A 195,265-nucleotide genomic window follows, 5' to 3' on the forward strand; every position below is an offset into this window, starting at 1 on the left:
GCCTGCCCAAGGACGTCGACCCGGCGGCGGCCGTGCTGCCGAACGTTCGTGTGGTGGACCTGGAAACGCTGCAGCGGCGCCTCTCGGACGCTCCCGCCGGCCAGGACGCCCGGCTCGCGGCCCAGCTGGTCGCCGGCGAGGTGAAGGCCTACCTCGCGGGCCAGCGCTCCGCCGAGGTCACGCCGACCGTCACGGCCCTGCGCAAGCGGGCCGCCGAGGTGGTCGACGCCGAACTGCTCCGTCTCGATTCGCGACTTCCCGAACTGGACGCCGCGACACGCGGTGAATTGGCCAAGACGGTGCGCCGCGTTGTAGACAAGCTCCTGCACACGCCGACCGTCAGGGTGAAGGAGCTCGCCTCCGCCCCTGGTGGTACCGGCTACGCGGAGGCTCTCCGCGAACTGTTCGGGCTCGACCCCCAGACACCTGGGGTCGTCAGTCAGACCAAGTCTTCAGTGGATGGTGAAACGCGGTGACCCGCACCCTACGGATGGGTACCCGAGGCAGCGCACTGGCGCTCGCGCAGACGGGAACCGTCGCCGAGGCGCTCAGGGCTGCCGGCGCACAGGTCGAGATCGTCGTCATCAAGACGCCGGGTGACCTGTCCGACGCGCCCATCGCCCAGATCGGCATCGGCGTGTTCACGTCCGCGCTGCGCGACGCGCTCGCGAACGGTGAGATCGACATCGCCGTCCACTCCTACAAGGACCTCCCTACCGCGCCGGACCCACGTCTGGTGCTCGCGGCGGTGCCACAGCGTGAGGACCCGCGCGACGCGCTCGTGGCGCGCGACGGCCTCACGCTCGGCGAGCTGCCGCCGGGGTCCACCGTGGGCACCGGCTCCCCGCGCCGCGCGGCTCAGCTGGAGGCCCTCGGCCTCGGGCTGAACATCGTCGGGCTGCGCGGCAACGTGGACACCCGCATCGGCAAGGTCCGCAGTGGCGAGCTCGACGCCGTGGTGCTGGCCCGTGCCGGCATCTCGCGCCTCGGTCGCGCTGCCGAGATCACCGAGACGCTGGAGCCCATCCAGATGCTTCCCGCGCCCGCGCAGGGTGCGTTGGCAGTCGAGTGCCGGGTCGACGACGTCGACGCCGAGCACCTGATCCAGTCGACGCTGGACGATTCGGCCAGCCGGGCCGCTGTGACCGCTGAGCGCGCCATGCTGGCCGCGCTCGAAGCGGGTTGCAGCGCGCCGGTCGGCGCGCTGGCCGATGTGGTGGAAGACCTCGATGACGACGGGAAGGTCGTGTACCGACTCTCCCTGCGCGGGGTCGCTGCGACGCCGGAGAACGATCTCCTCCGGGCGTCCGCCACCGGTGACTTGACCGAAGCTGAGGGACTCGGCCGGGCGCTGGCCGCCGAGTTGCTCGACCTCGGGGCCGCGGTTCTCAGCGGTCCAGAGGCGTAATCGATGGGGAGTGCCCTGATGACCCGCGCACGCAAGACCCCCGGACGCATCGCCTTCGTGGGCTCCGGCCCCGGCGACACCGGGCTGCTCACGGTCCGGGCCCACGACTTGCTCACCAGGGCTGAACTCGTGGTCACCGACCCGGACGTCCCCGCGGACGTCCTCGCGACCGTGGCCGAGGGAGTCGAGGTCCGCCCCGCTGTAGGCGAGTCCGCCGACGTGGCCAAGGACCTGGTGAACGAGGCGCGCAACGGATCCACCGTCGTCCGCCTCGTCGCGGGCGACCCGCTGACGCTCGACTCGGTCGTGAAGGAAGCGCAGGCCGTCGCGAAGTCGACGATCCCGTTCGACGTCGTACCCGGCGTGCCCTCGGGCACCGCGGTCCCGGCCTACGCCGGTGTCGCGCTCGGTGGCGTGCACACCGAGGTCGACGTGCGCGCGGTGACGGACTGGGCGGGCCTCGCCGCCGCGCCCGGCACGCTCGTGCTGCACGCGACCGGTTCGCACCTGGCCGAGGCCGCGTCGAACCTGGTCGAGAACGGCCTCGCGCCGCAGACCCCGGTCGCCGTGACCGCCGAGGGCACGGGCTTCCAGCAGCGCACCATCGACACCACGCTGGCCGCCGTCGCGGCCGACGCCGGTGAGATGGGCGGCCCGCTGGTCGTCACGGTCGGCGCCGCCGCCGCGGCACGCTCGAAGCTCTCCTGGTGGGAGTCGCGGGCGCTGTACGGCTGGCGAGTGCTGGTCCCGCGGACCAAGGAGCAGGCCGGCGCGATGTCCGAGCGCCTGCACTCGCACGGCGCGGTCGCCGTCGAGGTGCCGACGATCTCGGTCGAGCCGCCCCGCAGCCCCGCGCAGATGGAGCGCTCGGTCAAGGGTCTCGTCGACGGCCGCTACCAGTGGGTCGTCTTCACCTCGACCAACGCCGTCCGCGCGGTGTGGGAGAAGTTCCGCGAGTTCGGCCTGGACGCCCGCGCGTTCTCCGGCGTGAAGATCGCCTGCGTCGGCGAGGCCACGGCCGCGAAGGTGCGCTCGTTCGGCATCATCCCGGAGCTCGTGCCGTCCGGCGAGCAGTCGTCCGAGGGTCTCCTCAACGACTTCCCGCCCTACGACGACATCCTGGACCCGGTCGACCGCGTGCTGCTGCCGCGGGCCGACATCGCCACCGAGACGCTGGCCGCCGGCCTGCGCGAACGTGGCTGGGAGATCGACGACGTGACGGCGTACCGCACCGTGCGGGCGGCCCCGCCGCCCGCCGACACCCGCGAGATGATCAAGTCCGGCGGCTTCGACGCGGTGTGCTTCACCTCGTCGTCGACCGTGCGGAACCTGGTCGGCATCGCGGGCAAGCCGCACGCCCGCACGCTCGTCGCGTGCATCGGCCCGCAGACCGCCGAGACGGCGCGGGAGTTCGGCCTCCGGGTCGACGTGCAGCCCGAGGAGGCGAACGTGCCCGCGCTGGTCGACGCGCTGGCCGCGCACGCCGCCCGGTTGCGCGCCGAGGGAGCGCTGCCCCCTCCGCGCAAGACCAAGCGTTTGCGGCGTTCATAGGCCGCGCCTCCGGCGCGGCGGCGATTTCGCCGGGAAGTTGGTCATCCGGCCGACTCGTTTTTCGTGATTTGGGCTTCGCCGAAATCACGAAAAGCGGGTGACCGGATGACCAACGCGAAATCGCGAACCCGGTGAGAGCCGACCAAGAGGCCGGCCCTCTGGAAAGCTCCACAGGGAGTCTGGAGATGTACCCACTTCACCGGCCCCGGCGTCTGCGTACGACGCCCGCCATGCGCCGCCTCGTGTCCGAGACCGAGGTGCGCCCGAGGCAGCTCGTGCTGCCGATGTTCGTCAAGGAAGGCCTGGCCGCGCCCGCCGAGATCGGCAGCATGCCGGGCGTCCTGCAGCACACCCGTGACTCGTTGCGGAAGGCCGCGGTCGAGGCCGTGCAGGCGGGCGTCGGCGGCATCATGCTGTTCGGCGTCCCGGCCGAGCGCGACGCCGTCGGTTCCGCGGGCACCGACCCGGACGGCATCCTCAACGCCGCACTGGGCGACCTGCGCGCGGAACTCGGTGACAGCACCGTCCTCATGTCGGACTGCTGCCTCGACGAGTTCACCGACCACGGCCACTGCGGCGTGCTCGCCGCCGACGGCACGGTCGACAACGACGCGACGCTGGAGGCCTACGGCGAACTGGCCGTGGCGCAGGCCCGCGCCGGTGCTCACGTCGTCGGCCCCAGCGGCATGATGGACGGCCAGGTCACCTTCATCCGCAACGCCCTGGACGCCGCGGGCTTCGCGGACACCGGCATCCTCGCCTACGCCGTCAAGTACGCGTCGGCGTTCTACGGCCCGTTCCGCGACGCGGTCGAGTCGCAGCTCGCGGGTGACCGCAAGACCTACCAGCAGGACCCGGCGAACGCCCGTGAGGCGATCCGCGAGGTGCAGCTGGACCTCGCCGAGGGCGCGGACATGGTCATGGTCAAGCCGGCGCTGCTGTACCTCGACGTGCTGCGGTCCGTCGCCGAGATCTCGGACGTTCCCGTTGCGGCGTACCAGATCTCCGGTGAGTACGCGATGATCGAGGCCGCCGCCGCGAACGGCTGGATCGACCGCGAGCGCTCGATCCTCGAGTCGCTCACGTCCATCCGCCGGGCCGGCGCGGACATCGTCCTGACGTACTGGGCAGCGGAAGCCGCTCGGTGGCTCGACCGGTAGCTCCCGCCGCCCCCGTCCCGAAGCTGATCGACGTCGCGCGCTGGTTGTGGATCGCCGGCGCGTGCGTCGGGATGCTGCGTTTTCTGGTGGAGCTCTTCGACCGTGAGGCTCTCGTGGCGCAGGCACGCCGCCAGAACCCGGCGCTGGGCCAGGACCAGATCGACGCGGGCGTCAACGGCGGAGTCCTCTTCGGACTGCTGATCGTCGTCGTGATCCTCCTCGCGTACACGCGGCTGGCGAACACGATGGCGCGCGGCCGCAACTGGGCGCGGATCGTGCTGACGGTCCTGGGCGGCGCGTCCGTCGCGTTCGGACTGTTCCGGCTGGGCGCGTGGGGCAGCGGGGTCGCGGCGGGGCTCGGGGTCCAGATGCGGCCGGTCGACCTCGCCGTCACGGTCGTCACCACGGCGCTGGAGGCGACCGCGATCGTGCTGATGTACCGGGTGTCGTCGCACTTCAGGAAACACGTCACGGTGGACAGCGCTCTCCCGCGGTCCTAGGTTTCGAGCGTGAAGTTTCTGAAGGAATCGGGCCCTCCCGGCACCATCACCATCGGCTACTGGCTGGTGGTCGCCGGCTCGGCGCTCGGCGTGCTGGCCGCGTTGTTCGTGCTGCTCAACAAGCAGGCGCTGGTCGACGCCGCCCTCCAGGGCAACAAGGACCCGAAGATCACGCCGGACATGGTCGCCTCGACGGTCAACGGCCTGGTGATCGTCTCGCTGGTGGTCACCGCCGTGGTCGCCGGGCTCGCGGTGTGGCTCGCGGGCAAGGTCAGGGGCGGACTGAAGAAGAGCCGCACCGGGTTGATGATCACCCTGCTGATCGGCCTGTTCTTCCAGATGATCACGAACACCCTGGGCATCGTGACGATGCTGATCGCCATCTCCGGTCTGGTGCTGTTCTACTTCCGGCAGTCGACCGAGTACCTGGCCGAGCGCGAGCAGCTGTCGTGAACGACGCACCCCTGCCGGTCCGCATCGCGGTCGGCCTCTGGCTCGCGCTCGCCGTCTTCGTACTGTTCACCACCGCCGGGCTGTGGTTCGAGCGCGGTGCGGTGCAGGAGCTGACCGGGTGGACGTCCGCCGAGGCCACGAGCTTCCTGGCGACGCTGACGGTGGCCGCGCTGATCTTCGTGGCGGCCTACGCCTGGCTCACGCGGCTGTTGCTGAAGCGCAGGGGCTGGGCACGGGTCGCGCTGTCGATCGTCTCGATCGTCCACATGATCTGGATCCTGTTCGTCGGGGTCACCCCGGCGAACCTGGTCACACTGCTGCTCATCTCCGTCGCAATCGTCTTCACGTGGCAGGCGCGTACGGCAAAGTGGCTGGCGGAGGTGCGTGAGCAGTGACCGACCCGCAGAACCCGAACCCCTGGCAGCACAACCCGGACACCCCGCAGCCGCGGCCCGGCTACGACGGGGCGTCGTTCGGGACGTACGAGGTGACCGCGGTGAACAACATGGCTCTGCCGATGCCGTCGGCACCCCAGCCGGCGCCGCCTCTCGACCACGCCGGCTGGCAGAACCCGGCCGGTGCGTACCCGGTGATGCCCGAGTCCGGCGGGCAGTACCAGGTGAGCCACGTCGGCCAGGCGAGCTTCTCGATGGCACCGCTCTCACCCGTGCTGCCCCACGAGCTCCCGCCGGGGCGGCCGGCCACGGTCACCGCCGCGATGTGGATCTGGGTCGCGGCCGCGGTGCTCTCGGTCGCGGTGCTGCCGGTGCTGCTCCTCGGCAACGCCGACTTCTTCCTCACCCAGGACGGCGGGGTCGTCACCGAACAGGAACGCCAGGCGGAGGAGTTCGGCGTGCGGGCCCTGGCGCTGATCTTCGGGTTCGCGATGCTCGTGGCCGCCGCGCCGTACGTCGCGTTCGCGGTCGTGCTGCGCAACGGCCAGAACTGGGCGCGGATCCTGCTCACGGTCCTCGGCGTGCTCGGGTTCCTGGCGATGATGGGGATCACGTTCATCGCGCTGGGAACACAGGTGTGGCAACCGAGTGTGACCATCAGCATCCTCGTGATGGGCCTCACCGTCGCCGCCGTCGTGCTGCAGTTCCTGCCGGCCTCGAACAAGTACGTCCGGTAGTGCTCTACCGGGAGTCCGGCAGCAGCTGGTGGCCGCTGCTGTGGGGACCGGCGTTCGCGGTCGCCGGGTACCTCGTAGAGCTCATCACCGGGCCCGCGTCCGTGGTGCTGTGGACCATCGTGGGACTCGGGCTGACCCTCGGCGCGGTCTTGTGGGTCTACGGGCGGGTGAAAACCGGCAGCGTCGTGCTGACGGCCGACGAGGCCCAGTTCGGGCGGGAGACGCTGCCGATCGCGATGATCGAGGCCTGCTCCGACGTCGGCGCGCCCGCCGGTGCTCGGGTGCTCGGCGGCGGCTGGACGGTGCCCAAGGGGACGGTCGCGGTGCCGTTGCGGCTGGTCGGCGGCACGGTGGTGCTGGGATGGGCGCGCGATCCGGAAGCCTTGCTCGCGGCGCTGCGGCGGGTCGTGAGAAGGTGAGCGACGTGACAGAGGCTGTGACCGAGCCGGAGACCGTCGTGGAAGAGTCCGAAGAGGCCTCACCCGCCGGCCCTGGCCTGCACCAGCCCTGGCGGTGGTTCGTCGCCGCCGGCGAGGCCGTCGCGATCGTCCTGCTGGTCGTCGCCGCCGTGTGGTGCTGGAACCGCGGCGTCGTGCCGCTCGCGTACCCGATGGAGGGACACGAGACGCTGACGTCCACGCGCTACCACGGCAACTGGCTGGGCACCGCCGCCGGCGCGGTCACGCTGGCCGTGGTCCTCGGTCTCGACGCGGTGCGGCAGGTCCTGCTGGCCGTGCGCACCCGGCCGCAGAATGCCGCCGGCCCCGACATGTGAGACTGGGGTACGTGACTGCGAGTCGATCCCAGGCCCTGTTCGAGCGCGCGTCGACGCTGACCCCCGGCGGGGTCAACTCTCCGGTGCGGGCGTTCCACTCCGTCGGCGGCACCCCGCGCTTCATGGTGCGCGGCGAGGGTCCGCACCTGTGGGACGCGGACGGCAACCGGTACGTCGACCTGGTGTCGTCGTGGGGGCCGATGATCCTCGGGCACGCCCACCCGACCGTGGTCGAGGCGGTCCAGAAGGCGGCGTCGTCCGGCCTGTCGTTCGGCACGCCCACCGAGGGTGAGATCGACCTCGCCGCCGAGATCATCGACCGCGTCGAGCCGGTCCGCCAGGTCCGCCTGGTCAACTCGGGCACCGAGGCCACGATGAGCGCGATCCGCCTCGCGCGCGGCTTCACCGAGCGACGCAAGGTCATCAAGTTCGCCGGCTGCTACCACGGTCACGTCGACGCGCTGCTGGCCCAGGCCGGCTCCGGCGTCGCGACCCTGGGCCTGCCGAGCTCGCCCGGCGTCACGGGCGCGCAGGCCGAGGACACGATCGTGCTGCCGTACAACGACATCGAGGCCGTGCGGGCGGCGTTCGCGGAGAACCCCGGCGAGATCGCCTGCGTGATCACCGAGGCCGCGGCGGGCAACATGGGCGCGGTCGCGCCCGGCGCCGACTTCAACGCGGGCCTGCGCGAGCTCTGCGACGCCGACGGCGCGTTGCTGATCATGGACGAGGTCATGACGGGCTTCCGCGTCTCGCGCGCCGGCTGGTACGGCCTGGAGCGCGTGAAGGGCGACCTCTACACGTTCGGCAAGGTCATGTCCGGTGGCCTGCCCGCGGCGGCGTTCGGCGGCCGCGCGGACGTCATGGCGCGCCTGGCCCCGTCCGGCCCGGTCTACCAGGCGGGAACGCTGTCCGGTAACCCCGTCGCCGTCGCCGCCGGCCTGGCCACGTTGCGCGCGGCCGACGACGAGGTCTACACGGCCCTGAACCGCAACGCCACGCGCCTCGGCGCGCTGTTCACCGCCTCGCTGACCGAGGCCGGTGTCGAGCACCGCGTGCAGTTCGCCGGGAACCTGGTGAGCGTGTTCTTCGGTTCTTCCGAGGTGAAGGACTACGCGGGCGCGCAGGCGTGTGAGACGTGGCGCTTCCCGCCGTTCTTCCACGCTCTGCTGGAACGAGGCGTCTACGCCCCGCCGTCGGCGTTCGAGGCATGGTTCGTGAACGCCGCCATGGGCGAAGAGGAGTTCGCCGTGATCGCCGACGCGCTGCCGCACGCGGCCCGTGCCGCCAAGGAGGCCCGCAAGTGACCCGCACCGTCGTCCATCTGCTCCGCCACGGTGAGGTGCACAACCCGACGGGCATCCTGTACGGCCGGATCCCCGGCTTCAAGCTGTCCGAGCGCGGCCAGAAGCAGGCGCTGACCGTCGCCGAGCACCTGGCGGACCACGACATCGCGCACGTCGTCGCGTCGCCTTTGGACCGTGCACAGCAGACGGCCGCGCCCGTCGCCGACTCGCACCGCCTGGAGCTCGCGACCGACGAGCGGCTGATCGAGGCCGACAACCAGTTCGAGGGGCTGAAGGTCTCGGTCGGCGACGGTGCCCTGCGCTCGCCGCAGCACTGGTCGAAGCTCGTGAACCCGTTCCGGCCCTCGTGGGGTGAGCCGTACCTCGAGATCGCCCACCGGATGCTGGGCGCGGTGCAGAAGGCTCGTGCCGCCGCCGAGGGGCACGAGGCCGTCTGCGTGTCGCACCAGCTGCCGATCTGGACCGTGCGCCGGTTCCTGGAGGGCAAGCGGATGTGGCACGACCCGCGCCGTCGTGAGTGCTCGCTGGCCTCGCTGACGTCGTTGATCTTCGAGGGTGAGCAGCTGGTGCGGATCTCCTACACGGAGCCGGTCGGCGCGACGAACCCGCGGGTGACCGGCGCATGAAGCGGTTCTTGGTCCTGCTGCTGTTGCTCGCCGGCTGCACCACCGGCAAGGACGCCGCGCAGATCGGTGCCGGTGACTTCTACCTGGTCGCACCGGGTGGGCAGGTCAAGATCCGGTACGCGCCCGCGGAACGCAAGGAGCTCAAGGGCCTCGAGGGCGAGTCCCTGATGGAGGACGGGAAGACCGTCCGGCTCTCCGACTACGCGGGCAAGCCCGTCGTGATCAACGTCTGGGGCGCGTGGTGCGGTCCGTGCCGCACCGAGGCCCCGGAGATGCAGAAGGTCTTCGACGCCGGGACCCAGGTGCTCGGCGTGGACGTCAAGGAGACGTCCAAGGAGCACCCGCAGGACTTCATGCGGAGCCGGTCGCTGACCTACCCGTCCATCTACGACGCCTCGTCGCGCAGCTTCATCAACGTGTTCAAGGGGATTCCGGCCAACACGGTGCCGTCGACGTTCATCGTGGACAAGAACCACAAGGTGGCGGCGGTGTTCCTGGTGCCCGTGCTGGCCTCCGACCTGCAACCGGTGCTGGACGACCTGGCCAAGGAATGACGAAGCCGTCCGCGGTCACGGCGCGGGCGGCGCCGTGGTGTCCAACGACGGGATCTTGGCCTTGAAGGCCTTGATCATGGCGTCCCTGCCGATCGAGTTGAACTCCTTGCCGAGGGTGCGCATGATCGAGTTCGTGGTGGGCCGGTAGAGGCCGTACTTGTAGTAGCGCGCGCCCTCGACCGGTGCGATCACGCCGCCGTCCGGGGAGGGCTGGCCCAGGTACTCGCCCCACTTCGCGCCGGTCGGGTCCTTGGTCACGTTGATCTCGCGCGGCTCGGTGCCGGTGTAGGTCTCGTAGGGGTAGTCGTACTCGTCGGCCAGGCCGCCGATCGAGTGGCCGAGTTCGTGGATCGCGATCTGGCCCGCCTGGGCGTTCGAGCCGGCGGCGGTGGCCACCGAACCGCCCGCGCCGCCGTACTTCGTGGTGTTGCCGAGGGCGATCACCTGGTCGGCCTGCGGGGCCAGTGCCGCGAACTCCTTGGCCCTGGTCTCGTTGACGCACAGCAGGCGTTCGGTGTTGGCGTCCCGGCCCTGGCACCAGAAACCCATGTCCAGCGCGGTGTCCTTGAGCACGCCCTTGGTCGGGTCGTGGTCCACACCGGACTCGGTGGAGACGACGTCGACCTGCCAGACGTTGAAGTAGGCCTTGTAGGTGGCGAACGGCTCGACGGCCGAGAGCTCCTCCCACTTGCTCTTCACGTTGGCGGTGTAGGTCGCCAGGTCGTCGGTCGTGTAGCCGTCGCCGACGAAAACGAGGTCGAAGGCATCGGACGGGTCGCGGTCACCGAAGACCCTGGTCACCTCGGCCGCGGCCAGGGCACGCACGTCCGCCGACTTCTCGGCCGGTGCCTTCGGCGTGAGGGCCTGCGTGATGGAGCCGTCCTCGTGGAAGACCTCGCGCCATTCCATGGCCGGTGCGGCGCCACCGGCCGGTACCTGCGCGAACAGAGCCAACGCGGTGACGGTGAGCGCCGGGAGGACCAGCCGGGAACGATGCATGTGTTGACGCTAAGCAACCGTGATGTCACCCACAAGCTGCAATCGTCGGTACTTCCGGCTCAGTCCCGGCTGACGCTAAAAGGGACACCGGTGGTCACGTGATCCGGGCAACTACCTACCCTGAGGTGTGTGAACCCCACCGATCTGGCGATCTCCGGGCCGTTGCTGCTGGCCACCGGGGTCGCTCTGCTCGCCGGGTTCATCTCCTTCGCCTCACCCTGCGTGGTCCCCCTCGTTCCCGGTTACCTCGCCTACCTGGCCGGACTGGTCGGTGCCGAGGCGCCGCGGGTCGAGGCGAACGAGCCCGCGAAGGCCGGTCGGCTGCGGGTCGCAGGGGCTTCGCTGCTGTTCGTCGCCGGGTTCACCGTCGTCTTCGTGCTGGCCTCGATGACCATCCTCGGCGCCACGGACGCGTTGCTGCTCAACGCCGATCTGTTCCAGCGCATCGGCGGCGTCGTCACCATACTGATGGGACTGGTGTTCATCGGTCTCGTTCCGGCGCTGCAGAAGGACGTCCGGTTCCACACCAGGCCCAGGACGGGGCTCATCGGGGCGCCGCTGCTGGGCGCGGTGTTCGCACTCGGGTGGACGCCGTGCCTCGGCCCGACCCTGGCGGGCGTGCTCGCCGTCGCCCGCAGCACCGAGGTCGGGTCGTCGACGGTGCGCGGGGCCGTGCTGGTCCTGGCCTACTGCCTGGGGCTCGGACTGCCGTTCGTGGTGCTCGCGCTCGGGGCGCGGTGGGCGCTGGGCGTGACGAAGTGGCTGCGCACGCACGCGCGGCAGGTCCAGATCTTCGGCGGCGTGCTTTTGATCCTGGTCGGGATCGCGCTGGTCACCGGGCTGTGGGCCGAGTTCGTCGGGTGGCTGCGCTACTCGTTCGTCGACGTCGTGGAGTTGCCGCTCTAGTGATCGCCTTCCTGCGCAACACGTGGCGCGGCCTCACCTCGATGAGGACCGCGCTGACCTTGCTGTTCCTGCTCGCGCTCGCGGCGATGCCCGGCGCGTTGCTGCCGCAGCTGTCGTTGAACGCGGCCAAGGTCGACGAGTACATCGCCCAGCACGGCTGGTGGGGCGAGCTGCTGCTCGAACTCGGCTTCTTCGAGGTCTACGCCACGCCGTGGTTCGCCGCGATCTACCTGCTGCTGTTCACGTCCCTCGTCGGGTGCCTGCTGCCCCGCACCTGGGAGTACTTCAAGCAGATGCGCGCGAAGCCGGTGCTGACGCCGCGCAACCTCTCACGCATGCCGCACCACGCCCAGGCTGAGCTCGACGTGACGGCGGACGAGGCCGTCGAGCGGGCGCGGACGACCCTGCGCGGCTGGCGGACGGACACCGGTGAGGGCACGGTCAGCGCCGAGCGCGGGTTCCTGCGCGAGACCGGCAACCTGGTCTTCCACTTCGCGTTGCTGGGCCTGCTGGTGTCGTTCGCGCTGGGCAAGATGTTCAGCTACGAGGGCCAGGTCATCGTCCAGGCCAACGGCGGCCAGTTCTGCAACGGCGGCATCTTCAACTACGACTCGTTCCGGCCGGGGCTGCAGGTCGACGGCACGGACCTCACGCCGTTCTGCGTCGAGATCGGCAAGTTCTCCGCGGAGTACCTGGAGAACGGCCAGCCCGTCGGCTACCAGGCGGACATCCGCTACCAGTCGGGCGAGGACCTCGCCACGAACACGTGGCAGCCGTACAACCTGCAGGTCAACCACCCGCTGCGGACCGGCGGCGACCGCGTCTACCTGCTCGGCCACGGCTACACGCCGACGTTCACCGTGACGTTCCCCAACGGCGAGAAGCGCACGCAGGGCATCCAGTGGCTGCCGAGCGACCAGCTCACGCTCGCCTCGGAGGGCGCGACGAAGTTCGACCCGCCGGGCATCACGGACTCCGAGACGCGGCGCAAGAACCAGATCGCCGTCACCGGGCTGCTGGCGCCGACGCCGTTGCTGCACGGAAGCATCCTGAACTCGAAGTTCCCCGCGCTGAACAACCCGATGGTCGCGGTCGACGTGTACCGCGGCGACCTCGGCGTGGACGACGGCCGCGGCCAGTCGATCTTCTCGATCGACATGAAGATGGTCGAGCAGGGCCGGTTGCAGAAGGTCGCGCGCAAGAACCTCGCGCTGGGCGAGGAGATCGCGCTCGACGACGGCACCAAGGTGCGCTTCGACTCCGTGAGCGACTGGGTGTCATTGCAGGTCTCGCACGACCCGACCCAGGGGTACGTGCTCGCGTTCGCCATCCTGATCATCCTCGGCCTGGGGGTCTCGCTGACCGTCAAGCGCCGCAGGGTGTGGGTGCGTGCGACCCCTCTTCCCGACGGGCGTACGTTGGTCGAGGTCGGCGGGCTCGCCCGTACTGACCAGGCAGGATACGGCGAGGAGTTCACGCGGCTAGCCCGCGCGGTGCTGAACGAGGAGAAGTCCTGATGCCGGTCAACGAGACCCTCGCGACCTACAGCGACTGGCTGTACCGCAGCGCGCTGGGTGTCTACCTCTTCGCGATCATGCTCTACGCGGTCGAGCAGGCTTTCTCGCGTGCCCCGCGCAAGGCGGAAGCGCTGGTCGGCGCCGGCGCGCCGGGCGTACTCCAGGACGAGCCGAAGAGCGCGCCGACGAGGTCGGAGCGCTTCGGCCGCATGGGTGCCGCGCTGACGATCCTCGGCGCGTTGCTGCACCTCGGGTCGTTGGTGATGCGCGGCCTGTCCGCCGGGCGCGCGCCCTGGGGCAACATGTACGAGTACATGTCGCTGCTGTGCCTCGCCGCGGTGGTGACGTGGATCGTGCTGATGGCGAAGTTCCCGATCCGCCGCCTCGGCGCGTTCGTGCTGACGCCGATCTGGATCCTGCTGTTCCTCGGCGGCACCGTCCTCTACGCCGAGTCCGCGCCCGTCCAGCCGGCGCTGCGGTCGTACTGGCTCGTGATCCACGTGTCGGTGATCTCGATCTCGTCCGGCGTGCTGCTGATCCCCGGCGTCACGTCGCTCCTCTACCTGCTCAAGGACGGCAAGGCCGACCGCTTCCCCAAGCTCCCGTCCGCCGACGTGCTCGACCGGATGTCGTACCGGACCACCGTGCTGGCGTTCCCGCTGTTCACCGCGGGCATCATCTGCGGCGCGATCTGGGCGGAGGCCGCGTGGGGCCGGTTCTGGGGCTGGGACCCCAAGGAGACGGTGGCGTTCGTCTCGTGGGTGGTCTACGCGGCGTACCTGCACGCGCGCGCGACGGCCGGTTGGCGTGGCCGTGGGGCCGCCTGGATCAACGTCGCGGGCTTCGCGCTGAACGTGTTCAACCTGTTCTTCATCAACTTGGTCACTACCGGGTTGCATTCGTACGCAGGTCTCTAACGAGTTGAGCCCCCAGGTCGATGGAACCGCCGGTGGTTGCGTACCGTCGCAACCTGGGGGTCGGGGAAGTCCTGGTCCAGCTTGTTCAGGGAGGGCCACAGCGGTGAACTGGCAGCAATCACCGGGTGAGGAACAGGGCTCCGGTCCGCAGTACGTCGACCCGCAGGCGGCGGCCTACCTCGACCCGCAGCAGTCCGGTCCGCAGCACGTCAGCGGCGGCCAGTCCGGCCCGTACCACGTGAGCGGCACCCAGTCGGGGGCGTACCAGGTGCCCGGCAACGCCTCAGGTCCCTACCAGGTCCCCGGCAACGCCTCGGGCCCGTACCAGGTCCCGGGCAACGCCTCGGGCCCGTACCAGGTCCCCGGCGCGCAGTCCGGGCCGTACCAGGTGGGCGGCGGCCAATCGGGTGCTCATCCGGTGACCGGCGGCCAGTCCGGGCCGTACAACGTGGGCGGCGGTCAGTCCGGACCGCAGAACACGGCGCAGTACGGGCAGTTCGCCGGCGCGCAGTTCCCGAACAACTTCCCGCAGCAGGAGTACCGCTCCCAGGCGCAGGAGGTGTCGTCGCAGCAGCTGATCAAGAAGGAGAAGCGGCCGCCGACGTCGGGCTGGCGCAAGTCGCTGCACTCGCTCACCGGTGGCGCCGTCAACCTCGGCGAGAGCCCTGCCGACGTGCGCCGGCGTGAGCTGATCGTGCGGATCAACCAGCCGCTGCGCGGGTGCTACAAGATCGCGATGCTGTCGCTCAAGGGCGGCGTCGGCAAGACCACGACGACCACGACGCTGGGCTCGACGTTCTCGTCGCTGCGCGGCGACCGGGTGATCGCCGTCGACGCGAACCCCGACCGCGGCACGCTGGCGTTGAAGATCCCGCGGGAGACCACGGCGACCGTGCGGCACCTGCTGCGCGACGCCCCGCGGATCACCAAGTACAGCGACGTGCGCGCGTACACCTCACAGTCGCCCGCGCGCCTCGAGGTGCTGGCGTCCGAGCAGGACCCGGCGGTGTCGGAGGCGTTCAGCGAGGACGACTACCGGCGCACGGTGGCGTTGCTGGAGCACTTCTACAACATCGTCCTGACCGACTGCGGCACCGGCCTGATGCACTCCGCGATGAAGGGCGTGCTGGACGAGGCGGACTCGCTGGTCCTGGTGTCGTCCGGCTCGGTCGACGGCGCGCAGACGTCGGCGGCGACGCTCGACTGGCTGGAGGCGCACGGCTACCGCGACCTGGTCGCGAAGTCCGTCTGCGTGATCAACTCGGTGCGCCCGAAGTCGGGCAAGGTCGACCTCGACAAGCTCGCCGCCCACTTCCAGCAGCGCTGCCGTGCCGTGGTCCGCCTGCCGTTCGACGAGCACCTCGAAGAAGGCGCCGAGATCGCGCTGGACCAGCTCGCGCCGGAGACCCGGCTCGCGCTGCTGGAACTCGCCGCGGTCGTCGCGGACGACTTCCCACACGCCTGAGCGGGTAGGCGACTGCGACGGAAAGGGGTCCTGCGATTCAGGGCCCCTTTTCCGTTCACTCCTCGCGCTTGCGCTGCTCGTCGAGCTTGCGCAGGAACTCCGGGTCGTCGTCGGGTGCGATCACCTTGCGGCCTGGGGTGTACTCCGAGTGCTGCGGGGCGAACGCTCGCCACACGAGCACAGCCACGGTGAGCGCACCGATCACTGCCAGCAGGTAGATCATCTGGTCGCCACCTCCCTTTGCCACGAGATTACCCGTGACACAGGGATAACTACGGTTTCAGTGCCGAACGGGTTCAGTTGCCTCGGTGGTCAGCTCCGACAGCAGCGCCTTCACCTCGGCCTCACGGAACCTGCGGTGTCCTCCAGGCGTGCGGATCGACCCGATCCGACCGGCGGTGGCCCATCGGGTCACGGTCTTCGGGTCGACCCGGAACAGATTGGCGACTTCCCCGGGCGTCAACAGGCGCTCAGTGGCTGCAGTCACTCGTCCTCCTCAGATCAGACGTTCTGGTCTGATCGTGGCATCTGACCCATCAGGTACTCGAACGCTTGTTTTTTGGTAAAGAGGTAGTAAGGGACGACTGTCGCGTTTCGGACAGTGTTCATGGCGCTCGCTGTACTCGCGCGGCGAGTTCGCCGGGAAGTCGGACAGTGCTTGTTGGCCGCTGCTTCGCAGGCGGCGGCGAGTTCGCCGGGAAGTCGGTCATCCGGCCACCGCTTCGCCACGGATTGGGCTTCGCCGAATCCGCGACGAAGAGGCGACCGGACGACCGACGCGAACTCGCGAGCCTTTGGCGAGCTGTCCGCCGCCATCTGCGCAGCGGCGGGCCTATACGCTGTCGCGGGTGGATGCTCTTGATCGCCAGATCATCGCCGCCTTGCGCGCCAACGGCAGGGCCACGTACGCCGATCTCGGCAGGCAGGTCGGCCTGTCCGCGTCCGCCGTGCACGAGCGGGTCGGCAAGCTCGAGGCCAGCGGCGTCATCGTCGGCTACCACGCGGTCGTCGACCCCAGCGCGGTCGGCCTGGGCGTCACCGCGCTGATCGGCATCCACCCCACCGACATCGCGGACGACAACGAGGTCGCGGACGCGTTGAGCGAGCTCATCGAGGTCGAGTCCTGCTACCGGGTGGCGGGAGACGAGTCGTTCATCGTCAAGGTCAGGGTCGCCACGGTGGACGATCTGGAGCGCTCGCTCGGGCGGTTGCGGCGCATCCACGGGGTGGCCCGGACGCGCACGACCGTGGTGCTCTCCACGCGCTTCGAAGGACGCCCGAACACCGGTGACGAGGAAGGCGACGTAACCTGAACGGGTGCTCGCTCGTGATGTGACGCTCTACGTCCTCGCCCGCCTCGGTCTCGTCGCGGTGGTGACGGGCGCACTCCTGTTGTTCAAGGTTCCTTTGCTGCCGGCGCTCGCGGTCGGCGTGGTCGTCGCGCTGCCGGCGTCGTTGTTCATCTTCAAGGGGCTGCGGCAGCGGGTGGCGGCCGGGCTGAACGCGCAGCAGGCGGTGCGCAGGGCCGAGCGCGACAAGCTGCGGTCCGAGCTGCGTGGTGACGAAGGTCCTGTCACCCAGGCGTGACGGCCCGGCGCGGTTATCGTGCCGCTGTGAGTACCTCCGTTGACCGCGTTTGCAGCAGGACCAGGCACTGGGTGTGCGAGGCCGTCGGGATCATCGAGGCGGATGCGAACCGCAGCGCGGACACGCACCTGCTGCGCTACCCGCTGCCACTCGAATGGGGCATCGACCTCTACCTGAAGGACGAGTCGACGCACCCCACGGGCTCGTTGAAGCACCGGCTGGCGCGGTCTCTGTTCCTCTACGCGATCTGCAACGGCTGGATCACCGGTGGCACGCCCGTGATCGAGGCGTCCTCGGGGTCGACGGCGGTGTCCGAGGCGTACTTCGCGCGGCTGCTGGGGCTGCCGTTCATCGCGGTGATGCCCCGTTCGACCTCGGCGGAGAAGGTCGCGTTGATCGAGCGGCACGGCGGCAGGTGCCACTTCATCGACGAGCCGTCGGCGCTCTACGACGAGTCGCGGCGGCTGGCGGCCGAGCTCGGCGGGCACTTCATGGACCAGTTCACGCACGCCGAGCGCGCCACGGACTGGCGGGGCAACAACAACATCGCCGAGTCGATCTTCGACCAGATGAAGCTGGAGCCGTCGCCGCAGCCCGACTGGATCGTCGTGGGCGCCGGCACGGGCGGCACGTCGGCCACGATCGGCCGCTACATCCACTACCAGAAGCTGAACACCCGGCTCGCCGTCGTCGACCCCGAGCACTCGGTGTTCTTCGACGCGTGGCGTGACGGCAACCCCGACCTGGTGGGTACGCGTGGTTCGGGCATCGAGGGCATCGGGCGGCCACGGGTGGAGCCGTCGTTCATCGGTCAGGTGATCGACCGGATGATCAAGGTGCCGGACGCGGCGTCCATCGCGACCATCCGGTACGTGGAGGACCTGCTCGGACGGCGGGTCGGTGGCTCGACCGGTACGAACCTGTGGGGAGCGTTCCAGATCATCGCCGAGATGCGGCAGTCCCGTACGCGCGGAAGCGTCGTGACTCTGCTGTGTGACGGCGGCGAGCGTTACGCGAACACCTACTACGACGACACATGGGTAACCGCGCAAGGCATGCACCTCGACCCGTGCCTTGAACGGCTCAACAACTTCCATCGCACGGGGAACTGGTGACGAGAGCAGTGCGTCACAGCGTGACCTGAGCACCTGAGTCCGCAGGGGGGACGCTGTGTCGTCGCTGTTCACCGACGCGGCCGAGTTGCGCGCGTACGCCGAGTACCTGCGCACCGAGGCCCAAGAGTTCGAGACGATCCGCAAGTACGTCCATGTCACGGCGTGCGACAAGGCGGGCTTCACGGGCCTGCTCTCGTTGTTGCAGCCGGGCGTGGACATCGTGCGGGCGCTGTTCGACGAGACGCTCGACTTCGGCAAGTCCAAGCTCGAGGGCGCGGCGACGGCGGTGGACGCGACGGCCAAGGTCTACGAGGACCTCGACGCCGCTCAGCGACGGATCTTCGAGGGGCTGCTGAAGTGACGACGACGGCATACGGGTCCCCGCGCCCGGTCACCGCCTCCCTCAAGCAGCCGGAGGTCGACAGGGCCTCGCTCAACGACGTCCTGCAGGACCAGGGCTGGGGCGTCCAGGCGGTCAACTGGGTGTTCGAGGCCGTGACCGGCGAGAGCCTGGTCGCCACGATCATCACGCCGATCACCGGCGACTGGTCGAAGATCCGTGCCGATGGCGACGCGTGGCGCATGGTCGGCAACGCGATGAACGACGTCTCGTACAACCTCACCGACGCCGTGGGCAAGGTGCGCGACCACTGGGACGGCGACGCGGCGCGCGCGCACGAGCGGTACATCGCGCTGGGCTGGAAGGCGGGCCTGCTCGCCGAGATGGGCGTCGCCCAGCTGATCGCGAAGGGCTTCGACACCGTCGCGTCCGGCGCCGAGGCCCTGGGCAAGCAGGCCGCGCGCCTGCTCGACTACCTCGTCAACAAGCTGCTGGAGGCCGCCGCCACCGTCTGGATCCCGGTGGCGGGCTGGATCAAGGCCGCCGAGATGGTCTGGAACGCGTACCAGATCTACCGGCGCGTGATGGACATCATCGAGACGGTCCAGAAGCTCATCTCCGACGTGAAGGCGCTCTTCGACGCCGTCGGCCGCGTCTTCTCGGCCATCGGCAAGCTGAAGGACGCCGACACCCTCGCCGAGGCCATGAACGCCACCCAGGAGGTGGCCGAGGCCGGCCGGGACGTCCGCAACGCCGTCAACGACATCCACGACGACTTCTCGTCCATCAAGGAGTCGGCCACCGAGATCGCCGACCGCGGTCAGGACATCGGCACGAAGGTCCGCGAGATCCACTCCCCGCCTGGCGTCGACGAGGACACCAAACCGGCCGCCGTCTCCGCGGTGGCCCCTGGCGGCGCCCCGGTGGCCGCACCCCCGCCCCTGCCCACCGGCTCGGCCGACACTCCCGCCACCCACACGGCAGCCGCCGCGGGTGGGGCCGTGTCCGCGCCGCCGTCGCCGGGTGCCGGCTCGGGTGGCGGTGGCGGCGGTGTGCCCGCCGGTGGTGGCGGTCACGGTCCGGTGGCTCCTCCGCGCCTCGACACGACCCACGCGGCCGGCGCGGCTCCTGCCGCCGCCCCGCCGTCGTCGTCGCACCAGACGCCCATGGGCGGCGCGATGCCGATGGGTGCCCCCATGGCTCCCGGCGCGGGCGGCGACCAGACCCGCAGTTCGAGCGCCCGCCCCGGCGCCGGTGGTGTCCCGGCCTTCCCGAGCGCGGGCACGCCCGCTGGCCCGCCCAAGGCGCCCAGCGGCCTGCCGACGCCTCCCGGCGCCGGTTCGGGCCTCCCGACCCCGCCCAGCCACGGCACTCCCGCTTCAGGGAACCCGGCTTCGGGTAACTCCGCTTCGGGCGCGCGGCCCAGCCCCGGCCTGCCCACTCCTCCCAGTTCAGGCAACGGCCTGCCGACGCCTCCGAGTTCGGGCAGCAGCCTCCCGTCGGTTCCCGAAAGCCCGAGGCCCACGACGGACCACTCGGCTCCCAGCGGCGCCGACGTCAGGGCACACGATCCCCAGCCGGGTCCCGACCTCACCCCGGCCGGCCACGACCCCGACCCCAGGCCTGCGGACGCCACCCCCAGCCACACCGACCACCCGCCCACCAGCCACACCGACAACCCGCCCACCAGCCACACCGACAACCCGACCCCGAGCCACACCGAGAACGGCGACGCCCCGAGCAGCACCCCGCCGCCCACCGGCCCGGACCTCAAGGGCCACTTCGACGCGTCCGCCATGGCCGCGCAGGGCCAGGGCTACCAGCACCAGCTGGAGCAGATGCTGCCGAACCAGGCCGACCGCGACCGCTACGTCGAGCTGAGCCAGAAGCTGTCCACCGACCTCAGCGCGGACGAGGCCCAGCACGTCGCCGACGTCCGCAACCAGATCAGGGTCGACAGCGGCGACATCGTCACCAAGGCCCTCAACCAGGGCGCGCTCAGCACCTACCTGCCCGACCAGCCGCACGCCGCGGGCAGCAAGCAGGAGACCTGGCAGAACCAGATGGGTGGCTCGATCGCCCGCGGCCAGGACGTGGTCGACGTCAACACGCCGCAGGGGCTGCGCGACGGCCTCGCGCTCGACGACAAGGGCAAGGGCTGGACGCCCATCCCCGAGGGTGCGCAGACCGCGATGCAGCTGCGGTACGAGGTGACCGACCAGAACGCGGCGGCGCACAACGTGCCGTTCGGCGGGCCGAAGAAGGACGTGCCGGACTTCAACCAGTTCGGGCCGCGGCAGGAGAGCGAGTACCAGTCGCCGCAGGAGCAGGCGCACTACGAGGCGTCGCAGAAGCAGATGGCGGCGGCCGGCGGGTCGGCCAAGGTCTACGACGGCTACGACCCGTTCACCGGTACCGGGTACACGATGGGCGGCATGCCGGAGTGGCGCGTCGACGGCGGCACACCGTTGCCTGATCGTGCCGAGATCTGGCAGGTGAACGCGGACGGAACTGAGAAACTGCACGCCGTGTACGACCGCAAGTTCGGCTGGACGAAGCTCTGATGACCCAGTACTCCCAGGAGATGGCCGAGTACCGGGGCGAGGTCTACTTCGCGGGCAGCGAGGGCAACGACGTCTGGATCCGCAAGGTTCCGGGCGTCACCTACGCCAACGCCGAGGGCTTCCAGACCTACGGCGACCGTGAGCTCAAGACGGTCGCCGTGACCGACCTCGACGCCTGGTACGTCGAGACCTGCACGGCGACCTGGCGTGGGCAGCCGTTCACCATCGTCAGGATCCAGGACGGCAAGGCGGAGGCCGGGTACGCGGGCGGCGAGTACGTCTGGGCGGCCCAGAACGGCCTCGAAGGCGACCAGTACAACGGCTACACGGCCACGCTCGACGTCGACGAGCTCGCGAACGTGCAGGTCGACCGCACCGACTTCCTGGCGCGGTGGAAGGAGAAGAACCCGGGATGAGCACCCCTCAGGCCGTGCGCAAGGCGGCCGGCATCGGGCCGGAGACGATCCTGCAGAAGATCGTGCACCCCGCGATCGCGCAGCTCTACCTGGGCAACGTCGTGGTGCCCGGCAAGTTCGAGCCGCACCGCGCGGCCGGGTTCGTGACGCGCGGCCAGGACTTCCCGCAGGGCACCTCCGAGGAGTTCGCGGAGGCGTTCGGCGTCGACAAGGTCGCGGACTGGCCGAAGGGCACGCAGTACCTGCTGCGCTTCCTGGCGCACACCACGGAGATCTTCGACACCAGTTTCGGCGGGCCGACGCTCGACGGCGCGCGGAAGATGGGCACGACCCGCGTCTACCCGGTTCCGTTCACCGGCACCGGCTACACCCCGAGCGCCAACCCGATCCCCGAGTACGTCATGGAGCTCACCGAGCTCCCGGCGGGCACGGAACTGTGGCGGTTCGAGCCGGACGGCCAGGGACGCAGCGTCGGCAAGTACGTGCACCGCCAGACCGGCTGGATCCCGACGGGTGACGTCCCCTTCGGTCCCGGAAGGTACTGGCAGGCACCGGTTCCGCACCGGCCGACCGTTCGGCGTGGACTGATCGGCAGGTACCGCGGCCAGGACTTCGACGTCGACTTCGGACCCGCGCCCGGCTCCGTTCTGCTGCACCCGCTCGCCGGGCAGCCCGCGCCACCGGACTTCACCGAGGCCCGGTTCCTCGAGGTGCCGGACGCGGCCGTCGAGGACCTCAAGCTGGTCCGCACGCTCTGCACGTACCGGGGTGCGGAGTTCGAGATCGTCGGTGTCCTCGGCGAGCAGGCCGTGCTGCACTTCATCGGCGAGAACCACGAGACGGCCCAGGAACTCGGTCTGTCCGAAGTGGACTTCCGGCAGTGGCGCACCATCGCCCAGCGCACCGAGGTGAACGACATCCGCGGCGACGCCCGGCCGATCCAGCGCGGCCTCTTCGGCAGGGAGAACTCCTGATGACCACCCCGAACGACGGCTGGAAGCCCGCGGAGCTGCGGGCGGCCGAGGCACAGGTCGACGCGCGCTTCAAGGAGGCGCAGGACCTCGCGAACCGCCTCAAGGACACGCCGCTGCCGCCGGTCCCGCCGATCGACTTCAAGGCGATCGCCCAGCAGGTCGAGCGGGCGGCGCAGGACAAGGACGCCCCAGAACAGCTCAAGGCCCTCAAGCGCAAGGTGGACGCGGGCGAGTTCACCTGGGAGGACGTCGTCTCGGGCAAGGCGGCGCAGGACCCGGACGTGCAGGCCATGCAGCAGGAGAACGTCCAGAAGATGAAGCAGGCGTTCCAGATGCTGCAGGAGGGCCTGACCCCGGAAGAGATCATGAACGCCCAGGACCCGCGCAGGAACCGGGGTGGCGACGACGATGACGAGAACGCCCCGGACATCTTCACGGAGGACAAGTGGTGATGACGGCCTGGCGGACATCGGACATCCTCGCGGCGGAGGACTTCCTCACCAGCACCGTCGCCGACGCGGAACGCGCGATGCGGACCGCCCAGCAGGGGCTCAAGGGCAGGGAGCCGTCCACTGAGGACATTCGCAGGGTGATGCAGTTCGCCAGGTCCGGCGAGGCCTCACCCGCGATGCGCCAGCTCGCCGACCGCATCGCCCGCGGCGCCGGCCTGAGCTGGCGTCAGGTCCTCACCGGCGAGGCCGGCCACGACCCGCTGGTGCGCCAGGCACTCGACGCCGACCGCGCGAGGCTCGACGAGCTGATCAAGGGTGAGACGGCCCCGCCGCCCGCCCCGCGCAGGCCCGCGCGGACGGACGACGACGAGCCGACTCAGTTCACCGAGGACGCCTGGTGATCAGTCGAGGACCAGGCCGGCGCTGACCAGGACCGCCCAGGCGAGCATCGCGATCCCGGTGAACTGCAGCACCGGGATCAGGTCACGCCCGCCACGTCCGGCCGCCACCCGGCGCACGGCGGGCAGCAACACGGGCGCCGCAAGGAATCCGAGCAACGCGTAGGGCACCCGCACGGTCATGCCCAGTGCGATCAGGAACGGCACCGCCACCAGCGCCAGGTACAGCCGGCGGGTGTCCTTGTCGCCCAGCACCACGGCCAGGGTCCGCTTGCCCGACACCGCGTCCGTCGGGATGTCGCGCAGGTTGTTCGCCACCAGCACCGCGGCCGAGATCGACCCTATCGCGATGGACGCCCCGATGCCGATGCCGGTGATCTCACCGCTCTGGACGTACAGCGTGCCCAGCACCGCGGCCGGGCCGAAGAAGAGGAACACCGCGATCTCGCCGAGACCCGCGTAGCCGTACGGACGCTTGCCGCCCGTGTAGAACCACGCTCCCAGCATGCACACGGCACCGAACCCGAGCAGCCACCAATAACCCGACAGCACCACCAGCACGAGTCCCGCCACCGCGCCGACGCCGAGCGAGACGAACGCCGCCAGCCGCACCTTCGACGCCTCGGCCGCACCGGAACCGGTCAGCCGGAACGGCCCCACCCGGTTGTCGTCGGTGCCGCGAATGCCGTCGGAGTAGTCGTTGGCGAAGTTCACACCGATCTGGAACGCCACTGAGACGACCAGCGCGAGCACCGTGTAGAGCGCGTTGAACTCGTCGATGTGGTGCGCCGCGGCCGCGCCCACGACCACCGGTGCGATCGAGTTCGGCAGCGTGCGCGGGCGGGTCCCCTGGATCCACTGGACGACTGAGGCCATGCCTCCATCCTCCGCCATGCCCACTGAGGACCCGCCAACCGGGCTGTCAGCAGCTACTCGCTCCGGAGACGCCCGCCACGTACGCCTTCGCGATGTGCTTGCCGGAAGCGATGCGGTACCAGACATTCGAGGTGCCCTGCGTGCCCGCCACCGACTCGCCCGTGAGCTGGCACGTCACCCTGACCTGGGCGTAGTTCGCGGCCAGACCCACCTGCGAGGACGAGGAGTTCGCGCCGCTGCGGACGTTCACCGTGCCGTTGGCCGCGGACGTGCGCACCGTCCCGACAGGACCGGAGCCGGTCCACAGGTACGTCACGGTCACCCAGGCGTTCGTGGTCAGCTTGAGGCCGTCCCAGAACGTGCCGTCGGCGAGGTCGATGCCCGCCGGGTTCGCGACCTCGCGCCCGAACTGGTCCTTGCCGCCGTTGTAGTTGTCCTGGTACGCGGCCTGCGCCTCGGGCTTGCCCTGCGGCAGGTCCTTCCACATCTCCCTGGTGGAGGACGGGTTCCAGTAGTCGTCCTTGGTGTTCCATGGGCCGACGTCCCACACGGGCGCCCACTCGCAACGGCCGTTGGACGCGCACACCTGCACGCTGTAGTTGCCGGAGTTCCTGCCCGCCAGGCCACGCCGCGACGGCAGCGCGACGAAGTGGTCGCGGGAACGGATCACGTGCCCGTTCGCGGTGGTGCCGCCGACGAGACCTTCGCGCGTCGCGTACACCCGGTACGAACGTCCAGCCGCGGCAACGGAGACGTCGTCCGCGGCGGCGGGCACCTGCGAGGCCGTCAGCTTCACCCGCTTCGCCTTGCCGCTGCCGAGCACCACGCGCGTCTGGACGGTGGACGTCGTCACCGGCAACGTGGCCGGCGCCTCCAGCCACTCGGTCCACTGGCCGTCCGGACGCAGGCCGCGCACGTCGACGACACCATCGCCGGTCACCACCGCGGTGACCGCGTTGGCGGGCCGGGCGAGCCGGTGCGAACCGAGCTCGATCAGGCCCACCTGGGGAGAACCGCCCCACGAGACGGCGTGACCGCTGACGTCGGCCGTCCACTCGTTCGACGCGGCCTCCGCCCGGGCGGGACTCGCGAGGCCGGCCACCAACGCGGCACCGGCGACCAGCGGTAACAGGTAGCGCATGAGAAACTCCCATCGCCAACGCGCGCGGTCAGGGTTCCGCGCGCTTCGCGGCGAGAGTCGTCCTCAGCGGTAAAGGTTCACCTAAATTGACGGGCGACGGCGGTCCTGTCGACCTTGCCCGGCCCGCGCAACGGCAGCTCGGACACGAACCGCACCTGCTTCGGCACCGCCGCCCGGCCCACGGCCTCCGCGACGGCAGCCCGCAGGTCGTCGACCGAAGGCTTCTCACCGCGCGCCACGACAGCGGCCACGACCACCTGGCCCCACTCGTCGTCCGGCACGCCGACGACACAGGCCTCCAGCACGCCCTCAACGGTCGCCAGAGCCCGTTCCACCAGCACCGGAGGCACCTTCTCGCCGCCCGTGACGATCACGTCGTCCGCGCGGCCCAGCACCTCCAGCCGCCCGTCGCGCAGCCTGCCGAGGTCCCCGGTCCGGAACCAGTCGCCGAACGGGTCCGCGCTGCCGCGATACCCCAGCGCCAGCACCGGCCCGCTGATCTCGATCACGTCGTCGGTGCGCAGCCCGACGTCCCGCAGCGGCTCACCGTCGTACACACACCCACCGGCCGTCTCGCTCATGCCGTACGTCGTGACGACCTGCACGCCGAGCGCGCGCGCCTGGTGCAGGAGCTTCGGCGGGGTGGCGGCCCCGCCGATCAGCACCCCGTCGAACTGCCGCAGCGCCTCCAGCCCCGGCCCCTCGCCCACGACGAGCCGCGAGAGCTGTGTGGGCACCAACGCGGTGTAGTGGCGTCCCGGCTGGGCCAGCACCGGCCGCGCGGCCCGCGCGAAGCCCATCGCGCGGAAGCCCTTGGACATGTCCAGGACTCCGGGCGTGGTGCCGGCGACGATCGACCGCACCAGCACCTGCATCCCGGCGATGTGGCCGGTGGGCAACGCCAGCAGCCACGTTCCGGGGCCGCCGAGCCGCTCGTGGGTCGCCTCGGCGGACGTCGTCAACGCGTCCGCGTCGAGCAGCACGGTCTTCGGCTCGCCCGTCGACCCGGAGGTGGGCACGCCGAGCACGGCCTGCTTCTCCCAGCCGTCCAGCGGGCCGTTGACCAGCGGTTCTCCGCCGCTCAGAGCCGCGCGCAGTTCGTCGAGCATGGGCACCTGCTCAGAAGTAGTACGGGTAGTTCGACCAGTCCGGGGCGCGCTTCTCCAGGAAGGAGTCCCTGCCCTCGACGGCCTCGTCGGTCATGTACGCGAGCCGCGTCGTCTCACCGGCGAAGATCTGCTGGCCGACCAGACCGTCGTCGATCAGGTTGAACGAGTACTTCAGCATCCGCTGGGCGGTCGGCGACTTGCCGTTGATCTCGCGCGCCCACTGCAGCGCCGTGGTCTCGAGCTCGGCGTGCGGCACGACCTCGTTGACCGCGCCCATCTTGTACATGTCCTCGGCGGAGTACGTGCGGCCGAGGAAGAAGATCTCGCGGGCGAACTTCTGCCCGACCTGGCGCGCGAGGTAGGCCGAGCCGTAGCCGCCGTCGAACGAGCCGACGTCGGCGTCCGTCTGCTTGAACTTCGCGTGCTCGGCGCTCGCGATCGTGAGGTCGCACACCACATGAAGACTGTGCCCGCCACCCGCGGCCCAGCCGGGCACGACGGCGATGACGACCTTGGGCATGAACCTGATCAGCCGCTGGCACTCCAGGATGTGCAGCCGCCCCGCGCGCGCCGGGTCCACGGTCTCCGCCGTCTCACCGGAGGCGTACTGGTAGCCGCTGCGCCCACGAATCCGCTGGTCACCGCCACTGCAGAAGGCCCAGCCGCCGTCCTTGGGGCTGGGGCCGTTGCCGGTGATCAGCACACATCCGACATCGGACGACATCCGCGCGTGGTCGAGCGCCCGGTACAGCTCGTCCACCGTGTGCGGCCGGAACGCGTTGCGCACCTCGGGCCGGTTGAACGCGATGCGGACCGTGCCCTGGTCAAGCGCGCGGTGGTACGTGATGTCGGTGAAGTCGAAGCCCTCAATCGGCTTCCACAGCGACGGGTCGAAGAGCTCCTGATCTGCCACGGTCTGAGACTCTAGGCGCATGAATCCGTCCACGTCGCAGGCGAGGGTGATCGTCGACGAACTGGTCCGCAACGGCGTCCGCCACGCCGTGCTGTGCCCCGGTTCACGCAACGCCCCGCTGTCGTTCGCGCTGCACCAGGCCGAGCAGAACGGCCTGCTCACGGTGCACGTGCGCATCGACGAACGCAGCGCCGGGTTCCTCGCGCTCGGGCTCGCCAAGACGGGCACGCCCGCCGTCGTCACCTGCACGAGCGGCACGGCCGTGGCGAACCTGCACCCCGCCGTGATCGAGGCGCGGCTGACCGGCGTCCCGCTGATCGCGCTGACGGCCGACCGCCCGGTCGACCTCTACCGCGCCGGCGCCAGCCAGACGATCGACCAGTACGACCTGCTCGGCATTCCGACCCTGCACATGCCGGAGGCCGCCGACGCGCCGACCACGCGTTCGCTGATCTGCCGCGCGATCGCGACGCCCGGCCCGACCCACGTCAACGTGCCGTTCCGGCCGCCGCTCACCCCGGACGACACGTCATGGCCGTCCTCCGACCGGATCCCGTGGACCCGGACCGACCGCACGTTCACCGTCGAGACCCGGCCGTCCGACCTGCCCGCCCGCACGCTGGTGCTGCTCGGCGACGACCGCCCGGAGCGGCTGGCTCAGGCCGCGGGCCTCGGCTGGCCGGTGATCGCGGAGCCGACCGCGCCCGGCGGCCTGCGGCACGGGTCGTTGCTGCTCAACGCGGGCCTGCCGGAACACCTGCGGCCCGACGCCGTGCTGGTCGTGGGCCGCGTGACGCTGTCGAGAGGCCAGCAGGCCGTCCTGAAGGACACACCGGTCGTGCACGCCGTTGGTGGGCAGGCGCAGTGGCCGGACACGCAGTTCAACGCCACGCACGCGTCGACGTGGCTGCCCGAGCCCGCGGCGCTCGACGGCGAGTGGACGCAGGCGTGGCAGACCGCGGTGAAGAGCGTCAGCGTGGCCGTCGACGACCTCCTGGACGCCGAGCCGTGGCCCACCGGCCTGCACGTCGCCCGTGACCTGACCCAGGCGATGCCGCCGGGTTCGCTGCTGTTCGTGGGGTCGTCCAACCCGATCCGCGACATCGACGTCGCCGGCGAGCGGCGGCCGGACATCACCGTGCACGCCAACCGGGGTGCCGCGGGCATCGACGGGAACGTGTCCACGGCGCTCGGGCTCGCTGTGGTGCACGATGGCCCCGCGTACGCGCTGATGGGCGACCTGACGTTCCTGCACGACAGCAACGGCCTGCTCGCCGACCACCGTCCGGACCTGACGATCGTCGTGCTCAACGACGACGGCGGCGGGATCTTTTCGTTGCTCGAACAAGGCGCGCCGGAGTACGGCGGTAGTTTCGAGAGGATTTTCGGCACCCCACAAGGGACGGACCTGACCGCTTTGTGCGCGGGTTACCGAATTCCGCACTCCAAAGTGGACGGCCAGGAGGAGTTCCGTAGCGCGATTGCGTCGCCGAAGGGCCTCCAAGTGGTCGAAGTGCAGGCAAAACGCGACGAACTGCGCGCGCTGCACCAACGCCTCCGGTCCACTGTGTCAATCGTTTTCAGCAGATAGGAAACATACGTAAGTCGGTGGCTCGCCCATGATCCTATGGATAGCGTCCGCCGCATGTCGATCAGATCAAAGGCGACGGCCGCGGTGGCGTCCGCGGCCGCGATGACGCTCTTCGCGGGGACGGCGCTGGCGGCGTCTCCGGGTGCTCCCGGCGCCGGCGACCCGTACTTCCCGACGTACGGCAACGGCGGCTACGACGTCTCCCACTACGACATCAGGCTCAACTACAACCCGAACGGCGACCAGCTCTCGGGCACCACGACGATCCTGGCCAAGGCCACCCAGGACCTCACGCAGTTCAACCTGGACTTCCTGCTCAAGGTGAAGTCGGTGCGGGTCAACAACGTGCCGACGCCGTTCGTCTCCGACGACGGCGAGCTCACGCTCACCCCGCGCGGCGGCGTCCGCAACGGCCAGAACCTGACGATCGTCGTCACCTACGCGGACTCGCCGTCCACCGTGAAGGACCGCAACGGCTTCACGGCGTGGACCAAGACTCCCGACGGCGCACTGGCCATCGGCGAGCCGGAGATCTCGGCGTGGTGGTACCCGTCCAACGACCACCCGACCGACAAGGCCACCTTCGACGTCAACGTGGCCGTCCCGAACGGCGTCGAGGCCATCTCGAACGGCACCTTCGTCGGCCAGACGCGGCAGATCAACGGCTACACCCGCTGGAACTGGCGCAGCACCAAGCCGCAGGCGACCTACCTGACGTTCCTCTCGATCGGCCAGTTCGAGGTCCGCCAGTCCACGGCACCCAACGGCCAGCCGGTCGTGAACGCCTACTCCGAGCGCCTCGGCGAGCACACCGACGCCGCGAAGGCGAGCGTCGAGCGCACCCCCGAGGTCACCGAGTTCCTGGCGGAGAACTTCGGCCCGTACCCGTTCGAGGCCCAGGGCGGCGTCGTGACGCCCGACCTCGGCTACGCGCTGGAGAACCAGACCCGCTCGACCTACGACGACGCGTTCTTCCGCCGCGGCGCCAACACCTACGTCGTCGCGCACGAGGTCGCCCACCAGTGGTTCGGCGACTCCGTGTCGGTCCACCACTGGCGCGACATCTGGCTGAACGAGGGCTTCGCCTCCTACGCCGAGTTCCTGTGGTCCGAGCACGTCGGCGAGGGCACCGCCCAGGAGAACGCCGACTTCGTCTACGACTCCTACCCGGCCGACAGCGACTTCTGGAACGTCCTGCCCGGCGATCCCGGCGCCGGCAACGTGTTCCACGGCGCCGTCTACGACCGCGGCGCCCTCACTGTCCACGCGCTGCGCGTTGCCGTCGGTGACGAGAAGTTCTTCGAGATCCTGCGCACCTGGGTGGCCGAGAAGAAGTACTCGGACGCGACGATCGAGGAGTTCATCGCGCTGGCGGAGCGGGTGTCGGGCCAGCAGCTCGACCAGCTGTTCCAGACGTGGCTCTTCACGAAGGGCAAGCCCGCGGAGGCGCCCGGACGTGCCGCGGACGCCGCTTCGCAGTCGCTGTCCGTCGCCAAGGCCTCGGAGCCGAAGTCGCGCGCCAAGATCCAGCTGACGCACGAGCTGCTGGACGCGCACAGGTAAGTCGGTGGCGAACCCGCCCGGTGACGAGCACGATCAACGAATGCACCCTCGTGTCGCGCTCGTCACCGGCGCCGGTTCCGGAATCGGCGCCGGAACAGCCCAAGCCCTGGCAGCCCTGGGCCACCGGGTAGCCCTGGTCGACCGAACCGACCGGGCGCAGGCGGTGGCCGAGCAGATCACCGCGTCCGGCGGAACAGCGGTGGCGGTGCCGGCGGACATCAGCGACCCCGACGCCGTCACCCAGGCGGTCGCCGAGATCACGACCCGCTTGGGTCCGGTGGAGATCCTGGTCAACAACGCCGGCTTCGCCAGGGACAGCATGGTCCTGGACATGCCGCTGTCCGACTGGGACGCCGTGATGAACACCCACCTGCGCGGCAGCTTCCTGATGCTCAAAGCCATCGCGCCGGCCATGCGCGCCGCGGGCTGGGGCCGCATCGTCAACATCTCCAGCATCTCCGCACTGGTCGACGACGACCGCGCCAACTACGTCGCCGCCAAGGCAGGCCTGGAAGGCTTCACTCGCGCCACCGCACTGGACCTCGCCCCGTTCGGCATCACCGTGAACGCGGTCGGCCCCGGCGTGGTGGTGACCGAGATGACCAAGGTGTCCGCCGCCCGCGCGGGCCGCACCCTCGACGAGCACATCGAAGTGCAACGGAAGTCGATCCCGCGAGGCCGCGTCGGTACGCCACACGACATCGCCCGCGCCGTCCTGTTCTTCGCGGCGGAGGACGCCGACTACGTGACGGGCCAGGTCATCTACGTCAGCGGAGGGCCGCACGGCTGACCCGTTTCCACCCGAACGAGCCCGTATCGTGGATCAAGTCCAAGTCATACCGTCGATGGCTATGGCACCTAGTACCCCATCCACCGCGTACAGCCGAGACCTGGGCGATGAGCTGCGGCGATTGCGCGAGACCTGCACCGACCTCAAGGGACACGAGGTGGCCGACCGCCTCGGCTGGGACCCCCAGCAAGGTCTCGACCATCGAGCACGGCAAGGCGCGGCCCAGCGAGATCGACCTGGTCCAGTTCCTGACGATGTGCGGCAAGGACATCGACTTCTTCGAGGACTTCAAACGCCGCTACCGCAACGTGTTCGACGAGTACATCGTGCAGGTCCCCGACAACGTGCGCACGCTCGCCATGGCCGAATCGACGGCCAAGACGATGCTCAACTACGACACGCTGACGGTTCCGGGTCTCATCCAGACGGAGAGGTACGCCGACGCCCTGTACCGAGCGGCCGGATTGCTTGTTCTACGTGCATGAGCTAGCACTGCGGCAACAGGTCGGCGATGCCGATCGCCTACAGCGAGACGGATCTGACCCAGGTGTTCGTGCAGGACCTGGGGGCCATCGCGCGGACTAGGTTGATCTTCAACCGCTTGGCCGAGGTCGCCTTGGAGGAGGAACAATCGCGGAGGAAGCTGGCGGAGTACGTCGGCACACCGCGAGAGGATCTCGATGACCGAGGACCGCACTTGGCGTAAGAGCAGCTACAGCAACGGCACGCCAGAAGGTGATTGCGTCGAGGTCTCGCTCACCCGCGACGCGTGCGTCCGCGACTCGAAGAACGTGGCCGGTGAGGTGCTGACCTTCAGCACCTCGGCCTGGCGCGCGTTCCTCGAACACGTCTGATCGGTCGATCGAGGGCGCGCGGCCACAACGTCTCACCGCCACCGGCTGGGCCGACGTGCCACCAGAACTCGACAATCACCCGTGGCGCCGTGTGGGGCCTACACGAAAGGCAAAGCAGCGTTCATCGACGGCGTCCTATAGCCCTTCGAGGGCCTCACGCATAGGCCGCATCTTGGCGTGCGCCTCCTGCACCTCGATGTCCGGATCCGAGTCGGCAACCAGCCCACACCCGGCGAACAACCGAGCTGTAGACCCGGAAATCTGTGCACACCGCAGGGCGATCCCGAGCTCCCCGTCCCCGTTCCCGTCGATCCACCCGACCGGCCCGGCGTACCGCCCGCGGTCCATCCCCTCCAACTGCAAGATCAGCTGAGTCGCGTCCAGCCGGGGCGTCCCACCCACGGCAGCAGTCGGATGCACCGCCGAGCCGAGATCCAGCAACGACACCGGCGACTCCAGCTCACCGATCACGTCAGAAGACAGGTGCGACACGTTCGGCAGCCGCAGGACGGAAGGCCCCTCGATCGACATCGTCGAGCAAAAGGGCTTCAAGGTGTCCGCGAGAGACCGAATCGCGTAGTCGTGCTCTTCGAGGTTCTTCTCCGACGACATCAACGCCGACGCGAGCTCCTCGTTCGACACCCCGTCGTGCGGCCAGGTGGTCCCGGCCAGCACCCGCGAGTCCACGACCGACCCGGTCCGCCTCAACAAGAGTTCCGGCGTCGCGCCGACCAGCCCGTCCACCGCGTAGGCCCAGCACTCGGGGTACCGGCGGGCCAGCCCCTGCAGCACGAACCGCTGGTCCAGCCGCCGGTCCGTCAGCGCGACCAAGTCGTGCGCCAGCACCACCTTGTCCAGCTCACCGCCGCGCATCCGGCGCACGGCCTCGCGCACGACCTCGCGGTACTGCGTGACCGGCAGCTGGCCGTTCGCGTACCGCACGGTCGACGGGCGCGTCAGCGGCGCGACCAGCGGTGCGGGGTCCGAGGCGCCGATCGTGGTGACCCACTGCTCGCCGTTGCGGCGGCCGACGACGACCTCGGGGACGATCAGCACCGAGTCGCCGGGCTCGTCGGCGAAGGCCATCGACACGAAGGCCACCGGGCCGCTGCCGGGCACGCCCAGCGAGTCGTCGACGTCCAGGTGCGCGCAGAACTCGCGCCACCACTTGTCCGCCTGCGCGAACCGGTCGGGACCGCTGACCTCCAGGCGTGCGGCCTCACCCCAGCCGACCAGACCGGACCCGTCGCGCACCCAGGCGAGCGCGTGCTCGGGGTCCGGCAGCAGTCCGAGCAGGTCACCGGCGGTGTCCCGCCTCGACCGGACGCGGATTCGCTGCCGTGCTCGCGATGTGGGTGCTGAGGTCACGCTTCGACTGTATGGACATCAACCTGAAAGCGCGGCATCCGCCCGGCTCTAGACTTCTCAGTTGTGGTGGAGGACGCAGTGACCAGGATGCCCAGCGGTGCACGCGTCCGCCGTGCGGTCTGCGGGGCTTTGTTCGTCGTCGGTGGCGTGATCACGCTCGTCTGCGTGCTGCTGCCGATCGCGTGCTGGCGGGACGACGTGGCCATCGAGCGGTCGATGGGGCAGGCGGTCGCGCAGGTCGACTCCGTCTCCTTCAACCGGACCGTTGTGCGCTACGCCACACCGGACGGGCGCGTGATCATCCCGTCGCAGGGCGTGCTGTACCCGGAGGGGCTCAAGGTCGGGGACAACGTGCGGGTCGAGTACGACCAGACGAACCCAGAACTCACCCGCGTCGCCGGCCGGACCGCGGTGCTCAGCCTGCTGCCCGTCGGAACCTTCCTCGTGTCCGTCTGGATCGTCATCGCAGCGGTTGTGACAGTTCTGCGCAGATTCGGCACTCGGGTGTAACATCGGGTCATGGCGGATGACCTGGAGCTGCGCTTCGAGCGCACCGTGCAGGCCGAATCGCGCATCGAGCCGCGCGACTGGATGCCCGACGGCTACCGCAAGACCCTGATCAGGCAGATCGCCCAGCACGCGCACTCCGAGATCATCGGGATGCAGCCGGAGGGCAACTGGATCAGCCGCGCGCCCTCGTTGCGCCGCAAGGCGATCCTGCTGGCGAAGGTGCAGGACGAGGCCGGGCACGGGCTGTACCTGTACTCGGCGACCGAGACGCTCGGCGCCGACCGCGAGGACCTGACGACCAAGCTCATCGAGGGCCGCCAGAAGTACTCCTCGATCTTCAACTACCCGACGCTCACGTTCGCCGACGTCGGCGTGATCGGCTGGCTGGTCGACGGCGCCGCGATCTGCAACCAGGTCCCGTTGTGCCGCACGTCCTACGGGCCGTACGCGCGCGCCATGATCCGCATCTGCAAGGAAGAGTCGTTCCACCAGCGGCAGGGCTACGAGCTGCTGATGACGATGATGCGCGGCACGCAGCAGCAGCGCGACATGGTCCAGGACTCGGTGAACCGCTGGTGGTGGCCGTCGCTGATGATGTTCGGCCCGCCGGACTCGGAGTCCACGAACACCGAGCAGTCGATGGCGTGGCGGATCAAGCGCGACACCAACGACGAGCTGCGGCAGAAGTTCGTGAACATGAGCGTGCCGCAGGCCGAGGCGCTCGGCGTGACGTTCCCGGACCCCGAGCTCAAGTGGAACGAGGAGCGCGGGGAGTACGACTTCGGTCAGCCGGACTGGGACGAGTTCTGGCAGGTCGTCAAGGGCGGCGGTGTCTGCAACGAGCAGCGCATCGCCCACCGACGCAAGGCGCACGAGGACGGCGCGTGGGTCCGTGAGGCCGCCGCCGCGCACGCCGCGAAGCACGCCGTTGCGAAGGAAGGTGCCGCGTGAGCACGTCTTGGCCGTTGTGGGAAGTGTTCGTGCGCGGCAAGCGCGGCCTGAACCACGTGCACGTCGGTTCGCTGCACGCGCCGGACGCGGAGATGGCGCTGCGCAACGCCCGTGACGTCTACACGCGCCGCAACGAGGGCGTCTCGATCTGGGTGGTGCCCGCGACCGAGATCACCGCCTCCTCGCCGGACGAGAAGGACCCGTTCTTCGCGCCGTCCGGCGACAAGGTCTACCGGCACCCGACGTTCTACGCGATTCCCGAGGACGTGCCGCACCTATGAGCTTCGACAATGCGTACGAGTCGCTCCTCGGCCACGAGGACGCGCACTGGGCGTTCGGGACGGGTTTCTCGGAGGCCCTCTCCGGCGTGAACCGCGAGTTCCCGGCCGGAGTCGACCGCGAAGCCCTCGCCGCGTACTGCCTCATGCTCGGCGACGACGCGTTGATCTGCTCGCAGCGGCTCTCGGAGTGGTGCTCGCGCGCTCCCGAGCTGGAAGAGGACATCGCACTCGCCAACATCGCGCTGGACCTGCTCGGCCAGTCTCGCATGCTGCTGACGCGCGCCGGCGAGGTGCTCGGCCGCGACGAGGACGCCCTGGCGTACCTGCGCGACGAACGCGAGTTCCGCAACGTGCACCTCGCCGAGATCGACTGCGGCCCCGGTCCCGGCGGCGACTTCGCGACGACCATCGCGCGCCTGCTGGTGTTCTCGTCGTGGCGGCTCGCGCTGTTCTCCCGCCTGCGCGGCTCGGCCGACCCGGTCCTCGCCGCGATCGCCGAGAAGGGCCTGAAGGAACTGGCCTACCACCGCGACCACGCTGCTCAATGGACCGTTCGTCTCGGCGACGGCACTGACGAGTCGCACCGGCGCATGCAGGCGGGCCTGGAGCGCGTGTGGCCGTTCGTGGACGAGCTGTTCGCGACGCACTCCGTCGAGGCCGCCCTGGCCGGTGTCGCGGTCGACCCCGCGTCGCTGCGGTCCGAAGTGGACGGTGTGCTGCAGGCGGTGCTAGACGCCGCCGGCCTCACGCGTCCCGCGGACACCCGCGCCGCCCGCGTCGCCGGCATGGCGGGCCGCGACGGCGTCCACACCGAGGCCATGGGCTACCTGCTCGCCGAGATGCAGCACCTGCACCGCTCGCTGCCGGGAGCGGTCTGGTGACCACGGCACTCGAGATCGCGTCGGCCGTGCGGGACCCGGAACTCCCGGTCCTCACGCTGGCGGACCTCGGCGTGCTCCGCGACGTGTCCGAAGTCGACGGTCGCGTCGTCGTCACCATCACCCCGACCTACTCCGGCTGCCCCGCGATCGACGAGATGGGCGCCGACCTGCGCCGTTCGTTGATCCGCGCGGGCTTCGAGGACGTCGAGGTACGGCTGTCGCTGTCCCCGGCCTGGACGACGGACTGGATCAGCGAAGAAGGCCGCACCAAGCTCGCCGAGGCCGGCATCGCACCGCCGTCCCGCATCGGCCCGACGGTCGCCGGCCCGGTGCCGCTGAACCTGGTGCCGCCGTCACGCCAGGTCGCCTGCCCGCAGTGCGGCTCGCCCAACACCTCGGAGATTTCCCGGTTCGGCTCGACCGCGTGCAAGGCCCTGCGTCGCTGCAACGCCTGCGCCGAACCGTTCGAGCACGTCAAGGAGATCTGAGTGGCTCGCCGTGCTGCCTTCCACAAGCTCACCGTCGCGAGCGTCGACCGCCTCTGCGACGACGCCGTGGCCGTCACCTTCGACGTGCCGGCCGACCTGGCGGAGGAGTTCGCCTTCGCCGCGGGCCAGTACCTGACCCTGCGCCAGGGCGACGAACGCCGCTCGTACTCGATCTGCGCCCCGGCGGGTTCTCCACCGCGGATCGGCGTGCGCCGCGTCGACGGCGGCCAGTTCTCCACCTGGCTCGTGGACCGCGTCGTCCCCGGTGACGTGCTCGAAGTCCTGCCGCCCCTGGGCAAGTTCACGCCCTCCGGCACCGGCACGCACCACGGCCTGGTCGTCGCCGGCTCCGGCATCACCCCGGCCCTGTCGATCGCCGCCACGGTCCTCGCCACCGGCGCCCGCGTGACCCTGATGTACGGCAACCGCAGCACCAACACGGTGATGTTCGCCGACGAGCTCGCCGACCTGAAGGACCGCTACCCGGCCACGTTCCAGCTCATCCACGTCCTGTCCCGCGAACCCCGCGACGTCGAGCTGTTCACCGGCCGCCTGACCGCCGAGAAGCTGACAGCGCTGTTCGGCAGCGTCGTCCCGTTCGACGCCATCGACGAGTGGTGGCTGTGCGGCCCCTACGAGATGGTCCAGGACGCCACGGCCGTACTGCGCGATCGCGGCGTGCCCGCCGAACGCGTCCACCACGAACTCTTCTACGTCGACGAACCGCCACCCCCACCCCGCCGCGCCGAGGCCGTCGTGGACGCCGCCGCCTCCGTGACGGTCGTGCTCGACGGCAAGTCGACCACCCTGCCGCTGCCCGCCGACGAGCCGATCCTGGACGCCGCTCAACGCGTGCGCGCCGACCTGCCGTTCGCGTGCAAGAGCGGGGTGTGCGGTACGTGCCGTGCGTTGGTGACCGAGGGCAGCGTCGAGATGCGACGCAACTACGCGCTCGACCAGTCCGAGGTGGCGGCCGGCTTCGTGCTGACCTGTCAGGCGCTGCCGACCAGCGAGTGCGTGACGGTCGATTTCGACGCCTGATCGGAGTAGTCCGTTACTCCTTTGAGACCATATGGTCCATGTGGCACGGATTTCTGGACGAGTCGCGGCGAGGTACCACCTACCTGATCGCCGTGACCTTGGTGCGTTCTCGAGACCTCGACGCGATGCGATCGGTGATGCGCGGTCTGGTGAAGCACGGGCAGCGGCGTATCCACTTCAACGACGAGGGGGATCGCCGGAGGAAGGAGGTGCTGTCCCAGATCAGTGCCCTCGGCGTGAGTGCCTACGTCTGGACCTGCAAGAACAGCAACGATGCGATTGCACGCTCGGCGTGTCTGTTCGAGATGATCCCTCGCCTGGTGGACCTCGATGTCGCACGGCTCGTGCTGGAAAGCTGCCAGCACCAGGACGCCGCCGACCGTCGCGTGCTCGCTGCCGGCATCCGCAAGTTCGGTGGAACGTTCACCTACGAGCACCTGAAGCCGGCCGAAGATCCGCTGTTGTGGATCAGCGACGCGATCGCGTGGTCATACGGTGCGGGTGGTGACTGGCGCCGGCGGGCCTGCGACCTGATAGGTGAGGTGGCGGCGGTAAAAATCCCCTAGACAGCGCGAAACCCGGCAACCCGTCGTCCGGCGGGTGAACCGGGTCCACTTCCGGCTCCTATTGGAACCGGCAACAAGAACTATAGCAGAAACGATGCGCTGCTCGTGAACTCGGAAGGGCACCGAACGGCGGATGAACATGGCACGATCACGTGCCATGGGGGTCGTCGTCCGCTCAGCGCTCTGGGGCGCCGCCATCGGCACGCTGCTGATGGGCGCCATCACCACGGCCATCGACCTGGCCGTCGCCAGTGACAAGCCGCCGTCCTCGCCCTTCATCACGATCCTCGCGATCCTCGCGATCGCCCTCCTGTTCGGCGGCCTCCCCGGCGCGGTCATCGGCACCGGCGCCGGCTTCGTCCGCCGCTCGATCCAACGGCCACGCCAGGCCCTCAAACCCATACAACCGCCGATCCCGCACCAGCCCTACGACATGTGGTCCGACCTGGTCGAACGGTGCGCCGAGTCGACGCGCAGGGTCGCGGCCGCCGTCCAGACGGTGCCGGGCTCACCCGCCAAGGAGTGGCTGCAGCGGATCAGCGAGCAGCTGACCGGGGAGCTCGACGACGTGCGCGGCATCGCGCAGCTCGGGCGGGCACTGGGGGCCGTCGACCGGCAGCACCCGGTCTACCAGCGGTTGCTCAGGGCCACGCACGACTTCCACCAGTTCGAGAACGAGGTCGGCCGGGTGGCCTTGCAGATGTTCGACCACCCGGAGCTCGACGAGGCGCGCACGCATCTCGAGGTGCTGGAGAAGCAGCTGCCTCAGTTGTCGACCTGAAGCGCCGACTGCCACCAGCTCAGCACCTCGTCGGCCGCCTCGGGGGCGGCCACCAGCAGGCCGTCCACGGGCAGTTGGTTGCCTGCGCCGCGTCTGTCCAGCACGACGGCACCGGACTCCACGGCCAGAGAGACCGCACCGGCGACGTCCCACTCGTGATAGCCGTGCAGCACGGCAGCCGCCACGTGGCCTAAAGCCACCTGTGCGACGGCGAGGCATTTCGAGCCGAGGACGCGCACGCCCGTGCCTGCTATCGCGGCCGTGGAGATGAACTCGCCCATGCCGGGCCACGGGCCTGTGCGGGTCATCTCGGTGCACACCACAAGAGAATCGCCCTGGCGTTCGGTCAGGCGGACCGGGGTGCCGTTCGCGCGCATTCCGCGGCCACGGGCGGCGGCGTAGATCTGCGAGCGGTACGGGTCGGCGACGACGCCGACGACGGGGCCCCAGCGGTCCACCAGGGCGAGGCTGTAGGCGCACCACGGCATGCCCGCCGTGTAGTTCGCGGTGCCGTCGACCGGGTCGACGACCCAGCGGAACTCCGAGTCGCCCGGGACGTCCGGGTCGGAGTTCTCGCAGAACACCGGTATCGACGGGAACTCGGCGGTGAGCACGCGCCTCGTGTGGCGTTCCAGGGTGCGGTCGGTGTCGGTGACCCAGTCGAACGGGGACTCGCCGGAGTCGGGACGCACGCCGCGACCGGCGGTGGCCATGATGACGTCCGAGGCGTCGTTCGCCAGGCGACCGGCCACTTCCAGCGCGATGGACACCAGGCCGGGGTCTACCGGGTGCGCGGGACGGGACGACAAGACGGTCATGCTGGCCTAGTTTCACCGGGTCGGATGACCGGCAACCGAAGCGCAGATGACGAATCGACGATCACCTGGCCACGACGTGAGGTGTTCTGTCCGCGTCAAATCCCGCGTCACGCGGACTTCATACGGGCACCTCAGGGTGTCCCTGTGCGAGTAGCGATCGTGACCGAGAGCTTCCTGCCTCAGGTGAACGGCGTCACCAACTCCGTGCTCAGAGTCCTGGAGCACCTGCGCCGAGGCGGCCACCAGGCGCTCGTGGTGGCGCCGGGAGCCGGTGCCGACGAGCACCACGGCACGCCCGTCGTCAGAGTCTCCACGGTCGACGTGCCCATGGTGACGAGCCTGCCCATCGGCGTGCCGAGCCCGAGAGTGCTGCACGCCCTCACCGACTTCCAGCCCGACGTCGTGCACCTCGCGTCGCCGTTCGTGCTGGGCGCGTACGGGCTGAGAGCCGCGCGCAAGCTCGACGTGCCGGCCGTCGCGGTCTACCAGACCGACGTCGCCGGGTTCGCGGGCAACTACGGGCTCGGGCTCACCAAGCGCGCCGCGTGGCGGTGGACCAAGCGCCTGCACACCCTCGCCGACCGCACGCTGGCGCCGTCGAGTTCCGCGGTCGAGGCGCTGGAGCAGCACGGGGTGCCGCGCGTGCACCGGTGGGGCCGCGGCGTCGACATCGACCTCTTCCGCCCTCGCCCGAAGCACAACGACGAGCTGACCATCGGCTACGTCGGCCGCCTCGCGCCGGAGAAGCAGGTGTTCCGGCTGCGCGAACTCCGCGACCTGCCGGGCGTGCGGCTGCGGATCGTCGGCGACGGCCCGGACCGCGAGCAGCTGGAGAAGGACCTGCCCGACGCGGAGTTCCTCGGCTTCCGCACCGGTCAGGAGCTCGCCGAGGCCTACGCGTCGCTGGACGTCTTCATCCACACCGGCCCGCACGAGACGTTCTGTCAGGCCGTGCAGGAGGCGCTGGCGACCGGACTGCCGGTGCTCGCACCGAACGCCGGCGGCCCGCGCGACCTGGTCCGCCACGGCCGCACCGGGTACCTCTTCGAGGACGACATCGCGCAGTACGTGGACCTGCTGCGCGACCCGTTGGTGCGCAAGCGGTTCGGTCTCGCCGCCCGCAAGTCGGTGCTGTCCCGCACCTGGCCGGCGGTCTGCGACGAGCTGATGGGTCACTACGCCGCTGTTCTGGGACTCAGTCACCAGGCGGCCGCTTGAGGATCGTGCAGCTCGCCAACTTCTACGGCCCCAGGTCGGGCGGTCTCCGCACGGCACTGCACCACCTCGGCACGGGTTACGCGCAGGCGGGCCACGAGGTGGTGCTGGTCGTGCCGGGTGCCCGCCGCGCGGACGAGGTGCTGCCCGGCGGGGTCCGGCGCATCACGCTGCCCGCGCTCAAGGTCCCGTACACCGGCGGCTACCGCGTCGTGGACCCGTGGCGCGTCAAATCCCTGATGGAGCACCTGCGGCCGGACCGGCTGGAGGTCTCCGACCGGCTGACGTTACGCGGCATGGGCGCCTGGGCGAGCGAACGCGACATCCCCAACGTCGTGATCTCCCACGAACGCCTGGACCGCCTGCTGCAGTTGGTGCTGCCTCCCAGCCCGGCCGAGCGCGGTGCGGACTGGGCCAACCGCCGCATGGCCGACTCCTACGACACGGTCGTCTGCACGACAGGTTTCGCCCGCGAGGAGTTCGACCGAATCGGCGCCAAGAACGTCACCCAGGTGCCACTAGGCGTCGACCTAGCCACCTTCACCCCGCACCGGCACTCCGCAGAGCTGCGACAGGACCTCTTGCAGGGCAAGGAGAACCTCCTGATCCACTGTGGACGCCTGTCCCCGGAGAAGCACGTCGAACGATCCGTAGACACGCTCGCCGAACTGCACGAACAGGGCCACTCGGCACGCCTGGTGATCGCCGGCGACGGCCCCAGGCGCTCATTCCTGGAGAAGCGCGCGGCAGGCCTGCCGATAACCTTCCTCGGTTTCGTCAAATCGCGCCTGGACGTAGCGTCCCTGCTCGCCTCGGCCGACCTGTCGCTGGCACCGGGCCCGCACGAGACGTTCGGCCTGGCCGCCCTGGAGGCCCTGGCCAGCGGCACCCCGGTAGTCGTCAGCCAGAGCAGCGCTCTAAAGGAGATCGTCCAGCCATCATGCGGCGCGGCCGTCTCCGACCACGCGACGGCGTTCGCCGAGGCAGCCCGGCAGCTGCTGGAATCGGGCTCCAGGGAGGCAGCCCGGGCACGCGCGGAGGAGTACCCGTGGCACACGGCGGTGGACGGCATGCTGACCGCCCTGAAGGTGCCCTGAAGATGATCTCAGCGAGTCTGACTTAGTCTTTAGTTCATGTCGCGAGCCGGCTTGGACAAGAACCCCCGCGAGGTCGCCGAGATGTTCGACGGCGTGGCCAAGGGCTACGACCGCACGAACTCGGTCATGACGCTGGGCTTCGACCGCCGCTGGCGGGAGTGGAGCAGGCGCGTCCTCGACGCCCGCCCCGGCGAGAAGGTCCTGGACCTGGCAGCGGGCACCGCCGTGTCGACCGTCCAGTACGCCGAGTCCGGCGCCTGGTGCGTAGCAGCGGACTTCTCCGTGGGCATGCTCGCCTCAGGCGCCCACCGCCGAGTCCCCAAGGTAGCCGCTGACGCCCTGCGCCTACCGTTCAAGGACAACTCCTTCGACGCCGTCACGGTGTCCTTCGGCATCCGCAACTTCAACGACACGGTCGTCGCCCTCCAGGAGATGGCCCGCGTCACGAAGCCGGGCGGCCGCATGGTGATCTGCGAGGTCTCCACCCCGGTCTGGAAGCCGTTCCGCTTCGTCTACATGCGCTACCTGCTCAAACTGCTCCCGCTGATCGCGAAGTTCGTGTCGAGCAACCCGGTCGCCTACTCCTACCTGGCCGAATCCATGGCCACCTGGCCCGACCAGCGCACCCTGGGCGAGCTGATCTCGCAGGCGGGCTGGGAGGACGTGGCCTGGTTCAATCTGACCGGTGGCATGGTCGCCCTCCACCGAGCAACCAAGCCCAAGCCGAACGCGAAGCCGAACGAGCCCAAGCCGACGCCCGAGCCGGCCGAATCTCCCGAGCCGACCACCTGACCGCCCGCCCGCCCGTCCGCCCGTCCGCCGGGAACGCGGGGGCCCTACGTTCCCTTGAAGGAAACGTAGGGCCCCCGCGTTCCCGTCAGACGGGCCGCCACACCGTCGCTTTGACGTCTGGACGCGGGCGCGTAGATGCGGAGCGGTAGGCGCCCAGTAGTTCTGAGATGACGCCGTTCGGATCGGCCCTAAGTCGAGATGGAACGGTGTGTACGGTCATCACGCCGTGCGCCAGCAATGCTGAATGCTGTGCCATCGTGTGGGCATAGTCGGCGGGGGACATGTGGAACTCCTTCGAGTCGATCTGCCAGGCCAACCCGACCTCGTCCCACCAGCCGTCCACGATCGCGAGCTGTTGTCCACATGCCGAGCGGATCAGCACGTTCCGCTGCGGCGACGGCAGCGAGGAACGGCTGACCAGCGATCGCGCCCACGCTTCGGCTGCGGAGCGGACGCCGTCCGACACCTCGTCGAGTACCGTTCTGGGTAGGGCGGTGCCGCCGAGGTGCATGTTTTTCAGTTCCGCCGTGAGTGCTGTTGGTGAGCAGAGTTGTCGTTGGACAGCATCGGCGATCATCGCCCGGACCACGTCGAAGCGAGCCTCCCGACGTGCGGCGTCGATGAGAGCACGAGCGAGATGGACTGTGGGAAAACCGTCGATCAAGCTCCCTGACCATGGCCGGTTGGATCGTTCGACGAGAAGAGGGCCCTGGCTCGCGAGACCTCTTCCATGAGGTACGAGGACATGGATGCGATGGTCTTCAGGAAGACGCCGCACGCCGTGCCTCCGAGCAGCCTCCAATCCCGTCAGGAAGGCGAGCGGGCCCGCGCGCAACAACGCACCCCGGACGAGCTGTCTTCGGTCGGGAATGCCGCCGTTGAGCAGGTAGACACCGAGGAAGATCCGCGTCCAACCGCCGCCAGGCCGGCACTTGAGTGCCATGGCCTTGCCCGTTAGTCCCAGCACCAGCAGTTCACGGCGGGCGGCCACGCCGTCCTCGAACAGATCCGCCAGACGTCCGTAGTCAGCCGCAGCCCGTTTCGTCATTCAGCCAATCATGGACATCTGGCAGTGATCGGCAACCACCGCATGATCGACATGTGGATAACTTGCGATCTTCGAGGGAACGCGGGAGTCCTGCGTTTCCTTTTGGGGAACGCGGGGCCCCCGCGTTCCCCAAGCGGCAGCTGGCGGAGCGCGGCCTTTGGGTGCGCGGCAGCGGGCTTGGGGCGCGGGGTCTCAGCGGGCGCCGGTTAGAGTCGCGAACAGAGCTGTGAGCTGTGTTGAGTTGTGACGACCGGTACACGTTAGGGAGTCTGGATGAGCAGGCGCGGGATCAACGAGGACGCCGACGTCATCGTGGTGGGGGCGGGACCGGCGGGCTCGACCGCGGCGACCTACCTCGCCAGGGCGGGCCTCGACGTCCTCCTCCTGGAGAAGAGCACCTTCCCCAGGGAGAAGGTCTGCGGCGACGGCCTCACCCCCCGAGGTGTCAAGCAGCTGATCGACCTGGGCATCGACACCCGCGAGAGCAACGGCTGGCTGCACAACAAGGGCCTGCGCGTGGTCGGCGGCGGCGTCACGATGGAGCTCGACTGGCCTGACCTGGCCACCTTCCCGAACTACGGCCTCGTGCGGCCGCGCATGGACTTCGACGAGATGCTCGCCAACGCCGCGAAGGCAGCCGGCGCGCGCATGCACGAGAACACCACGGTCACCAAGGCCATCATCGAGAACGGCCGGGTCGTCGGTGTCGAGGCCAAGCAGGGACCGGAAAAGAACCCGGTCACCTACAAGGCCCCCATCGTCGTCGGCTGCGACGGAGTCAGCGCCAGGCTCGCCCTGAGCGTCGGCCTGCAGAAGGACGACGCCAAGCCCATGGGTGTGGCGGTCCGCCGCTACTACAGCAGCCCGCGCACCAAGGACGACTACCTCGAGTCGCACCTCGAGCTCTGGGCGCCGGACGGCCAGCTGCTGCCCGGCTACGGCTGGATCTTCGGCATGGGCGACGGCAGCGTGAACGTCGGCCTGGGCATCCTCAGCACGTCGAAGGCCTACGGCACCACCGACTACCGCCAACTGCTGCGGTCCTGGCTCGACGGCACCCCCGAGGAGTGGGGCTTCCGCGAGGAGAACGCGACCAGCCGCATCGGCGGCGCCGCGCTCCCCATGGGCCTCAACCGCAAGCCGCACTACCGGGCGGGCCTCCTCCTCGTCGGCGACGCCGGCGGCATGGTCAACCCGTTCAACGGCGAGGGCATCGGCTACGCCATGGAGTCGGCCAAGATCGCCTCCGAGAGCATCGTCCAGGCCCTCGCCCGCACCGGCGTCAACCGTGAACGGGCGCTGCACGGCTACCCGGTCCGGATCGAGGAGGCGCTCGGCAGTTACTACCGGCTCGGGAACGTCTTCTCGAAGCTCATCGGTAACCCGGCGATCATGCGGACCGCAACGAAGTACGGAATGCCGCGGAAACGCCTGATGAAACTGGTGCTCAAGCTACTCGCGGGCCTCTACGACCCCAAGGACGGCGACGCAATGGACCGGCTGATCGTGGCCGCCACGAAGCTCGCTCCCACGGCCTGAATTACTCCGAATAGGGGACGGCACCGGCTCAATACGAGCCGGTGCCGTTTCGCATATGTCCGGCCGGTAAAACCCCCAGGTCAGACCCTGTGATCCAGGTCATTTACAGGCGTTCTACACTGGCGGGCGACCTTGTGAATCAGTTCACAACAGTGTGAACTAGCTTGTGAACTGTTTCACAAGCGTTTGTTAGGTTCGCCTAACAAACGAGCCGGAGAACAACACCCTTAGGGTGCGCCTCGACCGCGAGGAAAGGACGACGGAGCGTGCTTGACCCTTACCTCCCCCTCGTATTGATGTTCGCGCTTGCCGGGGCGTTCGCACTGTTCTCGGTGACCGCAGCGCCCTACATCGGACCCCGCCGCTACAACCGGGCGAAGCTCGACGCGTACGAGTGCGGCATCGAGCCGAGCCCGCAGCCGGTCGTGGGTGGTGGGCGCATGCCCGTCGCCTACTACCTCACGGCGATGCTGTTCATCCTGTTCGACATCGAAATGGTCTTCCTCTACCCGTTCGCCGTGGCCGCCGACAAGCTGGGCCTGTTCGGGCTGGTGGAGATCGTCCTGTTCGTCGCCACGGTCGGCTTCGCGTACGTCTACGTGTGGCGTCGCGGCGGCCTCGACTGGAACTGAGGAAGTCATGGGTCTCGAGGAGAAGCTCCCGAACGGCATCCTGCTGGTCAGCGTCGAGAAGCTGGTCAACTGGACCCGCAAGTCCTCGCTCTGGCCTGCCACCTTCGGCCTGGCCTGCTGCGCCATCGAGATGATGACGACGGGTGGTCCGCGCTACGACCTGGCCCGCTTCGGCATGGAGGTCTTCCGGGCCTCACCGCGCCAGGCGGACCTGATGATCGTGGCCGGCCGCGTCACCAACAAGATGGCGCCGGTGCTGCGGCAGATCTACGACCAGATGCCCGAGCCGCGCTGGGTGCTGGCCATGGGCGTGTGCGCCAGCAGTGGCGGCATGTTCAACAACTACGCGGTGGTGCAGGGCGTCGACCACGTCGTGCCCGTCGACATGTACCTGCCGGGCTGCCCGCCGCGGCCGGAGATGCTGATGGACGCGATCCTCAAGATCCACGCCAAGATCATGGACGAGCCGCTGAACGCCGTGCGCGCCAAGGCACTCGCCGACTCGGGTTACCGCACCGATCTCATCCCGTCCTCCGAGCGTTTTGCGAGGAAGAAGTGACCGAGCCAGGGGGAGAGCACTCCAGCGCCGACCGCGCTGTGGAGGGCCTCGAAAAGACCAACGGCGCGGAAGCCAAAGCGCCGATCTTCGCGGGCAAGGAGCGCCAGGGCCTCTTCGGCGTCACCGGCTCCGGTGACACGTCCGGCTTCGGTGGCCTGCGCCTGCCCGCCCACGTGGCCGCTCCGTCCGAGCGCCCGTTCGGCGGCTGGTTCGACGAGGTCGCGGACGAGCTCATCGCCGCCATCGGCGAGAAGGGCCTGCCCGCCGACACGGTGCAGCAGGTGACGGTCGACCGCGGCGAGATCACCTTCTACCTCAGGCCGGAGACGCTGCTGGAGGTCGCGCGCATCTGCCGTGACACCCCGTCCCTGCGCTTCGAACTCTGCAGCTCGGTGTCCGGTGTCGACTACGGCGCCGACGTGCCGCAGCGCCTGCACTCGGTCACGCACCTCACGTCGATGACGTACCGCCGCCGCATCCGGCTGGAGGTCGCGGTCGACGTCGAGGACCCGCACGTGCCGAGCCTGATCGACGTCTACCCGACGGCGGACTGGCAGGAGCGCGAGACCTGGGACATGTTCGGGATCATCTACGACGGTCACCCCGGACTGACCCGCATCCTCATGCCGGACGACTGGGACGGCCACCCGCAGCGCAAGGACTACCCGCTGGGCGGCATTCCGGTCGAGTACAAGGGCGCGGAGATTCCTCCGCCGGACCAGAGGCGGTCCTACTCATGACCGAGCGGCTTTCCGACGTCACCACCGGGACGAACACCAGCGCGACCGGTAGCGACAGCACGGACGACGTCACCACCCGCACCGAGACTCCTGAGATCGCGGACTCGCGGAAGACCACCGAGGGCACCGTCTACACGGTGACCGGCGGCGACTGGGACGAGGTGCTCGCGGACGCGGTGCACGACGAGCGCATCGTCATGAACCTCGGCCCGCAGCACCCGTCGACGCACGGCGTGCTCCGTCTGGTCTTGGAGCTCGAGGGCGAGACGGTCACCCACGCCCGCAGCGTCATCGGCTACCTGCACACCGGTATCGAGAAGAACGTCGAGTACCGGAACTGGGTCCAGGGCGTCACCTTCGTGACGCGCATGGACTACCTGGCGCCTCTGCACAACGAAGCCGCGTACTGCATGGGCGTCGAGAAGCTGCTCGGCGTCACGGTCCCGGACAAGGCGCAGGCGATCCGCGTGCTGCTGATGGAGCTCAACCGCATCAGCTCGCACCTCGTCGCCCTCGCCACCGGCGGCATGGAGCTTGGTGCCCTCACCGGCATGACCTCCGGGTTCCGTGAGCGTGAAGAGGCGCTGCACCTGCTGGAGCACCTCACCGGCCTGCGGATGAACCACGCGTTCATCCGACCCGGCGGCCTCGCTCAGGACCTGCCGGCCGACGCGGTCGAGAAGATCACCGCGTTCGTCAAGGTCATGGAGAAGCGGCTGCCGGACTACGACAAGCTGCTCACCGGCCAGCCGATCTGGCGCAACCGCCTCGCGGGCGTGGGCTACCTTCCCGTCGACGCGTGCCTCGCGCTCGGCATCACCGGCCCGATCCTGCGCTCCGCCGGCCTCGGCTGGGATCTGCGCAAGGTCGAGCCGTACTGCGGCTACGAGAACTACCAGTTCGACGTGCCGACCTCGAACGCGGCGGACTGCTTCGCGCGGTACCTGCTGCGTCTCGAGGAGATGCACCAGTCGCTGCGGATCATCAAGCAGGTCGTGAAGAGCCTGCCCACCGGTCCGGTGATGGTCGCCGACGCGAAGATCGCATGGCCCGCGCAGCTCACGATCGGCAGCGACGGCATGGGCAACTCGCTCGAGCACGTCCGCAAGATCATGGGCCAGTCCATGGAGTCCCTGATCCACCACTTCAAGCTGGTGACCGAGGGCTTCAAGGTGCCGGCGGGCCAGGTGTACGTGCCGGTCGAGTCGCCGCGCGGCGAGCTCGGCTACCACATGGTCTCCGACGGCGGCACGAGGCCGATGCGCGTGCACGTCCGCGAACCAAGCTTCGTGAACCTCCAGTCGATGCCCGCGATGTGCGAGGGCGGCATGGTCGCCGACGTGATCGCGTCCGTCGCCTCGATCGACCCCGTGATGGGTGGTTGCGACCGATGACTCAGGCACAGGAAACCGCGTTCGACCAGTCCACTGTGGACCGGGCGCAGGCGATCATCGCCCGGTACCCGCAGTCCCGCAGTGCGTTGTTGCCGATGCTGCACCTCGTGCAGTCGGTCGAGGGCTACGTCTCCCAGGACGGCATCCGGTTCTGCGCCGGGCAGCTCGACCTGAGCGAGGCCGAGGTCAGCGCGGTCGCGACGTTCTACACGATGTACAAGCGCCGCCCGTGCGGTGAGCACCTCGTGAGCGTCTGCACGAACACGCTGTGCGCGGCACTGGGTGGCGACGAGATCTACTCGACGCTCAAGAGCCACCTCGGCGTGGGCCACGAGGAGACCGCGGGCGAGCCGGGCACGCCGGGCTCGATCACCCTGGAGCACGCCGAGTGCCTCGCCGCGTGCGACCTCGGCCCGGTGCTGCAGGTGAACTACGAGTTCTACGACAACCAGACGCCGGACAAGGCGCTGGGACTCGTGAAGGCGTTGCAGTCGGGGGAGAAGCCCGCCCCGACGCGCGGCGCGCCGCTCACCGACTTCAAGCAGGCCGAGCTCCAGCTTGCCGGGTTCTTCGAGGGTCGCGACGCCGACCTCGACGGCCCGTCGGCGGCGCCGGAGACGCTGGCCGGTGCGCAGATCGCCAAGGAACGCGGCTGGGACGCTCCCGCGACTCCCAAGAATGCCGAGTTCCCTGCCCTGCCGGAAAAGAAGTAGGGACAAAATGGTTGACCCGCTGACTCCCGTTCTCACCAAGCGCTGGACTGAGCCCAAGTCCTGGACCATCGAGACCTACGAGCGCACCGGTGGCTACACCGCCCTGCCCAAGGCGCTGAAGGCCCACCCGGACCAGCTCATCCAGCAGTGCAAGGACTCCGGACTGCGCGGCCGTGGCGGCGCGGGTTTCCCCACCGGCATGAAGTGGGGTTTCATCCCGCAGGGCGACGGCAAGCCGCACTACCTCGTCATCAACGCCGACGAGGGCGAACCGGGCACCTGCAAGGACATCCCGCTGATGATGGCGGACCCGCACTCGCTGATCGAGGGCGTGATCATCACGTCGTTCGCGATCCGCGCGAACTTCGCGGCGATCTACGTCCGCGGCGAGGTCCTGCACTGCATCCGCCGCCTCAACGCGGCGGTGCGCGAGGCGTACGCCAAGGGCTACCTGGGCAAGGACATCCTCGGCAGCGGGTTCGACCTCGACGTGGTGATCCACGCCGGCGCCGGCGCGTACATCTGCGGTGAGGAGACCGCGCTGCTCGACTCGCTGGAGGGCCGCCGTGGCCAGCCGCGACTCAAGCCGCCGTTCCCCGCGACCTCGGGCCTCTACGCGTCGCCCACTGTCGTGAACAACGTCGAGACCATCGCGTCGGTTCCCTTCATCGTCAACGGTGGCGCGGACTGGTTCCGCGAGATGGGCCGCGACCGGTCGCCCGGCCCGAAGATCTACTCGCTGTCCGGCCACGTCACGAACCCCGGCCAGTACGAGGCGCCGATGGGCACCACGCTCCGGCAGCTGCTGGACATGGCCGGTGGCATGAAGGACGGCATCCCGCTGAAGTTCTGGACGCCGGGTGGCTCGTCCACCCCGCTGTTCACCGCGGAGCACCTCGACGTGCCGCTGGACTTCGAGGGCGCCGCCGAGGCCGGTTCGATGCTGGGCACCACCGCCCTGCAGATCTTCAACGAGACCGTGTCCGTGCCGTGGGCCGTCATGAAGTGGACGGAGTTCTACAAGCACGAGTCGTGCGGCAAGTGCACGCCGTGCCGCGAGGGCACCTACTGGCTCGTGCAGATCCTGCAGCGGATGGTGCGCGGCGAGGGCAACGCGAGCGACATCGACACGTTGCTCGACGTCTGCGACAACATCCTCGGCCGCTCGTTCTGCGCGCTCGGTGACGGTGCCGTCAGCCCGATCACCAGTGGCATCAAGTACTTCAAGGACGAGTTCCTGGCTCTCTGCGACCAGAACTCCAAGGTCCTGGCTGGAGCGAACGCATGACCATCGCGCCTGACAAGCCCACCACCGACGAGGTCGTTGTCCCGGAAGGCCACGTCAAGCTCATCATCGATGGCGAAACCGTCATCGCGCCCAAGGGTGAGCTGCTGATCCGCACGGCCGAGCGCCTCGGCACGGTCATCCCGCGCTTCTGCGACCACCCGCTGCTGGAGCCCGCGGGCGCCTGCCGCCAGTGCCTCGTCGAGGTCGAGATGGGCGGCCGGCCGATGCCGAAGCCGCAGGCCTCCTGCACGATGACGGTCGCGGACGGCATGGTCGTGAAGACCCAGCTGACGTCGCCGGTCGCGGACAAGGCCCAGCAGGGTGTGATGGAGCTGCTGCTCATCAACCACCCGCTGGACTGCCCGATCTGCGACAAGGGCGGTGAGTGCCCGCTGCAGAACCAGGCGATCGCCCACGGCCGCAGCGACTCCCGCTTCCACGAGCACAAGCGGACGTTCCCGAAGCCGATCAACATCTCCACGCAGGTGTTGCTCGACCGCGAGCGTTGCGTGCTCTGCCAGCGCTGCACCCGGTTCTCCGCGCAGATCGCCGGCGACCCGTTCATCGAACTGCTCGAGCGCGGCTCGCAGCAGCAGATCGGTGTGGCGCAGGACAAGCCGTTCCAGTCGTACTTCTCCGGCAACACCATCCAGATCTGCCCGGTCGGTGCTCTCACCAGCGCGGCCTACCGGTTCCGCGCCCGGCCGTTCGACCTCGTGTCGACGCCGAGCATCTGCGAGCACTGCTCCTCCGGTTGTGCCGAGCGCACCGACTGGCGGCGCGGCAAGGTGCAGCGCAAGCTCGCCGGCGACGACCCGCAGGTCAACGAGGAGTGGATCTGCGACAAGGGCCGGTTCGCCTTCCGCTACGCCACGACCGCCGACCGCATCAAGCGGCCGCTGGTGCGTGACAAGGAGACCGGTGAGCTGCGCGAGTCGTCCTGGACCGAGGCGCTGCAGGTCGCGGCGGCCGGTCTGACGGCCGCGCGGGACGCGAACGGCGTCGGTGTCCTCACCGGTGGCCGGCTGACCGTCGAGGACGCCTACGCGTACTCGAAGTTCGCCCGGATCGCGTTGCGCACCAACGACATCGACTTCCGCGCCCGGCCGCACAGCGCCGAGGAGCTGGAGTTCCTGTCCGGCACCACGGTGTTCACGAACCCGGACAACGGCGTCACCTTCCAGGGCATCGAGTCCGCACCGGCCGCGTTGCTGGTCGCGTTCGAGCCGGAAGAAGAGGCGCCGATCGTCTTCCTGCGCCTGCGCAAGGCCGCTCGCAAGGGCACCACGAAGGTCTTCCACCTCGGCCAGTTCACGACCCCGGCCGTGGAGAAGACCCTCGGCACGCTGCTCGCCTGCGTGCCGGGTGCCGAGGCGAACGCCCTGAACGCGTTGCCGGAGCACGCTTCCGACGTCGTCGAGCTGCTGAGCAAGCCCGGTGCGGTGATCCTCGTCGGCGAACGCGCCGCCGTGATCCCCGGCGCGTTCACCGCGGTCGCCCGGCTGGCCGAGCGCACCGGCGCCAAGGTGGCGTGGATCCCGCGCCGCGCCGGTGAACGCGGTGCGCTCGCGGTCGGTGCCACGCCGAACCTGCTGCCCGGCGGCCGCCACGTCGCGAACGCCGCCGCGCGCACCGAGGTCGAGCGCACCTGGGGCGTCGAGGAGGGCTCGCTCCCCGCGACGCCCGGCCGCGACACCACGGGCATCCTCGACGCCGCCGCGAACGGTGAGCTGTCCGGCCTGGTGGTCGGCGGCGTCGACCCGTTCGACCTGCCCGACCCGCTGCTCGCGGAGAAGGCGTTGGCGGGAGCCGGTTTCATCGTGAGCCTGGAGCTGCGGCCCAGCGCGGTCACCGCGCACGCCGACGTCGTGCTCCCGATCGCCCCGGCGGTCGAGAAGGCCGGCAGCTACCTCAACTGGGAGGGCCGCCGCCGCGAGTTCGGCACGACGCTCGAGGCCACCGGCGCGCTGCCGGACTGCCGCGTGCTCGACACCCTCGCGGTGGAGATGGACGCGGACCTGTTCACGCAGACGCCCGCCGCCGCGGCCGCCGACCTGGCTCGCCTCGGCGAAGGCGCCCCGAGCGGTTCCTCGCTCAACGTCGCCGCGCCGCTGCAGACCCCGGCCGGTCCCGGCAAGGCCGTGCTCGCCACCTGGCACCGCCTGATCGGCAACGGCTCGCTGCAGGTCGACGAGCCGCACCTGGCCGGCACGGCCCGCTCGGTCGTCGCGAAGGTCGCCGAGGCCACCGCGCGGCAGTTCGGCCTGGAGACCGGCGGTCACGTGACGGTCTCCACCGACCGCGGCGCGATCACGCTCCCGGTCGAGACCGACGACCTGCCCGAGGGCGTCATCTGGCTGCCCACCAACTCGGGTGACGTGACCGTCCGGGCCACGCTCGGCGCGGGCCACGGCTCGATCGTCTCCGTCAGCGGAGGAAAGTCATGACGCAGAACTTCGCAGCGGAGATCGGTGACACCGCCGAACTCCTGGCGGACGACCCCATCTGGTTGATCCTGATCAAGGTCGTCGGGATCTTCGCCTTCCTCGTGGTCATGACCCTGTTCATGATCAACTGGGAGCGCAAGGTCGTCGCGCGCATGCAGCACCGCCCCGGCCCCAACCGGGTCGGCCCGAACGGCTGGCTGCAGTCACTCGCGGACGGTCTGAAGCTCGCGTTCAAGGAGGACATCCGCCCGGTCCTCGCGGACAAGTGGGTGTTCTTCCTCGCCCCGGTGATCTCCTGCATCCCCGCGTTCCTCGCGTTCTCGGTGATCCCGCTGGCCGGCGAAGTGAGCATGTTCGGCGAGCAGACCGCGCTGCAGCTGGTCGACCTGCCGGTCGGCGTGCTGGTGGTGCTCGCCTGCTCCTCGATCGGTGTCTACGGCATCGTGCTGTCCGGTTGGGCGTCCGGCTCGCCCTACCCGTTGCTCAGCGCGCTGCGCGCGAGCGCGCAGGTGATCTCCTACGAGCTCGCGCTGGGTCTTTCGGTCATCGCGGTGGTCATGTTCACCGGCTCGCTGTCGACCGGTGACATCGTGGGCGCGCAGGCGACGACCGTGCTCGGCTTCCTGCCCGGCTGGTTCGGCATTCTGCTGTTCCCGAGCTTCGTCATCTTCGTGGTGTCGATGGTCGGTGAGACCAACCGCGCGCCGTTCGACCTGCCCGAGGCGGAGTCGGAACTGGTCGGTGGTTTCCACACCGAGTACAGCTCGCTGAAGTTCGCGCTGTTCTTCCTCGCCGAGTACATCAACATGGTCACCCTCTCGGCGCTCACGGCCACCTTGTTCCTCGGCGGCTACCACGCGCCGTGGAGCGGCGAGTTCATGAACACCGGCTGGTGGGGCCTGTTCTGGTTCATCGGCAAGACGCTGGCGTTCCTGTTCCTCTTCATCTGGCTGCGCGGCTCGCTACCCCGCCTGCGCTACGACCAGTTCATGAAGCTGGGCTGGAAGGTGCTGATCCCGACCAGCCTCGTCTGGATCATGGCCGTCGCGGTCATCCGCACCGGTGCGATCCAGCAGCTCTCCACGGCACAGCGGCTCATCGCGCTCGGCGTGGTCGTCGGCCTGGTGCTGCTGGTCTCGTTCCTGCTGCCGGACAAGAAGGTCGCCGACACCAAGGGTGTTCCGCTCGCGGGCTCCGGCTTCCCGGTGCCGCCGCTCGACCTCGCCGTTCCCAAGTCAGCGCCCAAGCGCAAGGTCAAGGTCGCCACCCTCCCCAAGGAGACGGCAGCCGTCACCACCGGTAAGGAGGCTGAGTAGGGATGTTCGAGTCCGTGAAAGGCTTCGGAGTCACCTTCGGCACCATGTTCAAGAAGGTGGTGACGGAGGAGTACCCCGAGGTCAAGAAGGTGACCGCGCCGCGGTTCCACGGCCGTCACCAGCTGAACAGGCACCCGGACGGGCTGGAGAAGTGCGTCGGCTGCGAGCTGTGCGCGTGGGCCTGCCCGGCGGACGCGATCTTCGTCGAGGGTGGCGACAACACCGAGGACGAGCGCTACTCGCCCGGTGAGCGCTACGGCATGGACTACCAGATCAACTACCTGCGCTGCATCGGCTGCGGCCTGTGCATCGAGGCGTGCCCGACCCGTTCGCTCACGATGACGAACGAGTACGAGCTCGCCGACGACAACCGCCAGGACCTGATCTTCACGAAGGAGGACCTGCTCGCCCCGTTGCTGCCCGGCATGGAGCAGCCGCCGCACCCGATGCGGCTCGGCGAGAACGAGCAGGACTACTACGTGAACGGCCCGCAGCTCGCCAAGGTGGCCCAAGAGGGAGAAGGGAAGCAGCAGTGAGCCTCCTGACCTTCCTCGCGCAGCAGCCGGAACCGGTGCAGCGCGCGGTCGACACCGTGACCACCGGCGAGGCGATCGCGTTCTGGGTGCTCGGCCCGCTGGCCCTGGCCGGCGCGCTCGGCATGCTCTTCGCGCGCAACGCGGTGCACTCCGCGCTGTGGCTCGTCGTGACGATGCTCAGCCTCGGTGTGCTGTACATGGTCCAGCAGGCGCCGTTCCTCGGCTTCGTGCAGATCATCGTCTACACCGGCGCGATCATGATGCTGTTCCTGTTCGTGCTGATGATGGTCGGCCGGGACAGTTCGGACTCCGTCGTCGAAGTCATCCGGGGCCAGCGACTCGCGGCCGCGTTGCTCGGCATCGGGTTCGCCGTGCTGGTCGTCGGCTCCGTCGCCCGCGCGCTCACCTCGGTGCAGCCCGCCGGTCTGGCCGAGGCGAACACGACCAACGGCGGCAACGTCGTCAACATCGGCACGAAGCTCTTCACGGAGTACCTGTTCGCGTTCGAGCTCACGTCGGCGCTGCTGATCACCGCCGCGCTCGGCGCGATGATCCTGGCCTTCGTCGGCCGCGAAGGGAAGTCCGTCAGGAAGACGCAGAAGGAACTCGTCGAGGAGCGCTTCCAGAGCGGCAAGCGGGTCGGGTCCATCCCCGGCCCCGGTGTCTTCGCCACCGCGAACTCGGTGGCGACCCCCGCCCTGCTGCCCGACGGCAGCGTGTCGGAGGAGTCGCTGTTCGACGTCATCGAGACGACCGACAAGTCCACCCTGTCGGACGACGTCGCCGAGGTCGCGGGCACCGGGCACCAGCCGGACTCGCACGCGCTCAAGGGAAGTGAGTCGTGACTCCCACGTACTACCTGCTGCTGTCGGCACTGCTGTTCAGCATCGGCGCCGTCGGCGTTCTGGTGCGCCGCAACGCCATCGTGGTCTTCATGTGCGTCGAGCTCATGCTCAACGCGGTCAACCTGAGCCTCGTGACGTTCGCGCGGATCAACGGCTCGCTCGACGGTCAGGTGATGGCGTTCTTCGTGATGGTCGTCGCCGCGGCGGAGGTCGTCGTCGGCCTCGCGATCATCATGTCCATCTTCCGGACGCGTCGCTCGGCCTCGGTCGACGACTCGAACCTGCTGAAGTACTGAGGGGTCACCGGTGACGGAACCTGTTGTCGCCAGCGGGGTCGCGAGCTTCGCCTGGTTGCTGTTGGCGCTGCCCGCGTTCGGTGCGGCGGTGCTGTTGGTCAGTGGTAGGCGCGCCGACAAGTGGGGCCACCTGCTCGGCAGTGCCACGCTGCTGGCGTCGTTCGGCTACGCGCTCGCGCTGTTCTTCTCGACCCTCGGTGTCTCGAACCCCGAGGAGCGCACCCAGAACCTGAAACTGTGGGACTGGATCGACGTCAACGCGCTGACCGTCGAGTTCGGACTGCGGATCGACCCGCTGTCGCTGACGTTCGTGCTGCTGATCACCGGTGTGGGCTCGCTGATCCACATCTACTCGATCGGCTACATGGCGCACGAGGAAGGCAGGCGGAAGTTCTTCGCCTACCTGAACCTCTTCGTGTCCGCGATGCTCCTGCTGGTGCTGGGCAACGGTTTCGTGACCCTGTACTTCGGCTGGGAGGGCGTCGGTCTCGCCTCGTACCTGCTGATCGGCTGGTACCAGTACAAGCCCGAAGCGGCGTCGGCGGCCAAGAAGGCCTTCCTGATGAACCGCGTCGGCGACCTGGGCCTCGCCATCGCGATCTTCCTGATGTTCAACAAGCTCGGGACGACGCAGTACACCGAGGTCTTCGCGCGCGTCAGCGAGTTCTCCTCGGCCGAGGTCCTCGCGATCACGCTGCTGCTGCTCCTGGGCGCCTGCGGCAAGTCCGGTCAGTTCCCGCTGCAGGCCTGGTTGCCCGACGCGATGGCCGGCCCGACCCCGGTGTCCGCCCTGATCCACGCGGCGACGATGGTCACCGCGGGCGTGTACCTGATCGCCCGCGCCAACCCGCTCTACAACCTGAGCGCGGACGGCCGCCTGGTCGTCATGATCATCGGTGGCCTCACGCTGCTGATCGGCTGCATCATCGGTTGCGCCTACGACGACTTCAAGAAGGTCCTGGCGTACTCGACGGTCTCGCAGATCGGGTACATGATCCTCGCGGTGGGTCTTGGCCCGATCGGGTACGCGCTCGGCATCATGCACCTGCTGACGCACGGCTTCTTCAAGGCCGGGCTCTTCCTCGGTGCCGGTTCGGTCATGCACGGCATGAACGACGAGGGCAACATCCGCCGGATGGGCGGGCTCTACAAGTTCCTGCCGATCACCTTCGTCACCTGGACGCTCGGCTACCTCGCGCTGATCGGCATCCCGCCGTTCGCGGGCTACTTCTCGAAGGACGCCATCATCGCGGCGGCGTTCGGCGCGGAGGGCTGGCGCGGGTACGTCTTCGGCGGTGTGGCGCTGCTCGGTGCCGCGCTGACCGCGTTCTACATGACGCGCCTGCTGATCCTGGTCTTCCTGGGCAAGCCCCGCTGGAAGGAACTGAAGGCGGAGAACGGCAAGGACTACCACCCGCACGAGTCCCCGCTGTCGATGACCATCCCGATGATCATCCTGGCGGTCGGTTCGGTGGCGGGCGGCTGGTTCCTCTCCTCCGGCGGACGTCTGGCCGGCTGGCTGGAGCCCTCGCTGGGTGAGCTGCAGGAGTCGCACGGCGTGCTGTCGCACAGCATGGTCGGGATCCTGACCGTCGCGCTCTCGCTCGCCGGTGCCGGTCTCGCGTTCCTGCTCTTCGGCCGTCGCAAGCAGCCGGTCGAGCGGCCGGAGCGCGTGTCGTTCCCGGTGCGCGCGGCCCGTGCGGACCTCTACGGCAACGCACTGAACGAGGCGCTGTTCGCGCGGCCGGGCACCTGGCTCACCCGCGCGCTGGTGTTCCTCGACCTCAAGGGCGTCGACGGTGTGGTCAACGGCACCGCGGCGCTGCTCGGCGGTAGCTCGGGCCGGTTGCGCAGGCTGCAGACCGGGTTCGTCCGCTCCTACGCACTGTCCATGCTGCTGGGCTCGATCTTCGTGCTCGGGGCGCTCCTGGTGGTGAGGTTCTCGTGACCTGGGTTCTGATCGCACTGCTGGTGGTGCCGCTGGTCGGCGCGCTGGTGGTGGCGTTCCTGCGCAACGACGACCTGAAGGCGAAGTACGTCGCACTCGGGTTCTCGATCGTCGAGCTGGTGCTCGCCGCCCTGCTGTGGTTCGCCTACGACCCGGACGGCGACCGCATCCAGCTCGCCACCGGCGTGGACTGGATCCCGGCGTTCGGCGTGCGGCTGTCGTTCGGCATCGACGGCATCGCGCTGGTGATGATCGCGGTCATCGCGCTGCTGATCCCGCTGGTGATCGGTGCCGGCTGGACGGAGAAGCTGCCCGCCGGCCGTTCGCAGGGCGGGTACCTCTCGCTGATCCTGGTGCAGCAGGCACTGACGGTCGCGGTGTTCGCCGCCACCGACGTCTTCCTGTTCTACGTGCTGTTCGAGGTCATGCTGATCCCGATGTACTTCCTGATCGGCGGCTACGGCGGCGCGCGCAGGCAGTACGCGGCGGTCAAGTTCTTCCTCTACTCGTTCCTCGGCGGCCTGATCATGCTGGCCTCCGCGATCGGCGCCTACGCGATGGCGTCGGACGAGCTGGGCAAGGGCACGTTCGACTGGGCGACCCTGGTGACGGTGGTCCGCGACGCCGACTCGACGACGCAGACCTGGCTGTTCCTCGGCTTCTTCCTGGCGTTCGCGATCAAGGCGCCGCTCGTGCCGTTCCACACCTGGCTGCCCGACGCGGCCGCCGAGGCGCCCATCGGCGTCACGGTGATCGTCGTCGGCATCCTGGACAAGGTCGGCACGTTCGGCATGCTGCGCTACCTGCTGCCGATGTTCCCGGAGGCGTCGAAGAACCTGGCGCCGTTCGTGCTGGTGCTCGCGGTGGCCGGCGTCCTCTATGGATCGCTGCTCGCCTCGGGCCAGCGGGACATGAAGCGGTTCCTCGCCTACGTCTCGATCGCCCACTTCGGCTTCATCGCGCTCGGCATCTTCTCGTTCACGTCGCAGGCCGGCGTGGGCTCGGTGTCGTACATGCTCAACCACTCGATCTCGACCGGCATGCTGATCCTGGTGGTCGGCATGATCATCGCTCGCGGTGGTTCCTCGCTGATCTCCGACTACGGCGGCATGTCGAAGGTGGCGCCGCTGCTCGCGGGCATGCTGCTGCTGGCAGGTCTCACCACGCTGTCGCTGCCGGGCACGAACTCGTTCGTCTCGGAGTTCCTCGTGCTGATCGGCTCGTTCCCGACGCAGCCGGTGTTCACGATCATCGCGACCGTCGGCATGGTGCTCGCGGCGCTGTACGTGCTGTGGCTCTACCAGCGGATCATGACCGGCCCGTTGCGCGGCGACGCGCTCATCGGTGCCGCGGCTGGTCCGGGCGCCGTCGGCGACCCGGAGCGCAAGACGACCATCGGCGACCTCACCAAGCGTGAGATCGCCGTGCTGGCACCGCTCGTTGTCATCGTGCTGGCACTCGGGTTCTACCCGCAGCCGGTGCTCGACGTCATCACCCCGACTGTCGGGGCGACGCTGACCGAGGTCGGCGTGACCGACCCGGTCACCGTGCAGGAAGGCAAGTGACGTGAACCTTCTCGTCGCTCAGGCGCAGACGATCGAGGCGCCGGAGATCGATTACGGCGCCATCGCGCCGCTGCTGATCGTGCTCGGCGCGGCATGCGTCAGCGTGCTGCTGGAAGCCCTGCTGCCCAAGTACCAGCGGTGGGCCGTTCAGCTCGTGCTGACGCTCGTGACGCTGGTCGGTGCCACCGGCGCCCTGATCGTCTACGCGAACTCGGAGCGCCCCGAACAGGGCGTGGCGACGCTGGCGGGCGCGATCGCGGTCGACTCGCCGTCGCTGTTCCTGTGGGCCACGTTGCTGGTGCTCGGGTTCGGCTCGGTGTTGCTGATCGCCGACCGCTCGGTGGAGCCGGGTGGCGCGTTCGTGGCGCAGGCCGCGATCCGTCCCGGCACCATCCAGGACCGCGCGCAGGCGACGAAGACCGGCATGCAGACCGAGGTCTTCCCGCTCACGCTGTTCGCGCTCGGCGGCATGATGACGTTCGTCGCCTCGAACGACCTGCTGACGATGTTCATCGCGCTGGAAGTCCTGTCGCTGCCGCTGTACCTGCTGTGCGGCCTGGCTCGCCGCCGTCGCCTGCTCTCGCAGGAAGCGGCCGTGAAGTACTTCCTGCTCGGCGCGTTCGCCTCCGCGTTCTTCCTCTACGGCGTGGCTCTGCTGTACGGCTACGCGGGTTCGGTGAAGCTCTCGGCCATCGCGACCGCGGCGGCCGGTACGGACCGCTCGGACACGCTGCTGTTCGCGGGCTTCGGCCTGCTGGTGGTGGGCCTGCTGTTCAAGGCCGCCGTCGGCCCGTTCCACTCCTGGACCCCGGACGTCTACCAGGGCGCGCCGACACCGATCACGGCGTTCATGGCCGCGTGCACCAAGGTCGCCGCGTTCGGCGGCATCCTGCGCGTGCTCACGGTGGCGTTCGAGAACACGCAGTGGGAGTGGCGTGGCGTGCTCTACGGCGTCGCGGTCGTGTCGATGGTGATCGGCGCGGTCCTGGGCCTCACCCAGACCGACGTGAAGCGCATGATCGCGTACTCGTCGGTGGCGCACGCGGGCTTCCTGCTGATCGGCTCGATCGCGTTGGTGCCGGACGGCACAGGCGTGAGCGCGACCATGTTCTACCTGCTGGCGTACGGCTTCACCACGATCGCCGCGTTCGGCATCGTGTCGCTGGTCCGCAACTCGGACGGCGAGGCGACGCACCTGTCGCAGTGGGCGGGCCTCGCGAAGCGGTCGCCGATCGTGGCGGCCACCTTCACGTTCCTGCTGCTGGCACTGGCGGGCATTCCGCTGACGTCCGGCTTCATCGGCAAGTTCGTCGTGTTCAGCGCGGCGATCGACGCCGGCCTGATGCCGCTCGTGGTGATCGCACTGGTGGCCTCGGCCGTCGCGGCGTTCTTCTACCTGCGGGTGATCGTGCTGATGTACTTCAGCGACCCGGCACCGGACGGCCCGACCGTCACCGTGCCCGGCGCGTTCACCACGATCGCGATCACGTTGGGTGCCGTCGTGACCTTGGTGCTCGGTTTGTGGCCCACCTTCGTGCTCGATTGGGCGGGTACCGGCACCTTCCTCAGCTAGGTGTACGTAGTCTGCTGGTGTGACCAGTAGCGAGCATGAGGGACCGGGGTTCGCGTTGGTGGACCCCGTGCTCACCGAGGTAGTCCAGGAAGGCCTGGCCGAGGTGGAGCGCATCCTGCACGACGTCGTGCAGAGCGAGTTCCACCCGGTCACGGAAACCTCGCTCCACCTTGTGGAGGCGGGCGGAAAGCGGATCCGCCCGCTCTTCACACTGCTCGCATCGCAGTTCGGCGCCGACTGGGACCGGGAGAAGGTCATCAAGGCGGCCGCTGTGGTCGAGCTCACCCACCTCGCGACGCTCTACCACGACGACGTCATGGACGAGGCGACCATGCGCCGCGGCGCGGTCTCGGCGAACGTCAAGTGGGACAACAGCATCGCGATCCTGACGGGCGACTTCCTGTTCGCCCACGCGTCCCGGCTGACAGCCGACCTGGGGACGGACGCGGCGCGGATCATCGCGGAGACGTTCTCGGTCCTGGTGACCGGCCAGATGCGCGAGACCGTCGGCCCGCAGCCCGGCGAGGACCCGATCTCCCACTACCTCAGGGTGATCGAGGAGAAGACCGGCGTCCTGATCGCGACCGCGGCCAGGTTCGGCGGCATGTTCTCCGACGCGACCGACGAGCAGACGGACGCGCTGCGCCGGTACGCCGAGGTGATCGGGGCGGCGTTCCAGATCTCCGACGACGTCATCGACATCGCGTCGCCGTCGGTGGAGTCCGGCAAGACGCCGGGCACCGACCTGCGCGAGGGCGTGAAGACGCTGCCGATGCTCTACGCGCTCGCCGACCAGTCCGAGACCAGGCTGGCCGAGCTCCTGTCGGGGCCGATCACCGACGACGAGCTGGTGGACGAGGCTTTGACGCTGCTGCGCGAGTCCTCGGGCATGGACAAGGCGCGCGAGACCCTCGACGACTACGCGGACCGGGCCCGCACGGAGCTGGGCAAGCTGCCGCCGTGCGCCGCACGGGACGCGTTGGAGGAGCTCGCCACGTACGTCGTGGAGCGGACCCGGTAGTCAGCTGACCGGCGCGAGCGCCTGCTTGCGCCGGTTCCGCACCGCGTCGACCGTGAAGACCGCCAGGGCGAGCCACACCAGGCCGAACCCGGTCCACCGGCTGGCCGGCATCGGCTCGTGCACGACGAACACGCCCCACGCGAACTGCAGGATCGGCGCGAGGTACTGCAGCATGCCCATCGTGATCAGCGGGATCCGCTGCGCGCCCGCGCCGAAGAGCACCAGCGGGACCGCCGTGACGACGCCGGTGCTCAGAAGCAGCAGCACGTGACCGGTGCCCTCGGTGGTGAAGGTGTTCGCGCTGCCCAGCACGAGCAGGTAGACCAGAGCGATCGGGGCGATCACGGCGCTCTCCGCGGTGAGGCTGGAGATGGCGTCGAGCGGGACCTTCTTCTTCAACAACCCGTAGACGCCGAACGAACACGCCAGAACCAGCGAGATCACCGGCAGTCTGCCGTAGTCGGCGGTGAGCACGATCACAGCGACTACGACCACGCCGATCGCGACGCTCTGAGCGAGACGCAATCGTTCCTTGAGGAAGATCACGCCTAGTGCCACGCTCACCAGTGGCGTGATGAAGTAGCCGAGCGCCGACTCGACGACGTGGTGGCTGTTGACCGCGTAGATGTAGGTGCCCCAGTTCACCGTGATCAACACGGCTGCTGCGGTAACGATCAGCCAGCCTCTTCCGGACAGTTCGAGGAAAGGACGCCAGCGCCTGAGCAGTGCGACGACGATGGCGAGCGTGACGAACGACCAGACGATCCGGTGTGCCAGCACCTCGACCGGCTGGGCGGGTACGAGGAGTGGCCAGTACGCCGGGAACAGTCCCCAAAGGACGTAGGCGAGTGCGCCGTAGGTGATCCCTCGCCCCTGGGTGTGAACTTCTGGCGAAGTGTTGGCCGGGGTCGTCAGAGTGGGCACAAAATCCCACTCTACGCTGGGCTTTCCACCCGTTATTTGCGCTGAACGGCGTAGTGACGGAGCATCATCAAAGGCACTGTAGTTTGGCCATGCTCACCCTTCCGAGTGAGTGGGGTCGGAGTGTGGTCGTAGAAGGGGCTTACCCGTGAACATCTTCGGGCAGGTCTGGCTGTGGAGCCTGCTGTCCTTCGTTGCGGGGGTGCTGCTCACCTGGTTGGTGATGGTGCGGCCCGCGCGTAAGCAGATCGCCGACCTCGATGATCAACTTCTCGACGCGCGCAGGTCGGCCTCGCCGATCGCGGCGCCCGTCCCCGTCGACGACTTCGAGATCGACGAGTGGGGCGACGCGCCACCGAGGTCGCTGAGCGACGAGGTGCTGGCGCCGCCCGCGCCGGCGCCGTACGTCGAGCCGCCCGCGCCGTACGTCGAGCCGCCCGCCTACTTCGGTGAGCCCGTGCCGGAGCCCGCACCGGCTCCGGTGCCCGCCCCGGCCCCGGTGGTGGAGGAGCCCGCTCCGGCCGAGGAGTACGAGGAGGAACCGGCCGCCCCGGTCCGCCAGTACCTGGAGCCGGACGAGGCGCAGCGCCGCTTCGAGGAGCAGCTGGCCGAGCAGCGGGCACTGGCCGACGCCGACGACGACCGCCCGCGGTCGCTGTTCGAGCGCCTCACGCCGGAGGAGACCCCGGCCGAGATGACGACGGTCCTGTCGCGCTCCGGTCTGGAGGCGGCGGACTTCGACGACGAGCCGGAGCTCCCGGCCGAGCAGACGTCGTACGTGCCGACCGTCGAGCCGGTCGCCGAGCCCGGTGCCCCGGCCTCGAGGCCGACCGCGCCGCCGGAGGTCGACGGCGGGCCTGACGACTTCATCTACCAGCCGCGTGAGGTCTGGGCGCAGGAGGAGCAGGAGGCGTTCCTCGACGAGGCCGCCGAGCAGGAGGACGAGCCCGCCGCCACCCGTTCCGAGCAGACGACGTACATCGCCGTCGAGGAGAGCGGCTGGCCGGACAACGACCTCACCGGTGAGTACCCCGGTCTGCGCGACGAGATCTCCGGGCAGCTGGACGGGTTCACCGAGCCGGAGGCCGAGGACGAGACCGAGCCGGAGACGCCCGCCGAGCAGACCGGGCTGATCGAGCCGATCGACCTGGACGCGCCGCACGTGCGCAACGGCGTCTTCGAGACGACGCTGGCCGAGGAGCAGTCGTTCAGCGAGCCCGAACCGGAGTCCGCGCACGCTCTGCGTGAGGAGCCGGAGCCGGTCTTCGAGGAGTTCGTCGAGCCCGAGGTCACCTACACCGAGCCCTCGTTCTCCCAGCCGTTCACGGCGCCCGGTGCCCCGGCCCCCGCGCCGTTCTCGGCGTTCGAGCCGCGCGTCGAGATCGACGAGGCCCCGGAACGCACCCCGCGTGCCGTCGGTGCCGCCTTCTCGCACGGTACGGAGGCTCCCGAGCCGGCTCCCGTCGCCGACCATCCGCGCTCGCTGTTCGAGCCGCTGCTGGACGCCGACGAACCGTTGCCGGCCCTCGGCCAGACCCGCACGCTGCCGGACACGGGCGACGACCAGCCGTTCGTGCCGACGTTCGTGCCGAGCGACGAGCCGCTGCTCGCCGCACCGCCGGAGCCGGAACCCGAGCCCGTCGCCGACCTGCCGCAGCGCCACACCGAGGCGGGCCTGCCGATCCGTGAGGCCCGGCGCACCACGACGCAGCGCCAGCAGACGTTCCCGGCGTTCCAGGCCTTCGAGTCGCCGAAACCGGAGGCCCCGCCCGCACCGGCACTGCCGGCACGTCCGCGTCCGGTCGGCTACTCGCCGTCCACCGGCGGCCGTCCGAACGGGGCGGGGGCGCCGCCCAGCCCGTCGTCGGCGCGGTTCCAGCAGCCGGAGGGCTTCAACCCGCGGTCGCCGTTCGGTCCCGGTTCGGTGCTGCCCAGGTCGGACGGCATGGCGCCGGCCACCGACTTCGCGGTGAAGGCGACCCTGACCGGTCGTCGTTACTACACCGAGGGCTCCGCGAACTTCGGGGAGACGCGGGCCGACGTGTGGTTCCGGACCGAGGCGGACGCGGAGAAGGCAGGGTTCCGACCGGCGCCGTGACGCCCGTGACCCCGTGACGCGAAGAAGCCCTCACCGAGCCGGTGGGGGCTTCTTCGTCTGTCCGGGGTCGGCCTCAGCCGACCACGGTCCAGGTGTCCTTGCCGTGCAACAGCTTGCTCAGGTCCGCGGCCTTCGCGGCCTTGGCCTCGTTGACCTGCGCGCGCACGCCGTCGTCGTACGTCGTGCGGTCCGCACGCCGGAACACGCCCGTGACGGTGTGCGTGAGGTCCTGCGTCGAAAGCCGCGAGAGCGCGAACGACAGGTTCAGGTCCGACGCGTCGTGGATGACGATGTCGCTCGCGTCCACGTCCGCGGACTTCGCGACCGCGAGCCCGAAGCCCTCGCGCACCACGCAGTACTCGCCCTCACGGCCGAACCGGATCGGCTCGCCGTCGACGACGTTGATGATCCGCCGCTGCGCCTCGTCCGCGTCCTTCAGCACGTCGAACGCGCCGTCGTTGAAGATCGGGCAGTTCTGGTAGATCTCCACGAGCGCCGACCCGCGGTGCTCGGCCGCCTGGCGCAGCACCGAGGTGAGACCGGCCTTGTCCGAGTCGAGCGCCCGGCCCACGAAGGAGGCCTCCGCGCCCAGTGCCAGCGACACCGGGTTGAACGGGTGGTCGAGCGACCCGAGCGGGGTCGACTTGGTGACCTTGCCTTCCTCGGAGGTCGGCGAGTACTGGCCCTTGGTCAGGCCGTAGATCCGGTTGTTGAACAACAGGATCTTGAGGTTCACGTTGCGCCGCAACGTGTGGATCAGGTGGTTGCCGCCGATGGACAGCGCGTCGCCGTCACCGGTCACCACCCACACGCTCAGGTCCGGCCGCGCCACGGCGAGACCCGTGGCGATGGCGGGCGCACGGCCGTGGATGGAGTGCATGCCGTACGTGTTCATGTAGTACGGGAAGCGGGACGAGCACCCGATGCCGGACACGAACACGATGTTCTCGCGCTTGAGACCCAGCGACGGCAGGAACGACTGCATGGTGTTGAGCACGATGTAGTCGCCACAGCCCGGGCACCAGCGGACTTCCTGGTCGGACTTGTAGTCCCTGGCCGTCTGCTTCTCGTCGGTGGTGGGAACCCCGGTCAACCCGGGAAGCCCGATATCGATCGCAGTCACGCCGACACCCCCTTGATCACGTCAGCGAGCACGTCCTGCAGCTCCTCCGCCTTGAAGGGAAGGCCCTGCACCTTGGTGTACGACACGGCGTCCACCAGATACTTCGCCCTCAACAGCAACGCCAGCTGGCCCAGGTTCATTTCCGGCACGATGACCTTCTCGTACGACTTCAGCACATCACCCAGGTTCTTGGGGAACGGGTTGAGGTGCCGCAGGTGCGCGTGCGCGACCGGAAGGCCGAGCTTGCGCACCCGGCGTGCCGCCGCGCCGATCGGGCCGTAGGACGAGCCCCAGCCGACGACCAGGACCTTCGCCTCGCCGCTCGGGTCGTCGACCTCGACGTCCGGGACCTCGATGCCGTCGATCTTGGCCTGGCGCAGGCGAACCATCTTGTCGTGGTTCTCCGGGTCGTACGAGATGTTTCCGGTGATGTCCTGCTTCTCCAGACCGCCGATGCGGTGCTGCAGACCAGGGGTGCCGGGCACGGCCCACGGGCGTGCCAGCGTCTCCGGGTCACGGGAGTACGGCTGGAAGTTCTCCGGGTCCGTCGCGAACTCGACCGTCAGGTCCGGCAGCGTCTCGACGTCCGGGATCATCCACGGCTCGGAGCCGTTCGCGATCGCGCCGTCGGACAGGAACAGCACCGGCGTGCGGTACTTCAGCGCGATCCTGGTCGCGTCGACCACGGCGTCGAAGCAGTCCGAGGGGGACTGCGGTGCCACGATCGGCACCGGCGACTCGCCGTTGCGGCCGAACATCGCCTGCAGCAGGTCGGCCTGCTCGGTCTTCGTCGGCAGACCGGTGGACGGGCCACCGCGCTGCACGTCGATCACGAGCAGCGGCAGTTCGGTCATCACGCCGAGACCGATCGTCTCGGACTTCAGCGCGATGCCGGGGCCGGACGTCGACGTCACGCCGATCGCGCCGCCGTAGGACGCGCCGAGGGCGATGCCGATGCCCGCGATCTCGTCCTCGGCCTGCACCGTGGTGATGTCGAAGTTCTTGTGCTTGCTCAGCTCGTGCAGGATGTCCGACGCCGGCGTGATCGGGTACGTGCCGAGCACGACCGGCAGCTTCGACAGCTGCGCGGCCGCGACGATGCCGTACGCCGTCGCCGTGTTGCCGGTGATCTGACGGTACGTGCCGACGTTGAGCTTCGCGGGCGCCACCTCGTAGGTGACGGCGAAGGCCTCGGTCGTCTCGCCGTAGTAGAAGCCGGCGCGGAACGCCAGGACGTTGGCCTCGGCGATGTCCGGCTTCTTCGCGAACTTCTCGCGCAGGAACCGTTCCGTGCCCTCGGTCGGCCGGTGGTACATCCACGACAGCAGGCCGAGCGCGAACATGTTCTTCGCGCGTTCGGCGTCCTTCTTGCCGAGGCCGGTCTCCTCGAGGGCACCGATGGTCAGCGTCGCCATGGCGACCTTGTGGACCTGGAACCGCTCGAGCGAGTCGTCCTCGAGCGGGTTCGAGTCGTAGCCGACCTTCGTCAGGTTCCGCTTCGAGAACTCGTCGGTGTTGACGATGAGGATGCCGCCGTCCGGCAGGTCGACGACGTTCGCCTTGAGCGCGGCCGGGTTCATCGCGACGAGGACGTCGGGACGGTCGCCGGGCGTCAGGATGTCGTAGTCGGCGAAGTGCAGCTGGAACGACGACACACCGGGCAGGGTGCCCTGTGGTGCGCGGATCTCGGCGGGGAAGTTGGGCTGCGTGGCGAGGTCGTTGCCGAACGCCGCCGCTTCCGACGTGAACCGGTCTCCGGTGAGCTGCATGCCGTCACCGGAGTCGCCGGCGAAGCGGATCACAACGCGATCCAGCTTGCGGGTCTCAGTGCTCATTCCTACGCCGATACCTCTCTCCAAGGGTGGCTGTGCCCCACCGCGAGGGTAGTCGCCAGGACCGCCCGCAGGACGGGCCCTGTATCACTAGGCGAGACAAACCGTCCCATCTGCCGCACCGGGTCGTTAACTCAACGGTAAGCACAGCGCTACCAGCGGATACCCGAATGCGGCAGACGTCACCCCCGATATCTGTTACTCAAGGTAACACCTACCGCCCGCTGATCCGAGCCTTCATCGCGGCAAGCCTCGCAGCGAACTCTGGAGTGTCGATCGAAGCGACCTGTGGCCGCAGCTCGGTCTCGACGGCTTCCGCGTGGTCGTGCATGACATCGGTCGCCCGCATCGTCGCCTTGATCGTCCGCACGAGTGCCGCCGGAGCCTCGGCAGAGGCCTTCGCCAGCTCTTTCGCCACTGACAGTGGGTCCTCGGCCCTCGCGTAGGCGAGGCCTTTGGCGACGGCCTCGTCGGCGTCGAGGATCTGTCCCAGCAAGGTCATGGCCGTGGCCGTCTGCGCGTTCGTGATCCGCTGGAGCATCCACGTCATGCCGCCACCGGGGTGGATGCCGAGCTGCAGGAACCGTGCGTCGAACCGCGCCTTCGGCCCGGCGATCCGGACGTCGGCCGCCAGCGCGAGGTTGAGCCCGGCACCGACCGCCGCGCCGTTGACCGCGGCGATCGTGGGGATCTTCGCGTTGGCCACGGCGAGAAAGCCCTGGTAGATCTTCTTGAGGCCCTCGTCCTTGGAGTTGCCGAGCTGCGTGAGGTCCGCGCCGGCGCAGAACGCGGGCGGCGCGCCCGTGATGATGAGCGCGTTGGCCTCTCGTTCCGCTTCCGCGACCTTGTCCGCCAGTTGCTGTGACAGGTCGATCGTCAGCGCGTTGCGCCGCTCCGGATCGTTGATCGTGATCACGGCGACGGAATCGTTGTGCTCCAGCAGAACCTCACCCATGACCCGAACCCTAGGGTGCCAGCGGCCGGTCCAGGAGCCGGGACAGCACGACCGTCGACACGGTCCGGTCGATGATCTCGACCGCCCGCAGCCGCTCCAGCGCCGTCTCCAGGTGATGGATGTCCGCGGCCCGCAGGTGCACGATCGCGTCCGCCGCCCCCGACACCGTGTAGGCCGCGCTGACCTCGGCCATCGGCTCCAGCCGGTGCTGGATGTCGTGCGGCGCCACGTTCCCCTTGCAGTGCACCTCGACGAAGGCCTCGGTACCCCACCCGAGCGCCTCCGGGTCCACCACCGCCGTGAACCCCCTGAGCACCCCGTTGTCCAGCAGTTTGTCCACCCGACGCTTCACCGCCGGAGCGCTCAGCCCCACCTCCTTGCCGATCTCCGCGTAGCTGGATCGAGCGTTGCTCATGAGACACGAAATGATTCGCTGGTCGATGCTGTCCACACGCAACATTCTGCCCTAGTTAACGCAATATGGCGGCGTTGTCCGATGGTCCAGCGGCCCTTTACATTTCGATCCATGACCGTATCCATCTCCGGGCCCGGCGAGCCGATCACGCTCGACATCGCCACGCCCGTCGCGCCGACGCGCATGCCGACGACCCGTCGGTACCTGATGTGCCCGCCGACGTACTTCACGGTTGAGTACGCCATCAACCCGTGGATGGATCCCACCCAGCCCACCAGCACCTCGCTGGCCGTGGAGCAGTGGACGGCGCTGAAGGAGACCTACGAGCGCCTGGGCCACGACGTGCAGGTGATCGACCCCGTCCCAGGCCTCCCGGACATGGTCTTCTCCGCGAACAGCGGCACCGTGATCGACGGCCGAGTCCTGGGCTCCCGCTTCCGCGCCGCCCAGCGCTCAGCCGAAGCCGACCACTTCCGCCGCTGGTTCCTCGGCTCGGGCTACAAGTCCGTCGTCATGCCCACCGCCGTGAACGAGGCCGAGGGCGACTTCACCTGGACCGGCTCGCTGTTGCTGGCCGGCACGGGCTTCCGCACCGACCCGCACGCGCACGGCGAGGCCCAGGAGGTGCTCGGCGTCCCGGTCGTCTCCCTGCAACTGGTCGACCCGCGCTTCTACCACCTCGACGTGGCCCTGTTCATGCTCGACGACCAGTCGCCATCACCCTTGGTCGCCTACTACCCGGAGGCGTTCTCTCCCGGCTCGCAGCAGGTCCTACGCCGCCTGTTCCCGGACGCGGTGATCGCCAACGACGACGACGCCGTCTGCCTTGGGTTGAACGCGGTGTCCGACGGCAAGCACGTCGTCATGCCCGTGGAGGCCGTTCATCTGGCCGAGCAGGTGGCGCGGCGTGGGTTCGAGCCCGTGTTCGTGGACATCTCGGAGCTGCGCAAGTCGGGTGGCGGCCCGAAGTGCTGCACGATGGAGCTGCGCGGCTAGACCTCGCCCACGCAGTCTGCTTCGAAGGCCCCCGTCAACGGCGCCGGGGGCCTTCGTCGTGCTGTCCCGCCGGCTCCTTCGGCACCATCACCCACGCCGCCACCGCGCCGACCACCGCGGCAGCACCCGCCACCGCGAACGCCAGAGCGGACGACCTCTCGACCACGAAGCCGCCGACGGCGGACCCGATGGGCATGCCCAGCACGTTGAGGCTGATCGACACGGCCAGCACCCGGCCGAGCTTGTCCGGATCGGTCCGGCGCTGGCGCAGCGTCAACAGGCCCACGTTCACCAGGCCGGACGCCAGCCCGATCGCGATCAGGCCGACGGTGAGCCCGGCCAGGCCGCCGATGGCGACGACCGTCGCGGCGGCAGTGATCGCGATTCCCACGATCATCGCGGCGCGTTCGCGGCCCTCGTGCAGTACGTGACCGACGATCAACGCGCCGACGATGCCCGCGAACCCAGCGACACCCCACAACAGGCCCGCTCGCGTGCTGCCCGCCACCGCCGGCACCGCCACCACCAGAACGCCCCACGCCACTTGATAGAGGCCGTAGGACACGACCAGCGCCCGCAACACCGGGTGCGTGAGTACGTAACGCACGCCCTCGAGAGTGGAGCGCAGCAACGGCCGGTGTTCCGTCTGCACAGGGCGCCCACTTGGCAGCACCACCATGAACGCGCACGCGAGGGCGTAGAGCACGGCGACGACCACCATCGTGGCCTGCCCGCCGGCCAGCGCGAACAACCCGCCCGCGAGCACCGGGCCCAGCACCTCGACCAGGTTGAACAGTCCGATGTCCAGGGCGTTCGCGCGTTCGGCGGCGTGGCCGGGCACCAGCCTCGGCAGCAACACGCGCACCCCGGCGATGTTCAGCGGGCTGGTCAGCGAGTACAGCGCCACCAGCACCAGGACCGCCACGATGTCACCGGAGAAGAACGCCAGTGCGCCCACCAGCACCGCGCTCGCCATCAGGTCGGCCACGACCGACCGCGTCGCCCCGATGCGGTCGAGCAGGGCGCCGGCCACCGGGCTGACGACCAGGCCCGGGGCGACCGCGGCGAACACCACGACACCGGCCAGCGACGGCGACTCGAACACGTCGAGCACGTGCAGCACCAGCACGAAGGTGAACATCTGCTCAGCGAGACGAGAGCACAGCGCCGCGCCGAGCAACGGCCGGACATGCGGCATGCGCACGACCTCGCGGTAGGTCAGCTTCGGCACTGCCCGGCGCATTCGGTTCAGACCTCCAGTGCCTGCCGCGCTGCTCCTGCCGCGTTCCGGCGGACGTTATCCAGGTGCGGCCGGCCTGTCTCCGCGTTTTCCCGGACCGCGCGCAGAGAGCTGGCGTCGAGCGCGTGCCCACCATCCTCGTGATCGGCTTCGACCCGCACACCATCCCCGGCTTCGACCCCGCGCCCGTCGCCGCCGCCATCGAGCGGGGCAGTCAAGTCTTCGCCGAGCTGGGCCTGGCCGAGGACCTCTTCCTCATCGACTTCGCCGAACTGGGCGGCGCGGCCGAGGCCAAGCTGATCGAGCGGCTTCAAACCACGCAGTACGACTGCGTCGTGGTCGGCGGCCGCATCCGCAAGGGTCCCGGGCTGCTGGAGCTCTTCCAGACCGTGGTCAACCTCGTGCACTGGCATCAGCCGCACGCGGCGATCGCCTTCAACGACAGCCCCGGCGACAGCCCCGACTGGGTGCTCAAGGCCCTCGAACAGCGGCGCGACCGTTAGAACAACAAGCCGAACAGCGCGACGAACACGAAAGCCGCCACCACGGTCAACGCCAGCCGCCCACGCCTGCGCATCCAGAACGACTCCGCCACGCCGTACAAGAGGAACGGCAAGAAGCCCGCGATCAGCACCACGGCGGGCACCAGCGCCGACCGCCACACGAGCAGGCAGACGGCCGTTACGAGCGCGAGGGCGGCCACCGTCAGAAGCAGGTCCTGGACCCCCTTGCCGACTTCGCGCGCCAACCACTTCGCAGAACGCCACCGCCGAGCCGGCACCGAGAAGACCCGCTTCTGCCACCAAGGCCGCGCGGCCTCCCGGCGTGCCTGCGGCACGGCCTCCCGCGCCGCCTGGCGCCGCTCCTCACGATCACCCACCGGGTCCTCCCAAACGGAGTGAACCGCCGAAGCGCCCTCTCCGTACCCCTCAGCAGAAACACCGTCCGGTGATCAAATCCCGCAGGTCAGCCCAGCAGAGAGCCCGCAGGCCCGTCAGGAGACAACGATGAGCTCAAGCAGAAAACATGCGGCTCGCTGACTGTCTGTTAGCAGCGTATAGCCCAACTCGTCGCAAACGTGATGAGAGTCACCCAACGGCCGCTCAAGCTTGCCTGAGCTGGTGACGCGAGGTTACGTTCTCGCCCGCCGATAACGGTTTGGTCACCGGCAGGACACAGGAACCACAGCTCGTAGGGTCCAAAGTCCGGCTCGGAATCCCCCGCCGAGACAGCCCGGTGGCCAAGCTCCCCGACGCAGGAGGCTCCCCCTTGGCCCGGCACAGCAAGGCCGCTGGCCGAACCGTGTACACGGTCGTGCCCAGAGCAGAAGTGAAACCCGGCGCGCATCGCGTCGAGGACGACAAGGTTCCGCTGGCTCACCGCGTGAGCGCGATCGTCGTCGCGGCGGGTGTCGCCGCCGGCACCGCGGCCATCGCCAACGCCGCCACCAGCGGCACGGCCACCGAACTCGCCGCGGGCGCGGCCGAGCTGGGCGCTCTCCCCGACCAGCAGGCCAAGACGATCCAGACGGTTCACGACGTGAACCCCGGTAGCCAGGCCGGCCGGCTCCTGCAGCTCCAGCAGATGTACGCGCAGCAGGCCTTCGACCAGGCCACCAAGGTCGCCGCGGACGCGCACGCTCAGCGCGAGGCGGCCGCCAAGGCCGAGGCCGAGCGCCAGGCCGAGATGCGCAAGCCCGCCAAGCAGCGCGAGATCGAGGGCTGGATCAAGGAAGCCATCAAGGTGCTGCAGGCCAACGGCACGAACATCGACAACAGCAGCATCGACGAGATCTACACGATCATCATCAAGGAGTCGAACGGCAACCCCAACGCCGTCAACAACTGGGACTCCAACGCGATGCGCGGCACGCCGTCCAAGGGCCTGATGCAGTGCATCGACCCGACGTTCCGCGCCTACAAGCTGGCCGGTTACGACAACATCCTCGCGCCGGTCGACAACATCATCGCGGGCGTTCGGTACACCTACGCGCGCTACGGCGGCTTCCACAACCACCCCGGGCTGGTCAGCATGAACCTGGGTGGCGGGTACCGGGGGTACTGAAGACACGCCGTGTCGGGGTGCGGGAAACCCATCGGCGGACGATGCTGTCAATTAGGTTCACCCACAAGCATGGCGGCCCTAGCGGGCGCACGCCCGGTAGTGCTCCCATCGAACGCGATCCCCGAACGCAGGGAGTGGCCGATGAACGAGCAACAGGCACGCGACGACGAGCTGGAGAAGATCCGCTCGGAAGCGACGAGCTGGCTGGCCAAGATGGCCAAAGCGCAGCATCGTCCCAACGTCGAGCAACGCAGGCCTGATCACGACGCCATGACACCCGCGGAGAAGTAGTACCAGCGAGAAGCAAGCACCAGCGCCTCGGCTACGGTCGGGGCGCTTCTGCTTGGAAGGCCGACCACAGCAGGTTCAGGGGGTGGTCGGCCGGATGCTTCGCCAGCTCGTCCGTTCGGGCGAAAACTCCCACAAGCCGCTCCAGCGAGTCGTCTGAGAGCTCGACGACGCGTAGGCCTCCTCCCTCCCGGAGCTCGTTGTTCGACGCCACCACGCCCAAACCAGACGTCACGATCATGGCTCCCTGGACGAGGTTCGAGCGCAGCAGCGAGATGCCGTACTGGATCTCGTCGATCTCGGCCGCGATGTCGAGCCCCTGGCGGTAGTCCTGGCCGAACCAGCCGCGCAGGAACTCCGCGATCAACCCCGCCGCCGGCACCACCAGCGGCACCGAGCGCAGCTGTGGCACGCGTACGCGGTCGCCCACGACCGTCTTCGGCAGGTTCGTCAGCAACGCGAGCCCGCCGCGCCGCCACTCGATCACGTCGAACTCCGGCCGCTCCCAGCCGGCACCGGCCCGCGTCACGACGCTGCCGCAGACGACGTCGACCTCCCGCGTCTCGAGCTTTGCCCAGATGTCCTTGGTGCGGATGTGCACGACCTTGAGGTCCACGTCGCGCTCGCGGAACTCGTCCGCGACGTGGTGCCACGCCTTCGCGAGCGTGTCGAGCATGTATCGCGTGGTGCCGACGGTGACGGTCGTTCCGAGCTTGCGGCGGCACTCGTGAATTCCGTCGAGCCACTCCGCGAGCGTCTCGCGCGCCAATTCGACGAGTGACTCACCAGTCGGCGTGAACAACACGTCTTTCCCGCGTCCCTGCTTCACCACGAGCGCTTCGCCGCACAGCTCCACGAAGTTCCTGTTCAACGTGTCCAGCTGCTTCTGCACGCTCGACTGCTCGCGCCCCAACGCCCGCGCCGCCCGCAGCGCCGAACGGGTCTCATGCACCGTCAACAGTGTCCTGAGCTGGTCCATTGTGGTATCCAGGAGAGCGCCGGGCATGTTCAGCAGGCGGTGCAGCGACGTGCTGGTGGGAAGCACCAACTGGGACGAGCCGGACATCGGAACCCTCTCTGATGTTCTATCGATCAGTTGAACTGAACTTGACCGCATTTCACCGACAAATTATCTGCAGATCCTGTCGGCGAATCCCTGGACACTAATCGCGCCGTGTACAAAACTATCCGCGGCGACCACGCGTGGGAGCCGATTCCGGGGGGAATCATTGGGGGTGGGGGTCCGCAGGCGCAAGCCGGCGGGCCCCCAAGTACTACCCTCGCCATTTGTGACGGCTTCCGCTCGCCTGGACAGTGTTGTCTTGAACTGGGGCACCACCTACCGGGTCACCGTGCTTGAACTCGGACTCGCCTGCTGTGGAGTCGAAGTGATGGCAGCCCTCGACCGCCTTCCCGACCTCGGCGTCACGCCGGTCGACGGCGCGGGTGAGGCGCATGTTCTCGTTGTCTCCGGCACCGTCACCGACGTCATGTTGCCCGCTGTCCTCCGCAGTTACGAGGCCATGCCCGAACCCCGCTACGTGATCTCCGTGGGCGCCTGCAGCAACACCGGCGGCCCGTACTGGGATTCCTACAGCGTCACCAAGGGGATCGACCAGGCCCTGCCGGTCCACGTCGCCGTTCCCGGCTGCCCGCCGCGGCCGGAAGCGCTGCTCGAAGGCCTCAAGGCGCTGCACGGGCTGGTGAACGCATGACCACCCCGAAGACGGCGTTCGGCCAGACCATCCACCACGTGGAGCTCGCGGACTGGCTCACGACGGCCACGAACCACCACGAGCAGGGCTTCGTGATGTTCGACTGGCTCGGCGTCGAGGACGCGGGCCGTCCCGGCGCCGCCGGACAGCGGCACGCGGTGTTCCTGCACGTCATCGACCCGCGGACGCGCGAGGGCGTGATGCTGCGCACCGAACTGGGCCCCGGCGACGCGCTGCCGAGCGTCGCCGGCCTCTGGAAGGGCGCGCGGTGGCACGAGCGGGAAGCCGCGGAGATGTTCGGCATCACCGTCGGCAGCACGCCCGAGCACCTCCTGCTCCCGGACAGCTTCCAGGGCCACCCGCTGCGCAAGGACTTCGTGCTCGCCTCCCGCGTCGTGCGCCCCTGGCCGGGCCGGTTGGAACCGGGCGAGGACAACACGAGCGCCCCGAGCCGCCGCCGTACCGCACCACCTGGCGTGCCCGACCCGTCGTGGGGCCCGCGCAGGGAGAACGACCGTGAAGAGGAGCAGCCGTGACGAACCTTCCACCGCGCACGAGGGGCGTTATCGCGCTGTTGGAGGCCAACTGCACGGTCTGCATGATCTGCGCGCGCGAGTGCCCCGACTGGTGCATCCACATCACGAGCCACACCGAGGTCGAGGAACAGCCCGGAAGCGCCCGCCCGCGCAGCCGCAACGTGCTCGACCGGTTCGCGATCGACTACGGCCAGTGTCTCTACTGCGGGATCTGCGTCGAGGCATGCCCGTTCGACGCCCTGCACTGGGCGCCGGAGTTCGGCTATCCGGGAACGGGCTCGATCGAGGGTGACGGGGCGGTCGCGGAGCTGGTCCACGAACGGGACGTGCTCGCCACGTGGGTCGAGAAGGTGCCACCGCCGCCCGCGCTCGACCCGGCTGCCGAGGCCGCGCCGGAAACGGCCACCGGAACCGGCAGGCGGCCTGGTTCGTTGAGAGGTCGGACGTAAAACCCGGAGGCGGAACCGTGCACAAGCACTTCAACGGGTTGAAGACGGCCTTGCTGCTCGGCGGGATGAGCGCGCTGATCGTGGTGGTCAGCAGCCTGTTCGGCCGGACCGCACTGGTCATCGGCCTGGTGTTGGCCTTGGGCGTGAACGCCTACGCGTACTTCAACTCGGACAAGCTCGCGTTGCGGGCGATGCGGGCCCAGCAGGTGTCGCAGGTGGAGCAGCCCGTGCTCTACGCGATCGTGCGGGAGCTGTCGCAGAAGGCGCGCCAGCCCATGCCGAGGCTCTACCTGAGCCCGACGGTCGCACCGAACGCGTTCGCGACGGGCCGCAACCCGCGCAACGCCGCCGTGTGCTGCACCACGGGCATCCTGGACCTGCTCGACGAACGTGAGCTACGCGCCGTGCTCGGCCACGAACTCGCGCACGTCTACAACCGCGACATCCTGATCAGCTGCGTCGCCGGCGCGCTGGCCGGCGTGATCACGATGCTCGCGAACCTGGCCCTGTTCGCCGGCATCTTCGGCGGCGGCGATGACGACGACGGCCCAGGCCCGCTCGGCCTGGTGCTGATCGCGCTGCTCGGCCCGATCGCGGCCACCGTCGTGCGCCTGGCCGTGAGCCGCTCGCGCGAGTTCCAGGCCGACCAGTCGGGTTCGGAACTCACCGGCGACCCGCTGGCGCTGGCGAGCGCGCTGCGCAAGATCGAGCTGGGAACGCGGGCGGCGCCGCTCGCACCGGAGCCGGAGGTGGTGTCGCAGAGCCACCTGATGATCGCGAACCCGTTCCGCCCGGGGGAGCGGTTCGCGAAGTGGTTCTCGACCCACCCACCGATCGCCGACCGCGTCCGCAGGCTCGAGGAGATGGCGCGCAGAGCCCGTTAACGGCCCGGCCGCGCCACCGCCATGAGGTACTCGCACACCGGTCCGGTGCGAACCCGCGGCTCAGCTCCACGAGGTTGACTTCACCTGGTACCCGAACAGCACGCAGCCGTCCAAAGAGGACGCGTGCTGCTTGGAGACGGCCTGCGTGATCGGGTGCAGGCGCGTCCCGCTGCCGCCGGCGAGGACGATGCCGTTTTACCGATAGTTGGTGAACTGCAGGGCGATGCCGAAGTCGGAGCCCTTCAGCAGGGCGATGACGTCCTGCAGGTGGTCCTTCTTCTTGCCCGACACCCGCAACTGGTCGCCCTGGATCTGCGCCTGAACGCCCTTGGGCGCCTCGTCGCGGATCTTCTTGGCGATCTCCTTGGCCTTCTCGGACGTGATGCCCTGCACGAGGTTTCCGGTGACCTTGAACACCTTCCCGGAGATCGCGGGCTCGCCCACCTCGAACGCCTTCATCGAGATGTTGCGCTTGACCAGCTTCTCCTGGAAGACGTCGATCGCCGCCTTGCAGCGCTCCTCGGTCTCGGAGGTGAAGGTGATCGCCTCCTCGCCGGCCCAGGCCACGGTGGTGTTGGTCCCGCGGAAGTCGAAGCGCGTGCTCAGCTCCTTGGCCGCCTGGTTGAGCGCGTTGTCGACCTCCTGCCGGTCCACCTTGCTCACCACGTCGAACGACGGGTCCGCCACGACTTCACTCCTCAACGGTCTCGGGGTCACAGCCAGCGTCGATGCTACTGGGGTACCCCGATTTGGGGCTTCTCGGCGGGGTTATGTATTGTTCTGCCCGCACCGTTACGGCGGTGTGGGGCGGGTTGCCCGAGCGGCCAATGGGAGCGGACTGTAAATCCGTCGCGAAAGCTACAGAGGTTCGAATCCTCTACCCGCCACGCATGACCGATGGGCCTCTGACCGACAAGGTCAGGGGCCCATCGTCATACATCGGCTGTTGGTGCAGAGGGGGACGCTGTGCGCACGCAGATGGCAACCGAGGCGGGAAGGTCGACCGCGCCGAGCGAGGACCGCGCGCTCGTCGGACCGAACTTGCTCGCTGTGCTCGACGGGGTGACGGCGAAGCCGGAGAACGGCTGCACGCACGGCGTCGGCTGGTTCGCCGACCAGTTGTCCGCGGAGATCCTGCGGGTCCCGCACCTCGAGCCGGCCGCGGCACTGCGGGAGGCCATCGCGCAGGCCGCTGAGCTGCACTCCGGCACCTGCGACCTCGACCACCCGGACTCGCCGAGCGCGGCGGTCGGACTGGTTCAGGTCGAGGGCGACGTGCTGCGGTACCTGGTGCTGGGCGACGCCACGGTCGTCGTCGACACCAAGCGCGAGCTGCACGTCGTGAGCGACACGCGGACCAGCCGCACGGCCGGCGCGAAGCCCGCTGACGTCGAGCACGCGCTCACCGGTGAGTTCCCGCTGCGGGACGTGCGCCGCGTCGCGATCCTCTCCGATGGCGCCGCACGTGCCGTCGACCTGTTCCACCTGTTCGATTGGCCCGAGGCTCTCGAACTGATGGCGTCGAACGGGCCGGACGACCTGATCCGCAGAATGCGCGCGGTCGAAAAAGAAGACGCCAAGGCCGTCGAATGGCCGCGCGAGAAGATTTCCGACGACGCGACTGTCGTCTATCTCGACCGGTGACGCTCTCCGCGCTCGACGTCGTTCTGCGGGACGCGTCGAGCGTCCGTTTCACCGAGGTCGGCCGGCCCGCCGAGTTCGTCGCCGCCGCGGTGGAGATCCCGCAGTGGGCAGAACCCCTGCTGCGCAAGGCTTAGTGCCTGGGCGCCGGCTCCACGCCACGGCGGCGCGCGATCGCCGGCATGTTGTCCTCGCCCCAGTCGCCCAACGGCAGCAGCGCCTCGTTCAGCCGGGCGCCCAGCGGCGTCAGCGAGTACTCGACGCGCGGCGGCACCTCGTGGAACACCTCGCGGTGCACGATCTCGTCCGCCTCCATCTCGCGCAGCACCTGGATGAGCATCTTCTCGCTGATGCCGGACACGGACCGGCGCAGCTCACCGGTGCGCATCGGGCCGTGGTGCAGCGCCCAGAGGATGAGCGCCTTCCATCGGCCGCCGATCACGTCGATCGCCGCGTCGAGGCCGCACGCGTACTGTCGTGGCTTCATCCTGGATCCTTACCAAAAAGTGGGTACCTGACAAAATAGTAGGTACTTGTCGTTTCGGCAGCATTAGAACGAGCATTGCCGGCATGGGGATCAAGAAAACCGTGAGCGTGCTCGGCCTCGGCCGGATGGGCAGCGCGCTGGCGAAAGCCCTCGTCGACGAGGGGTACGAAGTCACCGTGTGGAACCGGTCCGGCGACAAGGCGACACCGGCCGGAGCGAGGAGGGTGGGGACGCCGCAGGAGGCGTTCGCGGCGGACGTCGTCGTCACCTGCCTGGCCACCTACGAAGTGCAACAACCGTTGCTTACCAAGGACATCAGGACTCTCGTCAACCTGACGTCCGGCACGCCGGAACAAGCCCGCGCCACCGCGAGGTGGGCGCGGGACAACGGCGTCGAGTATGTCGACGGCGTGATCATGGCGGTGCCGCAGCAGATCGGCACGCCGGGAGCGCGGATCCTGTTCAGCGGTAGCGAGAACCACCACGTGCTGCAGGCGTTCGGCGAGCCGGTCCACGTGGGTGAGGACGCCGGGCTCGCCGCGATGTACGACCTCGCGCTGCTCGGCATCATGTGGGCGACCTTCGGCGGCTACCTGCAGGCGGTCGCGCTCATGGGTACCGAGGGCATCGCGCCGGAGAAGTTCACGCCGATTGCGACGGCCTGGTTGAACGAGATCGGCGCCATGTTGCCCGAGATGGGCGAGAAGATCCGGCACCGCGCCTACGAGACCGACGTGTCCGCTTTGGACATCAACGTGTCGGGCCTGCGCATGCTCGTCGAGGCCAACGAGGGGCAAGGCCTCGACACCGCACTCCCACAAGCCCTGCACGACCTGTACCGGCGCGCCCAGCTGAACGGCCACGGCGCGCACAGCATCGCGAGCGTCATCGAGGTGATCCGGAAGTGAAGTACCTGGGGAAGAAGGCCGTCGTCACCGGCGGCACGCACGGCATGGGCCGCGCGACGGTAGAGATGCTCGTCGAGAACGGCGTGGAGGTGGTGCTGACCGGCCGGACGACGGAGAAGGCCGAGGGCCTCAAAGCCCACGCGATCGCGTCTGACGCGGCCGACCTCGGCGACATCGCCAGGCTCAGGACCGAGGTGGCGCAGCGGTTCGACGACATCGACCTGCTGTTCATCAACGTCGGGTTCTCCACGCTCACACCGTTCGACCAGGCCACCGAGGCCGACTACGACCGCACGTTCGACGTGAACACCAAGGGCGCGTTCTTCACCGCCCAGCACCTGGCGCCGTTGGTCAAGGAGGGCGGTTCGATCGTCTTCACCACGAGCGTCGCCACCGTGCTGGGGTCGCCGGGTCTGAGCGTCTACGCGGGCGCGAAGGCGGCGGTGCGGGCGTTCGCGCGGGGGCTCGCGGCGGAGCTGGCGCCGAGGAACGTGCGGGTCAACGTCGTCAGCCCCGGCTTCATCGACACGCCGTCGATGGGCGTCACGGGCGTGCCGCAGGAGGTGCTCGACGGGTTCAAGGAGGAGGGCGACCGCATCACGCCGCTCAAGCGCCACGGCTCGATGGACGAGGTCGCGAAGGCCGTGCTGTTCCTGGCGTTCGACGCCACCTTCACCACCGGCGCGGAGCTCGCGGTCGACGGCGGTCTCGGCCAGGGCGTGTCCGCGTAGCAGAAATCTTCGAAGAACCTGTCACACCTTCGCCGCCTGCCGGGTCGAGCAGGCGGAAGACGAAGACAAACAGGGAGAACGAAGATGAGGATCGCCAACCCGATTGTGTCCGTGCCCGGCGCGATGAAGGCACTGCTGGACCTGTCCGAGGCGGCGGGGAAGACGGGGCTGGACGGGGACTACGTGGAGTTGATCTGCCTGCGCGTCAGCATCATGAACGGCTGCGGCGCGTGCATCGACTACCACACCAAGCTGCTGCGCAAGGCGAACGTGGCGGACGAGCGGATCTACGCCGTCGCCGGCTGGCGGGACGTGCCGTACTACACCGACGCCGAGAAGGCCGGGTTCGCGCTCGCGGAGCAGATCACGCACGTGCACGTGAGCGACGACGTGTGGGACGAGGCGGCGAAGCACTACACCGAGGAGCAGCTCGCCGGCCTCGTGATCGCCATCGGGGCGATCAACCTGTGGAACCGCATGAACGTGGCCACGCAGCAGAAAGTCGGGTGAAGGGTTGAGGCCGGCGCGCAAGAGCTTCCTCTCTCTTGCGTGCCGGCCTCAGCGCGAAGCATACCCCATGTCGAACATATGTTCGATCATTGGGCGATCAACACGCCGATCAACTCGCGGCGAGTGCCGCCCGGCCGTCGTCGGTCAGTTCCGCGCAGACGCGAAGGCCGAAGCTCGTTGGCTGCGTGGGGCGCAGCAGTCCCGCGTGCACGAGGTCGTGCGTCGCCATCTGGTCGCAGCAGGGCAGTCCGTCGACGTAAAGCTCAGGCTCCACGCCACCTGTGACCTCGGCACGCCCTGCGGCGACAGCCCGCAGCATCGACCTCGCTCTTCCGCTGAGTTCCATCTCGACCCCCCAGGTGTGGTGTCCGAATCCGTGCTACCCCTTTGTCGAAATAGAGGCCGGATTCGTTCCACAAGTACGGGTTCGTGTGGGTTCTTCACTTGTGCGAACGGCTGGATCATGTCGCACTGGGCCGTTCGGGTTGTGCAGACACGCCGTAAGACACGCCGGGAGAAGTGCGCGCCGCGGGGCGGCGGACCCACATCGTCCAGCGCGGCCGGTAGCCCTGCGAGTACCAGAACGGCGTGGAGCGCGGGTTCGGCAGGGCGTGGTGGAGCAGCGTCGATGCCACGCCGGCGCCGTCCAGCACCGCGTGCGCGTGCGCCACGAGAGCACCGCCGGCACCCGTGCCGCGTGCGTCCGGTCGTACGCCGAGATGACCGAGATACGCGAACGGCCGCGCGGAGGTGAACCGCTCCAGCCACCCCGCGTCCTGCGGCATGTCGACGTAGATCATGCCGATGGGCGTGTCGCCGTGGACCGCGAGCCACATCGCCTCGTGGTCGCGGCCGAGCACCCCGGCCAGCGCCGACCGCAGATGCTCGGCGGTGTTCGGACGCTCGGTGACCATGCCGAACGCCGCGTCGTACCGGATCGTGTGCAGGTTCAGCTCGACCGCGATGTCCAGGTCCGCGTGCGTCGCCGCCCGCACGCTCACCCCGGACGGCCGCGGCGCCGGCGAGTGTCCGGCGAGGCGTTCGGCGATGACCGTGAGCGGCGCGAAACCGCGGCGGATCAACGGCAGCGCGCCGGCGGTCTCGTGGCTCGGCAGCGTCACGATCGCCGCGGTGTCCGGGTCGTCCAGGCCGGTGAGGCGGGCCTCCCACGCGTCGAGCAACGCCGGCAGGTCGCAGCCTGGGCGCCAGACCAGGCTGTGCGTGCGCAGCGGTCCCCAGGTCGGGAGCAGGGAGTCCGGATCTGCTTCGCGGTAGGAGAAAGTGTCGGCCACGCCTCATCTGAGCATGGCAGGGTCGCGGTGTGGAGATCTATGTCGTGGACTCGTTCACCAACAAGGCCTTCTCGGGCAACCCCGCCGGTGTCGTGCTCCTGACCGAGCCGCGCGACGACGTCTGGATGCAGGCCGTCGCGGCCGAGATGAAGCACGCCGAAACGGCCTTCGTCACCCCGGACAACCACCTCCGCTGGTTCACGCCCGTGACCGAGGTCGACCTGTGCGGGCACGCCACGCTCGCCACCGCGCACGTGCTGGGCGGGGAGCAGAAGTTCACCACGCGTAGCGGGGTGCTCACATGCGCAAATGACAATGGATGGGTCCGGATGGACTTCCCAGCAGACCCTCCAGAGTTGACTGACCCGCCAATCGGTCTAGCGGAAGCGCTGCCACATGCGACGATCAAGTCGGTGTCGCGCGGACGCTTCGACTACCTGATCGAGTTGGGCAGCGCGGCGGAGGTCCGTTCCCTGCGACCTGACGTCCAAGGACTGGCACAGATTCCGTCACGGGGAGTGATCGTGACGGCGGTCGGCGACGGCGCCGCGGACATCGTCAGCCGGTGCTTCTACCCGGCCTACGGCGTCCCGGAGGACCCCGTCACCGGTTCGGCCCACTGCACCCTTGCGTCCTATTGGGTGCCTCGGCTCCAGCGCGCTGACCTGCTGGCGGAGCAGGCATCGCCGCGCGGGGGGTTCGTCAGGACGACTCTCGACCAAGATCGCGTACTGCTCGCGGGCCAGGCTGTGACGGTGCTCCGGGGACGTCTGAACGGGTAGTCACGTCTGGGTGAATCGACGTCACTACACGTGCTCGACCTGCCATTTCGTACCCCGAGCGGGGTACATTGGTGCCCCTGGAGGGGTCCTGATCGCCAAGTGCGGGACCCCTCAGTCACGCCTAGAGGTTTCCCCACCCAGGCCGACGAGGAGGCTGGATGTCCGACCGAGCGTCGGCCCCCGTGTCGGACTCGGCCGCCTGGTCGGCCAAGTCGACCAACCGCGCGTTCAGCACGTTCGCCGTCACCCTCCTGGTGGCCGGCGTCGTCTGCGCGGGCATGGTCGCGGCCTGGCTGCCGGAGAAGGAGAACACCTCCCTCTTCTGGATCGGCCCGCTTCTCGTCGTCGGCTTCCTGCTGGCGGAACAGCTCGCGATCAACGTCGACGTCCGCAGCGGCGTCGCGTGGACGATCTCCTTCACCGAGATTCCGCTGGTACTGGGCCTGCTGGTAGCCCCGTTCGAGATCGTGCTCGCCGCGCACGTGGTCGCGGGCGTGGGCACGTTGCTCGGCAGGCGGATCCTGGACCGCGCCGTCTACAACGCGGGCCTCATGTTCATGGAGATCTCCGTGGCCTTCGCGGTCGCGGAGGCGGTGAACCGGATGATCGGCGCCGGTGGGCCCTTCTGGGCCGGCGCGTTCGTCGGCACGATCACCGTGCCGCTGCTCGCGAGCGTCCTGGGCCTGTGCGCGTTGCGCCTCATGGGCAAGTCGATGCGCGTCAGCAACAGCCTCCGTCTGGTGCTGCAGACGCTGGTCGTGGCACTGCTGAACACCTCGGTCGGCCTCGTCGCCTACCAGATCGTCTCCACCACCGAGTGGGGCGGCGTCCTCATCGTCCTGGTGCTCGCGGGCATCGTCGCCACCTACCTCGCCTACTCCGGGCTGCTGCGCGAACAGCGCGACCTGGAGGCGTTGAGCGAGGTCAGCCTCCGCGTCGCGAGGTCGGGACAGCACGGCACCGGCCCGCGCCAGCCCGACGACGACCTCACCACGGGCGTGGAAGAGGACGAGTGGCAGCTCATCGCGGAACGCATCCGCGAGCAGCTCAACGCCAACCGGGTCGTGCTGCGCCTGCGCACCGACCCGCAGGAAGCCATGATCACCCTCGTCGCCGGCGAACCACTGCCCGACGAGATGACCGCGACCGACCCGCGGGCCGTGCGTGAGGACCCGGTCCTGCAGCTGCCCGGCACGCACGTCCGCTACTACCGCGTGGCCGACGCGACCGAGGACGTCACCGAGGCCCTGCTGCGCCGCGACGCGCAGGAGGCGCTCGTCGTCCCGTTGCGCGGCGCGACCCAGCTGCTCGGCGCCGTCGAGGCGCACGACCGGCTGTCGCGCTGGCGCGGGTTCGGCAAGGCGGACATCCAGCTGCTGCGCACGCTGGCCTCACACCTCGCGACGGCCGTCGACAACCGGCGCCTGCTCGCCCGCCTGCGCCACGACGCCTACCACGACCCGCTGACCGGCCTGCTGAACCGGCCGGGCCTGCGCGAGGCGTGCGCCGAGCCGTTGCGCGAGTCCCAGCGGGGTGTGGTGCTGCGCATCGACCTCGACATCCTGTCGACGGTCTCCGACGCGCTGGGCCAGGCCTGGGGAAACCGGATGGTCGTCGCCGCCGGACGCCGGCTGCGTGACGCGCTCGGTGCCGACGTGCCGCTGGCGCGGCTGGAGGGTGGCGCGTTCGCCGCCTACCTCGACGACGCCCGCGCCGCCAACGCCCACGAGATCGCGGAACGGCTGCGCGCCGGGCTATCCGTGCCGTACCCGGTCGACCGCCTGACCGTCGAGGCCTCCGCGGTCGTCGGGTACGCGTCCAAAGCGGACTCCGAGACCGAGGACCCGGACCCCGACGCGTTGCTGCAGCGGGCGGACGTCGCCGTGCGCGCGACCTCCGAGGGCACGCCGGTGAAGGCGTACGCGCCTTCGATGGGCCACCTGTTCCTGCGCCGCTTCCAGCTCGTGACGCAGTTCCGCCAGGCCGTCGAGACCGGGCAGATCTCGGTGCACTACCAGCCGAAGGTCGCCCTGCCGTCCCGTCAGGTCGTGGGCGCGGAAGCGTTGGTGCGCTGGACACATCCGGAGTTCGGCCGCGTCGACCCGGACGAGTTCGTGCCCGCCGTCGAGGCCACCGGTCTCGTGGACGTGCTGACGGACTTCGTGATGGACAGGGCCCTGGAACGCGTGCGCCGCTGGCTCGACCGCGGGCTGCGGATGTCCATCGCGGTGAACCTCTCCGTGCGGACGCTCGGCGACGAGGACTTCCCGAACCGCGTGGCGGCCGCGCTGGAGCGCCACGACGTGCCCCCGGGACTGCTGACCTTCGAGCTCACCGAGTCGGGCGTGATGGCCGATCCCGAGCGCGCCCTGCCGGTGCTGCGGCGCCTGCACGCGATCGGTGTCGTCCTGGCGGTCGACGACTTCGGCACCGGCTACTCGTCCCTCGCGTACCTGCGGCAGCTGCCGGTCGACGAGGTGAAGATCGACAAGTCGTTCGTGCTCGGGATGGGCACCGACCTCGGGGACATGGCCGTGGTCCGGTCGATCGTGGAGCTCGGGCACTCACTCGGTCTCGTCGTCGTCGCCGAGGGCGTGGAGGACGACGCCGCGCGCGACCAGCTGGTCGGCATGGGCTGCGACGTCGCGCAGGGCTACCTGATCTCCCGGCCGCTGTCCGAGGACCGCTTCGAGGCCTGGCTGCGGGCACGAACGGTGCAGGTCAGGGGTGCTCGCGATGAGACGGTGCTCACGCTGGTGCACTAGAGGCACCCCCGGATTTCGTTCTTGGTGGGCGGGTGTTGTAGAGTTCTCCTCGCTCGGCAAGCACGAAAGAGCAAGCCCCTTTAGCTCAGTCGGCAGAGCGTCTCCATGGTAAGGAGAAGGTCTACGGTTCGATTCCGTAAAGGGGCTCCATGACTCAGCCGCGATGCGAGCATCGCGGCTTGTGTCGTGTAAAGCGGTGTAGCTCAGTTGGTAGAGCAAGCGGCTCATAATCGCTGTGTCGCCGGTTCAAGTCCGGCCACCGCTACGCGAGTGGGTGGGGCATGTCCGCGGAAAGCGCGGACCTTGTCTCGCTTCGCATAACTTTGGGGGCCAAGCCCCCAAGCCCCCGGTGCGTAGGTTCGACCGGGAAGCTAGGCCCCCGGTGCCATGGTTGACCGGGGTTCCAGGGTGGCAGCTTCGCCGCCCGCCCCGCCAGACGGTAAGCCCGGACTGGGTTTCACGGGGTTCATGTGCTCTCAGGAAGGCAAGGACCGTGGCTGCAACCGACGTACGCCCGAAGATCACCCTCGCGTGCGAGGAGTGCAAGCACCGGAACTACATCACCAGGAAGAACCGGCGCAACGACCCGGACCGCCTGGAGATCAAGAAGTTCTGCCCGAACTGCAAGACGCACCGCGCGCACAAGGAAACCCGCTGAGCGCGTAGCCGGTCTTCGACGAGGCCCGTCCCACACGTGGGGCGGGCCTCGTCGCATATAGGCTCCTTCGGTGCCTCTCGACCCCGCCTTCACCGGACGTAGTTATCCGCCGTCGCAGCCGTACGACGTGAGCCGCGAGAAGATCCGCGAGTTCGCCGACGCCATCGGCGCGACCAGCCCGGCCTACCGCGACGCCGAGGCGGCGAAGGCGTTGGGGCACAGGGACGTCATCGCGCCGCCGACGTTCGCGATCGTCGTGTCGATGAAGACGAACGAGATGGTCATGTTCGACCCGGAGCTGGAGCTCGACTACAGCCGCGTCGTGCACGGCGACCAGAACTTCACGCACCACCGCCCCATCACCGCGGGCGACCAGCTCGTCAGCGTGACGCACATCGACGGCATCCAGTCCCGCATGGGCAACGACATGGTCACCGTGCGGACCGAGATCAGCACGGTCGGCGGCGAGCACGTCACCACCGCCCGATCGATGCTCGTCGTGAGGGGAGAGGACGCATGACCGTCGAAGTTGGTACCGAGCTGCCGGCGCTGTCCGTCCGCCTCAAGCGCGCCGACCTGGTGCGCTACGCAGGCGCCTCACTCGACTTCAACCCCATCCACTGGAACGAGAAGACGGCCAAGGACGTCGGTCTGCCGGACGTGATCGCGCACGGCATGCTCACCATGGCCGTGGCCTCGCGGATCGTCGCGGAGTGGATCGGCGACCCCGGCGCGATCGTCGAGTACGGCTGCCGGTTCGGCCGGCCCGTCGTGGTGCCCAACGACGACGAGGGCGCGCTGGTCGAGGTGACGGCGAAGGTCACCAAGGCCTTCGAGGACGGAACTGTGAAGGTCAACATCAACGCGGCTTTCGACGGCAAGTCGGTGTTGACGGGCGCCTTCGCCCGCGTGCGCGTCGGCTGATCATGTGATCAAGAACACCACCGGGTCACCCGGTCCGGTGGTGTTTGCAGTGCTCACGGCAGATTCGGGTCCCAGTGGTCCTGCGGTTGCGCGACCCTGATTCGTGTTCTCGGCTCCCGTGTGGGTAGGCTGTGCGACAGGCCGCTCGGCAAGTGCTTGAGCGGTCTGGTTGGAATGGACGGGACAGCCTCCCGTACAATTCCTGCTTGGCCAGGGGGTCTCGCTTGAGATCTCAAAGGGGTGTAGCTCAACTGGCAGAGCAGCGGTCTCCAAAACCGCAGGTTGCAGGTTCAAGTCCTGTCGCCCCTGCTGTCGAAGCGTCATGGGTGGAGTGGAGGACGGCATGAGCGAGGGCCGCGAGCAGGACCAGCCGGAGGAGCGCGAAGGCGCTGTCCGGCCGTCCACTGCTGCGGCGCGACGTGAGCGTCGTGCCTCCTCTCGTCCAGCCGCCCGCAAGGACGGCAGCAGCGCTGAGTCGAAGAAGAGCGTCGCCAAGTCCGAGGAGTCGGACGAGGACGTGAAGAAGGGTCGCCCGACCAAGACCCGTGAAGGACAGGAGAAGCGTCCCTCGCTGATCGGGCGGGGCTTCCGCTACATCCGCGAGGTCATCGGCGAACTCCGCAAGGTGATCTGGCCGACGCGCAAGCAGTTGGTCACCTACACCGGCGTCGTGCTGGTGTTCGTGGTCTTCATGGTGGCGCTGGTGTGGGCTCTCGACCTCGGCTTCGGCGCGGCTGTTTTCGAGCTGTTCGGCTGAGCCGGACAGCTGCCGCTGCAACCAGGAAGCGAGATCCACAGTGACCTCCGACAACGGCGTTGACGCCCAGGAGAAGACCGACCTCACCGACGACGAGGTGTCCGAGGACACCACGATCGACGAGACGGTCGAGTCGGAGGCTGTGGACTCCGAGGACTCGGACACCGACGCCGCGGACGAGACCGCCGAGGACGTGGACGTCCTCGCGATCGACGAGTCGCCGATCGACGAAGAGAGCGCCGACCCCGCCGAAGAGCTGCGTCAGGCCCTGCGCCACGCGCCCGGCGACTGGTACGTCGTGCACTCCTACGCCGGTTACGAGAACAAGGTCAAGGCGAACCTCGAGACTCGTATCCACACGCTCGACATGGAGGACTACATCTTCCAGGTCGAGGTGCCGACCGAAGAGGTCACCGAGATCAAGAACGGCCAGCGCAAGCTGGTGCAGCGCAAGGTGCTGCCCGGCTACATCCTGGTCCGCATGGAGCTCACCGACGCGTCCTGGAGCGCCGTCCGCAACACGCCGGGCGTGACCGGGTTCGTCGGAGCCACCTCGAAGCCCTCGCCCCTCACGATCGACGAGGTGCTGAAGTTCCTGCTCCCGCAGCAGGAGCAGAAGCCGGCCGAGGGCGGCAAGAAGGCCGCTTCCACCACCGTGTCGAAGCCGACCATCGAGGTCGACTTCGAGGTCGGCGAGTCGGTCACCGTCATGGACGGCCCGTTCGCCACGCTGCCCGCCACGATCAGCGAGGTCAACGCGGACGGCCAGAAGCTGAAGGTCCTGGTGTCGATCTTCGGCCGGGAGACGCCGGTCGAGCTGTCGTTCAGCCAGGTCTCCAAGATCTGACCGGTCTCCCGGCTGGGAGACCGATCGGCCACGCTGCGGCTGGCAGGGCCGCGCGCGGACACCGCAATAACAGGAAGTACGGACAATGCCACCCAAGAAGAAGAAGCTGTCAGCGATCATCAAGCTGCAGATCAAGGCTGGTGCCGCCAACCCGGCGCCGCCCGTTGGTCCCGCGCTGGGTCAGCACGGCGTCAACATCATGGAGTTCTGCAAGGCCTACAACGCCGCGACCGAGTCGCAGCGCGGTCAGGTCGTGCCGGTTGAGATCTCCGTGTATGAAGACCGCTCGTTCGACTTCAAGCTGAAGACCCCGCCGGCCGCGCGACTCATCCTCGCCGCCGCTGGTGTCGACAAGGGATCGGGCGAGCCCCACCGCGTCAAGGTCGCCAAGGTGACCATGGAGCAGGTGCGTCAGATCGCGCAGACCAAGATGGTCGACCTGAACGCGAACGACATCGACCAGGCCGCGAAGATCATCGCCGGCACCGCCCGTTCCATGGGCATCACGGTCGAAGGCTGATCGCACCCCTTTCTAGCAAGCGTGGGAGAGCCGAGCGCGGCTCATTCACCACGAACTGATCCACGGTAAGGACAGAGTTATGAAGCGCAGCAAGGCCTACAAGGCCGCCGCCGAGCTGGTGGACCGGGAGCGGCTGTACTCGCCGCTGGAGGCCGCCAAGCTCGCCAAGGAAACGTCCAAGGTGAAGCTCGACGCCACTGTCGAGGTCGCGATTCGCCTCGGCGTCGACCCTCGCAAGGCCGACCAGATGGTCCGCGGCACCGTGAACCTGCCGCACGGTACGGGCAAGACCGCCCGCGTGATCGTCTTCGCAACCGGTGACAAGGCCGCCGAGGCCGAGGCCGCCGGTGCGGACGCCGTTGGCTCCGAGGACCTGATCGAGCGCATCCAGGGTGGCTGGCTCGACTTCGACGCCGCGATCGCGACCCCCGACCAGATGGCGAAGGTCGGTCGCATCGCTCGCATCCTGGGCCCGCGTGGCCTGATGCCGAACCCGAAGACCGGCACCGTGACCCCCGAGGTCTCGAAGGCCGTCAACGACATCAAGGGCGGAAAGATCAACTTCCGCGTTGACAAGCAGGCCAACCTGCACTTCGTCATCGGCAAGGTGTCGTTCGACTCCGAGAAGCTGGTCGAGAACTACGCGGCCGCGTTGGATGAGGTCCTTCGGGCCAAGCCTTCCGCGGCCAAGGGGCGGTACGTCAAGAAGGTCACCGTCTCCACGACTATGGGGCCTGGTATTCCGGTTGACCCCAACCGCACCCGCAACCTGCTGGTGGATGAGGCCTGAGCCTCGGTTTGTCTAGTTTTTGGGAAGGCCTCCGGTTCGCCGGGGGCCTTTCTTTTTGCGTAGGTGGTCGCCATTGAGCCTTTACCGGGTCGGGTCTATTCATCGCCGCTTCGCGACGATTGCGTTGGTTGCGTCATTACCGCTGCTCAGCAGGGTCGGCGGTCGCCTCAGCTGCGCCATTGGCCCTGTATGTCTGCCGGTAGTCGCTTGGGGTTTTGCCTACCTGCTTCAGGAAGTGGTGGCGCAGGTTGTTCGCCGTGCCGATGCCACTCAGGCCCGCGATTCTCTCCACGGACAGGTTGGTGGACTCCAATAGCGCCTGCGCCCTGGCGATGCGTTCGTTGAGCAGCCACCGCAGTGGTGTCGTGCCGGTGGTGGCGTGGAGTCGGCGGTAGAACGTTCGTGGGCTCATCGCCGCTCTGCGGGCCAGGTCCTCGATTGTCAGGGGCTCGTCCAGGCGGGTTCTTGCCCAGTCGAGGGCTGAGTCGAGGCTTTGGTTGTCGCTTGCGGGGATGGGGAGGTCGATTACCTGGCTCCGGCTGCCTGGGCGGTGTCCTGGCACGATCATTCGGCGGGCCAGTTGGTTGGCTACGTGGGCGCCCAGGTCTTGGCGGACCAGGTGCAGGCAGAGGTCCAGGCCTGCGGTCATGCCTGCGCTGGTCAGTACGTCGCCCTCGTCTACGTAGAGGACTGAGTCGTCTACCTGGATTTTTGGGTAGCGCTCGGCCAGTAGGGCGGTGTGCATCCAGTGTGCGGTTGCTCTGCGGCCGTCCAGGAGGCCTGCTTCGGCCAGTGCGTAGGCGCCGACGCATTGCGAGACGATTCGTGCGCCGTTGTCGTGGGCCTTGCGTAGGGCTGAGACCAGTTCGGGTGGGACTGGGGCGTTGTCCTCGATTACTTCCTCTGGCACCCATGAGACGAAGACGGTGTCCGCGTCTGCGGCGTCGTCGAGGGTGTGTGTGGTGTGCAGGGTGAAGCCTGGGTTGGCGCCTCTGGTGTTGGAGCCGGTGCCGCACAGCCGGAGTTCGTACCAGGGGTCGGCCAGGTCTGGTTGTGGTGTGCCGAAGACGGCGGCGGGGATGCCCAACTCGTAGAGGTCGGCTACGCCGAAGTCGCTGGGGACGATGAGGGCGACGGATCCAGCGCTCATGCGACCCAGCCTATGGCAGGAATTTGGTGAAGGGCGTCAATCCGGTCACTGGTTGGGGTGATCACCTGCGGCGAGGGTGGAGGCATGACATCTGAAGCGATCACCGTGCTGGGACTGGGCAATCTTGGGCGCGCGTTGGCGGAGACGTTCGTGCGGGCCGGGTATGCCACCACGGTTTGGAACCGGTCTGCCGAGAAGGCTGTTGGGCTTGGGGCTGGCGTGGCGGGGAGTGTTCGGGAGGCGGTCGCGGCCAGTGAGCTTGTGGTGGTTGCCGTGCTTGACCATCAGGCGGCGCAACGGGTTTTGAGTGGTGTGGACGTGCGTGGGCGGGCGCTGGTGAACCTCACGTCCGGAACACCTGGTGACGCGCGTGAGATGGCCGAGTGGGCTGCCGAGAACGGGGCCGAGTACCTGCACGGCGCGGTTTATGCGGTGCCTCAGACGATCGGTACCGATGCGTCCTCGATCATCTACAGCGGTTCCCCTGTTGTGTTCGAGCGCTGGCAGAAGCAGTTGGCGCTGCTGGGGAAGGCGACGTTCCTGGGGGCGGACGCCGGTCGTGCCTCCGGGTACGACGTGGCGATCCTTTCCGGGATGTACGGGCTGCTCGGCGGGTTTCTGCACGCTGCCGCGCTGGCGCGGGCCGGTGGCATCAAGGTCAGCGAGCTGACGCCGATGATGTTGTCCTGGTTGACGGATCTCCAGCCCGCGCTGGCCACGTTCGCGGAGGAGATCGACGGCGCGAGCTACGACAGTGCCGAGTCGAGCATTGCCATGAACCGGTCGGGAGTGGCCACGCTCATCCGGGCCACTGAGGCGCAGGGGGTGCCGTTCGCGGCACTCGACGCGTTCAAGGCCCTGGTCGATCGGCAGGTCGACGAGGGACACGGGGAGGCTAGCCTCTCCCGTGTCGTCGAGTCGTTCGGCCTTGTGTCACAACGGTTTGCGGGCGGACAGCAGGAAGACCGTCAGTGACGCCAGGAAGTCGCCGCCGCGCAGGTCGGCCAGCCATCGTTCGCCGTCCGTGCGCTCGATGGCTCCCGCGCGCATCGCTCGTTCCGTGTTGCGGGTGAGGGCGAGGGTGTAGTCGGCCCTGGCGAAGTCGCGGAGGACTGTCGTGGCGGCGCGGACGGTCTCGACCTCGAAGCCGGCTTTCCTTGCCAGACGGGGTAGTTCGCGGCCGATCGTGGCGTTGCGGACCATCGTCGAGCAGACGAACCGGTTGAAGGCCCTGTTCATCTCCAGGTCGCCGGCGACCACCAGGGCGTCCCAGTCGGGTTCGGCGATGCGCAGCAGGCCGCCGGGCTTCAGGGTTCGGTGGAGTTCGGTGAGGACCGTGGCCGGGTTCTCGACGTGCTGCAGCGCGCGGTCCATGCGGGCCCGGTCGGCGGTGCCGGGGTCCACGGGCAGCGCGTGGGCGTCGCCGAGGCGGATCTCCACCTGCGGGTAGTAGTTCAGCAGGCTCCTGGCCGCCCCTGCCATGGCCGGGTCCACGTCGACGCCGATGACGCGGCCCGATGTCGTGACCGCGTCGGCCATCACCGGCAGGTCCGTGCCGGGGCCGCAGCCCACGTCGAGGACCGTGTGGCCGGGCCTCAGGTCGAGCGAGACGAGCAACTGCTGCTTGTAGTCACGACCGAGGTCGGCGGCGTCTGCCAGGTATTCGACCTTGTCGGGGCTGGGCACCCCCAGCGCGTTTGCCATGCACCCAAATCAACCACAGGTGCTGGGGCTCCAGTCGGTGATGACCCAGCCCGAGTCGACCTTCTCGACGACGAACGTGCCCAGGCGGGGGCCGCCGTCGACGGTCAGGTCGCACGAGTCGACGGTGATCTTGGTCGTGGTCGGCGTCTTCATCATGTCCGGCGGAAACGCCATCTGCTCGTACTTCGCGACGCTGGTGACCTGGGACTTCAGCTTCGCGAAGGCTTCCGTGCAGTCTGCGGCGCCGTACGCCTCCGCGAACTTCTGCTGGGTCTCTTCCTTCACCATCAGGGGGCAGCCGAGAGCTGGGTTCCCATGCGCCACGTGGTTGTAGAACAAGCCCACGGTGCCCTGCTGGCCCGTCGGTGACCGTGGCCCCTGCGCCGAGCCGGTGACGCCGCCGCTGTCCTGCGCGACGTCGCCGGGGTCGTCCACGCCGAAGAAGTGGTTGTAGGCCCACATCGCCGAGAAGACGACGAGCAGGAAGAACAGCGCGCGCCAGAAGATCCGGCTGCCGAGCACGACGAGCCACCAGCGCCTGCCGCCCGGCTGCTTCGGGGCCTGGGGTGCCTGGCCCGTGGCCTCCTGGTAGCGCTGATACTCCTGGAAGCGCTGGAACTCCTGGAACTGCCGCAGCTGCTCCGGATCCATCGGCGGGGCGGGCGGTTGCGGCTGCGGCTGGCGGGGCGCGAGGTCCTTGCCGGGCTCGTCGGTCACACGTCACATCATGCCGATTTGGATCGCCGGTACACAGTCGAGTACTGTTTTCGATGGTTCTACCGAAGACCGCAGGTTTTCTCCGCGAGGAGAACGAAGGCCCCGTTGCAACACGGGCGGCCCGCGCAGGGAGGACGAGGCCTAGCTCCGTGTGACGCCCCGTGCTGCTTGTGCGCGTGGGCGTTTTTGTTGTTTCGGGACCTTCTCTGATCGGCGGTCTAACCCAGCCCAGAGAGGAGGCGATCATGGCGAAGCCCACGAAGGTTACGGCGGTCGCTGAGCTCGCGGACCAGTTCCGCACCAGCTCGGCAGCGGTTGTCACCGAGTACCGTGGCCTCTCCATGGCGCAGCTCACCACGCTGCGTCGCGCTCTCGGCGCGGGCACCAAGTACACCGTCGCGAAGAACACGCTGGTCAAGCTGGCCGCTGCGGACGCCGGCGTCGAGGGCCTCGAGGCTCTCCTGTCCGGTCCGACCGCCATCGCGTTCGTCGAGGGCGAGCCCGTCGACGCCGCCAAGGCGATCCGCGACTTCGCGAAGGACAACAAGGCCCTGGTCATCAAGGGCGGCTACATGGATGGCCGTCCGCTCTCGGTTGACGAGGTCACCGCAATCGCGGACCTCGAGAGCCGTGAGGTGCTGCTCGCGAAGCTCGCGGGCGCGATGAAGGGCAACCTGGCCAAGGCCGCGGGTCTGTTCAACGCCCCGGCTTCCCAGGTCGCTCGCCTGGCTGCTGCCCTGCAGGAGAAGAAGGCCGCCGCGGCTCCCGCCGCCGAAGCCGACGCTCCCGCCGAAAGCTGATCACCCGAAGACACACCCGACGCTTTCGCGCGGGAGATTAGAAAGGACCGCCGATCATGGCGAAGCTCAGCACCGAAGAGCTGCTCGACGCGTTCAAGGAGATGACCCTCCTCGAGCTGTCGGAGTTCGTGAAGCAGTTCGAGGAGACCTTCGAGGTCACCGCCGCGGCGCCCGTCGCCGTTGCCGCCGCTGCCGGCCCCGCCGCCGGTGGCGCTGCCGAGGTCGAGGAGCAGACGGACTTCAACGTCATCCTCGAGTCGGCCGGCGACAAGAAGATCCAGGTCATCAAGGTCGTCCGCGAGGTCGTCTCGGGCCTGGGCCTGAAGGAGGCCAAGGAGCTGGTCGAGTCCGCTCCGAAGGCGATCCTGGAGGGCGTGGCGAAGGACGTCGCCGACGCCGCCAAGGAGAAGCTCGAGGCTGCCGGCGCCAAGATCACCCTCAAGTGATCTGAGCCCCTCCGGGGGCTTGCGTTCTGCCTTGCAGTGCCTGAACGGGCGTGCACCTTTCAACGGGGTGCACGCCCGTTCTGCATGTCCGCCTCACCTGTGTCGCACGCCCGGAACGCACGGAAGCGGCCGTTTTGCGGTTTACGAACCGGCGGCGTTATCCGAACGCAACCGCCGTTAGCCCAACTGGTGAGTAACCTGCCGCGAACGAACTCGTTGCCCCAGGTATGACGCCGATCGCCGCGGCGTCGCCGGGCGTGTGCGGAGGTGCGGATGGGCGTCGAGGTGGTCGTCGAGGGTCTGACCAAGTCCTTCGGCAAGCAGACCATCTGGCGGGACGTCACGCTCACGCTGCCGCCAGGTGAGGTCAGCGTGATGCTCGGACCGTCGGGTACGGGCAAGAGCGTGTTCCTGAAGTCGCTGGTGGGGTTGCTCAAGCCGGAGCATGGCAAGATCATCATCAACGGCACGGACCTGGTGCGGTGCTCGGAGCACAAGCTCTACGAGATCCGGAAGATGTTCGGCGTGCTGTTCCAGGACGGCGCGTTGTTCGGGTCGATGAACCTGTACGACAACATCGCGTTCCCGTTGCGGGAGCACACCCGCAAGTCCGAGGCCGAGGTCCGCCGGATCGTCCTCGAGAAGATGGAGATGGTCGGTCTCGTCGGGGCGGAGAAGAAGCTGCCCGGTGAGATCTCCGGCGGTATGCGCAAGCGGGCCGGCCTGGCTCGGGCGCTGGTGCTGGACCCCGAGATCATCCTGTGCGACGAGCCGGACTCCGGGCTCGACCCCGTCAGGACCGCGTACCTGAGCCAGTTGCTGATCGACCTCAACGCCCAGATCGACGCGACGATCCTGATCGTCACGCACAACATCAACATCGCGCGGACCGTGCCGGACAACCTCGGCATGCTGTTCCGGCGCGAGTTGGTCATGTTCGGGCCTCGTGAGGTGCTGCTGACCAGCGACGAGCCGGTCGTCGAGCAGTTCCTGAACGGGCGCCGGCTCGGTCCCATCGGCATGTCCGAGGAGAAGGACCAGGCCACGATGGCCGCCGAGCAGGCGCACGCGGACGCCGGGCACTCGGACGGGTCGCCGGACGAGGACATGCGCGGCGTGGTGCCGCAGCTGGAGCCGACGCCGGGACTGCCCTACCGGGACGCCGTCCGGCGCCGCAAGGACCGGGTCATGTCGATCATCCACCAGCTGCCGTTCGAGGCTCAGCAGGGAATCATCGCGAGCCTGACGGCCGAGGAGCAGCTGCGGTACGGCGTGCACGTCGGGGCGCCGGTCGCGGCTCCGACGCCGAGCCCGTGGCCCCGGCAGGGCGGTGTGCTGTGAGCACCCAGACGACCTTCCCCGGTGCCGGCGCGCTGCGGGAGACCGGGAAGTTGTGCCAGCTCGGGATCGACGTGGTGCGCACGTCGTTCCGCAGGCCGTTCCAGCTGAAGGAGTTCATCCAGCAGAGCTGGTTCATCGTCAGCGTGACGGTGTTGCCGACGGCGCTGGTCTCGATCCCGTTCGGCGCGGTCATCGCGTTGCAGCTCGGCAGCCTCACGAGGCAGATCGGCGCGCAGTCGTTCACCGGTGCGGCCAGCGTGCTCGCGATCATCCAGCAGGCCAGTCCGATCGTGACGGCGCTGCTCATCGCGGGTGCGGGTGGCTCGGCGATCTGCGCGGACCTCGGGTCGCGCAAGATCCGCGAAGAGATCGACGCGATGGAAGTGCTCGGGGTGTCGCCGATCCACCGGCTGGTGGTGCCGCGGGTGCTTGCCACGATGCTGGTCGCGGTGCTGCTCAACGGCATGGTGAGCGTCGTCGGCGTGCTCGGTGGCTACTTCTTCAACGTGATCATGCAGGACGGCACGCCGGGCGCCTACCTCGCGAGCTTCAGCGCCCTCGCCCAGCTGCCGGACCTGTGGATCAGTGAGCTGAAAGCGCTGATCTTCGGGTTCATCGCGGGCATCGTCGCCGCCTACCGGGGCCTCAACCCGGCCGGTGGGCCGAAGGGCGTGGGTGACGCGGTGAACCAGGCCGTGGTCATCACGTTCCTGCTGCTGTTCTTCGTCAACTTCGTCCTCACCACGATCTACCTGCAGGTCGTGCCCGCGAAGGGGAGCTGATGGCGAACAAGGTGCTGTCCACCCTGGACGGCTTCGGCGACCAGCTGGCGTTCTACCTCAAGGCGCTGGCCTGGACCCCGCGCGCGCTCAGGCGGTACTCCAAGGAGACGTTGCGGCTGCTGGCCGAGGTCAGCTTCGGATCGGGGGCGCTCGCGGTCATCGGCGGCACGATCGGCGTGATGGTCGGGCTGTCCGTGTTCACCGGCACGGTGGTCGGTCTGCAGGGCTTCACGGCGCTGAACCAGATCGGCACGAGTGCGTTCGCCGGCTTCGTGAGCGCGTACTTCAACACCCGTGAGATCGCGCCGCTGGTCGCCGGTCTCGCGCTCTCGGCCACGGTCGGCTCCGGCTTCACGGCCCAGCTCGGCGCGATGCGGATCTCCGAGGAGATCGACGCGCTGGAGGTCATGGGCATCCCCAGCCTGCCGTTCCTGGTGACCACGCGGATCATCGCCGGGTTCGTCGCGATCATCCCGCTGTACGTGATCGGCCTGCTGACGAGCTACCTGGCGGCCAGAACGATCACCGTGGAGTTCTACGGGCAGTCGGCGGGCACGTACGACCACTACTTCAACCTGTTCCTACCGCCGATCGACGTGCTCTGGTCGTTCGGCAAGGTGCTGGTCTTCGCGGTCGTGATCATCATGACCCACTGCTACTACGGCTACCGCGCCTCCGGCGGTCCGGCCGGTGTCGGCGTGGCGGTCGGGCGCGCGGTGCGGACCGCGATCGTCACGACGGCGCTGCTCGACTTCTTCCTGAGCCTCGCGATCTGGGGCGCGACCACGACGGTGAGGATCGCCGGATGATGCCGAAGAGAGGGACACAGCGCATGCTGGGCATCGCCTTCCTCCTCGCGATCGCCATGTTCCTGTCGCTCACGGTGGCGTTGTACAAGGACGTCTTCAGCGACTACGTGAAGGTCACGCTCAAGACCGACCACATCGGCAACCAGCTGCAGACCGCGAGCGACGTCAAGGTGCGCGGGCTGATCGTCGGTTCGGTGAAGGCCATTCGCACCAGCGGGGACGGCGCCGAGCTGGAGCTGGCGCTGGAGCCGGACAAGGTCGACCAGATCCCGGCGAACGTCAGCGCGCGCCTTCTGCCCAAGACGTTGTTCGGCGAGCGGTACGTGAACCTCGTGCTGCCGCAACGGAAGAGCGCGGCGATCGAGGACGGCGCGGTCATCGAGCAGGACCGCACCAGCAGCGCGATCGAGCTGGAACGCGTGCTGGACAACCTGATGCCGGTGCTGCAGGCGATCCAGCCGGAGAAGCTCGCCACGACGCTGACCGCGTTGTCGCAGGCACTCGACGGCCGGGGCAAGCCGCTCGGCGAGACGCTGGTGTCGCTCGACGCCTACCTCGGTGAGCTCAACCCGCAGCTGCCCGCGCTGAAGGAGAACATCTCCAGGCTCGCGGACGTCTCGAACGTCTACGCGGACGCCGCGCCGGACCTGTTGCAGGCGCTCAACGACATGACCACGACGACCAAGACCGTCGTCGAGCAGCGCGACAACCTCCTCGCGCTCTACGGGACGCTGACCACGACGTCGCAGGACGTCACGAGCTTCGTCACGGTCAACAAGAACAACATCATCTCCCTCGCCGACACGAGCCGCCCGACGCTGGAGCTGCTCGCCAAGTACGCGCCCGAGTACCCCTGCCTGCTCAAGGGGCTCGCGGAGTTCGAGCCGGTCATCAGCAAGGCGTTCGGCGAGGGCACGAACGAGCCGGGCCTGCACATCACGCTGGAGATCACCCAGAACCGCGGGAAGTACCAGCCGAACCTCGATGAGCCCGAGTACAGGGACAAGCGCGGGCCGCGTTGCTACGACCTGATCCCGCGGCCCGACCCGTTCCCGCAGTACCCGCCGGAGGGTCCGGTGCAGGACGGCTCCAGCTCGCCGCCGCCCGCCCGCGTCGCCAACGACGGAATTCTGCCGCCCGCCACCGCCGGCAACGCCACGGTGCCGCAGTCCGCTGACGTGCTGCGGCTCGCCAACTCCCCGGAGGAGGCCAGGTTGATCGCGGCGCTGTTCGGCCCGCGCATCGGCGTCGACCCGCGGGAGATGCCGGGCTGGTCGAGCCTGCTGCTGGGACCGCTGGTCCGCGGAACGGAGGTGACCGTCAAGTGAAGGGCGTGCTCGCTCCGCTGCTCAAGCTGATCACCTTCGCGGTGGTCACGATCCTCGCCACGACGTTGCTCGCGGTGACCATCGCGAACGTGAACCTGGGCGGTGCCACGGACTACAAGGCCCAGTTCACCGACGTCACCGCGCTCAACGAGGGCGACGACATCCGCATCGCCGGCGTCCGCGTCGGTCAGGTCGACGAGATCAGGGTCGTCGACCGCAAGACCGCCGAGGTCGCGTTCTCGATCGACGGAGAGCGCAAGCTGCCCGAGTCGGTCACCGCGACGATCAAGTACCGCAACCTGGTCGGGCAGCGGTACATCGCGCTGGAGTCCGGCACCGGCGACACCAGGGCCGTGCTGCCGGAAGGCGGCACGATCCCGTTGGACCGCACCAAGGCCGCGCTCGACCTCACGGTGCTGTTCAACGGCTTCAAGCCGCTCTTCCAGGCGCTGTCGCCGGAGGACGTCAACAAGCTGTCGTTCGAGATCATCCAGGTGCTGCAGGGAGAAGGCGGCACGATCGACAGCCTCTTGCAGCACACGGCCTCGCTGACCAGCACGCTCGCGAGCAAGGACAAGGTGATCGGCGAGGTCGTCGACAACCTCAACACCGCGCTGGAGACCGTGAACTCGCGTGACGAGGACTTCAACAACCTCGTGGTCACGTTGCAGACGCTGGTGTCCGGGCTCGCGCAGGACCGCCAGCCGATCGGTGACGCGATCACCGCGCTCGGCGACCTGACGAACGCCACCTCCGGTCTGCTGGAGCAGGGACGTGAGCCGTTGAAGAACGACATCGCGCAGCTCGGCATCGTCTCGAAGACGCTGGCGGACAACGAGGTGCTCGTCGACCGCATGTTGCAGCGCCTGCCCACGAAGCTGGAGACGATCACGCGGACCGCGACCTACGGTTCGTGGTTCAACTTCTTCCTGTGCGAGGGCACCGGCCAGGTCTCCGTGCCGCCGGTCATCAACGACCCGATTCCGATCACGGCGTTGCCGGTGACCCAACAGAGGTGCCGCCGATGAAGCAGAGCAACCCGATCCGGACCGGCGCGATCAGCCTGACCCTGATCGCCCTGCTGTTGCTGGCCGCGTTCTACTCCGACGACCTGCCGATCGTCGGCGGTGGCACGAGCTACGCCGCGGACTTCAGCGAGGCCGCGGGGCTGGTGCCGGGCAACGAGGTCCGCGTCGCCGGCGTGAAGGTCGGCAAGGTCACCAAGGTCAAGCTGAACGGCGACCGGGTGCGGGTGACGTTCAAGGTCAAGGACGCCTGGGTGGGCGACCGGACGACCGCGATGATCCGCATCAAGACGTTGCTGGGCCAGAAGTTCGTGGCACTGGACCCGCAGGGCAGCCAGCCGTTGTCGCCCGGCGACCCGATCCCGAAGGAACGCACGCTCGCGCCGTACGACGTGAACGAGGCGTTCAACGGGCTCGCGACGACCGTCGGCCAGATCGACACCAAGCAGCTCGCGGACAGCTTCACCGTCCTGTCCGACACCTTCAAGAACTCGCCGGAGCACGTCCGTGGCGCGCTGGACGGCCTGTCCGCGTTGTCGAAGACGATCTCCTCGCGCGACGAGCAGCTCGCGAAGCTGCTGGACAACACCAGGCAGCTGACCAAGACGCTGGCCGACCGCAACGCCGAGTTCGAGAAGCTGCTGGCGGACGGGAACCTGCTGCTCGGTGAGCTGCGCAAGCGACGCGAGGCGATCAGCGCGCTGCTGACCGGCACCCGCGACCTCTCCCGTGAGCTGAGCGGACTCGTGACCGACAACCAGAACCAGCTCAAGCCGGCGTTGGAACAGCTCGGCCGGGTCACCACGATCCTGCAGCGCAACCAGGACAACCTCGACCGCAGCCTGGCGCTGATGGCGCCGTTCTACCGGGTGTTCGCGAACACCCTGGGCAACGGGCGCTGGTTCGACACCTACATCTGCGGTCTGCTGCCGCCCTCGGTGAACCTCGGCGTCGTCGGGTTCAACGAGGAAGGCTGCCTGCCTCCGGGGGTGCAGCGATGACCACTGTCGTGAACAGCAAGGCCGGCCGGTTCATCGCCATCGCGTGCGTGCTCGCGCTGGTCATGACCGCAGGCCTGTGGTGGGTCTTCAACGGCATGAACGGGCGCAAGGTCACCGCGCACTTCGCCGCGGCCGTCGGCGTCTACCCCGGCGGTGACGTGCGGGTGCTGGGCGTCAAGGTCGGCACGATCGACGAGGTCACGCCCGAGGGCAAGACCGTGAAGGTCGTGTTCACCGTCGACCGCGACGTGCGGGTCCCGGAGAACGCGCAGGCCGTCGTGGTCTCGCCGAGCGTGGTCAGCGACCGGTACGTGCAGCTCGCGCCCGCCTACACCGGCGGACCTGTCTTGGGTGACAACGCCGTGATCCCGCGCGAACGCACCGCGACGCCGGTCGAGCTGGACGAGCTGTACTCGTCGCTCGACAAGCTCACGACCGCGTTGGGGCCCAACGGCGCGAACGCCGACGGAGCGTTGGCGGACCTGCTGAACACCGCGGCGAAGAACCTCGAGGGCAACGGCCAGGCGCTCAACGACACGTTGAAGAACCTCGGCCAGGCCACCCGCACGCTGTCGGGGTCCAAGGAGGACCTCTTCGCCACGGTGGACAACCTGCAGAAGTTCACCGCGATGCTGGCCGCGAACGACAGCCAGGTGCGCGACTTCAACAAGCAGCTCGCCGACGTGTCGAAGATGCTCGCCGACGAACGCGGTGACCTCGGCGCGGCGCTCGCGGAGCTGGCGACCGCGCTGGGGCAGGTGCAGGGGTTCATCAAGGACAACCGCGAGGTGCTCAAGTCCAATGTGGACAAGCTGGCCTCGATCACGCAGGTGCTGGTGAACCAGCGGGCGGCGCTGGCCGAGACGCTCGACGTCGCCCCGCTCGCGCTGGGCAACCTGCAGAACTCCTACAACGCGGCGTCCGGCACGCTCGACACCCGCGCGAACATCAACGAGCTCAACCAGCCGCCGATCGTGCTGATCTGCAAGCTGGTCCAGCAGGCGACGCCGAACAACGTGCCGCCGATCCTCGCGCAGACGTGCAAGCAGCTGGAACCGCTGCTGACCGGCGCCGTTCCGCTGAAGTCGCCGGCCGAGGTGCTCACCGACCTGAACGCGGGCAAGCTGCCGCTGCCCCTGCCGCTCGCGGGGGTGCCCCAGTGAGGAAGCTGGTAGTCGGGCTGACCGCCCTGGTGCTGCTGTCGGGCTGCGGCTCCGGCGGGTTCGACGGCGTCTACAACCTGCCGCTGCCGGGCGGCGCGGACGTCGGTGATCACCCGTACCGGGTCAAGGCGCAGTTCAGAGACGTGCTGGACCTCGTGCCGCAGGCGGGCGTGAAGGTCAACGACGTGCCGGTCGGCAGGGTCGAGAAGATCGACCTGGCCGGTGACGGCTGGACCGCCGAGGTCACGATGCTGGTCAACGGCGACGTGAAGCTCCCGGCGAACGCGTTCGCCAAGCTGCGGCAGTCCGCGTTGCTGGGCGAGAAGTTCGTCGAGCTCGGCAAACCCAAGGACGCGACCGGCAGTCTCGCCGACAACGCCGTGATCGGGTTGGACAGGACCAACCGCAACCCCGAGGTCGAAGAGGTCTTCGGTGCGTTGTCGATGCTGCTCAACGGCGGTGGTGTCGCACAGCTGCAGAACATCACCAAGGAGCTCAACGCCGCGATGGAGGGCAACGAGCAGGAGATCCGCTCGTTGCTGGGCAACCTCAACACGTTCGTCGGGGAGCTCGACAAACACAAGGCGGAGATCGTCCGCGCGCTCGACTCGATGAACCGGCTCGCCGGCACGCTGGCGCAGCAGCGCGAGAAGATCGCCGTCGCGCTGACGGACCTGGAGCCCGGTCTCAAGGTGCTGGCCGAGCAGCGCACGCAGCTCGTGACGCTGCTGAAGTCGTTGAACACGCTCTCCGACGTCGCCACCGACACGGTGAACAAGAGCCGTGACGACATCGTCGCGGACCTGAAGGCGCTGCAGCCGACGCTGACGAAGCTCGTCGAGTCGGGGCAGAACCTGCCGAAGTCGCTGGAGCTGCTGCTGACCTACCCGTTCCCGGACGAGGCGCTCGACGGCATCAAGGGCGACTACACGAACCTCTACGCCGATCTGGACCTCAACCTCGGTACGGTCCTCGACAACCTCGGCCGGTCGCGGCAGTCGCCGCTGGACGGGCACCTCCCGGCGCCGAGCCAGGGCACGCCGTTGCCGATGCCGAACATCCCGCTGCCGGGCCTAGGGCAGGACACCGGGTCCGGGCTGGGCGACGTGCTCGGCGGTCTGCTGGGAGGTGGTCGCAAGTGATCACACGCGGGACCAAGGTCAAGATCGGCGCGTTCGTGCTGGTCGCGCTGCTGGGCGTCTCGTACGTCAGCGCGACCTACGTCGGGCTGTTCAAGTCGGCGTCCACGGTCGTCACGATGCAGCTCGCCGACTCCGGTGGCATCTTCACCAACGCCGAGGTCACCTACCGCGGTGTCACGATCGGCAGGGTCGGGCAGCTGCGGCTGACCTCGGACGGCATCGAGGTCGACCTGGAGCTGGACGCCGACGCGCCGCGCGTGCCAGCGGCGACCGAGGCCGTCGTGGCGAACCGGTCGGCGGTGGGTGAGCAGTACGTGGACCTGCGGCCGAAGAGCGACGACGGCCCGTACCTGCAGGCCGGGTCGGTCATCCCGCGGTCGGCCACGAAGACACCGCCTCCCGTCGACGGGCTGCTGTCGAACCTGGACGCGTTCGCGTCGTCGGTGCCCACGGACTCGTTGCAGACCGTCGTCGACGAGCTGCACACCGCGTTCAACGGCACCGGCGGTGACCTGCAGGTGCTGATCGACAACACCGCGGCGTTCACGGCCGCCGCTCGCGAGCACCTGCCGCAGACGACGCAGTTGCTGCAGGACGGGCGAATCGTGCTGGCCACGCAGGCCGCGTCCGGCGGCGCCATCCGGTCGTTCAGCGGTGACCTGCGGTTGCTCGCGGAGCAGCTGAAGGCCTCCGACGGCGACCTGCGGCGGTTGATCGTCGCGGTGCCACCGGCGTCCGAGCAGGTCTCGGCGTTGCTGAAGGAGAGCGGGCCGAACCTCGGGGTGGTCTTCGCGAACCTGCTGACCACGTCGAACATCCTCGTGACCAGGCGTGACGGCCTGGAGCAGATCGCGGTGACGTACCCCATCGTCGTGGGCGGTGGCTTCACCGTGGCGCCGGGTGACGGCACGGCGCACTTCGGGCTCGCGCTGAACGTCTTCGACCCGATGCCGTGCACGGTCGGTTACGAGGGCACGACGATCCGCTCGGGCAACGACACCTCGGCCGCGCCGCTGAACACGCAGGCGTACTGCGCTCTCGCGCGCGGGTCGGCGACGTCGGTGCGAGGCTCGCAGAATGCTCCGTATGGTGGAACGCCGACGACGCCGGTCGGCAACGCGACGACACAGCCGGGTCAGGAACCGGCCGGGCAGCAGGCGGCGCCGGAGATGCCCCTGCTGACGTCGCTGGGCCAGCTGCTGGGCTTGCCAGAGGAGAAGAAGTAGTGCGGATCTTCACGGCCAGACTGATGTTGGGTGCCGCCGCCGTCCTGGCGGTGCTGACGTTCGGCTTCGCCGCGTACTCGGGCGTGGCCTGGTACTCGGCGTCGCACTCGGCGGAGGCGGAGTTCGCCGCCACGCGCGACGAGGCACTGCGCTCCGGCCAGGTCGGCATGACGAACTTCCTGACTCTCGACTACAAGAAGGTCGACGCGGACCTGCAGCGCTGGCTGAGCTCGTCGACCGGCGAGCTGCGCGCCGAGATCGAGAAGGACAAGGACTCGCGCAAGAAGCAGCTGGTCGACGCCAAGTCGGTGACGACGTCGAAGGTCCTCGACGCCGCGCTCACCGAGCTGGACGACCGCGCCGGCAGCGCGTCGATGATCGCCGTCGTGGAGAGCACCGTGACGCCCGACGGCGGCCAGAAGGTCACCAAGATCAACCGGTACCTGACCAAGCTCACCCGCACCGAGGACGGCTGGAAGCTGAGCCAGCTGGGTCCCCTGCGGGCGGGCGTTTGATTGGACTGAGCCAGTGCCTCCATCCCGCCGCCGCCCCATCCCCACGCCGCCCGCAGGGGGCCGGCCGAAGGTCGCCGGCCTGAACCGGCGTCCCGCCGCGGAGCCCGTCGAGGAGCCCGCCGAGGCCGTCGTGCCCGAGGTCGTGGAGGAGCAGGCCGAGCTCAAGGCGCCGGAGGCCGTCGACTGGACACCGTCGCCCACGATGGAGCCCGAGCCCGAGCCCGAGCCGGAGAAGCAGGACGAGCCCGGCCGGCTCGGTGCGAAGCAGGCGTGGCTGCTCCCGCTGGCCCTGCTCGTGGTGGCGGTTCTGCTGGGCGGCCTGGGCGCGTTCTTCCTGGTGAAGTCGCGGTCGGTGTCCTACGACCAGGCCCTCGTCGACCCGGCGACCACCTCCGCCGTGAACGGCCAGGTCCGCGAGGCCGTGGAGAAGTCGTTCTCGTACAACTTCGCCGACGTCGAGTCCACCGAGAAGGCCGCCAGGGAGCTGCTCACCGGCAAGGCCCTGTGCCAGTACAACGCCGTGTTCGGCCCGGTGAAGGAGGTCGCGCCGCAGCAGAAGCTGGTCGTGACCGTCCGTGTGGTGTCGTCTGCCGTGTCGTCTCTCAAGGACGGTCGCGCCACCGTCCTGGTCTTCGCCGACCAGGTCACCATCCGCACCACCGACAACCAGTCGGGCGGCGGCACCGCCATGCTCCGCGTCAGCGCCGTCGAGGTCGACGACCGCTGGAAGATCGACAACATGGAGATGTTCGGCGCCACCGCGGACCAGGCCCGCCAGCTCCAGGGCTGCTGATGTGACCGCGGGCACCTGCCGCGCGGGCACCGGCTACCCCGGCGTTCCCCGGGGTCGTTTGGGGCGGGCCGGCGGTGAGTAGTTGATCAAGGGCCGGTAAGATCAACAACCCTGTGAGGTCGCCGCAGGAGCCTCAGATGCACCGAACAGACGCCCTCCGCCAGCCCCGACACGCGTGATCTCGGTCACACAAATCTCGTGGCCCTCTGTAAGACCGCTTGAAGCCGCCAACTTCCCACCAAAACGGCCGCACACGTGTTTGTGCAGGTCAATTGAGTGACAGGAAGTAAACGTCGCTCCATCCAGAGGGTGGATCGGTACGCAACATCTTGACTGGGCGCTCATGCAGGGTCACTCTGTCGGTGAGCAAGAGGAGGGTCCTTCCAGGTGCCTCTCGACAGTCGCCGTGCGCGTGGCTAGACTGCCCCTTTGCGCTGCCCATTTTCCGCTTGCCCTTCGCCGAGAGCGTGGATTAGTCGGGCATCGCCGCACCCTTGACAGCCGTGCTAGTTCGCTCTAGCCAGCTACCTGTCCCTGGAAGGACGCATCTTGGCGATCTCTCGCGCGACCAAGGCCACTGCTGCGACCAACTCCACGTCGGGGATCCCTGGAGCGCCGAAGCGGGTTTCGTTCGCGAAGATTAACGAGCCGCTTTCGACGCCCAACCTGCTCGACCTGCAGATCCAGTCCTTTGAATGGCTCACCGGCGATGAGGCGTGGTTCCAGCGCCGCGTCGACGCCGGCGACGAGACCCCGACGGGCGGCCTCGAAGAGGTCCTCAACGAGATCTCGCCGATCGAGGACTTCTCCGGCTCCATGTCACTGTCCTTCACCGACCCACGCTTCGACGAGGTCAAGGCCTCGACCGAGGAGTGCAAGGACAAGGACATGACGTACGCGGCACCTCTGTTCGTCACGGCGGAGTTCACCAACCACACCACTGGCGAGATCAAGAGCCAGACGGTGTTCATGGGTGACTTCCCGATGATGACGAACAAGGGCACGTTCATCATCAACGGCACCGAGCGCGTGGTGGTTTCTCAGCTCGTGCGTTCGCCCGGTGTGTACTACGACACCGCGGTCGACAAGACGACCGACAAGGACGTCTTCAGCGTCAAGATCATCCCGTCCCGGGGTGCTTGGCTGGAGTTCGACGTCGACAAGCGCGACACCGTCGGTGTCCGCATCGACCGGAAGCGTCGCCAGCCGGTGACGGTGCTGTTGAAGGCTCTGGGCTGGAGCACGGAGCAGATTCGCGAGCGGTTCGCGTTCAGCGAGACGTTGCTGACCACGCTCGAGAAGGACCACACCGCGGGTACCGACGAGGCGTTGCTCGACATCTACCGCAAGCTGCGCCCGGGCGAGCCGCCCACGAAGGAGTCCGCGCAGGCCCTGCTGGAGAACCTGTTCTTCAAGGACAAGCGCTACGACCTGGCGAAGGTTGGCCGCTACAAGGTCAACAAGAAGCTGGGCCTGGACACCGAGATCAACACCGGTGTGCTGACCGAGGACGACATCGTCACGACGATCGAGTACCTCGTCCGCCTGCACGCGGGTGAGACGCAGATGGACGCCGCCAACGGCACCGACATTCCCGTCGAGGTCGACGACATCGACCACTTCGGCAACCGTCGCCTGCGCACGGTCGGTGAGCTGATCCAGAACCAGATCCGCGTCGGTCTGTCCCGCATGGAGCGCGTCGTCCGCGAGCGCATGACCACGCAGGACGTCGAGGCCATCACGCCGCAGACCCTGATCAACATCCGTCCCGTCGTGGCGGCGATCAAGGAGTTCTTCGGCACCTCGCAGCTGTCGCAGTTCATGGACCAGACCAACCCGCTCGCGGGCCTGACCCACAAGCGCCGCCTGTCGGCGCTGGGTCCCGGTGGTCTGTCCCGTGAGCGGGCCGGCATGGAGGTCCGCGACGTCCACCCGTCGCACTACGGCCGCATGTGCCCGATCGAGACGCCGGAAGGCCCGAACATCGGCCTGATCGGTTCGCTCTCGAGCTACGCGCGGGTCAACCCGTTCGGCTTCATCGAGACGCCGTACCGCAAGGTCACCGACGGCCGGGTCACCGACCAGATCGACTACCTGACCGCGGACGAGGAAGACCGCTTCGTCAAGGCGCAGGCGAACTCGCCGGTCGACGACGAGGGCAACTTCACCGACGACCGCGTCCTGGTCCGCAAGAAGGGCGGCGAGGTCGAGTTCATCGACCCGACCGACGTCGACTACATGGACGTCTCGCCGCGCCAGATGGTGTCGGCCGCGACCGCCATGATCCCGTTCCTCGAGCACGACGACGCGAACCGCGCCCTGATGGGTGCGAACATGCAGCGTCAGGCGGTCCCGCTGCTCCGCTCCGAGTCGCCGCTCGTCGGCACCGGCATGGAGCTGCGTGCCGCGGTCGACGCCGGTGACGTCGTCGTCGCGAAGAAGACGGGTGTCGTCGAGGAGGTCTCCGCCGACTACATCACCGTCATGGCCGACGACGGTGCGCGCAACACCTACGCGCTGCACAAGTTCCGTCGCTCGAACCAGGGCACCTGCATCAACCAGAAGCCCATCGTCAACGAGGGCGACCGGGTGAGTGTGGGTCAGGTCCTGGCCGACGGGCCGTGCACCGAGAACGGTGAGATGGCGCTCGGCAAGAACCTGCTCGTGGCGATCATGCCGTGGGAGGGCCACAACTACGAGGACGCGATCATCCTGTCGCAGCGCCTCGTGCAGGACGACGTTCTCACCTCGATCCACATCGAGGAGCACGAGATCGACGCCCGCGACACGAAGCTCGGCGCCGAGGAGATCACCCGGGACATCCCGAACGTCTCCGAGGAGGTCCTGGCCGACCTGGACGAGCGCGGCATCATCCGCATCGGTGCCGAGGTCCAGCCCGGCGACATCCTCGTCGGCAAGGTCACGCCCAAGGGCGAGACCGAGCTGACGCCGGAGGAGCGGCTGCTCCGCGCGATCTTCGGTGAGAAGGCGCGCGAGGTCCGCGACACGTCGCTGAAGGTGCCGCACGGTGAGTACGGCAAGGTCATCGGCATCCGCGTCTTCTCGCGTGAGGACGACGACGAGCTGCCTCCGGGCGTGAACGAGCTCGTCCGCGTCTACGTGGCCCAGAAGCGCAAGATCCAGGACGGTGACAAGCTCGCCGGCCGCCACGGCAACAAGGGCGTCATCGGCAAGATCCTCCCCGCGGAGGACATGCCGTTCCTCGAGGACGGCACGCCGGTCGACATCATCCTGAACACCCACGGTGTGCCGCGTCGTATGAACATCGGCCAGGTGCTGGAGACCCACCTCGGGTGGATCGCCAAGCAGGGCTGGAGCGTCAACGGCGACCCGGACTGGGCGAAGAACCTGCCGGAAGAGCTGTACGACGTCGACCCCGGCACCAAGACCGCGACCCCCGTCTTCGACGGCGCCAAGGAAGAGGAGATCACGGGCCTGCTCGGCTCGACGATCCCGAACCGCGACGGCGAGCGGATGGTCAAGGAGAACGGCAAGGCGCAGCTCTTCGACGGTCGCTCCGGCGAGCCGTACCCGTTCCCCGTGTCGGTCGGCTACATGTACATCCTGAAGCTGCTGCACCTGGTGGACGACAAGATCCACGCGCGTTCGACCGGCCCGTACTCGATGATCACGCAGCAGCCGCTGGGTGGTAAGGCGCAGTTCGGTGGTCAGCGCTTCGGTGAGATGGAGTGCTGGGCGATGCAGGCGTACGGCGCCGCATACACCCTGCAGGAACTTCTCACCATCAAGTCCGACGACGTGCTCGGCCGCGTGAAGGTCTACGAGGCCATCGTCAAGGGCGAGAACATCCCGGAACCCGGTATCCCGGAGTCCTTCAAGGTGCTGCTCAAGGAGCTGCAGTCGCTCTGCCTCAACGTCGAGGTGCTGTCTTCGGACGGTGCCGCGATCGAGATGCGCGACGGCGACGACGAGGACCTGGAGCGCGCGGCCGCGAACCTCGGCATCAACCTGTCGAGGTCCGAGTCGCCCTCCGTGGACGACGTCGTCAACTAGTCACCTCGCCGGCAGGTGAAGGGGATGCCTCCCGCGTCCCCTTCACCGGCCCTCCGACCAGCTCCTTTGCCACCGATCTAAAAAGGGGAAGAGAGTAGACGTGCTCGACGTCAACTTCTTCGATGAGCTCCGCATTGGACTCGCGACGGCGGACGACATCCGCCAGTGGTCTTTTGGCGAGGTCAAGAAGCCCGAGACCATCAACTACCGCACGCTCAAGCCTGAGAAGGACGGCTTGTTCTGCGAGAAGATCTTCGGTCCCACCCGGGACTGGGAGTGCTACTGCGGCAAGTACAAGCGCGTGCGCTTCAAGGGCATCATCTGTGAGCGCTGCGGCGTCGAGGTGACGCGTGCGAAGGTGCGTCGTGAGCGCATGGGCCACATCGAGCTCGCCGCTCCGGTCACGCACATCTGGTACTTCAAGGGCGTCCCCAGCCGGTTGGGCTACCTGCTCGACCTGGCCCCCAAGGACCTCGAGAAGATCATCTACTTCGCCGCCTACGTCATCGTGGGCGTGAACGCGGAGCTGCGCCACAACGACCTGCCGACGCTCGAGAGCGAGATGCAGGTCGAGCGCAAGCGCGTCGAGAACCGCCGCGACGCCGACGTGGAGGCCCGCGCCCAGAAGCTCGAGGCCGACCTGGCCGAGCTCGAGGCCGAGGGTGCCAAGTCCGACGTGCGCCGCAAGGTCAAGGAGGGCGGCGAGCGCGAGATGCGCCAGCTCCGCGACCGCGCCCAGCGCGAGCTGGACCGCCTCGACGAGATCTGGTCCACGTTCACCAAGCTCGAGCGCGCCCAGCTGATCGCGGACGAGCTGCTCTACCGCGAGCTGTACGACCGCTACGGCGACTACTTCACCGGTGCCATGGGCGCGGAGGCCATCCAGAGGCTCCTGGGTGACTACGACGTCGACGCCGAGGCCGACATCCTGCGCGAGACGATCCGCAGCGGTAAGGGCCAGAAGAAGCTGCGTGCGCTCAAGCGCCTCAAGGTCGTTGCCGCCTTCCAGGCGACCCGCAACAACCCGCAGGGCATGGTGCTGGACTGCGTCCCGGTCATCCCGCCGGACCTGCGCCCGATGGTGCAGCTCGACGGTGGCCGCTTCGCCACGTCCGACCTGAACGACCTGTACCGCCGCGTCATCAACCGCAACAACCGGTTGAAGCGACTGATCGACCTCGGCGCGCCCGAGATCATCGTCAACAACGAGAAGCGGATGCTGCAGGAGGCCGTCGACGCGCTGTTCGACAACGGCCGCCGCGGCCGCCCGGTCACCGGTCCCGGTAACCGCCCGCTGAAGTCGCTGTCCGACCTGCTGAAGGGCAAGCAGGGCCGGTTCCGCCAGAACCTGCTCGGCAAGCGCGTCGACTACTCCGGCCGTTCGGTCATCGTGGTCGGCCCGCAGCTCAAGCTGCACCAGTGCGGTCTGCCCAAGCAGATGGCCCTGGAGCTGTTCAAGCCGTTCGTGATGAAGCGGCTCGTGGACCTCAACCACGCGCAGAACATCAAGTCCGCCAAGCGGATGGTCGAGCGTGCGCGCCCGGCCGTGTGGGACGTGCTGGAAGAGGTCATCACCGAGCACCCGGTGCTGCTCAACCGCGCACCCACGCTGCACCGCCTCGGCATCCAGGCCTTCGAGCCGCAGCTGGTCGAGGGCAAGGCCATCCAGCTGCACCCGCTGGTCTGTGAGGCGTTCAACGCCGACTTCGACGGTGACCAGATGGCAGTCCACCTGCCGCTGTCCGCCGAGGCGCAGGCCGAGGCCCGCGTCCTGATGCTGTCGTCGAACAACATCCTGTCCCCGGCGTCCGGCAAGCCGCTGGCCATGCCGCGTCTGGACATGGTGACGGGCCTGTACCACCTGACCCGTCACAAGCCCGGCGACATCGGCGAGGGCCACTCGTACTCGTCGCCCGCCGAGGCCCTGATGGCGTTCGACCGCAAGGTCCTGGGCCTGCAGTCGATGGTGAAGATCCGCGTCTCCGACAAGAACCCGCCCAAGGGCCAGGAGCCCGAGGGCTGGGAGCCCGGTCAGCCGTGGCTCGCGGAGACCACGCTGGGTCGCGTGCTGTTCAACGAGATCCTGCCGCAGGACTACGCCTTCATCAACGAGGTCATGCCCAAGAAGCGGCAGGCCGTGATCATCAACGACCTCGCCGAGCGGTACCCGATGGTCACCGTCGCCCGGACGCTGGACAAGCTGAAGGACGCCGGTTTCTACTGGGCCACCCGTTCCGGCGTGACGGTCGCGATCTCGGACGTCCTCGTGCCGGCCGCGAAGCAGGACATCCTCGAGGAGCACGAGCGCCTCGCGGACGCGGTGGAGAAGCGCTACCAGCGCGGTCAGCTCTCGCACGACGAGCGCAACTCCGAGCTGGTCAAGGTGTGGACCAAGGCCACCGAGCAGGTCCACGAGATCATGGAAGACAACTTCCCCGAGGACAACTCGATCCGCGTCATCGTGCAGTCCGGCGCCGCCGGCAACATGACGCAGGTCCGTTCACTCGCGGGTATGCGTGGTCTCGTCACCAACCCGAAGGGTGAGTACATCCCGCGCCCGATCAAGAACTCGTTCCGCGAGGGCTTGTCGGTGCTGGAGTACTTCATCGCGACGCACGGTGCCCGTAAGGGTTTGGCCGACACCGCGCTGCGTACCGCCGACTCGGGTTACCTGACCCGTCGTCTGGTGGACGTCTCGCAGGACGTCATCATCCGCGAGGTCGACTGCGGCACCACCCGTGGTGTGCAGATGACCGTCGGCGAGCAGCTGGGCGACAAGGTCGGCCTGCACGAGTTCGCGCAGACGTCGGTCTACGCCCGCACGGTCGCGGACGACATCACCGACGCGCAGGGCAACCTGGTCCTGAACCGCGGCGACGACCTCGGCGACCCGGCGCTCGCGTCGCTGGTCGAGGCCGGCATCCTCCGCGTGAAGGTGCGCTCGGTCCTGACCTGCGAGTCCGCGGTCGGCGTGTGCGCGTCCTGCTACGGCCGCTCGATGGCCACCGGCCAGCTGGTCGACGTCGGCGAGGCCGTCGGCATCGTCGCCGCCCAGTCGATCGGTGAGCCCGGCACGCAGCTGACGATGCGTACGTTCCACCAGGGCGGTGTGGCCGGTGACGACATCACAACCGGTCTGCCCCGTGTCCAGGAGCTCTTCGAGGCCCGCGTCCCGAAGGGCAAGGCGCCGATCGCCGACGTGGACGGCCGCGTCCGCATCGAGGACGGCGACCGCTTCTGGAAGATCACGCTGATCCCGGACGACGGCTCCGAGGAGATCGTGTTCGAGAAGCTGTCCAAGCGTCAGCGTCTCGCCAACACGGCCACCGGCCCGCTGCAGGACGGCGACCACGTCGCCGTCGGCCAGCAGCTGCTGGAAGGTACCCCGGACCCGCACGAGGTCCTGCGCGTCATGGGCCCGCGCGAGGCCCAGCTGCACCTGGTGCAGGAAGTGCAGAAGGTGTACCGCGCCCAGGGTGTGGCGATCCACGACAAGCACATCGAGGTCATCGTCCGGCAGATGCTCCGCCGGGTCACGATCATCGACTCCGGCGCGACCGAGTTCCTGCCCGGGTCCCTGGTCGAGCGTGCCGACTTCGAGTCGGGCAACCGCGCGGTCGTCGCCGAGGGTGGCGAGCCGGCCGCTGGTCGTCCGGTGCTGATGGGTATCACGAAGGCCTCGCTGGCCACCGACTCGTGGCTGTCCGCGGCGTCGTTCCAGGAGACCACCCGTGTGCTGACCGACGCCGCCATCAACGGGCGTTCGGACAAGCTCATCGGTCTCAAGGAGAACGTGATCATCGGTAAGTTGATCCCGGCTGGTACGGGCATCAACCGCTACCGCAACATCCAGGTTCAGCCGACTGAGGAGGCGCGGGCTGCTGCTTACGCCATTCCTTCTTACGACGACGGGTACTACACGCCCGACGTCTTCGGGACTGGGACTGGTGCTGCGGTGCCGCTGGATGACTACGACTTTGGGCGGGACTACCGCTAGTCGTGTGAGTTGACATGGGACGGCCCCGGAGCTTTCGCTCCGGGGCCGTTTCTCTGTTGCGGGGCGTTCCCCCTGTTGCGGGCGGGTCGGTGCCTTGCGTGCTTCCCCTGGGGGCTCTGCCCCCAGACCCCCGGCAATCTGAGATGGGGGCCAGCGCTGTGAGCGGGTAGATGGCACGCCCGTTGCTCAGAGCGGCTGCCTGTTGCTTTGCAGGGTGCGACTCGTGATGGGACCCCACCGCCCGGCCCGCTCGGTAAGGACGGCTCGCCTGCGGCTTCGCGAGCGATCAGGCGGCTCGCCTGCGGCGTCGCGTGCGGCCAGGTGCCCTTCATTCGCGGGAGTGTCAGACGAACTCGCCGGAGTGTCAGACCTGCTCTGTACGTTGGGTCGCGGGGGACGCTGAATCCAAGGGGACCACTGCGTCAGCCTGCCCGTCAGCGGTTGGCGATGCCGTCCAGCCGCAGCGTCGCCGACTCGTCTCGGTGGCTGCCCTTCGAACCCACGTGCTTCTCGCTGATCTGCGGGCCGTTCTTCAGCACGTGGTACAGCGCCATCCCGTGGCCCCGGCCCAGGTCGTAGTCGGTCTTCAGCCACTCCAGGAACACGCCCGCCTTGGTCGTTCCGTCGTACCCGCGTTCCGCGGCCTCCGCCAGCAGGTCGGCCGGGGTCTTGCCGGTCTTCTTCTCCGCGCCGTCGAGGTAGGCCTGGAAGGACATTGTGGTCTCCGTTCGTCTGGTGACCACGAGCCTAGGACAACTATCCCTGTCTTGACAAGAAAATTTGTCGGTGACGTCTGCTTGGGGCGGGTACGTGCAGCGGTCAGCGGCGGCGGGCCCTGGCCAGGGCTCTGGCGCGGATCACGAGGTCGTCCACCAGGTGCTCGTCCACCAGGGGTGGGACGCCGGACTCGTCGGTGCAGCAGCGGGGTTTGGTGCGCTTCTCCGAGAGGCGTGGGCGGACGCCCGCCATCTCGTACAGGGCCTCGTAGAGGTCGAGGCCCGGGTCGTCGTCGTGTGGGCCCACCAGCAGCACCCACACGACTTCGGGGGACGGGAAGGCGACCACTACTCGGTCGGCGCCTCGGAGGTGTTTCACGCACAGGCGGGGCAGGGGTTCCGGGCCGGTGACCCGGTAGCCGAGGGCTGCGCAGCCGGAGTGGGCCAGTTCGTCCAGGAAGCGGTCGTAGGCCACGCGGGCTCGGCCGCGCAGGCCGTTTGCCTGGGCGTGTGCGGTGTGGGTTTCTACTACTTCGATCAAGCTGTGCGGACCACGCGTCCCTTGCCGCTGCGCATCTCGTCCAGGGAGTTGGCGAGGTCCTGGCGGTCCAGCAGTGACTGGTCGCTGAGGCGGCGGTGGACCTCGTCGATGAGGCCGCGGGTCTTGCCGGCGCGGCGGAGGTCGGCGACTAGGTGCAGGACCTCATGCAGGCGCACGGTGTCGAGCAGCATGCGCGGTTCTTGGCTGTGGATGGCGAGGACGCCCTCGCGGGCCCAGGCCTTCACGGTCTTCTCGGTGAGGTCGAGGAGCTCGCCTGCCACCACGGGACGGACCGGTGGGGCCTGGCGGAGGGTTTTGGCCACCACGCCGTCGAGGCGGCGGCGGCGTTCGTCGTCTTCTGACAGGGATGACGCGACGGCTTCTATCTCCTCGATCGTGTCGAAGAGATCGCGGATCTGGGCGGCCTCGGTCGCGACGGACATGGCTACTCCTCCCGTTGACTACCGATTATCTACCCGTTTTTCGGTAGTCGTCAACGGCCCCGGAGCAGGGATCCGGGGCCGTCGCGCAGATCAGGAGGAGAAGAAGAGGCCGCCGAGGCCGCGGTGCTTGCGGTGGCCGTAGCCGCCGTAACCAGCGTGACCGCCGCCGTGGTGGTGGTGGATCTGCTGCGGCGCGGCACCCCAGGCGGGCTGGGCCGGCTGCGGGTAGGCGGCGGGCGGCGGAGCCGGAGCGGCGGGCGGCGGAGCCTGCATCTGGGCTTCGAGGCGCGTGATCGACTCGAGCTCGCCGTAGTCGAGGAAGACCCCGCGGCAGCCGTCGCACTGCTCGATGTGAACGCCCATGCGGTCGAACGTGCGCATATTCGCATGACACTTGGGACACTGCATCGTGGTGAGCCTCCTGCGATGGGACCGGACAAAAACGATATTAGCCGCGGTCGCCGTTGTCGTGCGTCGCGATGATCCGACGACACGCATCGACCAGCGGTTCTACTGCCTGCAGACCGGTCACTAGTGCCCGCGCTGCCATCTGAACAACGTACGCCTGAGCCGGAATGTTGAGGGCATCCCATTCCGATGTCGTCACGGCCACACCGCCTGTTTCACGGTAGGCGTTGAGGAACCTTGCCCACAGGTCACCCGGCAGGATCCCCGCCGCGAACAAAGCCGCAGGTCGCGCCAAGTCCCACACCGGATCGCCGACCCCGAGGTCGTCGACGTCGATGAGCCGCCACGCACCCCGGTGCACGAGCTGCCCGAGATGCCAGTCGCCGTGGATGAGCGTCTTCCTCGACATGTCGAGCGGCGGCAGGACCTCGAACGCCCGGAGCACCACATCGGCGTGCGGCAACTCCGGCGGCAACGCCCGAATCGCGCGCACGATCCGTTCCGGCGCACCAGCCACAGGTCCCCGCACGGGCAACGCGTGCAGCTTCGCGAGCAGCACCGCGCTCTCCTCCCACGGCGCCGCGTCGGGATCCTCCTGACTCACCGGCGTCCCGTACGGCCACACCGTCACCGGCCGGTCGTCCACGAACCGCAGGGGCTGCAACGGCGGCAGCATCAACTCCGGATGCGCCGCCGCGATCTCCAGCCGCTGCTCGAGCGCCTCGACGTCGGTGTCCGCGGGCAGCGCCTTGGCCACGACGTCGCCGACGCGCACCACCACGACGTCACCGCGGTCACCGCCGAGCACCTCGGGGTCGGCGGAGGAGCCGGTCAACGAGGCTATCGCCGCGATCAGGTCGTCCACGCGCACAGTGAATCAGGTCGTCGATCAGGTCGCGGGTGGCGGCAGCCGCATGTTGCTGCCGTACATCGCGAGGTAGCCGGAGAAGTACGTGACCGCCTGCAGTGGCGTGTCGAACTCGGCATACATCTGCCGTTCGCCCTGGTAAAGCCAGTAAACGCTCCACCGGTCCTCCTGGCGGGTCAGGCACAGGGCCGGTTCACGGTCGCTGCCCACGGAGAACCGAGCCGGGTCGATCTGGAACTGCCGCACCGACGAATCCACCCATCGCATGGCGAGCTCCCACTCGCCGTCGAAACCAGGAGCCTCGTCCGGTGCGTCGGTAGCGGCAGCCAGTGCACGGGCTTTCGTCATCGACGGCAACCGTTCGGGCAACTGGTAGCCCCGGCCGCGGATGTATGCGAGAAACTCCTGATCCGGTGCCAGGTCGTGGTGCTCGAGGTAGTACGCCACCGCGCGCGGTAGGCGAGCGGCATGCCGTTGTCGTCGGCGCCGTCGAACACGCGCACCAGTTGTACGTCGGGGTGCCGTACCGGCTCCTGCTCGTGGATCTCCTCCGGCAGGTCCTGCCTGCGCAGTTCGGCGAGCCTTCACAGCGCCGTTTCGTCGCCTTCCGGCCAGCTGTCACCCACCACGATCGGGATGAGCCGGCGGACCTCGGCGGGCAACTCGATGCCCATCGCGGTAGTTCCCCCAGACCGCTAGCCGCTGAGGCCGCGTGCGTTGAGCTGGTCCTGCTGTTCCATCAGGTTCGCGGACTCTGCCAGGTTCTTCCCGATGTCCTGCAACGTCTGCGCGACCTTCGCCATCACGTTGCGGACGCCGTCGGCGGCGGGGACGTAGTCGGTGCCGAACTTCTGGCCAGCCTCGTCGCCACTCCAGCACCGGCCCTCGGCGTCGAGGCCGCGGGCGAGCGCGGCGGCCTTGCCGGTCATGTCCTCACCGGTGCGGACCATCTTCGCCGCCGCCGAGCGCACGCCGGCGGCCTCCGTGTACGTGTGGCCACCGGCGATCACCAGCCGTTCCCCCTGCCCATGATCGAGTTGCCGCCGAAGTCCTCGTCCTCACCGGTGGTGGTCGCGCGTTGCACCGGACGGACTTCCTTGCGCAGCACCGAGGAACCGAAGTCCTCATCGGACGGTGGGGGCGGCACGGCCGGCTCGTCGCGCTGCTCGACCTTGAAGATGTCCTTGATCGACGGTGCGCCGGGCACGATGTCCGGCAGGTCGATGGTGCCCTCTTCCGAGGTCAGCGGGGCCATGTGGGCGTCGACCTGCTCGCGCACGTTCCGCGCCGCGCGGCGGGACACCTGCGTGATCGTCTGCGCCAGCTGTTCGGGTGTCACCCGTTCGAAGGCGCGCGGCCCGAGCTCGAGCTTGTCCAGCACGCCCGTCGAGTCGACGGTCACCACGACGTTGCCGTCGGGGGACGAGGCCACGCCGGACATCGCCGCGATCGCCGCCTGGGCGTCGCGCAACCCGTCCGTGCGCTGCTTCAGGTCCCTCATCAGGTTGTCGAGGGTGCCGCGCAACTCTGCGTTACGAGCGCTACCTGATCGTCATCGGGCACTGCGGCAACCTACCGAACGCACTCGCGTCCTGTCGGCCGGACGGTCGATCACGGCTTCGCCATGCAGATGGTCCTGGCCGGTTCGGAGAACGCGAGCGAGATCTCCGGGTTCTTGCACCTCGACTTGTCGGACACGTCCTGGACGGTGCTCTCGACCTTCCGCGCGCCGTCCTGCTTGCAGTCACCGCGGACGAGGACCGGCTGGCCCGTGTTGCCGAACTGCTTGGAGACGAAGCACACCCCGACGTTCAGAGCCGGCAGGTAGCAGGCCTTCTCGTCGCCCCTGGGCACCGCCGTGTAGTCGCCGGGCGGGCAGGCCGCCGCGATCGCACCGACCTCGAACTCCCTGCCCGTCGATCCCGACCTCCGCCCGGGGCTGCTGCACGAGACCTCTTCGAACGTCAGGTCGGCCGCGCCGTGGTCCACCTGCTTCACGCACTCGCCGACCAGGGGGTCCGGCGCGAGTTCGCGGTAGCCGAAGTAGCCGATCGGCACGATGACCACCAGGCCGAAGAAGATGGCGATGACGCGGAAGTACCACTTGCCGGAGTTCTTCATCTCAGACCTTCCGACGGTCTGCGACAATGGTCACAGCGCTCACCCGAACGGTTGTCGCGCACACCTGTGACAAGGCTGTTCCCCCCAGGACGATCTTGACGGAGCGCGTCATGTCTAGCGCATGCGCGGATGCGGTACCCCCGTTTTGACCCAGGTAGACGTGGGCGGGTATCTTTGCTATCTGTGCCCGACCCATGTCGGGCCGCTCCGCGTGCCCGCGAGGCCGCGGTGTCCTCCACTCGTAGTGGCAGTTGAACTGTTGCTTGCGGACCTTGGGAGCGGGCGACACGCCCGACCTCGGGTGCAGAGAGGGATCAAGAAACACGAGGGTGAACCGGAAGGCGAACCCTCAAAGACGGAAGAAGCAGCCGGCGAATGCCAACGATCCAGCAGCTGGTCCGCAAGGGCCGCCAGGACAAGGTGGCCAAGCAGAAGACGGCGGCCCTCAAGGGCTCGCCGCAGCGGCGCGGTGTGTGCACCCGCGTTTACACCACCACCCCCAAGAAGCCGAACTCCGCACTGCGCAAGGTCGCTCGCGTGAAGCTGACCAGCGGTATCGAGGTCACGGCCTACATCCCCGGTGAGGGTCACAACCTCCAGGAGCACTCGATGGTGCTCGTGCGCGGCGGTCGTGTGAAGGACCTGCCGGGTGTTCGCTACAAGATCATCCGTGGCTCTCTCGACACGCAGGGTGTCAAGAACCGCAAGCAGGCTCGCAGCCGCTACGGCGCGAAGAAGGAGAAGAGCTAATGCCCCGCAAGGGACCGGCCCCGAAGCGGCCGCTTATCTCTGACCCGGTGTACAGCTCGCCGCTCGTGACCCAGCTCATCAACAAGGTGCTGGTCGACGGTAAGCGCTCCGTGGCCGAGAAGATCGTCTACGAAGCCCTCGAAGGTGCTCGCGAGAAGACCGGCACCGACCCGGTCGTCACGCTGAAGCGCGCCCTGGACAACGTGAAGCCGTCGCTGGAGGTCAAGAGCCGCCGCGTCGGTGGTGCGACCTACCAGGTGCCGATCGAGGTCAAGCCGGGCCGCTCCACCACGCTGGCGCTGCGCTGGCTGATCACCTTCTCCCGGCAGCGCCGTGAGAAGACCATGGTCGAGCGTCTGATGAACGAGCTGCTCGATGCGAGCAACGGTCTCGGTGCGAGCGTCAAGCGCCGTGAGGACACGCACAAGATGGCCGAGTCCAACAAGGCCTTCGCCCACTACCGCTGGTGATCTGACGCCCGGCCTGGAAGCAGGCCGGGCTCTCCCAGCCCTAGTGAGCTCACTAGCTCAAGACAGGGGAAAGACCCGTGGCACAGGACGTGCTCACTGATCTTGCCAAGGTCCGCAACATCGGGATCATGGCCCACATCGACGCGGGCAAGACCACGACGACTGAGCGGATCCTCTTCTACACGGGGATCAGCTACAAGATCGGCGAGGTTCACGACGGCGCTGCCGTGATGGACTGGATGGAGCAGGAGCAGGAGCGCGGCATCACGATCACGTCGGCCGCGACGACCTGCTACTGGAAGAACCACCAGATCAACCTGATCGACACGCCCGGCCACGTCGACTTCACCGTCGAGGTGGAGCGCAACCTGCGCGTCCTCGACGGCGCCGTTGCCGTCTTCGACGGCAAGGAGGGCGTCGAGCCGCAGTCCGAGCAGGTCTGGCGGCAGGCGACCAAGTACGACGTCCCGCGCATCTGCTTCGTCAACAAGATGGACAAGCTCGGCGCGGACTTCTACTTCACGATCAAGACGATCCAGGACCGGCTGGGCGCCAAGCCGCTGCCGCTCCAGATCCCGATCGGCTCCGAGAGCGAGTTCATCGGCGTCGTCGACCTGATCGAGATGCGCGCGCTGACCTGGCGTGGCGAAGTCTCGAAGGGCGAGGACTACGCGGTCGAGGAGATCCCCGCGGATCTGCTCGAGAAGGCGCAGGAGTTCCGCGAGCAGCTGCTCGAGGCCGTCGCCGAGACCGACGACGACCTGACCGAGAAGTTCTTCGAGAACGGCGATCTGTCGATCGAGGAGATCAAGGCCGGCCTCCGCAAGATCGTCGCCGCGGGCACCGCGTACCCGATCCTGTGTGGTTCGGCGTTCAAGAACAAGGGCGTTCAGCCCATGCTCGACGCGGTCATCGACTACCTGCCGTCGCCGCTCGACCTTCCGCCGGTCGAGGGCACGCTGCAGGACGGCGAGACGGTCGTGAAGCGCAGCCCGTCCAGCGACGAGCCGTTCTCGGCGCTGGCGTTCAAGATCGCCGTGCACCCGTTCTTCGGCAAGCTGACCTACATCCGGGTCTACTCGGGCAAGGTCGCCGCAGGCACCCAGGTCGTCAACGCGACCAAGGACCGCAAGGAGCGCATCGGGAAGATCTTCCAGATGCACGCCAACAAGGAGAACCCGGTCACCGAGGCCATCGCGGGCCACATCTACGCCGTGATCGGTCTGAAGGACACCACGACCGGTGAGACCCTGTGCGACCCGCAGCACCCCATCGTGCTCGAGTCGATGACCTTCCCCGAGCCCGTCATCCAGGTGGCCATCGAGCCCAAGACGAAGGCGGACCAGGAGAAGCTCGGCACCGCGATCCAGAAGCTCGCCGAGGAGGACCCGACGTTCCGGGTCAACCTCGACCAGGAGACGGGCCAGACCATCATCGCCGGCATGGGCGAGCTCCACCTGGACATCCTGGTGGACCGCATGCGCCGCGAGTTCAAGGTCGAGGCCAACATCGGCAAGCCTCAGGTGGCGTACCGGGAGACCATCCGCAAGGCGGTGGAGAAGTACTCCTACACCCACAAGAAGCAGACCGGTGGCTCCGGCCAGTTCGCGAAGGTGCTCATCACCGTCGAGCCGCTGCCGAAGTCCGACGACGGCGCTCTCTACGAGTTCGTCAACGCGGTCACCGGTGGTCGCATCCCGCGTGAGTACATCCCGTCGGTCGACGCGGGTGCACAGGACGCGATGCAGTACGGCGTGCTGGCGGGCTACCCGCTGGTCGGCGTGAAGGTGACGCTGCTCGATGGCGCCTACCACGAGGTCGACTCCTCGGAGATGGCGTTCAAGATCGCTGGTTCGATGGCCCTCAAGGAAGCCGCCCGTCAGGCGTCTCCCGCGATCCTCGAGCCGCTGATGGCCGTCGAGGTCACGACGCCCGAGGAGTACATGGGCGACGTGATCGGCGACCTGAACTCCCGCCGTGGCCAGATCCAGGCCATGGAGGAGCGCAGCGGTATCCGTGTCGTCAAGGCACTGGTCCCGCTGTCGGAAATGTTCGGGTACGTGGGTGACCTGCGGTCCAAGACCCAGGGTCGTGCCAACTACTCGATGGTGTTCGACTCCTACGCAGAGGTTCCCACGAACGTCTCGAAGGAGATCATCGCGAAGGCGACTGGGGAATAACCCCACACCGGAGCACCGCAGTTCCACCGCGGGCTCTCCGGGGGCGAATCCCTGGGGTCCGCACTTTCCGACCCTGACGTGTAGTCCGGCGGGTGGCCACAGATGCCCGCCGGACCAGCAAAAAAGAAGTCCAGGAGGACAATCCAGTGGCCAAGGCGAAGTTCGAGCGGACGAAGCCGCACGTCAACATCGGTACCATCGGTCACATCGACCATGGCAAGACCACGCTGACCGCGGCGATCTCCAAGGTTCTGCACGACGCGTACCCCGATGTGAACGCTTCGTTCGCGTTCGACCAGATCGACAAGGCGCCGGAAGAGAAGCAGCGCGGCATCACGATCTCGATCGCGCACATCGAGTACCAGACGGAGAACCGTCACTACGCGCACGTCGACTGCCCCGGGCACGCCGACTACATCAAGAACATGATCACCGGTGCGGCGCAGATGGACGGCGCCATCCTGGTGGTCGCGGCGACCGACGGTCCGATGCCGCAGACGAAGGAGCACGTCCTCCTGGCCCGCCAGGTCGGCGTCCCCTACATCGTCGTCGCGCTCAACAAGGCCGACATGGTCGACGACGAGGAGATCCTGGAGCTCGTCGAGCTCGAGGTCCGCGAGCTCCTCTCCGAGTACGAGTTCCCGGGCGACGACCTGCCGGTCGTGCGCGTCTCGGCGCTGAAGGCGCTCGAGGGTGACGCCGAGTGGGGCAAGTCCGTTCTCGACCTGATGAACGCCGTCGACACGGCGATCCCGGAGCCGGAGCGCGACACCGAGAAGCCGTTCCTCATGCCCGTCGAGGACGTCTTCACGATCACCGGCCGCGGCACCGTGGTGACCGGTCGTATCGAGCGCGGCATCATCAACGTGAACTCCGAGATCGAGATCGTCGGTATCAAGGAGACGTCGAAGAAGACGACGGTCACCTCGATCGAGATGTTCAAGAAGTTCCTCGACGAGGGTCGCGCCGGTGACAACGCCGCGCTGCTGCTCCGCGGCATCAAGCGCGAGGAGGTGGAGCGCGGCATGGTCATCGTCAAGCCGGGCACCACGACCCCGCACACCGAGTTCGAGGCTCAGGTCTACATCCTGTCCAAGGACGAGGGTGGCCGCCACACGCCGTTCTTCAACAACTACCGTCCGCAGTTCTACTTCCGCACGACGGACGTGACCGGCGTTGTGACGCTGCCCGAGGGCACCGAGATGGTCATGCCGGGTGACACCACCGGTATGTCGGTCAAGCTGATCCAGCCGATCGCCATGGACGAGGGCCTCCGCTTCGCGATCCGCGAGGGTGGCCGCACCGTCGGCGCCGGCTCGGTCACCAAGATCATCAAGTGACCCAGCTCTGACCGCGGGCAACCGCTGTTAGTTCGGCAAGGCCGGGCCAACGACTCCGTTGGCCCGGCCTTTGTCGTTGTGGCACAAGGGGAGTGAAGAGTCACACAGCGGGTTCGAGCGTGCCGCGGCAGGTTCGCGGACCTTGATCCCAACGTGATCTGCCTCTTACTCACCCACCCCGATTTGGAGTGCCTCACCCCCGTGTGGCATTCTTTACGGGTTGCTCGACGAAGGCCGGGTCGCATCCGTGCGTGCCTGAATCCTTCGACCGAGCGTCCGCGCCCTGTTAGTGAACGCCTCCTTGCGGAGATGGGCATCAGGGTGCATGGGCTGTGGTAGGCCCAATCCCACCGGGGAGACCTTGAGTGGGACCGGTATGCGCACCGGGCGCGACACGCCCGACCGCGTGGACCGGGCACCATGACACTTCAACAGGGGCGGAGCGCGCCAAGAGGCTGTAACAGGCCTCATCCGAGGCACCGCACCGCAGCGGTTACGAGAAGCAGAGGAACGGCAAGCCATTATGGCGGGACAAAAGATCCGCATCCGGCTCAAGGCTTACGACCACGAGGCGATCGACGCGTCTGCGCGCAAGATCGTTGAGACCGTGACGCGCACCGGCGCTCGGGTTGTCGGGCCCGTGCCGCTGCCCACTGAGAAGAACGTGTACTGCGTCATCCGCTCGCCGCACAAGTACAAGGACTCGCGCGAGCACTTCGAGATGCGCACGCACAAGCGGCTGATCGACATCCTCGACCCGACGCCGAAGACGGTTGACGCGCTCATGCGCATCGACCTGCCGGCCAGCGTCGACGTCAACATCCAGTAAGCGTTGGGCGCGGAGAGTAACGGACCAATGTCTGACAGGCAGATGAAGGGCATCCTGGGCACCAAGCTCGGCATGACTCAGGTCTTCGACGAGAACAACCGGGTCGTCCCGGTGACCGTCGTCAGGGCTGAGCCCAATGTCGTGACCCAGGTTCGCACCGAAGAGAAGGACGGCTACACCGCCGTCCAGCTGGCGGCCGGCGCGATTGACCCGCGCAAGGTCAACAAGCCCGTTGCTGGGCACTTCGCCAAGGCCGGGGTCACGCCCCGTCGCCACCTGGTGGAGCTGCGCACGGCGGACGCCAGCGACTACACGGTCGGCCAGGAGATCACCGCTGAGGTGTTCGAGGCCGGCGCTGTTGTCGACATCACCGGCACCAGCAAGGGCAAGGGCACCGCGGGTGTCATGAAGCGCCACAACTTCAAGGGCCTCGGCTCCAGCCACGGCACCCAGCGCAAGCACCGCTCGCCGGGTTCCATCGGTGGCTGTGCCACGCCTGGTCGCGTCTTCAAGGGTCTGCGCATGGCCGGTCGCATGGGCCACGAGCGCGTCACGACCCAGAACCTGAAGGTGCACAAGATCGACGCCGAGAACGGCCTGCTGCTCATCAAGGGCGCTGTTCCCGGCCCCAAGGGTGGTCTGGTGTTCGTCCGGACTGCCGCGAAGGGCGGTGCCTGATGTCGACGGTTGAGATCCGCACCCCGGACGGCAAGTCCGCCGGCACGGTCGAGCTCCCCTCGGCTGTCTTCGACGCGCAGGCGAACGTCGCGCTGCTGCACCAGGTCGTGGTGGCCCAGCAGGCCGCCGCGCGCCAGGGCACGCACTCGACGAAGACCCGCGGCGAGGTTCGTGGTGGTGGCAAGAAGCCGTACCGCCAGAAGGGCACCGGTCGCGCCCGCCAGGGTTCGACGCGTGCTCCGCAGTTCGCCGGCGGTGGCATCGTCCACGGCCCGCAGCCGCGTGACTACTCGCAGCGCACCCCCAAGAAGATGAAGGCCGCCGCTCTGCGGGGCGCCCTCTCCGACCGGGCTCGCGCCAACCAGGTCCACGTCGTGTCCGGCCTGGTGGACGGGGACACCCCGTCGACCAAGACCGCGCGCAAGGTCCTGGAGTCGGTCACCGAGGCCCGCCGCGTTCTCGTGGTGCTCAACCGCACCGACGAGGTCGCGTGGGTCAGCGTGCGGAACCTTCCGCACGTGCACGTGATCGCGCCCGACCAGCTCAACACCTACGACGTGCTCGTCAACGACGACGTGGTGTTCACCAAGGACTCGCTCGACGTGTTCCTCGCCAGCAAGGCCCAGCAGGGTTCTGGCTCGGCCGAGGCCACGGCGACCGCGGTGGACGAGGAGGCCTCGAAGTGATCCCCGACCACAGGGACGTCTTGCTCGCGCCCGTGATCTCCGAGAAGTCCTACGGACTGCTCGAGGAGAACAAGTACACCTTCCTGGTGGCGCCGGGTTCGAACAAGACGCAGATCAAGATCGCCGTGGAGAAGGTCTTCGGCGTGAAGGTCGTCAGCGTCAACACCATCAACCGGCAGGGCAAGCGCAAGCGCACCCGCACCGGGTTCGGCAAGCGCAAGGACACGAAGCGCGCGATCGTGACCCTGTCCTCGGACAGCAAGCCGATCGAGATCTTCGGCGGCCCTGCCGCCTGATGACGAGGACTGCGTAGAGATGGGCATTCGCAAGTACAAGCCGACGACTCCCGGTCGTCGCGGTGCGAGCGTCTCCGACTTCGCCGAGATCACTCGGTCGACTCCGGAGAAGTCGCTGATCCGCCCGCTGCACAAGCTGGGTGGCCGCAACGCCTCGGGCAAGATCACCACGCGGCACAAGGGTGGCGGTCACAAGCGGGCTTACCGCCTGATCGACTTCCGTCGCCACGACAAGGACGGCGTGCCGGCCAAGGTCGCTCACATCGAGTACGACCCGAACCGCACCGCGCGCATCGCGCTGCTGCACTACGCGGACGGCGAGAAGCGCTACATCATCGCCCCGGAGAAGCTCAAGCAGGGTGACACGGTTGAGAACGGCCCCAAGGCCGACATCAAGCCGGGCAACAACCTGCCGCTGCGCAACATCCCGGTCGGTTCCGTGATCCACGCGATCGAGCTCCGCCCCGGTGGCGGCGCGAAGATCGCGCGCTCCGCCGGTGCCTCGGTGCAGCTCGTGGCGAAGGACGGCCCGTACGCCCAGCTGCGGATGCCTTCGGGCGAGATCCGCAACGTGGACGTGCGCTGCCGCGCCACGCTCGGCGAGGTCGGCAACAAGGAGCACCAGAACATCAACTGGGGCAAGGCAGGCCGCATGCGGTGGAAGGGCAAGAAGCCCACCGTCCGCGGTGTCGCCATGAACCCCGTCGACCACCCGCATGGTGGTGGTGAAGGTAAGACCTCCGGTGGTCGCCACCCGGTCAACCCGGCTGGTAAGCCCGAAGGCCGTACCCGCCGCCGTAAGCCAAGCGACAAGCTCATCGTCCGGCGTCGTCGCACCGGTAAGAAGCGCTGAGCAGGAAGGGAGTGAAGGATGCCTCGCAGCCTTAAGAAGGGCCCCTTCGTTGACGACCACCTGCTCAAGAAGGTGGACGTTCTCAACGAGTCGGGCAAGAAGACGGTCATCAAGACGTGGTCCCGCCGGTCCACGATCATCCCGGACATGCTGGGTCACACCATTGCGGTGCACGACGGCCGCAAGCACGTCCCGGTGTTCGTGACCGAGGCGATGGTCGGGCACAAGCTGGGCGAGTTCGCCCCTACCCGGACCTTCAAGGGCCACATCAAGGACGACCGGAAGTCTCGCCGCCGCTAAGGCGCCGAACTAGGAAGAGCAAGGGGAAGCAGCGATGAACGCCCGTAAAGATGCTGAGGCGCAGGAGTTTCCGCGCGCCGTGGCTCGGGCTCGCTACGTCCGCGACACGCCGATGAAGGTGCGCCGCGTCGTCGAGCTCATCAAGGGACGTAACGCCCGCGAGGCCCTGGCCGTGCTCCAGTTCGCGCCGCAGGCGGCAAGTGAGCCGGTCGCGAAGGTGCTCGCCAGCGCCATGGCCAACGCCGAGAACAACATGTCCCTGGACCCCGACACCCTCTGGGTTTCGGTGGCCTACGTGGACGAGGGTCCGACCCTCAAGCGTTTCCGCCCGCGTGCCCAGGGCCGCGCGTACCGGATCCGCAAGCGGACGTCGCACATCACCATTGAGGTGGAGTCGCGTCCGAAGAAGACCAGCGCGAAGGGAACCCGGTAGTGGGCCAGAAGATCAACCCGCACGGCTTCCGGCTGGGGATCACCACCGACTGGAAGTCCCGCTGGTACGCCGACAAGCAGTACGCCGAGTACGTGGCGGAGGACGTCAAGATCCGCCGCCTGCTCAGCAAGGGCATGGAGCGTGCCGGCATCTCCAAGGTGGAAATCGAGCGCACCCGTGACCGGGTTCGCGTCGACATCCACACCGCCCGGCCGGGCATCGTCATCGGCCGTCGCGGTGCCGAGGCGGACCGCATCCGCGGTGAGCTGGAGAAGCTCACCAAGAAGCAGGTCCAGCTGAACATCCTCGAGGTCAAGAACCCCGAGTCGGACGCGCAGCTCGTGGCACAGGGTGTCGCCGAGCAGCTGTCCAACCGCGTCGCCTTCCGGCGTGCGATGCGCAAGGCCATTCAGTCGGCCATGCGTTCCTCGCAGGTCAAGGGCATCCGCGTGCAGTGCGGCGGCCGCCTCGGCGGCGCCGAGATGTCCCGCTCGGAGCACTACCGCGACGGCCGCGTGCCGCTGCACACGCTCCGCGCCGACATCGACTACGGCTTCTTCGAGGCCCGCACCACGTTCGGCCGTATCGGCGTGAAGGTGTGGATCTACAAGGGCGACATCGTCGGTGGCATCTCGGCCAAGCGCGAGCGCGACGCGGCCCCCTCGCAGGCCGACCGCGCCCCGCGCCGCGACCGTGGCGAGCGTCCGAACCGGGCCCGTCGCTCCGGTGCCAGTGGCACCACCGCGACGAGCACCGAGGCCGGTCGTGCCGCAGCTGACGCTTCGGCGTCGGCCGAGGCCCCGGCTGCTGCAGAGAAGACGGAGAGCTGAGTCATGCTCATCCCGCGCAGGGTCAAGCACCGCAAGCAGCACCACCCCAAGCGGTCGGGTGCTGCCAAGGGCGGCACGAAGGTCACCTTCGGTGAGTACGGCATCCAGGCTCTCGAGCCGGCGTACGTCACCAACAGGCAGATCGAGTCCGCTCGTATCGCCATCACGCGCCACATCCGTCGTGGCGGCAAGGTCTGGATCAACATCTTCCCGGACCGTCCGCTCACGAAGAAGCCGGCCGAGACCCGCATGGGTTCCGGTAAGGGTTCGCCGGAGTGGTGGGTGGCCAACGTCAAGCCGGGTCGCGTCCTCTTCGAGATGGCCTTCCCGAACGAGCAGGTCGCTCGCGAGGCGCTCCGCCGCGCGATCCACAAGCTCCCGATGAAGTGCCGCATCGTTACGCGTGAGGGTGGTGAGTTCTGATGGCAGCGGGTACCACCGCTTCCGAGCTGCGTGAGCTCACCGAGGAAGAGCTCGTGCTGCGTCTGAAGGAGTCGAAGGAAGAGCTCTTCAACCTTCGCTTCCAGATGGCCACGGGCCAGCTCGACAACAACCGGCGGCTGCGCACGGTCCGGCATGACATCGCCCGGATCTACACCGTGATGCGGGAGCGGGAGCTCGGGCTCTCCGTTACGCCGGATTCCACTGGTGAGGGTGCGGCATGACCGACAGCAACGAAGTCCAGACCGAGAAGCGCAACGACCGCAAGGTCCGTGAGGGCCTCGTCGTGTCCGACAAGATGGACAAGACGATCGTGGTCGCGCTCGAGGACCGCAAGAAGCACCCGCGTTACTCCAAGATCATGCGCTCCACCACCAAGGTGAAGGTGCACGACGAGGAGAACGCGGCTGGCGTCGGCGACCGCGTCCTGCTCATGGAGACCCGGCCCCTGTCGGCGACCAAGCGCTGGCGGCTCGTCGAGATCCTCGAGAAGGCCAAGTAATTCCTTTTCAGACAGACCGAGCCCGTCGGGTCGGAAATCCGGCGGGCCAGGAATGGTCAGGAGCAAGTAAGTGATTCAGCAGGAGTCGCGGCTTCGTGTCGCCGACAACACTGGTGCGAAGGAGATCCTTTGCATCCGTGTTCTCGGTGGTTCGGGCCGCCGCTACGCGGGCATCGGCGACATCATCGTCGCGACCGTCAAGGACGCGATCCCCGGTGCCGGCGTGAAGAAGGGTGACGTCGTCAAGGCCGTCATCGTCCGCACCGTCAAGGAGCGCCGTCGCGCGGATGGCTCGTACATCCGCTTCGACGAGAACGCCGCCGTGCTCATCAAGAACGACAACGAGCCCCGCGGTACGCGCATCTTCGGCCCGGTCGGTCGTGAGCTGCGCGACAAGAAGTTCATGAAGATCATCTCGCTGGCTCCGGAGGTGCTCTGACCATGAAGGTGAAGAAGGGCGACACGGTCGTCGTTATCGCCGGCAAGGACAAGGGCGCGAAGGGCAAGGTCATCATGGCCTACCCGGAGACCGGCAAGGTCCTGGTCGAGGGTGTCAACCGGATCAAGAAGCACACCAAGATCACGCAGACCCAGCGGGGCGCGCAGTCTGGTGGCATCGTGACCCAGGAAGCCCCGATCAACGTCTCCAACGTGATGGTGGTCGACTCGGACGGCAAGCCGACCCGTGTTGGTTACCGTACGAACGACGAGGGCAAGCGGGTCCGCATTTCCCGTCGTAACGGGAAGGACATCTGAGCATGACTACCGCAGAGAAGATCATCCCGCGGCTCAAGACGCGCTACCGCGCTGAGATCACCGGCGAGCTGCAGAAGCAGTTCAACTACGCCAACGTGATGCAGATCCCGGGCGTCGTGAAGGTCGTCGTCAACATGGGTGTCGGCGACGCCGCCCGTGACGGCAAGCTGATCGAGGGTGCCGTCAAGGACCTCTCGATCATCACTGGCCAGCGTCCGGAGGTCCGTCGGGCCCGCAAGTCCATCGCACAGTTCAAGCTGCGCGAGGGCATGCCGATCGGTGCGCGCGTCACGCTGCGCGGCGACCGCATGTGGGAGTTCCTCGACCGCCTGCTGACGATCGCGCTGCCCCGTATCCGCGACTTCCGCGGCCTCTCGGGCAAGCAGTTCGACGGCAACGGCAACTACACGTTCGGCCTGAACGAGCAGTCGATGTTCCACGAGATCGACCCGGACGCTATCGACCGGCCTCGCGGCATGGACATCACCGTCGTCACCACCGCCACGAACGACGAGGAGGGCCGGGCGCTGCTGAAGCTCCTGGGCTTCCCGTTCAAGGAGAACTGAGTCGATGGCCAAGAAGGCGTTGATCAACAAGGCCGCGAAGAAGCCGAAGTTCAAGGTCCGGGGTTACACCCGGTGCCAGCGTTGCGGCCGCCCCCACGCGGTGTTCCGCAAGTTCGGCCTCTGCCGGATCTGCCTGCGCGAGATGGCTCACCGCGGTGAGCTGCCTGGCGTGAGCAAGTCCAGCTGGTAACTCGAAGCTCCATTACTTCGCTGTAGGCCCGCACACGACCGTCCTGTCCTCTCCCTCCCGGGGGAGAGGACAGGTCTGGACCCTGAGCCGGTGAACCGCAGCGAGAAAGGTTGACCAGGTCACCATGACGATGACCGATCCCATCGCAGACATGCTCACTCGTCTGCGGAACGCGAACTCGGCTTACCACGACAAGGTCGTGATGCCGCACTCGAAGCTGAAGGCGAACATCGCCGAGATCCTCAAGCGCGAGGGCTACATCAGCTCTTACCGCGACGAGGACGGCGAGGTCGCCAAGAACCTCGTGGTCGAGCTGAAGTACGGCCCGAACCGTGAGCGCAGCATCGCCGGCCTCCGCCGCGTGTCGAAGCCGGGTCTGCGCGTGTACGCGAAGTCCACTGGCCTGCCCCGAGTTCTCGGTGGCCTCGGCGTGGCGATCATTTCGACCTCTGGCGGTCTCATGACCGACCGTCAGGCCAACAAGGCAGGCGTGGGCGGAGAAGTCCTCGCCTACGTTTGGTAAGGGGGAGTAGACATGTCGCGCATCGGAAAGCAGCCGATCATTGTCCCCTCCGGGGTCGACGTGAACATCGCCGGCCAGGACGTGAGCATCAAGGGCCCCAAGGGTGTCCTGACGCTGACGATCGCTGAGCCGATCAGCCTGGAGAAGGCTGAGGACGGCACTCTCGAGGTCAAGCGCCCGAACGACGAGCGCCGCAACCGCGCGCTCCACGGCTTGTCGCGCACGCTGGTGCACAACATGGTCGTCGGTGTGACCCAGGGTTACGAAAAGAAGATGGAAATCCACGGCGTCGGTTACCGCGTCGCGCTCAAGGGCTCAGAGCTCGAGTTCGCGCTCGGTTACTCCCACCCGGTGAAGGTCGAGGCCCCCGCGGGCATCACCTTCGCGGTGGAGACCCCGACCCGCTTCTCCGTCTCGGGTATCGACAAGCAGCTGGTCGGTGAGGTCGCCGCCAACATCCGCAAGCTGCGCAAGCCCGACCCGTACAAGGGCAAGGGCGTCCGCTACTCGGGCGAGAAGATCCGTCGCAAGGTCGGAAAGACGGGTAAGTGACATGAGCGAGTCGACTGTTACGAAGCGCAAGCCGGTGGGCAAGGACATCTCCACCAGGCGTCGTGTTGCCAAGACCCGTCGCCACTTCCGCCTCCGCAAGAAGGTCAACGGTACCGCCGAGCGTCCGCGCCTGGCCGTGCACCGTTCGTCGAAGCACATCACCGTGCAGATCATCGACGACCTGAAGGGCCACACGATCGCGTCCGCTTCCTCGATGGAGGCCGACGTCCGTGCCCTGGACGGCGACAAGAAGGCCCGCGCGGCCAAGGTCGGCCAGCTGGCCGCGGCCCGCGCCAAGGACGCCGGTGTCACGGCGGTCGTGTTCGACCGCGGCGGCAACGCGTACCACGGCCGGATCGCTGCTCTGGCTGATGCCGCTCGCGAGGCGGGGCTGGAGTTCTGACAATGATCATCACCGGAATTGAGAGGGACGCCTGATGCCAGGACGTACGCGTCGCGAAGGCGGCGGGGGCGAGCGCGGAGAGCGCCGCGACCGTCGTGACGGCGGCCGCGGCGGCGCGGCCCAGGAGAAGACCCCCCACCTCGAGCGCGTGGTTGCGATCAACCGCGTCTCCAAGGTGGTCAAGGGTGGTCGTCGGTTCAGCTTCACCGCCCTCGTGGTGGTGGGCGACGGCGACGGAATGGTCGGCGTCGGCTACGGCAAGGCCAAGGAAGTTCCCGCGGCCATCGCCAAGGGTGTCGAGGAAGCGAAGAAGAACTTCTTCCGCGTGCCTCGCATCGCCGGCACCATCCCCCACCCGATCACGGGCCGCAAGGCCGCCGGCGAGGTTCTGCTTCGCCCGGCTTCCGCCGGTACCGGTGTCATCGCGGGTGGCGCTGTCCGCGCCGTCCTCGAGTGCGCCGGCGTGCACGACGTGCTGTCGAAGTCGCTCGGCTCCGACAACGCGATCAACATCGTGCACGCGACCGTGGCGGCCCTCAAGGGCCTGCAGCGTCCCGAAGAGGTCGCGGCCCGCCGTGGCCTGCCCCTCGAGGACGTCGCCCCCGCCGGCATGATCCGCGCTCGCGCGGGCCAGGGGGTGTGATCATGGCTCAGCTCAAGATCACCCAGGTTCGCAGCACCATCGGCACCAAGCACAACCACCGCGAGTCGATGCGCACCCTCGGGCTGCGCAAGATCCGCCAGTCGGTCGTGCGTGAGGACACCCCCCAGGTGCTCGGCCTGATCAACGCCGTGCGCCACCTGGTGGTTGTCGAGGAGGTCCAGTCGTGACCATCAAGATTCACGATCTGCGTCCGGCCCCCGGAGCCAAGACCGCCAAGACCCGCGTCGGTCGTGGTGAAGGCTCCAAGGGCAAGACCGCCGGCCGCGGTACGAAGGGCACGGGCGCTCGCAAGAACGTCTCGCCGCGCTTCGAAGGTGGCCAGATGCCGCTGCACATGCGGCTCCCGAAGCTCAAGGGCTTCAAGAACCCGTTCCGCACCGAGTACCAGGTCGTGAACGTCTCGTCGATCGCTGCCTCCTTCCCGGAGGGCGGCTCGGTGGACATTCCCGCTCTGGTGCTGGCCGGGCTGGTCCGCAAGGGCTCGCTCGTCAAGGTGCTGGGCGACGGCGATGTCAGCGTCAAGCTGGACGTCACCGCCAACAAGTTCTCCAAGTCCGCTGTGGAGAAGTTGGCTGCTGCTGGTGGGTCTTCCACTGTGGCGTGAACGCCTCGCTAGATGCGGTCTGAAGGGCCCCAGGATTCGATCCTGGGGCCCTTTGGCGTTCCTCTGGGGATGTCGGACCCTCTGAGTACGTTGTGATGTAGGGGTTCCCAGAGAGGGGGGACGCCCTGCGTCAGCTTGCGTGTTGAGGCTTTGTGGGTGGTCGGCTTGCGCGTCGCGGCCGGGTTGGTGGTCGGCTTGCGGGCGGCGGCCTTGCGGTGCGTGCTCCCCCTGGGGGCTCTGCCCCCAGACTCCCGGCAATCTGATCGGGGGGACCGCGCGCTCGCGGGTTGATGGCACGCCTGGTGCTTCGGGCGGCTGCCGGTTGCGTAGGTGGTTGCGTGGCGGTGGGGTCCCGTCACGAGCCGCACCAGGAGCGACTCGTGACGGGACCCCACCGCCCGGCCCGCTCGGTCAGGACTGCTCACCTGCGGCCTCGCTTCGATATGGGTTGCACACGCGGGCGGCCTCGCCACGGCATGTCGGCGGGTTCGCTCTACGGGGATTTCTGGGGGAACTTCGGGGTTGCCGCAAACGTTCGCGGTCGGCGAAATCGCTGCTCGTAGCACGGAATTGTGGTTGTCGGTACCCCGGATGGGCTAGTGGTGCGGTGAGAGATCAACGAGTTGGACCCTGTGATTGGCCACTGGGTACGGGCAGGTCGTTGAGGACTGTTAGAGTCGCGGGCTGAACCCGGATGTCCTCCGGGTTGCTTGGTCGTGGCTGCCTGCTGCGGCCTGCCAACTACCGCATGTGCCGGTCCCTGGGGGTCGGCAACGCTCAGGAGGTTCGCGTGCTCGGCGCATTCCGCTCGGCTCTCGCGACGCCGGATCTACGCAAGAAGATCCTGTTTACGCTCGGGATCATCGTTGTGTACCGGCTCGGTGCGACCATGCCCGCGCCAGGCGTGTCCTTCAAGAACGTGCGGGCGTGTGCTGAGCAGCTCGAAGGCCAGAACATCTACTCGCTGATCAACCTGTTCAGCGGTGGCGCGCTTCTGAACCTGTCCGTGTTCGCGCTGGGCATCATGCCCTACATCACCGCGAGCATCATCATTCAGCTCCTCACCGTGGTGATCCCGCGGTTCGAGCAGCTGAAGAAGGAAGGACAGGCCGGTCAGGGCAAGCTGACGCAGTACACGCGCTACCTGACGATCGGTCTCGCGATCCTGCAGTCAACCGGTCTCGTGGCGCTGGCGGTCCGCGGGCAGCTGTTCGGTGAGTGCGACCAGGACGTCATTCCTGGCAAGGACGAAATCTTCACCCTCATCGTGCTGGTCATCACCATGACCGCCGGTACCGCCGTCATCATGTGGCTGGGTGAGCTCATCACGGAGAAGGGCATCGGCAACGGCATGTCGTTGCTGATCTTCACCGGCATCGCCGCCCGTATCCCGGCCGAGGGCAAGAACATCTGGGACAAGGACGAGACCCGGGTCACCTTCATCCTCGTGGTCGTGGCCGCTCTGCTCATCATCGCGAGCGTCATCTACGTCGAGCAGGCCCAGCGTCGCATCCCGGTGCAGTACGCCAAGCGCATGATCGGTCGCCGCATGTACGGCGGCACCTCGACGTACCTCCCCCTCAAGGTGAACCAGGCCGGCGTCATCCCGGTCATCTTCGCCTCGTCGCTGCTCTACCTGCCGGACCTGATCGTGCGCCTTACCCAGGGCACGTCCACTGAGCCGAACTGGTTCTCGACGTTCGTGCAGACGCATCTGGTCAAGCAGTCGAGCCCGGTGCACATCGCCTCGTACTTCCTGCTGATCGTCTTCTTCACGTACTTCTACGTCGGCATCACGTTCAACCCGGACGAGCGTGCTGACGAGATGAAGAAGTTCGGTGGCTTCATCCCCGGCATCCGCCCGGGTCGTCCCACCGCCGAGTACCTCAAGTTCGTCCTGGGCCGCATCACGCTTCCCGGTTCGCTCTACCTCGGCATCGTGGCGATCCTGCCGAACCTGTTCCTGGACCTGACCGGTGACGGCCAGAACCAGAACTTCCCGTTCGGCGGCACCGCGGTTCTGATCATGGTCGGTGTCGGTCTCGACACCGTGAAGCAGATCGAGAGCCAGCTCATGCAGCGCAATTACGAAGGGTTCCTCCGCTAGATGCGACTCGTTCTCGTTGGCCCGCCCGGTGCGGGCAAGGGCACCCAGGCCGAAGTTCTGAGCCGCAAGCTCGGCGTGCCGCACATCTCGACGGGCGACCTCTTCCGGTCACACATCAGCAACCAGACCGAGCTCGGGCTGGAGGTGCAGAGCATCCTCGACGAGGGCGCTCTCGTGCCGGACTCCATCACGAACGAGATGGTGCGCAAGCGTTTGGCCGAGGCGGACGCGGCGGACGGGTTCCTGCTCGACGGGTTCCCGCGCAACGTCGCGCAGGCCGACAAGCTGGGTGAGTTCCTGGCTGTCGGCGGCCATGCGCTCGACGCGGTGCTGGAGTTCAGGGTCGACGAGGACGTCGTGGTGGAGCGGCTGCTCGCGCGCGGGCGCACGGACGACAAGGAAGAAGTCATCCGGCACCGCCAGCAGGTGTACCGCAACGAGACCGCCCCGCTGCTGAGCTACTACGCGGAGAAGGTCATCTCCATCGACGCCGTCGGTGAGATCGACGAGATCAGCGAGCGGGCACTGGCCGCGCTGAACTCGCTGCGCGACGAGAAGTAACAGGTGGACCAGGCGGGCTTCGGTGTTCGCCGGCCTTCGGCCGGCTTCGCCGGAGCCCGCGGTATTCGTCGGGGGGACGACCCTCCGGCCCCTCGCGGGTTCGGGCGCTGCGTCCCAGCGCTTCGTGAACCCGCCCAGTTGATTCATTCGGTGAACGCATGAGCAAGATCGAGATCAAGACCCGCGGTGAGCTGGAGGCCATGCGCGCCTCCGGTCTGGTCGTGGCCCGCGCGTTGCGCAACGTCGTCGACGCGGTGAAGCCCGGTGTGTCCACGGGGGAGCTCGACGAGATCGCCGAGCAGACCATCCGCGACGCCGGCGCCATCCCGTCGTTCAAGGGTTACCACGGCTTCCCGGCGAGCATCTGCGCGTCGGTGAACGACCAGATCGTCCACGGCATCCCCAGCCCCAAGCAGGTGCTGGCCGAGGGCGACCTGATCTCCATCGACTGTGGCGCCATCCTCGACGACTGGCACGGCGACTCCGCCGTCACGGTCGGCGTCGGTGAGCTCTCGCCCGCGGACCACAAGCTGTCCGAGGCGACCCGGCTGTCGATGCTCGCGGGCATCGAGGCCGCGGTGCCGGGTGGGCGGCTCACGGACATCTCGTTCGCCATCGAGTCCTCGGCCATCGCCTCCGGCGAGCGCGACGGCATCGAGTACGGGATCGTCGCGGACTACGGCGGCCACGGCATCGGTTCCAAGATGCACATGGAGCCGTTCCTGCCGAACTACGGCAAGCCGGGCAAGGGGCCGAAGCTCAAGGTCGGCATGGCCATCGCGATCGAGCCGATGCTGACGCTCGGCACGGACGACTCCCAGGAGCTCGAGGACGGCTGGACCGTCATCACGCTCGACGGCACGCGTGCCGCGCACTGGGAGCACAGCGTCGCGATCACCGAGGACGGTCCCTGGGTGCTCACCGCACCCGAGGAGGACTGAGCTCCCAGGCAGCGGACCGACCCCGTTCACCCTCGCGGTGGGCGGGGTTATTTCGTTTGTCACCGCCGATACGGTCGGGGTGACGAACGAGTCCAATGCTTGGGGGCATTGTGCGGATCTCCCGTTTCGTCCTGTCCGCCCTTCTGATCTCCGCCTCAGGCTGCGCTGCTGCCAAGCCGGCCACCGACCTCACCTACCAGGACGTCCCGCCGGACAGGATCGCCGACCGGCTCTTCCTCGCCGGCACCATCGCGGCGGTCGAGCAGTGCGAGCCGCCGTTCTCCGACGTCAACGTCCACCGTCCGAACTTCGTCAGTCCACCGCCTCCCGTCGACGGCGGCTGTGGCGGCACGGCACGGTCCGCCGCCTCGCAGGAGTACATCGACGCCGTGAGCCGCATCACGGCGCTGCACGACACGGTCGTGCGCGAGTGGGAGGTCCGGCTGCGGTCGGGCCCGGAGGCCGCGGAGACGCGGGCCACCGGTGCGATGCTGCTGCACTGCCTCGACCGCGCCGGCTTCACCCAGCGCGGGCCGGGGGACCCGAGCCTGGCGAGCTACGGCATCGGAACAGGCGATCCCGCGCTCAACAACGCAGCTCAGAGGTGTTCTGACGAGAGCGGGTACGGCGTCCGGACCGCGGCGCAGCGCCTGCGCACGCTCCGGTCCGTGCTCGGCACGCACGAGTCCGGGATCAGCGGCATCGCCAAGCTCCGGCCGGTGCTGGAGCGGGCCGTACGGCCGGATGGCGGCCCTGACCGGACCCGATTTGGGTTGCCGGAGTGAACTGCGTACACTGGTCAGGTGGCGCATCAGTCGCGCCGGTTCTGTCATGCCCTCGCAGGTGAGATCGAACCGGGTAGGCGCGCGTCCAAAGGTTAATATCACCGTCACGAAACGCGGAGGACATGGGCAAGAAGGACGGGGCCATTGAGGTCGAGGGCCGCGTAGTCGAGCCGCTCCCCAACGCGATGTTCAGGGTCGAGTTGGAGAACGGTCACAAGGTACTCGCGCACATCAGCGGCAAGATGCGACAGCACTACATCCGCATCCTCCCTGAGGACCGGGTTGTCGTGGAGCTCTCGCCCTACGACCTGTCCCGCGGGCGCATCGTCTACCGCTACAAGTGACCTCCAGTAGCAGGAGATCTCAGGCGTGAAGGTTCAGCCGAGCGTCAAGAAGATCTGCGACAAGTGCAAGGTGATCCGCCGTCACGGCCGGGTCATGGTGATCTGCGAGAACCTGCGCCACAAGCAGCGCCAGGGCTGAGCAGTTCCACTCGCGCTCGTCGAGATCGTCGATGACGCAGTAACGAGAAACTCCTCGCACCTGCCGCACGCAGGGCTTCAAGCGTGCGGACACCCCCGGATTCCAGGCCGGGGCCGGGACACCGGCTGTGAGAGCAGCCGGAACGACACACAGCGAGTCAGTCACCGGAATTGGGCGAGGAGCAGACCTGGAAGTAATCGACAGGAGTTAACCGCCACATGGCACGACTCGCTGGCGTCGACCTCCCCCGCGAAAAGCGGATGGAGATCGCGCTCACCTACATCTTCGGCATCGGTCGTACGCGCTCCAAGGAGCTGCTCACCGCCACGGAGATCTCCCCGGACCTCCGGGTGAAGGATCTGACGGACGACGACCTCGCCAAGCTGCGGGACCACATCGAGACGAACTACAAGGTCGAGGGTGACCTTCGCCGTGAGGTCGCGGCCGACATCCGTCGCAAGATGGAGATCGGCTGCTACGAGGGTCTTCGGCACCGTCGCGGCCTGCCCGTTCGTGGGCAGCGCACGAAGACGAACGCCCGTACCCGCAAGGGTCCGAAGAAGACCGTGGCCGGCAAGAAGAAGGCCGGCAAGAAGTAAGACCTCGCGTCTGCTGCCCTCAACTTAGGAGTTCGTTTTGCCACCCAAGTCCCGCACGGGCGCCGGGGTCAAGAAGATCCGGCGCAAGGAAAAGAAGAACGTCTCGCACGGCCAGGCGCACATCAAGAGCACGTTCAACAACACCATCGTGTCCATCACGGACCCGCTGGGCAACGTGATCAGCTGGGCGTCCGCCGGCCACGTGGGCTTCAAGGGCTCGCGCAAGTCCACGCCGTTCGCGGCGCAGATGGCTGCCGAGAACGCCGCCCGCAAGGCCGCCGAGCACGGCATGCGCAAGGTGGACGTGTTCGTGAAGGGTCCCGGCTCCGGCCGTGAGACCGCGATCCGTTCGCTGCAGGCCGCCGGTCTCGAGGTCGGCACCATCCAGGACGTGACCCCGCAGCCCCACAACGGCTGCCGCCCGCCCAAGCGGCGCCGGGTCTGAGGCACGGGGAGGAGTAAGAACTAATGGCTCGTTACACGGGACCCGCGACGCGTATCTCGCGCCGCCTGAAGGTCGACCTCGTTGGTGGGGACCAGGCGTTCGAGCGCCGTCCGTATCCGCCCGGCCAGCACGGCCGTGGCCGGGTCAAGGAGTCCGAGTACCTGCTGCAGCTCCAGGAGAAGCAGAAGGCTCGGTACACCTACGGCGTTCTCGAGAAGCAGTTCGTCCGCTACTACAAGGAAGCGGTTCGTCGTCCGGGCAAGACCGGTGAGAACCTGCTCCAGATCCTCGAGGCCCGCCTCGACAACGTGGTGTACCGCGCGGGCCTCGCCCGCACGCGTCGCCAGGCTCGCCAGCTGGTCGCGCACGGCCACTTCCTGGTCAACGGCCAGAAGGTGAACATCCCGAGCTACCAGGTGTCGAAGTTCGACATCATCGACGTGAAGCCGAAGTCCATGCCGACGCTGCCCTTCGAGGCTGCTCGCGCGTCCTTCGGTGACCGCCCGATTCCCGCTTGGCTGCAGGTCGTTCCGTCGAACCTGCGCATCCTCGTGCACCAGCTGCCCGAGCGCGCGCAGATCGACACGCCTGTCACCGAGCAGCTCATCGTCGAGCTCTACTCGAAGTGATCCTCTCCGAGCGTCAGTCCACAGTGTTCGATCACTCTGGGGACTGGCGCTCGGGTCGGGTCCCGCATCGGCGCGAAGGGTGTGCCGAGTGCGTTTGCCGGTCCTCGTGGCTGGCTGTTGTTGACGGCGTCAAATAGCGGGCGTCGTTGCTGAAAGGAAGAACCCAGTGCTGATTTCCCAGCGCCCCTCGCTCGCCGAGGAAGCGGTCTCCGAGACCCGTTCCCGGTTCGTCATCGAACCGCTGGAGCCGGGCTTCGGCTACACGCTCGGCAACTCGATCCGCCGCACGCTGCTCTCGTCGATCCCCGGTGCTGCTGTCACGAGCATCCGCATCGACGGCGTGCTGCACGAGTTCACCACGGTTCCCGGGGTGAAGGAGGACGTCACCGACGTCATCCTGAACCTCAAGGAGCTCGTCGTCTCGTCCGAGGAGGACGAGCCGGTGACCATGTACCTGCGCAAGCAGGGCCCCGGTGTGGTGACCGCGGGCGACATCGTGCCTCCGGCCGGTGTCACCGTGCACAACCCCGACCTGCACATCGCCACCCTGAACGGCAAGGGCAAGCTGGAGATCGAGCTCGTCGTCGAGCGCGGTCGCGGCTACGTCCCGGCTGTCCAGAACAAGCAGGCGGGCGCCGAGATCGGCCGCATCCCCGTCGACTCGATCTACTCGCCGGTTCTCAAGGTGACGTACAAGGTCGAGGCCACTCGTGTCGAGCAGCGTACGGACTTCGACAAGCTGATCCTCGACGTGGAGAGCAAGCCCTCGATCACTCCGAGGGACGCTGTTGCCTCCGCGGGTAAGACCCTGGTTGAGCTGTTCGGCCTCGCTCGCGAGCTGAACATCGACGCCGAGGGCATCGAGATCGGCCCGTCGCCGGCCGAGGCTGACACCATCGCCGCGTTCGCGATGCCTATTGAGGATCTGGACCTCACGGTCCGTTCCTACAACTGCTTGAAGCGGGAAGGCATCCACACCGTCGGCGAGCTCGTGTCGCGCAGCGAGGCGGACCTGCTGGACATCCGCAACTTCGGTGCGAAGTCGATCGACGAGGTCAAGATGAAGCTCGTCGGCCTCGGCCTCGCCCTGAAGGACTCGCCTCCTGGGTTCGACCCGTCCGCGGCCGCTGCCGACTACCACCCCGGTGACACGGGCTGGGGCGCCGGTACCGGCCTGGACCCGCACGACGACGGCCAGGACTACGCGGAGACCGAGCAGCTCTGACGCTCTGATTCAGAGCTAGAGGATCTCTTTTAGTAACTACAGGAGCAAGCGATGCCCACCCCTACCAAGGGCCCCCGGCTCGGTGGGTCTCCGGCGCACGAGCGGCTGCTGCTCGCCAACCTGGCGACGGCGCTGTTCCAGCACGGCCGGATCAAGACCACTGAGGCCAAGGCGAAGCGGCTGCGTCCGTACGCCGAGAAGATCATCTCCAAGGCCAAGGCCGGCGACCTGCACAACCGTCGCGAGATCATGAAGCTGATCCGCGACAAGGACGTCGTGCACAAGCTGATCGCCGAGATCGGTCCGTTCTTCAGCGACCGTTCCGGTGGCTACACCCGCATCACCAAGACGCTGGCGCGCAAGGGCGACAACGCCCCCATGGCCATCATCGAGCTGGTGCAGCAGAAGCTCGTCTCCACCGAGGCCGAGGCTGCGCGCAAGACCAAGTTCGCGAAGGACGAGAAGCCGGCCGAGACCGCCGTCGTCGACCAGGACGCCGAGGCGCCCGAGTCCGCGACCAAGGACGCCGCCGACGAGCCCGCCGAGGGCGCTGTCGAGGTTGACGGCGAGCCGTCGGCCGAGGACGTCGAGGCGGAAGAGGCCAAGGACAAGAAGGACCAGTCCTGAGCGGTTCTCCTGCTGACGAGCCCGTCGTTCCCCCTGGGGACGGCGGGCTCGTTCGTGTGCGGTTCGACCTGGGGTACGACGGGACCGAGTTCTCCGGCTGGGCCCGCCAGCCGTCCCGCCGGACCGTGTGCGGGGTCCTCGAGGACACGCTGTCGATGGTGCTGCGCGAGGACGTCGTGCTGACCGTCGCCGGCCGGACTGACGCCGGGGTGCACGCCTCGGGCCAGGTCGCTCACGCCGACCTGCCGGCCGCCGTTGATGTTGGCGGGCTGCCGAAGCGGCTGGCTCGGGCGTTGCCTTCGGACGTCCGGGTGTTCGGCGCTCGGGTGGTGCCCGAAGCGTTCGACGCCCGGTTCTCGGCGTTGCGGCGACACTACGAGTACCGGGTCTCGGACGCCGCGTTCGGCGCACATCCGTTGCGGCGCTTGGACACCCTGGCCTGGCCCCGGCCGCTGGACGTCGGCGCCATGAACGCCGCGGCCGAGTTGCTGCTGGGGGAGCACGACTTCTGCGCGTTCTGCAAGCGGCGTGAAGGGGCCACGACCATCCGGGAGCTGCAGCGGCTGGAGCTGGTGCGGTCGGCTGCCGACGGGGTCGTCACGGCGTTCGTGTCCGCCGATGCGTTCTGCCACTCGATGGTCCGGTCGCTCATCGGGGCGTTGCTGGCTGTCGGGGAGGGTCGGAAGCCGGTGGAGTGGCCTTCGTCACTGCTGGCGCTTTCTGGGCGGGCCAGCGGGGTTGCCGTGGCTCCGGCGCATGGGTTGTGCCTCGTCCGGGTGGACTTTCCCGGGGATGCCGAGCTGGCGGCTCGGGCTGAGATGACTCGGCGGGTTCGTACTTTGGAGCGTTGACGCACGGGCGTGTGGGGCGCAAAGGGAGGAGCCCCCAGCGAGTGCCGGGGGCTCCGAGGGGTGGTGCGCGGGGGCGTGTCCTAGATGTCGAGCGTCCACGAGTCGATGTGGCCCGTGTCCTGGCGGTAGATGTCGCGGACCCGCAGCTGCCAGGTGCCGTTGGCGTCCTCAGCGGAGACGTTCACGGCGTAGGTGGCGTTGATGTCGTCCGCGCCGTCGTTGCCGCTGGAGACCTTCAGGAGCTTCACGGCGCCCGAGGGGGCGATCAGGGCCAGTTCCAGGTCGCCTCGGTAGGTGTGCTTGATGGCGACCTTCACGGAGCCCGTGGCGCTCGCCTTGCCGTTGCAGTCGGCGATGGTGATGTCGGAGGTCACCGAGGAGGCGTCCGGGATGGCCGTGTCGGTGTCGTTCGTGGCCGCGGGGCACTGGCCGGGCGGGTTGCCGGGGGCGGTGCCGGTGATGTGGAGGAGCTTGTTCGGGGAGCCGGTGCCGGGGTTGGTGACGACGTCGCTGGTGGAGTTCTCGACCAGGGCGTCACGGACCTGCTGTGGGGTCGCCGTCGGGGACGAGCCGAGGTAGACCGCCGCGGCGCCGACGACGTGCGGGGTGGCCATCGAGGTGCCGCTGATGGTGTTGGTGGCCTCGTCGTTGGTGTGCCAGGACGAGGTGATGTCGCGGCCGGGGGCGAAGATGTCGAGGCAGCTGCCCAGGTTCGAGAACGACGAGCGGGCGTCGGTGCGGTCCGTGGAGCCGACGGTGATGGCTTCCGGGGTGCGGGCCGGGGAGGTGTTGCAGGCGTTGCCGCCGCTGTCGTTGCCGGCTGCGAGGCCGTAGGTGACGCCTGCGGCGATGGAGCGCTTCACGGCGTCGTCGACGGTCTGGTTGGCGCCGCCGCCGAGGGACATGTTGGCCACCGCGGGCTTGTTGGCCGGGGTGTTGGTGACCTGCTCGGTGACCCAGTCGATGCCGGCGATGACGCCCGCGAAGGTACCGGAGCCGGAGCAGTTCAGGACTCGGACGCCGACCAGCTTCACGTCCTTGGCGACGCCGTGCTTCGTGCCGCCCACGGTGCCCGCGACGTGGGTTCCGTGGCCGTTGCAGTCGGTGGCATCGTTGTCGTTGTCCACGGTGTCACGGCCGTGGACGGCGCGGCCGCCGAAGTCGGTGTGGGAGATGCGGATGCCGGTGTCGATGATGTACGCGGTGACGCCCGCGCCCCGGTTCGGGTAGGTGTAGCTGTTGTCCAGGGGAAGCGCGCGCTGGTCGATGCGGTCGAGGCCCCAGGACGGGGTCGGCGCCTGCGTGTCCGAGATGCGGACCTCGCCGTCCTGCTCGACGTAGGCGACGGCCGGATCTGCTGCCAGGAGCTTGGCCTGGGATTCGGACATCTGCGCGGAGAAACCGCGCAAAGCGGACTTGTATGAGTGCTTCACCTTCGCGCCGTACTTAGCGCTGAGGTTCTCCACACTGGCCGTGCTCACGTCCTTCAGCACGACGATGTAGTTGTCCTTGACCGCGTTGGACGCACCGAGGTTCCGAATCTCCCCCTCGGGCGCAGCGGTGGCGGAGACGGACGACAGGACGAGCGCAGTGCCCGCCACCAGCCCGATTCCAGCCGCTCGTCTGGCCCACGATTCTCCCATAGCAGCAAGCTCCCTCGTCGCAGGGTTGTGCAGTGAGAGTTTTCTTAGTGGCGCGGACTGATTACGCACAAGAAGGTCCACGAAATTGCCTTCGAATGGCGAATCCACAGATTTGACCGCGATGTGAATTAGTTGGTTCCGCTGATCTCTTTACAAAACAATTGCGCCCCGAACGACGAACTCGTTCGAGGCGAAGACGACAGAGGCAGGGAGAGACGCCGGACAAGGCACCGGACAAGGCAGCCGGGCGCGAGTTCGCGAGTTCGTGTCGGTCGTCCGGCTGCCCCTTCAGGTCAACCGCCGAAGGCGATTAGGCCCGAAGGGGCAACCGGACGACCGACTTGAGACGAACTCGCCGCCGCGCCAGCGGCCAACAAACACAGCCGCCGCGCCAGCGGCCGAAAAATCAGTCGCCTCGGCGGACTGCTCCGAGGATCTGCTGTTCGGCCGGGGTCGTGTAGAGGCGCAGGTGCGCCCACATGTCCTGGCCCATCGCGATGACCTGGTCGTCCTTGAGCTGGGTCAGCTGCTGGAACATCTGCGGGCGCAGGCGCCACATCTGGCCGGCGAGCTGCGCCTGGCCCATCGGGAGGCGCTGCAGCAGCACGAGGTCCGCGTTGTTCGCCGTCGACGAGGCCTGCGGGTGCAGGTACGGCAGCACGTACATCGTGGTCTGCCACGGGGCGCGCGGCGGGAACAGCTCCTGCGGGACGTGGCCGCCGTCGTGGATCACCAGCAGCGGCATGTCCTCCGTCGGGCGCGGGAGGTCCGCCGGGGACAGGCGGCGTAGCTGCACCAGTTGAGACGGACGGCCGTCAGGGCCCTGCCCGGCGGCGCGCACGACCGGCTGCCACGCCTGGGGGCGTCCGGTCGCGATGATGATCCACGCTCCGGTCGCCATGGCGCGCAACGCGATCTGGCGGGCCAGGTACAGGCCGCCGACGACCACCATGCGGGTCGGGGTCGGGCGCAGGACGGACACGCTCAGCGGTTCGCCCTTGGTGCCCTGGCCCAGCATCATGCCGCCGCGGTCACCACTGGGGCTGACCAGGTCGAGCATGTTCGGCGACACCAGGAACTCCGGTGCCACCGCGCCTCGGCCGCGCGAGTCGAGCAGACGGGACGAGCTCATGCCACACCTCCCAGCGGCAGCGTCGCGGCGAGGCCGGCGAGCTGCATGCCCCGCAACGGGGTCAGCGTGATGTCGAGCTTGTCGCTCAGCTTCGACAACTGGTCGTCGGCGCGGTCGAGCTCGCTCGGCGTGCGGGCGCTCACCCGCACCAGGCCGCGCAGCGAGACCTGGCCGTCCTCACGCGACGGTGAGATCGACATCGCGAGCGTCGACGAGAGAGCGCGCACACCGGTCAGCGCGTTCAGGTTGCCCTTGAGGCCCTTCGACGGCCAGCCGGTGATCGCGTAGCTCGCGTGCCCGACGCCACCCGCGGTGACGCCCTTCCACTTCTCGCGCAGCGACACGGGGTTCGTGCCGCCGACGGCGGCGGTCAGCTCGGCCGACGAGATCGCCGCGCGCAGCAGCTCGTCCGAGTCGAGCGGGCGGATCGTCACGCCGGCGGACTCCAAAGCGCTGCGGACACGTGACAACGCGCCGATCAACGCGCGGTGCGCGCCGACGACGCCGCCGCCGCGCTCCCGGATCGCCTCGCCACAGCGGCGCGGGTCGAGCCGGACCGTGATCCACGTGGTGCGCCGGGCCGCCGCGGGCAGCGGGCCGAGCACCTCCATGTACGAGCTGATGGCCGGCGAGCTCGGCGGGAGAGCCGCGCTGCCGGGGTAGCAGTGCCAGATCACGGTGATCGCGTCCAGCACGACGCCGCGGTCCTCCAGGCACGGTGTGAGCGCTCCCAGGGGCAGCGACGGCGCCGAGCCGACCGCGGAGATCAGCGGCGGGGTCGGGTCGACGAGCAGCACCGCGGTCCACACGCCGTCGTGCCACGACAGCGCGAGCGGACGGCGTTCGTGGTCGGCGCCCTTCGCGATCACCAGGTCCGGGATCGCGAGGCGCAGCAACGCGACGCGCGGGTCCTCCGGGCCGAGCACCTGCATCTCGTCGTCACCGGGCTTGGACTCCTGCGGGTCCTGGCGCTTCGCGGTGCGGGCGTGCGACCGGAAGTTGTAGCGCAGCCGGACGCCGATCCACTGGGTCAGCCAGCGACCACGCGAACGGGTGAAGGCCAGGATCAGTGCGATGAGGAGCACACCGCCGGCGATCGAGACCGAGACGACGTTCAGCGCGCCGCCGTCGGTCTGCACGCCCATGAGCGTCAGCACGAGGAGGGCGATGGCGAGACCGACCTCGATCGTGACTACGTTCGAGACGGGCAACGAGCCGAGGCTCACGCCCGCGGCTCTGCGACGGACACGCCCGACCGGACGCGGAGGCGCTGGTGCCTGCTGGCCAGGACCGCCAGGTCCCTGCGGCCGTGCCATCCCTGGGTTGGGCCGGGGCGGATGTGGAGTGGTCACGGACATCCGTTGTGGTCTCTTTCCCCTCGATGGTCGGTGGGCTTGGCGAACCGGCCCACGGAGCAACCTGCGTCCGGCTATCCTGCCGAACCGTACCGCGACTGGGAGAGCAGCGAGCCGAGAATGGCATCAACACCCACCACCAAGTCACAGGTCCAGGCCTACAAATTCGTCCTGCGACGGATGCAGTCCGCGCTCGTTCGCAGAGACGCGGTCATGCTGCACGACCCGATGCGCAACCACTCGCGCGCGACAGCGGTGGGTGTGGTCCTCGGTGTCGTCGGCCTCCTGGGCTTCCTCATCGTCGGTCTCTTCAGCCCCGCACCGCGGCTGGACGACCAGACGCAGATCGCCATCAGCAAGGAGACCGGCCAGGTCTACGTCGTCGACAGCTCGCCGCGGCGGCTGATCCCGATGACGAACCTGGCGTCGGCCCGGCTGCTCTGGTACTCGCGCAAGAACCCTGACCAGCAGCAGGGGCAGGGCGGCGGCGACGCGCCGGCGGGCATGGCGAGCGCCGGCCCGCAGGAGGCGGCCGGCGGCACCCCGAAGCTGGTGAGCGAGAAGGCTTTGGCGAGCCTGCCGCGCGGCCGGCTCACCGGTCTGCCGGACGCGCCGGACGTGCTGCCGAACCCGAGCCTGCGCATCGACGCGCAGTGGTCCGTCTGCGACACGCTCGACCTGGACGAGTTCCGCGAGAACCAGGCGGCGGAGAACCAGATCAAGACCTCCGTGATCGCGGGCGTGAGCGGCGGCAACGCCGAACTGGGCGAAGAGGCGATCCTGGTGCAGCAGCGCACCGGCGACAAGAAGGCCTACCTGATCTACAAGAAGCCGAGTGACCTGCGCGACATCTCCTCGTCGACGGTCCGCGCCGAGGTGGATCTCAAGAACGACAAGGTGATGAACGCCCTGAGGCTCAAGGGCAAGCAGCCGCGGGCGATCAGCACGGCCATGCTGACCGCGATCCCCGAGGTCGCCCCGCTGATCGCGCCGGTCATCACCGACCAGGGCAAGCAGGCGACCTACGTCACCGAGACGAGGGTGAACATCGGCGAGGTCGTCGAGGTGAACCTGACCGGCACCGCGACGTTCATGGTGGCGCTCAAGGACGGCTTCCAGGAGGTCGACCAGACGGTCGGCGACCTGCTGCGCTGGTCGTACTCGAACAACCAGAAGGCGATCCTGCTCTCGCCGAACGCGGTGTCGAACCACCGGGACCCGTCCGAGCAGCTCGACCTCGGCTCGTACCCGGACAAGATCCCCACCACGCTCGAGGCGAACCCGAACAACACCGTGGTGTGCCTGGGCTGGAAGGCCGAGAACCACACGGAGCAGAACAAGGCCGAGCACACCTCGGTCACGATCGGCTCCAAGCTGCCCGGCCCCAAGGAGATGACCCCGGTCGAGCTGAACGCGGCCGGCGCGGCCGGCGAGATCATCGACGAGTTCATGATGCTGCCGGGCAAGGCCGCCGTCGTGCGGGCGAGCCAGGGCAAGGGTGACTTCGGGACCGGTCCGGTGCAGGTCGTCACGGGCCGCGGCGTCCGCTACGGCGTCCCGGACGCCGGCACCGCGGCGGCGCTGGGTCTCGACGGGACGTTCCCGCCGGCACCGAACCAGATCCTGAGCCTGCTGCCGATGGGACCGCAGCTCAACAAGAACGAGGCGAACCGCAGCTACGACTCGATCCCGGCGCCCAAGGGCACCATCAAGGATCCGCAGGCCGTCCAGAAGTAGCGGAACCGGGCCGGGTGCATCACCGTCGAATAGGACAGGTGTGGCGGCCACTAACCGCCGCCGCGCCCTTCGCCGTTCAGACGGGTGCATCGCAGCGCCGACCCCCGCCCCTCATATCGGGCATATGGGGGGCGGGGGTCGGCGCTGCGAGGTGCCCTGCTGAGCGCCGAAAGACGTGGTGGCGATTGTGGTCGCCACACCTGGCACCCGGAGTTGTTTGGGGGATCGTTGTGGCTGGTCGCATCAGCGTCGATGCCGAGTGGTTGGAGTCCTATGCCGACCGCATCGACGGGACGACGGACGATCTGAGGCGGGTGCGGGACGCCATGAAGGTGTCCCCGCTGCGCCCGCAGTCGTTCGGCGAGATCGGCCGGACCGTTGGTACGGCCCAGGGTTACGCGCGTGCGGCCGAGCTGCTCAACTCGCAGCTCGCCCGCGCCTGCGACACGCTCGACGCGGCCGCCAGGGGCCTGCACGCCGTCGCGGAGCAGTACGGGCACGACGACGAGGAGAGCGTCCAGGCCATCAAGAAGGCCGACCGGCGGTAGGGGGAGAGCTGTGGTGGCCAAGGACGGCAGGCAGATCGCGGCCGAGGTCGGTCCCGAGCTCGACTACCTCTCGCGGGTGAGTCGCAAGCTCGGTGTCGTGGACCTCGTGCACGACTTCTTCGACCCGCTCGTGGGCGACTGGAACGACCTGCGCGAGGAAGCCGAGCGCTGGCGCAAGGCGGCGAAGGTGACCGAGGCGGTCACCAAGCACGTCGGCGCGCCGCTGGGCGGGGTCGACGCGCGGTGGGAGGGCAAGGACGCCGACGCGTTCCTCGACCACATGCGCAAGGTGGGGCTCGCGGGCGGAGACATGTCCGACGCGATGAACGCCATGGCGGACGCGCTGGAGGAGACCGCGGACGGCGTGCGCGACATCGTGCAGGACATGGCGCACGTGCTCGCCGACGCCGCCGACTCGGTGTCCGGGACGGCGGCGCTGCCCTTGGACGGCGACCAGCGCGCGGTCAAGCACATCGAGGAGCTCAAGCACCCGGTCCGCGAGCTGCACGAGTCCGCGCGGCAGGTGCTGGAGGCGTTCCTCAAGCTGTGCGACGGGATGTCCGGTGACGCCGGTGGCTTCGGTGCCGTGCGGATGGAGCACAAGTACCCCGAGCAGGACTGGACCTACGCGGCACCCGCCAAGCCGGAGACCAAGGTGCCGGAACCGGCCAAGGCCTCGGTCACGGCCGCCGCGGGCACGGGCGCCCCGTCCGGCGGGGGCGGTGGCGGTGGCGCGGTCGGTGGCGGCGTGGGCGCCGGCGGAGTCGGTTCGGTGGGTGCGCCCGCCGCGGCCGAGCAGCCGATGCAGTTCGGCGGCGCCACCGGTGTCGCTGAGCAGGTTCCGCCGGCGGAGAAGGGTGCTGCGGCTGCCCCGGCCGCCGCGGCCGCTGGTGGCCGTTCTGGAGGCGTTTCCGGCGGCGGGATGATGGGCATGGCGCCGATGATGGGTCCCATGGGCGGCCAGCAGGGTGGCGACAAGGAGCACAAGCCGAAGCAGCGGCTCACCGGCTCGATCGACGAGCTGCTCGGCAAGCCCAAGAAGGCAGCGCCGAAGACGATCGGCGAGGAGTAGAACTCCTGTCCCGCAACGACGAGCGCCCCGCCGGAGATCCGGCGGGGCGCTCGTTCTTCGAGTCCTAAGCGGTCTTCTCGCGTCTGCGGTTGATCGAGTTGCGGACGAGCAGCGTCAGCATCAGCAGCGCACCGCCGACACCGATCCCGCTCAGCGCCACGATGATCGGCGGCCAGTCCAGCCCCGGCGGCGGGGTGACCGAGGTGTTGATCTCCCTCGGCTCCTCCTCGGAGAAACCGGCCGACTCGGCGGGCAGCACCGCGGTCAGCGCGGCGACCGGGTTGATCATGCCGAAGCCGACCTTGTTGTCCTTGCCGGTCACGCCACCGGGGTGCAGGGCCGTGGCCTTGAGGCGGTCCATCACCTGACGTGCCTTGAGTTCCGGGAACCTCTCGCGCACCAGCGCTGTGATTCCCGCCACGTACGGGGACGCGAAGCTCGTGCCCTTGATGTCCTGCACGCCCTGCGCGGTGACGTTCGCGTTCGTCAGGCCCTTGCCCTTGGGGTCGACGGAGATGATCTCCTCGCCCGGTGCGGCGATGCTGACCCACGGGCCCCAGACGCTGAACGACGAGACGTCGCCGGAGCGGGCGATCGAGGCCACGGACAGCACGTCGTCGGCGAACCACGCCGGTGACGAGACCGCGTTGACGTTGGCCGGGTCCAGGTTGTTGTTCTGGGCGGGGCAACCGGTTCCCTGGTCGCTGAGGTTGCCGGCCGCCGTGACGATCACGGCGTCCTTGGTGTCCACGGCCCACCTGATCGCGGCCTGCAGCTTCTGGTCGTCCGCGCTGAAGCCCTTGGGGGCGCTGCAGTTCGTCAGCGAGATGTTGATGACCTTGGCGCCCGCGTTCGCCGCGCGCACGATGGCCTGCGCCAGGGTGGCGACCTTGCCGGCCGACGAGCGCTTCTCGTTGTTGGCGTCGCCCTTGAACTCGTAGCGGTCGCTGGTCTGGCGGATCGCGAGGATCGTCGCCTCCGGTGCGGCACCGACGAAGTCGCCCTCGGTCTTGGCCGCCGCGGCGACGCCCGCGACCTCGGTGCCGTGGCCGTCGCAGTCGTCGGTGCCGTTCTTGCCACCGCTGTTGTCGACGTACTCGCCGGCGCCCTGGACCCTGTTGCCGAAGCGCGGGTTGCTCGGGTCGACGCCGGTGTCGATGATCGCGATCTTGATGTTCTTGCCGGTCGCGAACCTGTGTGCCTGCTCCAGGTTCAGGTAGACCTGGCCCCACGGCATGTACTCGATCAGTTCGCTCTTGGTGTCGGACTCCACGCACCCCTTGGAGGTGCGTTCGTACTTCACGTCCGGAATGCCCTTGTCCTCCGGCGGCGGGGTGCCGGGCGGCAGGTCCGGCGGCACCGAGTTAGGCCGGGCCGAACTCGGTGCGGACGAGGCCGGCTGAGCGGAGGCCTGCGGAAGCGACCCCGTCAGCAGAAGCAGTCCGGCGGTCGCTGCCGCCGTGGTGCGCCTGATGCCGGTCCTCATAGCTGGATCAGACCTCGGAACACCGCGTACATGTCCATGACCGCCAGTGCCAGCGGCAGCACGGCGGCGATCAGGATCGCCTCGATGATGTCGACGGTCCGGCGCAGCGGCGGCGAGAACTTCTGGCCGGGGAAGATCACCCCGAGCACCAGTGCGAGCGCGCCCAGCACGATCAGTGTGCCGAAGACGAACGCGATGCGGTCGAACGACGTCGACGTGACCAGCCAGCCGAGCAGGATGCCGACGCTGGCGAACATGCCGGTGGACAGCAGTGCCACGGCCTGCGCGCCGTTCGCGTACGCCCGGCCCCGCATCATCAGCACGATCGCGACGACGACGCCGTAGATCGGGCCCCACACCGAGTCACCCGCGTTGCCCGCGGCGACGATGGCGGCCAGCGCCGCGACCGTGCCGGTGCCGATGATCATGCCGGTGAGGTACTCGTGCGCCACGGCGGTGCGGCGCTCGATGACCGCGTACTCCGGGAAGCCGCTGTCCTCCTTGAGGTCCTCGGCGTTCGTCGGCACGACGGGCGGCGGGATCTTGGCGAGCTGCAGCGTGAGCCGCGGCAGCATCGACAGCGCGGCGAGCGCCACGGCACCGGTCGCGGCGGCCACACCGGCCAGCGGGTGCTCGACGAACGTCGCCACGAGGAACGCGAGCGCCACCAGCGTGCCGCCGGTCGCCGCGGCGATGAACACCGTGATGCCCTGGCCGATCAGCAGGATGCCGCCCCACGCGAAGATCATCAGCAGCGCCGAGGCGAGCAGCATCTTCGGGTTGAAGCCGACACCCGGCACCGCGTGGTAGCCCGCGACGAACGCCATCGGCAGCGAACCGCACGCGGCGATCAGCACACCTGTCGACGCCGCCCCGTACGCACGCGAGATGGTCGCGCCCGCGGCCAGCGCGGCGATCGCGGCGACACCACCGGCGATCGCGGCGGCGAGCCCGCTGCCGGAACCGCCCTGCGTCACCGGGCCGGACAGGAAGAGCGCCACCGCGGCGGCGATCAGTGCGAGCGCGCCGGCGACGTGGCCGAACTTCTGCGCCGTCTCCTTCGTCCACGGCCGGAACGAGTCCGGATCGGACTCCGCGATCGCGTCGACGACGTCGTCGTACAACGGCGGCGGTGGGTTCTCGTTGCGGCGCCGCAACTGCAGCAGCTCGCCGTCGACGACGCCGAGCGAAGCCAGCGTGCGCGCCGGGTCGAGCGGGCTGTCGCCGAGCTTGGCGAGGCACCAGCCACCGTGCCGGACGCCACCGTCCGGAGTGGCCTCTCTCGCCATGTCGAGCAGCATCGGCAGGAGATCGGCCACCGCCACGTCGGCGGGCAGCGCAACGTCGATACGCGTTCGAGGTGCCACCACCGTGACACGGCTGAACACCGTCGTACCGGTCGCCACCAGGGCCCCCTAAGTCAGATCAGCGCTTACAAATCAACGGCCCGACCCTATTGGTCCACCTGGGCGGTGGCCGAGCGGCCCTAGTATGGCCGCACCGACGCCTCTTGCACGTGCGGTTCGCAGAACACGTTGGACTGGGTTTTTTTCCGACCCACCTTCGTGACGCGCGCGGATGCGCAATAGTGTCGGTTGCTACTGGTGGCGTAACAAGAGTCGAAGAGGTGCCTGTCAGTTGAGCACGCTGCAGTTCAAGCGAACGGCACGCCTTGCTGCTCCCCGGCCTCCGGGCGGTGAGGTCCACCTCGAGCCGCCACCCGAGGTCCCCCGGATCATCCCCGGCAACATCATGATGAAGGCGATGCCCGTCGTCATGATCGTCGCGTCCGTCGGCATGATGGCCATGATGTTCGTGTTCATGCCGCGGTCGCCCGCGGCCATGATCATGCCGGGCATGATGATGATCTCGACCATCGGCATGATGGCGAGCGGCATGGGCTCGGGCAAGGGTCAGAAGAACGCCGAGATGAACGAGGACCGCAAGGACTACCTGCGGTACCTCGGCCAGATGCGCGACCGCGCCCGTGAGGCCGCCGACGAGCAGCGCGCCGAGCGCGAGTGGGTGCACCCGGACCCGCAGATGCTGTGGTCGCTCGCCACCACCCGCCGCATGTGGGAGCGTCGGCAGAACGACCCGGACTTCTGCCACCTGCGCGCCGGCCGGGGTTCGCAGCGCCTCGCCACCCGCCTGGTGCCGCCGCAGACCGGTCCCGTCGAGGAGCTGGAGCCGATCGCGACGCTGGCGCTGCGCCGGTTCGTGCGCGCCCACTCGCTCGTGCCCGACCTGCCGATCTCCATCGCACTGCGCGGTTTCGCCGCGGTCGGCCTGCTCGGTGAGATCGAGGACCGCCGCGACCTCGCGCGTGCCCTCATCGCCCAGCTCGTCACGTTCCACGCCCCGGACGACCTGCTGATCGCGGTCGTCAGCGCGGGCCGCACCAAGCAGCTGTGGGAGTGGGCGAAGTGGCTGCCGCACGCGCAGCACCCCACCGACATCGACGGCATCGGCCAGCGCCGCATGATGGCGAACTCGCTCGCCGAGATCGAGGCGATGCTGGACGAGAACCTGCGCGACCGGCAGCGGTTCACCCGCAACGCCCCGCCGCCGCCCGACCAGCCGCACATCGTGATCGTCATCGACGACGGCGACATCAGCCGCGAAGAGATGATCATCCTGGAGGAGGGTCTGGTCGGCGTCACGCTGCTGGACCTGTCCGAGTGCCTGGGCAACCTGACGGCACGGCGCGGTCTGCGTCTCGTCGTCGAGAACAACCAGCTCGGAGCCCGTTCCGCGAGCGGTGTCGAGTGGTTCGGCGCGCCGGACCGCCTGTCCGTCGTGGAGGCGGAGGCGCTGGCCCGCAGGCTGTCGCCGTACCGCATGGGCGCCGCCGGTGAGGCCGGTGGCGACAGCGGCGAGGACCCGTTGGCCATGACCAACAACCCGCCGCTGCTCGAGTTCATGGGCATCCCCGGCGACCCGATCACGTTCGACGTGCAGCAGGCGTGGCGGCCGCGGCCCAAGCGCGACCGCTACCGCATCCCGTTCGGCATCGGCGAGCACGGCCAGGCTGTCGAGCTCGACATCAAGGAAGCCGCCGAGGACGGCATGGGCCCGCACGGCCTGTGCATCGGCGCGACCGGTTCCGGTAAGTCGGAGTTCCTCCGCACCCTGGTGCTCGGCCTGCTGGCCTCGCACTCGTCGACGGCGCTCAACATGATCCTCGTCGACTTCAAGGGTGGTGCGACGTTCCTCGGCCTGGACAAGGCACCGCACGTCGCCGCGACGATCACGAACCTCGCGGGCGACCTCAGCCTGGTCGACCGCATGAAGGACGCCATCGCCGGTGAGGTGTCGCGCCGCCAGGAGGAACTGGCGAAGGGCAACTACAAGAACGTCTGGGACTACGAGAAGGCCCGCGAGAACGGCGCCCAGCTCGACCCGCTGCCCGCGCTGTTCATCTGCATCGACGAGTTCTCCGAGATGCTGACGGCGAAGCCGGACTTCATCGACATCTTCCTCCAGATCGGCCGTGTCGGCCGGTCGCTGCAGATGCACATGCTCCTCGCGTCGCAGCGGCTCGAGGAGGGCAAGCTGCGTGGTCTGGACACGTTCCTCTCGTACCGGATCGGTCTGAAGACCTTCAACGCGGCCGAGTCCCGCGCCGCGATCGGTGTGCCGGACGCCTACGAGCTGCCGCCGATCCCGGGCTCGGGTTACCTGAGCGTGCAGGGCATGCCGCTGACGAGGTTCAAGGCGCTCTACGTCTCGGGCACCTACCGGCCGTCGGGCCTGCAGTCCGTCGGCGAGTCGGTGGCCGTGCGCAGCGACAAGCGCCCGCGGTTCTTCGTGCCGGACTTCATCGAGATCCCGAAGGAGCCGGAGCGGCCGATCGAGCCGGTCAAGGTCGAGGCGCCGAAGAAGGAAGACGCCAACGAGCCGACCCAGCTCGAACTGATCGTCGAGCGCCTCGTCGGCCAGGGCCCGCCCGCGCACGAGGTGTGGCTGCCGCCGCTGAACGAGCCGCCGACGATGGACACGATGCTGCCGCCGCTCGACGTGACGCCGGACCGCGGTCTCACGTCGCCGGGCTACCCGGCCAACGGCACGCTGCAGATCCCGGTCGGCGTGGTCGACAAGCCGTTCGAGCAGCGCCGCGACCTGCTGTGGGCGGACTTCTCCGGCGCCGCCGGCCACGGCGCGGTCGTCGGTGGCCCGCAGTCGGGCAAGTCGATGCTGCTCAGGACGATCATCGCGTCGACGGCGCTCACGCACACTCCGCAGGAGGCGCAGTTCTACTGCATCGACCTCGGTGGTGGCACGCTCGCCGCGATGGAGGACCTGCCGCACGTCGGTGGCTTCGCCGGCCGTCTGGACGTCGACAAGGTCCGCCGCATGGTGGCCGAGCTCCAGACGCTGATCACCGAGCGCGAGCTCCGGTGGCGCGACCAGCGCATCGACTCGATGGCCGAGTTCCGCAACCGCAGGCGCCGCGGTGAGATCAACGACGATGCCTTCGGTGACGCGTTCCTGATCGTCGACGGCTGGATGAACTTCCGCCAGGAGTTCGAGATGGTCGAGCCGCAGATCCAGGCGCTGGCCGCCCAGGGTCTGTCCTACGGCGTGCACGTGATCGTCGCCGCGAACCGGTGGGCGGAGATCCGGCCCGCGATGAAGGACCTCCTCGGCACCCGGTTCGAGCTGCGCCTCGGTGACCCGAGCGAGTCCGAGATCGACCGCAAGGTCGCGGTCAACGTGCCACCCGGCCGTCCCGGCCGCGGTCTGACCGCCGACAAGCTGCACCTCCTCACCGGTCTGCCGCGCATCGACACCTCGCAGGACCCGAGCACGGTCTCCCAGGGTGTCCAGGACCTCAGCATGAAGCTGAACCAGGCCTGGCAGGGCCCGCGGGCCCCGCAGGTCCGGATGCTGCCCGACCTGCTCGACCACGCGCAGTTCATGGCACAGGTCCAGCAACACAACCCCAACCGCGGCCACCTGGTCCCGGTCGGTGTCAACGAGGACGAGCTCGCGCCCGTCTACCTGGACTTCGACGCGGACCCGCACTTCGTGGCGCTGGCCGACGGCGAGGCCGGCAAGACGAACATCCTGCGCACGATCGTCCGCGGCATCATGCAGAGCTACACCTCGTCCGAGGCGTTGATCCTGCTCGCGGACTACCGCCGCACGATGCTCGGGTTCATCGACACCGACCACCTGCTCAGCTACGCGGTGTCGGGCACCCAGTTCACGCAGAACGTCCAGGAGGTCAGGGGGTCGCTGGCCGGCCGCATGCCCGGCCCGGACGTCACGCAGGAACAGCTCAAGAACCGGTCCTGGTGGAAGGGCCCGGAGGTGTTCGTCGTCGTCGACGACTACGACCTGGTGGCACCGCAGGGCGGCCAGAACCCGATGCAGCCGCTGGCCGAGTTCCTCCCGCAGGCGAAGGACGTCGGTCTGCACGTCGTCGTGGTCCGCCGCATGGGTGGCGCGTCCCGCGCGATGTACGACCCGATCATCGGCAAGCTGAAGGAGATCGCGGCGCCGATCTTCGTCGGTTCCGGCTCGAAGGAGGAGGGCAACATCATCGGCAACCTGAAGCCGTCGCCGCAGCCTCCCGGCCGGGGCACGCTGGTGACCCGCAAGCACGGTCAGCAGCGCATCCAGTTCGCCTGGATCCAGCCCGACTAGGGCCTGTTTGACGTCTTCGTGGGTGGTCTCGCCGTTGCGCGGGGCCACCCACGAGTCGTTTCCGGGGCAAGAAAAAGGGCCCGCAGCCGAAGCCGCGGGCCCACCACCAGACAGCAGGGGACTGTCCGGTCCCCCCATGACCGGTTTCCCTCCGGACCGACCCACTGGGGAGGGGCGGCCCGGCTGGAGTTCGCCGATCGTGACACCCCCCAGATCCTCGTTGTCACTCTCGTCGACCGGCTGATGACTACTTTGCCCGACACCACTCACACTCCGGTCACATGAAGTTCACGCCCATGCGCGTGTGCCCAGCGGCCGGCCCCGCCGCGGTGAAGAGGGAGTGACCGCGGTGGGACCGGCCACTGACAGAGTCGCTGAGAACGCTCACACATCGGTCACAGGTCGCTGCGGGACGGACCGGGTTTCCCGGCGAGGCCCGGAAACTGGTGAGCGGCGCTGGTGGCCCCCCAGGAACCTTTGCCACCAGCACCGCTGAGAAGTACTCTGCCCGACCCCGCTCACACTTCGCTCACACCGCGATCACGTACCGTTTAGGCCGGCCGTGACCTGGAGGGACCTGTGCTAGCCGAGTACCGCGTGCTGGGGCCGCTGGAGGTGTTGCTCGACGGCGAGCCGGTCGCGGTGCCGGCCGGTCGGCTGCAGACGTTGCTGGCGACGTTGTTGTTGCGTCCCAACCAGTTCGTGCCGGTCGACGAGTTGGTCGAGCGGATCTGGGACTCCGCACCGCCGACGGCCGGTCGTGCGCGCAAGACGTTGCACATGGTGGTGGCGCGGCTGAGGTCCGCACTGGCACCTGCCGACTGCGTGCGGACGCGGCCCGGCGGTTACCTCGCCGAGGTCGAGCCGGACCAGCTGGACCTGCTGCGGTTCCGCGCGCTGGCCGGTGCCGGTGACTTCGGTGCGGCGTCGGCGTTGTGGCGCGGTCCGGTGCTCGGCAACGTCGCCTCGGACTCGCTGCACCGCGACGACGTGCCGGGGCTCGAGGACGAACGGCTGGACGTGCTGGAGTCGCGTATGGAGGCCGACCTGGACCGCGGCCTCGGCCGCGAGCTCGTCGCCGAGCTGAGGTCGCTGGTCGGCGACCATCCGTTGCGGGAGTCGTTCTGGCGGTACCTGATGCTGGCCCTGTGCCGCGCGGGCCAGCAGGCCGAAGCTCTCGCCACCTACCAGCAGGTCCGCGAGAAGCTCGCGGACGAGCTCGGTGTCGATCCCGGTCCGGCGCTGCAGGAGCTGCACCGGCAGATCCTGCGCGGTGACGTGCCCGCGGGCGGGCGTCAGGTGCCGCGGCAGCTGCCCGCCGGCATCCGGAACTTCGTCGGCCGCGACGACAAGCTGCGCCTGCTCGGCCAGACGAGCGGAGTCACCGTCGTGCACGGCGTCGGCGGGGTCGGGAAGACCGCTCTGGCCCTGCACTGGGCACGTGCGGCGCGGGACCGGTTCCCGGACGGCGACCTCTACCTGGACCTGCGCGGGTTCGCCCCGGAGGCTCAACCCGTCGACCCGGCCGCCGCGGCGGAGACGTTGCTCGCAGGTCTGGGCGTGGATGCCGTCCCAGCTGACCCGGACGCGCGGTTCGCGTTGCTGCGCACCACACTCGCCGACCGGCGCCTGCTGCTGGTGCTCGACAACGCCGCCTCGCCCCGGCAGGTGCTGCCGCTGCTGCCCGGCACCTCCGGTGTGCGCGTGGTGATCACCAGTCGCAACCAGTTCCGCGCACTGGTCGCGCAGCACGACGCCACCGCGATCGGTCTGCTCCAGCTGGACGTGGCCGCGGCGCTGACCTTGCTCGCGGCCGTGCTCGGTGCCGCGCGGCTCGACGCCGAACCGGAAGCCGCGCGCGAGATCGTCGAGCGGTGCACGGGACTGCCGTTGGCGCTGCGGGTGTTCGCGGAACGGGTCGCGCGTTTCCCCGACGTGTCGCTGCGGGAGTTCGTCGCCGAGCTGGAAGAAGCCAGGCTCGACGCGCTGACGGACTTCGACGACATCGACGTGCGCGCGGTGTTCTCCTGGTCCTACAAGGCTTTGGACGCCGAGTCGGCGCGGATGTTCCGGCTGTTGTCCGTGCATCCCGGTGTGGACTTCGACGTCGGCGCGGCAGCCGCGCTCGCCGGTGTGTCCGTCGTCCGGGCCCGTCGTCTGCTGGAGCGGCTGGTCGCGGACCACCTCGTGCAGTCGCGCACTCCTGGGCGGTACGACCTGCACGACCTGCTGCGCGCGTACTCGGCTGAGCTGTGCGGTGATGACGAAGACGCGGCGCTACGGCTGACCGAGTGGTACGTCCACACGCTCGAGAACGCGACTTCCCTTGACCCGGCGCAGATCAGCATGCGCGCTGACGCCTTGACCACCGACGTGGTGCCTCAGGGCTTCGCGTCGTGGTCCGACGGGTTCAGGTGGCGCCGGCAGGAGTGGGCCAACCTCAAGGCGGTCGCGTTCGCCGCGCTCGCACGAGGCTGGGAGCGGCAGGCCATGGTGATTCCGGTCCAGTTGCTCAGCTACCTCGTCGTCGACAGCACCCACCGGCACGACGCGATCGATCTGTTCGAGGCGGTGTGCGGCTTCGGGCCGGTGGGCGAGCAGGGGCTCGTTCGCACCAAGCTGGCCGCTCTCTACGACTTTCTTGGCCGGCAGGAGGACGCACTGCGCAACTTCGAGATCGGGCTGCCGCTCGTGCGAGCGATGGGTGAGCCGGCCTTGGTCGCGGGAGTGCTGACCAACCTGTCCAGGACCTACAGCACGCTCGGGCGCCGTGAAGAAGCGGAGGCCTCGATCCGCGAGGCCCTCGCCATCGCGGTCGAGATCGACGACGTCTACCGGCAGACCATCCTGCACTGCAACCTGGCCAGTCGGTTCAACCGCGACGAGCGGTGGGCGGAGGCCCTGGCGGAGTCGGACCTCGCCGCGCCGCTGGCAGCCCGGCTCGATGACGAGTTCCTCGTCACTCGCGTGCGCGGCTACCGCGCCGCCGCGCTCGCCGGTGCGGGCAGGTACGCCGAGGCCGAGCCGGAGCTGCGTGCGGTCGTGGAGGTGATGAGGAGGATGGGCGACACCGACGGTGTGACCGAGGGTCTGGGGCTGATCGGTGACGTGCTCGTCGGCCAGGGCCGGCTCGACGAAGCCGCGGCTGCCTGGCAGGAGGCCGCTGACATCTACCGCTCACGGGGCGACGTCCGGGCGGACGCGCTGGCCGCGCGGGTCGCGGCGTTGCGCTGAACTCGTTGAGCCGACCTTCGTCATCCGTGTCGTCCAGGTCAGTCGTATCGGGTAAGCATGTGCGCGAAAGAGGGGAAGGTGCATGAGCCTGCACGTCGCGGTCGACTTCGGCACTTCGAGCACCTGCGTCGCGATCTCCGCGCACGGCCGGGAGCCGCAGGTCGTCGTGTTCGACGGCCAGCCGCTGGTGCCGTCCGCCGTGTTCGCGGCGGCCGACGGCACGGTGTTCGTCGGGCAGGAGGCCGAGCGTCAGGCCGCGGTCGACCCCGCTCGCTATGAGCCGCACCCGAAGCGCCGCGTCGACGAGGGGGAGTTGCTGCTCGGTAGCACAGTGCTGCCCGTTGTGGACGTTGTGCGCGCGGTGCTGACACGGGCCGTGGGAGAAGCACGGCGTGTCGGTGGCGGAGCGCCGGTCGATCTCCTCGTCCTCACCCACCCCGCGGACTGGGGCACGGTCCGCACCCGCGTGCTGCTCCAGGCGGCGCGCGGACTCGGCCGTGAGGTCGTGCTGGTGCCCGAACCCGTCGCCGCCGCCGTCTTCCACTCCGCGAGCCACTCCATTCCGGACGGTGCCGCGCTCGCCGTGCTCGACCTCGGTGGCGGCACGGTCGACGCGAGCGTGGTGGCGCGCGCGGGCAAGAGCTTCCGGGTGCTGTCGGCCAAGGGTGATCCGAGCTTCGGTGGCGCGGACATCGACCAGGCGTTGCTGGAGCACGTCGGCGGGCTGGTGGCGGCCAAGGACCCCGAGGCGTGGCGGCAGCTCGTCGAGGGCCGCGAGATGGCGGACCGGCGCAAGCGACGGGTGCTGCGGCAGGACGTGCGGGGCGCCAAGGAGACGTTGTCCCGGCACGCCTACACCGACGTGCCGATGCCGCCGCCGTTTCCCGACGCGCACGTGACGCGCTCGGACCTGGAGCAGCTGATCACCGCGCCGCTGAGCCGGGCGGCCGCGCTGGCCGGTGCCGCCGTGCGCGACGCCGGGCTGCAGCCCCAGCAGCTCGCCGGGGTCTTTCTCGTCGGCGGGTCCAGCCGGATCCCGCTCGTCGCGAGACTGGTGCACGACCACCTCCGGGTGGTGCCGACGAGCATCGACCAGCCGGAGACCGTCGTCGCCCGTGGTGCGCTGCGGGCGGTGAGCCTCGACCCGGAACGGACCGGGGGCATGGCCTCGCAACAGGCCCGCCAGCAGCCGCAAGGTTCATCCGGTGAGGTGACTCACAACCTGCGGGTCGGCGACGACACCACCCGCAAGATCACCCGCCGGATCCAGCCGCCGCCCCCCGGGCAGTTCCCGGTGTCGTTCCCCACTGCGTCGCCGCAGCATCCCCCGAAGAAGAGCAGGGCGCCGCTGTTCGTCGTCGTCGGTGTCGTGGCCGTGCTCGTGGCGGCCGGGATCGGCGGCTACTTCTGGCTCTCCCGCGAGGAGACGCGGCAGCCCACCCCGCCGGGCACTCAGATCGCCGTCTACGACTACAGCTTCACCCGGCCGGACGGCTGGGAGCAGACGGGCGGCGCGGCCGGCGACCGGCAGGTGCTTTTGCAACCGATCGAGCGCGGGAATTCCGATAGCAAACAACCGGAAGCGCGCATTGCTGTGCAGGAGCAAATTCTCACCTATAACAGCGACCAGGATCGTCCTCGCGCGTTGAGTGAGTTGAAGCGCACATATCAGGAACGCAAGGACAATGGCGATGGCGTCGCCGACTTCGCCGACGACGCCACATTCGCGGGGAAGTCTGTTGTTCACTATCGCGAAGCGGTCGGGTCGACCGGGGTCGAGTGGTACATCCAGTTCGCCGGCAAGGTCCAGGTGAGCGTGGGCTGCCAGGCGACCGGAGCCACGCAGGCCCAGGTCAGCGCCGCCTGCGAGCAGATCGTCCGCACGCTGGTCATCAAGTCGTAGCCGCAAGATCCAGGGAGTCGCCGATGTCCGCCACCGAGGTCCTCGCCCGGTTCCGCGCCGAGGTCGGAGCCGCCGTCACGCGCGCCCGCCGCGCCTCGGGCGAGATCGGTGAACGCAATGCCAACCTGCGGCAACGCACTCGTGACCTGGCCGCGCAGGCCCGTGAGCGCAAAGTGGAGCCCGGTGCTCAAGCCACTTCTAGCGACGTCCGGGATGCAGCAAAGGGGTTCCGCGTCGACCGCGGCCTGCCGGTCGAACAGGTGCCGGACGCCACGGAACTGACCGCGCCGCCGGTCACTGCTCCAGTTGAGACGAAACCGGCCACTCTCGGTTCCGCGGCCGTCGCCGGTCCGAGTGGTCAGCTTCCCCGTGTGAGTGACGATGACGAGGACTTTTCGCAGTCGCGAATCCTGTATTGAACCTTCTCGCGCCTGCGGTCCGTTTACTTGAGCAACTACTTGGAACCATCTCGGGACAGGATGGAACCGGCGTGGCAGGGTTCTCGTCGGAAGAGGCGTACGAACCAAGTAGTACGGCCCACGTACCAAACTAAGGGGATCTGCAATGGCTGGTGGCTTTAACGCGACTCCGCAGGAGATCGCGACCCTCTCCAGGGACGTCAACAACGCCAAGTCGGAGTTCGACGGCATCCTTCGCGGGGTCCAGTCGACCTGCGAGACGCTGAGGGGTTCGTGGGAGGGTCCCGCGGCTGTGGCGTTCAGCAAGCTGATGGAGCGCTACCGCGAGAGCCAGACCAAGCTGCAGCAGGCCCTCGAGGTCATCGGCGAGGGCCTCGCCGGCACGGCGCAGGACATGGAGGTCCGGGAAGACGAGCAGGGCGGGTCCATGACGGGCATCGCCGGCCGTCTCGGCTGACCTCTCCCGCGTTCTGGCTAGGCAAGTATCTCCATCGTCGGACTTCTTCGGTACTCAAGGGGACAAAAGCAATGATCAAGGTTACTTTCGGCGAGCTGATGAACGCCTCGTCGCAGATCAACAGCGCGTACGGCAAGATCACCGGTGAGCTGGAGGCGCTGGAGGGTCGCGTCAAGAACGTGCTCGCCGGCTACGAAGGCGAGAGCTCCGAGGCGTACAACAACGCCCAGCGCCAGTGGGACACCGCCGCCGCCGAACTGGCACAGGTGCTCTCCTCCATCGGTGTCGCCGTTCAGTCGGCCGCCGAGGCCTACCAGGAGGGTGAGCGCCGCAACGCCTCCCGCTGGGGCTGAGCCGGCCGCCAGTCGCCCTACCTTCGCGAGCCCCGGAACCACGTGGTCCGGGGCTCGCGTACGTCCGGAGAAGGTGGCTTCGGAGGGGCCGTTTTGGTCCCCGCCCCACCCATCCGGTATCTTCTTACGTTGTTGTGCGGTAGCTGGCGCCCATGTGTGCCGCGCCTGTCTCGGAACCACCGCTTGGCAAGTCCAAGATCGGTCTGGGGCAACCGCCGCAGTGACCCCAGACGCAAGTGACGACGAGGTAGATCCGTGCGCACGTACAGCCCGAAGCCCGGTGAGGTGACCCGCACCTGGCACGTGATCGACGCCCAGGACGTGGTGCTCGGCCGGCTCGCCACCCAGGCCGCGACGCTGCTGCGCGGCAAGCACAAGCCGACTTATGCGCCTCACGTTGACACTGGTGACTTCGTTGTCATCATCAACGCTGACAAGGTCGCACTGACCGGCTCGAAGCGCGACCAGGCGTTCCAGTACCGCCACTCCGGCTTCCCCGGTGGTCTGCGCAAGCAGTCCTTCGGCGAGGTCCTGGACACCCGTCCGGACCGGCTGGTGGAGAAGGCGATCAAGGGCATGCTGCCCAAGAACCGCCTGGGCCGCCAGATCGCGAACAAGCTGAAGGTCTACAGCGGGCCGAGCCACCCGCACGCGGCGCAGCAGCCGGAGACCTTCGAGATCAAGAAGATCGCCCAGTGAGCGACGAGTACACCGAGGAAGTTCCTGTGACCACCCCTGAGAACGAGACCCCTGAGGTCGAGACCCCCGAGGTCGAGGCTGAGGTTGTCGAGGCCGAGGTCGTCGAGGCTGCTCCCGAGGCCGAGGCCGCTGAGGCTGAGGTCGTCGAGGAAGAAGCCTCCGCACCGGTGGTCGTCGCTCCCTCGCTGAACGGCGCCGCGCACCTCGCGCAGACTGTCGGCCGTCGCAAGGAGGCCGTCGTCCGCGTCCGCCTCGTGCCCGGCACCGGCAAGTTCACGCTGAACGGCAAGACCCTCGAGGCCTACTTCCCGAACAAGGTGCACCAGCAGCTCATCAAGGAGCCGCTCGTCACCACGGAGAAGCCCGAGACCTTCGACGTGATCGCCAACCTGCGTGGCGGCGGCATCACCGGCCAGGCCGGTGCGCTGCGTCTCGCCATCGCGCGTGCGCTGATCGCCGTCGACTCCGAGGACCGCCCGGTGCTCAAGAAGGCCGGCTTCCTCACCCGTGACCCGAGGGTCAAGGAGCGCAAGAAGTACGGTCTGAAGAAGGCCCGCAAGGCGCCTCAGTACTCCAAGCGCTGACGGGTTCTTCGCTGGGCGAGCCGTGTCTGCTTCGTCAGACCTCGGCTCGAACCCGGTGACTGCGGGGACACCCCGCACCCCGAGGGCGTTCTTCGCTGGGCGAGCCGTGTCTGCTTCAGACCTCGGCTCGAACCCGGTGACTGCGGGGACACCCCGCACCCCGAGGGTCTTCGTCGCTGGGCGAGCCGTGTCTACTTCAGACCTCGGCTCGAACCGCGATGGATGCGGGGACACCCGTGCCCCGAGCCTCAGCTATACCTGTGGGAGCAGCAGTTCACCTCGAACTGCTGCTCCCGCAGTGTTTTCCGGGTCTTTCCCGCCGCCTCGCAGTCCTCATCGGAGGTTCCATGGCCCGCCTGTTCGGCACCGACGGAGTACGCGGTCTCGCCAACGCCGATCTCACCCCTGAGCTCGCGCTGTCCGTCGCCGCCGCGGCGGCGCGGGTGCTCGCCGAGCACGACCGCTCCCACCGCCCGGTCGCCGTCGTCGGCCGCGATCCCAGGGCGAGCAGCGAGATGCTCGACGCCGCCGTCACCGCGGGCCTCACCTCGGCCGGTGCGGACGTGCTGCGGGTCGGCGCACTGCCCACGCCCGCCGTCGCCTACCTGGTCTCCGCGCTCGGCGCCGACATCGGCGTGATGATCTCCGCGTCGCACAACGCGATGCCGGACAACGGGATCAAGCTCTTCGCCGCCGGTGGCCACAAGCTGCCCGACGCGGTCGAGGACGAGATCGAGCAGCACATGGGCAGCGGGTTCGACCGCCCGACCGGTGCCGCCATCGGCCGGGTGCGTGACGTTCCCGACGCCGAGACCCAGTACGTCGAGCACCTGCTCAAGGTCACCCCGCACCGCCTGGACGGCCTCAAGGTCGTGGTGGACTGCGCGAACGGCGCCGCGTCGGTGGCCGCTCCGGACGCCTACCGCCGCGCGGGGGCCGAGGTGATCGCGATCAACGCGAACCCGGACGGCCTCAACATCAACGACGGCTGTGGTTCCACTCACATCGACGTCGTCGCCGCCGCCGTCCGCGAGCACGGCGCCGATCTCGGTATCGCCCACGACGGCGACGCGGACCGCTGCCTCGCGGTGGACGCCAACGGCGACCCGGTCGACGGTGACCAGATCCTCGCCGTGCTCGCGATCGCCATGCGCGACGCGGGTGAGCTGTTCGAGGACACGCTCGTCGCCACCGTGATGAGCAACCTCGGCCTGCACATCGCGATGCGGGAGTCCAAAATCCGGCTGCGCACCACCGCCGTCGGCGACCGCTACGTGCTGCAGGACCTCAAGGCCGGCGGCTACTCGCTCGGCGGTGAGCAGTCCGGCCACGTCGTGCTGCCCGCGCACGCCACCACCGGCGACGGCCTGCTGACCGCGCTGCGGCTGATGGCCCGCATGGCCGAGACCGGCAAGTCGCTCGCCGACCTCGCCTCGGTGATGCGCCGCCTGCCGCAGGTCCTGATCAACGTGAAGGTGACCGACAAGGCCGCCGTCGCCAAGGCCGCGTCGGTCAGCGAGGCCGTCGCCGCCGTCGAGGCCGAGCTCGGCGACACCGGCCGCGTGCTGCTGCGCCCGTCCGGCACCGAGCAGCTCGTGCGGGTGATGGTCGAAGCCACGAGTCACGAACAGGCCGAGTCGGCAGCGCAACGCCTGGCGGGTGTGGTTTCCTCGGTGCACTGAGGACCGTTGGGGGGCTGGAGATGTCGATGTTGATGTTGCTCGTACTCCTGGTGCTGCTGGGAAGTGTGGCAACGGTCGTCATCGTCGTGGTCGCGATGTCGGGGCGTAAGCCCGCCCAGCCCCCGTACCCGCCCGGCTACCCGCAGCAGCCCCATCCCCAGCAGCCCCACCCGCAGCAGTTCGCGCCGAACCAGGGTGCCCCGCTCCCGCAACAGCCTGGTCAGCAACCACGGCCACCCGATCAGTGGTGATCGTCGGCGACCTACGCCGAATGGCTGTTTACTAAGGCAACCGACCTCGTGGAGCTCCGGTCACCGCGTGATCCGAGCTGGCACTGTATGGCGGAACCCGATGAGGCCGAATTGCGTCAGATCGGGGACCAGGGGAGGCGAAGAATGGCTGGGTTCGGCGTACAGTCCGGCGATTTGACCAAGACGGCGGGGACGTACGAGGCCGAGGGAACACAACTCGTCCAGATGAAGTCCTCGGTCGTACCAGGCGTGGGGGCCGGGCAGGTCGGGCGCAAGTTCCAGGGTGTCGCCGCGCAGTACAAGACCTTCTTCGACCAGTTCGGCACGAGCCTCGAGAAGTTCGGCAAAGAGGCGACCGGCATCGCCACGCGCCTGAAGGACGTCGCCAAGACCTACGAGTCGAACGAGGCGCAGACCTCGAGTCAGTTCAAGGGGTAACGGGCCGTGGCGGATCAGAACGAGATCAAGAAGCTCCTCGACGACCCGAACGTCACGCCGGAGACCAAGAAGGAACTCGTCCGCGCCCTCGCCGGCGCCGGCGCTCCCCAGGAAGAGGTCGAGCGCTACGGCAAGGCCAACGGGGTGGACGTCCCGGACGACCCGAGCGTGGGCGATCACGTGGTGGGCGCGGTGCTCGCGCCGTTGACGCTGGGCTTCAGCGCGTCCAACAACGTCCGCAAGGAGATCGACCACGGCGCCTTCACGATGGAGGGCGAGGAGGCCGACAAGCTCGTCAAGAAGGCGGGCGAGGAGCGCGAGCTCGGCGCCACCCAGAAGGTGCTGAACGAGCAGGGCGACGTTCCGAACAGCAACACGCTGCTCGACGCCGGCGCCCCCGGTCTGCGGTTCTTCGAGAAGTTCATCCCGGTCTACGCCAAGGCCGCGCCGGCCTGCGGTCACCAGGGCGCCGCGCCGAACCTGCAGAGCGACATCTACCGCCGCTACGACGAGGTCCGCGACATCGACTTCGCGAAGTTCCGCGAAGACGCGCACAAGCTCACCGAGAACGTCAAGAAGGCCGAGAGCCACGACAACCAGCTGGGCACCGCGTGGAACGGGCTCGGCTCGTGGGAGGGCCCGGCGGCCGAGGCCGCTCGCGGCTACCACGACAAGTTCGCCACCACCGCGAAGACGTTCATCCAGAAGTCGGGCACGGGCCCCGGTGCGATCACCGGCGGCGTGACCAACATCCAGAAGCACGTCAAGGACTTCGCGCAGCAGATCCACGACCAGTACTCGGAGAAGTGCGGCGGCCTGTCCGTCGAGGAGGCCGAGACCGCGATCCGGCACGCGAACGGCGACCTCTACGAGAACGACGGCGGCATCCTCGACTGGATCGCCGGCGTTCCCGGCCCGATCTCGGGCGCCATCATGGGTGCCATCTGCGGTGGTGGCCTGCCCGGCGCGCTCGTCGGTCTCGGCTGGGGCACCTGGGTCGGCAACACCCGCGACAACATCATCAACGAGGCCAAGCAGAAGCTGAAGGCGCTCTGCGAGGAGTTCGACACCAAGAAGAAGGCGTTCGACGGCTACTGCGAGGCCGTGCAGGCCGGCGTCCAGGCCGACTACGACGCGATGTTCAAGGGCCTCACCTCCGCGTTCGGGGGCGACCCGTTCCAGCAGGTCGGCGACCCGCCGTCGTTCACCGAGACCGGTAACGGACGCCAGAACGTCAACAACGGCGGCGGTGGCGGCGGTTCCAACGGTGGTGGCGGCGGCGGTTCCAACGGGGGCGGGGGCGGCGGTACGCCGGAGATCCCGAAGCCGGAGAACCCGCTCGACAAGGACGGCGACGGCAAGCCCGACGTCCCCGGTGACACCGACGGCGACGGCAAGCCCGACGACCTCGACGGCGACGGCAAGCCGGACCAGCCCAAGCCGGAGGAAGAGCTCGAGAGCGTCACGGTCAAGGCCGGCGACAACACGATCACGGTCACGGAGCCCGACTCGAACGGGCACGTGAAGATGACGATCGACACGCCCAAGGGCGAGCCGAAGACCTACGACCTCGACTTCAGCAAGAACCCCGAGGCCGCCAAGGCCCTGATGGGCCAGAACGGCGAGCAGGCCATCACGAACATGGCCAACACGCTCACCGGTTCGGGCACGCCCCAGGCCACGGCGGCGCCCGGTGCCACTCCGGGAAGCACGCCGGCGCCCGGCGGCGGTGCCGCGCCCGGCACCGGACCGCTGGGTTCGGAGTCGAACCCGATCCCGGTCGAGGTCGGCGCCGACGGCAAGATCCACATCGAGCAGGACGGCGTCAACTTCACCGCCGAGGTCAACGCCGAGACCGGCGAGATCAACCTGACCGCGGACAACGGCGATGGCACGCCCGACCAGATCGGCGTGAGCTTCGGCGAGGACCCCAACCCCGCCGCGCAGACCCCTGACTCCACCACCGGTGAAGGCACCGAGGGCGGTCGCGGCGGTGGGGACGGCGCACGGCTCGAAGACGGCCTGCGCCTGCCCGAGTCGGAGTTCCCGCAGCCCGTGCCGGGCGAGGGCGGCTTCACGACGATGCCGGCCGAGGGCGAGTTCCAGCCGATGCCGGCCGAGGGCGGCGTCACCACGATGCCCGCCGAGGCCGAGTTCCAGCCGATGCCCGCGCCGGCCTCCGCAACCGACCAGCAGGTGTGGAACCCGCCCGGCCAGGACGGTCCCGGTCTGGGCGAGCGGTTCCAGGAGTCGATGGGCCGCAGCTACATCGAGGACAACGGCATCATGCCGCACGTCGGCGAGCAGCGGGTCGCCGCGGAAGGCCCGCTGTACGCGCAGAGCTCGGACAGCACGACGGCTTCCGGCGTCTCGTTCACCGGTGGTGGCAGCAGCAGCGGCGAGTCCGTGCTCGGCGGCTCGAACGCGGACAGCGTGTGGAGCAGCCCGAACGGCAGCGACAGCAGCGGTGGCTCGTTCGACACGAACACCTCCGAGGCCGGCCAGCCCGGCTCCGCGAACCTGCCGTCGATGCAGGACGCCCACGGCCAGGCGCCGACCGGTGCGTCGTCCGGCGGCATGATGGGCGGCGGGATGATGGGCGGCGGCATGGCCGGTGCCGGGGCCGGTGGTCAGCAGGGCGGCGACACCGAGCGGGGAGCCAGCCAGTGGCGCACCACGGGCACGTTGTTCGACGATGACAACAACAACCCGTTGAGCGCCATGCAGACCACGCTGGGCGACGACCGAGGGGAGGCCGCCAACCCATGGCGATGATCGGGGACGTGGACCCGCGGGTCCAGGCGCTGTACGACGACAACCTCGCCCGGACCCGCCGTGCCACCACCGAGGTCTCGGCCGAGCTCAAGGCCGGCCAGGACCGCGTCGCCGCGGCCGTCGAGGCACGCGAGGAAAAGCACAAGAGCGATCTCGCCGCGGCCCGCGACAGCGCCGAGACCCTGGGCAAGCAGGGCGAGAAGGCGCAGCCGCGCAAGCCGCAGTGGGAGCGTCCGGAACGCGGCACCGGCGAGCTCGCCTTCGGCCCGGAGGACGACGACGGCGGCTACCGGCCGCCGGTGTCCGCTCCGCCGCCCCCGCCACCGGTGGCACCTCCGGTCGCTCCGCCGCCGCCACCCGCCCGCCCGCGCCGCCCGGCGCCGGTGGACGACGATGACGACCTGAGCGGCCAGACCTGGCTCAGCTGAGCCAGGCCGCGAGACAACGTCGATGGGGGGAGCTTTCCTCAGCCTCAGGTTGAGGAAAGCTCCCCCCATCAACCTCGGTACCGGGACGGGCGTGGGCGCGTCAGCGCGTGCGCAGGGCTTCCCGCTGGAAGACGAGGCTCGCGTTCTTCAGGTCGCTGTCCAGCAGGGCGTCGTACGTCCGGTCGCCGGTCAGCACCCGCAGCATGAACGCGGTCACGAACGCGCGGCCGAGTTTGTGCGATCCCCGCTCGGAGTGCCCGTCGAGCATGAGTTCGCTCCAGTGCCTGCCCTCGGTGAACCCGAGGTGCGAGGCCTTGGGCAGCAGGCGCAGTTGCACGGGGCCGCCCCACGCGGACGCGATCGCCTCGGAGTGGCCGACCGGTGGCGCGATGCGGTCCTCGCCCGCCGCGAGGTGCAGTCCGGGCACGCGGACGGAACGTGCGGCGTCCAGTGCGGACGGGCGCGTCTCCGTTGCGGCCAAAGTCACAACGGCTCGGACGCGCTCGGACTCGGACGCCGCCAGCACGGCCGCGCCACCGCCCATCGAGTGCCCGGCGAGGGCCAGCCGGGACGGGTCCACGCTGATCTCGCCGGCGCCCAGCCGCACGCCGGTGCAGATGTCCAAAGTGGTCAGCAGGTTCGCCGCCAGCACCCGTGACGACAGCAGCGGCCCGCGCTCCACGGCCGGTGCCGCGGCGACCACGCCCCACGACGCCAGGTGCCGCAAAAGCCCGTGGTAGCGGCGAACGGGCTGCATCCAGCCGTGTCCGAACGCGAGGGCGGGCAGACCGAGGCCGGACCGGGGCGTGAAGATCACGCCCGGCAGGCCCACGAGCGCGAGGTCGCCGCGCAGCACGGGGTGCGGGCCGGGCCTGCTCAGCTGCTCAAGGGCCTGTTTCGCGGTCAGCGTGATCACGCGGCGAGCCATGCCGTGAACCGTAGTCGATCCTGTCGTGCGCACCACACCCAAGATTGGTCTACACCATACGCGCTGCTGACCTGCGCAAACCGAGCACGCTCGCTCATTAGGGTTGGGGGCGTGGTCTAGCTAGTCTGTTTTCCGTGTGCGGAATCGTGGGATACGTGGGTCACCAGGCGGCGCTCGACGTCGTGCTGGACGGGCTGAGGCGGCTCGAGTACCGGGGTTACGACTCGGCAGGCGTCGCGGTCGTGACGGGCGACGACCTCGCCGTCGAACGCAAGGCAGGTCGTCTGCAGAACCTGGAGACGAGGCTCGACGAGGTGGGCCGCGACAACTTCGCGGGCACCGTCGGCATGGGCCACACGCGGTGGGCGACGCACGGTGCGCCGATCGACCGCAACTCGCACCCGCACCGCGACGCGTCCAACCGCGTCGCCGTGGTGCACAACGGCATCATCGAGAACTTCCTCGCGCTGCGCGCCGAGCTCGAAGGCCTCGGCGTCGAGATGGCGTCCGACACCGACACCGAGACGGTCGCGCACCTCGTGGCGTTCGCGTACGCGGAGGGCGACACGAAGGGCGACCTGCCCGCCAGCGTGCGCAAGATCGCGCGCAGGCTCGAGGGCGCGTTCACCCTCGTGATCACGCACGCCGACGAGCCGGACCAGGTCGTCGCCGCGCGCCGCAACTCGCCCCTGGTCGTGGGTGTCGGTGAGAACGAGTACTTCGTCGCGAGCGACGTCGCCGCGTTCATCGCGCACACCCGCGAGGCCGTCGAACTGGGCCAGGACCAGATGGTCGTGCTGACCCGCGACGGGTACGAGGTCACCGACTTCGACGGCGAGCCGGCCGAGGCCAAGCCGTTCACGGTGAACTGGGACCTCAGCGCCGCCGAGAAGGGCGGCCACGAGTACTTCATGCTCAAGGAGATCGAGGAGCAGCCGGAGGCGCTGGCGAACACGCTGCGCGGCCACTTCGCGAACGGCCGGATCGTCCTCGACGAGCAGCGCCTGTCCGACCAGGACCTGCGCGACGTCGACAAGGTCTTCGTGATCGCCTGCGGCAGCGCGTACCACTCCGGTCTCGTCGCGAAGTACGCGATCGAGCACTGGACCCGCCTGCCCGTCGAGGTCGAGCTGGCCTCCGAGTTCCGCTACCGCGACCCGGTGCTCGACCGCGACACGCTCGTCGTCGCCGTGTCGCAGTCCGGCGAGACCGCGGACACGCTGGAGGCCGTGCGCCACGCCCGTGCGCAGAAGGCCCGCGTCCTGGCCGTCTGCAACACCAACGGCGCGCAGATCCCGCGTGAGTCCGACGCCGTGCTCTACACGCACGCCGGTCCGGAGATCGGTGTCGCGTCGACGAAGGCGTTCCTCGCCCAGATCGCCGCGAACTACCTCGTCGGCCTGGCCCTGGCGCAGGCGCGCGGCACCAAGTACCCGGACGAGGTCGCCCGCGAGTTCCACGAGCTGGAGGCCATGCCCGCCGCCGTGCAGCGCGTGCTCGGCACCGTCGAGCAGGTCCGCACGCTCGGTCGCGAGCTCGCCGACTCGAAGGCGGTGCTGTTCCTCGGCCGCCACGTCGGCTACCCGGTGGCACTGGAGGGCGCGCTCAAGCTCAAGGAGCTCGCCTACATGCACGCCGAGGGCTTCGCGGCCGGCGAGCTCAAGCACGGTCCGATCGCGCTGATCGAGAAGGACCTCCCGGTGGTCGTCGTGATGCCGTCGCCGAAGGGCCGTGCCGTCCTGCACTCGAAGCTGGTGTCGAACATCAGCGAGATCCAGGCCCGTGGCGCCCGCACGATCGTGATCGCCGAGGAGGGCGACGAGACCGTGCGCCCGTTCGCCGACCACCTGATCGAGATCCCGGCCGTCCCGACGCTGCTGCAGCCGCTCATCTCGACGGTGCCGCTGCAGGTGCTCGCGGCCGAGATCGCGCGCAGCCGCGGCTACGACGTGGACAAGCCTCGCAACCTGGCGAAGTCCGTTACCGTCGAGTGAGTGAGGGGCGTCTGGCACACCGAACGGGTCAAGGCCGCTGAGGAAGAGCTCATGGCGGTGGTTCCGCCGGGCTCGCTGATGCGCAAGGCCGCGTTCGGTGTGGCCACCCACGCCCTCAGGCTGCTGCGGGGCCGCCGCCGGGTGACGTTGCTCGTGGGTGCGGGCAACAACGGCGGCGACGCCCTGTGGGCCGGGTACTTCCTGCGCCGCCGCGGGGTCGCGGTGTCCGCCGTGCTGCTGAACCCGGCGAAGGCGCACGCTGAGGGCCTCCGGGCCTTCCGCCGGGCCGGTGGCCGGATCGTCTCCGAGGTGGGCACTCCTGACCTCGTCATCGACGGCATCGTCGGCCTTTCCGCGCGCGGTCCCCTGCGTCCGGACGCGGCCGCTCTGGTCGCAGGCGTGCGGGCACCGATCCTCGCGGTGGACCTGCCGTCCGGCATCGACCCGGACACCGGCGAGATCACCGGGCCGCACGTCCAGGCCCACACCACCGTCACGTTCGGCTGCCTGAAGCCGGTGCACGCGCTGGCCGACTGCGGCGAGGTGCACCTGGTCGACATCGGACTGCGCCCGGCCGATCCCGACTTCGTGCTGCTGGACCGCTCCGACATCGCCTGGCCGGTGCCGGGCCCGTCCGACGACAAGTACACCCAGGGCGTCACGGGGGTGGCGGCCGGCAGCGCGACCTATCCGGGCGCCGCCGTGCTGTCCACCGGCGCAGCCGTGCTCGCCACCTCGGGCATGGTCCGTTACGCCGGGCCTGCCGCCGACGCCATCCGCGCGCGCTGGCCCGAGACGATCTGCACCGGCTCGATCACCGACGCGGGACGCGTCCAGGCGTGGGTCGTCGGTCCCGGCATGGGCACCGGCAGCTCCTCCGCCGAGGTCCTGCGGTTCGTGCTGGACGCGAACGTGCCGGTGATCGCCGACGCGGACGCCATCACGTTGCTGGCCCAGCACCCCGAGCTGTGGGACGCCCGCGACCCCGACTCCGCGCTGGTGCTGACCCCGCACGACCGCGAGTTCGAACGGCTGGCCGGCCCGGTGGGCCAGGACCGCGTCGCCGCGGCCAGGAAAGCCGCCCAGCGGTTCGACGCCGTGGTGCTGCTCAAGGGGCATCGCACCGTCGTGGCGGCGCCGGACGGACGGGCACTGGTCAACTCGGCCACGTCGTCGTGGCCCGCGACGGCGGGGTCCGGGGACGTGCTCTCCGGCATCATCGGCGCGCTGCTGGCGAGCGGGCTGGACCCGTTCCTGGCCGCCGGCTACGCGGCCTACCTGCACGTTCTGGCCGCTGAACTGGGCGCCGCCGGTGCGCCGGTGCCCGCGTCCGGTCTGATGGAGGCGATCCCCACTGCGATCAGGGCACTACGCCTGGCCTGAGCGCTCGCTCACACCTGATGAGCTGCGAACCCATGGCACCATGAACAGGTTATGGCCCGTTCAGAAGTTGTCGTCGACCTCGGCGCGCTGCGGCACAACGTCGCGCTGCTCGCCGCCCTTGCCCCGTCCGCGGAGACGATGGCCGTCGTCAAGGCGGACGGCTACGGCCACGGCGCGGTGGAGGTCGCCCGCGCGGCACTGGAAGCCGGTGCCACCTGGCTCGGTTCGTGCTCCACGCAGGAGGCACTGGCGCTCAGGGCGGCCGGCCTGCGGGCACCGATCCTGGCCTGGCTCGACGCCCCGGACGAGGACCTGGCCGCCGGTCTCGCGGCCGACGTCGACATGTCCGTGGCGTCGCTGTCCGACCTGCGCCGCGTCGAGCGGGCGGCACAGGAGGCCGACGCCCGCCCGCGACTGCACCTGAAGATCGACACCGGCCTGAGCCGCAACGGCTGCCAGCCCCAGGACTGGCCCGAGCTCGTGGAAGCCGCGAAGAAGCACGAGGTCGTGGCCATCTGGTCGCACCTCGCGTCCGCGGACGAGATCGGCGATCCGTCCATCGACCTGCAGGCCAAGAGGTTCGACGACGCCTACGAGGTGGCCAGGGCCCACGGGCTCGACCCGATGCGGCACATCGCGAACTCCGCCGCCCTGCTGACCAGGCCCGACCTGCACTTCGACCTCGTGCGGCCCGGCATCGCGATCTACGGGCTGAACCCGGTGCCGACCGGCCACGACCTCAGGCCGGTCATGAGCTACCGCTCGCACGTGGCGCTCACGAAACGTATCCCCGCGGGCGAGTCCGTCTCCTACGGGATGACATGGACAGCGCGGACCGACACGACGCTGGCGCTGGTGCCGGCGGGGTATGCGGACGGTGTCCCGAGGGCGCTCTCCGGCCGGATGGAGGTGCTCCTGGAGGGGAAGCGCCGCCCGGTGGTCGGTCGTGTCTGCATGGACCAGATCGTCGTGGACTGCGGCGACGACGAGATCGCGGAGGGTGCGCAGGTCGTCCTGTTCGGCGACGGCAGCCGGGGGGAGCCGACGGCGACGGAGTGGGCGGAGCTGACCGGGACGATCGACTACGAGATCGTCTGCGGGATGTACCGGCCGCGGGTGCGGAGGATCTACACGTGAAGCCGGTGTGGAAGGTCGTCGGATGGGTTGGTGGCGCGCTCGGTGCCGCCGTGGCCGGTGCCGCCGTGGCGCAGACCGCGAAGGTGTCGCACGAGCGGAAGACCGCGTCCGACAGCCTCGCCGACGAGCCGTTGGGCACGCTGCGGCCCGATCGCGAGTCGACCGTGGCGGCGGAGGACGGCGTGCCGATCTCCGTCGAGGAGGTCGACCCCGCCGACGGCGGCGAGCCGGACATCACCGTCGTGCTCGTGCACGGGTTCGCGCTGGACCGCCGGTGTTTCCACTTCCAGCGCCGCGACCTCGCCGAGCTGTTCGACCCGCGCGTCCACCAGGTGATCTACGACCAGCGCAGCCACGGCCGGTCCGGCCGGTCCACCGCCGAGGCCAGCACGATCGACCAGCTCGCACTCGACCTCGACTCGGTGATCCGCTCGGTGGCACCGGAGGGACCGCTGGTGCTCGTCGGCCACTCCATGGGCGGCATGACGATCATGGCGCTGGCCGAGAAGCAGCCGGAGCTGTTCTCCGAACGGGTGCGCGGCGTCGCGTTGATCGGCACGGCCGCCGGTGCCGTGGGTGGCGCGGGACTGCCGAAGTCCGTGCTGTCGCGGTACAACCCCGTGACGCTCGGCGTCGGCCGGCTCGCCGGTGTGCAGCCCGGTCTCGTCGAGTGGGTTCGCAAGAGCGCGAAAAGTCTTACCTGGAGCGGAATCCGGACGCTGGCGTTCGGCGACCGCAAGGTGTCTCCGTCCCTTGTGGACCTGATGGAGCAGATGATCAACGGAACGACGGTGAAGGTGCTCACCGAGTTCCTGGAGACCCTGGGCACCCACGACCGCTACAAGGCGCTCGCCGGGTTGCGGCACTGCGAGGTGCTGATCCTGAGTGGTGACGCGGACAAACTCACCCCGTTCTCGCACGCCGAGCGGATGGCCGAGGAGATGCCGCACGCCACCCTCGTCCGGGCCCCCGGTGCCGGGCACATGGTGATGATGGAGCAGGCTGATCTGGTCAACGACCACCTGGTCGCGCTCGTCGAACGCTGCGCGGCCGATCGCGGAGAGAGCCGGAAGAAGTGGTGGCGCCGAGCGTGAAGACCGTCGAACTGCCCCTGGTGACCGACACCGAGGAGTTCGGCCGCAAACTGGGTGAACTCGTGCGGGCGGGCGACCTGTTGCTGCTCGCGGGCCCGTTGGGGGCGGGGAAGACGGCGCTGGTGCGCGGGCTCGCGCGCGGCCTCGGCGTGCAGGGCCGGGTGTCCTCGCCGACGTTCGTCGTCGCCCGCGTCCACGAGCCGGCCGAGGACGGGCGAGGCGTGCGGCTGGTGCACGTCGACGCGTACCGGCTCGGGGGTCACCTGGACGAGCTGGACGACCTCGACCTGGACACGGACCTGGTCGACGCCGTGGTCGCCGTCGAATGGGGCGAGGGCGTCGCGGAACGCCTCAGCGAGGACCATCTGCTGATCCGCCTCGAACGCGGAGCCGACGACGTTCGCACGGCCCAGTTGATCCCGCACGGCGAGTGGGCTGCTCGTACCCTGCCGGTGTGACCCCGGGTCGGCGTCGTGAAGTCCATTAAGGACGATGCGCGGCGAGCCGATGAGACTTCCATGATCGAGAAGGCGCTCTTCGCGGCCGTCGGTGGTGCCCTGCTCGCCGTGGCCGCGTTCTCTTCCGCCGACGGCATCCAGGTCGCCGACCACCTCTGCGCCGCGCCGTGGCAGTGGAACGGTCCGCTGTCGTTGCTGCACGAGAGCTACGTGCCCGGCTACGCCGTGTGTGACGGCGACCGTGCCGGTGGTGGGTCGGACATCAGCGTGCTGGACGCCGCGTGCGCCGCGCCGTGGCAGTGGAACGGCCCGCTGGAGATCTACACGGCCGACCACTCGGCGTCCTGCGACCACTCGGTCGAGTGAACCTGGATCCAGGGCCGGGCGCGTGCCGGACGGACGCCTCGGAAGTGTGGGTCCGGACACGTACTACCCTGGACAATCGTGCTAGTGCTCGCCGTCGACACGGCCACCCCCGCAGTCACCGCCGGTGTGGTCGAACTCGCGCCCGACTCCCCGCCGCGCCTGCTCGCGAAGCGGGTGACGCTCAACGCCAAGGCGCACGGCGAGCTGCTCACCCCGCACATCAGCGCCTCGCTCGAAGAGGCCGGCAAGACCTTCGCCGACCTCGACGCGATCGTCGTCGGCGCGGGTCCCGGGCCGTTCACGGGCCTGCGGGTCGGCCTCGCGACCGCCGCCGCGCTCGGCCAGGCGCTCAACCGCCCGGTCTACCCGGTCGCCACCACCGACGCCATCGCCAGGGACGCCGCCAGCGGCCACCCGCTGCTCGTCGCGACCGACGCGCGGCGCAAGGAGGTCTACTGGGCCGCCTACGACGCCGCCGGCCGCCGCACCGACGGCCCGCACGTCGAGCGCCCGCAGGACCTCGCCGAGAAGCTGCCGGCCATGGGCGTGCGCCAGGCCACCGGTGAGGGCGCCGAGATCTACCGGGAGATCCTCGGTCTCGAGCTCCTGAGCGCGAAGCACCCGAGCCCGGAGGGCCTGGTCGCCGCCGCGGCCGCCGAGGTGCTCGCCAAGGCCCGCCCGGCCGCGCTCACCCCGCTCTACCTGCGCCGCCCGGACGCCGTGGAGCCCACCGGGCGCAAGCGGGTGACCAGGGCATGACCACCGGCACCGTCGCGCTCGCGCCGCTGCGGCACGCCGACGTGCCGAGGTGCCACGAGATCGAGCTGGCCTTGTTCCCCGGCGACGACCCGTGGAGCGAGAACGCGTTCCGCAGCGAGCTCGACAACGGCAACTACTACATCGGCGCGTACGTGGACGACGAGCTCATCGGGTACGCCGGGCTCGCCGCCTCGGAGTACGAGGCCAGCGTGCACACGATCGCCGTCATCATGCACTGGCAGGGCAGGGGCGTCGGCAAGATGCTGCTGGGGGACCTGCTGGCCCGCGTCGACGAGATCAACGTGCCGGTCTACCTCGAGGTCCGCACGGACAACGAGCCCGCTATCGCTCTCTACCTGGCGCACGGCTTCGAGCACCTCGGCCTGCGCCGCCGCTACTACCAGCCGTCGGGTGCCGACGCGTACACGATGGGAAGGCCTGCTCAACGTGTCTGACCGTTTGATTCTCGGCATCGAGAGCTCGTGCGACGAGACGGGCTTCGGCATCGTCCGGCTCGGTCCGGACGGCTCCCTCGAACTGCTCGCCGACGAGGTCGCCTCCAGCGTCGAGGAGCACGCCCGCTTCGGCGGCGTCGTGCCGGAGGTCGCCTCGCGCGCCCACCTCGAAGCGCTGGTCCCGACCCTGCGCCGGGCCCTCGACACCGCGAAGGTCGAGCTGTCCCAGATCCACTCCATCGCCGTCACCGCCGGGCCGGGTCTCGCCGGCGCGCTGCTGGTCGGCGTGTCCGCCGCGAAGGCGTACGCGGCCGCGCTCGGCAAGCCGCTCTACGGCGTGAACCACCTGGCGGGCCACGTCGCCGCGGACACGTTGCAGCACGGCCCGTTGCCGCGACGCTGCCTCGCGCTGCTGGTTTCCGGCGGTCACTCGCAGCTGCTGCTCGTCGAGGGCGGCCTGGCGAACTCGATCACCGAGATCGGGTCCACCGTGGACGACGCGGCCGGCGAGGCGTACGACAAGGTCGCCCGGCTGCTCGACCTGCCGTACCCCGGCGGCCCGCCCATCGACAAGCTCGCCAAGCAGGGCAACGGGTGCGCGATCGCGTTCCCGCGCGGCCTGACGGGTCCGCGCGACGCGAAGTACGACTTCTCGTTCTCCGGCCTGAAGACCTCGGTCGCCCGCTGGGTCGAGCGCGCCGAACGGGCCGGCGAGGAGATCCCGCTGGCCGACGTCGCCGCGTCGTTCCAGGAGGCCGTAGCGGACGTGCTGACCGCCAAGGCGATCCGTGCCGCGAAGGACCTGGACGTCGGCACGCTGGTGATCTCCGGCGGCGTCGCGGCGAACTCGCGCCTGAGCGGTCTCGCCGCCGAGCGCTGCGCCGAGGCGGGCATCGAACTGCGCGTGCCGAGGCCACGGCTGTGCACCGACAACGGCGCGATGATCGCGGCGCTCGGTGCCCACCTGGTGGCGGCGGGCGCGAAGCCGTCGCCGATGGACATCTCGACCACGCCGGGCCTCCCGGTCAGCACGGTCCAGATCCTCTAGATCCGGTTGAGCCCGGGGTTCCGGTCTTCGACGACGAAGCTCGCCTTCGTGGTCACCTGAGCTCCGGGCTTCGTCACGTAGTCCAGGCCGCGGAAGTCCGTGCGCAGCTCATCGGGCGTGAACCTGGTGAGCGTGTAACCGCGCCGATTGTTGAAGTACTTCACGTGCGGGTTCTCGCGCAGCCACGACGGTGTCTCGGCGTACTCCTCCGACCCGTCACCACCGGCCGTGATCGACGTGGTCACCAGTTCGGTCGCGAGGGTCTTCGACGACGGGTCGTTCCACCGTTGCTTGACCTCCGCGCCCCACGCCGCGTGCACGTCCCCGGTCAGCACGACCGGGTTCCGCACGTCGGCGAACCGCGCCACCACCCGGTCGCGGTCGGCGACGTAGCCGTCCCAGGCGTCGAGCAGGAACTTGTCGACCTCGCCGGGGATGTAGTCGTACTGCGAGAAGAAGACCTGCTGCCCGAGCACGTCCCATCGGGCCTTCGAGCCGCGGAAGCCGTCGAACAGCCACTCCTCCTGCGCGGCGCCGAGCATCGTGCGTTCGGGAGCGAGCCGGTCCGGGCAGAGCTGCAGGCCGTCGCCGCAGGCCTGGTCGGTCCGGTACTGGCGGGTGTCGAGCAGGTGGAACGTGGCCAGCGAACCCCACCCGATCCGCCGGTACAGCCTTGGTGACCTGCGCAGTGGCATGTTCTCGTAGAACGCCTGGATCGCCGCGGCCCGGCGGGCGGGGAAGTCCGGCTGCGGCTGGTCGGGCAGCAGGCCCGCCCAGTTGTTGTCGATCTCGTGGTCGTCCCAGACCACCGCCCACGGCGCCACGGCGTGCGCGGCCTGCAGGTCGGGGTCGGTCTTGTACTGCGCCTGCCGCCGCCGGTAGTCCCCGAGCGCCACGGTGGTCGGGCCCTCGACGTGGCGGACGTTGCCGCTCGGCGCGACGTGGATCCCGCTCTCGTACTCGTAGGTGTAGTCGCCGAGGTGCAGCACCAGGTCGGGCTCGTCCTCCGCGAGCCTGCGATAGGCCGTGAAGTAACCGTGCTCGTACTGCGCGCACGACGCGAAGGCCATCGTGAGCGGCACCTGCAACACGCCCGGAGGAGGCGCTGTGCGCGTGCGACCCGTCCGAGAGAGGTGGTTGAGGGCCCTGAAACGGTAGAAGTACTCGCGGCCCGGCTCCAGCCCGACGAGCTCCACGTGGACGCTGTGGCCCTCCTCGGGTCGAGCCGTGGTGGAGCCGCGCCGCACGATCCGGGTGAACCGCTCGTCGTCGGCGACCTGCCACTCGACCTCGACCGGACGCGCCGGCATGCCTCCCCGGCCGTCCTCGGCGAGCGGCCGCACGGCCAGCCGCGTCCACAACACCACTCCGTCGGGTGCCGGGTCCCCCGAGGCCACACCGAGTGTGAAAGGGTCGCCCGGACGGGCCGACGCCGCGGCCGTGAACGCTGTGACTCCGGCCACGCCCGCGAGCAGCAGCGTTCGGCGCGTCAACGAGGACATGCCCTGAATACGGCTCCGGACGGGTGAGCGGTTCGGCCCCCCTCGTTGAAGCGTTGGCACTCTCATGGGTAGAGTGCCAACTGCACGGCACCAGCACCGCCCCGACCCCCGCGACGGCGGGGTGGCAGGAGCCGTTAATTCGAACCTGCCAACGACCCGTGGAGGTCATCCCGGTGAGCGTGAACATCAAGCCGCTCGAGGACAAGATCGTCGTTCAGGCCTCTGAGGCCGAGACGACCACTGCCTCCGGCCTCGTGATCCCGGACACCGCGAAGGAGAAGCCCCAGGAGGGCAAGGTCCTCGCGGTGGGCCCCGGCCGCATCGACGACAAGGGCAACCGCGTCCCGCTGGACGTGGCTGTCGGCGACGTCGTCATCTACTCGAAGTACGGCGGCACCGAGGTCAAGTACAACGGCGAGGAGTACCTCATCCTCTCCGCTCGCGACGTGCTGGCCGTCGTCAACTAACGACTGCGGCTGTCATGCCTGACGCCCCGGCGCCCCATCCGGGGCTTCCGGGGCGTTTCGCTACTCAGAGAGGCTTTCAGTAATGCCCAAGCAGATCAGCTTCGACGAGGACGCTCGTCGGGCGCTTGAGCGCGGCGTGAACAAGCTCGCGGACACGGTCAAGGTCACCCTTGGCCCGCGCGGGCGCCACGTCGTGCTCGACAAGAAGTTCGGTGGCCCGACGGTCACCAACGACGGTGTCACCATCGCTCGCGAGATCGAGCTGGACGACCCGTTCGAGAACCTCGGCGCTCAGCTCGCCAAGTCGGTCGCCACCAAGACCAACGACGTCGCGGGTGACGGCACCACCACCGCCACCGTGCTGGCGCAGGCGCTGGTCAAGGAAGGCCTGCGCAACATCGCCGCGGGTGCGAACCCGACCGCGCTCGGCCGTGGCATCCAGGCCGCCTCCGACGCCGTCGTGGACGCGCTCAAGGCCAAGGCCACCCCGGTCAAGGGCCGCGAGAACATCGCGCAGGTCGGCACGGTCTCGTCGCGTGACGAGTCCATCGGCGCCCTGCTCGGCGAGGCCATCGAGCGCGTCGGCGAGGACGGTGTCATCACCGTCGAGGAGTCGTCGACCCTCGCGACCGAGCTCGTGATCACCGAGGGCGTGCAGTTCGACAAGGGCTACGTGTCGACGCACTTCTCGACCGACCTCGAGGCGCAGGAGGCCGTCTACGAAGACGTCCGCATCCTGCTGCACCGCGAGAAGATCTCGGCGCTGGCCGACGTCCTCCCGATCCTCGAGAAGGTCGCGGAGTCCGGCAAGCCGCTGCTGATCATCGCCGAGGACGTCGAGGGCGAGGCCCTGTCCACGCTGGTGGTCAACGCCGTCCGCAAGACCCTGAAGGTCGTCGCCGTGAAGGCGCCGTTCTTCGGCGACCGCCGCAAGGCGTTCCTGGACGACCTCGCGGTCGTCACCGGTGGCGAGGTGATCTCCTCGGAGATCGGCCTGAAGCTGTCCGAGACCACGCTCGAGCAGCTGGGTTCCGCCCGCCGCGTCGTCGTGACCAAGGACGACACCACGATCGTGGACGGCGGCGGCACCAAGGCCGACATCGCCGGCCGCGCGGAGCAGCTGCGCCGCGAGATCGAGGCCACGGACTCCGACTGGGACCGCGAGAAGCTCCAGGAGCGCCTCGCGAAGCTCTCCGGCGGCATCGCCGTGATCAAGGTCGGCGCCGCCACCGAGACCGAGCTCAAGGAGCGCAAGCACCGCATCGAGGACGCGGTCGCCGCTACCAAGGCCGCGGTCGAGGAGGGCATCGTCCCCGGCGGTGGCTCCGCTCTCGTGCACGGCGCCAAGGTGCTCGACGGCGGCCTCGGCCTGTCCGGTGACGAGGCCACGGGTGTCGCGCTCGTCGCGAAGGCCCTGTCCGCGCCGCTGTTCTGGATCGCCGCGAACGCGGGCCTCGAAGGCGCCGTCGTGGTGAACAAGGTCCGCGAGGGCGAGTGGGGCTTCGGCATCAACGCCGCCAAGCTGGAGTTCGGTGACCTGCTCGAGCAGGGCATCATCGACCCGGTGAAGGTCACGCGGTCCGCCGTGGCGAACGCCGCCTCGATCGCGCGCATGGTGCTCACGACCGAGAGCGCCATCGTCGAGAAGAAGGCCGAAGAGCCCGCTTCTGCCGGTGGCCACGGCCACGGGCATGGCCACGGCCACTGAAATTTCTGCCGCTGCTCCGCAGACGGCGGCGAGTTCGCCGGGAAGCCGGTCGTCCGGCCGACTCGCTCACGCCGAAATGGGCTTCGCCGATTTCGGCGTGAGCGGGTGACCGGACGACCGGCGCGAACTCGCGAAGCTCGGCCGCGCGCAGACGTCCAGCCCGCGGCTCGTGAGAACGAACGAAACGGGCGGCACCTCCGGGTGCCGCCCGTTTGTTTTTAAACGATCGCCAATTGGCGCTTTCTCGCCTTGATGATGCTGTCGCGCTCGGATTCCGAGAGCCCGCCCCAGATTCCGTACGGTTCCTGCACCGCCAGCGCGTGTTTGCGGCACAACTCCAGCACCGGGCAGGCGAGGCAGACAGCCTTGGCGCGAGCCTCCCGCCGTGCTCTCGCCGGACCCCGTTCGCCGTCGGGGTGGAAGAAGAACGCACTGTCCATGCCCCGGCACGAACCGCGCATCTGCCAGTCCCACAGATCTGCGTTGGGACCGGGGAGCCTTCGGGTGTCCGCCATCGAGACCGCCTCCGTGACGACTGCTCCATTCGGCTTAACGATGATCCACCGTAGAACCGCGTCAAAACTTGTTCAAGAGGCTGAAGACCCAAATCAACTGATGGGTGACGGCACGCGTGTTCGATCACTCACCGCCCGGAGTTGCCGCCCGGATGAGGTGAACGGAACATGGCTCCCGTGATGACACCGCCGGAGCACAGATCTGCCGGTGGTCACACGAGTGAGCCCCTTCTCTCAGTGGCCGCGGTGGCCAGGCGACTCGGCGTGGCTCCCGCCACCCTCCGCACCTGGGACCGCCGCTACGGACTCGGTCCGAGCGGCCACACCGTGGGGCGGCACCGGAAATACGGGCCACTGGATGTCGCCCGGCTCGAATTGATGCAGCGCGCTCTTCTTCGTGGCGCGTCATCGGCGGAGGCGGCCCGTTTCGCGCTGGACTCGAAATCGTCGATGACCCACGGCGAGGTGCCTGTCGCCCCATCGGGTGGTGGTGGACGGGGCCTGAAAATGCCTGGAGCGTCTCAACTGGCGCGTGGGCTCGGCCGGGCGGCGGTCGCCATGGACTCGATCACCGTGCAGGGGATGCTCGCCGACTCGCTGGCGTCCGACGGGGTGATCGCCACGTGGAACGAGGTGGTGCGCCCGGTGATGACGGCCGTCGCCGCGCGGTGGCAGCTGACCGGGACCGGTGTCGAGGTGGAGCACCTGTTGAACGAGTGCGTGCTCGCCGCGTTCGTGCGCGCGACACCGCTCGTCACTCTCGGGCGCAACCATCGGCCGGTGCTGCTGGCGTGCATGCCGGAGGAGCGGCACACCCTTCCCCTCTATCCGCTGGCCGCCGAGTTGGCGCATCGCGGCATCGTCGTCCGGCAGTTGGGCGCGGCGTTGCCGATGGCCGCGCTGGCCGCCGCCGTGCGCCGCACCGCTCCCTCGGCGGTGGTGCTGTGGGCGCAGCTGCCCCGGTACGCCGATCCCGGCGTGATCTCCGCGCTGCCGCGCACCCGCCAGCAGGTGCGGGTGTTCGTCGGCGGGCCGGGGTGGCGGCGCGGGGTGGTCACCGCGCCGGCCGAGCGGGTGGAGGACCTCGCCGCCGCCGTGGCCGCCGTCGAGTCCGCCGTCACCTGACAGACTCCTGCCTCGTGTTCGAAGAGGAACTGCGCCGGGCCGCGTTCGGTGACTCGCCCGGCCGCGACGTCTGGGCCGCGGTGTCCGCTTCGAGCGCTCGGGCCCGGTGGCTCGCGGCCGTGGTGCTCGGCGGGCAGGGGCATTACGCGGCGGCGGCCACGGTGCTGGACACGCTCCGGCACGATCCCGACCCGGTGATCGCTTCGCTGTCCCTCTCCACGCGTGCCTCGCACCACCGTCAGTTGGGAGCGCACGCGCTGGCGCGCGCACTCGACGGTGCGGCGCTCGCGCGCGTTCAGGCCGTGGGTGAGGACGACCCCGACGGGATCGACGCGTCGGGTGCCCGGACGGACGCCCTGTTGGGTCTCGCCGCCGATTCGCTCGGTGCGCAACGCCTCGGTGAGGCCCGCAGGTTGCTCGCACGAGTTGAGACGCGCTCGTGGCGGAGCGAGGTCCGGCGGGGGTGGGTCACCGCGGAGATCGAGCTCGCCTCCGGCAGGGCGGAGGCGGCGGTGGCTCCCGCCGAGGCGGCGTATGGCATGGCGACGAGGAAAAAGGCGCTGCGGTACGAGCTCAAGTCGGCACTGGTGCTGGGCACCTCGTTGGCCGTGTGGGGGACACCCGACGGCCTGATGCGAGGCGTTGAACTAGTCGAGTGTGAGCTAAATCACAGTGCCGAGAAGGGCCTTCATCCGTTGATCTGGCCGAGCGCTCTCGTCCTGGCGGGCCATGCCCCCACGGTGGGCGCAACCGCCATCGACCGGGCGACGGAGGCTCTGAGCTGCGTGTTACGCAGAGCTGATCCCGCCAGCCGACAGGTCGCCCTTGATTCCCCATGGGTGCCGAGTGGGCTGCTCCGTTCCGGGGAACCCCCGAACGCAGACCCTCAGACGAACTTCTTGACGGATTAAGCACCGGATCGTGTCAAGGTCGGGCCTCCAGCGTCCGATAGGGGAGATGGAACGTCACTCGGCTGCAGGAAAGGAGTCCCCGTGACCACGGTCCTTATTTGCGACGACCGGCGCAGTGTGCGGGAGGGTCTCACCCGCGTGATGTCGGCTGTCCCCGGGGTTAGCCGCATCGACTGCGTAGCGCACGGTGACGAGTTGTTGGCTCGCTTTTCAAGGCAGCCGGTCGACGTCGTCCTGGTGGGAACCCAGCGCGCCGTACCGACCGGGGTTGAAGCAACCCGTCGGCTCGTCTCCGCGAATCCGCAGGCAAACGTCATCGTCTTCGGAGCACCCGACGACGCCGGGAGCATCGCCGCGGCGATCGCCGGCGGTGCACGCGGCTACCTGAGGTGGGACGCCTCGCGTCCCGAGCTTGTGGCAGCCCTCGCGCACACGCTCGCCAGCACCTCGGTACCGGCGCCTCGTCAGCCCTCCGACCCCGGCGTGCAGCTCACGGAGCGTGAGCTCCAGGTGCTGCGCGGCATGAGCCAGGGCAAGAGCAACGGCCAGATCGGCCGCGAGCTCTACCTGTCGGAGGACACGGTGAAGACGCACGCGCGTCGTCTCTTCCGTAAGCTCGGTGTTCGCGACCGCGCCCAGGCGGTAGCCCACGGCTTCCGGCGAGGCCTCGTCCAGTAAGTCGCTCTCGCCGCACCGGCCCCGCGTCCTCATATGTCGCATGTGGGGAAGCGGGGCCGGTGGCATGAGGCGGCTCGCCCGTGCGACCGGTGGTTCTCCGGGTCGCGTGTTTGGTCCAGCCCGGTGACAATGTCGCCGGGCTGCACCCGTTCGGGCGTGTCGGCTGGTCACGCGGGGTGTCCATACCCCACCGATGAACACGGGCCTGAAGACCGGTACGGTGAGGCCTGCTGCAACGAGTCGCTGAGCGTGACTCGCGCTGTTCCATGTCGGTACGCCAACAAGTAACACCAGGGCTGTTGTCTGCGATGACCAACTTGGGGGACGGACTGGACGCCGAAGTGGGCGCGGCCGTCGACGGCGACCGCCAGGCGATCGAACGCCTGCTGGCCTCCATTCGTCCTCTGGTAGTGCGGTACTGCCGCGCCCGAGTTGGCAGGCAGGAGCGAAGCTTCGCTTCGGCGGACGATGTGGCCCAGGAGGTGTGTCTCGCGGTGCTCACGGCATTGCCCAGCTACCGCGATCAGGGTCGGCCCTTCCTCGCGTTCGTCTACGGGATCGCGGCGCACAAGGTTGCCGACGCACATCGGTCTGCCGCCAGGAACCGCTCCGAGCCCGTTCCCGAAGTTCCCGACGCGCCGGAGACCGAAGCTGGTCCGGAGCAGCGGGCGATGCAGGGCGAACTCTCCGGCCGGATGGCGGTCCTGCTGCGTGTCCTGCCGGAGAAGCAGCGGGAGATCCTGCTGTTGAGGGTGGTGGTCGGACTTTCCGCCGAGGAAACTGCCGAGGCGGTCGGTTCGACGCCGGGTGCGGTCCGCGTGGCGCAACACCGCGCACTTGCCCGGCTCCGCAAGTCGCTGGCAGCGGAGGAGGTGGTCTGAGTGGCCGACGAACACGGAAAGGACGACGAGGAAGTGCGCGGAAAGGACGATAGAACCCCGCACGAACCCGTCGCCGACGATCTTTCGGCTGTACAGGCCGATGACAGGCTGCTGGACGCGCTGGGGTCCGCGACACCGGGTGCGGCCGGCTCCTTGGTCGACGACGAGCTGAACGCGTTGCTGCTCGCATGGCGCAACGAGGTGGAGACGGCGCCCTTCGGCGAACTCGTCGACACCGACACCGCCATCGCCACGATCCAGGCCGCCCGCCCGCAGCCGGTGAGCAGGCAGCGTTTCCTGATCCCGCTGGCGACCGCCGCCGCGGTCCTGGCGATCGCCTTCACCGGCATGAGCCTCGTGGCCCGCGACGCCCAGCCGGGTGATGCTCTCTGGGGCCTGACGCAGGTGCTCTACTCCGAGCACGCGAAGTCGATCGAGGCAGCGGCCATCATCAACACCGACCTGGACGCGGCCCGCCTGGCGCTGCGCGAGGGCAAGGTCAACGAGGCCCGCGAGAAGCTCGACAAGGTCGAGGCCAGCCTCGGCTCGGTGTCGACCGCGGACGGCAAGGCGCAGCTCGAGGAGAAGCACAAGGAGCTCGAGAAGGAGCTCGACACGAACACCTCGGTGACGTCGCCGCCCTCGACGACCACGTCGGCGCCGAAGCCGACCCCGTCGTCGAAGCCCCCGACGTCGTCCTCGGTGCCGACCTCCCAGCCCACCACGACCCAGCCGTCGCCGTCGAGCACCTCGGAGACTCCGCCGCCGCCCACCTCGAACGGCGCGGAGAACCCGCCGCCGCCGCCCGTCGAGCCGGGCTCGCAGACGCCGGGGTCCACCGGGGTCAACGGTGAGAGCGCCGGGGAGACCGGGTCGAACTGAGGCCGGGCTCCAACTGAGACGCAGTGTGAACGGCCCCTGAACCTTCGAGGTCAGGGGCCGTTCACATGCTCGGGTGTTCACACGTCAGGTGGAATGTGACCGGCCTGGACGCTCCCGAGGTTGTTTTCCTCGCGACTCGAGGTCTGGCCCACGGTCAGCGGGCCGATTCGGTGGCCGTGACGCCGTCCGCGTAGCCGCGGCAGTACTCCCAGCTCACATAGGCACCCGGATCCGGGTCGAAGGCGGGCTCGTGGGGACGCATCCGGCCGTCGGCGAGGAGCTGTTCGAGTGAGGCTCGCAACAGTGCCCAGTCGTGGTAGTGCGGTTCCTCGCACTCGCCGCAGTCCACGACGATGCCTCTGACACCGCGGTGTTCCAGGAGGGCCTGGTAGACGGCGAGGTCGCTCAGGTCGCTGACCAGCTCCGTCCGTTCGTCGTCGTCCATCGGGGGATGGTCGTGGTCGGGCTCGCCCAGGGAGCGCGCGGGGTCCTCTGGGTCGCCTTCGAAGGGGTCTGGTGGCAACGCGTCGTGCGGCACGACCCCGCACGGTACCCGCCGTACCCCTGTGGGCGTCCAGATACCATGGGCATCACCGCCTCCGCCTGCGGAAACTGGACACGCAGGTCCCCAAAAGGGCAGGCAGAGCGCAGACCGCACCACGGAAGGCATGTCACCCGCTATGACCAGCGAGCTCAACACGGCGCTCCCGGCCGAAGTCCCGCAGAAGTTCGCCATGCTGGGGCTGACCTTCGACGACGTGCTCCTGCTGCCTGCCGAGTCGGACGTCGTGCCCAGCGGCGTCGACACGAGCACCAGGATCTCGCGCAACATCACGCTCAAGATTCCGCTGGCCAGCGCCGCGATGGACACGGTCACCGAGGGCCGGATGGCGATCTCGATGGCGCGTCAGGGCGGCATCGGCGTGCTGCACCGCAACCTGAGCATCGAGGACCAGGCCAGGCAGGCCGAGACCGTGAAGCGGTCCGAGGCCGGCATGGTCACCGACCCGGTCACCTGCTCGCCCGACGCCACGCTGGCCGAGGTCGACGCGCTGTGCGCCCGGTACCGCATCTCCGGTGTGCCGGTGACCGACGCGAACAACAAGCTGGTGGGCATCATCACGAACCGCGACATGCGGTTCGAGCTCGACCACAGCAAGCGTGTGAGCGAGGTCATGACCAACGGCCCGCTGGTCACCGCGCAGGTCGGCGTGTCGGCCGAGGCCGCGCTGGGGCTGCTGCGCCGCCACAAGGTCGAGAAGCTGCCGATCGTCGACGGTGACGGCAAGCTCAAGGGTCTGATCACGGTCAAGGACTTCGTGAAGACCGAGCAGTACCCGAACGCCACCAAGGACCCGGACGGCCGCCTGCTGTGCGCCGCCGCCGTGGGTGTGGGCGAGGACTCGTTCGTGCGCGCGATGACGCTGGCCGAGGCGGGTGTCGACGTGCTGATGGTCGACACGGCGCACGGGCACTCGCGCGGCGTGCTGGAGATGGTCGCCCGCATCAAGAAGGAGCTCGGCGACTCGGCGGACGTCGTCGGCGGCAACGTCGCGACGCGGGCCGGTGCCCAGGCGCTCGTGGACGCGGGTGCGGACGGCGTGAAGGTCGGTGTCGGTCCCGGCTCGATCTGCACCACCCGTGTCGTCGCCGGTGTCGGTGTGCCGCAGATCTCCGCGATCTACGAGGCCTCGCTCGCCTGCACGCCCGCCGGTGTGCCGGTGATCGGTGACGGCGGCATCCAGTACTCCGGCGACATCGCCAAGGCCATCGCGGCCGGCGCGTCCGCCGTGATGCTCGGTTCGTTGCTCGCGGGCACCCAGGAGGCGCCCGGCGACCTGATCCTGGTCAACGGCAAGCAGTTCAAGACCTACCGCGGCATGGGCTCGCTGGCCGCGATGCAGTCCCGTGGCGAGAACAAGTCGTTCTCGAAGGACCGCTACTTCCAGGACGACGTGCTCAACGAGGACAAGCTCGTCCCCGAGGGCATCGAGGGCCGCACGCCGTTCCGCGGCCCGTTGTCGCAGGTCGTGCACCAGCTCAACGGCGGCCTGCGGGCGGCGATGGGCTACACGGGTTCCCGCACGATCGCCGAGCTGCAGAACCAGCAGCTCGTCCGCATCACCGCGGCGGGCCTGAAGGAAAGCCACCCGCACGACATCACGATGACCGTCGAGGCCCCGAACTACACCACCCGTTAGGGTGCTGCGGGCCGTTGGGCTCGCTCAGGGCGACGTGTGTCCGTGGAAAGCGCGGACCACGGTCGCTCGCCGTGTTTTCTCTGGGGGCGGCCCCCAGACCCCCGGACGAAGGAGAACCACAGGTGCGCGATCTGGTCGAGATCGGCATGGGCCGGACCGCGAGGCGGGCCTACGAGCTGGACGACATCGAGATCATCCCGTCGCGTCGGACGAGGTCGTCGAAGGACGTCTCCACGACGTGGCAGATCGATGCCTACCGCTTCGACATCCCGCTGATCACCCACCCGACCGACGCCATCGTGTCGCCGGGCACGGCGGTCGCGGTCGGCGAGCTCGGTGGCCTCGGCGTGCTCAACGCAGAAGGCCTCTGGGCGCGGCACGGTGACGTCGACGAGGCGCTGTTCCGCCTGGTCCAGGCGACCGAGGACAGCGACGACCCGGCGGCGGCCGTGAAGGTGCTGCAGGAGCTGCACGCGGCTCCGCTGCGGATGGACCTGGTCGCCGAGGCGATCAAGCAGGTCCGCGAGTCGGGCGTCACGGTCGCGGCCCGCGTCAGCCCGCAGCGCGCCGCCGAGCTGACCCCGGACCTGCTGGCCGCGGGCGTCGAGATCCTGGTCGTGCAGGGCACGATCATCTCGGCCGAGCACGTGTCGCGCGACGGCGAGCCGCTGAACCTGAAGTCGTTCATCGCGGACCTCGACGTCCCGGTCATCGCCGGCGGTGTCGGCGACTACCGCACCGCCATGCACCTGATGCGCACCGGCGCGGCGGGCGTGATCGTCGGCTACGGCTACACGCCCGGCGTCACCACGACCGACTCGGTCCTGGGCATCGGCGTGCCGATGGCCACCGCGATCGCCGACGCCGCGGCCGCGCGCCGCGACTACCTCGACGAGACCGGCGGCCGCTACGTGCACGTCATCGCCGACGGCGGCGTCACGACCTCGGGCGACGTGGCGAAGTCCATCGCCTGCGGTGCCGACGCCGTGATGCTGGGCGAACCGCTGGCCGCCGCGACCGAGGCACCGGGCCAGGGCCTGTACTGGACGGCCGCCTCCGCGCACCCGTCGGTGCCGCGCAGCCTCGTCGCCGAGGCGGTGGACCAGGAGCTCGACCTGCGCAAGCTGCTGTTCGGCCCGTCCGCCGACCCGCGCGGCGTGACGAACCTGTTCGGCGCGCTGAGGCGCGCCATGGCCAAGACCGGCTACTCCGACCTCAAGGAGTTCCAGAAGGTCGGCCTGACGATCCGCGGCTGAGCTCTGATCGCCGAGAAGGGCGCGTTCCCTTGCGGGGACGCGCCCTTCCGCGTGCCGCGGTTGGCCGTCCGGACGCGGAACCGGGTGCAACGCGCAGGCCGGACAGGACGTTGGACGGATATGAGTGACTGGCTGGACTTCCTCGGCTCGGACAGCGACGAGGCGGTGACGCGCAACCGGCAGAGGTTCGCGGCTGCGTCCGATGCCGCCGAGCTGGCCGCCGACCGGCTTGAGTCCAGGGCGGAGAAGCGGAAGAAGCGCACGTCAGCGTGGTGGTACGCCGGCGTGGCCCTGGCCGCGGTCGCCGTGGGGTTCATCGCGTACGCGATCTACGCCGAACTCGCGTACCTCGCCTGACCGCGGCAGCTGGTTTTGCAACCGAACGACGCGCCGTGCGTCCAACTGAGCGTGGAACTGGATGCCTTGTTCGGCGACAGCAGTGTGGACACGATCGACCCCGATACCGACATTGACCCCGACGAGCCGCGCGCCGACGAGGACGCGCCGGAGGCGGACGGCATCGGCTGGAAGGCCCTGGTCCTGTTCATCTGTGGGGGGCTGGTGATCACGGCTCTGGTCGTGGCGTTCATGGTGTGGGTGATCGAGGGCTTGGTCCTGTGACCAGGACGTGCGCCGCTCCGGCGCCCTCATAACCTGTCCACATGACCGCTCGTCGCCAGGCTCAGGAGCTGACCGTCACCGAAGCCACCAAGCGTGGTGTCGCCGGTCTGATCGCTGATGTCGAGCATGATGGCCCGGTGGTCGTCACTCGGCACGGCCGCGCGGTCGCCGCGGTCGTGCCCATGAGTCGGTTGCGCGAGATCGACGAAGCGTCCGCCGATCTGAGGGATCTCGCGCTCGTACTTGCGCGTTCGGCGGTGGGTTCAGGACGTCGCACGTCCTTCGACGATGTGCTGGCCGCCTTCGGGCACACCCGTGAGCTCGATGGCTGACGTGCTGTTCATCGACGCGGCGATCGACGACCTGCGTCGCCTCAGGACTGGCTCGCGCAGCGGCTCGTGCACGCCGCCGGAGTTCCTCCGGAGCAGGTCGCGGCACTGAGCCTGGAGCAGGCGGTCGACCTCTGGACCGCTTTCACGACCGCGTCTCGCCCGTCTGAACCGATCGGGGACTAGGCGTTACCGGAAGTAACGCCTACTCTCCGGTTC

Annotated in this window: 216 protein-coding genes, 4 tRNA genes and 1 pseudogene (1 of these 221 cut by a window edge); 177 read left to right on the top strand and 44 right to left on the bottom strand. The window is 68.7% G+C overall.

Annotated features, from left to right (window positions below; genetic code table 11):
• The 13 genes from ACRSBM_RS42630 to ACRSBM_RS42690 form a co-directional block, all read left to right on the top strand.
• A protein-coding gene (locus ACRSBM_RS42630) for a glutamyl-tRNA reductase (RefSeq protein WP_434452558.1) crosses the window boundary here: on the top strand, positions 1-476 show its 3' portion. Its footprint begins 838 nt before the window's first position; 476 of the gene's 1,314 nt are visible here — the last part of the coding sequence; its start codon lies beyond the left edge, outside the window; the stop codon is at positions 474-476.
• The gene (gene hemC, locus ACRSBM_RS42635; RefSeq protein WP_434452560.1) at positions 473-1,408 is read left to right on the top strand and encodes a hydroxymethylbilane synthase; all 936 of its coding nucleotides are present in this window, start codon (positions 473-475) and stop codon (positions 1,406-1,408) included. The genes ACRSBM_RS42630 and hemC overlap by 4 nt, the downstream gene beginning before the upstream one ends.
• A gap of 18 nt (positions 1,409-1,426) precedes the next feature.
• On the top strand, positions 1,427-2,959 hold the full coding sequence (locus ACRSBM_RS42640) for a uroporphyrinogen-III synthase (protein WP_434452562.1): 1,533 nt from the start codon (positions 1,427-1,429) through the stop codon (positions 2,957-2,959).
• 185 nt (positions 2,960-3,144) lie between these two features.
• Positions 3,145-4,119, top strand: a complete 975-nt coding sequence (gene hemB / locus ACRSBM_RS42645; RefSeq protein ID WP_434452564.1) for a porphobilinogen synthase — start codon at positions 3,145-3,147, stop codon at positions 4,117-4,119.
• Entirely contained in the window at positions 4,104-4,619 is a 516-nt protein-coding gene (locus ACRSBM_RS42650; protein ID WP_434452566.1) for a hypothetical protein, read from the top strand. The genes hemB and ACRSBM_RS42650 overlap by 16 nt, the downstream gene beginning before the upstream one ends.
• Positions 4,620-4,628: 9 nt before the next feature.
• A complete protein-coding gene (locus ACRSBM_RS42655; protein ID WP_434452568.1) occupies positions 4,629-5,072 on the top strand; it encodes a hypothetical protein in 444 nt (147 codons plus the stop codon).
• Positions 5,069-5,467 carry a hypothetical protein gene (locus tag ACRSBM_RS42660; protein WP_434452570.1) on the top strand — a complete coding sequence of 133 codons (399 nt, stop codon included), beginning with the start codon at positions 5,069-5,071 and terminating at the stop codon, positions 5,465-5,467. Before ACRSBM_RS42655 ends, ACRSBM_RS42660 begins: the two co-directional genes overlap by 4 nt.
• A complete protein-coding gene (locus ACRSBM_RS42665) occupies positions 5,464-6,204 on the top strand; it encodes a hypothetical protein (protein WP_434452572.1) in 741 nt (246 codons plus the stop codon). Before ACRSBM_RS42660 ends, ACRSBM_RS42665 begins: the two co-directional genes overlap by 4 nt.
• A complete protein-coding gene (locus ACRSBM_RS42670) occupies positions 6,204-6,623 on the top strand; it encodes a hypothetical protein (protein ID WP_434452573.1) in 420 nt (139 codons plus the stop codon). The genes ACRSBM_RS42665 and ACRSBM_RS42670 overlap by 1 nt, the downstream gene beginning before the upstream one ends.
• Before the next feature lie 5 nt (positions 6,624-6,628).
• A complete protein-coding gene (locus tag ACRSBM_RS42675; RefSeq protein ID WP_434452575.1) occupies positions 6,629-6,979 on the top strand; it encodes a hypothetical protein in 351 nt (116 codons plus the stop codon).
• A gap of 11 nt (positions 6,980-6,990) precedes the next feature.
• Positions 6,991-8,286, top strand: coding sequence for a glutamate-1-semialdehyde 2,1-aminomutase (gene hemL, locus ACRSBM_RS42680; protein WP_434452576.1), 1,296 nt, complete (start codon positions 6,991-6,993; stop codon positions 8,284-8,286).
• The gene (locus ACRSBM_RS42685) at positions 8,283-8,912 is read left to right on the top strand and encodes a histidine phosphatase family protein (RefSeq protein ID WP_434452578.1); all 630 of its coding nucleotides are present in this window, start codon (positions 8,283-8,285) and stop codon (positions 8,910-8,912) included. Before hemL ends, ACRSBM_RS42685 begins: the two co-directional genes overlap by 4 nt.
• Complete coding sequence (locus tag ACRSBM_RS42690; protein WP_434452579.1) at positions 8,909-9,466, top strand: TlpA family protein disulfide reductase; 558 nt, start codon at positions 8,909-8,911, stop codon at positions 9,464-9,466. The genes ACRSBM_RS42685 and ACRSBM_RS42690 overlap by 4 nt, the downstream gene beginning before the upstream one ends.
• Before the next feature lie 15 nt (positions 9,467-9,481).
• Here ACRSBM_RS42690 and ACRSBM_RS42695 read toward each other — a convergent pair whose 3' ends face one another.
• Complete coding sequence (locus ACRSBM_RS42695) at positions 9,482-10,465, bottom strand: M64 family metallopeptidase (RefSeq protein ID WP_434452582.1); 984 nt, start codon at positions 10,463-10,465, stop codon at positions 9,482-9,484.
• Between the two features lie 129 nt (positions 10,466-10,594).
• Here ACRSBM_RS42695 and ACRSBM_RS42700 point away from each other — a divergent pair, with 129 nt between their 5' ends.
• The 4 genes from ACRSBM_RS42700 to ACRSBM_RS42715 all read left to right on the top strand — a co-directional run bounded on the left by ACRSBM_RS42700 (position 10,595) and on the right by ACRSBM_RS42715 (position 15,270).
• Positions 10,595-11,371, top strand: coding sequence for a cytochrome c biogenesis CcdA family protein (locus tag ACRSBM_RS42700; protein ID WP_434452584.1), 777 nt, complete (start codon positions 10,595-10,597; stop codon positions 11,369-11,371).
• A 41-nt stretch (positions 11,372-11,412) separates the two neighbouring features.
• A complete protein-coding gene (gene resB / locus ACRSBM_RS42705) occupies positions 11,413-12,888 on the top strand; it encodes a cytochrome c biogenesis protein ResB (protein WP_434453480.1) in 1,476 nt (491 codons plus the stop codon).
• Positions 12,888-13,805 (top strand): c-type cytochrome biogenesis protein CcsB, encoded by a 918-nt coding sequence (gene ccsB / locus ACRSBM_RS42710; protein WP_434452586.1) that lies wholly within the window; start codon positions 12,888-12,890, stop codon positions 13,803-13,805. The genes resB and ccsB overlap by 1 nt, the downstream gene beginning before the upstream one ends.
• A gap of 103 nt (positions 13,806-13,908) precedes the next feature.
• Positions 13,909-15,270 (top strand): AAA family ATPase, encoded by a 1,362-nt coding sequence (locus tag ACRSBM_RS42715; protein ID WP_434452587.1) that lies wholly within the window; start codon positions 13,909-13,911, stop codon positions 15,268-15,270.
• Positions 15,271-15,325: 55 nt separating this feature from the next.
• Here the strand turns inward: ACRSBM_RS42715 and ACRSBM_RS42720 are convergent, their stop codons facing one another.
• Complete coding sequence (locus ACRSBM_RS42720) at positions 15,326-15,493, bottom strand: hypothetical protein (protein WP_090046371.1); 168 nt, start codon at positions 15,491-15,493, stop codon at positions 15,326-15,328.
• A 57-nt stretch (positions 15,494-15,550) separates the two neighbouring features.
• Positions 15,551-15,757 carry a BldC family transcriptional regulator gene (locus ACRSBM_RS42725; RefSeq protein ID WP_434452589.1) on the bottom strand — a complete coding sequence of 69 codons (207 nt, stop codon included), beginning with the start codon at positions 15,755-15,757 and terminating at the stop codon, positions 15,551-15,553.
• 361 nt (positions 15,758-16,118) lie between these two features.
• Between ACRSBM_RS42725 and ACRSBM_RS42730 the strand changes: the two genes are divergently transcribed.
• Genes ACRSBM_RS42730 through ACRSBM_RS42770 form a run of 9 tightly spaced genes read left to right on the top strand, consistent with a single transcriptional unit; the run spans position 16,119 to position 23,119 of the window.
• The gene (locus tag ACRSBM_RS42730; protein WP_434452591.1) at positions 16,119-16,583 is read left to right on the top strand and encodes an Lrp/AsnC family transcriptional regulator; all 465 of its coding nucleotides are present in this window, start codon (positions 16,119-16,121) and stop codon (positions 16,581-16,583) included.
• Positions 16,584-16,587: 4 nt separating this feature from the next.
• Positions 16,588-16,857, top strand: a complete 270-nt coding sequence (locus tag ACRSBM_RS42735) for a DUF4229 domain-containing protein (protein WP_434452593.1) — start codon at positions 16,588-16,590, stop codon at positions 16,855-16,857.
• A gap of 26 nt (positions 16,858-16,883) precedes the next feature.
• Positions 16,884-17,972, top strand: coding sequence for a PLP-dependent cysteine synthase family protein (locus ACRSBM_RS42740; protein WP_434452594.1), 1,089 nt, complete (start codon positions 16,884-16,886; stop codon positions 17,970-17,972).
• Between the two features lie 55 nt (positions 17,973-18,027).
• Positions 18,028-18,333, top strand: a complete 306-nt coding sequence (locus tag ACRSBM_RS42745; protein ID WP_434452596.1) for a hypothetical protein — start codon at positions 18,028-18,030, stop codon at positions 18,331-18,333.
• Complete coding sequence (locus tag ACRSBM_RS42750) at positions 18,330-20,876, top strand: hypothetical protein (protein ID WP_434452598.1); 2,547 nt, start codon at positions 18,330-18,332, stop codon at positions 20,874-20,876. Before ACRSBM_RS42745 ends, ACRSBM_RS42750 begins: the two co-directional genes overlap by 4 nt.
• Positions 20,876-21,292 carry a hypothetical protein gene (locus tag ACRSBM_RS42755; protein ID WP_434452601.1) on the top strand — a complete coding sequence of 139 codons (417 nt, stop codon included), beginning with the start codon at positions 20,876-20,878 and terminating at the stop codon, positions 21,290-21,292. Before ACRSBM_RS42750 ends, ACRSBM_RS42755 begins: the two co-directional genes overlap by 1 nt.
• Positions 21,289-22,266 carry a hypothetical protein gene (locus ACRSBM_RS42760; RefSeq protein WP_434452603.1) on the top strand — a complete coding sequence of 326 codons (978 nt, stop codon included), beginning with the start codon at positions 21,289-21,291 and terminating at the stop codon, positions 22,264-22,266. Before ACRSBM_RS42755 ends, ACRSBM_RS42760 begins: the two co-directional genes overlap by 4 nt.
• Positions 22,266-22,718 carry a glycosyltransferase gene (locus ACRSBM_RS42765; RefSeq protein ID WP_434452605.1) on the top strand — a complete coding sequence of 151 codons (453 nt, stop codon included), beginning with the start codon at positions 22,266-22,268 and terminating at the stop codon, positions 22,716-22,718. The genes ACRSBM_RS42760 and ACRSBM_RS42765 overlap by 1 nt, the downstream gene beginning before the upstream one ends.
• Positions 22,718-23,119 (top strand): hypothetical protein, encoded by a 402-nt coding sequence (locus ACRSBM_RS42770; protein WP_434452607.1) that lies wholly within the window; start codon positions 22,718-22,720, stop codon positions 23,117-23,119. The genes ACRSBM_RS42765 and ACRSBM_RS42770 overlap by 1 nt, the downstream gene beginning before the upstream one ends.
• On the opposite strand, the gene ACRSBM_RS42775 is transcribed toward ACRSBM_RS42770, so the two are convergent.
• From ACRSBM_RS42775 to ACRSBM_RS42790, 4 genes are all read right to left on the bottom strand, one after another.
• Positions 23,120-23,992: a 1,4-dihydroxy-2-naphthoate polyprenyltransferase gene (locus ACRSBM_RS42775; RefSeq protein ID WP_434452609.1), complete on the bottom strand. Its 873-nt coding sequence runs from the start codon at positions 23,990-23,992 to the stop codon at positions 23,120-23,122.
• 46 nt (positions 23,993-24,038) lie between these two features.
• Positions 24,039-25,133, bottom strand: coding sequence for a hypothetical protein (locus ACRSBM_RS42780; protein WP_434452611.1), 1,095 nt, complete (start codon positions 25,131-25,133; stop codon positions 24,039-24,041).
• Positions 25,134-25,210: 77 nt separating this feature from the next.
• Positions 25,211-26,242 (bottom strand): o-succinylbenzoate--CoA ligase, encoded by a 1,032-nt coding sequence (menE, locus tag ACRSBM_RS42785; protein WP_434452613.1) that lies wholly within the window; start codon positions 26,240-26,242, stop codon positions 25,211-25,213.
• Between the two features lie 10 nt (positions 26,243-26,252).
• Positions 26,253-27,155 (bottom strand): 1,4-dihydroxy-2-naphthoyl-CoA synthase, encoded by a 903-nt coding sequence (locus tag ACRSBM_RS42790; protein WP_434452615.1) that lies wholly within the window; start codon positions 27,153-27,155, stop codon positions 26,253-26,255.
• 19 nt (positions 27,156-27,174) lie between these two features.
• On the opposite strand from ACRSBM_RS42790, the gene menD reads away from it, so the two are divergent.
• From menD to ACRSBM_RS42820, 6 genes are all read left to right on the top strand, one after another.
• A complete protein-coding gene (gene menD, locus ACRSBM_RS42795) occupies positions 27,175-28,746 on the top strand; it encodes a 2-succinyl-5-enolpyruvyl-6-hydroxy-3-cyclohexene-1-carboxylic-acid synthase (protein ID WP_434452617.1) in 1,572 nt (523 codons plus the stop codon).
• 54 nt (positions 28,747-28,800) lie between these two features.
• On the top strand, positions 28,801-30,309 hold the full coding sequence (locus ACRSBM_RS42800; RefSeq protein WP_434452619.1) for a M1 family metallopeptidase: 1,509 nt from the start codon (positions 28,801-28,803) through the stop codon (positions 30,307-30,309).
• A gap of 40 nt (positions 30,310-30,349) precedes the next feature.
• Positions 30,350-31,099 (top strand): SDR family NAD(P)-dependent oxidoreductase, encoded by a 750-nt coding sequence (locus tag ACRSBM_RS42805; protein ID WP_434452621.1) that lies wholly within the window; start codon positions 30,350-30,352, stop codon positions 31,097-31,099.
• 107 nt (positions 31,100-31,206) lie between these two features.
• Positions 31,207-31,584 carry a Scr1 family TA system antitoxin-like transcriptional regulator gene (locus tag ACRSBM_RS42810; protein ID WP_434452623.1) on the top strand — a complete coding sequence of 126 codons (378 nt, stop codon included), beginning with the start codon at positions 31,207-31,209 and terminating at the stop codon, positions 31,582-31,584.
• Positions 31,585-31,610: 26 nt separating this feature from the next.
• Positions 31,611-31,805 (top strand): Scr1 family TA system antitoxin-like transcriptional regulator, encoded by a 195-nt coding sequence (locus ACRSBM_RS42815; protein WP_434452624.1) that lies wholly within the window; start codon positions 31,611-31,613, stop codon positions 31,803-31,805.
• Positions 31,780-31,953 carry a DUF397 domain-containing protein gene (locus tag ACRSBM_RS42820; RefSeq protein WP_434452626.1) on the top strand — a complete coding sequence of 58 codons (174 nt, stop codon included), beginning with the start codon at positions 31,780-31,782 and terminating at the stop codon, positions 31,951-31,953. Before ACRSBM_RS42815 ends, ACRSBM_RS42820 begins: the two co-directional genes overlap by 26 nt.
• Positions 31,954-32,088: 135 nt before the next feature.
• On the opposite strand, the gene ACRSBM_RS42825 is transcribed toward ACRSBM_RS42820, so the two are convergent.
• On the bottom strand, positions 32,089-33,321 hold the full coding sequence (locus ACRSBM_RS42825; RefSeq protein WP_434452628.1) for an isochorismate synthase: 1,233 nt from the start codon (positions 33,319-33,321) through the stop codon (positions 32,089-32,091).
• Positions 33,322-33,408: 87 nt separating this feature from the next.
• Here ACRSBM_RS42825 and ACRSBM_RS42830 point away from each other — a divergent pair, with 87 nt between their 5' ends.
• The 8 genes from ACRSBM_RS42830 to ACRSBM_RS42865 all read left to right on the top strand — a co-directional run bounded on the left by ACRSBM_RS42830 (position 33,409) and on the right by ACRSBM_RS42865 (position 38,820).
• Positions 33,409-33,831, top strand: coding sequence for a DUF3592 domain-containing protein (locus ACRSBM_RS42830; protein WP_434453482.1), 423 nt, complete (start codon positions 33,409-33,411; stop codon positions 33,829-33,831).
• A 9-nt stretch (positions 33,832-33,840) separates the two neighbouring features.
• Positions 33,841-34,782 carry a 1,2-phenylacetyl-CoA epoxidase subunit PaaA gene (paaA, locus tag ACRSBM_RS42835; protein WP_434452630.1) on the top strand — a complete coding sequence of 314 codons (942 nt, stop codon included), beginning with the start codon at positions 33,841-33,843 and terminating at the stop codon, positions 34,780-34,782.
• Positions 34,779-35,063, top strand: coding sequence for a 1,2-phenylacetyl-CoA epoxidase subunit PaaB (gene paaB / locus ACRSBM_RS42840; protein WP_089915556.1), 285 nt, complete (start codon positions 34,779-34,781; stop codon positions 35,061-35,063). Before paaA ends, paaB begins: the two co-directional genes overlap by 4 nt.
• Positions 35,060-35,944 (top strand): 1,2-phenylacetyl-CoA epoxidase subunit PaaC, encoded by an 885-nt coding sequence (gene paaC, locus ACRSBM_RS42845; protein ID WP_434452633.1) that lies wholly within the window; start codon positions 35,060-35,062, stop codon positions 35,942-35,944. The genes paaB and paaC overlap by 4 nt, the downstream gene beginning before the upstream one ends.
• Positions 35,941-36,432, top strand: a complete 492-nt coding sequence (paaD, locus tag ACRSBM_RS42850; RefSeq protein ID WP_434452635.1) for a 1,2-phenylacetyl-CoA epoxidase subunit PaaD — start codon at positions 35,941-35,943, stop codon at positions 36,430-36,432. The genes paaC and paaD overlap by 4 nt, the downstream gene beginning before the upstream one ends.
• Positions 36,433-37,473 carry a 1,2-phenylacetyl-CoA epoxidase subunit PaaE gene (gene paaE / locus ACRSBM_RS42855; protein ID WP_434452637.1) on the top strand — a complete coding sequence of 347 codons (1,041 nt, stop codon included), beginning with the start codon at positions 36,433-36,435 and terminating at the stop codon, positions 37,471-37,473.
• Positions 37,474-37,511: 38 nt separating this feature from the next.
• Positions 37,512-38,039, top strand: coding sequence for a hypothetical protein (locus ACRSBM_RS42860; protein WP_434452639.1), 528 nt, complete (start codon positions 37,512-37,514; stop codon positions 38,037-38,039).
• A gap of 157 nt (positions 38,040-38,196) precedes the next feature.
• Positions 38,197-38,820 carry a hypothetical protein gene (locus ACRSBM_RS42865; protein WP_434452641.1) on the top strand — a complete coding sequence of 208 codons (624 nt, stop codon included), beginning with the start codon at positions 38,197-38,199 and terminating at the stop codon, positions 38,818-38,820.
• Here the strand turns inward: ACRSBM_RS42865 and ACRSBM_RS42870 are convergent.
• Positions 38,805-39,638, bottom strand: coding sequence for an inositol monophosphatase family protein (locus tag ACRSBM_RS42870; RefSeq protein WP_434452643.1), 834 nt, complete (start codon positions 39,636-39,638; stop codon positions 38,805-38,807). The genes ACRSBM_RS42865 and ACRSBM_RS42870 overlap by 16 nt on opposite strands.
• Before the next feature lie 144 nt (positions 39,639-39,782).
• Here ACRSBM_RS42870 and ACRSBM_RS42875 point away from each other — a divergent pair, with 144 nt between their 5' ends.
• The 3 genes from ACRSBM_RS42875 to ACRSBM_RS42885 are packed head-to-tail and all read left to right on the top strand — an operon-like array spanning position 39,783 to position 42,742.
• Positions 39,783-40,856 (top strand): glycosyltransferase family 4 protein, encoded by a 1,074-nt coding sequence (locus tag ACRSBM_RS42875; RefSeq protein ID WP_434452645.1) that lies wholly within the window; start codon positions 39,783-39,785, stop codon positions 40,854-40,856.
• Positions 40,853-41,950 carry a glycosyltransferase gene (locus tag ACRSBM_RS42880; protein ID WP_434452647.1) on the top strand — a complete coding sequence of 366 codons (1,098 nt, stop codon included), beginning with the start codon at positions 40,853-40,855 and terminating at the stop codon, positions 41,948-41,950. Before ACRSBM_RS42875 ends, ACRSBM_RS42880 begins: the two co-directional genes overlap by 4 nt.
• A gap of 36 nt (positions 41,951-41,986) precedes the next feature.
• Entirely contained in the window at positions 41,987-42,742 is a 756-nt protein-coding gene (locus ACRSBM_RS42885; RefSeq protein ID WP_434452650.1) for a demethylmenaquinone methyltransferase, read from the top strand.
• 85 nt (positions 42,743-42,827) lie between these two features.
• Here ACRSBM_RS42885 and ACRSBM_RS42890 read toward each other — a convergent pair whose 3' ends face one another.
• Positions 42,828-43,790, bottom strand: a complete 963-nt coding sequence (locus ACRSBM_RS42890; protein WP_434452653.1) for a hypothetical protein — start codon at positions 43,788-43,790, stop codon at positions 42,828-42,830.
• 273 nt (positions 43,791-44,063) lie between these two features.
• Between ACRSBM_RS42890 and ACRSBM_RS42895 the strand changes: the two genes are divergently transcribed.
• The 16 genes from ACRSBM_RS42895 (at position 44,064) to ACRSBM_RS42970 (ending at position 62,202) form a co-directional block, all read left to right on the top strand.
• Positions 44,064-45,329, top strand: a complete 1,266-nt coding sequence (locus tag ACRSBM_RS42895) for a geranylgeranyl reductase family protein (RefSeq protein ID WP_434452655.1) — start codon at positions 44,064-44,066, stop codon at positions 45,327-45,329.
• A 266-nt stretch (positions 45,330-45,595) separates the two neighbouring features.
• Positions 45,596-45,961, top strand: a complete 366-nt coding sequence (locus tag ACRSBM_RS42900; RefSeq protein WP_167975087.1) for an NADH-quinone oxidoreductase subunit A — start codon at positions 45,596-45,598, stop codon at positions 45,959-45,961.
• Between the two features lie 7 nt (positions 45,962-45,968).
• On the top strand, positions 45,969-46,520 hold the full coding sequence (locus tag ACRSBM_RS42905; protein ID WP_065915907.1) for a NuoB/complex I 20 kDa subunit family protein: 552 nt from the start codon (positions 45,969-45,971) through the stop codon (positions 46,518-46,520).
• A complete protein-coding gene (locus ACRSBM_RS42910) occupies positions 46,517-47,260 on the top strand; it encodes an NADH-quinone oxidoreductase subunit C (RefSeq protein WP_434452660.1) in 744 nt (247 codons plus the stop codon). The genes ACRSBM_RS42905 and ACRSBM_RS42910 overlap by 4 nt, the downstream gene beginning before the upstream one ends.
• The gene (locus ACRSBM_RS42915; protein WP_434452662.1) at positions 47,257-48,654 is read left to right on the top strand and encodes an NADH-quinone oxidoreductase subunit D; all 1,398 of its coding nucleotides are present in this window, start codon (positions 47,257-47,259) and stop codon (positions 48,652-48,654) included. Before ACRSBM_RS42910 ends, ACRSBM_RS42915 begins: the two co-directional genes overlap by 4 nt.
• Positions 48,651-49,367: an NADH-quinone oxidoreductase subunit NuoE gene (gene nuoE / locus ACRSBM_RS42920; RefSeq protein ID WP_434452663.1), complete on the top strand. Its 717-nt coding sequence runs from the start codon at positions 48,651-48,653 to the stop codon at positions 49,365-49,367. The genes ACRSBM_RS42915 and nuoE overlap by 4 nt, the downstream gene beginning before the upstream one ends.
• Before the next feature lie 7 nt (positions 49,368-49,374).
• Positions 49,375-50,655: an NADH-quinone oxidoreductase subunit NuoF gene (gene nuoF / locus ACRSBM_RS42925; RefSeq protein WP_434452665.1), complete on the top strand. Its 1,281-nt coding sequence runs from the start codon at positions 49,375-49,377 to the stop codon at positions 50,653-50,655.
• Positions 50,652-53,102, top strand: a complete 2,451-nt coding sequence (locus ACRSBM_RS42930; RefSeq protein ID WP_434452667.1) for an NADH-quinone oxidoreductase subunit G — start codon at positions 50,652-50,654, stop codon at positions 53,100-53,102. The genes nuoF and ACRSBM_RS42930 overlap by 4 nt, the downstream gene beginning before the upstream one ends.
• A gap of 20 nt (positions 53,103-53,122) precedes the next feature.
• Positions 53,123-54,418 (top strand): NADH-quinone oxidoreductase subunit NuoH, encoded by a 1,296-nt coding sequence (gene nuoH, locus ACRSBM_RS42935; RefSeq protein ID WP_434453484.1) that lies wholly within the window; start codon positions 53,123-53,125, stop codon positions 54,416-54,418.
• Between the two features lie 2 nt (positions 54,419-54,420).
• Entirely contained in the window at positions 54,421-54,954 is a 534-nt protein-coding gene (gene nuoI, locus ACRSBM_RS42940; protein WP_434452669.1) for an NADH-quinone oxidoreductase subunit NuoI, read from the top strand.
• Positions 54,951-55,799: an NADH-quinone oxidoreductase subunit J gene (locus ACRSBM_RS42945; RefSeq protein ID WP_434452671.1), complete on the top strand. Its 849-nt coding sequence runs from the start codon at positions 54,951-54,953 to the stop codon at positions 55,797-55,799. Before nuoI ends, ACRSBM_RS42945 begins: the two co-directional genes overlap by 4 nt.
• The gene (nuoK, locus tag ACRSBM_RS42950) at positions 55,796-56,095 is read left to right on the top strand and encodes an NADH-quinone oxidoreductase subunit NuoK (RefSeq protein WP_030473209.1); all 300 of its coding nucleotides are present in this window, start codon (positions 55,796-55,798) and stop codon (positions 56,093-56,095) included. The genes ACRSBM_RS42945 and nuoK overlap by 4 nt, the downstream gene beginning before the upstream one ends.
• Positions 56,096-56,105: 10 nt before the next feature.
• Positions 56,106-58,043 carry an NADH-quinone oxidoreductase subunit L gene (gene nuoL, locus ACRSBM_RS42955; RefSeq protein WP_434452674.1) on the top strand — a complete coding sequence of 646 codons (1,938 nt, stop codon included), beginning with the start codon at positions 56,106-56,108 and terminating at the stop codon, positions 58,041-58,043.
• Complete coding sequence (locus ACRSBM_RS42960) at positions 58,040-59,608, top strand: NADH-quinone oxidoreductase subunit M (RefSeq protein WP_434452676.1); 1,569 nt, start codon at positions 58,040-58,042, stop codon at positions 59,606-59,608. Before nuoL ends, ACRSBM_RS42960 begins: the two co-directional genes overlap by 4 nt.
• Position 59,609: 1 nt before the next feature.
• Positions 59,610-61,181 carry an NADH-quinone oxidoreductase subunit NuoN gene (gene nuoN, locus ACRSBM_RS42965; protein WP_434452677.1) on the top strand — a complete coding sequence of 524 codons (1,572 nt, stop codon included), beginning with the start codon at positions 59,610-59,612 and terminating at the stop codon, positions 61,179-61,181.
• A 55-nt stretch (positions 61,182-61,236) separates the two neighbouring features.
• Positions 61,237-62,202 carry a polyprenyl synthetase family protein gene (locus ACRSBM_RS42970; protein WP_434453486.1) on the top strand — a complete coding sequence of 322 codons (966 nt, stop codon included), beginning with the start codon at positions 61,237-61,239 and terminating at the stop codon, positions 62,200-62,202.
• Here ACRSBM_RS42970 and rarD read toward each other — a convergent pair whose 3' ends face one another.
• Entirely contained in the window at positions 62,203-63,126 is a 924-nt protein-coding gene (rarD, locus tag ACRSBM_RS42975) for an EamA family transporter RarD (RefSeq protein ID WP_434452679.1), read from the bottom strand.
• A gap of 145 nt (positions 63,127-63,271) precedes the next feature.
• On the opposite strand from rarD, the gene ACRSBM_RS42980 reads away from it, so the two are divergent.
• Positions 63,272-65,221, top strand: coding sequence for a sunset domain-containing protein (locus tag ACRSBM_RS42980; protein WP_434452681.1), 1,950 nt, complete (start codon positions 63,272-63,274; stop codon positions 65,219-65,221).
• A gap of 73 nt (positions 65,222-65,294) precedes the next feature.
• Here the strand turns inward: ACRSBM_RS42980 and ACRSBM_RS42985 are convergent, their stop codons facing one another.
• The 4 genes from ACRSBM_RS42985 to ACRSBM_RS43000 all read right to left on the bottom strand — a co-directional run bounded on the left by ACRSBM_RS42985 (position 65,295) and on the right by ACRSBM_RS43000 (position 69,582).
• Positions 65,295-66,344, bottom strand: a complete 1,050-nt coding sequence (locus ACRSBM_RS42985; protein ID WP_434452683.1) for a 2-oxoacid:ferredoxin oxidoreductase subunit beta — start codon at positions 66,342-66,344, stop codon at positions 65,295-65,297.
• Positions 66,341-68,179, bottom strand: coding sequence for a 2-oxoacid:acceptor oxidoreductase subunit alpha (locus tag ACRSBM_RS42990; protein ID WP_434452685.1), 1,839 nt, complete (start codon positions 68,177-68,179; stop codon positions 66,341-66,343). Before ACRSBM_RS42990 ends, ACRSBM_RS42985 begins: the two co-directional genes overlap by 4 nt.
• Before the next feature lie 211 nt (positions 68,180-68,390).
• Positions 68,391-69,131, bottom strand: coding sequence for an enoyl-CoA hydratase (locus tag ACRSBM_RS42995; protein ID WP_434452687.1), 741 nt, complete (start codon positions 69,129-69,131; stop codon positions 68,391-68,393).
• A 10-nt stretch (positions 69,132-69,141) separates the two neighbouring features.
• Positions 69,142-69,582 (bottom strand): Lrp/AsnC family transcriptional regulator, encoded by a 441-nt coding sequence (locus tag ACRSBM_RS43000; protein WP_434452689.1) that lies wholly within the window; start codon positions 69,580-69,582, stop codon positions 69,142-69,144.
• Between the two features lie 147 nt (positions 69,583-69,729).
• Here ACRSBM_RS43000 and ddaH point away from each other — a divergent pair, with 147 nt between their 5' ends.
• Entirely contained in the window at positions 69,730-70,542 is an 813-nt protein-coding gene (gene ddaH, locus ACRSBM_RS43005) for a dimethylargininase (RefSeq protein ID WP_434453488.1), read from the top strand.
• Between the two features lie 34 nt (positions 70,543-70,576).
• On the opposite strand, the gene ACRSBM_RS43010 is transcribed toward ddaH, so the two are convergent.
• Complete coding sequence (locus ACRSBM_RS43010; protein WP_434452691.1) at positions 70,577-71,785, bottom strand: MFS transporter; 1,209 nt, start codon at positions 71,783-71,785, stop codon at positions 70,577-70,579.
• A 122-nt stretch (positions 71,786-71,907) separates the two neighbouring features.
• Between ACRSBM_RS43010 and ACRSBM_RS43015 the strand changes: the two genes are divergently transcribed.
• The gene (locus tag ACRSBM_RS43015; protein WP_434452693.1) at positions 71,908-72,285 is read left to right on the top strand and encodes a hypothetical protein; all 378 of its coding nucleotides are present in this window, start codon (positions 71,908-71,910) and stop codon (positions 72,283-72,285) included.
• Here the strand turns inward: ACRSBM_RS43015 and ACRSBM_RS43020 are convergent.
• Complete coding sequence (locus ACRSBM_RS43020; RefSeq protein WP_434452694.1) at positions 72,282-72,662, bottom strand: hypothetical protein; 381 nt, start codon at positions 72,660-72,662, stop codon at positions 72,282-72,284. The two genes, ACRSBM_RS43015 and ACRSBM_RS43020, sit on opposite strands and share 4 nt — an antisense overlap.
• 434 nt (positions 72,663-73,096) lie before the next feature.
• Between ACRSBM_RS43020 and ACRSBM_RS43025 the strand changes: the two genes are divergently transcribed.
• On the top strand, positions 73,097-73,846 hold the full coding sequence (locus tag ACRSBM_RS43025; protein ID WP_434452696.1) for a transglycosylase SLT domain-containing protein: 750 nt from the start codon (positions 73,097-73,099) through the stop codon (positions 73,844-73,846).
• A gap of 141 nt (positions 73,847-73,987) precedes the next feature.
• Positions 73,988-74,137: a hypothetical protein gene (locus ACRSBM_RS43030; RefSeq protein WP_434452698.1), complete on the top strand. Its 150-nt coding sequence runs from the start codon at positions 73,988-73,990 to the stop codon at positions 74,135-74,137.
• Between the two features lie 31 nt (positions 74,138-74,168).
• Here ACRSBM_RS43030 and ACRSBM_RS43035 read toward each other — a convergent pair whose 3' ends face one another.
• The gene (locus tag ACRSBM_RS43035; protein WP_434452700.1) at positions 74,169-75,200 is read right to left on the bottom strand and encodes a LysR family transcriptional regulator; all 1,032 of its coding nucleotides are present in this window, start codon (positions 75,198-75,200) and stop codon (positions 74,169-74,171) included.
• Between the two features lie 286 nt (positions 75,201-75,486).
• On the opposite strand from ACRSBM_RS43035, the gene ACRSBM_RS43040 reads away from it, so the two are divergent.
• From ACRSBM_RS43040 to htpX, 4 genes are read left to right on the top strand one after another with little or no spacing between them, the layout of a single operon-like run.
• Positions 75,487-75,849 (top strand): NADH-quinone oxidoreductase subunit B, encoded by a 363-nt coding sequence (locus ACRSBM_RS43040; RefSeq protein ID WP_434453490.1) that lies wholly within the window; start codon positions 75,487-75,489, stop codon positions 75,847-75,849.
• Positions 75,846-76,385 (top strand): NADH-quinone oxidoreductase subunit C, encoded by a 540-nt coding sequence (locus ACRSBM_RS43045; protein ID WP_434452702.1) that lies wholly within the window; start codon positions 75,846-75,848, stop codon positions 76,383-76,385. Before ACRSBM_RS43040 ends, ACRSBM_RS43045 begins: the two co-directional genes overlap by 4 nt.
• Entirely contained in the window at positions 76,382-76,834 is a 453-nt protein-coding gene (locus ACRSBM_RS43050) for a 4Fe-4S binding protein (protein ID WP_434452704.1), read from the top strand. The genes ACRSBM_RS43045 and ACRSBM_RS43050 overlap by 4 nt, the downstream gene beginning before the upstream one ends.
• Positions 76,835-76,851: 17 nt before the next feature.
• On the top strand, positions 76,852-77,718 hold the full coding sequence (htpX, locus tag ACRSBM_RS43055; RefSeq protein ID WP_434452706.1) for a zinc metalloprotease HtpX: 867 nt from the start codon (positions 76,852-76,854) through the stop codon (positions 77,716-77,718).
• A 60-nt stretch (positions 77,719-77,778) separates the two neighbouring features.
• On the opposite strand, the gene ACRSBM_RS43060 is transcribed toward htpX, so the two are convergent.
• Positions 77,779-77,907 (bottom strand): sugar phosphate nucleotidyltransferase, encoded by a 129-nt coding sequence (locus tag ACRSBM_RS43060; RefSeq protein ID WP_434453492.1) that lies wholly within the window; start codon positions 77,905-77,907, stop codon positions 77,779-77,781.
• Positions 77,908-77,913: 6 nt separating this feature from the next.
• A complete protein-coding gene (locus ACRSBM_RS43065) occupies positions 77,914-78,405 on the bottom strand; it encodes a YajQ family cyclic di-GMP-binding protein (RefSeq protein WP_045309744.1) in 492 nt (163 codons plus the stop codon).
• 119 nt (positions 78,406-78,524) lie between these two features.
• Between ACRSBM_RS43065 and ACRSBM_RS43070 the strand changes: the two genes are divergently transcribed.
• From ACRSBM_RS43070 to ACRSBM_RS43080, 3 genes are all read left to right on the top strand, one after another.
• Positions 78,525-78,605: transfer RNA gene (locus tag ACRSBM_RS43070), tRNA-Tyr, on the top strand.
• Between the two features lie 79 nt (positions 78,606-78,684).
• Complete coding sequence (locus tag ACRSBM_RS43075; protein ID WP_434452708.1) at positions 78,685-79,362, top strand: protein phosphatase 2C domain-containing protein; 678 nt, start codon at positions 78,685-78,687, stop codon at positions 79,360-79,362.
• Positions 79,359-79,496, top strand: a complete 138-nt coding sequence (locus ACRSBM_RS43080; RefSeq protein WP_434452710.1) for a hypothetical protein — start codon at positions 79,359-79,361, stop codon at positions 79,494-79,496. Before ACRSBM_RS43075 ends, ACRSBM_RS43080 begins: the two co-directional genes overlap by 4 nt.
• Here the strand turns inward: ACRSBM_RS43080 and ACRSBM_RS43085 are convergent.
• On the bottom strand, positions 79,493-79,846 hold the full coding sequence (locus ACRSBM_RS43085) for a winged helix-turn-helix transcriptional regulator (protein ID WP_434452712.1): 354 nt from the start codon (positions 79,844-79,846) through the stop codon (positions 79,493-79,495). The two genes, ACRSBM_RS43080 and ACRSBM_RS43085, sit on opposite strands and share 4 nt — an antisense overlap.
• Before the next feature lie 83 nt (positions 79,847-79,929).
• Here ACRSBM_RS43085 and ACRSBM_RS43090 point away from each other — a divergent pair, with 83 nt between their 5' ends.
• The 3 genes from ACRSBM_RS43090 to ACRSBM_RS43100 all read left to right on the top strand — a co-directional run bounded on the left by ACRSBM_RS43090 (position 79,930) and on the right by ACRSBM_RS43100 (position 81,995).
• Positions 79,930-80,754 (top strand): NAD(P)-dependent oxidoreductase, encoded by an 825-nt coding sequence (locus ACRSBM_RS43090; protein ID WP_434452714.1) that lies wholly within the window; start codon positions 79,930-79,932, stop codon positions 80,752-80,754.
• The gene (locus tag ACRSBM_RS43095; protein WP_434452716.1) at positions 80,751-81,485 is read left to right on the top strand and encodes an SDR family NAD(P)-dependent oxidoreductase; all 735 of its coding nucleotides are present in this window, start codon (positions 80,751-80,753) and stop codon (positions 81,483-81,485) included. Before ACRSBM_RS43090 ends, ACRSBM_RS43095 begins: the two co-directional genes overlap by 4 nt.
• An 84-nt stretch (positions 81,486-81,569) precedes the next feature.
• Positions 81,570-81,995, top strand: coding sequence for a carboxymuconolactone decarboxylase family protein (locus ACRSBM_RS43100; RefSeq protein WP_434452718.1), 426 nt, complete (start codon positions 81,570-81,572; stop codon positions 81,993-81,995).
• 109 nt (positions 81,996-82,104) lie between these two features.
• On the opposite strand, the gene ACRSBM_RS43105 is transcribed toward ACRSBM_RS43100, so the two are convergent.
• Positions 82,105-82,314, bottom strand: a complete 210-nt coding sequence (locus tag ACRSBM_RS43105; protein ID WP_434452720.1) for a hypothetical protein — start codon at positions 82,312-82,314, stop codon at positions 82,105-82,107.
• Positions 82,315-82,456: 142 nt separating this feature from the next.
• Positions 82,457-83,287: a GNAT family N-acetyltransferase gene (locus ACRSBM_RS43110; RefSeq protein WP_434452722.1), complete on the bottom strand. Its 831-nt coding sequence runs from the start codon at positions 83,285-83,287 to the stop codon at positions 82,457-82,459.
• 29 nt (positions 83,288-83,316) lie between these two features.
• Here ACRSBM_RS43110 and ACRSBM_RS43115 point away from each other — a divergent pair, with 29 nt between their 5' ends.
• The 12 genes from ACRSBM_RS43115 (at position 83,317) to rplA (ending at position 91,330) form a co-directional block, all read left to right on the top strand.
• Positions 83,317-84,069, top strand: a complete 753-nt coding sequence (locus ACRSBM_RS43115) for a PhzF family phenazine biosynthesis protein (RefSeq protein ID WP_434452724.1) — start codon at positions 83,317-83,319, stop codon at positions 84,067-84,069.
• A 158-nt stretch (positions 84,070-84,227) separates the two neighbouring features.
• Positions 84,228-86,834: a putative bifunctional diguanylate cyclase/phosphodiesterase gene (locus ACRSBM_RS43120; protein ID WP_434452726.1), complete on the top strand. Its 2,607-nt coding sequence runs from the start codon at positions 84,228-84,230 to the stop codon at positions 86,832-86,834.
• Between the two features lie 74 nt (positions 86,835-86,908).
• Positions 86,909-86,984, top strand: a tRNA-Thr gene (locus ACRSBM_RS43125).
• 42 nt (positions 86,985-87,026) lie between these two features.
• Positions 87,027-87,099: transfer RNA gene (locus ACRSBM_RS43130), tRNA-Met, on the top strand.
• 228 nt (positions 87,100-87,327) lie between these two features.
• Positions 87,328-87,492 (top strand): 50S ribosomal protein L33, encoded by a 165-nt coding sequence (gene rpmG / locus ACRSBM_RS43135; RefSeq protein WP_015105301.1) that lies wholly within the window; start codon positions 87,328-87,330, stop codon positions 87,490-87,492.
• A gap of 70 nt (positions 87,493-87,562) precedes the next feature.
• On the top strand, positions 87,563-88,012 hold the full coding sequence (locus ACRSBM_RS43140) for a MaoC family dehydratase N-terminal domain-containing protein (RefSeq protein WP_434452728.1): 450 nt from the start codon (positions 87,563-87,565) through the stop codon (positions 88,010-88,012).
• Complete coding sequence (locus ACRSBM_RS43145; RefSeq protein ID WP_434452731.1) at positions 88,009-88,416, top strand: MaoC/PaaZ C-terminal domain-containing protein; 408 nt, start codon at positions 88,009-88,011, stop codon at positions 88,414-88,416. The genes ACRSBM_RS43140 and ACRSBM_RS43145 overlap by 4 nt, the downstream gene beginning before the upstream one ends.
• A 236-nt stretch (positions 88,417-88,652) precedes the next feature.
• A tRNA-Trp gene (locus ACRSBM_RS43150) sits at positions 88,653-88,725 on the top strand.
• Positions 88,726-88,759: 34 nt separating this feature from the next.
• Complete coding sequence (gene secE / locus ACRSBM_RS43155; RefSeq protein ID WP_434452733.1) at positions 88,760-89,173, top strand: preprotein translocase subunit SecE; 414 nt, start codon at positions 88,760-88,762, stop codon at positions 89,171-89,173.
• Between the two features lie 40 nt (positions 89,174-89,213).
• Positions 89,214-90,020 carry a transcription termination/antitermination protein NusG gene (nusG, locus tag ACRSBM_RS43160; RefSeq protein WP_434452734.1) on the top strand — a complete coding sequence of 269 codons (807 nt, stop codon included), beginning with the start codon at positions 89,214-89,216 and terminating at the stop codon, positions 90,018-90,020.
• 85 nt (positions 90,021-90,105) lie between these two features.
• Positions 90,106-90,540, top strand: coding sequence for a 50S ribosomal protein L11 (rplK, locus tag ACRSBM_RS43165; protein ID WP_065915943.1), 435 nt, complete (start codon positions 90,106-90,108; stop codon positions 90,538-90,540).
• A gap of 79 nt (positions 90,541-90,619) precedes the next feature.
• Positions 90,620-91,330, top strand: coding sequence for a 50S ribosomal protein L1 (gene rplA, locus ACRSBM_RS43170; RefSeq protein ID WP_236216758.1), 711 nt, complete (start codon positions 90,620-90,622; stop codon positions 91,328-91,330).
• A 136-nt stretch (positions 91,331-91,466) separates the two neighbouring features.
• Here rplA and ACRSBM_RS43175 read toward each other — a convergent pair whose 3' ends face one another.
• On the bottom strand, positions 91,467-92,480 hold the full coding sequence (locus ACRSBM_RS43175; protein ID WP_434452737.1) for a GlxA family transcriptional regulator: 1,014 nt from the start codon (positions 92,478-92,480) through the stop codon (positions 91,467-91,469).
• Between the two features lie 84 nt (positions 92,481-92,564).
• Here ACRSBM_RS43175 and ACRSBM_RS43180 point away from each other — a divergent pair, with 84 nt between their 5' ends.
• Positions 92,565-93,455 (top strand): NAD(P)-dependent oxidoreductase, encoded by an 891-nt coding sequence (locus ACRSBM_RS43180; RefSeq protein WP_434452739.1) that lies wholly within the window; start codon positions 92,565-92,567, stop codon positions 93,453-93,455.
• On the opposite strand, the gene ACRSBM_RS43185 is transcribed toward ACRSBM_RS43180, so the two are convergent.
• Together ACRSBM_RS43185 and ACRSBM_RS43190 are read right to left on the bottom strand one after the other, a co-directional pair.
• Entirely contained in the window at positions 93,414-94,184 is a 771-nt protein-coding gene (locus ACRSBM_RS43185) for a methyltransferase domain-containing protein (protein WP_434452741.1), read from the bottom strand. The genes ACRSBM_RS43180 and ACRSBM_RS43185 overlap by 42 nt on opposite strands.
• Positions 94,185-94,193: 9 nt before the next feature.
• Positions 94,194-94,901, bottom strand: coding sequence for a hypothetical protein (locus tag ACRSBM_RS43190; RefSeq protein ID WP_434452743.1), 708 nt, complete (start codon positions 94,899-94,901; stop codon positions 94,194-94,196).
• A 245-nt stretch (positions 94,902-95,146) separates the two neighbouring features.
• Here ACRSBM_RS43190 and rplJ point away from each other — a divergent pair, with 245 nt between their 5' ends.
• The 15 genes from rplJ to ACRSBM_RS43265 all read left to right on the top strand — a co-directional run bounded on the left by rplJ (position 95,147) and on the right by ACRSBM_RS43265 (position 115,304).
• A complete protein-coding gene (rplJ, locus tag ACRSBM_RS43195; protein ID WP_086666431.1) occupies positions 95,147-95,701 on the top strand; it encodes a 50S ribosomal protein L10 in 555 nt (184 codons plus the stop codon).
• Positions 95,702-95,757: 56 nt separating this feature from the next.
• A complete protein-coding gene (gene rplL, locus ACRSBM_RS43200; RefSeq protein ID WP_434452745.1) occupies positions 95,758-96,147 on the top strand; it encodes a 50S ribosomal protein L7/L12 in 390 nt (129 codons plus the stop codon).
• 273 nt (positions 96,148-96,420) lie between these two features.
• On the top strand, positions 96,421-97,488 hold the full coding sequence (locus ACRSBM_RS43205; RefSeq protein ID WP_434452747.1) for an ABC transporter ATP-binding protein: 1,068 nt from the start codon (positions 96,421-96,423) through the stop codon (positions 97,486-97,488).
• Entirely contained in the window at positions 97,485-98,270 is a 786-nt protein-coding gene (locus ACRSBM_RS43210) for an MlaE family ABC transporter permease (RefSeq protein WP_434452749.1), read from the top strand. Before ACRSBM_RS43205 ends, ACRSBM_RS43210 begins: the two co-directional genes overlap by 4 nt.
• Positions 98,270-99,079 (top strand): MlaE family ABC transporter permease, encoded by an 810-nt coding sequence (locus tag ACRSBM_RS43215; protein ID WP_434452751.1) that lies wholly within the window; start codon positions 98,270-98,272, stop codon positions 99,077-99,079. Before ACRSBM_RS43210 ends, ACRSBM_RS43215 begins: the two co-directional genes overlap by 1 nt.
• A gap of 23 nt (positions 99,080-99,102) precedes the next feature.
• Complete coding sequence (locus tag ACRSBM_RS43220; RefSeq protein ID WP_434452753.1) at positions 99,103-100,407, top strand: MCE family protein; 1,305 nt, start codon at positions 99,103-99,105, stop codon at positions 100,405-100,407.
• Complete coding sequence (locus ACRSBM_RS43225) at positions 100,404-101,435, top strand: MCE family protein (protein ID WP_434452755.1); 1,032 nt, start codon at positions 100,404-100,406, stop codon at positions 101,433-101,435. Before ACRSBM_RS43220 ends, ACRSBM_RS43225 begins: the two co-directional genes overlap by 4 nt.
• Positions 101,432-102,433 carry an MCE family protein gene (locus ACRSBM_RS43230; protein WP_434452757.1) on the top strand — a complete coding sequence of 334 codons (1,002 nt, stop codon included), beginning with the start codon at positions 101,432-101,434 and terminating at the stop codon, positions 102,431-102,433. Before ACRSBM_RS43225 ends, ACRSBM_RS43230 begins: the two co-directional genes overlap by 4 nt.
• On the top strand, positions 102,430-103,596 hold the full coding sequence (locus tag ACRSBM_RS43235; protein WP_434452759.1) for an MCE family protein: 1,167 nt from the start codon (positions 102,430-102,432) through the stop codon (positions 103,594-103,596). The genes ACRSBM_RS43230 and ACRSBM_RS43235 overlap by 4 nt, the downstream gene beginning before the upstream one ends.
• Complete coding sequence (locus ACRSBM_RS43240) at positions 103,593-104,738, top strand: MCE family protein (protein ID WP_434452761.1); 1,146 nt, start codon at positions 103,593-103,595, stop codon at positions 104,736-104,738. The genes ACRSBM_RS43235 and ACRSBM_RS43240 overlap by 4 nt, the downstream gene beginning before the upstream one ends.
• The gene (locus ACRSBM_RS43245) at positions 104,735-105,964 is read left to right on the top strand and encodes an MCE family protein (protein WP_434452763.1); all 1,230 of its coding nucleotides are present in this window, start codon (positions 104,735-104,737) and stop codon (positions 105,962-105,964) included. The genes ACRSBM_RS43240 and ACRSBM_RS43245 overlap by 4 nt, the downstream gene beginning before the upstream one ends.
• A complete protein-coding gene (locus ACRSBM_RS43250; RefSeq protein WP_434452765.1) occupies positions 105,964-106,479 on the top strand; it encodes a hypothetical protein in 516 nt (171 codons plus the stop codon). Before ACRSBM_RS43245 ends, ACRSBM_RS43250 begins: the two co-directional genes overlap by 1 nt.
• A 13-nt stretch (positions 106,480-106,492) precedes the next feature.
• Positions 106,493-107,272: a hypothetical protein gene (locus ACRSBM_RS43255; protein WP_434452767.1), complete on the top strand. Its 780-nt coding sequence runs from the start codon at positions 106,493-106,495 to the stop codon at positions 107,270-107,272.
• Positions 107,273-107,821: 549 nt separating this feature from the next.
• Positions 107,822-111,307: a DNA-directed RNA polymerase subunit beta gene (locus ACRSBM_RS43260; RefSeq protein ID WP_434452769.1), complete on the top strand. Its 3,486-nt coding sequence runs from the start codon at positions 107,822-107,824 to the stop codon at positions 111,305-111,307.
• A gap of 100 nt (positions 111,308-111,407) precedes the next feature.
• On the top strand, positions 111,408-115,304 hold the full coding sequence (locus ACRSBM_RS43265) for a DNA-directed RNA polymerase subunit beta' (protein WP_434452770.1): 3,897 nt from the start codon (positions 111,408-111,410) through the stop codon (positions 115,302-115,304).
• 434 nt (positions 115,305-115,738) lie between these two features.
• Here the strand turns inward: ACRSBM_RS43265 and ACRSBM_RS43270 are convergent, their stop codons facing one another.
• From ACRSBM_RS43270 to ACRSBM_RS43310, 9 genes are all read right to left on the bottom strand, one after another.
• Positions 115,739-116,020 (bottom strand): DUF4287 domain-containing protein, encoded by a 282-nt coding sequence (locus tag ACRSBM_RS43270; RefSeq protein ID WP_434452773.1) that lies wholly within the window; start codon positions 116,018-116,020, stop codon positions 115,739-115,741.
• A gap of 103 nt (positions 116,021-116,123) precedes the next feature.
• Positions 116,124-116,561, bottom strand: a complete 438-nt coding sequence (locus ACRSBM_RS43275; RefSeq protein WP_434452775.1) for a hypothetical protein — start codon at positions 116,559-116,561, stop codon at positions 116,124-116,126.
• A complete protein-coding gene (locus tag ACRSBM_RS43280; protein ID WP_434452777.1) occupies positions 116,558-117,004 on the bottom strand; it encodes a hypothetical protein in 447 nt (148 codons plus the stop codon). Before ACRSBM_RS43280 ends, ACRSBM_RS43275 begins: the two co-directional genes overlap by 4 nt.
• A gap of 90 nt (positions 117,005-117,094) precedes the next feature.
• A complete protein-coding gene (locus ACRSBM_RS43285; RefSeq protein ID WP_434452779.1) occupies positions 117,095-117,385 on the bottom strand; it encodes a zf-TFIIB domain-containing protein in 291 nt (96 codons plus the stop codon).
• Positions 117,386-117,452: 67 nt separating this feature from the next.
• Positions 117,453-118,277, bottom strand: coding sequence for a phosphotransferase family protein (locus tag ACRSBM_RS43290; RefSeq protein WP_434452781.1), 825 nt, complete (start codon positions 118,275-118,277; stop codon positions 117,453-117,455).
• 24 nt (positions 118,278-118,301) lie between these two features.
• Positions 118,302-118,727, bottom strand: coding sequence for a hypothetical protein (locus tag ACRSBM_RS43295; RefSeq protein WP_434452783.1), 426 nt, complete (start codon positions 118,725-118,727; stop codon positions 118,302-118,304).
• 248 nt (positions 118,728-118,975) lie between these two features.
• A complete protein-coding gene (locus ACRSBM_RS43300) occupies positions 118,976-119,290 on the bottom strand; it encodes a WXG100 family type VII secretion target (protein WP_434452785.1) in 315 nt (104 codons plus the stop codon).
• Positions 119,287-119,781 (bottom strand): YbaB/EbfC family nucleoid-associated protein, encoded by a 495-nt coding sequence (locus ACRSBM_RS43305; protein WP_434452787.1) that lies wholly within the window; start codon positions 119,779-119,781, stop codon positions 119,287-119,289. The genes ACRSBM_RS43300 and ACRSBM_RS43305 overlap by 4 nt, the downstream gene beginning before the upstream one ends.
• A 110-nt stretch (positions 119,782-119,891) precedes the next feature.
• Positions 119,892-120,401 (bottom strand): hypothetical protein, encoded by a 510-nt coding sequence (locus ACRSBM_RS43310; RefSeq protein ID WP_434452789.1) that lies wholly within the window; start codon positions 120,399-120,401, stop codon positions 119,892-119,894.
• A gap of 375 nt (positions 120,402-120,776) precedes the next feature.
• Here ACRSBM_RS43310 and rpsL point away from each other — a divergent pair, with 375 nt between their 5' ends.
• The 37 genes from rpsL to truA all read left to right on the top strand — a co-directional run bounded on the left by rpsL (position 120,777) and on the right by truA (position 144,500).
• On the top strand, positions 120,777-121,151 hold the full coding sequence (gene rpsL / locus ACRSBM_RS43315) for a 30S ribosomal protein S12 (protein ID WP_030473471.1): 375 nt from the start codon (positions 120,777-120,779) through the stop codon (positions 121,149-121,151).
• The gene (gene rpsG, locus ACRSBM_RS43320) at positions 121,151-121,621 is read left to right on the top strand and encodes a 30S ribosomal protein S7 (protein WP_030478293.1); all 471 of its coding nucleotides are present in this window, start codon (positions 121,151-121,153) and stop codon (positions 121,619-121,621) included. The genes rpsL and rpsG overlap by 1 nt, the downstream gene beginning before the upstream one ends.
• Before the next feature lie 77 nt (positions 121,622-121,698).
• A complete protein-coding gene (gene fusA, locus ACRSBM_RS43325) occupies positions 121,699-123,801 on the top strand; it encodes an elongation factor G (RefSeq protein WP_434452792.1) in 2,103 nt (700 codons plus the stop codon).
• A gap of 146 nt (positions 123,802-123,947) precedes the next feature.
• On the top strand, positions 123,948-125,141 hold the full coding sequence (gene tuf, locus ACRSBM_RS43330; protein WP_434452794.1) for an elongation factor Tu: 1,194 nt from the start codon (positions 123,948-123,950) through the stop codon (positions 125,139-125,141).
• A gap of 523 nt (positions 125,142-125,664) precedes the next feature.
• Positions 125,665-125,970, top strand: coding sequence for a 30S ribosomal protein S10 (gene rpsJ / locus ACRSBM_RS43335; RefSeq protein ID WP_003938093.1), 306 nt, complete (start codon positions 125,665-125,667; stop codon positions 125,968-125,970).
• A gap of 27 nt (positions 125,971-125,997) precedes the next feature.
• Positions 125,998-126,648: a 50S ribosomal protein L3 gene (gene rplC, locus ACRSBM_RS43340; RefSeq protein WP_434452797.1), complete on the top strand. Its 651-nt coding sequence runs from the start codon at positions 125,998-126,000 to the stop codon at positions 126,646-126,648.
• Entirely contained in the window at positions 126,648-127,334 is a 687-nt protein-coding gene (gene rplD / locus ACRSBM_RS43345) for a 50S ribosomal protein L4 (protein ID WP_434452798.1), read from the top strand. Before rplC ends, rplD begins: the two co-directional genes overlap by 1 nt.
• The gene (gene rplW / locus ACRSBM_RS43350; protein WP_090046572.1) at positions 127,331-127,630 is read left to right on the top strand and encodes a 50S ribosomal protein L23; all 300 of its coding nucleotides are present in this window, start codon (positions 127,331-127,333) and stop codon (positions 127,628-127,630) included. The genes rplD and rplW overlap by 4 nt, the downstream gene beginning before the upstream one ends.
• A gap of 19 nt (positions 127,631-127,649) precedes the next feature.
• Positions 127,650-128,483 carry a 50S ribosomal protein L2 gene (gene rplB, locus ACRSBM_RS43355; RefSeq protein WP_030473464.1) on the top strand — a complete coding sequence of 278 codons (834 nt, stop codon included), beginning with the start codon at positions 127,650-127,652 and terminating at the stop codon, positions 128,481-128,483.
• Positions 128,484-128,501: 18 nt separating this feature from the next.
• Positions 128,502-128,783: a 30S ribosomal protein S19 gene (gene rpsS / locus ACRSBM_RS43360; RefSeq protein WP_015105260.1), complete on the top strand. Its 282-nt coding sequence runs from the start codon at positions 128,502-128,504 to the stop codon at positions 128,781-128,783.
• Positions 128,784-128,817: 34 nt separating this feature from the next.
• Positions 128,818-129,216, top strand: a complete 399-nt coding sequence (gene rplV, locus ACRSBM_RS43365; protein WP_434452800.1) for a 50S ribosomal protein L22 — start codon at positions 128,818-128,820, stop codon at positions 129,214-129,216.
• Positions 129,216-130,046, top strand: coding sequence for a 30S ribosomal protein S3 (gene rpsC, locus ACRSBM_RS43370; RefSeq protein ID WP_434452802.1), 831 nt, complete (start codon positions 129,216-129,218; stop codon positions 130,044-130,046). Before rplV ends, rpsC begins: the two co-directional genes overlap by 1 nt.
• Positions 130,047-130,049: 3 nt before the next feature.
• The gene (rplP, locus tag ACRSBM_RS43375; RefSeq protein WP_030473461.1) at positions 130,050-130,469 is read left to right on the top strand and encodes a 50S ribosomal protein L16; all 420 of its coding nucleotides are present in this window, start codon (positions 130,050-130,052) and stop codon (positions 130,467-130,469) included.
• Positions 130,469-130,711, top strand: coding sequence for a 50S ribosomal protein L29 (gene rpmC, locus ACRSBM_RS43380; protein WP_030478304.1), 243 nt, complete (start codon positions 130,469-130,471; stop codon positions 130,709-130,711). The genes rplP and rpmC overlap by 1 nt, the downstream gene beginning before the upstream one ends.
• On the top strand, positions 130,708-130,989 hold the full coding sequence (rpsQ, locus tag ACRSBM_RS43385) for a 30S ribosomal protein S17 (RefSeq protein WP_434452804.1): 282 nt from the start codon (positions 130,708-130,710) through the stop codon (positions 130,987-130,989). Before rpmC ends, rpsQ begins: the two co-directional genes overlap by 4 nt.
• Positions 130,990-131,059: 70 nt before the next feature.
• The gene (gene rplN, locus ACRSBM_RS43390) at positions 131,060-131,428 is read left to right on the top strand and encodes a 50S ribosomal protein L14 (RefSeq protein WP_030473458.1); all 369 of its coding nucleotides are present in this window, start codon (positions 131,060-131,062) and stop codon (positions 131,426-131,428) included.
• 2 nt (positions 131,429-131,430) lie between these two features.
• The gene (rplX, locus tag ACRSBM_RS43395; RefSeq protein WP_382451374.1) at positions 131,431-131,745 is read left to right on the top strand and encodes a 50S ribosomal protein L24; all 315 of its coding nucleotides are present in this window, start codon (positions 131,431-131,433) and stop codon (positions 131,743-131,745) included.
• Between the two features lie 2 nt (positions 131,746-131,747).
• On the top strand, positions 131,748-132,311 hold the full coding sequence (gene rplE, locus ACRSBM_RS43400; RefSeq protein ID WP_396421159.1) for a 50S ribosomal protein L5: 564 nt from the start codon (positions 131,748-131,750) through the stop codon (positions 132,309-132,311).
• A gap of 4 nt (positions 132,312-132,315) precedes the next feature.
• A complete protein-coding gene (locus ACRSBM_RS43405) occupies positions 132,316-132,501 on the top strand; it encodes a type Z 30S ribosomal protein S14 (RefSeq protein ID WP_030473455.1) in 186 nt (61 codons plus the stop codon).
• Between the two features lie 124 nt (positions 132,502-132,625).
• The gene (rpsH, locus tag ACRSBM_RS43410; protein WP_434452807.1) at positions 132,626-133,024 is read left to right on the top strand and encodes a 30S ribosomal protein S8; all 399 of its coding nucleotides are present in this window, start codon (positions 132,626-132,628) and stop codon (positions 133,022-133,024) included.
• A 12-nt stretch (positions 133,025-133,036) separates the two neighbouring features.
• A complete protein-coding gene (gene rplF / locus ACRSBM_RS43415) occupies positions 133,037-133,576 on the top strand; it encodes a 50S ribosomal protein L6 (protein ID WP_434452809.1) in 540 nt (179 codons plus the stop codon).
• A 1-nt stretch (position 133,577) separates the two neighbouring features.
• Entirely contained in the window at positions 133,578-133,979 is a 402-nt protein-coding gene (gene rplR, locus ACRSBM_RS43420) for a 50S ribosomal protein L18 (protein WP_434452811.1), read from the top strand.
• A gap of 34 nt (positions 133,980-134,013) precedes the next feature.
• Positions 134,014-134,622, top strand: coding sequence for a 30S ribosomal protein S5 (gene rpsE / locus ACRSBM_RS43425; RefSeq protein WP_434452813.1), 609 nt, complete (start codon positions 134,014-134,016; stop codon positions 134,620-134,622).
• Positions 134,623-134,624: 2 nt separating this feature from the next.
• Positions 134,625-134,810 carry a 50S ribosomal protein L30 gene (gene rpmD, locus ACRSBM_RS43430; RefSeq protein WP_090094710.1) on the top strand — a complete coding sequence of 62 codons (186 nt, stop codon included), beginning with the start codon at positions 134,625-134,627 and terminating at the stop codon, positions 134,808-134,810.
• On the top strand, positions 134,807-135,247 hold the full coding sequence (gene rplO, locus ACRSBM_RS43435) for a 50S ribosomal protein L15 (protein ID WP_434452815.1): 441 nt from the start codon (positions 134,807-134,809) through the stop codon (positions 135,245-135,247). Before rpmD ends, rplO begins: the two co-directional genes overlap by 4 nt.
• Before the next feature lie 790 nt (positions 135,248-136,037).
• A complete protein-coding gene (secY, locus tag ACRSBM_RS43440) occupies positions 136,038-137,354 on the top strand; it encodes a preprotein translocase subunit SecY (RefSeq protein ID WP_434452817.1) in 1,317 nt (438 codons plus the stop codon).
• Positions 137,355-137,915: an adenylate kinase gene (locus ACRSBM_RS43445; RefSeq protein ID WP_434452819.1), complete on the top strand. Its 561-nt coding sequence runs from the start codon at positions 137,355-137,357 to the stop codon at positions 137,913-137,915. It begins immediately after the preceding gene.
• Positions 137,916-138,073: 158 nt separating this feature from the next.
• Positions 138,074-138,856 (top strand): type I methionyl aminopeptidase, encoded by a 783-nt coding sequence (map, locus tag ACRSBM_RS43450; protein WP_434452821.1) that lies wholly within the window; start codon positions 138,074-138,076, stop codon positions 138,854-138,856.
• Between the two features lie 95 nt (positions 138,857-138,951).
• Positions 138,952-139,641: a hypothetical protein gene (locus ACRSBM_RS43455; protein WP_434452823.1), complete on the top strand. Its 690-nt coding sequence runs from the start codon at positions 138,952-138,954 to the stop codon at positions 139,639-139,641.
• A 122-nt stretch (positions 139,642-139,763) separates the two neighbouring features.
• Positions 139,764-139,985, top strand: a complete 222-nt coding sequence (infA, locus tag ACRSBM_RS43460; RefSeq protein ID WP_005166804.1) for a translation initiation factor IF-1 — start codon at positions 139,764-139,766, stop codon at positions 139,983-139,985.
• Positions 139,986-140,010: 25 nt separating this feature from the next.
• Positions 140,011-140,124: a 50S ribosomal protein L36 gene (gene rpmJ / locus ACRSBM_RS43465; protein WP_010148647.1), complete on the top strand. Its 114-nt coding sequence runs from the start codon at positions 140,011-140,013 to the stop codon at positions 140,122-140,124.
• A 218-nt stretch (positions 140,125-140,342) separates the two neighbouring features.
• Complete coding sequence (gene rpsM, locus ACRSBM_RS43470) at positions 140,343-140,723, top strand: 30S ribosomal protein S13 (RefSeq protein WP_030478319.1); 381 nt, start codon at positions 140,343-140,345, stop codon at positions 140,721-140,723.
• Positions 140,724-140,760: 37 nt separating this feature from the next.
• Positions 140,761-141,168 (top strand): 30S ribosomal protein S11, encoded by a 408-nt coding sequence (gene rpsK / locus ACRSBM_RS43475; protein WP_030478320.1) that lies wholly within the window; start codon positions 140,761-140,763, stop codon positions 141,166-141,168.
• Between the two features lie 23 nt (positions 141,169-141,191).
• On the top strand, positions 141,192-141,797 hold the full coding sequence (gene rpsD / locus ACRSBM_RS43480; RefSeq protein WP_053733133.1) for a 30S ribosomal protein S4: 606 nt from the start codon (positions 141,192-141,194) through the stop codon (positions 141,795-141,797).
• A gap of 166 nt (positions 141,798-141,963) precedes the next feature.
• Entirely contained in the window at positions 141,964-143,022 is a 1,059-nt protein-coding gene (locus ACRSBM_RS43485) for a DNA-directed RNA polymerase subunit alpha (RefSeq protein WP_030478322.1), read from the top strand.
• A gap of 51 nt (positions 143,023-143,073) precedes the next feature.
• Entirely contained in the window at positions 143,074-143,649 is a 576-nt protein-coding gene (gene rplQ / locus ACRSBM_RS43490; RefSeq protein WP_434452827.1) for a 50S ribosomal protein L17, read from the top strand.
• 56 nt (positions 143,650-143,705) lie between these two features.
• Positions 143,706-144,500 (top strand): tRNA pseudouridine(38-40) synthase TruA, encoded by a 795-nt coding sequence (gene truA, locus ACRSBM_RS43495; RefSeq protein WP_434452829.1) that lies wholly within the window; start codon positions 143,706-143,708, stop codon positions 144,498-144,500.
• A gap of 80 nt (positions 144,501-144,580) precedes the next feature.
• Here the strand turns inward: truA and ACRSBM_RS43500 are convergent, their stop codons facing one another.
• From ACRSBM_RS43500 to eccE, 3 genes are all read right to left on the bottom strand, one after another.
• Entirely contained in the window at positions 144,581-146,143 is a 1,563-nt protein-coding gene (locus ACRSBM_RS43500; RefSeq protein ID WP_434452831.1) for a S8 family serine peptidase, read from the bottom strand.
• Between the two features lie 406 nt (positions 146,144-146,549).
• Positions 146,550-147,275: a hypothetical protein gene (locus tag ACRSBM_RS43505; RefSeq protein ID WP_330856972.1), complete on the bottom strand. Its 726-nt coding sequence runs from the start codon at positions 147,273-147,275 to the stop codon at positions 146,550-146,552.
• Positions 147,272-148,591 (bottom strand): type VII secretion protein EccE, encoded by a 1,320-nt coding sequence (eccE, locus tag ACRSBM_RS43510; RefSeq protein WP_434453495.1) that lies wholly within the window; start codon positions 148,589-148,591, stop codon positions 147,272-147,274. Before eccE ends, ACRSBM_RS43505 begins: the two co-directional genes overlap by 4 nt.
• A gap of 159 nt (positions 148,592-148,750) precedes the next feature.
• Here eccE and eccB point away from each other — a divergent pair, with 159 nt between their 5' ends.
• The 3 genes from eccB (at position 148,751) to ACRSBM_RS43525 (ending at position 151,987) form a co-directional block, all read left to right on the top strand.
• Positions 148,751-150,367, top strand: a complete 1,617-nt coding sequence (gene eccB, locus ACRSBM_RS43515) for a type VII secretion protein EccB (protein WP_434452833.1) — start codon at positions 148,751-148,753, stop codon at positions 150,365-150,367.
• Between the two features lie 230 nt (positions 150,368-150,597).
• Entirely contained in the window at positions 150,598-150,915 is a 318-nt protein-coding gene (locus ACRSBM_RS43520) for a type VII secretion target (RefSeq protein ID WP_434452835.1), read from the top strand.
• 13 nt (positions 150,916-150,928) lie between these two features.
• Positions 150,929-151,987, top strand: coding sequence for a WXG100 family type VII secretion target (locus ACRSBM_RS43525; protein ID WP_434452837.1), 1,059 nt, complete (start codon positions 150,929-150,931; stop codon positions 151,985-151,987).
• A gap of 64 nt (positions 151,988-152,051) precedes the next feature.
• Here ACRSBM_RS43525 and mycP read toward each other — a convergent pair whose 3' ends face one another.
• Positions 152,052-153,473 (bottom strand): type VII secretion-associated serine protease mycosin, encoded by a 1,422-nt coding sequence (gene mycP, locus ACRSBM_RS43530; RefSeq protein ID WP_434452839.1) that lies wholly within the window; start codon positions 153,471-153,473, stop codon positions 152,052-152,054.
• Complete coding sequence (eccD, locus tag ACRSBM_RS43535) at positions 153,470-154,879, bottom strand: type VII secretion integral membrane protein EccD (protein ID WP_434452841.1); 1,410 nt, start codon at positions 154,877-154,879, stop codon at positions 153,470-153,472. Before eccD ends, mycP begins: the two co-directional genes overlap by 4 nt.
• Before the next feature lie 232 nt (positions 154,880-155,111).
• Here eccD and eccCa point away from each other — a divergent pair, with 232 nt between their 5' ends.
• From eccCa to ACRSBM_RS43600, 13 genes are all read left to right on the top strand, one after another.
• Complete coding sequence (gene eccCa / locus ACRSBM_RS43540) at positions 155,112-159,125, top strand: type VII secretion protein EccCa (protein ID WP_434452844.1); 4,014 nt, start codon at positions 155,112-155,114, stop codon at positions 159,123-159,125.
• A gap of 579 nt (positions 159,126-159,704) precedes the next feature.
• Positions 159,705-162,359, top strand: coding sequence for a BTAD domain-containing putative transcriptional regulator (locus tag ACRSBM_RS43545; RefSeq protein WP_434452846.1), 2,655 nt, complete (start codon positions 159,705-159,707; stop codon positions 162,357-162,359).
• A gap of 82 nt (positions 162,360-162,441) precedes the next feature.
• Positions 162,442-164,262: a type VII secretion-associated protein gene (locus tag ACRSBM_RS43550; RefSeq protein ID WP_434452848.1), complete on the top strand. Its 1,821-nt coding sequence runs from the start codon at positions 162,442-162,444 to the stop codon at positions 164,260-164,262.
• A gap of 23 nt (positions 164,263-164,285) precedes the next feature.
• Entirely contained in the window at positions 164,286-164,681 is a 396-nt protein-coding gene (locus ACRSBM_RS43555) for a hypothetical protein (protein WP_434452849.1), read from the top strand.
• Positions 164,682-164,826: 145 nt separating this feature from the next.
• The gene (locus ACRSBM_RS43560) at positions 164,827-165,138 is read left to right on the top strand and encodes a WXG100 family type VII secretion target (protein WP_434452851.1); all 312 of its coding nucleotides are present in this window, start codon (positions 164,827-164,829) and stop codon (positions 165,136-165,138) included.
• 71 nt (positions 165,139-165,209) lie between these two features.
• Complete coding sequence (locus ACRSBM_RS43565; RefSeq protein ID WP_434452853.1) at positions 165,210-165,491, top strand: WXG100 family type VII secretion target; 282 nt, start codon at positions 165,210-165,212, stop codon at positions 165,489-165,491.
• 255 nt (positions 165,492-165,746) lie between these two features.
• The gene (gene rplM / locus ACRSBM_RS43570; RefSeq protein WP_434452856.1) at positions 165,747-166,190 is read left to right on the top strand and encodes a 50S ribosomal protein L13; all 444 of its coding nucleotides are present in this window, start codon (positions 165,747-165,749) and stop codon (positions 166,188-166,190) included.
• A gap of 26 nt (positions 166,191-166,216) precedes the next feature.
• Positions 166,217-166,774 carry a 30S ribosomal protein S9 gene (gene rpsI, locus ACRSBM_RS43575; RefSeq protein WP_434452857.1) on the top strand — a complete coding sequence of 186 codons (558 nt, stop codon included), beginning with the start codon at positions 166,217-166,219 and terminating at the stop codon, positions 166,772-166,774.
• A gap of 347 nt (positions 166,775-167,121) precedes the next feature.
• Positions 167,122-168,456 (top strand): phosphoglucosamine mutase, encoded by a 1,335-nt coding sequence (gene glmM, locus ACRSBM_RS43580; RefSeq protein WP_434452859.1) that lies wholly within the window; start codon positions 167,122-167,124, stop codon positions 168,454-168,456.
• A gap of 26 nt (positions 168,457-168,482) precedes the next feature.
• Positions 168,483-168,707: a hypothetical protein gene (locus ACRSBM_RS43585; protein ID WP_434452861.1), complete on the top strand. Its 225-nt coding sequence runs from the start codon at positions 168,483-168,485 to the stop codon at positions 168,705-168,707.
• A 174-nt stretch (positions 168,708-168,881) separates the two neighbouring features.
• Entirely contained in the window at positions 168,882-169,145 is a 264-nt protein-coding gene (locus ACRSBM_RS43590; protein ID WP_434452863.1) for a hypothetical protein, read from the top strand.
• Between the two features lie 6 nt (positions 169,146-169,151).
• Positions 169,152-171,920 (top strand): hypothetical protein, encoded by a 2,769-nt coding sequence (locus tag ACRSBM_RS43595; protein ID WP_434452865.1) that lies wholly within the window; start codon positions 169,152-169,154, stop codon positions 171,918-171,920.
• On the top strand, positions 171,911-172,348 hold the full coding sequence (locus ACRSBM_RS43600) for a hypothetical protein (RefSeq protein ID WP_434452867.1): 438 nt from the start codon (positions 171,911-171,913) through the stop codon (positions 172,346-172,348). The genes ACRSBM_RS43595 and ACRSBM_RS43600 overlap by 10 nt, the downstream gene beginning before the upstream one ends.
• A gap of 100 nt (positions 172,349-172,448) precedes the next feature.
• Here ACRSBM_RS43600 and ACRSBM_RS43605 read toward each other — a convergent pair whose 3' ends face one another.
• Positions 172,449-173,276, bottom strand: coding sequence for a dienelactone hydrolase family protein (locus tag ACRSBM_RS43605; protein ID WP_434452869.1), 828 nt, complete (start codon positions 173,274-173,276; stop codon positions 172,449-172,451).
• A 134-nt stretch (positions 173,277-173,410) separates the two neighbouring features.
• On the opposite strand from ACRSBM_RS43605, the gene glmS reads away from it, so the two are divergent.
• From glmS to tsaD, 9 genes are all read left to right on the top strand, one after another.
• Positions 173,411-175,270 carry a glutamine--fructose-6-phosphate transaminase (isomerizing) gene (gene glmS, locus ACRSBM_RS43610; protein ID WP_434452870.1) on the top strand — a complete coding sequence of 620 codons (1,860 nt, stop codon included), beginning with the start codon at positions 173,411-173,413 and terminating at the stop codon, positions 175,268-175,270.
• Positions 175,271-176,653, top strand: a complete 1,383-nt coding sequence (locus ACRSBM_RS43615) for an NAD(P)H-hydrate dehydratase (RefSeq protein WP_434452871.1) — start codon at positions 175,271-175,273, stop codon at positions 176,651-176,653. It abuts the gene before it with no gap.
• 51 nt (positions 176,654-176,704) lie between these two features.
• Positions 176,705-177,790, top strand: a complete 1,086-nt coding sequence (gene alr, locus ACRSBM_RS43620; RefSeq protein ID WP_434452872.1) for an alanine racemase — start codon at positions 176,705-176,707, stop codon at positions 177,788-177,790.
• A complete protein-coding gene (locus ACRSBM_RS43625; protein WP_434452873.1) occupies positions 177,787-178,884 on the top strand; it encodes an alpha/beta fold hydrolase in 1,098 nt (365 codons plus the stop codon). Before alr ends, ACRSBM_RS43625 begins: the two co-directional genes overlap by 4 nt.
• Positions 178,881-179,342, top strand: a complete 462-nt coding sequence (tsaE, locus tag ACRSBM_RS43630) for a tRNA (adenosine(37)-N6)-threonylcarbamoyltransferase complex ATPase subunit type 1 TsaE (RefSeq protein WP_434452874.1) — start codon at positions 178,881-178,883, stop codon at positions 179,340-179,342. Before ACRSBM_RS43625 ends, tsaE begins: the two co-directional genes overlap by 4 nt.
• A gap of 60 nt (positions 179,343-179,402) precedes the next feature.
• Positions 179,403-179,708: a hypothetical protein gene (locus tag ACRSBM_RS43635; protein ID WP_434452876.1), complete on the top strand. Its 306-nt coding sequence runs from the start codon at positions 179,403-179,405 to the stop codon at positions 179,706-179,708.
• 78 nt (positions 179,709-179,786) lie between these two features.
• Entirely contained in the window at positions 179,787-180,467 is a 681-nt protein-coding gene (tsaB, locus tag ACRSBM_RS43640; protein ID WP_434452877.1) for a tRNA (adenosine(37)-N6)-threonylcarbamoyltransferase complex dimerization subunit type 1 TsaB, read from the top strand.
• Positions 180,464-180,922, top strand: coding sequence for a ribosomal protein S18-alanine N-acetyltransferase (gene rimI / locus ACRSBM_RS43645; RefSeq protein WP_434452879.1), 459 nt, complete (start codon positions 180,464-180,466; stop codon positions 180,920-180,922). Before tsaB ends, rimI begins: the two co-directional genes overlap by 4 nt.
• Positions 180,915-181,970 (top strand): tRNA (adenosine(37)-N6)-threonylcarbamoyltransferase complex transferase subunit TsaD, encoded by a 1,056-nt coding sequence (gene tsaD / locus ACRSBM_RS43650; RefSeq protein WP_434452881.1) that lies wholly within the window; start codon positions 180,915-180,917, stop codon positions 181,968-181,970. Before rimI ends, tsaD begins: the two co-directional genes overlap by 8 nt.
• On the opposite strand, the gene ACRSBM_RS43655 is transcribed toward tsaD, so the two are convergent.
• The gene (locus ACRSBM_RS43655) at positions 181,967-183,472 is read right to left on the bottom strand and encodes an alkaline phosphatase D family protein (RefSeq protein WP_434452882.1); all 1,506 of its coding nucleotides are present in this window, start codon (positions 183,470-183,472) and stop codon (positions 181,967-181,969) included. The two genes, tsaD and ACRSBM_RS43655, sit on opposite strands and share 4 nt — an antisense overlap.
• A gap of 173 nt (positions 183,473-183,645) precedes the next feature.
• Between ACRSBM_RS43655 and groES the strand changes: the two genes are divergently transcribed.
• Together groES and groL are read left to right on the top strand one after the other, a co-directional pair.
• Positions 183,646-183,939 (top strand): co-chaperone GroES, encoded by a 294-nt coding sequence (gene groES / locus ACRSBM_RS43660; RefSeq protein ID WP_030478362.1) that lies wholly within the window; start codon positions 183,646-183,648, stop codon positions 183,937-183,939.
• Between the two features lie 82 nt (positions 183,940-184,021).
• Positions 184,022-185,647, top strand: a complete 1,626-nt coding sequence (gene groL / locus ACRSBM_RS43665; protein WP_434452884.1) for a chaperonin GroEL — start codon at positions 184,022-184,024, stop codon at positions 185,645-185,647.
• A gap of 218 nt (positions 185,648-185,865) precedes the next feature.
• Here the strand turns inward: groL and ACRSBM_RS43670 are convergent, their stop codons facing one another.
• Positions 185,866-186,162 carry a WhiB family transcriptional regulator gene (locus tag ACRSBM_RS43670; protein WP_434452886.1) on the bottom strand — a complete coding sequence of 99 codons (297 nt, stop codon included), beginning with the start codon at positions 186,160-186,162 and terminating at the stop codon, positions 185,866-185,868.
• A gap of 180 nt (positions 186,163-186,342) precedes the next feature.
• Between ACRSBM_RS43670 and ACRSBM_RS43675 the strand changes: the two are divergent.
• The 6 genes and pseudogenes from ACRSBM_RS43675 to ACRSBM_RS43700 form a co-directional block, all read left to right on the top strand.
• Positions 186,343-186,576, top strand: a pseudogene (locus tag ACRSBM_RS43675) (MerR family transcriptional regulator); the annotation flags it as partial.
• A gap of 93 nt (positions 186,577-186,669) precedes the next feature.
• Positions 186,670-187,287: a hypothetical protein gene (locus ACRSBM_RS43680; protein WP_434453553.1), complete on the top strand. Its 618-nt coding sequence runs from the start codon at positions 186,670-186,672 to the stop codon at positions 187,285-187,287.
• Positions 187,288-187,301: 14 nt separating this feature from the next.
• Positions 187,302-188,198: a hypothetical protein gene (locus tag ACRSBM_RS43685; protein WP_434452887.1), complete on the top strand. Its 897-nt coding sequence runs from the start codon at positions 187,302-187,304 to the stop codon at positions 188,196-188,198.
• 81 nt (positions 188,199-188,279) lie between these two features.
• Positions 188,280-188,876, top strand: a complete 597-nt coding sequence (locus tag ACRSBM_RS43690) for a response regulator transcription factor (RefSeq protein ID WP_030471988.1) — start codon at positions 188,280-188,282, stop codon at positions 188,874-188,876.
• A gap of 308 nt (positions 188,877-189,184) precedes the next feature.
• Positions 189,185-189,757, top strand: a complete 573-nt coding sequence (locus ACRSBM_RS43695; RefSeq protein ID WP_030478366.1) for a sigma-70 family RNA polymerase sigma factor — start codon at positions 189,185-189,187, stop codon at positions 189,755-189,757.
• On the top strand, positions 189,758-190,639 hold the full coding sequence (locus ACRSBM_RS43700) for an anti-sigma-D factor RsdA (protein WP_434452889.1): 882 nt from the start codon (positions 189,758-189,760) through the stop codon (positions 190,637-190,639). It begins immediately after the preceding gene.
• A gap of 154 nt (positions 190,640-190,793) precedes the next feature.
• Here the strand turns inward: ACRSBM_RS43700 and ACRSBM_RS43705 are convergent, their stop codons facing one another.
• Positions 190,794-191,177, bottom strand: a complete 384-nt coding sequence (locus ACRSBM_RS43705) for a DUF5319 domain-containing protein (protein WP_434452890.1) — start codon at positions 191,175-191,177, stop codon at positions 190,794-190,796.
• Between the two features lie 142 nt (positions 191,178-191,319).
• Here ACRSBM_RS43705 and guaB point away from each other — a divergent pair, with 142 nt between their 5' ends.
• The 5 genes from guaB to ACRSBM_RS43730 all read left to right on the top strand — a co-directional run bounded on the left by guaB (position 191,320) and on the right by ACRSBM_RS43730 (position 195,049).
• Positions 191,320-192,840 carry an IMP dehydrogenase gene (guaB, locus tag ACRSBM_RS43710; protein ID WP_434453498.1) on the top strand — a complete coding sequence of 507 codons (1,521 nt, stop codon included), beginning with the start codon at positions 191,320-191,322 and terminating at the stop codon, positions 192,838-192,840.
• Between the two features lie 122 nt (positions 192,841-192,962).
• Positions 192,963-194,096 carry a GuaB3 family IMP dehydrogenase-related protein gene (locus ACRSBM_RS43715; RefSeq protein ID WP_434452891.1) on the top strand — a complete coding sequence of 378 codons (1,134 nt, stop codon included), beginning with the start codon at positions 192,963-192,965 and terminating at the stop codon, positions 194,094-194,096.
• Between the two features lie 120 nt (positions 194,097-194,216).
• Positions 194,217-194,453 carry a hypothetical protein gene (locus ACRSBM_RS43720; protein WP_434452893.1) on the top strand — a complete coding sequence of 79 codons (237 nt, stop codon included), beginning with the start codon at positions 194,217-194,219 and terminating at the stop codon, positions 194,451-194,453.
• A 51-nt stretch (positions 194,454-194,504) separates the two neighbouring features.
• The gene (locus tag ACRSBM_RS43725; protein ID WP_434452895.1) at positions 194,505-194,717 is read left to right on the top strand and encodes a hypothetical protein; all 213 of its coding nucleotides are present in this window, start codon (positions 194,505-194,507) and stop codon (positions 194,715-194,717) included.
• 41 nt (positions 194,718-194,758) lie between these two features.
• A complete protein-coding gene (locus ACRSBM_RS43730; protein ID WP_434452897.1) occupies positions 194,759-195,049 on the top strand; it encodes a type II toxin-antitoxin system Phd/YefM family antitoxin in 291 nt (96 codons plus the stop codon).
• Positions 195,050-195,265 lie beyond the last annotated feature (216 nt).

Origin of the sequence: Lentzea xerophila, assembly GCF_051094245.1 — a bacterium.
In the GTDB taxonomy this organism is placed as follows: Bacteria; Actinomycetota; Actinomycetes; order Mycobacteriales; family Pseudonocardiaceae; genus Lentzea; species Lentzea xerophila.

Bases quoted from the DNA above. Each gene is read 5' to 3' on its own strand.
- ACRSBM_RS43010 (WP_434452691.1), bottom strand. From the start codon at position 71,785: ATGCGCCGGGCAGTGCCGAAGCTGACCTACCGCGAGGTCGTGCGCATG.
- ACRSBM_RS42810 (WP_434452623.1), top strand. From the start codon at position 31,207: ATGAGCTGCGGCGATTGCGCGAGACCTGCACCGACCTCAAGGGACACG.
- ACRSBM_RS43655 (WP_434452882.1), bottom strand. From the start codon at position 183,472: ATGTCCTCGTTGACGCGCCGAACGCTGCTGCTCGCGGGCGTGGCCGGA.
- ACRSBM_RS43560 (WP_434452851.1), top strand. From the start codon at position 164,827: ATGGCTGGTGGCTTTAACGCGACTCCGCAGGAGATCGCGACCCTCTCC.
- ACRSBM_RS43185 (WP_434452741.1), bottom strand. From the start codon at position 94,184: ATGGCAAACGCGCTGGGGGTGCCCAGCCCCGACAAGGTCGAATACCTG.
- menD (WP_434452617.1), top strand. From the start codon at position 27,175: ATGAATCCGTCCACGTCGCAGGCGAGGGTGATCGTCGACGAACTGGTC.
- rplA (WP_236216758.1), top strand. From the start codon at position 90,620: ATGAAGCGCAGCAAGGCCTACAAGGCCGCCGCCGAGCTGGTGGACCGG.
- ACRSBM_RS43445 (WP_434452819.1), top strand. From the start codon at position 137,355: ATGCGACTCGTTCTCGTTGGCCCGCCCGGTGCGGGCAAGGGCACCCAG.
- ACRSBM_RS43215 (WP_434452751.1), top strand. From the start codon at position 98,270: ATGGCGAACAAGGTGCTGTCCACCCTGGACGGCTTCGGCGACCAGCTG.
- rpmC (WP_030478304.1), top strand. From the start codon at position 130,469: ATGGCAGCGGGTACCACCGCTTCCGAGCTGCGTGAGCTCACCGAGGAA.
- rplL (WP_434452745.1), top strand. From the start codon at position 95,758: ATGGCGAAGCTCAGCACCGAAGAGCTGCTCGACGCGTTCAAGGAGATG.
- rplD (WP_434452798.1), top strand. From the start codon at position 126,648: ATGTCGACGGTTGAGATCCGCACCCCGGACGGCAAGTCCGCCGGCACG.
- ACRSBM_RS42990 (WP_434452685.1), bottom strand. From the start codon at position 68,179: ATGAGCACTGAGACCCGCAAGCTGGATCGCGTTGTGATCCGCTTCGCC.
- rpsM (WP_030478319.1), top strand. From the start codon at position 140,343: ATGGCACGACTCGCTGGCGTCGACCTCCCCCGCGAAAAGCGGATGGAG.
- ACRSBM_RS42755 (WP_434452601.1), top strand. From the start codon at position 20,876: ATGACCCAGTACTCCCAGGAGATGGCCGAGTACCGGGGCGAGGTCTAC.
- ddaH (WP_434453488.1), top strand. From the start codon at position 69,730: ATGCCGACGACCCGTCGGTACCTGATGTGCCCGCCGACGTACTTCACG.
- ACRSBM_RS43550 (WP_434452848.1), top strand. From the start codon at position 162,442: ATGAGCCTGCACGTCGCGGTCGACTTCGGCACTTCGAGCACCTGCGTC.
- ACRSBM_RS42930 (WP_434452667.1), top strand. From the start codon at position 50,652: ATGACCATCGCGCCTGACAAGCCCACCACCGACGAGGTCGTTGTCCCG.
- ACRSBM_RS43405 (WP_030473455.1), top strand. From the start codon at position 132,316: ATGGCCAAGAAGGCGTTGATCAACAAGGCCGCGAAGAAGCCGAAGTTC.
- secE (WP_434452733.1), top strand. From the start codon at position 88,760: ATGAGCGAGGGCCGCGAGCAGGACCAGCCGGAGGAGCGCGAAGGCGCT.
- ACRSBM_RS42695 (WP_434452582.1), bottom strand. From the start codon at position 10,465: ATGCATCGTTCCCGGCTGGTCCTCCCGGCGCTCACCGTCACCGCGTTG.
- ACRSBM_RS42770 (WP_434452607.1), top strand. From the start codon at position 22,718: ATGACGGCCTGGCGGACATCGGACATCCTCGCGGCGGAGGACTTCCTC.
- ACRSBM_RS42775 (WP_434452609.1), bottom strand. From the start codon at position 23,992: ATGGCCTCAGTCGTCCAGTGGATCCAGGGGACCCGCCCGCGCACGCTG.
- rpmD (WP_090094710.1), top strand. From the start codon at position 134,625: ATGGCTCAGCTCAAGATCACCCAGGTTCGCAGCACCATCGGCACCAAG.
- ACRSBM_RS42760 (WP_434452603.1), top strand. From the start codon at position 21,289: ATGAGCACCCCTCAGGCCGTGCGCAAGGCGGCCGGCATCGGGCCGGAG.
- ACRSBM_RS43555 (WP_434452849.1), top strand. From the start codon at position 164,286: ATGTCCGCCACCGAGGTCCTCGCCCGGTTCCGCGCCGAGGTCGGAGCC.
- ACRSBM_RS42805 (WP_434452621.1), top strand. From the start codon at position 30,350: ATGCACCCTCGTGTCGCGCTCGTCACCGGCGCCGGTTCCGGAATCGGC.
- ACRSBM_RS43680 (WP_434453553.1), top strand. From the start codon at position 186,670: ATGCCTGGAGCGTCTCAACTGGCGCGTGGGCTCGGCCGGGCGGCGGTC.
- rplV (WP_434452800.1), top strand. From the start codon at position 128,818: ATGAACGCCCGTAAAGATGCTGAGGCGCAGGAGTTTCCGCGCGCCGTG.
- ACRSBM_RS42640 (WP_434452562.1), top strand. From the start codon at position 1,427: ATGACCCGCGCACGCAAGACCCCCGGACGCATCGCCTTCGTGGGCTCC.
- mycP (WP_434452839.1), bottom strand. From the start codon at position 153,473: ATGAGGACCGGCATCAGGCGCACCACGGCGGCAGCGACCGCCGGACTG.
- rimI (WP_434452879.1), top strand. From the start codon at position 180,464: ATGACCACCGGCACCGTCGCGCTCGCGCCGCTGCGGCACGCCGACGTG.
- rpsE (WP_434452813.1), top strand. From the start codon at position 134,014: ATGCCAGGACGTACGCGTCGCGAAGGCGGCGGGGGCGAGCGCGGAGAG.
- ACRSBM_RS43280 (WP_434452777.1), bottom strand. From the start codon at position 117,004: ATGTCCGTCGCGACCGAGGCCGCCCAGATCCGCGATCTCTTCGACACG.
- rpsH (WP_434452807.1), top strand. From the start codon at position 132,626: ATGACGATGACCGATCCCATCGCAGACATGCTCACTCGTCTGCGGAAC.
- alr (WP_434452872.1), top strand. From the start codon at position 176,705: ATGGCCCGTTCAGAAGTTGTCGTCGACCTCGGCGCGCTGCGGCACAAC.
- ACRSBM_RS42995 (WP_434452687.1), bottom strand. From the start codon at position 69,131: ATGGGTGAGGTTCTGCTGGAGCACAACGATTCCGTCGCCGTGATCACG.
- ACRSBM_RS43030 (WP_434452698.1), top strand. From the start codon at position 73,988: ATGAACGAGCAACAGGCACGCGACGACGAGCTGGAGAAGATCCGCTCG.
- ACRSBM_RS43145 (WP_434452731.1), top strand. From the start codon at position 88,009: ATGACCGTCGAAGTTGGTACCGAGCTGCCGGCGCTGTCCGTCCGCCTC.
- rpsL (WP_030473471.1), top strand. From the start codon at position 120,777: ATGCCAACGATCCAGCAGCTGGTCCGCAAGGGCCGCCAGGACAAGGTG.
- ACRSBM_RS43285 (WP_434452779.1), bottom strand. From the start codon at position 117,385: ATGCGCACGTTCGACCGCATGGGCGTTCACATCGAGCAGTGCGACGGC.
- map (WP_434452821.1), top strand. From the start codon at position 138,074: ATGAGCAAGATCGAGATCAAGACCCGCGGTGAGCTGGAGGCCATGCGC.
- rplK (WP_065915943.1), top strand. From the start codon at position 90,106: ATGCCACCCAAGAAGAAGAAGCTGTCAGCGATCATCAAGCTGCAGATC.
- ACRSBM_RS43720 (WP_434452893.1), top strand. From the start codon at position 194,217: ATGAGTGACTGGCTGGACTTCCTCGGCTCGGACAGCGACGAGGCGGTG.
- ACRSBM_RS43090 (WP_434452714.1), top strand. From the start codon at position 79,930: ATGGGGATCAAGAAAACCGTGAGCGTGCTCGGCCTCGGCCGGATGGGC.
- ACRSBM_RS43305 (WP_434452787.1), bottom strand. From the start codon at position 119,781: ATGAGGGACCTGAAGCAGCGCACGGACGGGTTGCGCGACGCCCAGGCG.
- ACRSBM_RS43565 (WP_434452853.1), top strand. From the start codon at position 165,210: ATGATCAAGGTTACTTTCGGCGAGCTGATGAACGCCTCGTCGCAGATC.
- ACRSBM_RS43100 (WP_434452718.1), top strand. From the start codon at position 81,570: ATGAGGATCGCCAACCCGATTGTGTCCGTGCCCGGCGCGATGAAGGCA.
- ACRSBM_RS43205 (WP_434452747.1), top strand. From the start codon at position 96,421: ATGGGCGTCGAGGTGGTCGTCGAGGGTCTGACCAAGTCCTTCGGCAAG.
- rplC (WP_434452797.1), top strand. From the start codon at position 125,998: ATGTCTGACAGGCAGATGAAGGGCATCCTGGGCACCAAGCTCGGCATG.
- ACRSBM_RS42860 (WP_434452639.1), top strand. From the start codon at position 37,512: ATGTGGCACGGATTTCTGGACGAGTCGCGGCGAGGTACCACCTACCTG.
- rpsG (WP_030478293.1), top strand. From the start codon at position 121,151: ATGCCCCGCAAGGGACCGGCCCCGAAGCGGCCGCTTATCTCTGACCCG.
- nuoE (WP_434452663.1), top strand. From the start codon at position 48,651: ATGACTCAGGCACAGGAAACCGCGTTCGACCAGTCCACTGTGGACCGG.
- ACRSBM_RS42800 (WP_434452619.1), top strand. From the start codon at position 28,801: ATGTCGATCAGATCAAAGGCGACGGCCGCGGTGGCGTCCGCGGCCGCG.
- ACRSBM_RS42915 (WP_434452662.1), top strand. From the start codon at position 47,257: ATGACCGAGCGGCTTTCCGACGTCACCACCGGGACGAACACCAGCGCG.
- ACRSBM_RS42765 (WP_434452605.1), top strand. From the start codon at position 22,266: ATGACCACCCCGAACGACGGCTGGAAGCCCGCGGAGCTGCGGGCGGCC.
- paaC (WP_434452633.1), top strand. From the start codon at position 35,060: ATGAGCTTCGACAATGCGTACGAGTCGCTCCTCGGCCACGAGGACGCG.
- resB (WP_434453480.1), top strand. From the start codon at position 11,413: ATGAGGACCGCGCTGACCTTGCTGTTCCTGCTCGCGCTCGCGGCGATG.
- paaA (WP_434452630.1), top strand. From the start codon at position 33,841: ATGGCGGATGACCTGGAGCTGCGCTTCGAGCGCACCGTGCAGGCCGAA.
- ACRSBM_RS43045 (WP_434452702.1), top strand. From the start codon at position 75,846: ATGACCACCCCGAAGACGGCGTTCGGCCAGACCATCCACCACGTGGAG.
- rplJ (WP_086666431.1), top strand. From the start codon at position 95,147: ATGGCGAAGCCCACGAAGGTTACGGCGGTCGCTGAGCTCGCGGACCAG.
- ACRSBM_RS42885 (WP_434452650.1), top strand. From the start codon at position 41,987: ATGTCGCGAGCCGGCTTGGACAAGAACCCCCGCGAGGTCGCCGAGATG.
- rpsD (WP_053733133.1), top strand. From the start codon at position 141,192: ATGGCTCGTTACACGGGACCCGCGACGCGTATCTCGCGCCGCCTGAAG.
- rplQ (WP_434452827.1), top strand. From the start codon at position 143,074: ATGCCCACCCCTACCAAGGGCCCCCGGCTCGGTGGGTCTCCGGCGCAC.
- rpsQ (WP_434452804.1), top strand. From the start codon at position 130,708: ATGACCGACAGCAACGAAGTCCAGACCGAGAAGCGCAACGACCGCAAG.
- menE (WP_434452613.1), bottom strand. From the start codon at position 26,242: ATGCTCGACGAACTGCGCGCGGCTCTGAGCGGCGGAGAACCGCTGGTC.
- rplR (WP_434452811.1), top strand. From the start codon at position 133,578: ATGAGCGAGTCGACTGTTACGAAGCGCAAGCCGGTGGGCAAGGACATC.
- ACRSBM_RS42890 (WP_434452653.1), bottom strand. From the start codon at position 43,790: ATGACGAAACGGGCTGCGGCTGACTACGGACGTCTGGCGGATCTGTTC.
- nuoF (WP_434452665.1), top strand. From the start codon at position 49,375: ATGGTTGACCCGCTGACTCCCGTTCTCACCAAGCGCTGGACTGAGCCC.
- ACRSBM_RS43730 (WP_434452897.1), top strand. From the start codon at position 194,759: ATGACCGCTCGTCGCCAGGCTCAGGAGCTGACCGTCACCGAAGCCACC.
- ACRSBM_RS42690 (WP_434452579.1), top strand. From the start codon at position 8,909: ATGAAGCGGTTCTTGGTCCTGCTGCTGTTGCTCGCCGGCTGCACCACC.
- ACRSBM_RS43670 (WP_434452886.1), bottom strand. From the start codon at position 186,162: ATGGCGGACACCCGAAGGCTCCCCGGTCCCAACGCAGATCTGTGGGAC.
- ACRSBM_RS43585 (WP_434452861.1), top strand. From the start codon at position 168,483: ATGTTGATGTTGCTCGTACTCCTGGTGCTGCTGGGAAGTGTGGCAACG.
- ACRSBM_RS43505 (WP_330856972.1), bottom strand. From the start codon at position 147,275: ATGAGCTCGTCCCGTCTGCTCGACTCGCGCGGCCGAGGCGCGGTGGCA.
- eccB (WP_434452833.1), top strand. From the start codon at position 148,751: ATGGCATCAACACCCACCACCAAGTCACAGGTCCAGGCCTACAAATTC.
- ACRSBM_RS43180 (WP_434452739.1), top strand. From the start codon at position 92,565: ATGACATCTGAAGCGATCACCGTGCTGGGACTGGGCAATCTTGGGCGC.
- ACRSBM_RS43230 (WP_434452757.1), top strand. From the start codon at position 101,432: ATGAAGCAGAGCAACCCGATCCGGACCGGCGCGATCAGCCTGACCCTG.
- ACRSBM_RS43310 (WP_434452789.1), bottom strand. From the start codon at position 120,401: ATGAAGAACTCCGGCAAGTGGTACTTCCGCGTCATCGCCATCTTCTTC.
- nuoI (WP_434452669.1), top strand. From the start codon at position 54,421: ATGTTCGAGTCCGTGAAAGGCTTCGGAGTCACCTTCGGCACCATGTTC.
- ACRSBM_RS43695 (WP_030478366.1), top strand. From the start codon at position 189,185: ATGACCAACTTGGGGGACGGACTGGACGCCGAAGTGGGCGCGGCCGTC.
- ACRSBM_RS42895 (WP_434452655.1), top strand. From the start codon at position 44,064: ATGAGCAGGCGCGGGATCAACGAGGACGCCGACGTCATCGTGGTGGGG.
- ACRSBM_RS43035 (WP_434452700.1), bottom strand. From the start codon at position 75,200: ATGTCCGGCTCGTCCCAGTTGGTGCTTCCCACCAGCACGTCGCTGCAC.
- glmM (WP_434452859.1), top strand. From the start codon at position 167,122: ATGGCCCGCCTGTTCGGCACCGACGGAGTACGCGGTCTCGCCAACGCC.
- hemB (WP_434452564.1), top strand. From the start codon at position 3,145: ATGTACCCACTTCACCGGCCCCGGCGTCTGCGTACGACGCCCGCCATG.
- ACRSBM_RS43220 (WP_434452753.1), top strand. From the start codon at position 99,103: ATGCTGGGCATCGCCTTCCTCCTCGCGATCGCCATGTTCCTGTCGCTC.
- rplX (WP_382451374.1), top strand. From the start codon at position 131,431: ATGAAGGTGAAGAAGGGCGACACGGTCGTCGTTATCGCCGGCAAGGAC.
- ACRSBM_RS42820 (WP_434452626.1), top strand. From the start codon at position 31,780: ATGACCGAGGACCGCACTTGGCGTAAGAGCAGCTACAGCAACGGCACG.
- ACRSBM_RS42830 (WP_434453482.1), top strand. From the start codon at position 33,409: ATGCCCAGCGGTGCACGCGTCCGCCGTGCGGTCTGCGGGGCTTTGTTC.
- ACRSBM_RS43455 (WP_434452823.1), top strand. From the start codon at position 138,952: ATGCTTGGGGGCATTGTGCGGATCTCCCGTTTCGTCCTGTCCGCCCTT.
- infA (WP_005166804.1), top strand. From the start codon at position 139,764: ATGGGCAAGAAGGACGGGGCCATTGAGGTCGAGGGCCGCGTAGTCGAG.
- ACRSBM_RS42720 (WP_090046371.1), bottom strand. From the start codon at position 15,493: ATGATCTACCTGCTGGCAGTGATCGGTGCGCTCACCGTGGCTGTGCTC.
- ACRSBM_RS43600 (WP_434452867.1), top strand. From the start codon at position 171,911: ATGGCGATGATCGGGGACGTGGACCCGCGGGTCCAGGCGCTGTACGAC.
- ACRSBM_RS43085 (WP_434452712.1), bottom strand. From the start codon at position 79,846: ATGAAGCCACGACAGTACGCGTGCGGCCTCGACGCGGCGATCGACGTG.
- rplE (WP_396421159.1), top strand. From the start codon at position 131,748: ATGACTACCGCAGAGAAGATCATCCCGCGGCTCAAGACGCGCTACCGC.
- ACRSBM_RS43635 (WP_434452876.1), top strand. From the start codon at position 179,403: ATGATCGAGAAGGCGCTCTTCGCGGCCGTCGGTGGTGCCCTGCTCGCC.
- ACRSBM_RS42815 (WP_434452624.1), top strand. From the start codon at position 31,611: ATGCCGATCGCCTACAGCGAGACGGATCTGACCCAGGTGTTCGTGCAG.
- ACRSBM_RS43105 (WP_434452720.1), bottom strand. From the start codon at position 82,314: ATGCTGCGGGCTGTCGCCGCAGGGCGTGCCGAGGTCACAGGTGGCGTG.
- guaB (WP_434453498.1), top strand. From the start codon at position 191,320: ATGACCAGCGAGCTCAACACGGCGCTCCCGGCCGAAGTCCCGCAGAAG.
- ACRSBM_RS43235 (WP_434452759.1), top strand. From the start codon at position 102,430: ATGACCACTGTCGTGAACAGCAAGGCCGGCCGGTTCATCGCCATCGCG.
- ACRSBM_RS42780 (WP_434452611.1), bottom strand. From the start codon at position 25,133: ATGCGCTACCTGTTACCGCTGGTCGCCGGTGCCGCGTTGGTGGCCGGC.
- eccE (WP_434453495.1), bottom strand. From the start codon at position 148,591: ATGGCACGGCCGCAGGGACCTGGCGGTCCTGGCCAGCAGGCACCAGCG.
- rpsJ (WP_003938093.1), top strand. From the start codon at position 125,665: ATGGCGGGACAAAAGATCCGCATCCGGCTCAAGGCTTACGACCACGAG.
- ACRSBM_RS42905 (WP_065915907.1), top strand. From the start codon at position 45,969: ATGGGTCTCGAGGAGAAGCTCCCGAACGGCATCCTGCTGGTCAGCGTC.
- ACRSBM_RS42865 (WP_434452641.1), top strand. From the start codon at position 38,197: ATGGGGGTCGTCGTCCGCTCAGCGCTCTGGGGCGCCGCCATCGGCACG.
- ACRSBM_RS42870 (WP_434452643.1), bottom strand. From the start codon at position 39,638: ATGACCGTCTTGTCGTCCCGTCCCGCGCACCCGGTAGACCCCGGCCTG.
- rplB (WP_030473464.1), top strand. From the start codon at position 127,650: ATGGGCATTCGCAAGTACAAGCCGACGACTCCCGGTCGTCGCGGTGCG.
- ACRSBM_RS43500 (WP_434452831.1), bottom strand. From the start codon at position 146,143: ATGGGAGAATCGTGGGCCAGACGAGCGGCTGGAATCGGGCTGGTGGCG.
- rplF (WP_434452809.1), top strand. From the start codon at position 133,037: ATGTCGCGCATCGGAAAGCAGCCGATCATTGTCCCCTCCGGGGTCGAC.
- rpsS (WP_015105260.1), top strand. From the start codon at position 128,502: ATGCCTCGCAGCCTTAAGAAGGGCCCCTTCGTTGACGACCACCTGCTC.
- ACRSBM_RS43270 (WP_434452773.1), bottom strand. From the start codon at position 116,020: ATGTCCTTCCAGGCCTACCTCGACGGCGCGGAGAAGAAGACCGGCAAG.
- ACRSBM_RS43120 (WP_434452726.1), top strand. From the start codon at position 84,228: ATGTCCGACCGAGCGTCGGCCCCCGTGTCGGACTCGGCCGCCTGGTCG.
- groL (WP_434452884.1), top strand. From the start codon at position 184,022: ATGCCCAAGCAGATCAGCTTCGACGAGGACGCTCGTCGGGCGCTTGAG.
- rplP (WP_030473461.1), top strand. From the start codon at position 130,050: ATGCTCATCCCGCGCAGGGTCAAGCACCGCAAGCAGCACCACCCCAAG.
- ccsB (WP_434452586.1), top strand. From the start codon at position 12,888: ATGCCGGTCAACGAGACCCTCGCGACCTACAGCGACTGGCTGTACCGC.
- ACRSBM_RS43175 (WP_434452737.1), bottom strand. From the start codon at position 92,480: ATGAGCGCTGGATCCGTCGCCCTCATCGTCCCCAGCGACTTCGGCGTA.
- ACRSBM_RS43605 (WP_434452869.1), bottom strand. From the start codon at position 173,276: ATGGCTCGCCGCGTGATCACGCTGACCGCGAAACAGGCCCTTGAGCAG.